This is a genomic window from Streptomyces sp. NPDC050549 (assembly GCF_040655035.1).
Classification (GTDB): Bacteria; Actinomycetota; Actinomycetes; order Streptomycetales; family Streptomycetaceae; genus Streptomyces.
The window spans coordinates 113755-278625 of sequence record NZ_JBFAJD010000009.1; the positions used below are offsets into that span (position 1 = coordinate 113755).

A 164871-nucleotide genomic window follows, 5' to 3' on the forward strand; every position below is an offset into this window, starting at 1 on the left:
CCGCCGAGGATGATCAGGGCCAACGCCGTCGCGCCGCCCACGTCGCCCATCACCAGGGAGTCCGCCCACCACTGCATGGACATCGCCGTCCCCATGCCCAGGGCCCCGGCCAGCGCACCGAGTCCCCACAACTCGGGCCGTACGATCCTGCCTCGCGCCATCGGCGGCAGCCAGCCGGTCGTCGCCGTGAAGACTCCGAGAGCCCCCAGCAGCAGCAAGGCCACCGCGGCCAGCCATGTCAACACCATCGCCCACCCCCACCGGACGTGACGGATCATCGCATCCGCAGCTGTGAACGGCACCGTATTTTGACCGAACTCCGACACGCGCTCAACGCACCCAGTCCTCCCGGTACGCCGTCCAGTCCGCCTCCGTCGCCGCGAAGTCCACGTACAGGGCGACACCGAAGTTCGCGCGGTCCGCGTCCGTGCGGGACAGGCCGAGGCGTACGCCCCGGACGGCGGCGGGGACGGTCTCGGCGGCGCCCCGGTGGCCGAAGCGGTTCTCGTGGAAGAAGGGCAGGCCCATGAGCAGGCCGGTGGAGTCCGGGGTGACCTCCAGGGCGAGCGAGGTCTGCTGGGCGACGTAGCCGCCGTAGAGGCTCTGCAGGGGCTGCATCGTGTCGTACGACATGACGGCGATCTGGTCGACGCGGCGGGCGACCTGGCCGAAGTACGCCTGCGACCACCACTTGGGGTGGTTGGTGACGGTGCCCCAGAAGGAGTGGAAGGCGGGGAGCGGGTCGATCTGGTGGGCGGCGACGGAGAGTCGGGCGTTCCGGGACTCGGTGACTTCGTGCAGTCTGTCGAGCAGGTCGAGGTAGTTGTCGTCGCCGGAGTGCAGGGGTTCCAGGTCGAAGTGGGCGCCCTCGAAGCCGGCGGCGAGGATCTGCCGGGTGGAGGCGACGATCGCGGTACGGGTCGCCGCGCGCTGCAGCCGCAGGCCGTCCGGGCTCTCGGTGGCGAGCTTGTCCCCCAGCCAGGCCTGGACGCGTACGCCGGGCAGTGCGCGGTGGACCGACTCGATCAGCCAGGTGGCTCTGGGGTAGTCCGCCTCGGGGAGGGTGCCGTCGTGCTCCAGGGGCCCCGAATGGACGTACAGGTCACGGATGCCGGTGCCCTTCAGACGGCGGGCCAGAGCGGTGACGTCCGCATCGGTCTTCCGCCCGTCCACCCAGGCGTGGCCCAGCCAGATCGCGTCCTGGTTCCTGGTGCGGGTGCCGTCGGCGGGGTCGCCGGCGTAGTTCACGCGCAGGGCGATCTCTGCGGCGAGGGTGGGAAGGACCAGGAGGAGCACGAGCGCGAGGGCGGTACGGCGGGTCCGGCGGACCCACTTCCTTCTCCCGCCGCGCCCGCCGGTGTCCGGTTCCCCCGGCTCGGCTCCGCCTCCGGCTTCCGGCCGCACCGCGGGGTCCCCCTCCCCCACGTCCGCCGAACCCGCGTCCCTCCCCGTGCCCGTGCTCTCTGCGTGCTCCATCGCCGCGTCTCCCCTCCCCGTAGCCGTACACCTCTCGCCTCGGCCGCCCCCGGCGCCGTCCCCCGTCCCGCCCCGGTCGCGCGTCGGCATTCCTGCTCATACGCTCCGAAATGTGACGTCATCCCTGATACGCGGCCGGCCGCGATGCCCGGCCTCCCACATATCCGTGCGGGTGGCGCATGCCGTGCTGGGTGGGGCTGCCGGGGTCGTGTGGCTGGTGCTGCCGGTGATGACGATCAATGCGGAGGTTCCGGTTGCGGCCACCCGGGCCGGGCCCGCCTCCGCCCCGGCCGGGCCGGAGGCCGAGGGGACGTCCTCCGCCGCCGATCTCGTCCTGCCGCTCGTCGCCGTGGGCGGCGCGGGTGTACTCGCGGGGTACGGGTATGTACGCCGGACCCGTAGGGCCCGTACCCGTACGACTCCCGGTGTGGTCTCACCCCGGCCCCCGGTGACCCCGCTCCCGGTACTGGAACGCCAGGCCGGTGCCGCACTCGTCCAGGCCGACGACTGCGTCCGCACCAGCCGCAACGAACTCGCCTTCGCGGAGGCCCGGTTCGGGGCGCGGGCCGTCGAACCGTTCGTCCTGGCCCTGCACGAGGCCGAGCGCGAGTTGTCCGCCGCGTTCGCGATACGGCTGCGCTACGACGAAGGGGTCCCCGAGGAGGAGGCCGCCCGGCGGCACGCCCTCGCCGGCATCGTCGGACGGTGTGCCGAAGCCGGGCGGCGACTGGATGCCGCAGCCCCGGAGTTCGATCAACTCCGCTCGCTGGAGCGGGAGACGGGCGAGGCGCTGGAGGTCGCGGAGGGCCGGTTCCGTGAACTGACCGGTCGTACGGGGGCCGTAGAAGCCGTACTGGCCGACCTGCACACGCGCTACCCGGCATCGGCCACCGCCACTGTCACCGGATACGTCGAACAGGCCAAGGACCGGCTGGTGTTCGCCACGACCCACCTCAACCAGGCGCGCCAGGCAGCCGACTTGGGGCGGAGCGAGCAGGCGGTGCGTGATCTGCGCGCCGCCGAGGGCGCCGTCGGTCAGGCCGAGATCCTCCTGACCGGCGTCGACCGGCTCGCCGACTCCCTTGCCGCCGCTGCCGACCTGGTCCCGGCCGCGCTCACCGGCGCCGAGGCGGAGAGGGCGAGGGCACGGGCGGCCGTCGGGACCGTCGACGGTGTGCCCCGCTCCCTCCTGGGTGACACCGACGCCGCCCTCGCCGTCGTACGGGAGGAATTGACCGGCGGCCGTCCGTACGACCCCCTCGCCGCCCTGCGGAGCGTCGTGCGGGCCGTGTCGCCGCTGGGCGCCGGGCGGGACGGGGTGCTCGGCGCCGCCGCGTGGCTCGTCGGCCGGTATGACGTCCGGGCGGCGGACGGATTCGTGGCGACGCACCGGGGTGCGGTGGGCGCCGGGGCGCGAACCCTGCTGGCGGAGGCGGAACGGCTGCTCGGCACCGACCCCGCCGCGGCCGGCGCACCCGCGTTGGCGGCCCGGGAGTCGGCCGAACAGGACGTCCGCGTGCACGGCAACCCGTACTCCGGCGGCGCCGAGCACACGAGCGGAGCCGTCCTCGGCGGCGTGCTGCTCGGCGAGGAGGCGGACGGCGGGCCGCCACCCGCCTTCGGCGGGCCGGACACCCGCCGGCGCGGGGAACCCGGCCCGGAGCCCGTCGGAACAGACTGACCGGAGCCCGTCAGAACAGACTGAGCAGCGCCTCCGCCGGGTCCACCATCCCGGTTTCGCCGTCCGGCAGCGGGAGTTCGAACCACACCGTCTTGCCGCGCGGTGTCCGGCGTGAGCCCCAGGCCGCCGACAGGAGGCCGACCAGTTGGAGCCCCCGCCCGCCCTCGTCCGTGTCGCGGGCGCGACGGCGGCGCGGCTGGACCAGCCCGGCGTCCCAGACCTCGCACACCAGCGTGCGGTCCAGCAACAGCCGTAGCCTGATCTCGCCCTCGCCGTACCGGAGCGCGTTCGTCACCAGTTCGCTGACCAGCAACTCGGTGGTGTCGATGAGGGGTTCGAGGTCCCAGGACTGCAGCCGGGCGCGCGCGTACTCGCGGGCGCGGCCCACGCTGCGCGGCTCGCGCGGCAGGGTCCAGTCGCCGACCGAGTCCTCGGGCAGGCCCTGGACGCGGGCCATCAGCAGCGCGATGTCGTCCTCGCCGTGGTGGGTGTCGAGGGTGCTGAGGACGTGGTCGCAGACGTCCTCCAGGTCCCGGTGGGTCTCGGCGTTCAGTGCCGCGGCCGCGGCCGGACCGCCGTCGTGGTCCGGGCGGTTGGGGTCGGTCAGGGCGCCCACGAAGGCCTGGAGGCCCTCGTCGAGGGGATGGTCGCGGGATTCGACCAGTCCATCGGTGTAGAGCGCCAACAGTGCGCCTTCGGGCAGTTCGACCTCCACCTCCTCGAAGGGCTCGCCGCCGACGCCGAGCGGCATGCCGGGCGGCACGTCGAGCATCAGCGCCGCCTCGCCGGGTTCCACCAGGACCGGCGGGAGATGGCCCGCGTTGGCGAAGGTGCACCGCCTGGTCACCGAGTCGTAGACGGCGTAGATACAGGTCGCGAGGTACACCTCGGAGAGGTCCGCCTCGCGGGGGCGGCGGGCGGCCCGGGTGGCCTGCTGGACGCCGCCGGGGGTGCCGAGGCCGCGCGCGATCTCGTCCAACGCGGAGAGGACTTCGGCCGGTTCCAGGTCGAGGAGGGCCAAGGTGCGTACGGCGGTGCGGAGTTCGCCCATGGCGACGGCCGCGCGCAGGCCGCGGCCCATCACGTCGCCCACCACCAACGCCGTGCGGTGGCCGGGGAGTTCGATGACGTCGAACCAGTCGCCGCCGACCTCCGTCGCCGCGTTCCCGGGGAGATAGCGGCAGGCGATGTCGAGGCCGGACGCCTCCGGGTCGCCGGGCGGCAGGAGCGACCGCTGCAGTATCAACGCCCGCTCGTGCTCGCGCCGGTACAGCCGGGCGTTGTCGATACAGACGGCGGCCCGTGCCGCCAGCTCCACCGCGAGATCCCGGTCCCGGTCGCCGAACGGCTCGCTGCCCTTCGTCCGGGCGAACTGCACGAGTCCTACGACGGTGTCGTGGGCGACCATCGGCACGGCCAGCGTGGACTGGACGGGGCCGTTCTCCTCGGCGGGGACGTACTGCGGGCGGGCGGTGCGCAGGGCGTCCGCGCAGGGCGAGTTGAAGGGGTAGTGGTGGACCGCGTTCACGGCGACGGGTGCGCCGCCGCCGACGAAGGGGGCGTCGGAGACCGCGCTCGCGAAGGCCACCCGGCGCAGCTCCGCGCTGCCGTCGGCCCGCCCCGGCGGGGTCTCGTCGCCCGCCAGGAGTCCCTGGTAGAGGTCGACGGTGGCGAGGTCGCAGAAGCCGGGGACGACCACGTCGAGGAGTTCGCGGGCCGTGGTCTCCAGGTCGAGGGAGTTGCCGATGCGGGCGCCGGCCTCGTTCAGAAGGGCGAGATTGCGCCGCGCGGAGGCGGCCTCGCGGGCGGCGGCGCGGCGGGCGGTGACGTCGGTCCCGAGCCAGGCGATGCCGATGGGGCGCCCGCTGCCGCTGTGCACGCGGTACAGGTTGATGGACCAGTGCCTGCGCTCCTCGGAACCGGGCACGAATCCGGTGACATGCATGTCCGTTATCGAGTTGCCGGTCTCCAGGACCCTGCGCAGGGTCGCGGTGACCCGCTCGGCCTCGGGGCTCTGCAGATAGTCCTGGACACCCCTGCCGCGGTGGTCGTCGGGGGTGCCGCCGAAGGTGTTGGCGATCTGCTGGTTGGCCCGCCGGACCCGCAGGTCGGGGTCGATCAGCAGGAAACCGAACGGAGATTGACCGAATATCGACTGCGAGGCGGCGAGATCGGTCTCGATACGACGCAGGATGCGGACGTCGACGACGATGCAGACGGCAGCCCGCTCGCCCTCCTCGGTCCGGGTCGGCATCACATAGACCTCGGCGAGTCCCTCCTTGCCCGGGTCTCCCTCCTCGGTCTCCGGCCCCCGGAAGGGCACCACTCCGGTCCACTCCCGGCCGTCCAGGATCTCGGCCATCTTCCGCTGGCCGTGCTCCCGCAGTTCGGGGTCGACGAACGCCTCGATGGGGTCCATGCCGACGGCATGCTCCGTGGGGATGCCGAACAGCTGCTCGGCCCGCAGGCTCCACTGGTCGACGAGCCCGTCGGGGCCGATGGAGAAGGAGGCGACCTTGATGTAGTCGTAGATCGAGCCGGGCGGGCTGCTCTGCCACATGGCGTCGCCGACGGACATGGCGTCGGCGGAGGGCACGTCGGCGAAGCCCACGGCCTCAGCCCTCGCGCCGCCCGACGGGTCCTCGGACTCCGTGGCCTTCGCTGGTATCTCGCTCACGCGAACCGTCCCCTCCAGCTCACCGCGTCCGGCACCGGTCACCGGGGGCGGCTGCCCGCAGTATCCAGCACTACGGCGCCCCACAACACGGTGTTCACGATCACAGGACAATCCCGATGCATTTCGGACCTGCCCGCGACAACACTCCCAGTCTTCTAACCAGCGGACACGCAGTCGAACCACGCCGATCGACAACCGTCACAGGCCTTGACCAATCGATGGACACCACTGTCGGGTTCGTACAGGAGCGTGCGCCCGCGCGCCGGCCTCGGTTCATCCCGGCACCGCGAGTTCGAACCACACCGTCTTGCCCGTCTTCCCGAGCCGGGTGCCCCAGCGGACGCAGGCGCCGGCGACCAGCTGGAGGCCGCGTCCGCTCTCGTCCTCGGGACGGGCGACGCGCTCGCGGGGCGGGTCGGGGAGCGGGTCGGAGACCTCGACCAGCAGGACGCCGTCCGGGCCGCCGGGGCGGACCAGGCGGACACCGATGGGGCCTGTGGCGTGCCGCAGCGCGTTGGTCACCAGCTCGCTGACCAGCAGCGCCGCGATGTCGGCGAGGGCGGTGAGGTCCCAGTCGCGCAACTGACCGCGGACGGCCGAGCGCGCGGTGCGGACGGCTCCGGGGTCGGCGGGAAAGGTCCACTCGGCGCAGTCGCCTTCGGTGTCGATCAAGCCGATCACATCCCGGGCCAGCCCAGCACACCCATGTCCGATTTCATGGGGTTAATGGGCACATACCCGATATCAAAGGCCCGGTACCGTCCCGGAGGGCGCACTGTGGCACGAACGGCGTACACAGCCCCCGGTGCACTCCGCCGTCCCACCCCCCCTTACGAATCCGGTGCGCCCGCCCGCCACGAACTACGGCGAGTTCCGCACACCCGGCTCGTCGCGGGCTACGACGGGTTCAGCGCGCCCCGGCGTCGAGAAGGGCGAGCGTCTCACGTACGGCAGGGACGTCCTGGTCGAGCCAGTCGACGGCCCAGACGTCCGCGGGGGCGAGCCAGCGCAGCTCGTCGTGGTCCTGCAGGGGGCGCGGGCGGGGCGAACCGGGGAGCAGGCGGGCCGTCCAGACCTGGAGCACGTACGGCGGCTTCAGCGGCCACTCCCCCGGGACGCGGGCGACGGCCTCGGCGTCGACGCCGAGTTCCTCGCGGAGTTCGCGCACCAGCGCGGCGTCGGGGCTCTCACCGGGCTCCACCTTGCCGCCGGGGAGTTCCCAGCGGCCGGCCAGTTCGGGGGGTGCGCTGCGGCGCGCGGCGAGCAGCCGGCCGCCGCGGCCGTCACCGCCGTCGCCGAAGTCGCCGTCGAACAGGGCGGCTCCGACCACCACGATCCGTGTCGTCATGCGCCGGAGCCTACGGGGTGCGTCAGTTGCGGGTGACGTCCCCGTTCTGCCCGATCCGTTCGACCCAGTAGAGCTGCTTGTGCTTGCGGTCGTCGAGGCTGTCCGCGATCTTCTGGGCCTCGGCGCGGGTCGCGTACCTGCCCACGCGGTAGCGATTGCCGTTGTCGTCCTGCCGTATCACGAGCCAGGGAAGAGTGATCGTGCCGTCGTTCATAGCGCCCCTCCGCTTCCCGCTCGCGGTCCGTGCCGTGCCCCACCCCATAAGGAAACCGCAATCCGCATATGCCGGACCCTACGCCTAACCTTCACGCAGCGAATACGGCTTTTCACAAAGAGGTACGCAACCAGCCATGACGGAGGGGGCGCACGACAACGAACGCGCCGTTGGCACACCTCGATGCATCCGGTCGGAGGCACGTTACAGGTCCCGCGAGCGACCTGCGAGAAAGACCGGATTCCAACGGCCGTCAAGGCAGGGCGGATTGACCGGTTCCGGCGACAACTGCCGGGAAAGTTGCGCTACTTCACCTGGAATGCACCCAACGCACTACTCGGCGCGCTACTTCACAGGAAGTCGGCGCATCACTTCACGGGAAGGTGGTAGGCGATCCGGTAGCGGTCGGCCGGGACCACCACGTCGGCCGTCTCCACCGCGCGCCCCGAGGCGTAGTACGTGCGCTGGATGACGAGGACCACATGCCCGGGGACGCCGCCCAGCGCGAGCAGCTCCTCGGAGAGGCCCGGCCTGGCGCCGACCTCCTCCGTGACGTTGTCCACCACGACGTCGATGGCACGCATCCGCTCGACGACCCCCATCCCGCCGAGCGGACCCTCCTCGGGCAGCATCACGGGCGTACGGCCCGTCACCGCGAGGGGTTCCCAGGACGTGGAGAGCATCATCGTCTCGCCGGCGTCCCGGAACACGTACTTCGTGCGCATCACGCGCTCGCCGACCTGGAGGCCGAGCCGCTCGGCGATCGCGCCGCCGGCCTCGGTCTGCTCGCTGCTGGACTCCCAGGTGCCACGCGCCTCGCCGTCGGCCTGCTCCTGCCGGAACGGTGTCGCGCCGGCGGGCGGCCGGAACCCGGAGCGGGCGATGCGGCGCGGCACGGGACGCTCACGCACATAGGTCCCCGAGCCGGAGCGGCCCTCGACCAGCCCCTCGGCCATCAGCACCTTGCGCGCCTCCAGGGCGACCGTGTCCGAGACGCCGTACTCCTCGCGGATCCTGGCCTGGGAGGGCAGCCGGGTGTGCGGAGGCAGCTGGCCGTCGACGATCTTCTTGCGGAGATCACCCGCGACGCGCAGGTATGCCGGCTGCTCACCGAATGTCACTGGCCGCTCCCATCAGGTTGTACAGACAGCAACAGCCTGGCAACCGTGGGTTGTGCCATGCAAGCAAAGGCCAGAGAATCACTCGATGTGATGACTTGTGCCCGGCGTGGGCTTTACCCAGGCAGTTTCTCCCCGCTATAGGAGCCGTCACACCTCCAGACCGGTATCGCCTCCCTCGCTGTCCCCGCCGCTGTCGCTCTCGTCGTACGGGGGCGGGGTCGTGGCAAGCCCCAGAGCCTTGCGGGCGGTGACCGACAAATGGGGGTCGATGAGCTCGGCGCCCTTGTCGTAGTACCCGTAGAACTCGTCGGCGTCGGAGGCCCCGGCCGCCTTCGCCCACTGCTTCTGCGCCGCCCGCAGGTCCTTGACCAGGTCGGCGACCGGCTTCGCGGAGGCACTCGGCCACTGGTGCCCGTCCAGCAGATCGGCCTGCCGGGTCAGCGCGGCCGAGACCCGGCCCGCCCAGGCCCTGTGCCCCGGCAGGTCGTCCTCGACGTACTGCGCGTCGGGCGCCGAGTCCAGCGCCGCGTTGAGGACGTGGGCCGCCTTCAGATATGCGACCTGGTCCGCGTCGAGGGTCGTGGCGTCGTTGCGCAGCGAACCGCCGGGCAGGCTCGCCTCCTCGTCCTTGTTGCCGAACGCGCAGGTGATCTCGCGGTCGCCCAGACTCCAGCTCTGCTCGGTCGGGGTGACGTAGTAGATGTCCACGTCGTCGGGCACTGCCCAGCCGTCCATCGCGTAGGAGTCCTGGAGCGCGTAGCACCTGTCGTCCGCGGTGGCCGTGACCTTCTTGTCCCCCGGGTACGAGTCGCCGCTCAGCCGCACCACGGCGAACACCTCGCCGTCGTGCTCGCCGGCGCAGGGCACCACGTCGAAGTCGTACGCCATGCCCTCCAGCGAACCGCTGGGCGCGTCGAAGCACTGCCCCCTCCCGGGGGAGGCGCTCGCGCTGTTCCCCCCGCCGACCTCGACGTCGTCGAAGAAGCCGGTCGCGGCGCCGGCCACCCCGAGCGCCCACAGCACCAGCCCGAACGACGAGAGCACGATGCCGGCCACCGCCATGCTCCGGCCGCGCTCGCCCCGCTTCTTCGTCTGGTTCAGCCCGATCAGCCCGAGGACCAGACCGACGCCCGGAATGCAGCAGAGGATGCCGAGCACCAGGGCGGCGACGGACACGCCGTTGAGGGGCGCGGGGTTGTTGTACGGGCTGTAGCCCTGGGACCAGGTCTGGTAGGGCTGGGGCCCGTAGGGGGCGTAGGGGGGCGGGGGACCTTGGGGGTACGGGGTGTACTGGGCGTACGGGGGCTGCGGCTGTGTCCCGTAAGGGGGTTGGGGTTGCGCCGTCCCGTGGGCGTCCTCCGGCGGCGGGGCGTACGGGTTGTACGGGGTGGTGGGCGCCTGCGGGAAAGGAGCCGGGCCCGGGGGCTGGCCCTGGGGGCCCTCGGGGTCCGGGGTGGGCGGCCCTTGGGGTTCCGGCGGCGGGGGTATGGACACGGGTACCGTGCTCCTGGTTCAGGCGGGGGATCTTCGGCGGGGGGATTCGGTTGCGGGGCCGGAGATCTTCAGGTGCGGAACTGACGTACGACTCGCGCATGTTAAGCACGAGGTGAACGGGGGCGGAATGCGGGTTGCGAAGACGACGGTCCGGGCGGTGAACGCACTCACCGCGCGCTGAGCCGGGGCCGCCTGCGGGGGCACGGTGTTCTCGGCGGCCGGGGTGTGGCCGCTGCTGGCCCTCCTCGCGGACGGTGCCGAGGGCGCGGCGCGGGCGGAGCTGGCGGACGCGGTGGGACTGCCCGCGGGCCAATCGGCCGCCGCCGCACGGGAGTTGCTGGCCGGGCTGGCCGCGATGCGGGGCGTCGACGCGGCGCTCGGGCTGTGGACGAAACGGACCGTGGAGCTGCGCGAGGCGTGGGCGGCGGGGCTGCCCGCCGAGGCGCACGGAGTGCTCACCGGGGATCTCGCGGTCGACGGCGCGGCCCTGGACGCGTGGGCGGCGAAGCGCACCGGCGGGCTGATCGAGCGCATGCCGCTCGCGCTGACGGACGCCACCGAACTGGTGCTGGCGAGCGCGCTGGCCCTGCGCACCGAGTGGCTGCGGCCGTTCACCGAGGTGCCGATGGAGAGCGCGTACTGGCGCGACCGGGTCCCGCTCGGGCTGCGGCGCGAGACCGTCCTCCTGGACCGGATCGGCGTGGCGGACACACCGGACGGTCATGTCACCGAGCTGAAGGTGCTGGGCGACGCGGCGATCGACGTCCACCTCCTGCTCGGGGAGGAGCGGATGACACCCGCCCAGGTGCTGGGCGCGGGGGTGGGAATCCTGGACCGTCGTCATCCCGTAGTACCCGGGGACCGGCTCCCCTACGGCGACCCGGGACCGGGCCTGCGCGTGGAGCGGACCCGCTGCACCCGCCCGCAGCCGCCCACCCTCGACGTGACGACGGTGGCGTACGACCTGACCACTCGGCACGATCTGCTGCGCCTGCACCGCCTGTTCGGGCTCACGACGGCACGGGACGCCACGCACGGCCACTTCTCCGGCATCAGCCCCTGCCCGCTGGCCATCGGGTCGGCCGAGCAGGCCACGACGGCGAGGTTCGGCGCGCTCGGCTTCCGCGCGGCGGCGGTGACGGCCCTCGACGCCATCGCCGTCGGCCTGCCCGACCTCCGCCACGTGACCACCACCGTCACCGCCCGCTTCGACCGCCCCTTCGCCTTCCTCGCCCTGCACCGCCACTCACGGCTGGTGCTGGCGGCGGGATGGGTGACCGACCCGGAGCCGTTCCCCGAGGACCAGGGCTGATCATCCGGTGCCGGAGCGGCGACGATAGCCTTCCCGTGCGCGATCTTGCGCTACGGCACTGACGGGGGCGGAATTGGGAGCGGTCCAGGGGACGGCGGTTCAGGGCACGGCGGTCGGGGGGACCGTCGAAGCGGTGAACCGGCTGACGGCACGCTGGGCGGACACGGCGACCGGCGGCACGGTGTTCTCGGCGGCCGGAGTGTGGCCGCTGCTCGCGTTCCTCACCGACGGGGCGTGGGGCGCCGCGCGGGCGGAACTCGCGGACGCGGTGGGCCTGCCCGCCGATCAAGCGGCCGCCGCCGCACGGGAGTTGCTGGCCGGGATGGGGTCGATGCCCGGGCTGCACTCCGCGCTCGGCCTGTGGACCAGGCGGGAGTTGGCTCTGCGCGAGGAATGGCGCGCCGGGCTGCCCGCGGGCACGCACGGGGTGCTCACCGATGATCTCCCGGCCGGGCAGCGGGCGTTGGACGCGTGGGCGGCCGAGCGGACGGGCGGGCTGATCGAGCGGATGCCGATCGCCCTGGACCCGGGCGTGGTGATGGTGCTGGCGAGCGCGCTGGCGCTGCGCACCGAATGGCCGCGCCCCTTCGAGGAGTTGCCGGTCAGCCCGGACGCCGGGCCCTGGCAGGGGCGGCGGCTGGCGGGTCTGCGCCGCACCGGTGTCCGCCTCGACCGGGCCGGCGTGGCCGGCGGCCCGCACGGCTACGTCACCGAGCTGAAGGTCCCCGGCGACAACGGCATCGACGTCCATCTCCTGCTCGGCGAACAACGGATGACCCCCGGCCAGGTGCTGGGCACGGGCGTGGCCACTCTGGCCCGCCGGATCCCGGTGGTGCCCAGCGGCCGACTCCCGTACGGCGACGTGGGACCGGGCCTGCGCATCGAGCAACAGCGGTGCGCCACACCGCAGCCGCCGGAGCTGTCCGTGACGACGGTGGCGTACGACATGGGCGCGCGGCACGATCTCCTCGACCGGCACGGCCTGTTCGGGCTCACCACGGCCATGGACACCGGCGACGGCCACTTCCCCGGCATCACCCCCGCCCCGCTGGCCGTGGGGAAGGCCGAGCAGGCGGCGGTGGCACAGTTCGGCGCGCTCGGCTTCCGCGCGGGAGCGGTGACCGCGGTCGCGTCCGCCCCCGGCGGTGCCCGGCCCGACCTCCGCTGCACGACCACGGTCGTCACGGCCCGCTTCGACCGCCCCTTCGGCTTCCTCGCCGTACACCGGGAGTCGCGGCTCGTCCTGACGGCGGGCTGGGTCACCGAGCCCAAGCCGTACCAGGGGTAGGGCGGGCCCGGGGCCGGGTGCGCTCCGTGCGTGGTAATCACCCGCGCGCTTCCCGTCGCCGTCCCGCCGCGCACCCCATCGTCGAACGGTGACCAAGCCACCCCGTCTGCTGCTCCCGCTCCTCGCCGCCGCCCTGCTCCTCCCCCTGCCCCCGGCCTCGGCCGCGCCCCTCCCCCGCGAGGGCTGCGGGGCGCGCGGCTGGGCGCCCTCGGCCACCCGGATCGACCCGGCCGACACCTACCACCCGTACGTCGGCAACGGCTATCTCGGCACCCGGGTCCCGCCCGTCGGCGCGGGCTACGCGGCGTCCGGCGAGAAGACGGGCTGGCCGCTCTACACCCCGCGCTACGACGGCGCGTTCGTCTCCGGCCTCTATGCCCGGGGCCCCGCGAACACCGCAGGGCGCGAGGCCCTCGCCGCCCTCCCGACCTGGACCGGCCTCGATGTGACGGCGGGCTCCGAGACGTACGGGAGCGGCAGCCGGATCACGCGGTACCGTCAGACCCTGGACCTGCGCTGCGGCCACGTCCGCACATCCCTCACCTGGACGACGAAGGACGGCCGCCGCACCGACCTGGTCTACGACGTCCTCGCCTCCCGCGACAGCGAGCACACCGGCGCCGTGCACCTGCGGGTGACCCCGCACTGGGACGGCGAACTCACCCTCACCGACCGCCTCGACGGCCGCGGCGCCCGCCGCGTCACGCAGACGGCGGGCGGCCCGGCCGGCGCGCACACCATCGGCGTCGCGTTCCGCACGGACGGGACCGGGGTCGACGGCGCGCTGGCCTCCGTGCTTGACGCGCCCGGACGGCGTCAACGCGCCCCCAGGGGCGAGAAGTTGAGCGCCAGCCAGACGGCCGTTCTGCCCGTCCGCTCCGGTCGTACCTACACCGCCACCAAGTACGTCGGCGTCGACACCTCCCTCACCTCGCGCGATCCCCGGGCCTCCGCCCAGGACGCCGCCGGACGGACCGCGCGGCGCGGGTGGGACGCGCTGCTCGCCTCGCACAGTGCCGCGTGGCGGGCGCTGTGGTCGTCCGACATCGAGGTGCCGGGCCATCCGGACCTGCAACTCTGGGCCCGTTCCGCCCAGTACGGGCTGCTGGCCGCGCTGCGCCCCGGCGCCCGGAACAGCGTCGCGCCCGCGGGTCTGACCAGCGACAACTACGCGGGCATGATCTTCTGGGACGCCGAGACCTGGATGTTCCCGTCCCTGCTGGCGGCCCACCCCGAACTGGCCCGCCCGGTCCTCGACTACCGCTACCGCACCCGCACGGCCGCCGCCGAGAACGCCGCGAAGACCGCGGTGAAGGGCCTGTTCTTCCCGTGGACCAGCGCGAGTCACGGTCTGCTGTGGAACGAGTGCCAGAGCTGGCAGCCACCGCACTGCCTCACCCAGAACCACCTCCAGGGCGACATCGCCCTCGCCGCCCGGCAGTACTACCTCGCCACCGGCGACCGCGCCTGGCTCCGCACCGAGGGCTGGCCCCTCCTCAACGGCCTTGCCCAGTACTGGACTTCACGGGTCACGAAGAACACCGACGGCTCCTACTCCATCAAGGAGGTCGCGGGCCCCGACGAGTACAGCAACGGTGTCAGGGACGCCGTCTACACCAACGCCGTCGCCGCCACCGCCCTCCGCGCCGCCACCGAAGCGGCCCGCGACCTGGGGCGGCCCGCCCCCGCCGGCTGGCTCACCGTCGCGAACCACCTGCGCATCCCCTACGACCCGAAACGCAGGATCTTCCTCCAGTACGACGGCTACGACGGCTCGCAGATCAAGCAGGCCGACACCGTGCTGCTGATCTACCCACTGGAGTGGTCGATGCCGACCGGGGCCGGGGCCGCCACCCTCGACTACTACGCCCAGCGCACCGACCCGGACGGGCCCGCCATGACCGACGCCGTCCACGCGATCGACGCGGCGGCCGTCGGCGAGCCGGGCTGCGCGGCGTACACCTATCTGCGGCGGGCCTACCAGCCGTTCGCGCGCGGTCCGTTCGCCCTCTTCTCGGAGTCGCGGGGCGACAGGGCGGGCGCGTCCGACCCCCTCGCCGGCTCCCCCGCGCAGGACTTCCTCACCGGCAAGGGGGGCTTCCTCCAGGTCTTCACCCACGGCCTGACCGGCCTGCGGCTGCGCCCCGACGCCCTCCGCCTCGACCCGAGCCTGCCGCCCCAGCTCTCGGACGGGGTACGCCTGTCGGGCCTGCGCTGGCGCGGTCGTACGTACGACATCGCGATCGGTGCGAAGACGACGACCGTACGGCTGCGCTCCGGGGCGCCCTTCGTGCTGGACACCCCCGAGGGTCGTCGCACCCTCTCCGGCACGGTCACCCTGAAGACCCGGCGCCCCGACCTCACCCCCACCGCCGACCTGGCCCGCTGCCGGCCGGCGACGGCGACCTCCTCGGAGTCCGGCCGCTACCCGGAGGCCGCCGTGGACGGCAGCCCCGCGACCGCCTGGTCCCCGGGCGCCGACCGCGCCTCGCTCACCGTCGACCTGGGCCGCCCGGTGCGGGTCGGGACGGTCCGGCCCACGTGGACGAAGCGCCCGGGGTCGTACACCGTCGAGGTCTCGGCGGACGACCGCGCGTGGCACGCCCCGGACGGGACGCCCGCCCGGTACGCCCGCGTCACCCTGCGAGGCGGCAAGGGTGCCGCTCTCGCCGAGCTCGACGTGCGATCGTGACGGTCGACTGCCGTGACGGGCAGGGTCAGTTGGCCTCGGCCGCCAGCCGTTGCTGTTCCTCCTCGACTATGCGGCGGGCCAGGGCGGCGTCCGATATGTCGACCGCGTCCGGGGTGGCGTCCGCGAGGTCGCTGCGGCGGGCGAACCGGTCGAAGAGGCGGTCCTTGTTCTTGAGGATGGTCAGGAGCCGGTCGTCCACGCTGTCGGTGGCGAGCATGCGGTGCACCTGGACCGGGCGTATCTGGCCCATGCGGTGGACGCGGGCCACGGCCTGGTGCTCCACCGTCGGCTTGACCTGGGGTTCGCAGAGGATGACCACGGAGGCGGTCTGGAGGTTGAGGCCGACCCCGCCCGCGCTGATCTGGGCGAGCAGCACGGCGTGGCCGCCGGCCTGGGTGAAGTCGTCGACCAGTTGCTGCCGGCGGAGGGCCGGGACGCTCCCGGAGATCGTCCCGGTCACCCGCGTGCCGGGCCCGTCCAGTGTGCGCCGGACCGCGGTCAGTACATCCCGGAAGTACGAGAAGACCACCACCTTCACGCCGTTCTCCGCGGCCTCGGCGACCAGTTCCCGCAGGCGCTGCAGCTTCGCCGACTTCTCGGCGTCGGCGTAGGCGGCCCGGCGCATCGCCATGAAGTTCCCGGCGCCGACCGCGCGGTCGTAGGCCTCGCGGTCGGCGGCGCCGAGCTCCACCCACTCGTCGACCTGGACCAGGGCGGGCAGTTCGGTGAGGACGTCCACCTGGTTGCGGCGGAGGTAAGCGGGGGCGACGGACTTGCGGAAGGCCTGCGGTCCGGCCGCCGCCGTGCCGTTGCGGACCGCCGGCAGCAGTTCGGGGCGGAGGTGGCGGACGAGGGTGCGGAACTCGTCCACGTGGTTCTCCATGGGCGTGCCGGTCAGGAAGAGCACGCGGTCGCAGCGCTCGGTCCACAGGGCTACCGCCTTGGTGCGGCGGGTGTCCGGGTTCTTCACGTAGTGGGCCTCGTCGACGACGAGCATGCCAGGGGTGGGGCCGGGCGGTGCCTCGCCCCTGGGCCGGCGGCGCCCCGGCTTCCCGCCCTCCGGCGCCGGCAGGGTGTGCAGCGTGTCGAAGGTCGTGATCGCGACTCCGCCGCGCTCGCGCCACTCGCCGTAGGCGTCCTGCCGGTCCGGGCCGTGGACGGGCACGGCGCGCAGGGTGCTGCGGGCGCCGATCTCCCGGGTCCAGTTGATGAGCACTCCGGCCGGGCAGACCACAAGGAAGTGACTGTGCCCCTCGGCCGCGAGATGGGCCAGTACGGCGATGGCCTGGATGGTCTTGCCGAGTCCCATCTCGTCCCCGAGGACGACCCGGCGCTGGGCGAGGGCGAAGCGGGCGCCGAACGACTGGTACCCGCGCAGCGAAACCCGGCGGTGGGTGTCGTCCAGCTGCTGGGCGTGCACGCGCTCGGCCAGCTCCGAGGGCAGGAAGCCCTCGCTCGCCGCGAGGTCGGGCCGCTGGCCGTCTACCTCGGCGAGCTGGCTGTAGTACTCGGCGGACCGCAGCTCGAAGTCGACCAGGGCCTCGATGTCGGAGACCGGCGGGCGCAGCAGGTCGGTGGAGGCCTGGGCGATCAGCAGCGGCACGTCACGGGCGGTGGCGTCGGCGACGAGTTCGTGGAGTTCGGCGACCGCTGCGAGCGCGCCGGCCCTGCGGCGGCGGCCGGCGAGCGCCATCAGCAGCCTGCTGGTGGCGGGCCGGGCCGACGGCAGCAGCGCGCCGAGCCGTTCGTCGAGCCGGGTGGCCGCGTCCAGCGCGCGGCGCAGCTCGGGGCCCGCCTCGACGAGCCGCTGAAGGGCGACGACCAGGGCGGTGGTGCGGGGTTCGGGGTCGTCGACATCGATGCGGACGGAGACGGTCTCCCCGACGGCCCTCGCGATCTGCCGGGCCGCGGCGAGCGCCCGGTCCGCGGTCTGCTGCCCCACTCCGGGCAACTGTCGCAGCGCGTACCGGCTCGCCTCGTGCACCGCGCGCACCGAGGTGAGCCCCGCAGCCTCCACGGCCCCGAGCCGCAGCCGCCCCTCGGTGACGTCCTTCAGCCTGCCGACCGGGATGGACTCCAGCTCCTGGGCGACGAGTTCGGCCCGCAGCGGTTCCAGTGCGGAGCGGACGGTGTCGAGGGCGCGGGTGTGGTCGGCACGCAGGGCGCGCGCCACGTCGTACAACCGCGTCCCCCGCGAGCACAGCTCCCTGATCTGCCGCCCGCCGCGCGGAAACTCCCCCTCCATGTCACCCCCCGCTCGCATGCGTCCCGTCGTGCGTCCATCGTTGCACCCACCACTGACAACGGGGACGGGAGCGGACGGGCCAAGGCTTCCCGGCCGTCGGTCAGGCGTCGAACCCGGTCGCGCGGGTCCGCTTCTCCCAGGCCGCGATGTCGCCGCGCACCTGGTCGAGGTGGCCGAGCACGGCGTCGACCGCGTCGTCACCCAGGGGCAGCCGCAGCGGGGTCTCCTCGGCGTCGAGGGCGGCGAGGACGAGGGCCGCCGCCTTCGCGGGGTCGCCGGCCTGGCCGCCGTCACCGCCGGAGACGAAGCCGCGGGTCTCGGTCACCTTGGCGTACACACCGCTGTCGGCGCTGACCCCGGCCCGGCTGGTGTCGAAGAGGGCGGTCCGGAAGGCGCCCGGTTCGACGATCAGCACCTTGACGCCGAACTCGGCGACCTCGTCGGCGAGCGCCTCGGACAGTCCCTCCAGCGCGAACTTCGTTCCGCTGTACGCCGAGAAGCCCGCGAAGGACATCTGCCCGCCCATACTGCTCATCTGCACGATCGCCCCCGAGCGCCGCTCCCGCATGTGCGGCAGTACCGCGCGCGTGAGCGCGGCCGGCCCGAAGACATGCAGGTCGAACAGGTCCCGCAGCTCCTGCTCGGTGGTCTCCTCGAAGGCGCCGACATGCGTACGGCCCGCGTTGTTGACGAGGACGTCGATCCGCCCGTGCCGCGCCACCACGTCCCGTACGGCCGCCTCCGCCGCCCCCGTGTCAGTGACGTCCAGCCGCAGCGCCTCCAACTGGTCGGGGCGCGCGGCCACCAGGTCGTCCAGCGCCTCGGTCCGCCGGGCAGCGCCGACGACCACGTCACCGGCGGCGAGCGCGGCCTCGGCGATCGCCCGCCCGAACCCGCTGCTGGCGCCGGTCACGAGCCACACCTTGTTCATGACGTCTCCCTTTGAGATCCGTGTTGCCATCTGCGGACCAGCCTGCTCCCGCCCCCCGTTGCCCGTCCAAGACCTCCTCTGATAGCCGTTGGTTATGACGATGGACGTCCACGTGCGGGACCTGCGCTACTTCGTCGCGGTCGCCGAGGAACTGCACTTCACGCGCGCGGCCGAGAAGCTGTACGTGTCGCAGCCCGCGCTGAGCAAGCAGATCCGGGCGCTGGAGCGGCAGTTGGGCGCCGAGCTGTTCCGCCGCGACCGGCAGGGCGTGGCGCTCACCGCCGCCGGGACGGTCCTGCTGCCGTACGCGGAGCGGGTGTTGGCCCTCTGGGCGGAGGGCGCGACCGCGCTGGCGGAGGTCAGTGCGGCCGAACGCAGCACCCTGGTGGTCGGCATGAGCACCAGCCCTGGCCGGGGCGGCCTGCTGCCCGCGATCCGCTCCCGGTTCACGGCCGCGCGTCCGGAGGCGGTCGTACGGCTTCGACAGGTGAGCTGGGACGATCCGACGGCGGGGCTCGCGGACGGCGGCGCAAACGTCGCCTTCGTCTGGCTGCCACTGCCCGACGCGGAGCGCTACGACTGGACGGTGGTCGCCGAGGAGCCCCGTCTGGTCGCGTTCCCCGACTCCCATCCGCTGGCCGCCCGCGCCGAGGTCGACTTCGCGGACCTTCTCGACGAGCCGTTCCTCGCCCTGCCGCCCAGCGCGGGCCCGCTGCGCGACCACTGGCTCGCCCTCACCGAACGCGGAGGCCGTCCGCCGCGCATCGGGGCGGAGATCGCGAGCACGGAGGAGACGTACGAGGCGTTGGCCGCCGGTCTGGGCATCTGCCTGGTGGCCGCGGGCAACGCGCATCTGATCACGCTCGGCGGGGTCACCACCCGTCCGGTGCACGGTGTTTCGCCGAGCCGGTACGCCCTCGCGTGGCGGCGCGAGAACGGCGGACGGCCGCTGGTGAGGGCGTACGCGGAGGCTTGCCGGGGGGTCGGGAGCGGGGGGTGAGGCGCGTGGCTACTATGAGTCCCCTTTGGGGAGTCTGGATCTTGGGGGGCAGTCATGAACGCAGGTCGTTTCGGACGTGCAAGACGCATACCGTTCGCTTTCGTCGGCGTGGCCCTGTTCGCGCCGCTGGTCGTTCCCGCCGCGTCCGCGCAGGCGGCGTCGGGCTCGCTGACCGTCACCACGCTGGGGCGGCACGGCGCGAAGGTGGCGACGACGGTGACCGTGGTCAACGCGTCGTCGGGCGAGAGGCGCACCGTCAAGTCCGGCAAGCGGCTCAGCCTGCCCTCGGGCAAGTACCTCGCGATGGCCGACATCTACGAGAGCGCCACGGACGGTCTGGGCACCGACACCATCGGCGCGCAGGTCGTGACGGTGTCTGGGGCCAAGTCCGTGACGCTGGACGCCCGTAAGGGCAAGGCCGTGAAGGTGTCGCTGGACACCCCGGCCGATGTGACGGGGCCGGCCCGGATCAGCGCGCAGGTGTGCGCCGCCAGCATGGACATGCCCTCCGCGTACAGCGCGGGCGGCTGGAACGACGCGGGGGCCCTCTACGCCATCCCCAACTCCTCCAAGCTGCTCCAGTTCGCGTACATGGCGCAGTGGTCGGGCACCGACAGCTATGTCGCGGTCAAGAGGACGACCGGTATCCCGGCCGCGCCCGGCGGTTCGTTCAAGCGCTCGCAACTGGCGACGCTGCGGTTCTCCGTGCACGGCGGGACGCAGATGGGCAGTCAGGTCGACACCGCCCTCCAGGCCGCGCCCAAGGTCGACGACTGCACGACCGACCTGTACTCCGAGGTCCGCGACGACAGCGCACCGTACAGCACCAGCGTCCATGTGACGCCCGGGACCTGGCAGCCGCGCGGCGACGTGGTCGCGGACAACGGCGATGTCGTCAGCGGCGGCTTCCCGGCGACCAGGACACTGAAGGCCGGGCAGAGCTTCACACAGTCGTTCGGGCGGGCCGCGTGGGGCCCCATGCACTACCTGCCGACGGTCTGGCAGAAGTCCGTGAACTTCATCCCGGACGCGCTGATCGGCGACCCCGACGTGGGTGTCTGGGGCTCCGACCCGACGAAGGAGACGGTGGTCCTGTCCAAGGGGAGCACCACCGTCAAGAAGCAGACCCTGACCAACTGGGGTTCCTCCGACGCCTCGTTCGCCGCCCGCATCCACTCGGCCGGTACCTACCGGCTGACCGTGGACGCCCACCGCTACCGCCCGGGCATCACCTTCCCGTCCGGCATGCTGTCGTCGCGCGTCACGCTCGACTGGCGGTTCAAGGCCGACCCGGCCAAATCGGTGGTCGCCCCCGTCTTCATGACCCGCTTCCTGCCGGCCGGTCTCGACAACCGCAACAGGGCGAAGGCGAACAGCGTCACGTCGGTCACCGTCAGCGCGGGCCGCGGATCCCAGGGCCCCGACGTCAGGTTCACCAAGTCGACGGTCAAGTCCCTGAAGGTCTGGGCGTCTTCGGACGGCGGCAGGACCTGGAAGTCCGTCTCGGTCACCCGCTCCGGGTCCTCCTGGAAGGCCGCCGTGCACAACCCGGCGTCCGGCGCGGTCGCCCTGCGCTCGCAGGTGACCGACTCCGCCGGCGGCACGTCGACGGAGACGGTCTACCGCGCCTACGCGATCGGCTGATCCACCTCGGCCGCCCGGTCGCAGGGGCGGTCACCACCACCCGGGGTCTCAACGGGCTTGGGGGCGGGGGGAGTCGGGGCTTCCCCGGAGGGTTCCGGTGACGGTACGGAAGGGGTCGTGGGCTCCGGAGTCGTGGGCTCCGGGGGCTCCTTCACGGGATCGCTCGGAGCCGGGTATGTGGGAGTCGGCTCCGGATCCGTGGCAGCCGGTGGAGTCGGCGTCGGCTCGGGAGTCTCCGGCGGCGTGGGTACAGGCGTGGGCGTAGGAATCGGCGTCTCAACCGGAGCCGTAGGAACGGGTGTTGGGCTGCTGTCACCCACCGGTATCGCGACCGTCCCGGGTCCGCTGTCACCAAGTACGGCCGGAGGCACGGCGGTTGCGGACCCGTCCGGTGCCGACGTCGTGGAGCCGATGCTCGGCGCCTTCGCGGGCTTCCCCGACCCCGACCCCGGCTGCGAGGCCACCGGCGCCTGGGAGACCGGGACTTCGACCACCGGCCCCTTCGCCACCGGGACCTCGGCGGAGTCGCCGCCGCCGAGGACGACGATCACCGCGACGGCGCCCGCGACGGCCGCGCCGACCGCCGCCCCCACCTGCGTCTTGGAGGCGCCGGCCGCCGCGTGCCGTACGCCGTGCAGAATTCCGCCGCCGTGCCCGCCCACCGAGGTGACCGCACCTGCGGACCCCGCGCCGAAGGCCAGCAGGAACTTGCCCGCGCCTCCGAGCACGAACACCAGCAGGGCCGGTGCAACGAGCGCGGGCAGCCGGTCGTTGGCGCGCATCAGGGCCGCGAGCCGGGCCCGGCAGTCGTCGCACCCGTCCACATGGCCGAGCAGCCGTTCGGACTGCCGCTCGGTGGCGCCGCCGCGCACATACGCGGGCATCCGGGCCCAGTGCACCTGGCACGCGGGATCGTCCGGGGCACCGGTCTGGGCGCGCAGGAACGCCTGCCGCATGCCCTCCCGCGCTCGGTGCAGCAGTACGGCCGTGGCCCCCTGCTTGGTGCCGAGCTGGGGTCCTATCGCCGCCAGCGGCAACCCCTCCGCCTCGGCCAGCCACAGCGCCTTCACCCAGCGCTCGGGCAACTGCTCAAGAACCCTGACCAGCAGGTCCGTCGAGGACACCTGCTCGGCCGGATCGTCCCCGTGGAGCCGCACGGGATCGGCAACGGTCCGTTCGTCGGCCTGCGGATCCCGCGGCGTCTCGCGTACGGCGGTCCCGGCGGCGCTCGCGAGATGCTTCACCGTGGTCATGAGGTACGCCGGAACGTTGTCGATCTCGTGCCCGGCGGACAGCCTGCGCCACACCCTGAAGTGCGCCTCGGCGACGAGGTCTTCGGCAACCCAGGTGTTACGGGTGAGCGAGCGGGCGTAGGCGACGAGGCGCGGCTGCTGCTCCTCGTAGATCCGGGCGTACGCCGCAGTGGGGCCGTCGTTCATGGCAGCAACGCTCCAGTTGCCAGTGGGGCGGGGACAAGGGTTTGTACCCTAGATGGCAAAACTTTCAATTAAAGTTGCAGCCGTTCCCCAAGGTGATACAGGTCACATAAATTGCTTTCCGTGATGGCGTAATCAAAGCCCTCTCCGCGTGATCAAGGAGGGTGTGTCGGCACAACGGCCGCCGCCCCGCCCGAATCGGAGACCGCCCATGAGCCCCATCACCCTGGAACAGCCCACCGGCGCCCGCCTGATCGCCGACGACCAGGAGTTGGCCGTGACGGTCACGCTTCGCTACTCCTCCGGCGACCCCTTCGCCGTCCAACTCCTGTTCCCCGCCTGGATATCGCTCGACGGCAAGAAGGTGACGTGGACCTTCGCGCGGGCACTGCTGGAGGAGGGTCTCGACACCCCCGCCGGGATGGGCAACGTGCACATCAGGCCGTACGGCCCCGCCCACACGGCGGTCGAGTTCCATTCGGCGGAGGGCATCGCGATGATCCGCTTCGACACGGTCGCCCTGCACCACTTCCTGCGCCGCACCTACCGGGTGACCGAACCGGGCCGGGAGGCCGTGGGACCGTCCCTCGACCGAGGCCTCGCCTCGCTCCTCGACGGCGCGTGACGCGAGGGGCGGAATGGCGGCCCAACTACCATCTGTGGCAGGCAAATTGGGCTTGTTATCTTCCCCTCATGAGTGAATCGCCGCAACGGCTTCCCCAGGTGTCGCGGACGTCGACCCGTGCCGTGGTCGTCGGAGGAAGTCTCGCCGGCATGCTCGCCGCAGCGGCCGTCCGGGACCACGTGGACAGCGTCGAGATCATCGAGGCGCACGAGTTGCCCGAGGGCCCCGAATCCCGCCCGGGCGTACCCCAGGCGGCGCATTTCCACGTCCTGTTGTCGGGAGGCGCGGACGCGATCGACGACCTGCTGCCCGGCGCGGTCGCCGAACTGCTCGCCGCGGGTGCCAACCGCGTACCCATGACGACCGACATGGTCCTGTTCTCCCCCGAGGGCTGGTACCGCCGCTGGAAGCGGGACAGCCACTACCTGATCGCCGCGAGCCGGGACCTCACCGACTCCGTCGTACGCCGACAGGTGCTGAAGGACCCGCGGATCCGCGTACGTCCCCACACCAAGGTCACCGCCCTGCTGGGGAGTTCGCGCCGGGTCACCGGGGTACGGCTGAGCGCGGCCGACGGCACCGAGAGCGAACTGGCCGCGGACCTGGTCGTCGACGCCTCCGGAAGGGCGGCGCGCACTCCGCACTGGCTGGCCGAACTGGGCGTCCCCGCCCCGGCCGAGGCCCGCATCGACTCCGGCACGGCCTACGCCAGCCGCATCTACCGCGCCCCCGTCGCCACCCGGAACTGGCCCCTGATCAGCATCCAGGCCGACCCCCGGAGCGGCGAACCCGGCCGTGCGGGCGGCATCGTCCCGATCGAGGACGGCCGCTGGCACGTCAGCCTGATGGGCACCCCGGGCGGCCAACCCTCGCGCGACGCGGCCGAGTTCGAGAACTACGCCCGCACGCTCCGCCACCCGCTCGTCGCCGACCTCCTGGCACACGCGGAACCGCTCACCGAGGTCGCCATGACCCACAGCACGGTCAACCGCCGGTACTACTACGAACGCCTCAAGTCCTGGCCGGAGGGCCTGGTCGCCCTCGGCGACTCGGTGGCCGCGTTCAACCCGGTGTACGGCCACGGCATGTCGGTGGCGGCCCTGGGCGCCGTGGCCCTGCGCACCCGACTGTCCTCCCTGGGGCTCGGCAAGGGCCTGTCCCGCGCGGCCCAGCGGGCCATCGCCGGGCCCGTCGAACTCGCCTGGAGCCTCGCCGCGGGCCAGGACATCCACTACGCGACCACAACGGGCGGGACCGCGGGTCCGGCCGACCGACTCCTGCAGCGCTACGTCAGCCGCCTCTCCCGCACCGCCACCGGCTCGTACCACGTGGCAACGGCGATGACGGAGGTCCTGGCCCTCCAGTCCCCGGGCACGACGCTGCTCCGGCCGGGCGTCCTCACGGCGGCACTGCTGGGGCCGCTGCGGCCACAGCTCGACGGGCCGACGTTCACGGCCGAGGAGCGGCGACTTCTGGCGGACGCCGGTATCGCACTGCCGGGCTCGCCGCATAGCCGTGGCACCGGATTGTCAGTGGCGGCTGCTTCCATGACGTCATGAGCACCGTGCACGACACCGCCACCCTCCTCCCCGACCCCGCCGAACTCCGCGTCCATCTGCGCGCGTTGGCCGTCCTGGACAGCACGATGGGCGACGGCCCCGAGTTCTGCCAGTACACCTTCCACGCGGAGTGGGGCCCCGGGGAGGAGGCGGCCCGGATGGACAACGGCTCGGGGGACGAGTTCTCCGTCCTGTTCACCCCGGCCGGCGTGCTCGTACTCGGCTTCGACCACGAGTCGGAGATGAGCCCGTACGGGACGGACGACGGGGAGGTCTGGCCCGGCGTCGTCGACGACATACCCGCCGCGCTGCGCCCGCTCCTGGACGATCCCGCCTTCCACGACACGGGCATCAGCGGCTACGCGATCACCGCCTGCCTGTGGCGCGAGACCGGCGACACCGCCTGGCGCGCTGGCCCGGCCATCGCATTCCCCGCTGGCAATGAGCACCCCGACGGCTCCGACTACCTCTTCCACCTCCTCACCGACCGCTCCCCCGAGACCGTCCGGGCCCACTTCGAGGACTACTACGAGCGCCCCGTCCCGATCGACGCCGTCCGCCACGTCCTCGCCGGACACCCGGTCACTCCCGAGATCACCACGGCCCTCGCTCCGCCCGCGCCCTAGGGCGGGGTCGGTTCACGGCACAGTCGGCGCCGCTATTGGGGTGCCACGGCGCGGCCGGTCTGCGGCGAGATCATCCCCGCGCACAGCCCCCGAGCGGCCAGCCCCTGCGCGATGCGCGGGATCGCCGCGACCGTGTTGGCCGGCCAGTCGTGCATCAGGATGATCTGGCCGGCGGTGAGGCGGCCGGCCGCCGCGACGATCGCGTCGGTGCTCGCGCCGTTCCAGTCCTGCGAGTCGACGTCCCAAATGATCTCTGTCAGACCGTACTTGGCCGCCACGGTCTTCACCGTGGCGTTGGTCTCGCCGTACGGCGGGCGGAAGAGTCTGGGCGTGCCGCCGCCCGCGGCCGCGATGGCCTGCTGGGTCCGGGAGATCTCCGAGTCGATCGTCGCCTGGGTCTGCTGGGTGAGGTGCGGGTGGGTGTAGCTGTGGTTGCCGACCCACATCCCGGCGGCGACCTCCGCCTTGACCTGCGTCGGGTAGGTGGCCGCGAACTGGCCCTCGTTGAACGTCGTGGCCCGAAGGCCGTTCTGCTTCAGCGCGTTGAGGAGTGCGGGGGTGTTGCCCGACGGGCCGTCGTCGAAGGTGAGCCCGACGTAGCCGCTGCAAGTGGCGGCCTGCGCCGGGGTGTCGGCGCCGACGGCGAGGGTGCCCGCGACGACCAGGGCGGCGACGGCGAGCGTGGCGGCCGGCGTGGCCGACCGGGATCGTAACGAGAAGTGCGGTACGGACTTCATGTGAAGTGTCCTCCCGAACTGGTTCAGCCCACCGTGATGTTGGAGTTCCCGCTGCTCTGGTAGCCCTCGGTCGCGAGGATCATGTAGTAGCTGAAGCTGCCCAGCGGCATTCCGGCGCGGGCCCAGGCGTCGAAGTGGTTGCCGGTGGTGATGGTGCCGCCGGTGCGCTTCGTCTGCCGGACGCTCCAGTACTGGTCGAAGGTCTTCGTGCCCTCCACCGAGGGGGCGTTGTACCGCGTGGTCTTGTAGATGTCGTAGGTGCCGCCGTCACTGGTGACGGTGCCCTTGTACGTTCCCGTGGGCCGGTAGGTGCCCCAGTTGTCGACGATGTAGTACTCGACGAGCGGGTTCGACGTCCATCCGTAGAGCGACAGGTAGCCGTTGCCGGACGGGTTGAAGGTGCCCGAGTACGTCACGCTCCGGCGGGCGCCGGTGCTCCAGCCCTTGCCGGCCACGAAGTTGCCGGTGTTGCTCCACGTGGTGCTGTAGTTGCCCCCGGAGTTGAGGGTCATGGAGACCGTGCCCTGGGAGTCGGTCCAGAACGAGTAGTAGTAGCCGTTGTTGGTGCCGGTCTGGTTCGTGGTGATCACCGTCGCGGCACTCGCGGTGCCGGGCAGGGTCATCGCCGCGAGGAGCGCCAGCAGCAGGGCGCAGGCGCCGCTGATGGACAGTCGTAAGCGGTTTGTCGTGCGTGCGGGTGTGTGGTCCATGCCGCGTCAGTGTTGGTACGTCCCTGTCAACTGTCAATAGTTTCGGTGCTGGATACGAAATATTCGCCGACATATTGGCAGGTGAGATCAGCGAGAAGACGCACACCACATACATGGTGAATCCCCTTCCCGAATGTCCGAATGTTTCGAGCGAATGTTTCGAAGAATCGGCGGGAGCAGTCGTTGACAACGGTCACCCCGTACGCAAACGCTGGCAGGAGCATGCCAACCGTGAGTGCCACAGCGTCCACCGGAAGGACACGACATGGCGGCGAGAGCGTGGGGGGCGGCGGCCGACCCGCCGGGCCCGATGGACCGCTACCCCACGGTCGCGGAGGTCACCGAGTCGGCACGGCTGCTGGCCTCCCGGTTTCCGGAGACCGCCCGGCTGCGCCGGATCGGGTCGTCCCGCGCGGGCCGTCCGATCCTGATGCTGTCCGTGGGACACGGGCCGCGCCATGTCCTGGTGGTCGCGGGACCGCACCCCGACGAGCCGGTGGGCGGCGCGACCGCGCTCACGCTGGCGGAGCGGATCGCCCGCGGCGAGCGGCTGTCGGCGGCGACCGATCCCGCCCTCGTCACCTGGGACATCGTGCTGTGCCTGGACCCGGACGGCGCGGCCCTGAGCAGCAACTCCGCTTCCACCCTGAAGAGTTACTACCGCACCGCGTTCCGCCCGGTCGCCGCGGAGCAGCCCGAGTGGGCCCCGATCGTCTCGCACCCGCTCCCGGAGAGCCGCGCGCTGTTCCAACTCATCGACGGGCTGCGGCCGTTCCTCCAGTGCTCACTGCACAGCACCGATGTGGGCGGCAGCTGGGTCCAGTTGACCCGTGACCTGCCCGAACTGGCCGACCCCTTCCGCACATCCGCCGACGAACTCGGCATCCCGCTCCAGTACGGCACGTACGACGCCCTGTACTGGGAGAACCCGAGCCCCGCCGTCTACGTCCTGCCCCCGCCGGACAGCACGGGCCGGCTGGCGGCCGGGTCGGAGAACATCGGACTTTCCACCTGGTGCGCGCCCCTGCGCTACGGCGGCGTCACCGCGATCGTCGAAGTCCCCATGTGGGCAACGGACCTGGCCGCCGACAGGACCCCGTACCCGGCGGCCGACCTCGCCCTGCGCGAGCTGGCCGAACTGGTGCTGGACGGCGGACGGCGGGTGACCGCCACCCTCGACAAGGCGCGCGGATTCCTGGCGCCGGCCCAGGACGACCCGCTCAGACGCGTGCTGGAGTGGATGGCCGACGGCCTCTACGCCATGGTCGCCGACTCCTGGACACCACTCGCCCGGCAGGCCGCCGCCGCGTCGCACCCGGGCGATCCGCGCCACCTGACGACCGCCGAGGTCTCGGCCCTGAACATCGTGGCCCGCCGCCAGCCCGTCCGCGCGGCGGGCCTTCTGCTACGGCTTCTGGAGGCGGCGGAGGACCCGGCCGCCCCGGGGCTGCACCGCGAACTGGACGAGCTCTGCACCACGTGGTGCACGGACTTCGAGCGGGCCCTGCGGGTGCGCCGGGTGCCGGTGCGCGACCAGGTGGAGCTCCAGACCCGCACGGTCCTGGCCGCGGCCGAGAGTGCTCTGAAGACCCTGCGGTGACCGCCACTCCTCACTGATCGGCTCTCCTCACCGTCCCGCGAGAATCGCCGCCACCCCGAACTCGAACCGCTCGTCGAAGGACCCCGGCGCGAGATGTCCGGCCACGCGGTGCAGGGCGGGGTGCGTCGTCGCGGAGATCGCACGGGCCAGGATGTCGCCCAGGGGACGGTGGTCGACGGCCTGCTCCTCCTGGGTGAGGCCGAGGGCGAAGTAGATGACCGCCCACGAGGTCCACGCGGCCTCACGGTCCTCCAGCCCGCACGCGAGCAGCGCCTCCACCAGGGCCTCCGCGAAGGCGAGGGTGCCCGGTTCGGCGGGGTAGGTGCCGACCACCAGGGCTGCGCCGTCGCGGTGGGAGAGCAGGCCGCGACGGAAGCGCCGGGCCAGTTCGCGGGCCCGTTCGGCGGGGTCGGCGGGCAGGTCGGTAAACGGGATCTCGCCGAGTACGGCGTCCGCCATCAGGTCCAGCATCCGGGCCTTGGTCTTCACATGCCACTGCACGGTGTTGATGCGTACGCCGAGCCGGTCGGCGACCGCCCGGGTGGACACCGCGTCGAGGCCCTTCTCGTCCAGGAGGTCCAGTCCCGCGCGAACCACCGTGGCCGGATCCAGCCGGTCGCTCTGTTGCCTATTGGTCACCGACCTACTTTACTTCACTCGCAATTATTGGTCAGCGACCAAGAAGTGGGTGGTCCCGTGGAAACACAGCAGGTCGTCATCGCCGGAGGCGGACCCGTCGGGCTCTGGCTCGCCGCCGAACTGCGGCTCAACGACATCGCCGTCACCGTCCTGGAGACGCGCACCGACATCGACCGGCGCTCCAAGGCGCTCACCGTGCACCCGCGCGGCATCGAGGTACTGGCCTCGCGCGGAATCCACCAGCGCTTCCTCGACGAGAGCCTGAAGATCTCCCCCGGCCACTTCGCCAACCTGGCCAACCGGCTCGACTTCTCCGTCCTCGACACCCCGTTCCCCTACACCCTCTTCATCCCCCAGGCCCGCACCGAGGCGCTCTTCGAGGAGTACGCCCTCGGACTCGGCGCCGACATCCGGCGCGGCCACCACGTCACGGGCCTCACCGAGCACCCGGACTCGGTGACCGTCCAGGTGGAGGGGCCGCAGGGGCCGCACGAGATCCGGACCGAATACCTCGCGGGCTGCGACGGCGGCCGGAGCACCGTGCGCGAGGCGGCCGGCATCGGCTTCCCCGGCACGGACTCCCACCACCTCGGCTGGATCGGCGACGTGCTCTTCGACAACCCGCCGGCGCCCGGCTTCAACCGCTTCACCGAGCGCGGCGGCCTGATGGTCGTGCCGCTGCCCGACAACCGGTGGCGCATCGCCGGCACCAGCCCCGACAGCGCGACCACCGCGTGGCCCGGCGACTTCACGCTGGAGGAACTGCGCCAGAAGGTCGTCGACATCGCCGGCGACGACTTCGGCATGCGCGACCCGTCCTGGCTCTCCCGCCACGGCAACGCCACCCGCCTCGCCACCCACTACCGGCGTGGCCGCGTCGTACTCGCCGGCGACGCCGCCCACCAGCACTACCCCACCGGCGGAGTCGGCATGAACGTCGGTTTCCAGGACGCCTTCAACCTCGGCTGGAAACTGGCCGCGACGATCGACGGCTGGGCCTCGGACGGACTGCTGGACAGCTACCACACCGACCGCCACCCGGTCGGCGAGCAGCTGATGGAGCACAGCCGCGCGCAGACCTACCTGTTCCACGCCTTCACGCCCGAGGGCCTCGCCCTGCGCGACCTGCTGAGCCGAATGGTCCCGGAATCAAGGGAGTTCAGCGACGTACTGGCCGACCACCTCACCGCCCTCGACGTCGCCTGCCCGGGTAGGCTGCGCGATCGGCCTCGTCCTGTCCATCACGGCACACGAACCGACCCCCGGCATGGCCATCTCCAACGGCCTGCGCCCCGGACTCGCCGGCTTCGCCAAGTCCCTCGCGGACGAGCTGGGCCCCCGCGGAATCCGCGTCTTCGGCGTGCTCCCGGGCCGGATCGGCACGGACCGCATGCGCGAACTGGTCGGCCTCTCCCCCGACCCCGCCGCACAGCGCGCCGCCAACGAGTCCGCGATCCCGCTCCGCCGCTACGGGGCCCGCAGGAATTCGGCCGCGCGGGCGCGTTCATGCTGTCACCGGCGGCTTCGTACATCACCGGGGTGATGCTGTCGGTGGACGGCGGGGTACGGCGGGGGTTCTGAGGCCGTACGGGCAGGGGGCGCGGGAGGGGGGACAGCGGGCTCCCCGGCGCCCCGGCTCGCACGCCGGGCCGGAGAACCGGGCCGCTCACAGGGGCCAGGCGCTCAGCAGATCGCGTGGACCGTAGGCGGCCTCAAGCCCCGGAGAATCGACTCCGCTGCGGGAAACCGCCATGACTGGAACAGGTTCGTCGGTGAGGGCGGCCCGGTGTCGGTGAAGAGCGGCCAAGTCGTGCCGGTCGAAGGGTGACTGCTCCAGCCACTTGATGGAGCCGACGAAGAGCAGCTCCTTGGCAATGGGGGCGCGATCCGCCCCGACGACATCGATCTCGACGTCGTTCGTGCGGGTCCAGTAGCCGCCCACTACGGGTGCCGCGGGCAGCCGATCGTCAGGCAGTATCCGGGCCAGGGCCTCGCGGACCAGGGGCTCGACGGCGCGGCCGCGCCAGCTGGTCCAGTTCTCCCGGATCCGCGCGAGGGTCAGATCGCCCCGCCCCCGCTCGATCTCCTCCATGGAGGGGCCGAGCAGATGCAGCCAGAACCGCAGGTAGGGATCTGTCACCCGGTAGCGGCGGTCCTTCGACGGACGCAGCGACACGGGCAGCTCCGCGGCGACGGTCCGCTTGTCCGTGAGCAGTTCCAGCGCCCGCTGCAGCGGCGTGGCCCCGATTCCGCCGGCTGCACGGGCGATGTTGGTGAAGGTCCGCTCACCGCTGCCGATGGCCGCCAGCACCGTACGCGCCTGAGCCTGCGGGGGAAATTCGGCAGCCAGCGAACGCTCGGCCGACACCAGCAGGGCCGAGACCGGGTCGCTCAGCGAGTCGCCGAGAAAGTCCCACAGCCCGGCACCCCGCGGCCACTCCGCGCAGATCAGCGGCAGCCCGCCGGTGACCAGCGCGGCGTCGAAGGCTTCCGCCGGCTCCAACCCGAGCATCTGCCCCACCTCGGCGGGGTTCAGCGGTCCCAGTACCATCTCCCGGCCGCGCTGGTGGAAGGGCCGTCCATAGCTGTTCAGTGCCTCCATCATCGACAGATCGGAGCCGATGAGGACCAGCAGCACCGGCTTGGTCTCCAGCACCCGGTCCCAGGCCCGTTGCAGCATCCCCTCAAAGGCGCCATCGGCATCCATCAGGTACGGCACTTCGTCGATGACCAGCACACTCGCCCGGTCGGCGGGCAGCGCCGCGGCCAGCACGTCGAACGCGGCGTCCCAGCTCTCCGGTCGCGCTGCGGCCACCAGGCCCGCCAACGCCAGCGTCGACGCCCGGGCGTCCCGGGCGAGCCGCGCCAGATCGTCCCTGGGGGACGCACCGGTCGCCGCATAGAACAGGAACGGGGCTCCGGAGCGCTCCGCGAACCGCTCGACCAGTCGCGACTTGCCCACCCGGCGCCGCCCACGCAACATCACGCACCGACCGGGCCGCTCCCCGCCGACCCCGGCCGCCACCTTCTGCAGCTCCCGCTCCAGCGTCGCCAGCTCCTGGCGACGGCCCACAAAGTCCGCCATGTCCGCCGACCTCCGCCCATGACACTAACGACGATGTTACTAACATAGACGTTAGTAGGGTCGTCGGGCGACCGGCCGTACGGAGGAAGCGGGGGCGGACCGGCTACGTCACTCGCTCACACGTTGAACCTGAACTCTTCAACAAAGCTCTGACCTGCGGAAAGGCATCCGCATTCAGCACCTGCCCAGCACGGGCGGCGCGAAAGGGCACAAGAAGATCCAGGTGCACCTACGCTACGGGACAGGTCCCTCAGCAGGGCGTCACGCCGCCGCCGACCGCCGAGACGCCCTACGACAGAGCCGAGTCGAACTCCAGCAGCCGGACCTCCGCGAGGTTGGTGAAGCCTCCGTGTCCGTCGTAGATCCGCAGCATCGGCGTGACCGTCCTCTTCGGCAGCTTGAAGGTGTACCACTGCTGGTCGCTGGTCATCCCGCTGATGGTCACCAGGGTGTGCCAGGTCTGGCCCCCGTCCGTGGAGCTCTGGACGACCGTGCCGTTGCCTCGGTTCACGAACGTCGCCCTCGGGTGGACCATGACCGCGTCGAGGGTCAGCGAGGAACCGTCGGTGGGGCTGACGGTCACCCATCCGTTGCCGGACGTGGTGTCGGTGGCGGTGGTGAGGTCGCTGTCGAACATCCGCCAGCCGTTGGCCGCCGTCGTGCCGCTCCCCGGGAACTGCGGCGACGACGCGTCAACCCAGTCCTTGGCGACCTGAACCTCCGTCACATGCGTGTTCCACAGTTGCAGTGATGAGCCGTCGGTCGTGTCGGTGATCGTCGAGCCGGTCTGTCCGTTCACCGTCGTGTAGTCGACGGTGAACCGCAGGGCGCGTCCGTAGTCGACGTCCTGCGGAAGGACGGCCGTCGCCCGCCAATGGCGGTCGTCGATGCGGGTGACCTGCGCGGCGGCGCCCTCGACGGTCGCGTTCACGTCGGCCAGGGAGCTCTTGGCCTCCAGGTCGAGGGTGACCGTGTCGCCGTTGACGGCGCGGCGAGGGTCGGAGTTGCTGGAAGAGACCGACACCGACGAGACGGCCTGCGCGGTTTCGACCCGCTCACCGTGGACGCGCAGTTCGCTGTAGGAGGACAGGCCCGGGTAGTTGGGGTCGGTGGGAATGCCCGGGTCGTCCACCTGGATCTTGAAGTACCGGTACGCCTTGCCCTGGACCTGGGAGCGGACCGGGACGGTCTCCATCTGGAACGTCGGCGTGGTGTCGGTGGTCTCCCGCTCCGTCAGAAGCGTCCAGATGTAGCCGTCGTTGGACCCGTAGACGTTGGCGCCCTGCGAGCGGTTGGCGAAGTTGTACCGGGCCCGTAGGCCGAAGGCGTCGGCGCGCACCCTGTAACCGGCACCAAAGTCCAGGGTGAAGGGCGCGGTGAGGTCGCCGGAGAAGGTGTTGACGTCGTCGTCGGCCATGTTCCACACGCCGGTCGCGGGCAGGGACGAAGTCACCAGGGCCGGGTAGGCGAGCGTGCCGTCGGCGAGCTCGGGGTTGAGCAGTCTCAGGCCCCGCACCGCCTTCTGCACGTCGGCCAGCGCGTCGAGGAAATCGTGGTCGTCGGCCGTTTCGAGGGCCGTCCGTGCCGAGGACAGCGCGGTGTCGTAGGCGTCGCGGGTCGCGGTCACGTAGGTGGCCTTCGCGTCGAACCCGGCCTGGGCCAGGACGAGGGCGCCCTGCCGGTCGCGGGCGATCTTCAGGGTGACGGCCAGGACTGTGTCCGTCGTGCCGTCGGAGGCGACGACGCTCGTACGGAAGGTGCCCGTCTGGGACCGCGTGGGCGTCCAGTCGAAGGCCGCGGTCCCTTCGTCGACCTTCGCGCCCTTCGGCAGGCCGGGCGCCTCGTACGTCAGGGTCCCGTCGCCGGAGTCGGTCGCGGCCAGGGAACGGCGAAGGGGCGTGCCGGCCACACCGATCAGGGTGGTCCGCTGTCCCTGGGCGAAGACGGGCGGGCTGAGCTGTGCCTTCGCCTGTAGGTTGACGCTGTCCACGTCGACGGTGACATCGGACGCGCCGACGACCGTGTAGTACGCCAGGTTCTCGCCTCCGGTGCTGCCGGGGACGACGGCGTAGTCCATGTCGTAGGTGACATACCGCCATGTGCCGTGTGTGTCCGGCAGGTTGATCGTGTGGTACGGCGCGAGCGACATGTTCTTGCGGATCTGGAGGGTGGCCGGGCCGTCGGTGCGGATCAGGACGCCCACCGGGCTGTAGCCGTTGCGGTTGTCGTACATCAGGGTGCGGACCGCGATGCTGGTGCCCTTCTCCGAGGCCCGCATCCGCGCGATGTCGTGCCCGTCGTCCTGGGCGATCCGGGTCCGCCGGTCGAGGGCGATGCTCCGGCGGGCGACGGGGACCAGGGGGTTGGTCTGTGCGGGCCGGGTCTGTCCGGCCGTCTGCTCGGGTATGGAGAGCCAGTAGTCCGGGTTGTAGTCGGGGTTGCTGTTCCAGAAGTTGTAGGCGCCGGTGCCCCAGTAGAAGGTCGGGCCGTCTGCCTGCTCGCGCATCTTCGCGACGTTGGGGGCCTTCTTCTCGACGTCGACCCCGAGGTCGTAGCGGTAGACGTCGTACAGCTCGTCGATCGGGTCGAACTGGCGGCCGCGATAAGCCTCGGACGGCTTCCCGGGTCCACCTGTGGTGTCGATCCAGGGGATCGTTCTGCCCATCATGTACGCGTAGAAGGTGTCCAGTCCGGCGAGCAGCCGGTCGTTGCCGAAGCGGTAGGGGGAGACGGCGTTGCGCTTGGTCGACACCGTCCCGGTGACCGGGTCCAGCCGGGTGCCCTGGACGGTCAGCAGGCGCGCGATCTCGCTCAGGGCGTTGATGCCGTCCCAGGCGTGGGCCTGGTCGCGGCCCATCTCCTGCTCCTGCACGAAGGAGTGGCCGTAGGGGTTGAGGGGGTCCTCGGCGCTGATCTCGCGGATCAGGGAGGCGAGGGCGCCGTTGGTGTTCTTGTCCGGGTTGCCGGAGTTGACGGAGAACACCTCGACCGCCCTGTCGTACCCGGTCCGGTCGTCCGTGAACGCGTAGCCGGCGATCTCACCGACGAGGGGGTAGGGCTGCTGGCTCATGAAGAACGTGTTGCCGGACAGCAGGACCTTGATGACCGGGGTGATCAGGTTCTTCGTCAGGTTGGTCGTGTCGCTGTCCGTCCAGGCGGTGTCGTACCCGTCGGTGCCGGGGTTGACGCTGGAGTAGCGGAAGATCTCGGCCGCGGCGAGCATGCGCATCAGCGGTATGCCCGCGTGGATGTGGTCGTCCGGATAGGACGCCACCTTGGCAGGGTCCATGTGGGACCAGGTGCGGATGATGTGCATCCCGTTGGCGCGGTAGACGGGGTCGCCGGTGATGAAGTACTGGATCGCCTGCGTGTACGCACCGAAGGCGTCCGCGATGAACTGCCCCTCCACGCCCTGCGAGTTGAAGGCGTCCGTCTTCGGGGTGTCCGGCGCGGCCCCCCGGTTGACGGGGAGGAGGGAGGCGGAGGCGTACTTGGTCTTCAGCATCGCCGCGTAGTACGACGCCCACGGCTCGACACCGCCCAGGACCTGGCTGCGGGCGAGCTTCAGGTTCGAGGCGCTGACAGCGATGCCGGGGTGGACGAACCCGGCATCGCTGGTGGTCTCGCGCAGGGTGACGGAGGGACGGGAACTCGGCTCACCGGCTGCGGCCGGTATGGCCGCGCGGGCGGGGAAGGCGGGCAGCAGGGCTGCCAGCAGTGCGCACAGGGTGAGGATGAGGGGGGTCGCCCAGCGCTGTGCGCGTCTGGGCCCCATCACCGGGGCATGCACCATGAGGCTCTCCATCGGGTGTGGGTGGAAAAGCGGTTGAGAGGCGTACGGGGGCGGGGCGTCCTCAGTCGGCGCTCTTTCCCGTCGCCCAGTCACGGATCAGGCGGATCGTGCGTTCCGTTCGTTCTTCGTGCAGGTAGTGGCCGGTATGCGGCCAGTGCTCCACGCGGGAGCCGGGCACGTGCAGGGTGCCGCGCTCCCAGTCGGCGGCCTCTGAGGACGTCCACACGGTCAGGGCGGGCTGGGAGCGGCTGCGCAGGTGGGCCTCGCTGTGCGGGCGGATCCCGACGGCGCCGGGGTCGGTGTACATGCCCGCGTAGTTCTGGGCGATGACGTGGTCGGGGGTGCCGAGCATGGTGCGGACGTGCGCGGTACGCAGACCGGGCGGGGCCTCTGGGGAGAACGCCCCGGCCACGAAGGCGGCGGCGGCGCGGGCGCCGTGCTTCTCGTACTCGGCGAGCCGGTCGGGGATCTGCTCGACCTCCTCACCGTGCGCCCCGTGGGCCGGGTCCAGAAGGACGACCGACCGGACGTGGTGCGGGTGGCGGACGGCGAGCAGGTTGGCGACCTGGCCGCCCATGGAGTGACCGACGGCGGTCACCGGCCCGGTGTCCGAGGTGTCGATCAGTGCCGCCAGGTCGTCGGCCATCTCCTGCGGGGTGTTGCCCCGGTCCGGGACCTCGGAGCGGCCGTGGCCGCGCAGGTCGGGGACGAGGACGCGGAAGCCGTCGCTCAGCGCCTCGGCATGCGGCGACCACTCCCGTCCGTCGCCGCCCCAGCCGTGGACCAACAGCAGCGTGGGCGCGTCGGACGCGCCCAGCGTGGTGGAGAACAGGCGGATGCGGCCGAGGTCGAGGAGGGTCATCGGGGGCCGTCCGGTGCGGGCCGGTAGGTGGCATGAGTGAAGTCCGCGTGGACGCCGTCGCCGTCGAGGTCCTGCACCCACAGCCCCAGCATGGCGCCCGTGAAGCCGAGGACCCTCAGCTGTCCGTCGTGGAACTCGTCGGCGTGCTCGTCCGACAGGACGGTGGCGTCGAGGGAGAGCCCCAGTGGCTGGAGCCCGCCGGAGCCGGCGTCGTAGGAGAAGTGCAGGTCAGCGCCGTCGAACTCGGCCCGCAGCAGGACGGGGCGGCCCGCTTCGAGTGGGGCCCGGAACGGGTGCGCGATCGGTCTTCCGGCTTCGCAGCTCAGGGCCCGGAGCACCGGTGAGCCGTCGTCCTCGGCGGTGACGTACAGGTAGTGCCAGTTGCGGGTGTTGTAGTAGGCGGTCAGCCCGGCGAGGTGGTCGGGGGTGCGGGGCGCGAAGGTCAACTCGGTATCGAAGACGCACTGTTGCGCGGTGACGCGGCGGGCGACCAGGCTGGGGGTGCGACGGCCCGCGGGTGACTGGCCGCCCCGGATGCGGAGCCGTCCGGGGGCGGGTTCGATCCAGTCGGGGGTGGCCGGGCGGCGCAGGGTGGACCAGTCGGGGCCCAGCGCCTCGAACCGGTCCGTGGCGGACGCCTCCGGCGCGGGGGCGGACGGCAGGTCGGGCACCGGTACGGTCACGGCGGGGACCGCGCCCGCGATGCGCGGCCAGCCGTCCTCGGTCCAGGTCACCGGCTGCAGCGCGGTCTCCCGGCCAAGTACGCACCGTCCGCGCTCGCCGTAGGGGCGGGCGGTGATGTGAGCCGCGTACCACTGACCCTTCCGCGTCCGGACGAGGGAGCAGTGGCCGGCCTTCTGGAGTGCCAGCTTCGGATCGTGCCGGGAGGTGAGCAGGGGTCCGGCCGGGTCGAGTTCGTAGGGGCCGAAGAGGTCGCGGGAGCGGGCTACGGCCGCCCCGTGTTCGTAGCCGGTGCCGCCCTCTGCGTGCACGAGGTAGTACCAGCCGTCCCGGTGGTAGAGGTGGGGTCCCTCGGCGACCCCGGCGGCGGTGCCCACGGAGATCGTCCTTACCTCGCCCAGCAGGGCGTGTGTCGTGCGGTCGTACTCCTGGATTTCGATGCCCGCGAAGGACTCGTGCTCGGGCCTCCAGTCGTAGCGCATGTTCAACAGCCAGCTCCGGCCGTCACCCTCGTGGTCGTGGAAGAGGGAGACGTCGAAGCCGCGCCCGTGCAGCGGTACGGGATCGGACCAGGGGCCCTCGACGGCAGGGGCGGTGGTGACGTAGTTGGGCAGGTCCTTCCAGCCCTCGGCATAGGTGTCCACCACGGTGAAGACGAGGTGGAACAGACCGTCCGCGTACGACAGTCCGGGGGCCCAGATGCCCCCGGAGTCCGGTACCCCCGTGAGGTCGAGCAGGCGCCGGCTGCCCAGGACGCCACCCAGGGAACGCCAGTTGACCAGGTCCCGGGAGTGGTGGAGGCGTACACCCGGGTACCACTCGAAGGTGGACGTGGCGATGTAGAAGTCGTCTCCGACCCGCAGGATCACCGGGTCGGGTTCGAAGCCGCGAAGGACGGGGTTGTGGATCACGCGTACCTCACTTGAGGCTGCCCATGAGGATTCCGCTGCGCCAGTACTTCTGCAGCGAGAACATGAAGACCGCGAGCGGCACGATGGACAGCAGGGACCCGGTCAGGACGAGGGTGTTCATGTCCCGGGCGTTCTGGGCCTGTTGGAGCCAGGAGTACAGGCCGAGGCTGACGGGGAAGGTCCGCTCGCCGGTGAGCATGAACAGCGGCAGGAAGAAGTTGTTCCAGATGTCGATGAAGACGAGCATGAAGATGGTGACGCCACCGGTCCGCATCAGCCGCAGCGCCACCGTCCAGAAGATCCTGAACTCGCCCGCGCCGTCGATGCGGGCGGCCTCCATCAGCTCGGTGGGCACGGAGCTGTCCGCGTACACCTTCCCCAGGTAGACCGCGAAGGGGTTGATGAAGTACGGGACGAGGATCGACCAGATGGTGTTGGTCAGACCGATCTTCGCGAAGACGAGATAGAGCGGGAACGCCAGCAGGGTGCTCGGCAGCAGCGAGGCGCCCACGATGACGGCGAAGAGGGCGCCCCGGCCCCGGAACTCGAATTTCGCCATCGCGTAACCGGCGGCGAGCGAGACGAGCGTGCAGCCCGCCGCGCCCAGCGTCGAGTACAGGATCGAGTTGCCCATCCAGCGGGTGAACACCCCGTCGTGGTAGGTCCAGATCTCCTTGAGGTTCCCGCCCAGGTGGTTGTCGGAGAACCACAGGCCGAAGGTGGAGTACAGATCGGTCTGGTTCTTGGTCGCGGAGACGACCAGGAACCAGGTCGGGGCGAGCGAGTAGATCAGGAAGAGGACCAGCAGGCCGGTGGTCAGGACCACCGCCCGGCGGGTGGGGCGCACCGCGCCGCCGTCGACGATGCTGCTCATGACATCTTCCTGTTCGTGACGCGGTAGAAGACGAAGGCGATGATCCCGGTGACGAGAGCCAGGATCAGCGACTCGGCGGCCGCGTACTGGTAGTTGCCGGTCTTGAACGCCTTGTCGTAGATCTCCATCATCGGAGTGAAGTCGGTGTTGATCGACTCCGGCGCGATCTGCCGCAGCAGCAGCGGTTCGGCGAACAGCTGGAGCCGGCCGATCAGGGAGAACATGCCGGTCAGGATGAGGATCCCGGTGATGTTGGGGATCTTGATGGACCAGGCGATGCGCCACTCCCTCGCTCCGTCCAGGCGGGCCGCCTCGTACAGCTCGCGCGGCAGTGCCTGCAACGCGGCGGAGATCAGGATCATGTTGAAGCCGACGCCCTGCCAGGTGAGCAGGTTGCCCAGCGAGAGGTAGGTGTTGAGGCCGCCGAGGAGGTCGATGTCCGTTCCCGCGCTGTGGGCCATGTCGATCAGCGGGGAGCCGGTCGGGCTGTAGAGGAACAGCCACATCACGGTCGACACCACGGCGGGCACCACGTACGGGATGAGCAGCGCCGCGCGGAAGAAGCGCACCGCGCGCGCGGCCACCCCGTCCAGCAGCAGGGCGAGCAGCAGGGACAGCCCGAGCATGACCGTGAGCTGCACGGTGCCGAAGGCCAGGGTGCGCAGCATGCTCGACCAGAAGGCGCCGTCACCCAGCACCGAGGAGAAGTTGGCGAAGCCGGTGAAGACTTCCCGGGTCGGGCCGAAGCCGAGACCGCTGCTCTTCTTCTCGTACAGGCTCTGGCTGAAGGCGTAACCGATCGGTACGACATAGGTGGCCAGGAAGCCCAGCAGGAAGGGCGTCGCGAAGAGCAGCCCCTTGCGGGCTCCCCTTCTCCCGGGCCGGCGGGGGGAGGGCCGCCGGGCCGGGGAGTCGGTGGCGACCTTCGCGGGTCGCGTCAGGGTGGACACGGGTGTCTCCAGACGTGGTGCCTACGGGGTGGGTCAGCTTCCGGCGACGGCCTTGATGCCCTTGGACTTGAGGTCGTCCAGGGTCCACTTCTGCAGCGCGGCCAGCATGTCCTTGACCTTCAGCTGCTTGTTCATGACCTGGCCCCACTGCTTCTGCATCTCGGAGTACATGGCCGCGTAGTCGGGGCCGTACTGCCACTGGTCGCCGACCCGGGAGGCGGCTGTGGTGATCACCTTCGCGCTGTCGGACTTCCCGTTGAACATCTCGGTGGGGATGATCTTGTCGACGTACGGTGAGACGTCCTTGACAGCCGGGAAGAGGCCCGACTTGGAGGCCGGGTCGGTGAGGGTGGTCAGCGACTCCTTGTTGCTGGACAGCCAGGCGGCGAACTCGGCGGCGCGGTCGGGGTACTTGCAGCCCTTCAGGACGGCGGTGGTGTCGAAGTTGCTTGACGTGCGCGGCTGGGCGCTGTCGAAGAGGGGGGCGTCGGCGAGCTGCCACTTGCCCTTCGACTTGGGGAAGTTGGTGTCGTAGATCGGCAGCTGCCAGGTGGACGTGGTCATCGCGATCGTCTTGCCGAGGTCCCAGGTCTTGAAGACGCCGGGGTCGGCGTAGGAGGCGCTGGAGGCCAGGTTGTCGTCCACCAGCTGCTGGACGACGTCACCGGCCTTCAGGGCCTCGGGCGAGGTGAAGTCGATGACCCAGTGGTCGCCGTCGACCTTGTACCACTGGGCGCCGGCCTGCCAGGACAGGTCGACCAGGGTGCTCGGGTCCTCGCCGGCCATGTTGAAGATCTTGACGTTCTTGTTCTTGCTCTGCGCCTTCTTGCCGGCGGCGATCAGGTCGTCCCACGTCTTGGGGGCCTGGAGGCCGTACTTCTGGAAGAGGTCGGCGCGGTAGGCGGTGAACAGCGGCGAGGAGCCCATCGGGATGCCGAACGTGGTGCCTCCGGGGCTGACCGCGTTCCACGCGGCGCCGGTGTACGCGTCCTTGTACTTGGCCGCCGGCTTGGTGATGTCGGTCAGCAGGCCATCGGCGGCGAAGCCCGCCAGGTTCATCCCGTCCATCTTGGACAGGCAGGGCGCGGTGCCCGCGTTCACCGCGGCCCGCAGCTTCTGGTAGACGGTGTCGCCGGCCGCGTTGACGAACTTGACCTGGGTGTCGGGGTGCTCCTTGTTCCACACCTTGGTCTGGGCCTCGATGCCGTCGGTCCAGCTCCAGAACTCCAGCGTGACCTTGCCCTTGGTGGTCTTGGCGGCGGAGTCGGAGCCGTCGTGGCCCCCGCACGCGGCGAGCAGCAGGGACAGCGAGGCCACAGTGGCGGCCGAGGCGAGAGCTCTGGTACGGAACTGGGACATCGGTCCTCCACGCAGGGAACTGGACGGCGCTCACGGTGGGGGTGCCGGCGCGGTCAGAGATGAGACGGGACAGGGATTCCGCATCCGCTGCCCGAGAAAGTAACCGTTTGCTGTCGTGGACCGTAGGCCCAAGGCGGCACGGATACAAGAGGGCGGATTGAGATTGTTTCACCAATCTTGCCGAGCCGTTACTTCAGTCACCGTCTGACCTGGCATATCACCATCCATTCACACCCTGCGTGATTGATCATGTCGCTCAGGTTATCGGCATCCGAATATTGACCGGCCCCTCAACGCCTCCGTAGCGTGGAATACGTTTACCGAACCGAGCTGTCCGGTTCGCTCCCCTTCATCGCCATGCAGGAGCGTCATGCCCACCTCACCGCCGCCCGTCGCCGTGTTCGCGATGAACCCCGTGCATCTGCCCGAACTCTTCCCCCCGCCCCTGATGGCCCGGCTGCGGGAACTCGCGACGATCGACCCGGGCCTCGTCGTTGAGGATTTCGCGGAGCCGGCGGCGGCTCGCGCGCTGGCCACCGCCGACATGCTGATCTCCGGTTGGGGCTGCCCGCACATCGGCACCGAGGTGCTGGACTCCGCTCCCCGACTGCGGACCGTCCTGCACACCGGCGGAAGCGTGCGCAGCCTGGTCGGAGACGCCTTCTGGGAGCGCGGGCTCACCATCTCAAGCTCGGTCGTGGCCAACGCGCTGCCCGTCGCGGAGTACACGCTGGCCGTCATCCTGCTCGCCGGGAAGGACGCCTTCGGGCTCCGCGAACGCTTCCGCGCCGAGCGCGTGTACCCGGCTCCCGACGAGTACACCGCGGTCGGCAACCACGGGCGGCGGGTCGGTGTCATCGGTGCCTCCCGGGTGGGTCGCCGCGTGCTGGAACTGCTGCGCCCGTTCGACCTGCGGGTCGGCCTGTACGACCCTTACGTGGCCGAGGCCGAGGCCCGCGCGCTGGGAGCCGAACCGCTGCCGCTCGACGAGCTGCTGCGCACCAGCGACATCGTCAGCGTGCACGCGCCCGACATCCCGGAGACGTACCGGATGCTCAGCCGCGAGCGTCTCGCACTCGTCCCCGACGGGGCTGTCCTGATCAACACCTCACGCGGCAACCTCGTCGACTCCGACGCGCTCACCGACGAACTGGTCACCGGTCGGCTCAGTGCCGTGCTCGACGTCACGGAGCCCGAGCCGCTGCCCGCCGACTCCCCGCTCTACCGGCTGCCCAACGTCTTCCTCACCCCGCACATCGCCGGCTCCCTCGGCAACGAGCTGGCTCGCCTCGGCCGTACGGCCGTGGAGGAACTGGAACGCCTCACGGCCGGTCTCGCACCAGCACACGCGGTCCGCCGCGCCGAACTCACCATCAGCGCCTGAACCCGTCCCCCTCCTCACCGGCGCTCCCCGGCTCCTCCCTCACCGGCCGCCCCCGTCGCACGGCGCTCCGCCGCACCTGATGCCGCGTCCGCGCGGCGCACCCCTACCGGGCGGCCACCGCTCCAGGTGGCTGTAGGCGCACCCGAAAGGAATCCCCTCCATGCCCGAAGCCCTTCAGCGCAGATCCCTGCTCAAAGCGGCAGCCGGTACCGCCGGCGTCCTCACCGCCGGCCGGCTGTGGCAGGCCGCCCCCGCCGACGCGCGGTCTCTGCCCCCGCTCCTGCCGGACGGGAAGGAAGCGCCGCGCGCCCTCGACACGCTCGTTCTCGGTGACACCGCGTCCGAGTCGGCACACGGACTGACCACGACGCTGTCCGACGTCGTCACCGGCGGCCTGGGACAGTCGGCCCGGGTGCTCAACCCCAAGGACACCTCGGACTTCTGGGGCGGCACCCTGTCCATGACCATGGCCTGCCGTCCCAAGGGCCCCACCTACGTGACGATCAAACTGTGGGGATCGGACGCCGGCGAGGACCTCGGCCGGCTGCAGCTGTTCGCCGAGGGCAAGCAGGTCGGCCACTACCACCTCGGAGCCGTCGACCCCCTCGACATCGCAGCCGACGACCCGCGCACCCCGGAGAGGTTCTACTTCCACACGCTGCCGCTGCCGACGGACCTGACCAAGGGCAAGAGCTCCGTCTCCCTGGAGATCCGCTCCATGGGCCGCATCGCCGGGTACTCGCAGTCCGCGGCGGACTACTACAAGGCCATGACCCGCCCCAGCCGTGGGATCTACCGGCTCTACACCCACCGGGAGCCGTACTTCCGGCTGGACGCCCGCGACCTCACCGGCACCCTGCCCACCCCCCAGCTGCGCCCCTCCCCCGGGAAGGAGGTCGTGGACACCATCAACACCCGGGTGGTGACCCAGGCCGCGGCCGAGGCGTCACGGACTTCGCCCCAGCTCGACCCCTGGTACCTGGAGTTCCTGGCGCGGGCCTACACGATGCCGTCCACCGCCGCGTACCGGAACAGCGCCGTGCCCCTGCAGATCACCAGCAGCCTGGACGCCCTGTACTGGAAGTACCTCGGCGACAAGACCGTGATGACGGACTCCGCCCAGCAGTGGATGGGCCTGGGCCGCCTCGGTCTGGTCCTGCTCCTACTCGGCGACACCTACACGTCACAGCTCGACGAGCCGGTCATCGGCTCCCCGGGGACCATCACCAACGCCGGCTTCGAGTTCGGCACCACCAACCCGACCGGCTGGCGCTCGGTGACCTGGGCGGGCAGCGGAACCGCCGGCCGCGACACCTCGGCCGCGCGCAGCGGGTCGGCCTCGGCGAAGGTGACCATCCCCTCCTCGGGCACGGTGGGCCTCACCCCCAGCGCACGCGTCCCCCTGGAGCAGGGCACCTACACCTACGGCGTCTGGGTCAAGACCGACGGCGTCGGCACCAACGGCGCCTATCTGGACGTGCTGTTCTTCAACGCCTCCGGCGCCCTGGTCGGCGGCGACAACAAGTTCTACGCCTCGGCGGGCACCCACGACTGGGAGCACGTGACCGCCACCCTGGCCACCCCCGCCACCGCCACCCAGGCCGAGATCCAGGTACGTCTGACGACCGCGGGCACCGCCTGGTTCGACGACCTCACCCTCACCCCGCCCGCCACGGCGACCGCCAAGCCCGTGATCCGTCGCGACGCGTGGACGAAGATGCTCCTGGACAGCCGTGAGTACTGGCGGCAGAACTGGCCGCAGTACACCAACCAGGCCATCATCTGCGCCATCGGCCTCTACCTCGCCGACCGCGGCCTGAGCCTCCTAGGTTCGACCGACGCGTGGGGCGAGACCAAGGCCCGCGACTACATCTACCAGTCCGTGGGCCTGACCCCCTGGCTCGGTGCGGAGCAGGCCGACGGCACTCCGACCAGGCCACTGGGCGGCTCCTACTACCAGGTCACCAAGGCCGGCATCTCCAAGGAGCTCGGCTACGCCGGGAACTACGGCGAACTGCAGGACTGGCTCGCCCTCCTGTACGACGCGGTCATCGGCGTCGGCGGCGTCGACGACGACACGCTCCGCGCACACCTGGTCAAGATGGTCAAGGCCCGCGCGGTCTTCCACCACCCGGCGCTGGACGCCGACGGTTACAAGACCATGCGCATCGAGGCCCTCATCGGCTGGCGCGACCCCGAGTACCCCGGCGTGATCTCCTACGACGAGGGCACCAAGTGGGACGGCCACCCGATGCGTCTCGCCACCCTGCTGAAGGACCCCGACATCACCGGGTACGCACGGCAGTCCCTCGCCGACAACCAGGTCTTCCACGTGCTGCAGGAGACCTACGACCTGGGGGCGTCCGCCCGGACCAACCTCAACCTGCTGTCCACCGCCGACGACTACGCGTACGTCGCCGGCGCCGCGGAAGACGGCGCCCGACTGCCCATGACCCCAGGACAGCCCGGCTTCGTCTTCTCCGATGAGGAGAACGGCCTGATCGCCGTCAAGCACGGCGACGAGATCCTCTACGCCTCGCTGTACTGGCGGGCCCGCTGGGGCATCAACCGGCTCGCCCGCGTCCACCTCATCGGCGCCGACGGCATCGAGCACTCGGCGACCGTGTGGCAGGACGTGAAGTACGTACCCGACGGCCGCGCCGCGACCGAGCCCGACTGGGTCAACTTCGAGTTCGGCGTGGTCGACCTGAACATCCCCGGCGGCGGCTTCCCGCCGCCCGGCGACACCCTGCACCAGGCGCTCGCCGGACAGGTCCTGCCCCTGGCCAAGGCACCCGACGACGTACCCGACTTCCCGCTGGGCGTCGAGACCCCCTACGCCGGACGTGCCTCCTTCTACCGGTGCGCGTACGGCCCGTACCTGATCGGCATGAACACCACCAGCAACCGGAGTCACACACTCGCCACCGAGGGCTTCGGCGACTCCGTGAATCTCGGCAACGGAGCCAAGGTGAGAGACGGCGCCGAGTTGAGCGTGAAGCCCGGCACCACGGTGGTGCTGCGCAGGCGCTGAAGAGGCCCGCAGGACCCGAAGCGCTCTGTCGCCCCCGGAACCTTCCGGGGGCGACAGAGCCGTCGCATGCCCGACGCGGCTCAGGAACCCTCGTGACCGAGGGCGATCAGCACCGCCGACCGCTCGGCCGGCAAGGTCACCCGCAGCGTGCGGGCGGTCTCGTCCCGGTCGATTTCGGTGCGCTTGCCCGCTTCGAACAGCACCCGCGGCCGACCGCCTCGCAGCAGCGGAACCGTGACGCTCTCGGGCGCTCCGTCCCGGCGCCACAGGGCCAGCAGCGTCGTATCGCCCTCAGTGGCCAACGCCAGTGCGAGCCAGCCGTCGCGCCAGCCGGGCAGTCCCAGCGGCCAGTGCGGTTCGGCATGCGGCAGCAGGTGACGGTAGGTCTTGTAGACGTCCACCGCCCTGCGTACGACGGCCGCCTGATCCGGCGTCAGCAGATCGGGGCGCCCGCTGAGATGGATGCGCCCGAGCATCGCCGACACCATCACCATGCCGAGTTCCGCCTCGTCGTGTTCGGGCAGCGGGTAGGCCCAGATCGCGGCCTGCTCCGGGGTGACGGCGGTGGGCGAGGCGGCCGCGATGGCGGGCAGCAGGCGGAAGTCCTGCTGGTCGGTGACGGAGTGGATCGGCAGCCGGGACAGGATCGCGTGATCGGTACGGCTGCCGCCGGCCGCGCAGCTCTCCACGACCAGGGCCGGGTGCCGGTCGAGGATCCCGTCGAGCCAGTCGAGATGGGCGCGGTTGTGGCCGAGCAGGCCGTGGCCGGGTCCATCGCCGGGATCGGGGCCGTCGGTGCCGGGGCCGATGTCGATGTTGTAGTCGAGCTTGAGGTAGCCGACGCCGTATTCGCGTACCAGCCGGTCGACCGTGTCGTCGAGGTGGGCGCGGGCCGCCGGGTGGCGCAGGTCGAGTTGGTGGCGTCCCCACTCCGCGAGCCGTATGCCGTCCCGGCGGAAGAACGCCTCGTCGGGCAGAGTGGCGGCGATACGGCTGCGCACACCCACGACCTCGGGTTCGAGCCAGAGACCAGGCACCATGCCCGACGTACGGATGTGGTCGAGCACCTCCTTCAGCCCTCCAGGGAAGCGCCGGGCCGACTCCCTCCACTCTCCCGGGGCGTCCCACCATCCCGGCACGCCGCCGGGGCCCACGACACCGGGCGGCTCGTCGTCGAACCAGCCGGCGTCTATGCAGAAGTACTCGGCACCGGCCACTGCGGCCGCGTCGACCAGGGGCAGCAGGCTCTCGGTGCTCGGCTCGCCCATCAAGCTGTTCATGAAGTCGTTGAAGACGACCGGCAGGCCCTGGTGGTCCGGGTGCGGTCGGCGGGTGACGCGGCGGTGACGCGTCATAGCGCGGAGAGCGGCCTCGAACCCGCCTTCCTCCACGAACGCCACGGCGGCGGGAACGGTGAGGAAGGACCCGCCGGGGGCGAGCCGGTGTCGCCACTGGTGCTCACGGTCGGTGGGGCCCGACAGGGCGACGTACACGTCGCCGAAGCGGTCGGCGAGTTCGGCGTGCCAGGAGCCGTTGTGCTCGATCTGCCACAGCAGGGCCCGGCCCGTGTCGGACTCCTCGAGACAGCCCATCGGCAGGTGCTCGGAGGAGGACCAGGAGCCGGTGCTGGTCAGAGTGACGCGATTCTTGGAACCGGTCTGGCCGAACGGCACCATGCCGACGTCGTACAGGCCCCGCTGCGCCAAGCCGGCCCGGGACCAGCGGAACTCACCGCTCCACGGGTTGGCCGCCGACCACAGGGCGAGACCGTCCTCCCAGCGCCGGCCGTCGCCGAGACCGCGGGCGAGGTTGGCGAGGGCGAAGGAGGAGACGTACTGGAGGGTGAGGGAGCCGCCGCCGGTGTTCTCCACGAACGCCTGGGCGCCGAGGACCGGCAGCTCCTCACGGACCGTGCAGAGGGCGGTCACGCGCAGACCGCTGACCGCGTCCGCCATGTGCACGCGCAAGGTCCGCAGGAGCGTGCCGCCCGCCTGCTCCCGCACGTCTTCATGTCCGGCGTAACGCAACTCCCGCGAGGCGGCACCGTCCACATGGCGCTTGCCCGACGTGCCGACGCGCCCACTGCCCGCGAGCTGCACCTCGACCAGGGGCAGGGCACGGTGGACGAGCCGGGCGCACAGCTCGGGTTCGCGCGTGGGATCGGGCAGTCCGGCGACCGGACCCGCCGCCAGCAGCCGTACCGGGCCGGTGGGGTCGTAGGACAGGAGGAGGGACAGGTCGTCGGTGCCCCAACGCAGGTAGGTGACGGACATGGGTGGTGGTCTCCTGGGAGGCAGGGAGGCAGAGAGGAGTAAACGTTTACTGTTTCGGGACAGTAGTTTCCGGCATGCACTCCCCGCAAGGGGGTTCGGATGCAGTAACGTCGGGTTGTGACAAGCGTTGGAAACAGTTCCTCGAACAACGGACAAGCCAGGCGGTCCAGGCGTGGGCCGAGCGGCACACAGGGCGGCGACCGGCCCAGCACGATTCGCGATGTCGCCACCCGTGCCGGCGTTTCTGTAGCAACCGTTTCCCGTGCTCTCGCCGGCAACTACCCGGTGTCCGCCGCCACACGTGCACGCGTCATGGCCGCCGTGGATTCACTGCACTACGTGGTGAACGTGCACGCCAAGGCGCTCTCGGGGCGCGTGGCCGGCCCCATCGCACTTGTCATCCAGGACATCACCGGCCCGTCGCTGGCCCATGTGGCGGCCGGAGTGGAACAGGAGGCAGCAGACCGCGGCAGGCTGAGCCTCGTCTGTGCCACGCACGGAGACGTGGCCCGCGAGGACGACCTCGTGCAGCTGATGCGCGAACAGCACGCGGGCGCGGTGGTACTGGTGGGCGGGGCGGTGCAGGACGACGCGTACCGCTCCCGTATGGCGGGTTACGCCAAGGCCCTGGACGCCGCAGGATCCCGTCTGGTGCTGGTCGGCCGTCCGCCGCTGCCCGACGGTCTCCCCGTCACGGTGATCGAGTACGACAACCGCGGGGGCGCCTTCCAGGCCGTGGACCACCTCCTCACCGCCGGGCACCGGCGCATCCTCTTCCTCGGCGGCGACCCGCTGCTGAGCACGGCCGAACGTCGCCGCGAAGGGTGGCTGCACGCGCTGCGAGCCCACGGCGTACCGCCCGCCGAAGAGTTCGACATGCCCGGCCCCTACACCCGGGTCTCGGGCTACCAGAGAATCCGGGAGGCTCTCGCCGCCGGGCTGGACTTCACCGCGGTCTTCGCGGGCACCGACGTGGTGGCGACCGGCGCGCTGGCCGCCCTGCGCGAGGCCGGACTCGACGTCCCCGGCGATGTGTCCCTCGTGGGCTTCGACGACGTCCCCTTCGCCGCCGACCTCAGTCCCGCCCTCACCACCGTCCGGGTTCCCTATGAGGACCTGGGCCGTACGGCGGTCAGGCTGGCGCTGGGCCGCGGGGAGCGCCTGACGGCCGATGACCACGTGGTACTCAGCACACAGCTGGTGATACGGCAGTCGGTACGCCGGCTGGGATGACGGAGTCGGGCCGAGCACCGTGGCACAGATGCACCGGACCAAGCAGACGTTCCCGCTCTGATGTCGGAGTTCATCGACTGGCTCAACGAGGGCGACCGCGACGTCCCCGTCCACGTCCGCGCTTCCATGGCCCACCTCAGCCTCGTCGAGATCCACCCGTGGAAGGACGGCAACGGGCGCATGTCCCGCGCGCCGTCCACCCTGGCCTTCTCCCGCGAGGCCCTGATGCCGCCCGAGTTCTCCTCCATCGAGGAATGGCTTGGCCGCGGGCAGAACATCTACGCCTACCACCAGGTCCTTGAGGACGTGGGCGGTCCAGGCTGGAGGCCGGAGCGAGACACCCGGCCCTGGATCCGGTTCTGCCTGACCGCCCACCACCGCCAGGCGCAGCAGGCCCAGCGCCGCTTCGACGTGATGTCGCGGGCCTGGACCCGCCTGGTCGAAGGGGTCGAGGCTACCGGCCTGGACGAGCGGGTCGTCTACGCTCTGCTGCCCGCCTTCTCGGACGCGAAGGTCCGCCGCACCGTCTACCAGCAGGACGCCGACCTCAGCGACCAGCAAGCCATCCGCGACATTCGCGAGCTCGTCACCCGCGGCTGGCTCGTCCCCCACGGCAAGGCCCGAGCCCGCTACTACGCCCCGGGCCCCCTCATGAGCCCGGTCCGGGAAGAGGTCCGCCAATCCATGGAGCCATACGCAGATCCCTGTAGGCGGGAGCGCTGACCACCCGCACTCGCCCCCGCCGCCAAGCACAGAACAGCCCATGCCCCAGCACGGGCTCTCTCATCCTTCCCAGCACGAATCCAGCACGGTAGGGATGAGCAGGGGCGATGACAGGTGACGAGAGGTCAGAAAATCCAGCGCCTATCCAGCACGGCAAAAATCAAGGGGTCCGACCCCGAAGAGCCAGACCCCTCGTGACCTGCATGTTTGCCAGATCAGCGAAATGGCGCTGAGTCACCCGCTACACGTTGAACCGGAACTCCACCACATCCCCGTCCTGCATCACATACTCCTTGCCCTCCATCCGCGCCTTCCCCTTGGCGCGGGCCTCCGCGACCGACCCCATCTCCACCAGGTCGCTGAAGGAGATGACCTCCGCCTTGATGAAGCCCTTCTGGAAGTCGGTGTGGATGACTCCGGCGGCCTCGGGGGCGGTGGCGCCCTTCTTGATGGTCCAGGCCCGGGATTCCTTGGGGCCGGCGGTGAGGTACGTCTGCAGGCCGAGGGTGTCGAAGCCGACACGGGCGAGGGTGGCGAGGCCGGGCTCCTCGGCGCCGACGGACTCCAGGAGCTCCATCGCGTCCTCCTCGTCGAGCTCGGCGAGGTCCTGCTCCAGCTTGGCGTTCAGGAAGATCGCCTCGGCGGGGGCGACCAGGGCGCGCTGTTCGGTCTTGAAGTCCTCGTCGACCAGTTCGTCCTCGTCGACGTTGAAGACGTAGAGGAAGGGCTTGGTCGTCAACAGGTGCAGGTCGTGGAGGAGTTCCTCCTTGCCCGAGCCCTGGACGATGCCCTGGGAGAAGAGGGTGTCGCCCTTCTCCAGGATCTCCTTCGCCGCCTCGACCGCCGCGACCTTCGGGACGACGTCCTTCTTGATGCGCGAGTCCTTCTGGAGGCGCGGCAGGACCTTCTCGATGGTCTGCAGATCGGCGAGGATCAGCTCGGTGTTGATCGTCTCGATGTCGTCCTTGGGCGAGACCTTGCCGTCGACGTGCACGACGTTCTCGTCCTTGAAGGCGCGGATGACCTGGCAGATCGCGTCGGACTCGCGGATGTTGGCGAGGAACTTGTTGCCCAGGCCCTCACCCTCGGAGGCGCCCTTCACGATGCCCGCGATGTCGACGAAGTCGACGGTCGCCGGGAGAATCTTCTGCGAGGAGAAGATCTCGGCCAGCTTGGTCAGGCGGGCGTCGGGGACGCCGACCACGCCGACGTTCGGCTCGATCGTGGCGAACGGGTAGTTGGCCGCCAGCACGTCGTTCTTGGTCAGGGCGTTGAACAGGGTCGACTTGCCGACATTCGGCAGACCGACGATTCCGATCGTGAGCGACACGTTGCGACTTCCCGTACGTGAGAGGCGTGAGAGCACTGGAGGGGACTGCGGGCTGACGGGGACTGGGCCCGGGGCCGATCAACCAGTCTACGGCGTGAGCCGCCCCGCCCCGGCTCCGCGTCGAACACGTGGCCAAGCTCTGCCCATCGGCGTGTCTGAGGGCCTATTCGGCACATAAACCGACCTAAGTTGGTCCAGTGGAGCAACACAGGACACGACCCCCACAGCCCGGCGCAAGACGCGGAGCCCCGCCGCTGCCCCCGCAGGCCGGCCGGGGCCCGAACGGCGGCCCGGCCCGTGCGCCCCGGCCGGGACCCCAGCCACGCGGCACCGCGCAGCGCCGTCCGGCGGCCGCACGACGCCCCGGCCCGGCGGCGCCCCAGTCCGTACGGCCGTTGCCGAACCCCCGGCTCACCGGGCTCGGCGGCGGCCTGTTCTGCGCGGCCGTGATGGTCGCGCTCGGCTTCCTCGACCAGTTGCTGTTCGGGGCGTCCCTGACCGTGTACGGCGTGCTGTTCCTGCCGGTGTGCGTGCTGACGGCGGTCTGGATCCGGCGGGGGGACCTGCTGACCGCGCCGGTGGTCGTGCCGATCGCCTTCGCCGTGGGCCTCTTTCCGGTGGCCGACGGCAGCGGCGGCCTGGGCAACCGCCTGATGGGTGTGGTCACCGGACTCGCCACCCAGGCCGGCTGGCTCTACGGCGGAACGCTGATCGCGGGCCTCATCGCGACGGTCCGCCGAATCCAGCTGGTGAACCGCCGCCGACGCGGGTGATCCGGGGCGACCGACGGGGGGACTAGTCGTCCTCCGCCGCGTGCATCGCCGCCCCCACGATCCCGGCGTTGTTCTGCAGCTGCGCCGGGACGATCTCGGCCCTGATGTCCTCGATGAAGTGCAGGAACTTGTCGGCCTTGCGGCTGACGCCGCCGCCGATGATGAAGAGTTCGGGTGAGAACAGCATCTCGACATGGGCCAGGTACTTCTGGACGCGGTTGGCCCAGTGCTCCCAGGTCAGCTCGCCGTCGTCCTTGGCCTTGCTGGACGCCTTCTTCTCGGCGTCGTGGCCGTTCAGCTCAAGGTGGCCCAGCTCCGTGTTCGGGACCAGGAGGCCGTTGACGAACAGGGCGCTGCCGATGCCCGTGCCGAAGGTCAGCAGGATCACCGTGCCCTTGCGGCCCTGGCCGGCGCCGAAGTGCATCTCGGCGACGCCCGCCGCGTCCGCGTCGTTGACGACGGTCACGGGGAGGCCGCCGAGTCTCTCGCTGAACAGCGCGCCCGCGTCGGTGTCGATCCAGCTCTTGTCGACGTTCGCCGCCGTACGGATCGTGGCACCGCCGGTGACCACGCCCGGAAACGTCAGCCCGACCGGTCCCGTCCAGCCGAAGTGGTCGACGACTTCCTTCACGCCGTCGGCCACCCCGTCAGGTGTCGCCGGCTGCGGGGTCAGCACCTTGCACCGCTCTTGGGTCAATTCGCCCTTGTCCAGGTCCACTGGGGCGCCCTTGATCCCGGATCCACCGATGTCCACGCCGAAGATCTGCATGGAACCACGCTACGACGAACGACTGACAGTCACTGCCCGGAGGGGGTCGTACCGGCCGTACCCGTGCGCTCGGCGACCAGTGCCGCGGCCTCTTCGCGCAGATCACGGCGGAGTTCCTTGGGCAGCGAGAACGTGATGGACTCCTCGGCCGCCTTGACCAGTTCGACGTCCTCGTAGCCGTGCCCGGACAGCCACTCCAGGACCTGCTCGACCAGGATCTCCGGCACGGAGGCGCCCGAGGTGACGCCGACCGTGGTCACGTCCTCCAGCCAGGCCTCCTCGATCTCGTCGGCGAAGTCCACCAGGTGGGCGGCGCTCGCGCCGGCCAGCTTGGCGACCTCCACGAGCCGTACGGAGTTGGAGGAGTTCTTCGAGCCGACCACGATCACCAGGTCGGCCTCCTCGCCCATCTGCTTCACGGCGAGCTGGCGGTTCTGCGTGGCGTAGCAGATGTCGTCGCTGGGCGGGGAGATGAGCTGCGGGAACTTCTCCTTCAGGGCGTCGACGGTCTCCATGGTCTCGTCCACGGAGAGGGTCGTCTGGGAGAGCCAGACCACCTTGGAGGGGTCCCGCACCTCGACCTTGGCGACGTCGGACGGGCCGTCGACCAGGGTGATGTGGTCGGGGGCCTCTCCGGAGGTGCCGATGACCTCCTCGTGGCCCTCGTGCCCGATGAGGAGGATGTCGAAGTCGTCGTTGGCGAACCGGACGGCTTCCTTGTGGACCTTGGTCACCAGGGGGCAGGTCGCGTCGATGGTGGCGAGATTGCCCCGCTTGGCCTCGTCGTGGACGACGGGCGCGACGCCGTGCGCGGAGAACATCACGATGTTCCCCTCGGGGACCTCCTCGGTCCGCTCGACGAAGACTGCGCCCTTCTTCTCCAGGGTCTGGACGACGTACTTGTTGTGCACGATCTCGTGCCGGACATAGATCGGAGCCCCGTACTGCTCAAGGGCTTTCTCGACGGCGATCACGGCGCGGTCCACACCCGCGCAGTAGCCCCGGGGGGCGGCGAGCAGGACACGGCGGCCAGACGAAGCAGTCATGCGTCCCATCGTAAGGCCGCGCTCGACGGGTCAAAGATCGCGCCGGTGGAGAGACTGGCGGTGGAGTGGGAGGGGCGGGGCCGGACACTACGTACGGGAGACGCGAGATGGCCGACACGGACACGGACACGACGACCACGGCCGGCGAGGGACCGCGGCTGCGGCGCAGCCTCGGTTTCCGGGATCTCGTCGTCTACGGGCTGCTGTTCATCGCCCCGATGGCGCCGGTCGGCGTGTTCGGCACCCTGGACGCCAAGTCGCACGGCGCGGTCGCGCTGGTCTACGTCGTGGCGACCGTCGCGATGGCGTTCACCGCTTTCAGCTACGCGCAGATGGTACGGGTCGTCCCCCAGGCGGGCTCGGTGTTCGCCTACGCGCGCGTGGGGCTCGGCAGGGGGGCCGGGTTCATCGCCGGCTGGATGGCGATGCTGGACTACGTCCTGATCCCCGCCGTCGCCTATCTCTTCTCCGGGATCGCCATGAACGCGCTGGTCCCGGACGTCTCCCGGTGGGTGTGGACCGCGCTGGCAGTCGTCCTCACGACCTGCCTCAACCTCTGGGGAGTGCGGGCCGCCGCGCGCGTGGGCTTCCTCGTCCTCGCGATGGAGATCGTGGTCCTCGTCATCTTCGTCGTGTCGGCGATCGTCGTCCTCGCGCGCGACGGCGCCGAACGGGGCTGGCTGTCACCGCTGTCCGGGGACGGCACCCAGGGCGCGTTCGCGCTGTCGGCGGTGATCGGCGCGGTCTCCGTCGCCGTGCTCTCCTACCTGGGTTTCGACGCGGTCGCCACCTTCGCGGAGGAGGTCACCGGCGGCTCCGAGAAGGTCGCCAGGGCGCTGCTGTGCTGCCTCGCGCTGGCCGGTGTCCTGTTCATCACCCAGACGTACCTGGTCGCCCTGCTGGAGCCGACGACCTCCGCACAGCTCGCGGCCGACGCCGGGAGGCAGGGATCGGCGTTCTACGACGCGGTCGACGTGTCGGTGGGCAACTGGCTGCACAACCTGGTGGCCGTCAGCAAGGCGATCGGCGCGGCCTTCGCGGCGCTCGTCGGGCAGGCCGCGGCGGGGCGCCTGGTGTTCGCGATGGCCCGCGACCGACGGCTGCCCCGCGCCCTGTCGCAGACCGACGACGGAGTACCGCGGGTCGCACTGCTGTCGGCGGCCCTCATCACGCTGGTCGCCGCGGTCTGGGCCGCCCGCCGCGACGACGGGCTCGACCAGCTGGTGTCGGTCGTCGACATCGGCGCGCTGACCGCCTTCACGCTGCTGCACGCGAGCGTGGTGGGCTGGTTCGCGGTACGGCGCCGGGGAGGACCGGTGGTGTGGTGGCGGCACGTCCTGGTGCCGGTGCTGGGGGCGGCGATCACCGTCGCGGTGATCGTGGAGGCGTCAGGTACGGCACAGGTGGTGGGCGCGATCTGGCTGGCGGTCGGGCTGGCGGTGCTCCTGGTGCAGGGCAACCGCGACAAGGCCGACGCGGAGACCGGTTGAGGGTCACACGCTCCTCACCTCGACCGCGTTGTCGGAGGCGGCCGTTACTCTCGGGCGCATGGCTCTCAACACGGCTCCGGACGCCCCGCTCCCCGTCGGCGAGGTCTCCCGGCTGATCGGCGGGTGGATCGACCGGCTCGGCGCGGTGTGGGTCGAGGGGCAGATCACCCAGCTGTCGCGGCGCCCGGGTGCCGGTGTCGTGTTCCTGACGCTGCGCGACCCGTCGTACGACATCTCGGTGAGTGTGACCTGCTTCCGGCAGGTGTTCGACGAGATCGCCGATGTCGTCAGCGAGGGCGCGCGGGTGGTCGTACTCGCGAAGCCGGAGTGGTACGCCCCGCGCGGGCAGCTGTCGTTGCGGGCCACGGAGATAAGGCCGGTGGGGGTGGGTGAACTCCTTGCGCGGCTGGAGCAGTTGAAGAAGTCGCTGGCCGCCGAGGGGCTGTTCGCGGCCGACCGGAAGAAACCGTTGCCGTTCCTGCCACAGCTCATCGGGCTGGTCTGCGGGCGGGCCTCGGCCGCCGAGCGGGATGTGCTGGAGAACGCGCGGCACCGCTGGCCCGCCGTCCGCTTCGAGGTGCGCAACGTGCCCGTGCAGGGCGTGCACGCCGTGCCGCAGGTGGTGCAGGCCGTGAAGGAGCTGGACGCGCTCGACGGTGTGGACGTGATCATCGTGGCGCGGGGCGGCGGCAGCGTGGAGGACCTGCTGCCGTTCTCCGACGAGCAGTTGGTGCGGGCCGTCTCGGAGTGCCGTACGCCCGTGGTGTCCGCGATCGGGCACGAGCCCGACAACCCGCTCCTGGACTACGTGGCCGACCTGCGCGCCTCCACCCCGACCGACGCGGCGAAGAAGGTCGTACCGGACGTGGGCGAGGAGTACGAGCGCGTACGGCAGCTGCGCGACCGGGCGCGGCGGTGCGTGGTGGCGTTCGTCGACCGGGAGGAGCGCGGGCTGGCGCAGGCGCTGGCGCGGCCGTCGATAGAGGATCCGCACCGGATGATCGACGAGCGGGCGGACCATGTCGCCGCCCTCCTCGACCGCGGCCGGCGCACGCTGGGCCACCTCCTGGACCGCGCCGACTCGGAGCTGACCCACACGCACGCGCGCGTGGTGGCCCTCTCCCCCGCGGCGACCCTGAAGCGGGGGTACGCGGTGCTGCAGAAGGCCGACGGGCAGGCCGTCCGGGACCCGGAAGAGGTGACGGCCGACGAGGTGCTGCGGGCGCGGGTCGCCGAGGGTGAGTTCACGGTTCGGGTGGATACGGCACATGCATAGGGTGGGCGGATGACCAGCAAGGTTGACGAAGGTGCCGGGACGGCAGAGGCGCTCGGGTACGAGCAGGCGCGCGACGAGCTGATCGAGGTCGTACGGCGGCTGGAGGCGGGCGGTACGACGCTGGAGGAGTCGCTCGCGCTCTGGGAGCGGGGCGAGGAGCTGGCCAAGGTGTGCCGGCGCTGGCTGGACGGGGCGCGGGCGCGGCTGGACGCGGCGCTCGCGGAGGAAGAGGCCGCGGAGGGCGACGCCGAGTAGAGGCGCCCGGCAACGGTGCCGGGCAGCGGCGGCCGGTAGCGGCAACAGTGGTTCGCTGTGAGGCGGATCACCATGCTCCATTTTTGATTGAACATTGAACCTACCGTGTCGTACGGTCGGTCTCGTCAGCTTAACCGGACCGCGGTCCGGTAATCCGCTTCCGCCCCCTGAGGAAGTTCTCGTATGTCTCTCGTTCTTGACCCCGCCGCCCAGGACCTGCTGTTCCGCGAGGCCCGCACGGCGAACACCTTCACCGACGAGCCCGTGACCGACGAGCAGGTCCAGGCGATCTACGACCTGGTCAAGTACGGTCCGACCTCGATGAACCAGTCGCCGCTGCGCATCACCCTGGTCCGCTCCCCCGAGGCCCGCGAGCGTCTCGTGCAGCACCTCGCCGAGGGCAACCAGAAGAAGACCGCCGCCGCCCCGCTGGTCGCGATCCTCTCCGCGGACAACGAGTTCCACGAGGAACTGCCGCACCTCTTCCCGCACTTCCCGCAGGCCAAGGACGCCGTCTTCGGCGAGCGCGAGGTCCGCGAGGGCAACGCCGCGCTGAACGCCGCGCTCCAGGCCGCGTACTTCATCATCGGCATCCGCGCCGCCGGCCTCGCCGCGGGCCCGATGACCGGTCTCGACTTCGCGGGCGTCCAGAAGGAGTTCCTGGACGACGACCACACCCCGTTCGTCGTCATCAACATCGGCAAGCCGGGCGAGGACGCCTGGTTCCCGCGCTCCCCGCGCCTGGAGTTCGACCAGGTCGTCACCACCGTCTGAGACACGTGACGCACCGAGGACCCCGGCGCGGGCAGCACACTGTCCGCGCCGGGGTCCTCGGCATTCGGCATTGCCGTGACGCTCGGTGCGGCACTAGGGTCCGTCAGGTGACTGCCGGGTCGGCCATGGGCCATTCACGAGTGGGGCACCCGGCCTCGGCGTGAGCACGAGGCGGGCAAGAGCCCCGCCGTTTCTCCTTGTCTTCCCTCCGGGCGCCCGTACGTGGCGCTCTCATCGGACCAAAGACTCGGAGACTCGCTCACACATGTCACTGCCAACGTCAGTCCAGCTGAACCACACCGCCGTCTACGCCACGGACCGGCGGCTGTCGGCCGAGTTCCTCGCCGCGATCCTGGGTCTGGAGGTCGGCGCGCCCTTCGGGCCGTTCGTGCCGGTCGACCTGGGCAACGGCGTGACACTCGACTACTACGAGAAGCGCGACGAGCCGATCCAGCCGCAGCACTACGCGTTCCTCGTGCCCGACGAGCAGTTCGACACCATGATCGGCCGTCTGGAGTTGGCCGGGGTCACGTACTACGCCGACCCGTACCACAAGGAGCCCGGCCGGACGAACCACCTCTTCGGCGGTCGCGGCGCCTACTTCGAGGACCCGGACGGCCACAACATGGAGATCATGACCCGGCCGTACGCCCGGCCGTAGGGCGGAAACACCCGTCGGGCTACTTCGTCTTCAACGCCTCTGCCATCTCGGTCAGTTGGGCGAAGGAGCCCGTGCCCGCCACCACCGTCGTCGAGCCCTTGCCCGCGAGGACGAGGGCGTCGTAGCGACCGCCGGTGTAGCGGGTCCAGGTGTGGCCGTCGATGGTCTGGGTGGTCTTGGTCGCGGTGGCGCCCTGGCTGGCGGTGTCGACGAAGTCGGCGGGCTTCTGAGTCGACTGCTCTATCTGCACGTACTGACCGTCGGGGGCACTGAACCCGAGGTGCCAGGCATCGAACGCGGCGCCGTCGTAGCGGACCGAGGTCGCCTTCCAGCTCTTGGGCAGGCCCTCCGGCGCCGCCACCGGGTACGGCGCCGCACGGCGCGCCGTGAGCAGCTCCACGCGGTAGTCGACCCGCTTGACGTCCGGAGCGTGGTCGCTGTGCGGGATGAAGATGTAGACGATCGCCGCCGCGATCCCGATCAGGCCCAGGGAGAGAATCATGTCCCGGACCGTCTTCTGCTTGCCGTTCGAACCTGCCACGTCCCTATCGTCGCAGGTACCCTGGCCCGCTCATCCGTGGGGCCCCCTGCTCATTTTGTCTGTCTGGCGATAGAGTCGTGGCCATACCCTCATCCGGCCGTCGTCGTATCAGAAAGGTGCGCTCCGATGACCGAGCATCATCATCTGCCGTCCGAACTCGAAGTCCCCTCCGAGGCCCCCGACCGCAACCTCGCCCTGGAACTCGTCCGGGTGACCGAAGCCGCCGCGATGGCCGCGGGCCGCTGGGTCGGGCGCGGTGACAAGAACGGCGCCGACGGTGCCGCCGTACGAGCCATGCGGACCCTCGTCTCCACCGTCTCGATGAACGGCGTCGTCGTCATCGGCGAGGGCGAGAAGGACGAGGCGCCGATGCTCTTCAACGGCGAGCGCGTCGGTGACGGGACCGGGCCCGAGTGCGACATCGCCGTCGACCCGATCGACGGCACCACGCTCAACGCCAAGGGCATGCCGAACGCGATCGCCGTGCTGGCCGCCGCGGACCGGGGTTCCATGTTCGACCCGTCCGCCGTCTTCTACATGGACAAGCTGGTCACCGGGCCCGAGGCCGCCGAGTTCGTCGACATCGAGGCCCCGATCTCGGTGAACGTCCGCCGGGTCGCCAAGGCCAAGCGGGTCACGCCCGAGGACGTCACCGTCGTCGTCCTGGACCGGCCTCGGCACGACGGGATCATCAAGGAGATCCGGGAGACCGGTGCGCGGATCAAGCTGATCTCCGACGGCGATGTCGCCGGCTCGATCCTGGCGCTGCGCGAGGGCACCGGCGTGGATCTGCTGCTCGGTGTCGGCGGCACGCCCGAGGGCATCATCTCGGCCTGCGCCGTGAAGTGCCTGGGGGGCGTGATCCAGGGCAAGTTGTGGCCCAAGGACGACGCGGAGCGGCAGCGGGCGCTGGACGCGGGGCACGATCTGGACCGGGTGCTCACCACCAACGACCTGGTGTCAGGTGAGAACGTGTTCTTCGTCGCGACCGGGATCACGGACGGGGAGTTGCTGCGGGGCGTGCGGTATCGCTCGGAGACCGCGACCACCGACTCCATCGTGATGCGGTCCAAGTCGGGCACGGTGCGGCGCATCGACTCGGAGCACCGGCTGAGCAAGCTGCGGGCCTACAGCGCGATCGACTTCGATCGGGCGAAGTAGCCACGCCACAGCCACAGCCACGACCACACGGTCGTACGTGAAAGAGGCGCCCCCGGTGCGGTGGGGGCGCCTCTTCTACGTCGGTCAGCCTGCCGCTGCTATGCGGCCCGCCGCCCTCGCCTTCTGGAGTTCCAGGTCGCGGCGGCGGCGCCTGGCCAGGACCACGCGGCGTTCGGCGGCGGTGAGGCCGCCCCAGACGCCGTAGGGCTCGGGTTGGAGGAGCGCGTGTTCGCGGCACTCGACCATGACCGGACAGCGCGCGCAGACGCGCTTGGCGGCGTCCTCGCGGGAGAGCCGGGCGGCGGTGGGTTCTTTGGAGGGTGCGAAGAACAGGCCGGCCTCGTCGCGCCGGCACACCGCTTCGGTGTGCCATGGAGCGTCTTGGTCCCTGTCTCGCGCAGGCACCCGCTGGGCCGGAACAGCAGCTACCTGCAGGGACGAATGCGACGGTTGCAGCACGGTCTACTCCTGACGACGGCTTCGCGAGCGAGAGACGATGCAGCAAGGCCTACCCGCTGTGCGCGCGCCTATGCACTGAGTTCCGAACCGCTGGTTTCCGTGTGCTTGTGCGCGATGTCAGGGGCGGACCGGCACGGACCGATCAGCTCCACATGTGTCCCGATTCACAACCGTCAACGGTCCAGGTGTTTGCGCAAACCCTTGTCGACCTTGCGCTGAACCCGATCGAGAATGTCCGCAACGAGCTTGCCGCGCTTGGGCTTTGCCTCGATGTTTCCGAGTACGGCCCACCCGTCGACGTAGATCACGGGCGCGTCCGGCTCCAGCGAGTCCAGCGTGTCCACCTCGAAGTTGCCCAGGACGCCGCCGCCGGTGCCGCGCAGCGACACGTTCTCCGGGACGCGGATCTCGACGTTGCCGAACACCGAGATCGCCTTGATGACGACCTGCTGGTACTCGAAGATCGCCTCGCTGAGGTCGATCTCGACACTGCCGAACACGGCGTACGCGTGCATGCGGCGACCGGCACGCCAGCGGCCCTTGCGCATCGCCGAGCTGAACACCGCCACCACGTGTCCGTCGGCCTCGGCCGGGATCGCGCCCTCCGTCGGGCGGTTCGGCGCGGGGCTGTACGACGAAGCCGTCGCCCGGTGTCCATGGGCGGCCGGCAGATCCTGGATGAAGACCTCCAGCTCACCGACCGTCTTGGCGCTCAGCACCCCCTCGACCCGCTCGGCCTGCTCGTCGGCGCTCAGCCGCCCCTCGACCAGGGCGTCGCGCAGGATGTCGGCGATGCGGTCACGGTCGGCGTCCGAGGCGCGCAGCGCGGAGGCGGCGGGCGCGGGCTGCGGGGCCGTGGGCGCGGATGCGGGCTGCTTCTCAAGGTCCACGACAGCAGGGTACCGAAACGCGATAGATCGCGACTAGGGGTGTGGACAACGTTGGCGTGGCGCGGCGCCCGGCGAACTGAGCCTTACCTCACAAGCCCGGTGTCAGCGGCAGGTTCTACGCTGGTGGAGGCCTGCCAATGGAGGCCGGCTGCGCTGTCTGTCGAGTGAGGAATGGGCGACATGCCTGAGTTCGCGTACACCGATCTGCTCCCTATGGGAGAGGACACCACCCCGTACCGGCTGGTGACCTCCGAGGGTGTCTCCACCTTCGAGGCCGACGGGCGGACGTTCCTCAAGGTCGAGCCGGAGGCGCTGCGGAGGCTGGCGGCCGAGGCGATCCACGACATCCAGCACTATCTGCGGCCGGCCCACCTCGCGCAGCTGCGCCGGATCATCGACGACCCCGAGGCGTCGAACAACGACAAGTTCGTGGCGCTGGACCTCCTGAAGAACGCGAACATCGCGGCGGCCGGTGTGCTGCCCATGTGCCAGGACACCGGTACGGCGATCGTCATGGGCAAGCGCGGACAGAACGTGCTCACGGAGGGCGGCGACGAGTCGGCCCTGTCGCGCGGCATCTACGACGCGTACCTCAACCTCAACCTGCGGTACTCGCAGATGGCCCCGCTGACCATGTGGGACGAGAAGAACACCGGGTCGAACCTGCCCGCGCAGGTCGAGCTGTACGCGACCGACGGCGGCGCCTACAAGTTCCTGTTCATGGCGAAGGGCGGCGGCTCGGCCAACAAGAGCTTCCTCTACCAGGAGACGAAGGCGGTCCTCAACGAGGGCTCCATGATGAAGTTCCTGGAGGAGAAGATCCGTTCACTGGGCACGGCGGCCTGCCCGCCGTACCACCTGGCGATCGTTGTCGGCGGTACGAGCGCCGAGTACGCGCTGAAGACCGCGAAGTACGCCTCCGCGCACTACCTGGACGAAATCCCGGCCGAGGGCTCGGAGTTGGGCCACGGCTTCCGGGACAAGGACCTGGAGCAGAAGGTCTTCGAGCTGACGCAGAAGATCGGGATCGGGGCGCAGTTCGGCGGCAAGTACTTCTGCCACGACGTGCGGGTCGTCCGACTTCCCCGTCATGGCGCCTCGTGCCCCGTAGCCATCGCCGTGTCCTGCTCGGCCGACCGTCAGGCCCTCGCGAAGATCACCGCCGAGGGCGTCTTCCTGGAGCAGCTGGAGACCGACCCGGCGCGCTTCCTGCCGGAGACGACGGACGAGCACCTGGACTCCGCCGAGAAGGACGTCGTCCGCATCGACCTCAACCAGCCCATGGACGACATCCTCGCCGAGCTGACCAAGTACCCGGTCAAGACCCGGCTCTCACTCTCCGGCCCGCTGGTCGTGGCCCGCGACATCGCGCACGCCAAGATCAAGGAGCGGCTGGACGCGGGCGAGGAGATGCCGCAGTACCTGAAGGACCACCCGGTGTACTACGCCGGGCCGGCGAAGACGCCCGAGGGCTACGCGTCCGGTTCCTTCGGTCCCACGACGGCCGGCCGCATGGACTCCTACGTGGAGCAGTTCCAGGCGGCGGGCGGCTCCAAGGTGATGCTCGCCAAGGGCAACCGCAGCAAACAGGTCACCGACGCGTGCGACGCGCACGGCGGTTTCTACCTCGGCTCGATCGGCGGCCCGGCGGCCCGGCTCGCCCAGGACTGCATCAAGAAGGTCGAGGTCGTCGAGTACGAGGAGCTCGGCATGGAGGCGGTCTGGAAGATCGAGGTCGAGGACTTCCCTGCGTTCGTCGTCGTCGACGACAAGGGCAACGACTTCTTCCAGAACCCGGCGCCGGAGCCGACGTTCACGCACATTCCGGTGCGGGGGCCGGGGCTGGTGTAGTCCCTTCGGGGCGGCGGCAATTGATTTCGCCCCGCCGCCCCTACCCGTCCCGTCCTCCAGGGGCTCCGCCCCTTCGACCCCGCCAGGAGGCTGGACCCGCTGGACCCCCTGGACCCCCGATCGGCCTGAACGGCCTCGTCCTCAGACGCCGGACGGGCTGAGCTGATTGGTCCACCCGGACACAGAAGGGGAAGCCCCGAGTGGTGTCCCGGGGCGCTCGGGATCCCGCCCCTGTCCCAATCCGTCCCAGGAACAAACGGGACGGCATTTTCGCCCGCTTTGCCGGAAAAGCTCCGTGCTGACTGGATCACAGCCCGTGGTCCCCGGTCGACTCGGAGGAACCCCCCATGATCCGACGCACTCTGCGCGACGGTCTCGTGGCCGCGCTCGCAGCCGTCGCCCTCTTCCCCGCAGCAGCCGTCGCCGCCCCGGCCGGCCACTCGGCGCACCCCACCCGGCACCACGTCACCCGCCACCACGTCACCGCCCACGGCTGGGGCAGCGTCACGACCCGCCAGTACACCCGTCTGAACGTCCGCTCCGGCCCCGGCACCGGCTACCGCATCGTCGGCACGCGCCCGGTCGGGCGGGTCCTTCCCATCGTCTGCAAGACGCGCGGCTCCGGTGTCTTCGGCAACCACCGCTGGTACAAGCTGCCGCACCACGAGGGCTACGTCTCCGCGCACTACGTCCGCAACCACAGCACCGTCCGCTGGTGCTGACCCCCGCCTGACCCCGGTCCCCCGACGGGACGATCCCGTACGTCCCGTCGGGGACGCCAGGTCAACACCCCTTCATAATCCGGAATATTCGGGGCGATCCGGGTGTGGCCCCGTACCGCCCCCGGGAACGGATCACGACGGTCACCCCGGTACGGCGAGGGAGCAGGATGGAAAGCCACGTGGCGGTCGAGCGGCAGCGGCTCCTGACGGAACGGCTCCGCCTCCTCAAGCAGCGGACCGGCCTGAGCCTGGCCGCGCTGGCCGCCGTCACCCCGTACAGCACGTCGACCTGGCACCGTTATCTGAGCGGCGACCAGCTCCCTCCCCGGGCCGCGGTCGAGGCGCTGGCCCGGCTAGCGCACACCGACCCCGGCCCGCTGTTCTCCCTGTGGGACACGGCGGTTCGGGAGCAGCCCGGCCCCACCCCTCCGCCGCCGCTCCCGGTCCTGCCCGTACGCCCCCGCCGGCTGCGCGCCCCCGCCCGCGCCCTCGTCGCCCTCGCCGCGATGGCCACCACGGTCGCGGTCACCGCCGGTGCCGCCGACGTCCTCGACCGCGACGGCGGGGCGGAGTGGCACGCGGCGGCCTCCTGCCGTGACGGTGGCTGTCAGGGGGAGCTGCCGTCCGCCGTGGCCTGTGCCCGGGACGCCCGTACGGAGAGCGTCGTCGCGCGGGCCGCCCAGGTCGTGCGGCTGCGCTACTCGCCGTCCTGCGCGACCGTCTGGTCCGAGGTGCGCACCCGGGTCGGCGGCGCGCGGGAGATCTCGATCAGGTCGGGCCGGGACGAGCTGTCCGCCGAGTACCCGGGTGACCGCTCGGACGGCTACAGCAGCCCGATGCTGGCCGCCGCGGACCCGCGCGGGGCACAGGCGTGCGCCGAGGTGGCCGGAAAGCCCGTCTGCACGGCCCCGGACCACTGACCCGGAACATCCCCGCCCTCCCGGTCGATATACAGGTATGAGCGACTACCGCATCGAACACGACTCCATGGGCGAGGTACGGGTCCCGGCGGACGCCAAGTGGCGGGCGCAGACGCAGCGTGCCGTCGAGAACTTCCCGATTTCCGGCCAGCGCATCGAGCGCGCCCACATCGAGGCGCTCGCCCACATCAAGGGTGCCGCCGCCAAGGTGAACGCCGAACTGGGCGTGCTGGACAAGGACATCGCGGAGGCGATCCAGGAGGCGGCCCGTGAGGTGGCCGGCGGGGCGTGGGACGAGCACTTCCCGATCGACGTGTTCCAGACCGGGTCCGGCACCTCGTCGAACATGAACACCAACGAGGTGATCGCCACCCTCGCGACCGAGCGGCTCGGGCGGGACGTGCATCCGAACGACCACGTCAACGCCTCGCAGTCGTCCAACGACGTCTTCCCGTCCAGCATTCACATCGCGGCAACCGGTGCCGTGATCCACGACCTGATCCCCGCCCTGGAGCATCTCTCGGGCGCGCTCTCGCGCAAGTCCGTCGAGTTCGCCGACGTGGTGAAGTCGGGGCGGACCCATCTGATGGACGCGACCCCGGTGACGCTGGGGCAGGAGTTCGGCGGGTACGCGGCCCAAGTGCGGTACGGCGTCGAGCGGTTGCAGGCCTCGCTGCCCCGGCTGGCCGAACTGCCGCTCGGCGGTACCGCCGTCGGCACCGGGATCAACACCCCACCCGGTTTCTCCGCCGCCGTGATCGCGGAGGTCGCCCTGGTCACCGGGCTGCCGCTGACCGAGGCGCGGGACCACTTCGAGGCGCAGGGTGCGCGGGACGGGATCGTCGAGACCAGCGGGCAGTTGCGGACCATCGCCGTAGGACTGACGAAGATCGCGAACGATCTGCGGTGGATGGCGTCGGGGCCGCGCACCGGGCTGTCCGAGATCTCGCTGCCGGATCTGCAGCCGGGGTCCTCGATCATGCCCGGCAAGGTCAACCCGGTGATTCCGGAGGCCGTGCTGATGGTCGCCGCGCAGGTCGTCGGGAATGACGTGACCGTCGCCACCGCCGGGGCCGCGGGCAACTTCGAGCTCAATGTGATGCTGCCGGTGATCGCCAAGAACGTCCTGGAGTCCGTCCGGCTGCTCGCGAACGTGTCGCGGCTGCTCGCCGACCGGACCGTGGACGGGATCGTCGCGCACCGGGAGCGCGCGCGGGAGTACGCGGAGTCCTCGCCGTCCGTCGTCACCCCGCTGAACAAGTACATCGGGTACGAGGAGGCCGCCAAGGTGGCCAAGAAGGCACTGGCGGAGCGGAAGACGATCCGCCAAGTCGTGCTGGAGAACGGCTATGTGGAACGCGGTGACCTGACCGAGGCGCAGCTCGACGAGGCCCTCGATGTCCTGCGGATGACGCGTCCGTAACCAATTGCCGCCGTGGCGAGAACCGTGACGCGCGCCGCAGCGTCGTATGCCCGGGGCACCTAATATCTGTTCATGGCAGACGGTGGAGCGGTGAGAGCGGTGGAAGCGGGTACGTCTACGGCCTTCTGGGCGCCCGGGAGTCAGATCCTGTGGCGTTATCGGGAGAACGCCGGACCGCGCTTCCACATCGCCCGCCCCGTCACGGTCGTCCGCGACGACGAGGAGCTGCTCGCCGTCTGGATGGCGCCCGGCACCGAGTGTGTGAAGCCGGTGCTCGCGGACGGCACGTCGGTGCACGGGGAGCCGCTGGAGACCCGGTACACCAAGCCGCGCACGGTGCAGTTGGACCGCTGGTTCGGTACGGGCGTGCTGAAGCTGGCGCGGCCCGGTGAGCCGTGGTCGGTGTGGCTGTTCTGGGAGCCTGGATGGCGGTTCAAGAACTGGTACGTGAACCTTGAGGAGCCGCTGGCCCGTTGGGCCGGCGGGGTCGACTCCGAGGACCACTTCCTGGACATCACCGTTGACCCGGACCGGAGTTGGCAGTGGCGTGACGAGGACGAGTTCGCGCAGGCCCAGCGGGACGGGCTGATGGATCCCCAACTCGCCGAGCGGGTACGGAAAGCGGGCTGGTCGGCGGTGGATGTGATCCGCGCGTGGGGTGCTCCGTTCGCGGACGGCTGGCAGCACTGGCGCCCGGATCCGTCCTGGGCTGTACCTTCACTTCCGGAGGACTGGGACCGCACCCCCGCGCACATGTCCACATGAGACCCTTGATGTGCCCCCGGTGCGCAACCGTAGGATCGTCCTCCGCAAGGGCACCGCGACAACTCCCGGGGCAGGTACCGGGACTGACCAGATGTCACCGAGGGGCGGCAGGACGTGAGCGAGGGGTACGAGGGCAACACCGGCGACACCGGTTCTGAGGGCCGCCGGTCCACCGGTGGCACAGGAACAGCCTCTGACCACGCGGGAATTCCGTTCCTGGGGCACGTATTCCGGGTATCGGCATTTCGGCGGGACGATCCGCACGCGCGGCGTGCGGTCCCGGACGGACGGATTCGACACGCGTGACGGAGCACCCCACCTCTTTCGAGCGCCCACAGGGCGCCGACCCCACGGACCCCCGTGGGGCGCTTCTGCGTACCTCGACGCCGCCGCCCAGGCCGTCCGGTGCCCCGGCCTTACCGGCTCAGGCACGCACCGGCGAGCCGTCCTCGGCGCCGGGTACGAGCACGTCCCGCGCCAAGGGGAAGGACCCGGCAGGTACCCCTGTGAAGCCCGACACCGCAGGTGGCTCCGAGCACTCCCAGCCCTCGGCCGCCGAACCCGACGCCCACCGTCCGCGTCCCGCGCCCGACGGCATCCCGGCCCAGCCGAGCGGCGGCGAGGTCCCCGACTCCGCCGCCAAGGAGCGCCGTACGGGCCAGGGGCTGCCCCCGGGCGGTCCCATGCCGATGCGGCGGGACGGGGACCGGCTGCGCTTCGTGGGCGCCGCGACCCGGCGGATCGCCCGCGGCATCGACCTGGACGAGATCGTGATGGGGCTGTGCCGGGCGACCGTGCCGACCTTCTCGGACGCGATCCTGGTCTATCTGCGTGATCCGCTGCCCGTCGGCGACGAACGGCCCACGGGTCCCGTCGTGCTGCGGCTGCGCCGCACCGACCGGATCCCGGAGGAGCGGGACACGGAGAACGGCTTCATGCCCGCGCTCCAGCCCGAGCAGCCGTCCGAACTGTCGGCGGTCACTGCCGAGTTGTGCGAGGTCAGGCCCGGCGGCGCGCTGAACGAGGTGCTGCGGGGCGTGCGTCCCGTCTTCGCCGACTCGCCGGCCGCCCGCGCCGCGCTGCCCGAACTGCTCGGTGAGGGCGGCGAGTTGATCGTCCCGGCCGGACAGCGCGCGATCCTCGCGCCGCTGCGCGGCCGGCGCCGGGTGATCGGCGCCGCGCTCTTCCTGCGCCGCCCGGAACGCATGGCGTTCGAGGCCGACGACCTCCTGGTCGCCGCCCAGCTCGCCACGCACAGCGCCCTGGGCATCGACAAGGCGGTGCTCTACGGCCGTGAGGCGTACATCGCCGACGAGCTGCAGCGCACCATGCTCCCCGAGACCCTCCCGCGCCCCACCGGCGTGCGGCTGGCGTCCCGGTATCTGCCCGCCGCCGAGACGGCACGCGTCGGCGGCGACTGGTACGACGCGATCCCGCTGCCCGGCAGCCGGGTCGCCCTGGTCGTCGGCGACGTCATGGGCCACTCCATGACCTCGGCCGCGATCATGGGCCAACTCCGCACCACCGCACAGACGTTGGCGGGTCTCGACCTGCCCCCGCAGGAGGTCCTGCACCACCTCGACGAACAGGCCCAGCGCCTGGGCACCGACCGCATGGCGACCTGCCTCTACGCGGTCTACGACCCGGTCTCGCACCGCATCACCATCGCCAACGCGGGCCATCCGCCGCCGGTGCTGCTGCACCTGGGCGGCCGGGCCGAGGTCCTGCGGGTGCCGCCCGGCGCCCCGATCGGTGTCGGCGGGGTCGACTTCGAGGCCGTGGAACTGGACGCGCCCGCCGGAGCGACGCTGCTGCTGTACACGGACGGGCTGGTCGAGTCGCGGCTGCGGGACGTGTGGACCGGGATAGAGCAGCTGCGCGAGAAGCTGGCCGCGGTCGCGCAGCTCACGGGACCGGACCATCCGCCGCCCCTGGAAGCCCTGTGCGACGAGGTGCTCGACATGCTCGGCCCGGGCGACCGGGACGACGACATCGCGCTGCTCGCCGCCCGCTTCGACGGGATCGCGCCGAGCGACGTGGCGTACTGGTTCCTCGATCCGGAGGACTCGGCGCCCGGCCAGGCCCGTCGGCTGGCCCGTCGGGCGCTGGCCCGCTGGGGCATGGAGGACATGAGCGACTCGGTGGAGCTGCTGGTCAGCGAGGTGGTGACGAATGCCGTGCGGTACGCCTCGCGGCCGGTCACGCTCCGGCTGCTGCGGACCGACGTGCTGCGCTGCGAGGTCGGCGACGACGTGCCCCAGCTGCCCCGGCTGCGGCAGGCGCGGGCCACCGACGAGGGCGGGCGCGGGCTCTACCTGGTCAACAAACTGGCCCGTCGGTGGGGAGCGACCCGGCTCAGCACCGGAAAGGTGGTCTGGTTCGAACTGAACCGGAATTAGACTCCGTCCAAAAGTTGCCGATGTCCCGGCTTGGGAGTTGACTGCTGGGGTACGCGAAGCGAAAGCGACCTACTTTCTTCCGAACAGGAGGACGCTCGTGACGCAGTCACCCCAGCACACCCCGTACACCACGAACAACGTCGGCATCCCGGTGGAGAGCGACGAACACTCGCTCACCGTCGGACCCGACGGCCCGATCCTGCTCCAGGACCACTACCTCATCGAGAAGATGGCCCAGTTCAACCGGGAACGGGTCCCCGAGCGGGTGGTGCACGCCAAGGGCAGCGGCGCGTACGGCTTCTTCGAAGTCACCAACGATGTCAGCCAGTTCACCCGGGCCGACCTCTTCCAGCCCGGCAAACGCACCGAGATGCTGGCCCGGTTCTCCACCGTCGCAGGTGAGCAGGGCTCGCCCGACACCTGGCGCGACCCGCGCGGCTTCGCCCTCAAGTTCTACACAGAGCACGGCAATTACGACATGGTGGGCAACAACACCCCGGTCTTCTTCGTCCGGGACACCATCAAGTTCCAGGACTTCATCCGCTCGCAGAAGCGGCATCCGGCGACCGGGCTGCGCAGCAACGACATGCAGTGGGACTTCTGGACCCTCTCCCCCGAGTCGGCGCACCAGGTGACCTGGCTGATGGGCGACCGGGGCATCCCGAAGACGTACCGCCACATGAACGGCTACAGCTCCCACACGTACATGTGGATCAACGGGGCCGGTGAGCGGTTCTGGGTGAAGTACCACTTCAAGACCGACCAGGGCATCGAGTACCTCACCCAGGCGGAGGCCGACGAGCTGGCCGGGTCGGACGGCGACAAGCACCGCCGTGACCTGCACGAGTCGATCGAGTCCGGGAACGCGCCGAGCTGGAGCCTGAAGGTCCAGATCATGCCGTTCGAGGACGCGGCGGACTACCGCTTCAACCCCTTCGACCTGACGAAGGTCTGGCCGCACGGGGACTATCCGCTGATCGACGTCGGCCGCATGACCCTGAACCGCAACCCGGACGACTACTTCGTCCACATCGAGCAGGCAGCCTTCGAGCCCTCGAACCTGGTGCCCGGCATCGGCCCCTCGCCCGACAAGATGCTGCTGGGCCGGCTGTTCTCCTACCCGGACACCCACCGGTACCGGATCGGCCCCAACTACGCCCAGCTGCCGCCCAATCGGCCGCACTCGCAGGTCAACTCCTATGCCAAGGACGGCCCGATGCGGTACGAGGCGTCCAACGCGGCGCGGCCGTACGCCCCGAACTCCTACGGCGGTCCCGCCGCCGACTACGGGCAGTTCGGTGACCCGGCGAGCTGGCAGACCGCCGGTGAACTGGTGCGCGAGGCAACGAAGTTGCACCGCGAGGACGACGACTTCGGACAGGCCGGCACGATGGTCCGCGAGGTCTTCGACGACGCGGCCCGCGACCGGCTGGTGTCGAACGTCACCGGCCACCTCAAGGCCGACGTCTCCCGCTCGGTCCTCGACCGCGCCCTGCAGTACTGGCAGAACATCGACAAAGAGACCGGTGAGCGAATCGCCGCGAACTTCGCCTAGCGGTACGCGAGAGGGCGCCCGGCGATGTGCCGGGCGCCCTTTTCGTCCGTCCGGCCCGGCTACTGGCCGAACTGATCGAGCGGCTGGTCCGTGATGTCGCCGCTCGGCGTCGTCGGCGGATTAGTCGTCGGCGTCGGAGTGGGTGTCGGGGTCGGCGTGGGAGTCGGTGTGGGCGTGGGTGACTCCGTCGTCGGGGTCGGCGAGGGACTCTTCGTCGTGGGAGTCGGGGTCGGCGTGGCCGACACGGTCGCGCTCGGGGTCGGCGTGAAGTCCGGCTCGACGGCCGCGCCCTGGTCGGTCTCCAGGTCGAACTTGCTGTTCGCCTTGGTCACTCCGAACATGTACGTCGCCCAGATCTGCGCCGGGTAACCACCACCGTTGATACGGCCGCCGCCCGCGGTGATCAGACCGGTCGCACCGGTCAGCGGGACCTGGGCGCCGCTGCCCTTCTTCTCACCGAACAGGCCCACCGAGGTGACCAGATCGGGCGTGTACCCGGTGAACCAGGCCGACAGGTTGTTGTCGGACGTACCCGTCTTGCCCGCGACCTGCTGCCCGTCGCGCTTGCTGTTCTCGGCCACCGACACCTTCGCCGTACCGTCGTCGACCACACCGGTCAGCACCGAGGACACCGTGTCGGCGGCCTCGCGCGGGATGACCTGGGCACCGATCGGGTTCGGCATGGTGACCGTGCGCGTGTTGTGCGACACCGACTTGATGATCGCCGGGGTGACCTTCCGGCCGTGGTTGTCGAAGGTGGCGTAGACGCCGGCCATCTCCATCGGACTCGCGCCCATGGTGCCGAGGGTCTGCGCCGGTACGGCCTTCAGGTCGCCGGGGTCCATGCCCAGCTGCTCGGCGGTCTTCATCACCTTGTCCATGCCGACGTCGACACCGAGCTGTGCGAAGACCGAGTTGATCGACTTGTTCATCGCCGTCTGGACGGTGACCTTGCCGTAGTTCTGGTCGTCCTCGTTCTCCGGCGCGAAGGCGATGTCGCTGCCGACGACCGGGCGCTTGCTGGTGCCGTCGTAGAGCGTGTCGGCGGTGATCGTCTTGCCGGACTGCGTCTTGGCGTCGTCCGCGAGGGCCGCGGCGAGGATCACCGGCTTGAAGGTGGAGGCGGGCTGGTAGTCGGTGCGGGTGGCGTTGTTCGTGAAGTGCTTCGTGTAGCCCACACCGCCGTACATCGCCACGACCGCGCCGGTCTTCGGGTCCACGGACACCGCGCCCGGCTGGACGTTCCCGTCGACCTTGCGCTTCTTGGCGTTGAGCTTGCTGGTCAGCTGGGACTTGACCGATTTCTCCAGCTGGGCCTGCTTCTTCTTGTCGATGTTCAGCGTGATCGTCCAGCCGCCCGCGTCGACCAGCGCCTCGGCCTCCTTGGTGTTGGCGGCCTGGCCACTGGAGATCAGCTGCTTCTCCAGCGCCGCGTTGGCCTCGGTCACCAGGTAGCCGTTCTGCCCCTCCATGCCGGCCTCGGCCTTGGGCGGCTTGGGGGTCGGGAACGTCATCTTCTGGCGCTCGGCGGAGCTCAGCCAGTTCTGCTTGACCATGTTGTCCAGTACGTAGTTCCAGCGCGCCTTCACCAGCTGCTTGCCGGTGTCGGTGGCTATCGCCCAGTCGTACTGGTTCGGCGCCTGGAGCAGCGCGGCGAGATAGGCGCCCTGCTCGACCGAGAGCTTCCTCGCGTCGACCTGGTAGTAGGCCTGCGCGGCGGCCTGGATGCCGTAGGCGCCGCGGCCGTAGTAACTGGTGTTGATGTACCCGGCGAGGATGTAGTCCTTGGACTTCTCGCGGTCCAGCTTCAGCGAGATGACCAGTTCCTTCAGCTTGCGCGTGACGGTCTGGTCCTGCGTCAGGTAGTAGTTCTTGACGTACTGCTGGGTGATCGTCGAACCGCCCTGCGCGCCCTTGCCGGACAGCGTGTTGAGCAGACCGCGCGCGGTGCCCTTGAGGTCGACGCCGGCGTCGTTGTAGAAGGTCTTGTTCTCGGCGGCGACGAACGTCTCCTGGACGGCCTTCGGGACCTGCGAGAGGTCGACGTTCTCGCGGTTGACCTGGCCCCTGCGGGTCAGGATCGAGCCGTCGCTGTACTTGTAGACGTTGCTCTGGAGCTTCGCGGTCGCGTTGCCCTCGGGGATGCTGATCATCATGTAGAGCACGATGAACGCGCCGATGCCGAGCAGGCAGAAGCCGAGGAACGTGCCGAGGATCTTCTTCCAGGTGAAGAGCCTGCGTATGAAACTCTTACCGTCCTTGGCGTCCTTGGCATCCGCGCTGCCCGTGCCAGCCGTGGCGCCGCCCGCCGGCCTTGTGGCTGTGGCGGTGGCCCCCGACGAGCGGCGGGTCTTGGGCGCCGCGCGGTGGCCACCGCGTTGGCGCGCTCGTCTCTCTTCCGCTCGTCCCATGAGTCCGTTCCGCTCCGCTTCGCTCTCTTGTGCTCTGGTGTCACACAGGTTCGCCCGTCAAGTCAGCTCAGAAAGCTAACACCAGGAGTTGTGACAAAGGGCTGTCGATCCGGTCCATTACGGACGTGACAATCAGCACCCGTCCTTATGGAACCGACGTACGAAAGGGGTTGAGGGTTGCCATGGAGGGGTAATCTGATATCAGATTGCTAGAACCGAGATAAGAACCGGAACCTGGGGGATCACCATGACCACGGACACACCCGCCGACGTACCCGAGATGCCCGCCCCGCGTGTGCGCGAGTTCGCCGCGCACAGCATCGGCGGCGCGCTGGCGCTCGTCCTCGGACTGGCCGGGCTGCTGCTCGCCGCCGGACTGCTCGCCACCGCCACTGCGGTCACCGCGCCCGGCGGCAAGGCCGCGCTGATCGTCGGCGGCCTCCTCGTCTTCCTGGCCGCGGTCATCGCGATGCGCGGGCTGAACACGGTCGCGCCGGGCGAGGCGCGGGTCGTGCAGCTCTTCGGGCGCTACCGGGGGACGATCCGGCAGGACGGGCTGCGCTGGGTGAACCCGTTCACCGCACGGACGAAGATCTCCACCCGCGTGCGCAACCACGAGACCGCGGTCCTCAAGGTAAACGACGCCTACGGCAACCCGATCGAGCTGGCCGCGGTCATGGTGTGGAAGGTCCGCGACACCGCGCAGGCCACCTTCGAGGTGGACGACTACAGCGACTTCGTCGCCATCCAGACCGAGGCGGCCGTACGCCACATCGCCATCGAGTACCCCTACGACTCCCACGACGAGGGCGGGCTCTCACTGCGCGGCAACGCCGAGGAGATCACCGAGAAACTCGTCCTCGAACTGAGCGCGCGTGTCGAGGCGGCCGGCGTACAGATCATCGAGTCCCGCTTCACCCACCTCGCCTACGCGCCCGAGATCGCCTCGGCGATGCTCCAGCGGCAGCAGGCCGGCGCGGTCGTCGCGGCCCGGCGGCAGATCGTTGACGGGGCGGTGGGCATGGTCGAGGCCGCGCTGGCCCGGATCACCGAGCGGGACATCGTGGAGCTGGACCCCGAACGGAAGGCGGCGATGGTGTCCAACCTGCTGGTGGTGCTCTGCGGGGACCGGTCGCCGCAGCCCGTGCTGAACACGGGGACCCTGTACCAGTGACAGACCCTTCCGAGCCCTCCGGGGCGAAGCGCCGGCCGCAGCAGGAGCGCAAGCAGGTGCTGCTGCGGCTGGACCCCGCGGTGTACGAGGCCGTCGCCCGGTGGGCCGGGGACGAACTGCGGTCCGCCAACGCGCAGATCGAGTTCCTGCTGCGCCGCGCTCTCGCGGAGGCCGGGCGGCTGCCGGGCGAGGCCGGGCCGCTGCCGCGTCGCGGCCGCCCGCCCGCTCCACCCAAGTGACAGAACTGTGACAATCGGCCCCGACCTGCGCGGCCGCACCCCTCGCCATGATCTACACACAGTGCGTATACACGCCGGGTATACGCCGTGTGTAGAGTGCTTCGCATGTCCATCGGTCACACCCTTCTGGGGCTCCTGGAGTCCGGCCCGCGCCACGGTTACGACCTGAAGCGGGCCTTCGACGAGAAGTTCGGTCACGACCGGCCGCTGCACTACGGCCAGGTCTACTCGACGATGTCCCGACTGCTGAAGAACGGCCTCGTCGAGGTCGACGGCATCGAGGCCGGCGGCGGTCCCGAGCGCAAGCGGTACGCGATCACCGACGCCGGTATCACCGACGTACAGAAGTGGCTCGCGACGCCGGAGAAGCCCGAGCCGTATCTGCAGTCGACCCTCTACACCAAGGTCGTTCTCGCGCTGCTCACGCACCGCGACGCGGCGGAGATCCTCGATGTTCAGCGCTCCGAGCATCTGCGCGGCATGCGGATCCTGACCGACCGCAAGCGCAAGGGCGATCTCGCGGACCAGCTGATCTGCGACCACGCCCTCTTCCATCTGGAGGCCGACCTGCGGTGGCTGGAGCTCACCGCGGCGCGTCTCGAAAAGCTCGCCGAGGTGGTGGCCAAATGACGACACATCCCGCCGGTTCCCTGCTCGCGGCCCAGGAGCTGCGCAAGGCCTACGGGCCGACGACCGCGCTCGACGGCGCCGAGTTCTCCATCCATCCCGGAGAGGTGGTCGCCGTGATGGGGCCCTCCGGGTCCGGGAAGTCGACGCTGCTGCACTGCCTCGCCGGGATCGTGCCGCCCGACTCGGGCTCGATCACGTACAACGGGCAGGAGATGGCGACGATGAGCGACGCCCAGCGCAGCGCGCTGCGCCGCTCGGAGTTCGGGTTCGTGTTCCAGTTCGGCCAGTTGGTGCCCGAGCTGACCTGTGTCGAGAACGTGGCGCTGCCGCTGCGGCTGAACGGCACGCACCGCAAGGAAGCCGAGCGGGCCGCGCTGAGCTGGATGGAGCGGCTTGAGGTCGACGACCTCGCCAAGAAGCGGCCCGGCGAGGTCTCCGGCGGTCAGGGGCAGCGCGTCGCCGTGGCCCGCTCGCTGGTCACCAACCCGCGCGTACTGTTCGCCGACGAGCCGACCGGCGCGCTCGACTCGCTCAACGGCGAGCGGGTGATGGAGCTGCTGACCGAGGCGGCCCGGTCCACCAACGCGGCCGTCGTGCTGGTCACGCACGAGGCGCGGGTGGCCGCCTACTCCGACCGCGAGATCGTCGTACGGGACGGCAAGTCCAAGGACATGGAGCGCATCGTATGAACGGGCGATGGGGGCACCGCCCGCGCGAGCGAAGCCGAGCGTGGGGGAGTGCGGCCGATCTGGCCATGGGGGTGCGTTTCGCCTTCGCCGGCGGACGTGAGGGCTGGGTGCGGGCCGTACTGACGGCCGTCGGCGTCGGGCTCGGGGTGGCGCTGCTGCTGCTCACCACCACGCTGCCGAACGCGCTCTCGCAGCGCGACGACCGCGGCAACGCGCGGCAGGACTTCACCTACAGCGGGAAGGTGCTGCCGAAGGCGGACAACACCCTGGTCATCGCCAACTCGGACACCACGTTCCACAGCAAGGACGTGCGCGGCCGGCTGCTGGAGCCTGACGGCACCAAGGCGCCGCTGCCGCCGGGGGTCGCGAAATTCCCCGCACCGGACGAGATGGTCGTCTCCCCCGCGCTGGACAGGCTCCTCAAGTCCGGCTCCGGCGAGCTGCTGCGCGAGCGGCTGCCCTACCGCATCACCGGCACCATCGCGAAGACCGGGCTCATCGGACCCGCCGAACTCGCCTACTACGCGGGCGGCAAGAATCTCCTGCAGCACCAGTCGGGCAGCAACGTCGAACGCATCAACTACTTCGGACCCTCCCCCAACAGCACGCCGGACAAGCTCGACCCGATCCTGCTGCTGCTCGTCCTGATCGTCTTCGTCGTACTGCTGCTGCCGGTCGGTGTGTTCATCGCGGCGGCCGTGCGCTTCGGCGGCGAGCGCCGGGACCAACGGCTCGCGGCGCTGCGCCTGATCGGCGCGGACGGGCGGATGGCGCGCCGGATCGCGGGCGGCGAGGCGCTCGCGGGGGCGCTCCTCGGGCTCGTCCTCGGCACCGGATTCTTCCTGGTGGGGCGGCAGTTGGCGTCGCTCGTCGAAGTGCGGGACATCAGCATGTTCCCGAGCGACCTCAACCCCTCGCCGCTGCTCGCGCTGCTCGTCGCCGTCGCCGTGCCGACCGCGGCCGTCCTGGTGACGCTGTTCGCGCTGCGCGGGGTCGTCATCGAACCGCTCGGGGTGGTCCGCAAGGCCAAGCCGCCGCGGCGCCGGCTGTGGTGGCGGCTGCTGATGCCGCTGGCCGGCCTCGCGATGCTCTACCCGATGATCGGCAAGGGCAACACCAACGGGAACTTCAACCAGTGGCTGGTGATCGGCGGGACGGTCCTGCTGCTCGTCGGCATCACCGCCCTGCTGCCGTGGATCGTCGAGGCCACCGTGGCCCGCCTCAACTCCGGCTCGGTGTCCTGGCAACTCGCCGTCCGCAGGCTCCAGTTGAGCAGCGGTACGGCCGCGAGGATGGTCAACGGCATCGCGGTCGCGGTGGCCGGTGCGATCGCGCTGCAGATGCTGTTCGCCGGCGTCGAGGGCGACTACACCAAGGAGACCGGCAACGATGTGAACCGGGCCCAGATCGAGGTCACCGTCGACGGCGGCACCTCGCTGGCGCAGGCCGACGGAAAGCTCGCCCGGACCAAGGGCGTGCGGCGGACCTCGCCCATCTCCCTCACCTCGGTCGGCGAGCGGGCCAACAACCCGAACGCCGAACTGGAAGTCGCCGTCGGCAGCTGCGCCGAACTGCAGGAGGTGGCCCGTCTGACGGGCTGCCGCGACGGTGACATCTACCGGATCACCGGCGGCGGCACCGACGCCGAACTCCAGACGGCGCAGACGGCCAAGGCGGGCAGGACGGTGTACTTCGCCCCGTCGTACGACTCTTCACCGGCCCACACGGTGGCCTGGAAGGTGCCCGCGGGTCTGAAGAAGGCGACCCACCGCGAGGACCCGACCGGCTACGCCCGCGACGGACTGCTGATCACCTCGGGCGCGCTGCCCGCGAACGCGGCGCAGACCCTGAACCAGCATGTGTTCGTCACGCTCGACAACTCGGTGCCGGACGCGACCGACTACGTGCGCAACACCGCGGCGAAACTCGACCCGCTGTCGGACGTGTTCACCCTGGCGGCCACCCGGCAGTCGGCGCAGTTCAAGTCCATCCGCACCGGACTGCTGGTCGGCGCCACCTGTGTGCTCGTCCTCATCGGGGCAAGCCTGCTGGTGTCGCAGCTGGAGCAGTTGCGCGAGCGCAGGAAGCTGCTGTCGGCGCTGGTCGCCTTCGGCACCCGGCGGCGCACCCTGAGCCTGTCGGTGCTGTGGCAGACGGCGATCCCGATCGGCCTGGGCCTGGCTCTGGCCTCGGCGGTCGGGCTGACCCTGGGTTCGGTGCTGCTGAAGATGACGGCCACACCGGTGGCCATCGACTGGGCGAGCGTGCTGATGATGACCGGTATCGGTGGGGCGGTCGTCCTGGCGGTGACGCTGCTCAGCCTGCCGCCGCTGCTGCGGATGATGCGGCCGGACGGGCTGCGCACGGAGTAGGGCCCATCCGGGCCGCCCCCGTCCACAGCCGTCCGCCCGCCTCCTTCAGAGTCCGTACTCGCGGACCACCCGGCGGACCTGGGCGAAGAGCATGCCCACGTTCACCGACTTGCGGCAGACCACCACGGCGACGACGTCCTGTTGCTCGGTCATCCGCACGAACAGGTGGGTCAGGTTCTCGCTGTTGACGAGGATCTCCTGGAAGAAGTGGTGGTCACTGGTGATCCCGCGACGCTCCTTGAAGACGTCCTCGATCATCACGACCGTCCGGCCCTGGAACAGGTCGAGGGTCGCACCCGCCAGCAGGTCGAGGACCTCTGGCGGGTGGTTGTCGATGGTCTCGTACGACAGCAGCATGCCGGTGGACATGTCGACCACGCCCGAGGCCACACAGTCGGGGGCGTCGGTCCTGAGGGTTTTGACCAGGCCCATCACCTGGTCGGAGAATCCTGGGGTCATACGCTTCGTCGCCATCCCTTCACACTCCTTCTGATGCCTTCTCGGTGAGGATCGACTCGATCCGGTCGAGCGTCGGACGGGCCGCCAGATGCAGCCGGTCCACGTCCATCCCCTCGTCGCCGAGCACCACCATCAGCGCGGTGTTGCCGACGGCGTAGGTCGCGGCGCAGCCGTGACTGCCGTACGTCACCGTCTGGCGCAACGTGCCGCGGTCGGTGGCCTCGGCGGTGCGCCGGGCCAGGCCGAGGCCGGCCGCCGCGAGCGCGGCGAGGGCCTCCGGGTCGATCGAGTCGGCGGTGTCGGCCGCGATGAGCAGTCCGTCGGCCGCCGTGACCGCGGTGTCGGTGATTCCGGTCACCTGTTCCCGCAGTGTGCGCATTTCCAATGTCAAGGCTTTGTGATCCACTTACTCAACTCCCATAAAACTGATCGCATTTGTTCGTCAGGGTCATTTCGAGGTTCCGTTCCGCAGGCGGAAGAACCCTTTCCAGCCCGCCCCGCTCTTTTCGGGGACGAGAGATTCGGTGATGCCGCTGGCTCCCGGATTCCGGCGGGGCAGCGCGGTGGGCGCGGTGGGCGCGGTGGGCGCGGTGAACTGCGGTGGCGCGGGCGCCGGTTCACGACGGCGCAGGACTGGCCCCTCGGGCGGCACCCGGACCGGGATCGGCACCGGGGTGTCGGAGCACTCCAGCAGACCTTCGGCGAGCATCCGCGCGACCTCGGCGGTGACCGGGTAGACCCCGCGCCCGGTCCGGAAGGCGAGATCGCGGGCGGTACGGCGGCCGTCGACATGGGAGAGCAACTCCCGTTGCAGCATGCCGAGTCCGGCCTCGTCGAGACCGTCGGCCGGGGCCCGGGGGCGTTCCCGGTCGGGCCGTACGGGATACGGGAGCGCGGCGATCGCCGCGAGTCTTCGGGCCCCGTCCTGGAGCAGCCGGATCGGCGGTTCACCGATGCCGACGGGAGCCAACGGCCGTACGTCCGGGGCGCGTTCACAGTGGTCGACGTCCCCGGCAATGACTGCGAAGGCCGCGTCGTGCAGGGCCAGCACACACACGATCCGCAACTGGGCGGCGCCTGCGTACCCGTTGGCGATCAGTCCCGCCACCGGCCAGCGCGAGCCGCCCGACTCCCGTACCAGATCGGCCCATTGCTCGCCGCTGACCCGGCCGGAGCGCAGCAGCAGTGCCTCGGGTCCCGGCGCGCCGGGGCTCTCCACCGCGATGACGAGCCCGCCGCGCAGATGGAAGATCCCGCCGGGTCTGCCGGACACCCGCAGTCCCCCGGTGAACTCCTCGCGCCCGCAGGCCGAAAGAGCCGCCGCGAGCGGGTCGTGACCGACCCGTCCGAGGGAATCCCGAATGCCCGACATCACTCCCCTAGGCTTTTCGTACACGCAACTGACGTGTAGCGCTGAGGGGTGAAGGTGTATCAGTCCGAGCGCATATTCCGGACGAGTTCTTCCTACCTGCCTGCGGCTGACGGAAGTTGAGAATTTCCGCCGTTCGATTTCCTTTGTACGACGCTCATTTGACCGAACGGGGGCGGGTCAGTTGCCGGTGCCCAGCACCCGTACCGGCAGCGGTCGCAGGGCCTCGCGGAGGGCGGCGCCCAGTTCCTGGTACTCCGCGCGGCGGGCGGCTCCGGTGCGCATCGCGAGGGCGATCCGGCGGGTCGGGGCGGGCTCGGTGAAGTAGCCGGTGAGGAGTTGGTCGCTGCGGGTGGTCTCGACCCGTACGGCGGTGCGCGGCAGCAGCGTGACCCCGAGTCCGCCGGCGACGAGCTGCACCAGCGTGGAGAGCCCGGCCGCGGTGGTGGTCACCGGGGCGTCCGCGCGGCCCGCCTCCCGGCAGATGTCGAGCGCCTGGTCGCGCAGGCAGTGCCCCTCGTCCAGGAGCAGCAGGTTCAGCTCGCGCAGCGCCTCGCGCGGGATGCCACTGCGCCCGCCGAGAGGATGACCAAGAGGCGTGACGAGCACGAAGTCCTCGTCGAACAGCGGGAGTTCGACCACTCCGGGCACACCGAGGGGCACCGCGAGCAGCAGCAGGTCGAGCCGTCCGGTGGTCAGCCCGTCGAGCAGGTTCGCGGTCTGCTCCTCGTGCACCTGGAGGTCGAGGTCCGGGTACCGGTCGTGCACCAGCCGCAGCACGGTCGGCAGCAGATACGGCGCGACGGTCGGGATGACCCCGAGGCGCAGCGCCCCGGTGAAGGGGGCCCGCACGGCCTCCGCCTCCGCCAGCAGCGCCCCGACCTCCTCCAGCACCGCCTTCGCCCGTACGGCGAGCCGCTCACCGGCGGGCGAGAGGAGCACCTTGCGGGTGGTGCGCTCCAGGAGGGTGACGCCGAGGGTGTCCTCCAGTGCGGCTACGGCACCGGACAGAGCGGGCTGGCTCATGCCGATCGCGGCTGCGGCGTCCCGGAAATGGAGGTGCTCGGCGACCGCGGAGAAGGCACGCAGCTGGGCCAGGCTGGGCTGGCGCCGCTTACTCATATTACTAACGGTCACTGATAATCGCCTCCGATCAACACGCCCCAGTGTAGCTATTTCCGCAATCAATGCACGTTGTGCCAGGATCCTGGCCGACCAACCCACGAGAAGCACCCACTCCGCTTGGGTGCTTCTCCACTGCAAGGAGTGCTTGTGCTCACTGTCGGTGACAAGTTCCCGCCGTTCGATCTGACCGCCTGCGTCTCGCTGGAGAAGGGCAAGGAGTTCCAGCGGATCGACCACAAGACCTACGAGGGCAAGTGGAAGATCGTCTTCGCGTGGCCCAAGGACTTCACCTTCGTGTGCCCCACCGAGATCGCCGCCTTCGGGAAGCTGAACGACGAGTTCGCCGACCGTGACGCCCAGGTGCTCGGCTTCTCCGGCGACTCCGAGTACGTCCACCACGCCTGGCGCAAGGACCACGACGACCTGCGCGACCTGCCGTTCCCGATGCTGGCCGACTCCCGGCACGAGCTGATGCGCGACCTCGGCATCGAGGGCGAGGACGGCTTCGCCAAGCGTGCGGTGTTCATCGTGGACCAGAACAACGAGATCCAGTTCTCCATGGTGACCGCGGGCTCGGTCGGCCGTAACCCCAAGGAGGTCCTGCGGGTCCTCGACGCGCTCCAGACCGACGAGCTCTGCCCGTGCAACTGGACCAAGGGCGACGACACTCTGGACGCGGGCGCGCTGCTCGCCGGGGAGTGACCCGAGATGTCGCTGGACACCCTGAAGTCCGCCATACCGGACTACGCCAAGGACCTGAAGCTCAACCTGGGTTCGGTCATCGGCAACTCCGAACTGCCCGCGCAGCAGCTGTGGGGCACGGTTCTCGTGACGGCGATCGCCTCTCGATCGCCGCTCGTGCTGCGGGAGTTGGCGCCCGAGGCGAAGGCCAACCTGTCGCCGGAGGCCTACAGCGCGGCGAAGTCCGCCGCTGCGGTCATGGCGATGAACAACGTCTTCTACCGGACGCGGCACCTGTTGTCCGACCATGAGTACGGCACCCTGCGGGCGGGGCTGCGGATGAACGTGATCGCCAATCCCGGTGTCGACAAGACCGACTTCGAGTTGTGGTCGTTCGCCGTGTCCGCGATCAACGGGTGCGGGATGTGTCTCGACTCGCACGAGCAGGTGCTGCGCAAGGCGGGCGTCGAACGGGACGTGATCCAGGAGGCGTTCAAGATCGCGGCAGTGGTTCAGGCGGTGGGGGTTACGTTGGAGGCGGAGGCGGTACTGGCCGATTGACTTCGGCTGTCCGGCCGGGCGGCTGACCGGGGGCTCCGCCCCCGGTCACGGTGCCTGGTCCGACCGTGGGGGCTCATCCGGCATCGAGGAAACAGCCGTAGCGCCCCTCGGCTTCGGGGACTGGATCGGTGCCGGTTCCTGGGAGTACGACTTGAGGTAGCTCACCACCGAGTTCAGTACCGCCACCAGCGGCACCGCCACCACCGCTCCGCCGATCCCCGCCACCATGCCGCCCGCCGCGACCGACAGGACCACCGCCAGAGGATGGACGCGGACCGCGCGGCCCAGGATGAAGGGCTGGAGGATGTGGCCCTCGATCTGCTGGACGGCGAGGACGACGCCGAGGGTGAACAGGGCCACGACGACGCCCTGGGTGACCAGCGCGACGACGACCGCCAGCGCGCCGGACGCCACCGCGCCCACCAGCGGGATGAACGAGAACAGGAAGATGAAGACGGCGAGGGGTACGGCCATCGGCACGCCGAGGAAGTAGATGCCGACGCCGATGCAGACCGCGTCGATGAACGCCACTATCACCGTGCCGCGGACATAGGCCGTCAGCGTGCGCCAGGCGCGCGGGCCCGCGCCCGCCATCGCCGGCCGCGCCGCCGCGGGCACCAGCTTCAGCGACCACTGCCAGATGCGCGGGCCGTCGTAAAGGAGGAAGAGGGTCGAGAAGACCGTCAGGAGGATGCCGGTCAGGGCCTCGACGATGACCTGGACGCCCTCCAGGCCGGCCGAGGTGATCTGGTCCGTGTTGGCGCCGATGGCCTCGCGGAGGTTCTTGGCGATCTGGTTGATCTGCTTCTCGGTGACGTGGAACGGGCCCTTGAGCAGCCAGTTGCGCAGATCGTCGACGCCGTTCTGGACCTGGTCGGAGAGGTTGTCGATATTGGCCATGACCTGCCAGGTCACGAACCAGCCGATCAGACCCATCACGACGAAGCCGAGGATCGCGGTGAGCGCCGTGGCCACCCCTCGCGGAAAGCCGTAGCGGATCAGGCGGGCCACCGTCGGCTGGAGCAGTGCCGTGATCAGGAGTGCGGCGACGAAGGCCAGGACCACGAGTTGTACGGCGCTGATGACCCGCATCAGCACCCAGACCGTGCCGGCCAGGATCAGCAGCCGCCAGCCCGCCTCGGCGGCCACCCGCACCCCCCAGGGCACGGCGAGCGCGGGGTCGGGGCGGTCACGGGCGATGGTGACGGGTACCGGGACGGGCTCCGGGGGTTCGGGGGCGGCGGCCGGCAACTCGGGCCCGGCTTCGCTGTGTTCCTTCGCCACCTCGGCACGGCGCTCGTCCAAGCGCTCCCCCATCTCGCTCAGCCCGTTACCGAGCCGACCGAGCCATCCTGGCACTCGCGACATGATCCGCCCTCTTCCCCCGTCTGTCCCCACCCCACTCCCCCTTGGAGCCGTTGCGTGTCCGACCGTACAGGGCGAAGGCCCCTCCCCCTAGGACGGGGAGGGGCCTTGCGAGGTTGAGCGGCCCGGGACGGGCGTACGACCTAGTACCAGCTGTTCGCCTGCCAGAACGACCAGGCCTCGCACGGGCTGCCGTAGCGGCTGTCCATGTAGTTGAGGCCCCACTTGATCTGGGTGGCGGGGTTGGTCTGCCAGTCGGAACCCGCCGAGGAGTACTTGGAGGCGGGGAGTGCCTGGAAGAGACCGTAGGCGCCGGAGGAGGCGTTGACGGCGTGGTAGTTCCAGCCGGACTCGTGGGACACGATGTTGCTGAAGCACTGGAACTGGCCGCTCGGCACCATCTGGGCGGCCATGGCCTGGATCTGCGAGACCGTGTACGAGCTCTGCACAGGGAAGCTGGAGGAGGAACGGCTGGCCGCGGACTTCGCGGCGGCGCGCTCCTTGGCCAGCTTCTCCGCCTTCTCGGCGGCGGCCTTCTTGGCGACCGCGGTCTTCGCGGCGGCCAGGCGGGCCGACTCCTCGGCGTCCTTCTTGGCGCTGGCGTCGGCCTGGATCGCCTGGGCGTCGGCCTGCTGCGTCAAGGAGGCGGTCTGCACCTGGGCCTGCTGGCCCGTGGGGATGTCCGCCAGGAGCGTGGTGTCGGCTGCCGTCGTCTCGGCGTCATTGTTCTGCGTCTGAGCGACGCTGCCCGAGGCAACGCCTACGACGCTTCCGACGGCGGTGACCGCGGTGGCCGAGGCCACTGCGAATCCCCGGACCGAAATCCGGCTCACACGGTTTCCTTCCAGCATCGTCCGCTTCGGTGACCCTGGCGGACGCAATCGTGCCCCTGAACGCTGGCCTCCCAACTGCGGGGTCACGGGAGGCACGGGCCCGGTGGGCAACTCCCGCAAGGGGAGCGCCGCGTGAAGAGCGGGCGGCATACGACTTCGCTGTGGAGTTGGCTGTGATGCTCAAGTTGGTGCGTACCGCTGGGGGTACACGTGTGTCGTATGCGGGGCCTGACAGGAATGAGACTCTGCCGTAACCGGACGCCGGGTGGCAATTCTGAGTTGCGTGTGAAAGCTCACATCCCGTTTGCCCCTGGGGATTTGGAGAAACAGCAGGACGCCAAAGCGCCGCCCCGCTAAGCTCTTAGGCTTCGCGGGGCGGCGCCAACTGACCTGCAACTATCTCAGATTTGGCCGTCCTCCAGCATTTCGGTCACAAGCGCCGCGATCTGGGACCTCTCGGACCTTGTGAGGGTCACATGCGCGAAGAGCGGGTGGCCCTTCAGCTTCTCCACCACGGCGACGACACCGTCGTAGCGGCCGACCCTCAGGTTGTCCCGCTGGGCCACGTCATGGGTGAGAACCACCCGTGAATTGGCGCCGATTCGGGACAGAACGGTCAGCAGGACGTTCCGCTCCAGGGACTGCGCCTCGTCCACGATCACGAACGCGTCGTGCAGCGAGCGTCCGCGGATGTGGGTGAGGGGCAGGACCTCCAGCATCCCGCGGGCGGTGACCTCCTCGATGACCTCGCGGCTGGTGACCGCGGACAGCGTGTCGAAGACCGCCTGGGCCCAGGGGCCCATCTTGTCGGCCTCGGAGCCGGGCAGATAGCCCAGTTCCTGTCCGCCCACCGCGTACAGCGGCCGGAAGACCATCACCTTCTTGTGCTGGCGGCGCTCCAGGACCGCCTCCAGGCCCGCGCAGAGCGCGAGCGCGGACTTGCCGGTGCCGGCCCGGCCTCCCATGGACAGGATGCCGACGTCCGGGTCGAGCAGCAGATCCAGCGCGATGCGCTGTTCCGCGCTGCGGCCCTTGATGCCGAAGGCCTCGCGGTCGCCGCGCACCAGCCGGACGTTGCCGTCGGCGGTGACCCGGCCCAGCGCCTTGCCGCGCTCGGACTGGATGGTCAGCCCGGTGTGCACGGGAAGGTCGGCCGCTTCCGGGACGTAGACGTGGCCCTCCTCGAAGAGGATGTCCACCTGTTCGCCCGGCAGGGTCAGTTCGGACATTCCGGTCCAGCCGGAGGAGCCCGTGATGGCCAGTTCCGCGCGGTACTCCTCGGCGAGGAGTCCGACGGACGAGGCCTTGATCCTGAGCGGAAGGTCCTTCGACACGACGGTGACGTCGTACCCCTCGGCCTGCAGATTGCGGGCGACCGCGAGGATGCGGGAGTCGTTGTCCCCCAGGCGGTAGCCGCTGGGCAGCACGCTGGGGTCCGAGTGGTTGAGCTCGACCCTGACGGTGCCGCCGAGTTCCCCGATCGGGATGGGGGCGTCGAGGCGACCGTGCCGGACCCGGAACTCGTCGAGCAGGCGCAGGGCCTGCCGGGCGAAGTAGCCGAGTTCGGGATGGTGCCGCTTGGCCTCCAGCTCTGTGACCACGACGATCGGCAGCACGACTTCGTGCTCGTCGAAGCGGTTCAGTGCGTTCGGGTCGGCCAGCAGGACGCTGGTGTCGAGAACATAGGTGCGCCGGTCAGGCAGGCGGCGCTTTGTGCTGGTCACCACGGAAGGACGTACCCCCTCGGAAGAGGTCGGGGAGCGACGGAGAGGAGCTGGACCGGTCCGGACCGCAGTGCGCGGGCCGAGGACCGGCCCTCCGTCTCGCCCGTACTGACCGCACGGTCGGGCTGGTGCAAAGGGCCTCCCGGGCGGACGGCCCCGTGCCGTCCGCTGAGATACGACACCCGTGGTTCGGGCGTCGACCTGCTTGGCTTATGCCCTCGAACATGCGCCGCCATGCCACGGCATATGACGACGCCCTGGTGAACTCCTTGTTACTTGTGCACCAAACGGGGTACTCGGGGTGCCTTGCCCGTCATCCGCCGTAACGTCGGTGTCGCGCCGCGTAGTCGCGCATCGCGCGCAGGAAGTCGACCTTTCGGAAGGCCGGCCAGAAGACTTCGCAGAAGTAGTACTCGGAGTGGGCCGTCTGCCAGAGCATGAATCCGGACAGCCGCTGTTCTCCGCTGGTACGGATCACCAGATCGGGGTCGGGCTGGTCGCCCGTATAGAGGTGTCTGCCGATGAGTTCGACGTCCACGTGCTCGGCGAGCTCCTCCATCGAGGTGCCCTTGTCGGCGGCGTCCAGGATCATCGAGCGGACCGCGTCGGCGATCTCCTGTCGGCCGCCGTAGCCGATGGCGACATTGACGAGTATCCCGTCGATGTGCGCGGTGGACTCCTCCGCCTCCTTGAGGGCGGACTGCATTCCCGACGGCAGCAGGTCGAGGGTGCCGACGTGGTGCACGCGCCAACGGCCGTCCGCGGCAAGGGAAGTGACGACGTTCTCGATGATGCCGAGCAGCGGGCCGAGCTCTTCCTGGGGGCGGTCGAAGTTGTCCGTCGACAGCAGCCACAGGGTGACGACCTCGACGTCCGTCTCGCTGCACCAGCCGAGGAACTCCTCGATCTTGTCGCCGCCGGCCTGGTGCCCCTGGACGGTGGTGGAACCCGCGGCCTTCGCCCAGCGCCGGTTGCCGTCCATGATGACGCCGATGTGCTTGGGCACCGACGCGTGGTCGAGATGGCCTCCCACCCTGCGTGCGTAGAACCTGACCAGCAGGCGGCGCAGGGTGTCGCGCACGTTCACGTGTTGTCAGCCCCTCCGTGGATGGCAGTCCCCGGCGTCGAAGCCTACCCCCGCCGGAGCCCGGCTCCCCCAAGGGGTGTCTGGGCTCATCCCGGTTCGGCACGAAGGTCGGTCTCGGTTCGGCGGGGAGGTCGGTCCCGGTTCGGCGCGGGGTCGGTACGAGTGTCGGTCCCGGGCCCCGGTCGGCCCGCGCGGGGGTCGTCACCGCCGGGGCACAAAAAATCGGGCCGGTCCGTGGGGGGGATACGGACCGGCCCGAGGGGGGGGTTTCCACCATAACCCTTCGTAAGTGATGCTGCGCGCATCGGCGGCCCACAACTACTCTCCGAAGTCGGCCGACAACACGACCAGGGGCCCGGAAGCCCTGATTCCAGCCCTGATCATGGCTGGTTCACAGTGGATTACGAGGAGAACATGCAGGTTTTCCGCCAGCCCCCGGCGTGTCGCTCGCAGGGGTGACACGCCAGTGAACGTCCGCTTGACGGGGCACGGCACCGCGCAGCCCCCTCCACCGCGCGGTGCCGACCGCGCAGCTTTGCTCACGCGAATTACCTTGGTCCGAACTTACGTGAGGAGATGGCCGGAACGCGAGTCGATCTCAATAACGATGTGGAAACCGCGTGGAGGTGTGGAGGACGTGCGGTGACCTAGTTCGGCCCTGGCGTCGGGACATGACCGTGAGGATCACTTGGGAGCGGGCAAGCGCCCGCCGTCTCGAACGGCAGTTCCTGGACACCCCGGCCGGGACCGGCACACCGGTCGCCGACGTGGTGGCGTCGATGCTCGCCGCCCACGCGCAGGTGCTGTCGGCGGCCGAGGTGTCGGTGGGGGTACGGGCCGCCGGGCGGACCCGGACGGACGTGCGAGCGGCATTGTGGCAGGCCGACGGCTCGCCCGCCTCGCTGCTCAAGGCCCACGGCCCGCGCGGGACCGTCCATCTGCTGCCCACCGGCGAACTCCCGCTGTGGAGCGCCGCGTTGACCGCGATCCCGGGCACGGGCCGGTTCGCCCCCGACATCCGGCTCACCGACGCACAGGCCACCGAGGTGGTCGCGGCCGTCGCCGACGCCCTGGACGGACGGACCCTGACCATCGACGAACTCGACGAGGCGGTCGTCGCCCGCACCGGTCCATGGGCCGGGGACCGGGTGATGCCGGCCTTCCAGGACCTGTGGCCGCGCTGGCGCCAGGTCCTGCACCGCGCCGGCCAGTCCGGCGCCCTGTGCTTCGGCCCGAACCGCGGCCGCAAAGTCACCTACACCCGCCCGCCCCGCTTCACCCCGCTCGCCACGGCCGAGGCCCTGCGCACCCTCGTAGGGCGATATCTGCGCGCCTACGGTCCGGCGACCCCACCGGATTTCGCCAAATGGCTTGCGGCGCCCGGAGGTTGGGCGACGGCGCTCTTCGAGACCTGCGCCGCCGAGGGCGGGATCGAGGAGGTCGACTTCGCGGGCACGCGCGCGTGGCTGGCGGCGGGCGACACGGTGTTCCCCGAGGAACCCGCCCGGGGCGTGCGCCTCCTCCCCTACTTCGACGCCTACGTCATCGCCGCCCAGCCCCGCGAGACGCTGTTCCCGGGTGCCGCGTACCGGCGGGCGCTGGCGGGCGGGCAGGCCGGCAACCACCCCGTACTGCTGGTCGACGGGGTGGTCGCCGGGGTCTGGCACCAGCGCAGACACGGACGGCGTACGACCGTCACCGTGGAGCCGCTGGGACAGCTGACGGCGCGGCAGGAAAGGGAGTTGGGCGAGCGGACGGAGCGGGTGGGCGAAGTGCTGGAGGCGCGGGCGGAGTTGGTGATCGGGAAGGTGACCTCCGGGCCGCATGCCTGAATCAGGCGGGCGTCACACGAGCGGCTTGCGCACGTCGAACAGGTGCCGGGTGCTGTGGGTCACGAACGGCCCCGTGGCCTCGATCTGCTCGTGCAGGGAGCGGAGTTGGGCCTCGTAGGCCGCGACCGTGAAGTCCGGGACCATCCAGATCACCTTGCGGAGGAAGTGCACGACGGCCGCGATGTCGTAGAACTCCATGCGTAGCCGCTCCGCCCGCAGGCCGACGACCTCCAGCCCCGCGGCCTCGGCGCCCGCCCGCTCGCGCTCGGGGTCGCGGGCACCGCTCACAGCCTCCGGCTGGGGGCCGAGGAAGTGCTCGACGAGTTCGAAGGCGCTGCGGGGGCCCACGTGTTGGGCGAAGTAGGTGCCGCCGGGGCGCAGGACGCGGGCGATCTCGGGCCAGTGGGCGCGGACCGGATGGCGGCTCAGGACGAGGTCGAAGGCCGCGTCCGCGAAGGGCAGTGGGGCATCCTCGTCCACCGCCACCACCACGACCCCGCGCGAGCGGAGCAGCTCGGTGGCCTTGGCGACGTTCGCCGGCCAGCCCTCGGTGGCGGCGACCATCATCGGGGGCCGGCCGGCGGCCCGGCCCAGGGCGAAGTCGAAGACCTCCCCTCCCCCGGTCTGGACGTCCAGGGCGGTGGTCGCACGGGTGAGCCGGTCCCCGGCGGAGCGCGCGTATCCCCACGAAGGCCGTTCCTCGGTGGCCCGCCCCTCGAACCACGAGAAGTCCCAGCCCTCGGTGGGGACGGCGGTCCCCTCCGCGACAAGATCCTCAAAGCTCCTGCTGTTGCCCATGGGGCGATGGTCGCAGGGCGGTGTCAGGGGGCGCTGCCGATTTTCGAAGCAGCGCGGGACGGTCAGGGGACGAGTGCCCTGACCTCCTCCGCCGCGAAGCGTACGAAGGCCTCCGGGTCGGGTTCGTCGCCCGTGGGCTGGAGGACGACCGTGTCGGCGCCGGCCTCGGCGAGGCGCTGGACGGCCTTCGCCACGGCGTCCGCGTCGCCGGCGACACCGAGGTCGGGGACCGACTCCAGGCCCTCTTCGGCGAGTTCGGCGCGAAGGCGGGCGGCGGCGCCCGGTCCGGTGGCGGTGAGGAGATAGACGACGACCTGGTGCGCTTCGGTACGGCCCGCCGACTCCCGTCCCTCGTCGATGAGTTGGCGGGCCCGCCGGACGCCGTCCGGTGCGGTGGACGCGGTGAGGACCGTGCCGTCGGCTGCGGCGCCGGAGAGGCGGAGGGTGCGCGGGCCGCCGGCGCCGGCGAGGATCTCGACGGGAGCGGCCGGCGGCCAGTCGAGGCCTACGTCGTCGAGCTTGACGTAGCGTCCCTGGGTCGTGAGCCGTTCTCCGCGCAACAGGGCGCGCAGCGCGTCGAGATGCTCGCGCAGCAGGGTCACCGGGGACTCGGCGCGTGCGCCGACCTGGCCCATCCAGTCCTGTACGCCGTGTCCGACGGCGAGGACCGGGCGCCCGGGGAACAGCCGGTACAGGGTCGCCGCTTCCATCGCGGTGATGGCGACGTTCCGCAGCGGGACCGGCAGCAGTCCCACGCCGACCCGCACCCGCTCGCTCCAGGCGAGCGCCGCCGCCGCGGCCGAGATCCCGCCCTCGCGGAAGCAGTCCTCCCACAGCCAGAGCTCTTCGAGCCCCGAGGCGTCGGCGAGTTCGACCACCACGCGGAGTCGCTCGGGGGGCAGTTGGGGACGGAACACCGCGCCGAGTCCAGTCATGGGTTCTTCCTATCCGGTGAGAGCACCACGGACAACAGCTTTACGCGGCGGCCAGTTCGTAGCGCAGCAGGACGACCCCGTTGCCGAAGGTGTGGGTCTCGGCGAGGCGGAGCGCGGTGTGGGTGTCGGCCTCGGGGAACATGCGTTTGCCGCGGCCGATGAGGACCGGGTGGACGTACACCTTGATCTCGTCGACGAGGTCGAGCCGGAGGAAGGTGGCGGCGAGGTCGGCGCCGCCGAGACAGAGGTCTCCGCCGGGCTGTTCCTTGAGGGCGCGCAGTTCCTCGGGGACGACCTCGGACACGATGGTCGTGTTCCACTCGGCGGGACCGCTGGGCAGCGTCCGCGAGTACACGGTCTTCGGCTTGTCCCGCCAGATGGCGGCGAACTCGGCGGTGACCGCGGAGGCGTCCGGGTCGGCGTCGGCGGTGGGCCAGTAGGCGGCCATCAGTTCGTGGGTGACCCGGCCGTCGACGAAGGCGCCCATGGGCCTGAGGGTGTCGTTCATGTGCTGGTGGAGTTCGTCGTCGACCAGATGCCAGCTGATGTCCCGGTCGCGGCCCTCCAGGAAACCGTCGAGAGACACGGACATCATGTAGGAGATCTTCCGCACGGGTACGTCACCTCGTCCCCTCGTCACCTAGTACAGAACCCGGTTCGTCAGCGTCTCACGCCACCGCGAACGCTCCCAGCACCACGCCCGTGAGCGCGCCGCCGAGCATGAACGGCCCCAGCGGGATCGCAGTCTTACGGCCCGCCCGGCGCAGGGCGACCATGCCGAGTCCGTACAGCGCGCCGTACAGCACTCCCGCGAAGGCCCCCGTGACGAGCACCGGCCAGCCGTACCAGCCGAGGGCCGTGCCGAGGGCGAGGGCGAGCTTCACATCGCCGAAGCCCATGCCGGCGGGGTTGATGAGATACAGCACCAAGTATCCGGCGCCGAGGGTGAGTCCACCGAGCAGGGCGGTGAGCCAGGAGCCGGCGCCGGCGGGCAGCAGGGCCGCGGCACCGAGGAGAGCGAGGGTGGCGGCGGCGAAGGGGAGGGTGAGGACGTCGGGGAGACGGTGCACCCGGTAGTCGACGAGCGCGAGAAGAACGGCGACGGGGGCGGCGAACAGCCAGACGACGAGTTCGGGGTGGGGGCCGGTGGCCGCGGCGAGGATCGCGCAGACGAGGGCGGTGACGGTGGATACGGCGGGGGTGCTGGGGCCGTAAGTGCTGATGTCGATGTCGCCGGTCCCCTTGCAGCGGGCGCGGCCCAGCCAGCCGTCGAACGGGCCCTTGATCAGGTGGCCGTCGGGGCAGTGTTCCTTCCAGGGTTCCTCGGCCTCGACGGAGAGGCGGTGGGCGGCGCGGGGCAGCAGGAGGCCCGACCACGCGCCCCACAGGGCACCCACGACGATCAGAATCAGGCGCACGCGGGGACGATATCCGGGTGGCGGCGGGCGGGACATGGGTCCGTGGGCCCATGTGGGGCCCAGTCAGGGACGGATACGGTCGGTCGACACCGGATGGGACGGCTGTGGATCCGGAGTGGCGGTGGCGCGGAGAGGTGGCCCGGTATGGGACGACGGTGGAGTGACGGGCGGGGGATGCTGATCGTGCGGGGGGCCGCGGGCGCGGTTGCCGTTCCGCTGGAGCTCGCGACCTCCTACCGGGCCCGCACGAAGGGGCTGCTCGGCCGGGACGGGATCGACGGGGCGATGCTGCTCTCACCGGCGAGCAGCGTGCACACGTTCCGGATGCGCTTCCCGATCGATGTGGCGTACCTGAACCGGAAGTTGGAGGTCATCGCCGTCCACACGATGAGGCCGGGGCGGCTGGGCCTGCCGCGGATCCGGTCCCGACATGTGCTGGAGGCGGAGGCGGGGGTCATGGCGGGGTGGGGGTTGGAGGTGGGAGCTGAGGTGACGGTGGAGACGGGGCCGTAGGGGGCAGGTCCGGTACCTGTGCTGCCACGTCGTAGACGCGGAACGGGTAGAGGACGGCATCCGCGCCGTAGCCCGTCTCGACCGGCTCGATGCTGCATCTGACCGTACGGCCGTCGGGGACCGCCGCCCAAGTGGCGCTCGGTGGGTAGGACTCGGCGGGGTAGAGGACCGAACTGCCCACCCTGGCCGCGAGACCGAGGGCGAGGTCCGCTTCCGTGAAGTCGCCGGCGGCCGGGGCGGTGACGGTGATGTCGAGGGAGAGCGCCAGGTCGCCCGGGGGCAGCGGGCAGTAGGTGCAGAGCACCGGGGCCGCCCAGTTCCGGTCTTCCTGGTCCCAGTCCTGGTGCGCCACGTCGACGGCCTCCTCGGGCAGGTCCAGCAAGTCCGCGAGGGCGCGGCGGAGTTCGGCGGGGCGCGGCTCCGCCACGAGGAGGAGGTTCGCGAGCAGCAGCGGGCGTTCTCCCAGCTCCTCCAACTTCCGCTTCCTTTCCCCGGTCAGGTCGTTCCGGGGCGGCGGGTCCCCGCGTTCCGGCCGGAGTGCTCCCCGTACTCCGCCTCCCAGCGGCGCATGTCCTCGGCGTTGCCGATTCTGATGCCGAAGGGCCACGCCGGATCGAAGAAGAGCCAGTAGCGGGACTCCAGTTCGAGGGCGAGGCATTTGACCACACCCTCCTCGGGGTTCGAGCCTGCATCCGTGAAGGCGCGGACCGCCGTGCAGCGGAGGCGGTCCCAGCTGTCGCCGAAGAGCTGTTCGCCCTGGGAGGCCAGGGCGAGTTCGTCGCCTTCCTCCTCGATGGCCGCGTAGAGGTCGACGCCGGCCAGGGTGACCCTGTCCACCACCCGGACCTCCAACTGGCCGTAGCCGCCGACCGATTCCAGGCGCAGGGCCCCTTCGTCGAGGAGGACGAAGACGACGAGCGGCTGGGGGACGAACCGGGACATCGTCTCGTCCCGGTCGATCCGGCCCGGCACCAGGACATCCGTGACGCGGCGCCGGCGGAGCACGTCCTCCGCGCTGCTCATTCCTGTCATTCGGTCACTCAGCCTTCTTGGTGATCTGGAGGGACGTGTCGAGGCCCTCGCCGGACTTCAGGACGGTCCAGAAGTCGCCGTTCTCGTGCAGGACGACGGTCACGCCCTTGCCACGGTAAATGAGGCCCTCCGCCTCGCCCTTCTTCAGCGTGCCCTTGCCGACGAGCTTGAACGTGCCGTTCTTGATGTTGGCCTCGATGTCCTGGAGGAAGCGCGGGCCGTCCTCCTTGAGCTTCTTGTACTTGGTGCCCAGCGCGTCCTCCAGCAGCTTCTTGTGGCGCAGGAAGTGGTCCTTGAACTTCTTGGGGTCGCCCTGGTTCACGGTCGGCTTCTTGGCCGCCTCGACCTCTTCCTTGGTCATCCGCCCGGCCGCCTCGTCGGCCTCGTCCGCCTGCTTACGGGCCTCCTCGGCCTCCTTCTCGGCGTCCTCGTCGCAGTCCTTGCCCTGAGCGAGTACGACATACGGCGAGCTACCGGCGGCCAGGACCGTGGTGCCCGTGCCGGTGCCGCCGAGCGTGCGGCCGCCGCTTTCGCCGTACGGGATCCGGTGGCTGGGTGCGCCGACCAGGCAGCCGGTCTGCCGGGCCTTCTTCTCCGCTGCCTCGGCCGCTTCGTCGGCCTCCTTGGCCGCCTTCTCGGCGCCCGCCACGTCCCCGGCCTTGGCCGCCTTCTTCGCGTCCTCCGCCGCCTTGGCCGCCTTCTCGGCGAGTTCGCCGAGCTTGCCCAACTTGCCGATCTTGCCCAGGTCGCCGACCTTTTCTACGATCTTGGCGCCGTCGTAGCCCGGGATGAAGAGGGAGCCGACGTTCCACAGGACGTGGGTGACGGCGCGGGTCTTGTCGCCGTTCTTCCAGTCCTTGGCGACGTCGTCGCCGATGAACACGTCGTAGAGGACCGTGCCTCCGGTCTTCACGGAGGCGCTGCCCCAGTCCCACAGGGCGCCGCCGTAGTCGCCGTCGGACCACTTCTTTCCGGCGTCCTTGGAGTTCTTGGACCAGTCGTCGCCGAGCTGTTTGCCGTAGTCGCCGATGCCCTTCACGGTGTCGATGGGGTGGCGGACCATGTCGTAGATACCGGTGAGGTCGCCCCAGACACCGTCCACGAAGAGGCCCTGGCCGACCTGTTTGACCTGGTCGCCGGCGCAGCCGAAGAAGGCGCCCACGCCGGAGAAGCAGCCGTCGTCGCTGCCGTCTCCGCCGCCCTTGTCGTCCTTCTTGTCGTCCTTCTTGTCGTCGGCGGGGGCGGGCTTGTCGGCGGCAGGAGCGGGCTTGTCGGCGCCCGTTGTGTCGGTCCCGGTGGTTGTGGTGCCGGTTCCGCAGGCCGTGCCGGTGACCTTGCAGACCTCCGACTGGATGCCGCTGAAGATCTGCGTGCCCAGGCCGGTGACCAGCAGGGCGGTGATGATGGCGGCGACGATCGCGATGAATCCGGCGTACTCCACCGCAGTCTGCCCCTCGTCCCGGCGCCAACGGATCAGCCGGGCAAGGGAGAACGGGCGGCGCTCGACGCGTTCCAGTCCGGCGAGGCCGTACCACTGGCGGCTCTCGGGGCGGAACAGGAGGAACGCGATGACGACCGGGAGGAAGAGCTGGAGGCCGCCGCGGGCGGATCCGGAGGTGAGGTTGACGACACCGCCGAGGATCAACCAGCCCTGTACGGCGAGGAGCCCGAGCCTGATCCGGGTCCCGCCCTCCCAGCTGCGGCGGGCCAGCCACCAGCCGAGGACGCCCGGCGCGGCGGCGTAGGCGACGAGGGCGACGACCTGGCCGTCGAGTGTGTCGTACGACGCGGCGGTCAGCAGGACGCCGAGGCCGCCGACGACGGTGACCGCGAGCAGTGCGTACACCAGCACCAGTGCGGTGGCGAGCGGGGCGGGCATCTCGCGCCGCCCGCTCGGTCCTGGCCGTGATATCCCGCCGACCGACGCCATGTCTCCCCCTGGGTGGCAACTCCCGCCGGTCTCACCGGCATTGGCCCACAACAGGGTTGAGGCTAGGGACGGTACGAGTGCCCGAGATGGGTCTGTGGGCCCAAATCGGTGCCCAATCCCCCGGTGGTTCCCTCGGTTCGAGACCCACCCCGAAGGCCACGGCTCTCCTACCTATGTCAAACGCTGGTGCGGCGGTGCCCGAACCGCTCGACCAACAGGGGCCACGCCCGGTCCATCACCTCGGCGTCGAAATCTGCTGGACGAGGTCACCCGCTCGGCCGCTCACGCCGCGTGGTCGTCGAACACGACTCTGTTGTGACCTTTCGCGACCACATGGAGGTCCACCGTGACATCGAGCGCTGTGGAAAGCCTGACCGGCAGATCCGCGGTGAGGGGGAGCATGCCGCCCAACTCGACTGCCTCAACGTCGTCCGTATTCATGCCGAGCCGCTCGCCCAGAACCGCTTGAGTAAGCCCCAGGGCCGTACGACGGTCGTAGACCAGTTGCCCCAGTTCGTGGGCAAGCCGGATCTGCTCACGCTCGGCGAGCACGTCAGGGGGCTCGACGTGGCCTTCCGCGGCTCGCCGTTCCCGCGACAGCTTCCAGCGGGTGTGGTTCACAGCTCCTCCCGGAACTCACGAGTGAACTCGTCATGGGCAGGTCCGTGCTCAGCTTCGCACAGCTCCTTCGCCAGCTTGGCGCGCTTGACGCCCTCTCCCAGGTTGCGGGAGTGCGGTTCACTCAAGGTCGTCGGAGACCCGCCCAGCAGCTCGGCTTTCTCCTCCACCTGACGGTAGTGCTGTGGAGGCAGGGTCTCCAGCCAGGCCCTCACCTCAGGCTCCAGTTCGATCACGTACGGCTCGGTCACTCCGCGAACGTAACGGGGCGCGCAAAGTGGGGACCCAGATCCCGGAGCGCTGTCACTCATACGTGCGTCCATGGCTCAAGTAACCCCGTGCGCCCGCGCGCGGCAGCACCGCCCACATCCGGGTCCCGCCGCCCGGCTCGCGCGCGTCGCCGAAACCCCAGTCGCCGGCGCAGGCCCGGACCACACAGGCCAGCACCCGCAGGGTCGCCTGGCGCCGAGCGTCACAGGCGGCGGAGAGGCGGGCGTGGGTGTGGCGGGGGTGCCCGTCGTAAAGGTTCACGCGCAGGGCGCCGTCGCGGTACCGGAGGGATACGTACACCTCGGCGGTCGGCGTGAACCGGCAGGCGCACGCGGCCAGTTCGCTCACCACCTGCACCGCGGCGTCGGTCACGTCCTGGAGGCCGTGGGCCCTCAGCACCGCGCGTGTCGCCGCGCGGGCGATCGATGGGGTGTGCGGGGCGGCGGGGAGAGTGAGGCTGTAGGCGAGGGTTTCGGGGGCCGGGGGTTCGGACGGCAGGTCGGCTCGGGTCGGGGTCGAGCAGGTCATGGCAACTCCCTTGGTCAGAGGGTGTGTTGTGGCTCCGCACGGTGGCCTGTCTCCCTGACGCGGGCCCACCCCTCCCAGGGGAGGAGATTGTGGGCGGGCACGCGTGATGCGCTTCCGTTGAGCGGAGGGGTCGTAGTCGATCCGTCACTGAATGTAGAGCTACACGTGGCACACGTGCCACGTATTCATGAATATTGCCTCCTTCGAGTTGGACCACTACGCCAGGCAGGGGGCAGACTGACCCTGACCAAACGGGAGGAAGATGCCGATGCCGACACGGCCCACACCCACCGAGCGACAGCGGCGCCTGGGGGCCGAGTTGCGGAAGATGCGGCTCGCGGCGGGCAAGACCACGGAGTACGCCGCCGGGCTGCTCGGGCTGGACCGTACGAAGGTGTCCAACATGGAGTCGGGCATCCGGGCCCTCTCCCCCGAGCGCATCCGGATACTCGCAAGCAACTACGACTGCGCGGACCAGGGATACATCGACGGGCTGGTCGCCATGGCCGACTCCCGGCAGCGCGGCTGGTGGGAGCAGTACCGGGGGAACCTGCCCCAAGGGCTGCTGGACGTAGCCGAGTTGGAGTGGTTCGCCACCCGGCTGCGAACCTTGCAGACCGTGCACGTCCCCGGACTCCTCCAGCTGAGCGGATACGCCCGCGCCGTCTTCGACGCCGCCCTACCTCCGTTGCCCGGATCGGAAGTGGAACTGCGGGTGGCCCAGCGCGTGCAGCGGCAACAAGTCCTGGAGCGGGACAACCCCGTCGAGTACGTCGCCTACGTCCACGAGTGGGCCCTGCGCATGCAGTTCGGCGGACGCCGTACGACTCGGGAGCAGCTCCTGCACCTGTGCGAGGTCTCCGAGCGGAAGAACGTCGAGGTGCAGGTCCTCACCGTCGAGGTCGGCGCGTTCCCCGGGGCGGGGCATGCGGTGCTGTACGCGGACGGTGCCGTCCCCCAACTCGACACCGTCCAACTGGACTCGGCTCACGGCGGCGAGTTCACTCACGCCGATGCCCAACTCGCCAAATACCGGGACCACATGGACTGGTGGCACGCCAAGTCACTGGACTCGCGGGCGTCACGAGACCTCATCCACAGCATCGCCCGTCAACTCTGAGGAGCCGTCATGGCCAAGATCACCTGGGAAGAGCCCTTCTGCGCCGAAGGCAACAACTGCTTCCGCATAGGCACCGACACCGAAGGCAACGCCTACATCGCGGTCGCCGGACAGGAGGACCAGTACCTCACCGACAGCCGCGATGCGCTCCGCACCCTCATCCGGGACATCAAGGCGGGGAAAGCTGACCACTTGTTGTAGAGGGGGCTTTCGACGGTCGAGTCGTTTCGAGCCGTCTGCCCAGACCATTCAGGCCTGGCAGTACGGCGCCTCGTATGCTCTTCCGGTCTTCTCACCCGACCTGCCGACCAGGAGTACACGATGTTCAAAGTCTCGATGACCACAGGCATGTCGATCCTCGCGGCCATCGCGGCCAGCACGCTGCTGTTGGGCTGTTCGGCTTCCGTCGAGGTCAAGAAGTCCACGTCGCCGAAGCTGTCCGCGGACAAGCTTTCCAGCACGCTCTCCGAAAAGCTCGCCGCCGTCACAGGGCAGTCGAAACCGGATGTCTCCTGCCCCGAGGACCTCGTCGGAAAGATCGGCACCACCTCGCGCTGCACGCTCACGGCGGACGACGGCAGCACCTTGGGTGTGACGGTCAAGGTCACCTCTGTCAGCGGCGGCCAGATCCACTACGACTTCAAAGCCGACGACAAGGCTTCTCCGGCCTCGAACTAACCAGCGACCACGGATAGTTGAACCCGATTCCGTTATGCGAGCGAGGGAACAAAGCCACTACGGTAGCGATCGGATCGTCGTGGTCGGGATACACGCCGTACCAGCACTGGAAAGCGGTAGCGCGATAGGGTAAGGCTGATGACAGGGGCGGATCCGAACAGCAGCGCGACGACACAACCCATCGGGATGCGGCTGAACCAGATGCCGGGCGATGTCGGAGGCTCCCCGACTTCTCAGGGACTGCCCGACGGTCAGAAAAAGCTCGTTTCCTCACCGGCCCAGAAACAGGCAGCGGCCAACGCCCTTGAGCAGCGCATCGAGCCCGACACACGCAAAGCCGCAGGCCACGCGGACACGGAAACCAACGGGGCGGTCAAGGAATTCCGCGACGGATGGCGCGCCTCGGGAGCGCTGAAAAAGGCTCATACGGCCTGGGGGGACCAGGTGACAAACCTGATGAACAAGCTCGGATCGGACAAGGCAGCGCTGCGCAGCACCACTACCACATTGCAGACCACGGACTTCCAGGTCGGGTCGGACACAAACGCGATGTCGGCACTCTCCGGGTACTGACGGGCACGCCACGGGGCTCAGTTAGGCCGCGACCTCGACTCGCAGACAGCTTGGCAATGACAACAAGGAAGCCGTGCCGACGTATCGCGAGATCATGACGACCGATCTGTCCACGCTCACAACAGCCTCAGAGCGCTGGGACGAAATGGCGAAGGAACTCCACAAGCAGGAGTCCGCCTACCGACGGGACGTCTACGGCATCACCCTGAGTCCGGGCTGGTCGGGGTTGAGCGCGGACGCGGCGAGCGGACGCTTCGACGCCACGCTCAAGCAGTTCCAGGCCGCGCAGGTCGAGGCCAAGGCAGTGGCCTCACTGCTGCGTGAGGCGCACACGGACTTCACGAGTCTCCGAAAGAAACTGGAGTCTGCCCGAGAGGACGCTGTCAAGGCGGGCATGACGGTCTCGGAGCAAGGCGTGGTCTCCTACGACACCACGAAGCTGAGCGAGGGCCAGCGCACAGCCTTGCACCACGACCCCGACTACCAGCACACAGTGGGCCAGACTGTCGTCTCATGGCAGGCGGAGCTCGATCGGCTCGTGAAGGCGGTGAGCGACACCGACACCGAAGTCGAGAATGCCCTCACTCGGGTGGTGATCGACTCCGATGTCAGCGACGGCACACTTACTGGCTTCAACAGTCAAGCCCACGGCAACATCAAGACCTACGAGGACGAGGCCAGGCGCGAAGCTGCCCGGACCAAACCCGACGGTTGGAAGTCCAAGGGTAAGACCGAGGCATCCGGCCTCGGCGCGGGGGCGAGTGCGGAGGGACCGGACATCGCATCCGGCAAACTCGGCGAGGCGGAGGCACACGCCGACCTGGGCAGCGCGAGCGGAGAGGGCTCCCTCACCAGAGGGCCGTGGACACTCGACGGAAAGGCCGATGCCTACGCCGGCGCGAAGGGCGCCGCCAGCGGCGGCATCTCCCAGAGCGGCCCGCAAGGAGACGCGAGCGCCTTCGCGGGGACTGAGGGCTCCTCCGAGGGAAAAGTCAATGTCGGCCCGTTTGGCGTGTCCGCGAAAGCCGAGGCCACAGCGGGTGCCGAGGCCAACCTGAATGCAGGGGGCGGCAAAGAGGGTGTGCACGTGGGTGGCGACGCCTTCGCGGGCGCCAAGGGCGGCGGCGGGTTCGGTGCTGATCTCGGCGGAGTCTCGGCGGGCTTCTCTGCCGAAGGGTGGGCCGGTCCCGGTGTCGAGGCAAGCCTGGATCTTGGCAAGAACAACGAAGACGTGTGGGAATTCAGCACCAAAGTCGGTCTCTCCCCCGCCCTTGGCGGAGAAGTGGGCTTCGACTTCAGTGTCGACCCGGACAAGGTCGCCGACACTGCGGGTGACCTGGCCGACGCCGTGGGACATGGTGTGAGTTCGTTCGGGCATGCGGTCACCAGCGTGTTCTGAAGCCCTCACCGACGTGCTCTGAACCATCGCTCACGCGGCCCGGCGCCGCGGATGCGCCTTCGGAGGAAGGAACCTCTCTATGCCGACGACCCTGCCGATCCCGATTCAGTTCGAAGTACCTCAAGGCTGGCGAGCAGCTCCTCCGGACGAAGTCGGCGCACCCGGCGCGGCGTTCGTCGCCGTCCATCTGCTGTCGGACACCGGCTTCACCTCGAACATCACAGTCGACGGCGAGTACCGTCCCGACACGGCGACGCTGCCCCGCATCGCCGACGAGTCGGTGAGTCTCATGAGTGAATCCGTCGCGTCGATCAGAGTCACCGACCGACGTGAGACCGGCTCCGCGGGTGCTCCTGGCCTCACTCAGACCCTGGCCTTCTCGGTCGTCCTCGGTCGGCGAAGCCACGACCTCCTCCAGTCCCAGGTGTACCTTTCCCTGCTCGACGTCAACGATCCGCACAAGCGGGCCGTGATCCGCCTGATGCTCACCTCCACCGCTTCGCGGCATCTCGCTCTGCTGGATGACTTCCGGAGCGTGGTGCGAACCATCCGTCCGGACGAGAGTGCAACGCCGTAGTCTCCTAGGGGAGACGACGCTTGTGCCGCCGTCCCAGCCTTCATAGGTTGGCCTCATGGGACTCTTCGACAAACTCACCGGCACCCAGCACCCAGCCGAAGGGGTGTCACCAGTCCCGGCGCTGGACTTGCGGGAGGCACTGCTCGGGCTCAACCAGCCCGAGGTGCCCTACGTCATCCGCTACGGCGGCGGCGAGCAGTGCGACCTGCTCTCGGAGTGGCGGTTGACGGAACCAGCCTGGCAGCAGGTCTTCGTCCGGTCCCAGATCAGTCACGCTCTCCGGATCCGGATGCGGCTGGACCACAAGGAGCACGAGGTGCGCGCCCTTGAGGAACAGTGGGAGGTGAGCCGAGTCGGTACTCCGACGAGGCTCCAGGTGACATCGGAGTACACACGCGGACCGAGCCGAACCGTCAGCCGTCGGTGGACCGTAGAGCGTGGTGCCGGCGGTCACCTGGAGGCGACGGAGACCTTCCGCTTCGACAGCGCCGACATGCGCGAGCCCCTGCGCGACACCGTTCTCAGGTCCGGCTGGACCTGGCGGGGAGTGGTCTTCGGCAAGCTGTGAGGTTCGGACAACGGGAAGATCCGGGCCGGCTTTGACGACTGGCGTCAGGCCTTGCAGAGGCCAGGTGGCCCAGATCTTCCAAGCGCCCTGTCGAGGCGGGGGAAGCGGTCAGCTCTCCGTGCGCGGGAAAGTCACCTCGACCCTTCGGTTCTTCTTGCGGCCCGCCTCCGTCGAGTTGTCGGCGATCGGGTACTGCTCGCCGTAGCCGCGTACTTCGAAGGTGATGTTCGGGTCGTTCAGGTCCGCGTCCAGGACGGCCTGTACGGCGTCGGCGCGCTGCTTGGAGAGGACGTCGCCGTGGGCCGAGGAGCCGAGGTTGTCGGTGAAGCCGAAGACGCGGACCGTGGTCGCGTTCTGCTTCTTGATCTCCGCGGCGATCGCGTCGATACGGGACTTCGCAGCGGCGCTCAGCTTGGAGCTGTCCTTGCTGAAGAGGACCTCGGCCTGAAGGGCGAAGGTCACGTCCGAGTTGGTGTCCTCCCGGCGTTCCTCGCCGCCCTGGTCCTCCACGACCGACTTGATGTCCAGGACCTTGGGGGCGGCGAGCGTGGCGCCCTCGGGGAGCTTCAGGTCCGGGTCGTTCGGGTCGACCTGCACCGGGGCGGAGGCGGAGACCTCGGTGCCCGGGGGGACGCTGGGGCTCGGGGTGTCGTCAGCGTGGGCGGTGACCGCGCCGACGATGTTCGCGGCGACCATGAGGGTGGCGGCGGTGACGACTAGGGGGAGGCGGCGGGTGGTGGTCACGGCCGCCTCACCCAGAGATCTTGATCGTACCGACGGAGAACGTCGGTAGTTCGAAGGAGACTTCGGTGGTGCTCGAAGGGGGTGCGGGGAACTGCATGAAGACGTCGAGGCTGTCGCCCGCCTTGATCGTCGTGAAGCCCGTGGTCGTCAGCGGACGGCCGTCCGTGTCCCGCAGCACGTAGTACCGCTTCTTGCTCTTCGAGTCGATTAGCGTGGCGCCGCCCAGCGACGGACCATTCTTGATGATCTCGGTCTCGTTGCCGCTCAGCGCGGACGGAATCACCAGGGTCTTGTCCCCGTCATTCTTCAGATCGCCGTTCACCGTGACGAAGCCGCCGGAGTCCCGCTGGGCCGAAGTGAGCTGCAGAAGCAGGCCGTTGGAGCCTTTCAGCTCGGCCAGGGGCTCGTCCGACTGCCCCTCCTGAGCGCTTGGATCGGATCCACCGCTGCTCTTGGAGGCCGACGCCGACGTGTCCGGCCTCTTGTCGTCGCCGCCACTCCCACAGCCGGCCGCGCCGAGGGCCAGACCGGCCGCGACAGCCAGCGCGACCGTCCCCCTGCGGGCCGTCGAAGTGAACCAAATCCTCATGACTCTGCTTCCTTCATCACTCGTCGTTCGCTTGTCAGTCGGCCAGGTGGACGTCGAAAAGGTCCTCGGGTCCGGGGAGATCGGTGAGGTGGAGCGGGTCTAGGTCCCACTCTTTGCCGCCCTTGCAAGTGAGCTTCGGCAGCACGTTCTCACCGGCGTCCACAATGAGGGGTGGGAACGTGCACAGCGCCTCGATCTCGGCAGTGGCATGGGCTTTCGAGTAGGTGCTCTCCGTACCGGGGATGATCGAGTCTCCGACCGGCTTGTCGCTCTCGACACCGATCGTGTACTCCAAGGGCAGCCCCGCAGGCGGCAGACAACTGGTCACGTGGGCCTTGTTCTGCGCCGCGAGCTGACCGGCCCGCCCGCACGAATCGACGAGCCCCGCGATGTCGCCGTCGAAGATCTCCTGCCACTTCGTCGGGTCGAGTACGTCCTTCACCCACTCGCCCGCGAGCTGTTCCCGGGTGTCCTGGGCCGCCGCGAGGGCCGCCGCGTCGGCGGCCGTCTGGGCACCGCTCCGGTTCACCGCGGCCTGGCCGACCGCTACGTAGGCGAACGCGAGGAAGAGCAGACCCGCCACCACCGTGATGTAGATGGGGAAGGCCTGCCCTGCGTCGCTGGACCTACCGGTCCGTATCAACCGCCGGTGACTTCGGAGATCTTGCTCGTGATCGCGTCCTTGATGGACTGACCGATGGACGTACCCGTGATCGCCAGCACGATCGCCACGACCACCGCGATGATGCCCAGGTACTCCACCGCCGTCTGCCCCTTGTCGCCCGCACGGCGCTGCAGAGCCTCGACGGTCGTGTTCTTCCAGCCGTTCACTCGCGCCTTGGTCGCGACGGCGGTCTTCAGCATCAGGTCGCTCATGGTGTTCCCCTCCGAGTGACGCGTTACCGGCTTCCTCGTCGCCGGTGCCGCTTTCGACATGAGAACGGTATGCCTCAACACCTGTTTCGCCAGAGGGCCCCAGGGCCCAATCCCGGGCCCAATCGGTGTCTCGTCCCGCCATCACAGGTCACCCCAGCCCTCTGGCCGAACCCGGCGCCGTACCCAGCCACTTGGCCGCCGCCTCGGAGCGGCTGGTGCTGTGGAGTTTGGCGAAGATGCGGTTGATGTGGTTCTTGACGGTCTTCTCGGAGATGAAGCAGGTGGCGGCGATCTGCTGGTTGGTCATGCCGGACGCGATGTGGTCCATGATCTCCGCCTCCCTCGCGCTCAGTTGGAACCGTGACCTGTCCGACGACAACTGTCCCACATTCGGTTGCAGTTGCGAAAGCCCTTTGCTTGAAGTCAGTGATGGCATGGATGTAGAGGGTTCCATCACGTGTGCATTCGCACTTAGTTGAGGCTCGTATGAGCCCAGTCCCTCCGGCAGTGCCGGGCCCGTACGCTCCTGGCGCAGTCGGGCCAGGAGCGCTCCCGCCGCCGACGGTGTGAAGTGGGCCCTGCCCTGCCTGATGTCCCTTACGGCGGCGACCAGTTCGTCCGCCGTGAACTCGCCGTGGACCAGATAACCGCCCGCCCCTCGGCGCAGCGCCTCCTGGACGATCTCCGACTCCCTGCTGTACGTGAGCATCACGACCGGGGCGATCCCCACCAGGTACGGGAGCGCGGAGATGCCGTCCACGCCGGGCATGCGTACGTCCAGGAGGACCACGTCGGGGCGGTGCAGCCGGGCCGCCTCGTAGGCCTCGCGGCCGTCCGCCGCCTCCGCCACGACCGTGATGTCCGCGCGGCCCGAGAGGAGTGCCGTGAGGCCGGCCCGGACCACCGGGTTGTCGTCGGCCACCACCACCCGAAGGGGTGAACTCGGCGTGGGCTGCGGGAAGTTCGGGAACGGGTTCGGCTGCGGCGCGCCGGGGTGGGGCGTCGTGTGGTCCGGCATGGCTGCCTCCTCTCGGGTCGTCGTGTGTGGGGGGATGGGGAAGGAAGCTTCGAGTCCCGCTACGTCTTCGCCGTCAGGGCTTCCAGCGGGAGTTCCAGGCGGACCTCCGTGCCCTGGGGGTGACCGCCCCGGCCGATGCGGATGCGGGCGCCCACCGACGCGGCCCGCTCGACCATGCCGACCAGGCCGAAGTGGCCCGCCCTGCGCAGCTGTTCGAGGGTCGTGCCGGGAGGGAGGCCGCGGCCGTCGTCGTAGACGCTGATGCGGAGGAGGTTGTCGTGGACTCCGGCCTGTACGTCGACCTTGGTGGGGGTCGCGTGGCGGTGGGCGTTCTCCATCGCTTCCGTCGCGATGGTGAGGAGCTGGCGGGCCACGGCGGGCGGGACCGGTGGCACGCCGTGTTCGCCGGTGGGGCGGTAGGTCGTGGGCAGGCCGGTTCTGGTGCTGAAGTCCCTGGTGCGGGCGGCCAGTTCGACGAGTACGTCCGTGCCCTCGCCCGGGTCGGACTCGCGGCGCAGGTCCGCCAGGAGTTCGCGGGACTCCGCGGCGGCCCGGCGTGCCGAGCGGGCCACCAGTTCCGCCTGCTGTTTCACCAGGGCCGGGTCCATGCGGTCCGCGCCCGCCGAGCCCACCAGGCCGTCCGCCGCGAGTGCCACGCCGTGCAGGGTCTTCGCCACCGAGTCGTGCAACTCGCGGGCCAGGCGGGCCCGTTCGGCGCCCACCGCCTCTGTTACGGCCAGCCTCGCCTGGACCGTCGTCAACGCCGTCGTCGCTTCGCCGAAGCGGAGCATCAGGTTGCGCAGGGTCACTCCCACCGCGCCGGCGATCACGCACAGGCCGGGGAGGAGGGAGGCTTCCGCGACGCCCCGGTGGGCGTCGGCCGCGGCGGTCTGCGCCAGGAGCAGGATCACGGCCTGGAGACCGGCGAAGCAGCCGGCGCCGCGCCAGCCGTAGACGATGCCGGCGAGCAGGGGGGTGCAGACGCTGACGTAGGCGAGGGTGCTGGTGGGGCCGGCGGAGATGAGGAGCAGGGCGGCGAAGAGGGTGTCCAGGGCCAGGAGGGAGGGGTGGCGGAGGAGGAGGGGGCCGAAGCGTTCCCAGTCCCTGAAGAGGACGTAGGAGGCCATGAAGGTGACGACGACGGCTGCGCCCACGAGGCGGGTGGCCACGCCGGGGTTGGCGTTGAGGAGGGCGGAGGGGGCGGCGAGGGCGATCATCGCGAGGCGGAAGCCGAACACCTGCCGGCACATGGCTTGTAGGGCGCTGATCTGGATGGGGAGAGCCACGCCCCGGCCTTCGGCCGGGATCGTTTTCCCACCCGCACGGTCCGTGGCACTTTCGTCGTCGGGTGCGGGCGGCCCCTGTGGGGCGCCCTCGCCGTCGGCGGCCAGCCGTACGTCCTCAGGCATCCGTCCGCCGCCGTCAGGCATCAGACCGCCGCCGCCGGCCGGCTGCCCCGCCTTCGGCATCCCCGACACCGCCGGCCGCTGCGTCGGTACCGCGGGCAGCCTCGCCCCCGGTCCCCCCGGTCCCCCCGGTCCCCCCGGCCCCACCGGTGTCCACCCCGGCGGCAACGCAGGCGTCACCGTCGTAACCGGTATGTCCGTTGCCCCGGACCGCACGTGGTCGGGCAGGACGGTTCCCGCCGGCGGTGTCGTGATCTCCGCCGGTTTGGGGCGCCGTCGCAGCAGTCTCGTACGGTTCCGTTCCTCCGTCGTCGCCATCCGCCCGTCGCCCCCGTCCCCTACTTGCCCGTGATCGTGCTGAAGTCCGTGCCGGAGCCGAGCAGCAGGCCCGCGCCGAGGAGCAGCATCGTGGCCGGGACCATGAACGTGGTGATCATCATCGTGGCCTTGGGGACCGCACGAGCCGCCTTCCTCCGCGCGTTCTGCGCGTCCGTGCGGCGCATGTCCTTCGCCAGGGCGACCAGCGTGTCGACGATCGGCGCGCCCAGCTCCTCGCCCTGCTGCAACGCCGTGACGAACATGGCGACCTGCTCGCTGTCGTTGCGCCGCCGCAGTTCCGCGAACGCGGCACGACGGCTCATGCCGAGGTCCATCTGGCGGAGGGTGATGCGGAGTTCGTCCGCCCAGGGGCCCTCGTACTTCGAGGCGACCCGGTCCAGGGCCTGACGGAAGCCGAGGCCCGCGCTCACCACCACCGCCAGTACGTCGAGGAAGTCGGGCAGGGTCCGTTCGATCACGTCCTTGCGGATGCGGATCGCCGACCAGATGCCGACCTCCGTCCAGAACGCGCCGAAGGCGAAGAGGATCAGGGCAAGGAGGTAGTTCCCTTTCGCCAGGAACACCAGGCCGCCGACGCCCCCGAGGAAGCCGTACACCGCCCGCCGCGCCGCGTAGCGGTCGAGGGTCAGGCCGCCGGGGTTGCCCGCGAGGTCGATCTTGCGGCGGTACTTGGCGACCTGCTTGGGGCCCATCAGGCGCAGCACCGTCGGGGCGTAGCGCATGCCCATGCGGTCGATGAGGGAGTCGACCGCGCCGGTGCGGGTCGAGCCGACCTCCAGTGCCAGGACCAGGTCGGTCGGGAGCTTCGCGTCCGCGCGGTACATGCGGATGCCGGCGAAGATCCCCCACACGCTGAGGCCCATGACCAGTCCGAGGACTATTGCCGTCATCAGGTCCCCCCTCTCAGACGTCGATGCGGGACAGGCGGCGGATGAGGACGAAGCCGACCGCGTACAGCCCGAACGCGATGATCACGCAGGCCTGGCCGATCGGGGAGCCCGTCATCCGTTCCAGGGCACCGGGTTTCACGCCGTTCATGAGGAAGAGGGCGCCCACGCCCATCACCGGAACGGCGTACGAGGTCATGTTGACCTGGGAGAGCTGGGTGCGTACCTCGCGGCGGGTCTCCTTGCGTTCCTCCAGGGTCTCGGTGAGGTTGCGCAGGGCGCTGACCACCTGACCGCCGGCCCGGTTGGAGAGCACCAACGTCGTGACGAGGACGACGAGTTCACGGGACGGGAGGCGGTCCGCCAGCTCGCCCAGCGCGTCGTCCATCGAGGCGCCGACGGCCAACTGGTTGGCCACCTTGGCGAGTTCCTCCCCGGCCGGTGCCTCCAGTTCCTCCGCCGCCATGCTGATCGAGGTGCGCAGGGCGAGTCCCGCGTGGGTCGCGTTGGCCATGATGCGGGCCAGTTCGGGGAGTTGGTTGATGAACTTCTCGATGCGTTTCTGGCGCTGCCAGTTGAGGAACTGGATCGCCACCCCGATGCCGAGCAGCCCCGCGATCGGCCCGAAGAAGGGCGCCAGGGAGGCCTGGCCGATCAGCCAGAGGGCGGCCACCGTGGCCAGCATGTAGACGAAGAACTCGCCCGGCGTCATGTCCAACCCGGTTGCCGCCAGCCGCAGTTCGAGCTTGCGGCCGAGACGGGTGCGGCGCAGTCTGCGGTCCAGGCCGCGGAAACGGCGGGCGCGGCCGAGCGGGATCTGTCCGGTCGACGACAGCCGGTCGACCAGGGCCGCGCGCTGTGCCCTGCCCGTAACGTAGGCGTGCACGCCGGCGACACCCAGGACGCAGGTCAGCAGGGTGATGCCGGTGGTGAGCGTGACGATCGTCTGGAGATCCATGGGGTCGGTCCCTACCTGCTGGCTTCTCTGAGGGCTAGGTGTTCCGTGCTCTGGGCGACGCCGAAGGCCTGCGGCAGGGGCTGGCTCGCCATGTAGAGGCGGTCGGCGGTGCGGCGCGAGAGCGGGAAGTACTCGAAGACGCCGTAGATCCGGCCGTCGGCCGCTATGGGCTGCGGGCTGAAGCGGGCGACCGTGGCCAGGCGGTACGGCTCGCTGCCGTGGCTGTCGAGGAGGGCGATCTCGGTGATGCGGCGGGCGCCGTCGGCGAAGCGGGTGAGCTGGATGATGACGTCGATGGCGCTGTTGATCTGGTCGTGCAGCGCCTCGAAGGGGATCTCGACCTCGGACATGGACGCCAGAGTCTTGAGGCGCATCAGCGCGTCCTCCGCGCTGTTGGCGTGGACCGTCGCGAGGGAGCCGTCGTGGCCCGTGGACATCGCCTGGAGCATGTCGAGGGACTCGCCGCCTCGGACCTCTCCTACGACGATGCGGTCGGGGCGCATGCGGAGGGAGTTGCGGACGAGGTCGCGGATGGTGACCTGGCCCTTGCCCTCGACGTTCGGGGGGCGGGCCTCCAGCCGGATCACGTGCGACTGCTGGAGCTGGAGTTCGGCGGAGTCCTCGATGGTGATGATGCGTTCGGTCTCCGGGATCAGACCCGAGAGGGCGTTGAGGAGGGTGGTCTTCCCGGTGCCGGTGGCGCCCGACACGATGATGTTGAACTTGGCGTGCACCAACCCCGCGAGCAGGTACAGCATGTGCTCGTCGAGCGAGCCGAAGCCGACCATCTCCTGGAGGGTGAAGGAGCGCGGGAAGCGGCGGATGGTGAGGGTGGCGCCCGTCAACGACAGGGGCGGGATGATCACGTTGACGCGCTCGCCGGACGGCAGTCGCGCGTCGACCATCGGATTCGACTCGTCCACCCGGCGGTTGACCGTCGACACGATCCGCTCGATCGTCTGCATCAGCTGGTCGTGGGAGGGGAAGCGCAGCGGCAACTGCTCGACCCGGCCGCCGCGTTCGACGAAGATCGCGTCCGGGCCGTTCACCATGATCTCGGTGATCGACGCGTCTTCGAGGAGCGGTTCGAGAATGCCCAGGCCGAGTGCCTCGTCGACGACCCGGCGGATCAGCTGCGCGCGCTCGACCGTCGACAGGACCGGGCCCTCACGGCTGATGATGTGCCCGAGCACCCGCTCCAGGCGGGCCCGTCGCTCGGCGGCGGCCAGCGCGCTCATCTCCGCGAGGTCGATCTCCTCCAGGAGTTTGGCGCGGTACGAGGCGACCATGTGGCCTTCCTCGCCCCGATGGCCGTTCTCCTCGGGATGGTTGACGCGTTCCCGCAGACCCATGAGTGCTGTGCTCCTCGCTCCTTGTTCGGTCGAGCCCTGTTGTTCGGTGTCAGTGGTCGAGCGGCATGGTGGCGGTCTTGCTGGCGTTTCCGAAGCCGTCGTAGCCGGGGATGACGGACGGGATGTGGATGGAGGCGGTGACGGTGACCGTGTCGCCGCCGAACGTGGCCGGACAGCCGACGACCGTGAGCCCGGAGCTGACCGCGTCGCTGCAGGCCGGCTGTGCGCCCTGCCGGAGCGAGGCGCTGCGCGCGCCCGCCCGGGCCGCCGTCCCCGCCTGCTCCGCGGTGTAGGCGATCAGCCCCAGCTGTACGGCGGCCAGGGTGACGAGGATCAGGATCGGGATGAACCCGAGGTACTCGATGGCGACTTGACCGCGGTCGCGCGCTGCACGGTCGTAGGACATCGCGGTTCGTCCGTGGGACATCTCAGTTCGTCGCCTCCTCTACGGCGCCCGCGTGGGCGTGGACCGTGAAGGGGAAGGCGATCGAGCCGGGGAAGAGGACGGGCACCTTGAGCCTGACGTCGGCCGTGACGTAGCCCGTGCCCTGGCAGGTCACCTCGGCGTCCCCCCTCCACGCGGCGGACAGCTTGCTGAGGCCCGCCTGTTCGCAGGCGGCCTGGCGCTCGCCCCGGGTGGCCGCCGTCCCCGCCCGTACCGCCTCGTCGGCAGCATTCCCCGCGAGCGTGTAGGTGTACCCCACCAGCACGAACTGCCACATCAGCACCAGCGTCAGAATGATCAGCGGAGTCATGCCGAGGAACTCGATGGTGACCTGGCCCCGGTCTCTCCTCAGGACGGACATACGCATCCCCCTCACTCCCTACGACGCCGGAAGCTCACCGAGCCGCGATCGCCGCCGCCCCGCGACCGGCCGCCCTTCTGGGCGCCTTCGGGTACCTTGACGAGTCCGAGTTCGCCCGCGAGAGCCCAGAGGGCCTGTTTGACCACGCTCTTGTTGTCGAGTTCGTGGAGGCGGCCGGCGTCCACCGCGCCCTGGAGTTCCCGGAAGTTGGCGGGGATCGCGGTGGCTGCGACCGCCGTGCCGGTGATGCGCTGGATGAGGGCGGGCTGGATCTCCGTACCGCGGGTGTGCCGGTTGACGACGATGGTCGTCTCCTCGGCCTTGCGGATCTGCAGCCGGTCCCACATGCGGACGGTGCGCTTCGCGGCGCGTACGGCGACCACGTCCGGGGTGGTGAACAGCAGGGCCGTGTCGGCCATTTCGACGGCCGCCGCGCTCGCGCCGCTCATCTGGGCGCCGCAGTCGATGACGACGACCTCGTAGCGGGAGCGCAGCGCGCTGACGATCTGGCGGGCGGCCCGGTCGGTGACCTCCTCGCCGCGTTCGCCCTCGCCGGGGGCGAGCAGCAGCGCCACCCCGGTGTCGTGCCGGAACACGGCGTCCGCCAGGACGCGCGGGGAGATGTCGGTGATCGCGGCGAGGTCGACGACGGAACGGCGGAACTGGACGTCCAGGTAGGAGGCGATGTCGCCCGTCTGGAGGTCCATGTCGACGAGCGTGGTGGTACGGCCCGACGTCTGGGCGGCGAGGGCGAGTTGGATCGCGGCGAGGGTCGCGCCGACGCCACCCTTGGCGCCGCTGACCGTGACGACGGTGCCGCCGACTCCGGTGAACACGTCGCCGCCGTGGCCCAGATGGCGCCGTACGCCCACGGACCAGGCGGCGACTGCCTGGACCCGGGTGGCCAGCTCCTCGTAGCTCAGCGGCAGGGCGATGAGGCCGCGGGCGCCTGCGTCCATGGCGGCCTGGAAGAGGCCGGGGCTGGCGTCCGTGGTGACGAGGATGACGCCCACCGCCGGGAAGCGCAGGGCGACTTCGCGGACCAGCTCCAACGCCGGGACGGGACCGATGCGTTCATGCACCACCACGACCTCGGGCAGCTCGTCGACGGACTCGGCGGCGAGCCGGGCCAGGGTGTCGATGAGCTGCGTCGAGTCGGCCACCGGGGCCACCGGGTCGGCGTCCGGGAGCTGGCTGAGCAGGGTCGTGATGGCGCGGATGGCGTCCGCGTCACCGACCGCCGGAAGAATCCTGGTGGGCATGCGGGCCTCTCACTTGTCCTTCGCGAGTTCGTACGTCCGGTCCTGCTCGGGCACGGTCGTATCGGTGCCGGGCGCCACCAGTGCCAGTCGCACCCGCTCGGCGAACGACTCGGCGTAGGTGACGCGCTGGGCGTCCAGCGTGGAGAGCGCGAAGGTGATCGGGACGGCGTTGGTGGACTGCTGCTGGTTCTTGTCGCTGTTGCTGCCCGGGTCGAGGGCGGTGATGTGGCCGACGTCGATGACCTTCGCGTTGGTCACGATGATCTTCGACTGGTCGGGATCGCCCTCTTTCGCGCCCGCGAAGGTGGCGTAGACGTTGACCGTGGAACCCGGGTAGATCTTGCCTGCGACGCCGGTGGCCGCGTCGATCATGATGGCGACCTCCTGCTGCCCGGGCCGCAGGGCCGGCTGGTCGACGATCATGTCGGTCTGCAGCAGGGAGCCCCCGCGCAGGGTGGTCACCGCGATCTTGCCCTGGATCTGCCGGAGATCGGTCACGGCGTTGTCCGACAGCCACCGCTTGGGCATCTCGATCTTCTTGAACTGGGCGGCGGTGAGCGTCGTGTAGGGCGCCACGTTGTCCTTGACCTGGTAGGCGGCGACTTCGGGGCCGACCTTGGACTTCACGTCGCTGATGACGGAGAGGACGCCGGCGAACGCGCCGAGGGCGCAGAGGACCGACAGGAGCAGGAGTATCACGCCGCGGCGCTGACGGGAGTTCATGAACCGTACAACCTCATTGGGGATATCGGTCGAGCGGAAATGAGCGGATCGAGCCGGGTCGAGCGGGACCAGGTGCTGTAAGCGTGTCCTGTGAAGGGATGACTTATCCGCTGGGCGTTTGGTTCTCGTGAACGGGCGGTGTTGCCGAGCAGAAGACACAACGGTCGCCGATGACGTCGATACCGCACCAATGGCACACGGACTGCCGTACCGAGGTGACCAGTTGGTACAGCACCGACAGGTCGGGCAGATACGTACAGAACTCGATCAGTTTTCCCGTGCCCCACCAACTCGCCGACTCGGCGGGCAGGGTGGTCTCACGGAGCCCCATCGCGTTCCAGGCCGGGGCGAGGGTGGTGCCGATCCAGTCGGACTGCAGCTGGCCCTTGGCGACCAGCATCCAGGTGCCGAACTCCGGCCCGGCGAGGGCGACTCCGGGGCCGACCCTGACGAGCTGCGGCTCCGGGTGGGCGATCACCGCGAACTGGCTGCCGGGCACCCAGGACTTGGCGTGCGACTTGAGGCCGACGGGGACCCGGTCCAGCCTGGCGACCGAGCCGAGGACGGCGCCGGCGTGGATGTAGTGGGTGAGCAGCCGGCCCGCCGAGGCGAGCACCCCGGGGCTGAGGTCGCAGGACGCGAGCTGCCTCAACTGGCGGGCCAGTACGGCGAGTCCGAGTGGGGGGAGATTCGGACGGAACAGGGCGATCCGGTCGGTCTCCAGGATGGACCGGATGGTGTGCAGCCGCCGGTCGACGCCCTCCGAGACGGCCTGCGAGGACACGACGACGACATGCCCGTGCTGGTCGATGAGGGTCTGCATCTCCGACAGCACCTGGTCCAGCGGCCGTTGATCCAGGTCCCGCAGCACGACGGCGGGCACGGTTCGTTCGTCCTGTGGCGGCAGCGCCATGTCGGCGCTGGTCACGGCAATGGCAGTTGGCACGCGCAGCTCCCCGTCTCACGCCTGTCGGCTTTCCGGTATTACTCCGGTACGCCGAGTTGACTTCACTGCGTGACTACCTCAGCACTGTATCCACGCCCCTGTGACCGGAGAACAGCGTTTCGGTAGCTGTCCCGCAACTGTCATTGCGCACAACACGCCAAAACGGGGCAGGTCGAGCAGCCGATCGTGGCCGGGGTACCGAATCCACCGCCGGAGAAGTTGGTCTGGACCTCTTGACAGCACAATTGGTCTGGACCAACTCTGGACTCCAGCGGTGGCCACCGTCGACAGCCCCCAGTCCCCTCCAACTCCCCCACCGGAGGCATCAGTGGACCGCGCACCAGGCATGCCCGCACTCAGGAACAGACGTCTGTGGGCCGGGGCCGCCATGGCCGCCCTCGCTCTCTCCTTCGCGGGCACCGGCCAGGCGTCCGCCGCCGACATCAACAACGCCAAGAACGCCGGCTTCGAGTCGGGCCTGACCAACTGGACCTGCACGGCGGGCAGCGGCACGACCGTCCCGTCCCCCGTGCACAGCGGCGCGGCGGCCCTGAAGGCCACACCCGCCGGGCAGGACAACGCCCAGTGCAGCGAGTCGGTCGCGGTCAAGCCCAACTCGACGTACACGCTGAGCGCCTGGGTACAGGGCGGCTACTCCTACCTCGGCGTCACGGGCACCGGCACGACGGACGTGTCGACCTGGACCCCGGACACAACGGCCTGGAAGCAGCTGTCGACGACGTTCACGACGGGCGCCTCGACCACCTCCGTCTCCGTGTACACGCACGGCTGGTACGGACAGGCGGCCTACTACGCGGACGACATCTCGGTCTACGGCCCCGACGGCGGCGGTGGCAGCGACCCGGCCCCGACGGTCCCCGCGACCCCGACGGGCGTATCCGTGTCCTCCACGACGTCCTCCTCGGTCTCCCTCGCGTGGAGCGCGGTGTCGGGAGCCACGGGCTACAACGTCTACCAGAACGGCACGAAGATCACGGCGGTGACGGGAACGTCCGCCACGGTCACAGGACTTGCGGCCTCGACCTCGTACTCCTTCCAGGTCACCGCGACCAACTCGGCCGGTGAGTCAGGGAAGTCGACGGCGGTGACGGGCACGACGACGGCGACCGGCGGAGGTGGCGGCGGCACCCTGCCGAAGCACGCGGTGACCGGCTACTGGCAGAACTTCAACAACGGCGCGACCGTACAGAAGCTCTCGGCCGTCTCCTCCCAGTACGACATCATCGCGGTGGCCTTCGCGGACGCGACCTCGACCCCGGGCGCGGTCTCCTTCGCGCTCGACTCGTCCGGTCTCGGCGGCTACACGGTCGACCAGTTCAAGGCGGACATCGCCGCCAAGCACACGGCCGGCAAGAAGGTCGTCATCTCGATCGGCGGCCAGAACGGCACGATCTCGGTGAGCGACTCGGCATCGGCGACGAACTTCGCCAACTCGGTCTACTCCCTGATGCAGACGTACGGCTTCGACGGCGTCGACATCGACCTGGAGAACGGGATCAACGCGACCTACATGACACAGGCGTTGAGGACCCTGTCCTCGAAGGCGGGCTCGTCCCTCATCATCACGATGGCGCCCCAGACCATCGACATGCAGTCGACGTCGAACGCGTACTTCCAGACGGCCCTGAACATCAAGGACATCCTCACGGTCGTCAACATGCAGTACTACAACAGCGGCACGATGCTGGGCTGCGACGGCAAGGTCTACGGCCAGGGCACGGTCGACTTCCTCACGGCCCTCGCCTGCATCCAGCTTCAGGGCGGCCTCTCCCCGTCCCAGGTGGGCCTGGGCCTCCCGGCCTCGACGAGCGCGGCCGGCAGCGGCTACGTCTCCCCCACCATCGTGAACAACGCCCTCGACTGCCTGACCGCCGGCACCAACTGCGGCACCTTCAAGCCGTCGAAGACCTACCCCGACCTCCGGGGCGCGATGACCTGGTCGACGAACTGGGACGCCTCGGCGGGCAGTTCGTGGTCGAACTCGGTGGGGGCGCACGTGCACGCGCTGCCGTAGCGGATCGTGTTGAACGGGGGTGCGACCGGGCTGCAGGTCGCACCCCTCCGCGTTGCGCCTACTCCGCCGGCCGGTCCTTGCCGTCGGCGTTCCCCGCGTTCTCGGCGAGCCTGTCCAGCAGTGCCTGTGCCTTGTCGACCGCGGTGTCGATCTGCTCGCTGTGTTTGCCGTCCGTCTTCTCGTCGATGAGATCACCGGCCTTCTCCAGCCCGTCGGAGATCCTGTCCCCGTGCTCCTCGGCGATCTCCTCGGCCTTGTCCTTGAGCTTCCCCAGGTCCCCCAGGTTGTCGAACACGGCAGATCCCCCCGCTGCAACGGCCTTACACGGTCAGGGACATGGTCCTCACGACAGACCTCGGAGAACAAGGTGGCCCCGGCGCGACCGCCCCGGCGGACGGAGGCGCGGGGAGGGCGTGTTCGGGGCGCGGTCGTCCCGTGTCGGCGTTCCGTGCGGTACGGCCTGAAACATTTCTGTGGGTCCGCCGCATCAATGGAGTGAGGGCGGTGCGGGCAACAGCCCGCGGGGGCAGGGGGAAACGGTATGAGACGACAGGGACGCGCCGACGAGTACGCGGAGTTCGCCGCCGCACGCGCCGGGCATCTCTATCGGTCCGCCTGTCTGCTGACCGCCGGGGACACGCATCTCGCCGAAGACCTGGTGCAGGAGACCCTGGGCAAGCTGTACGTCGGCTGGGGGCGGATGTCCCGGATCGGCAACCCCGCCGGGTACGCGCAGACCGTCCTCACCCGTACGTTCCTCGCCCACCAGCGGCGCCGCAGCAGCACCGAGCGCGCCACCGACGTACTGCCCGACCGGGCCGACCCCGGCGGCTCCGGCGGTGACACCCCCCTGCGGCTGACCCTGCTCCAGGCCCTGTCCCGGCTGCCCGCCAAGGACCGGGCCGTGGTCGTCCTGCGCTACTGGGAGGACCGGTCCGTGGAGGAGACCGCCGACGTCATGCACGTCAGCTCCGCCGCCGTACGCACCCGCTGCGTCCGCGCGCTGGGCCGGCTGCGGGAACTCCTCGGCGAGAACCTCGACGAGTACGCCCGTCCCTGACCGCCCCGCACATCCATCCCGCCAGCTCCCCTATGCGAAACGGTGGTTCGCCATGCCCGACGCACACTCCAGCGACAGCGCCGACCCCTTCGAGACACGGCTCGCGGCCGGCCTCCGGGACGCGGGCGGCGCCTTCGAGACCGACCGGGCCGCGCTCGTCACCGCGGGTGCTCTCAAGGGACGACGGCGGCTGCTACGCCGCCGGAACGCCGCCGTGATGAGTGGCGCCGCCGGTATCGCGCTCGTCGGCGTCGGCACGGCGCTGCTCCTGCCGAGCGGCTCCCCCGACGCGCAGGGTTCCCCGGCCGCCTCCACTCGCGCCTCCTCCGCCCCCGCTCCTGTCCCCCGCCAGACCCTGATCAGCATGCTCACACGCCTGGTGGGCAACGGCGCGTACTCCAAGGTCGAGGCCCGCGGCACGGACGAGGGACCGGCGCCGTACGTCCATGCCGTCTACGACGACGGGAACGGCAAGTCGGCCGTCGAGCTCAACCTGGGCCGGTTGAAGCCGGGGAGCGACGAGGCGCGGCAGGCCACCAAGTGCCCGGCGAAGGTCTTCACGCACTACGACGCGTGCCGCACGAGCCGGCTGGCGGACGGATCGGTGGTCATGGTCCTTCAGGGGTACGAGTATCCCGACCGCCGGGTGGACACCAAGTTGTGGAGGGCCGAACTCGTCACTCCGCAGGGGCAGCACGTGAGCGTGAGCGAGTGGAACGCCGCCGCCGAGAAGGACTCACCGATCACCAGGAGCCAACCGCCGCTGTCTCCCGCCCGGTTGACGAAACTCGTGGCTTCGAAGGTATGGCGGCAGGCCATCGACGCGATTCCCGAGCAGACGCCGACGGCGACCCCGGCACCGGGCGACACCGCTTTCGGTGCTCCCGTCGCCCCAACCCTCAAGAGCCTGCTGCCGAAGGGGCTCACGGTCTCCGACAGCAGCGGTGACGACACCGGGTTCGGGTATCTCGTCGTCGACGACGGCAAGGGCAGGAGCCTGGTCCAGGTCAACGTCCAGGCGAACATGTCGGACGTCGAGGGCGACCTCTTCGGCTCGGACGCCGAGGTCCTCTCCGACGGCACGAAGGTCGCCACGCACCAGGGGCCCGGCGAGAAGGGCGGCGCGGGTGTCGTGATGTGGACCGTCGACACCATCCGTACCGACGGCATGCGCGTGGTGATCAGCGCCTTCAACTCCGGTGCCCAGGACACCCCTTCGACCCGGACGGCCCCGGCCCTGACGATGAAACAGCTCCGGGAGATCGCCCTGAGCCCGAAGTGGCGGTAATCCGGCCACCGACTTTGGATGCTCTTGACCTGACCATGCCAACACATCAACATAGGCGCCACACAGGAAGACCCATGGAAACTCCCCACCCGCACGCCGTACCTCACGCACGTCGCACTGAAACACCCCCCAACTCCAGCAAGGAGATTTCATGCGACTTCGCATACGCGGCTCGGGCGCCCGGAGCGGCAGACGCACCGCCGCGCTCGCCGCCCTGATGGCCCTCGCCCTCGCCGCCCCCGTCGCGGAGACGGCCACGGCGGCGAAGGCCACAGCCGACAGCGCGCACCAGGCCTCTCCTGCCGCGGACGACATCCGCCAGTACGAGATCCACGTCGACCACAACACCCCGGTCACGCGTACGGCCATCGCGGCGGCCGGCGTCACCGTGGACGAGTCCGACGAGGAGACCGTGGTCGTCTCCGGCCGCGCCGCCCAGATCAAACAGCTGCGCCAACAGGGCTACGACGTCTCGCTGTTGGGTTCGGCACCCGACCGCTCCTCGGCGGCGGACGGAGCACGGCTCCTCGACTTCCCCTCGGCCGACTCGAAGTACCACAACTACGCCGAGGCGAACGCGGAGATCGACCAGCGGCTCGCCGCCTACCCCGGCATCATGAGCAAGAAGGTGATCGGCAAGTCGTACCAGGGCCGGGACATCGTCGCCATCAAGGTCAGCGACAACGTGGCCACCGACGAGAACGAGCCCGAGGTCCTCCTCACCTTCCACCAGCACGCGCGCGAACACCTCACGGTGGAGATGGCGTTGTACCTGCTGCGCGAGCTGGGCGCGGGCTACGGCACCGACTCCCGCGTCACGAACATCGTCAACAGCCGCGAGATCTGGATCGTGCCCGATCTCAACCCGGACGGCGGCGAGTACGACATCGCGACCGGCGCCTACCGGTCCTGGCGCAAGAACCGGCAGCCCAACTCCGGTTCCAGTTACGTCGGTACGGACCTCAACCGGAACTGGAACTACAAGTGGGGCTGCTGCGGCGGCTCTTCGGGCTCCACCTCCTCCGAGACCTACCGGGGCGCGTCCGCCGAGTCGGCGCCCGAGGTGAAGGTGGTCGCGGACTTCGTGCGCGGCCGGGTCGTCGGCGGGAAGCAGCAGATCACCGCGGGCATCGACTTCCACACATACAGCGAACTGGTGCTGTGGCCCTTCGGCTACACGTACTCCGACACCGCCACCGGGATGACCGCGGACGACGCCGCCGCGTTCAAGGCGGTCGGCCAGAAGATGGCCGCGAGCAACGGGTACACGGCCGAGCAGTCCAGCGACCTGTACATCACGGACGGTTCGATCGACGACTACCTCTGGGGCACCCAGAAGATCTTCGACTACACCTTCGAGATGTACCCGACGTCCAGTTCCGCGGGCGGGTTCTACCCGCCCGACGAGGTCATCGAGCGGGAGACCTCCCGGAACCGGGACGCGGTGTTCCAACTGCTGGAGAACGCGGACTGCATGTACCGGTCCATCGGCAAAGAGGCCCAGTACTGCGGCTAGCCGGCAGTCCGGCTAGTCCTTGCGGACCTCGGCCTCCGCCTCGGCGAGCGCCGCTTCGTCCACCTCGGCGGACTCGTCGTCCGCGTCCTCGTCGCCGTCCTCGAAGTAGGCGTCGAGAACCGCGTCGAGCTGCGTCTCCCACTCGGTGAACCGGCTCCTGGCCGCCGCCTCGATCTCGATCGGGTACCAGCGGCGGTCGGGAGTGTGCACCGTGATGGTGAACCGCTTGCCGAAGCGCGGGGTTTCGGTCTCGACGGCGCCGATCTCGTCCCAGCGGAACTCGCAGCTCTGGTCGTCCAGGCGCAGTCGTACGCCCTTCTCGTCCGCGACGATCTCCGCCCGGCGGTCGGATGCCTCGAAGACGGGACCTTCGGACTCGTCGTCGGAGCCGGCGTCACCCGTCTCCTCCTCGGAGTCGTCCGCGTCGGAGTCATCGGCCTCGGCGACGGCCTCCTCGGCCTCCGCCTCCCCGACCGAGGACTTCTCGGTCTCCGGCTCCTCCGCCTCGGTCTCCACGTCCTCCGCCTTCTTGTCCTCCGGTTCGTCGGAGGACACGGCGGGTGCGGTGAGCCCGGGAATGAAGGCCGGGTCGAATCCGGCGCCCGTCACGGGCTCGCCCTTCAGGGGCTGGCTGCTCGAACCTATGCGCTGCTCCACAGCGGGCAGTATGGTCGACGATCCTGTGTCGCACACAGCCAGCCCCAACTTTGTTATCAGACGCCTACAAGCGGCTTACACGAACACACTGAGCACAGCCGCCACCGCGAACCCCGCCACCGACAGCACCGACTCCAGCACCGTCCACGTCTTCAGCGTGTCCCGCTCGCTGATCCCGAAGTACTTGGCCACCATCCAGAAGCCTCCGTCGTTGACGTGCGAGGCGAAGATCGAGCCCGCCGAGATGGCCATGATGACGAGCGCGGCGAAGGCCTGCGAGTGGTCGCCCCCGGCGAGCAGCGGGGCCACGATGCCTGCCGTCGTCACGATCGCGACCGTCGCCGAGCCCTGGGCCACGCGCAGGACCAGGGAGATCAGGTAGGCGAGGACGACCACCGGGAGGCCCACGTCGTGGAAGGTGTCCGAGAGGGCCTGGGCGACGCCGCTCGCCTTGAGGACCGCGCCGAAGACCCCGCCCGCGCCGACGACCAGGATGATGTTGCCGACCGGCTTGAGGGACGCGGTGGAGACGGTCTCCAGGGACTTGCGGGACCAGCCCCGGCGTAGACCGAGGAGGTAGTACGCGAGGAGGAGCGCGATGGTCAGGGCGACGAAGGGGCTGCCGAAGAACTCCACCACCGAGCGGCCGGATGGGGGTCCCCCCGGCTCGGAGCTTGTCGGAGAGAGAGGGGGAGGGTCGAAGGCGATCGACGAGAAGGTGGCCGCCAGGATCAGGACCAGGGGCGTGCCGATGATCGCGAGGACCGTGCCCAGCGCCACCGGCTTCTCCTGCGGTACGACACCGGACGCGCGCTGTTCCTCGATGACCGCCTGCTTCGCCTCGGCCGCCGCCTCGACCATGTCCTGCGGTACGGCGACGAAGATCCGCTTGCCGATCCAGGCCGCGTAGGCCCACGCGGCCAGTACGGCGGGGATGCCGCAGACGATGCCCATGAGGATGACCCAGCCGAGCTGGACGTGCAGCAGACCGGCCGCAGCGACCGGGCCGGGGTGCGGCGGGAGGAACGCGTGGGTCATCGACAGGCCCGCGAGCAGCGGCAGGCAGTAGAGCAGGATCGACTTGCCGCCGCGTTTGGCGGCCGCGTACACGATCGGCGCGAGGACGAAGATGCCGACGTCGAAGAAGACCGGGATGCCGAAGATCAGGCCGGTGAGGCCCATGGCGAGGGGGGCCCGCTTCTCGCCGAACAACCCGAGCAGCCTGGACGCCAACACCTCGGCGCCGCCGCTGACTTCGAGGATCGCGCCGAGCATCGTGCCGAGGCCGATGATGATCGCGACATGGCCGAGGATGCCGCCCATGCCGGACTCGATGGTGGAGACGGCGTCGGAGCGCTGGACGGTGCCGAAGAGTTCGGTGACGGACAGGCCGGCCAGCAGGCCCACGGTTATGGAGACGGCGAGGAGGGCCACGAAGGGCTGGAGTCTGACCTTGATGATCAGGAAGAGCAGGAGCGCGATCCCGATGGCGGCGACCGTCAGCAGGCCTGCGGTGCCGTCGAGGAGGAGGAGCAGGCCTCCGGTGTGGGGTGGGGTCGCGGGGGCGGGGGCGGCGAGCGGTAGGGACATGTGGGGGTCCTCGGGGTCGTAAGAGCATGGGACTTTCGGGCAGGGGGGATCGCGGCACGGCACCCAGAGGGGCGCCGAACCGTTGTACGGTGTGCGGGAGTTGAGGGAGTGTCAGCTCAATGGGCCGATCAGCCCAGGACGGCCAGCGCGTCGATCTCGACGAGCAGGCCGGCGGGCAGGCCGACGTAGACCGTCGTGCGCGCGGCTGGAACCTCGACGCGGTTCTCGAAGTACTCGTTGTAGATCGCGTTCATCTCGGCGAAGTGGTCCACGTCCGTCAGATAGACGCGGATCATCATCACGTCCTCCCAGCTCGCGCCGCCCTCCTCCAGGATCGCCTGGACGTTGGCGAGGGTCTGAAGGGTCTGCTCGCGCAGGGTCGGGCCGGCCGGCGTGGGCGGCCTGCCCTCCTCGGCGGGGAGGAAGCCGACCTGCCCCGCGACCTGGAGGATGTTCCCCTTGCGGACGCCGTGCGAGAACTTCGCGGGCGGGGCGGTGTGGGTCTTGGGGGTGAGAGCGGTCTTCTCGGTCATACGAGGTCCTTCATACGGTGTCCTTGACGGGTGTTCTGCCGGAGTACTCGCCGCTGATGGCGTCCGCCGTACGACGGACCAGGGGGAGCAGCGTGAGGAGTTCGTCGGCGGTGACGACGACGTTGGGCGCGGAGACCGACATCGCGGCGACCACACGTCCGTCGGCGCCCCGGATCGGCGCGGCGACGCAGTTGATGGACTCTTCGTGGCCGCCGAGGTCGGTGGCCCAGCCCTGTTCCCGCACCTTCTCCAACTCCAGCAGGAATGCGGGGGCGTTGGGGGTGGAGCGGGCGGTGTACATGGGGTATTCGAGCTTGTCGGCGAGGACTCGCCGCTCGGCCTCCGGGAGGTCGGCCAGGAGCAGCTTGGCGACGCCCGCGACGGTGATGGCGACCGGCTTGCCGATCCGCGAGTACATGCGCACCGGGTAGCGGCTCTCCACCTTGTCGATGTAGAGGACCTCGTTCTCCTCGTACACCGCGAGGTGCACGGTGTGACCGCACTCTTCGTTGAGCCGCACGAGATGGGGGTGGGCGATCTCGCGGATGTCGAGGTTCTCCATCGCCTCCTGGGCGAGGGCGATGAGGCGGGCGCCGAGGCGGTAGCGCTGGTCGGACTGGCGGTAGACGAGGCCGTGCTCGTGCAGGGTGCGCAGCAGCCGTAGCGCGGTGGACTTGTGCACTTCGAGGCGGTCGGCGACCTGGCTGAGGTCGGCGGGGCCCTCGGCGAGCAGCGGCAGGATGCTGAGCGCGCGGTCGACGGTCTGACTCATGGCGTACGTACCTCCTCGTCGGCCCGGTCGGCTGCGTCGGTCCAGCCGGGGCCGAGTCGAAGTCTCCCCCACGCGGTGTCGTCGAGGGCGACCAGGCGGTCGGCGTGGTCGCGGACCGGGGGCGCGGCGAGGTCGCCGGGGACGGTGAGGGCTGCGGCGGCCGTGAGGTGGCCGTGCCGCAGCCGGTCCCGTACGGGCAGTCCCCGCAGGGTCGCGGAGAGGAACCCGGCGGCGAAGGCGTCCCCGGCGCCGACCGCGGCCACGACGTCGACGTGCGGCGCGGGCACGAAGGTGACCTGCCGCTGGTGGAAGACGGTGGCCCCGCGCCCGCCCTGCTTGACGACGAGCGTCTCGGGGTCGGGGAACGCTGCCCTTACGGCGTCGGCCCCGACCAGTCCCCAGACCTCGGCGGCCTCGTCCTCGCCGACGAAGACGAGGTCGGCGCCGCGCGCCAGCTCCAGCAGCACGCCCGGCCCGTCGGCCGAACGCCCCAGCGCGGGGCGGTGGTTGACGTCGAAGGAGATCAGCGGGCGGTGCGCGCGGAGCGCGGTCAGTTCACGGACCAGGCCGAGGCAGCCGGCGGAGAGCATCGGGGTGATCCCGGACAGATGCAGCACCCGCCCGGCCCGTGCGGCGGCCAGGTCCACGTTCCCCGTGGCCATCGCGGAGGCGGCGGATCCGGCCCGGTAGTACGCCACCTCGTGCGCGTCGGTGGCCCGGTCCCCGGCGGTACGGAAGTAGATGCCGGTGGGGCGCACGGGATCGCGCACCACGGCGGACACATCCACCCCGTACCCGCCGATGGTCTCGACGAGATGGTCCCCGAAGCCGTCGGCCCCCACCCTGCTGACCCACCTGGCCGTGTGTCCGGCCGCCGCCAGCGCACAGGCGACGTTGGACTCGGCGCCGCCGATGGCGCGGTCGAAGGACGGTACGTCGGCGAGGCGGCCGGGGCTGCCGGGTAGGAAGGTGACCATGGACTCGCCCAGCGCTACGACGTCGACGACGTCACGGGCGGCGGTGGACTGTCCGTCGGCGGTCACGATGGTGATGGCTCCTCGTCGGTGCACCGGTTTGCGGCGGCTCCGTTGACCCGGTGTTGGGCGAGATGTTAGACAGCGGTAAGCGATATACGCAATGAAGGTTGCAAGGATTGCAACAGTCCAGCTCAGGGAGGTCATATGGTCCGCGACACCGGTACCGAAGCGCTCGCCCGGCTCGCCGGGGAACGTGTCGACCACCGTTTCAAGGGCCTCCCCCCGGACGCGGACGGCCGCACGCTCGCCGAGCTGGCGGCCGAGCGCCGCAACCTCTTCACCGGCGGCTTCACCACCCCCGTCCTCGCCCTCTCCGCCGAGCGCCTGGAGCACAACCTCCGCCTCATGGAGACCTACGCGACCCGCCACGGCCTCGCCTTCGCCCCGCACGGCAAGACCTCCATGGCCCCCCAGCTCTTCCACCGCCAACTCGCCCACGGCGCCTGGGGCATCACCCTCGCCGTCCCCCACCAGGTGCGCGTGGCGAGGGAGTTCGGGATCGACCGCGTCTTCCTCGCGAACGAACTCGTCGACCCGGCAGCCCTGAAGTGGATCTCGTCCCAGCTCGACGCCGACCCGGGCTTCCGTTTCATCTGCTACGTCGACTCGGTGCGCGGGGTCGAGTTGATGGACGCGGCCCTGCGCGGCGCCGCCCGTCCGCTGGACGTCGTCGTCGAACTGGCCGCCGGCGAGGGCGCCCGCACCGGCGTGCGCACGGAGGCGGAGTGCGCGCTGGTCGCGGACGCGGTGGCCGCCGCGGAGACTCTGCGGCTGGTCGGGGTCGCGGGTTACGAGGGCGAGGTACCGCAGGCGGACCCGGAGCGGGTGCACGCGTGGCTGCGCCGGCTGACCGCGCTCGCCGTGGACTTCGACAAGGCCGGCCGCTTCTCGGACACGGACGGGATCGTGGTCAGCGCGGGCGGCAGCGCCTGGTTCGACGCGGTGGCCGACGTCTTCGCCGAGCTGCCCGAACTCTCGCTCCCCGCCCTGAAGTTGCTGCGCTCGGGCGCCTACGTCTCGCACGACGACGGCCACTACCGCAAGCTGACCCCCTTCACCCGCGTGCCCGAGGAGGGCGCGCTGGAGCCCGCGTTCCGGCTCTGGGCGCAGATCGTCTCCCGCCCCTCCCCCGAGCAGGCCTTCGCCAACGCGGGGAAGCGGGACGCGGCCTACGACCTCGACCTCCCGCTCGCCCAGGTCGTCCGCCGGGACGGCACCGAGCGCCCGGCGACCGGCATCGAGGTCACCGGTCTGTCCGACCAGCACGCCTGGCTGCGGACGACGGCAGAGGCGGACCTGGAGGTGGGCGACTGGGTCGGAATGGGCCTGTCCCACCCCTGCACGTCCTTCGACAAGTGGCAGCTGATCCCGGTGGCGGAGGCGGACGGGACGGTCGTCGACTACGTCCGTACGTACTTCTAGAGGCCCCGACTTCTAAGCGGACCTGGTGAAGTCGACTGCGGTTCGGCAGCGCCCCAAAGGGGCGCGGGGAACTGCGCGACCAGCCACGACGGCGCTGCGGCCGAAAACCGACCTCTAACGCACATCCAGCGAAGCGCTTAGCGGCCCCTGGGAGGCATCGCATGGAAGAGCTCGTCATCCGGGACGCGGACGTCGTCGACGGCAGCGGAGACCCGTCGTACCGCGCCGATGTGGTGGTCGACGGCGGCCGGATCGTCTCGATCGTGCGGGAGGCGGCACAGGCGGGCTGTCAACGCCCCAAGGCGCGGCGGGAGCTGGACGCGGAGGGGCTGGTCCTCTCCCCCGGCTTCATCGACATGCACGCCCACAGCGACCTCGCCCTGCTCCGCGACCCGGACCACAGTGCCAAGGCCGCGCAGGGGGTGACACTCGAAGTCGTCGGCCAGGACGGGCTGTCGTACGCCCCCGTCGACGACCGCACACTCGCGGAGGTGCGCCGGGCGATCGCCGGGTGGAACGGGCACGGCGACGACATCGACTTCGGCTGGCGGTCGGTGGGCGAGTACCTGGACCGCCTGGACTCTGCTTTCGACGGCCGTGGAATCGCCGTCAACGCCGCCTACTTGATCCCGCAGGGCACGGTCCGGATGCTCGCCGTCGGCTGGGAGGACCGGGAGGCCACGCCCCAAGAGCTGGACAGAATGCGGCAGTTGGTCGCCGAGGGCCTGGAGCAGGGCGCGGTCGGCATGTCGTCCGGGCTGACCTACACGCCCGGCATGTACGCCAAGGACTCCGAACTCACCGAACTCTGCCGGGTGGTGGCGTCGTACGACGGCTACTACTGCCCGCACCACCGCTCCTACGGCGCGGGCGCGCTGGAGGCCTACGCGGAGATGGTGGAGCTGACGAGAGAGGCCGACTGCTCGCTCCATCTCGCCCACGCCACCATGAACTTCGGCGTGAACGAGGGCCGGGCACCGGAGCTGCTGGCCCTCCTGGACGAGGCGCTGGCGTCCGGCGCGGACATCAGCCTCGACACCTACCCCTACACCCCCGGCTGTACAACTCTCGTGGCGATGCTGCCGAGCTGGGCGAGCGAGGGCGGCCCGGAGGAGATCCTGAAGCGGCTGGCGGACGACGCGACGGCCGACCGTATCCGCCACCACCTGGAGGTGACCGGCTCGGACGGTTGCCACGGGGTGCCGATGGAGTGGGACACGATCGAGATCTCGGGGGTCGCGGATCCCGCGCTGGCGGACCACGTCGGCCGCCGCCTCGACAGCTGGGCCACGGCCCGGCACCTGCTCCTGGCCGACCGGCTCGCCCCGTCGATCCTCCAGCACGTGGGCCACGAGGAGAACGTCCGGCAGATCATGCGGCACCGCGTCCACACCGGCGGCTCGGACGGCATCCTCCAGGGCGCCAAGCCGCATCCGCGGGCGTACGGCACTTTCCCGGAGTATCTGGGGCGGTACACAAGGGAGTTGGGCGTGCTGTCCCTTGAGGAGTGCGTGGCCCATCTGACGTCCCGCCCGGCGGCCCGCCTGCGCCTGCCCGACCGGGGTCTGGTCCGCGAGGGCTACAAGGCGGACCTGGTCCTGTTCGACCCGGAGACGGTGGCGGCGGGTTCGACCTTCGAGGAGCCGCGCAGACTGCCGACCGGCATCCCCCATGTCCTGGTCGACGGCCGTTTCGTGATCGAGGACGGCCGGCGGACGGACGTACTGGCGGGCCGGTCGGTCCGTCGCAGTCCCGTGCGACGGAACGCCAACCCCCTTGCGTGAGCTACGGCTTGGGCAGGGTGCAGCCGCTCGCGCTCAGGGCGAGCACGTTGGCCGAGGTGAAGCAGGCCGGGATGTTGTAGGTCTCCTCGGCGTAGTTGATGCCCTCGCGGACGGTCACCGTGCCGTTCTCGTCGACCTCGCACGGGTTGTCGACGGTGCAGGTCTCGCCGTCCTCGTTGCCCGTGTTGTTGACGGCGACGACCTGGCCGGTGCTGGTGTCGACGACCGGGGAGCCGGAGGTGCCGCCGATGGTGTTGCAGGCGGAGGTGTAGCGGACCGAGTCCTTCCAGGTCCAGTCACCCTCCTTCAGCCGGTACACGAACCCGTCGATGTTGCAGCTGTAGATCGTCTTCCAGTAGCCGGAGACGACCTTGATGGCGGTGCCTGCGGTCGGGTGCGTGGCGCTCACGGTGAGCGGGCTGATGCCGTACGCGCTCTTGATCGCCGCGTACGTGGTGGTGGTGCGGTAGATCGTCACGTCCGTGTCGGTCATCGTCGAGTAGACGACCTGGTTGGCGCGGAGTGTGGCGACCTTGGTGCCGGTCGAGTTCAGCAGCCCGAAGGTGCGGCTGGAGGACTGGCCGGTGATGACCTGGCCGGCCGCCGGGAAGCCGGTCTCCAGGCAGTGGCCGTTGGTCAGCACGAGGGCCGGGGAGGTGTCGGTCGAGTTCGGGAAGCGGATGACCGAGCCGGAGCAGTTGCTGAGCGAGACGGTTCCGGCGAAGTCGACGGTCACGGCCGCCGCCTTCGGTGCCGCCTGCGGCGCGGCGACGGCGGGTGCCACGCCCGCCCCGGCGATGGCCAGGCCCGAGAGTGCGGCAAGGAGAGGCTTGTTCATGTGGGGGTCCCCTCTGGAGACGTGAGCGAGCGGAGATCTTCCGGTCGCTTCTTGTCTTGTCATGTGCATTGTGATGGCGTGGATGCACGAGGGGCAAGGAACTGTTTCCGGCCGCAGGTCACGGCCGCGCGACCAACTCGGCCGCGCGGCTCGGTAGATGACCTACTTGGGATGCCTGGTTGCTCCGCGGCCGTGACCGGCGTTGCCGCGCGCGGGGGTGCCCGTGGTGGCGGTCACGGAGGGCGCGGCCGAAGTGGCGGCCGGAGCGGTGGTCGCGGACCCCGCGGTCGTGGGGGTGGCCGCGGCGGAGGCCGAGGGCCGCGCGGACACCGGCGAACCGGCGGCGGGTGCACCGGTCGCGGAACCCCCGGGCGAACCGGTGGCGGACTCCCCCGCCGTCGACGCCCCGGCCGTCGAACCCGTCGTGGCACTCGCGCGGTCGCCCTCGCCCGGCGATCCGTCCGAGGAGGTGCCGGAGACGGCGAAGCCGACGACGAGGGTGGCGACGGACACGGCCCCCAGGGCACCGACGGCGACCACGACCCGGCGCGACCGGCGGGCCCCCCGCCTCCGCAGCTCGGCCCGGCCCACGACCGCACCCGCGCCCTCGACGCCAACGGCGCCGTCGTCCCGTACCGGCGGCAGTTCGCGGGTCTCGTCGTACGCGTTCTGCCAGCCGTGGGCGGCCGCCGGATCGACGTAGCCGTCGTAGGACGGAACCTCCGCGTCGACGTGCGGGAGGTACACGTTCGGCGGAGCGTCGGACTCGCCGAACGCGCCGTTCTCGTCGTGGATCGGGCTGGACATGGCGGCAGAGTGTAGGGACTGGACCTGCGTCGGAGACAGCTACCGGCGATAACAGCCCAAACCGATGCGTCTCACGTGGTGGAAAACACGGCCCGCACCGCGTTACCGGGCCGTAAGCTCACGGACATGCAGGTGATCCAGTCGACCAAGCTCTCCAACGTCTGTTACGAGATCCGGGGCCCGGTTCTCGAAGAGGCGATGCGTCTGGAAGCGGCCGGCCACCGCATCCTGAAACTCAACACGGGCAACCCGGCGGCCTTCGGGTTCGAGTGCCCGCCCGAGATCCTGGAGGACATCCTCCGGAACGTGTCGTCGGCCCACGGCTACGGCGACGCGAAGGGCCTGCTGGCCGCCCGCCGCGCGGTCGTGATGCACAACCAGACCCTCGGCATCGAGACGGACGTCGAGCACGTCTTCGTCGGCAACGGCGTCTCCGAGCTGATCGTCATGGCGATGCAGGGCCTCCTCGACGACGGCGACGAGGTCCTCGTACCGTCCCCGGACTACCCGCTGTGGACCGCCGCCGTCTCGCTCTCCGGCGGCACCGCCGTCCACTACCGCTGCGACGAGCAGTCCGACTGGATGCCCGACCTCGCCGACGTGGAGCGGAAGATCACCGACCGCACCAAGGCGCTCGTCGTCATCAACCCGAACAACCCGACGGGCGCCGTCTACGACGAGGCGATGCTGCGCGGGCTGACCGACATCGCCCGGCGCCACAACCTCCTCGTCTGCTCCGACGAGATCTACGACAAGATCCTCTACGACGGCGCCACGCACACCGCGACCGCGAAGATCGCCCCGGACCTGCTGACGCTCACGTTCAACGGGATGTCGAAGGCGTACCGCGTGGCCGGCTACCGCGTCGGGTGGATGTCGATCTCGGGGCCGCGCGCCCACGCCGAGTCGTACATCGAGGGTCTGACGATCCTGGCCAACATGCGGCTCTGCGCCAACATGCCCGGCCAGCACGGGGTCGTCGCCGCGCTCAGCGGGCGCCAGACCATCAACGACCTGGTGCTTCCGGGCGGCCGGCTCAAGGAGCAGCGGGATGTCGCGTACGACCTGTTGACCCAGATCCCGGGTGTGACCTGCGTGAAGCCGAAGGGCGCGCTGTATCTGTTCCCGCGGCTCGATCCGCAGGTCTTCAAGGTCAAGGACGACCGGCAGATGGTGCTCGACCTGCTGCGCCGCGAGAAGATCATGGTCGTCCACGGCACCGGCTTCAACTGGTCCGAGCCCGACCACTTCCGGGTCGTGACGCTGCCGACGGTCGGGGATCTGCGGGACGCGGTGACCCGGATCGGGAACTTCCTGGACGGGTACAGCCAGCCGTAAACCTCGTGGACCTGGTTTCTTCCGGCCACTTTTTTCGGCCAACACAACTTTAGACGCAATCTAAGCTAGGATGGTTTCCTGTCTGAGCACAGGAGACCATGCCATGTACGAACCGATCCGCACGAAGTCGGTCCACAGCACGGTGGCCCGCACTCCGTCCGACTTTCCTCACCGGTCGCGCGAGGAGGAGCTGGACATTCAGCTGGCGGGGCATCTCGCTGCGCTGCTCGCGGTGACCGACGAATTGCGGGCGCTTGCGCCTTCCGCCGAGTTGGATGTCGCCGCCGAGCGGCTTGCCGGGCAGTTGACGCGGTTGCGGGGGGCCTCGCCGAGCCGGGCGGGTGTGGCTGCGGACACGTCTTCCACGTCCCGTCTTGATGCCCTGCATCAGCGGGCGCATGCGTTGGCCGGGCGGGCGTTGGTCGTTGCGGCGTCCCGGGCGGATACGGCTGCGGCGATTCTGTCTGCCGAGCGGATGGATGCGCATGCGGTGACAGCGGTCGCCTGATCGCCGCAGGGGTTCTGCCGTCTTGCGAGTGACGCTCGGTCGCGGCTGGTCGCACAGTTCCCCGCGCCCCTAAAACAGGCGTGTTGATCCGGGACCCGTCCGACACCTTCCGTTCATCCCTTTCCTCGGGGAATGTTGGGTTCCGCGAGCACGCTGCCCCTCGTGAGACGTATCGCGGGAATCGTCCTCGCGGTGTTGCTGATCGGCGGAGTGGTGGCAGCCGTCGTAGCGGGCCGGGACAACGGGGACAAGGGCACGGCAACGAAGACCGTGCGTGGAGTGATCGGTTCGGAGAAGGCGGACTTCTTCGCCGATCCCGATGTGGTGAAGGCCCTCGCCGCCAAGGGCTTCACCGTGAAGACGGAGACCTCCGGGTCCTGGGCCATGGAGGGGCTCGACCTCAAGGGGTACGACTTCGCCTTCCCCTCCAGCCAGGCGCCGGCCGACGCGCTCGCCGCCAAGTACAAGGTGCGGCAGCCCCTGCCACGGCCCTTCTACTCGCCGCTCGTCGTCGTGGCCCATCGCAGCGCCGCCCAGGTCCTCGCGGACAACGGGCTCGCCACGCTGGACAGGAGCCGGGACCGCGGCACGCTGAAGATGGCCGCCTATCTGGACGCGGCCAAGGCCGACCGGACCTGGCAGCAGCTCAAGGGGGCTGAAGAGCACGGGGAGTTGACCGGCACCCTCTACATCGCGACCACCGATCCGGAGACCTCGAACTCCGGAGCCCTGTACCTCGCCGCGGCCTCCTACGTCGCCAACGGCGGGCGGGTGGCGGCCAGTGGCGCCGATGTCGGTCGCACCGCGCCCCTGATGCGCAAACTGATCAGTGTGCAGGGCGCCCAACAGTCCAGCTCGGACGCGCCGTTCAGGGACTTCATCAGTGGCGCCGGCAATCCGCTGGTCCTGGTGTACGAGTCGCAGGTGGCCTCGCTGCTCCTCGAAAAGCAACCGGTCGGCGACCTCGTCGTCCTCTACCCGGACACCACGGCCAACAGCGACCACACCGTCGTTCCGCTCACAGCGGAGGGCCGTGAACTCGGTCAACTCCTCGGCAGCGACCCGACGTTGCGGAAGCTCGCCGTACGGCACGGGTTCCGGCCGCAGGGTGACACCGCCGAGTTCGTCGCGGCCACCGCCGCCCACTCCAGCTATCTCAACCAGACGCTGACCGGTGTCCGGCAAGCGCCCGTGCCCACCTCCGCGGTGCTGCACGACATGGCGCGCCGGGCGCGCGGTTGACCGGGGGGACGACATGAGCAGCAGTTTCAACACCAGCCAGAACAGCAGTGAGCACACTCTCAGCGGCGACGACGTCTTCACTCTCACTCCGCCGGAGGCCGTGAAGCCCGTCCCGAAGGAGAAGGCCGGCGGGCTCGTCCCGGTCGACGACAGTGTGCGTACGGACATGGAGCGCAAGGCCAGTGCCTATGTGGAAGGGCTCGCCGCACTGGACGCCCGGTCGCCCGAGTTCGCGGGCAAGGTCGGTGAGATCACCGCGCTCGGCGCCGGGGAGATGCGCGGCGCGACCGCGCAGTCCAACCGGATGCTGGAGCGGACGGTGCGCAGTCTGCCGTCGAAGGGCGGGGACGCCCAGTCGCAGGTGGCGGGCTCGCTCGTCGAACTCCGGCGGGTCGTGGAGGACTTGGATCCCCGTGACCTGCCCGCCTCCAAGGGGCGGAAGTTCCTGTCGCGGCTGCCCGGCGGCAACAAGCTGCGCGACCATGTCGCCAAATACGCCTCCGCGCAGGGCACGTTGAACAGGATCGTGGGTTCGCTGCGCGGCGGGCAGGACGAACTCCGGCGCGACAACGCGGCGTTGCAGACCGAGCGGGTCCGTCTCTGGGAGACCATGGGCAAGCTGCAGGAGTACGTGGTCCTCACCCAGGCCCTCGATTCGGCCGTCGAGCAGCACATCGCCGGCGTCGAGTCCGCCGACCCCGGCCAGGCCGACACGCTGCGCGCGGACGTGCTCTTCCCGGTCCGGCAGAAGCACCAGGACCTGCTGACCCAGCTCGCGGTGTGCGCACAGGGCTACTTGGCGATGGACGTCGTACGGCGCAACAACGACGAGCTGATCAAGGGCGTGGACCGGGCGGCGACCACGACCGTCTCGGCGCTCCGTATCTCGGTCATGCTCGCCTCCGCGCTCGAAAATCAGCGCAAGGTCGTCGACCAGGTCAACGCCCTGCGCGGCACCACCGAGGACCTGATCCGGGGCAACGCGGAGATGCTCGCCACGCAGAGCGGCGAGATCCAGCGCATCGCGGCCGACCCTGCGGTGGGCGCGGAGACACTGCGCACCGCCTTCCAGCAGATCTACCGCACGCTCGACGCCATCGACACCTACAAGGTCCGGGCGACCGAGGTGATGGCGGCGACGGTGGAGTCCCTGACGTCCGAACTCCGGGACGCCGGCTCGTACTTGGAGCGCAGCCGGTCGCAGAGCGCGCTGGAAGGGGGTCTCGGATGAGACGCCTTCTCGCCCTCGCACTCGGTACGGTCGCCCTACTGACCGCGTGCACTTCACAGTCCAAGCAGCCGGCGACCGACGACAACGCCCCCGAACCCGGCACCCTCCGTGTCCTCGCCTCCAGCGAACTCAGCGACATGACACCGGTGTTCGACCGGGTCCGCAAGGACACCGGCATCACGATCCGTCCCACCTACATGGGCACCCTGGACGCGGTGGACCTGCTGGCCAGGGGCAAGGTCGACGGGCAGTACGACGCGCTGTGGCTGTCGTCGAACGACTATCTGCGGCTACGGCCCGACGCGGCGAAGAAGGTCGTCTCGGAGACGTCGGTCATGTCGAGCCCGGTCGCGATCGGGGTGAAGACGGCCACCGTCACGGCACTGGGCTGGCAGCCGGACGCCGTCACCTGGTCGCAGATCGAACAGGCCGTCCAGGACGGCAGGTTGACCTACGGCATGACGGACCCGGCGCGCTCCAACTCCGGCTTCTCCACACTCGTCTCGGTGGCCTCCGCGCTCTCCGGCGCCCAGGCGGCGCTCACGGACACGGACGTCGCCAGGGCGACTCCCCGGCTGAAGGAGTTCTTCAAGGGGCAGAAGCTGACGTCGGGTTCGTCGGGCTGGCTCGCGCAGGCCTACCGACGCCGGGGGAACGTCGACGCGTTGCTCAACTACGAGTCCGTCCTCAAGAGCATCCCGGGCCTGACCGTGATCCGCCCGAGCGACGGGGTCGTCACCGCCGACTACCCGCTGACCTCGCTCGCCTCGACGAACGCCACGACCCGCGAGAACGTCCGCCGGGTGACGACCGACCTGCGCACGGACGCCCTGCAGAAGCTGATCACCACCCGCACGCACCGCCGCCCGGTCGTCACCTCCGTACCTCCCGCGTCCGGCCTGGACACCGGCCGGCGGCGTGAACTCCCGTTCCCCGGCAGCCGGTCCGTCGCCGACGGGCTCCTCGACTCGTACGAGAACAAGCTGCGCCGGCCCTCGCGGACCGTGTACGTCCTGGACACCTCGGGGTCGATGGCGGGCGAGCGGCTGTCCCGGCTGAAGAAGGCCCTCACCGATCTGACCGGCGACTTCCGGCAGCGCGAGGAGGTCACGCTGATGCCGTTCGGGTCGGCCGTGAAGAGCGTGAGGACTCATGTGGTGAGTCCGGGTGATCCGCAGGCCGGTCTGAACGCGATCCGCAAGGACACCAAGGCGCTCGGCGCCGACGGGAGCACCGCGATCTACACCTCGCTGGAGAAGGCGTACGAGCATCTCGGCACCGGCGGCGACACGTTCACGTCGATCGTGCTGATGACGGACGGCGAGAACACCACCGGGGCGAAGGCCAAGGAGTTCGACGGGTTCTACCGTCAACTGACCGGCGCGCAGCGGGAGATCCCCGTCTTCCCCATCCTCTTCGGCGATTCGGACCAGGCGGAGCTCCAGCACATCGCCGACCTGACCGGCGGCCGTCTCTTCGACGCCCGGAAGGGCTCGCTGGACGGCGCCTTCGAGGAGATCCGTGGCTACCAGTAGGTTCATCGGCTACTTGGAGTCCCACAAGAACGTCACCGGCAGCGCCTGCGGGCTCGTAGGCCTGGTGCTGACGTTCACGGGGGTGGCGGGGCCGTACTGGCCGGTCGTGGTCGTGGGGCTGTACGGCGCGGGTGCGCTGATCGCGCCGCCGGAACGGCCGCCGCTGCCCGACTTCCCGGATCCGTCGGCCCAACTGGCGCGGCTGCGCGACGACTTCGAGAAGCTGGGCAGCTATCTCACCGCGATCGAGCTGCCGCCCGCCGCGGCCGGCCGGCTCACCGAGCTGAACCAACTCCTCGCCGGGCTGCTCGATCCGCAGGTCACCCACGATCTGGCGCAGGATCCGGAGGGCGTGCACATCCTGTCGCGGGCGATCCGGCAGGACGTACCGGAGGCGGTCGACACGTTCGTGCGGACGCGGTGGTGGACGCGGCTGGCACCGGGTACCGAACCGCCGGAACGCCATCTGGAACGGCAGTTGACGGTGCTTCAGGAGGAGGCGCGGGGGCTGGCGGCGAACCTGCGTGAGGCGGAGGCGCGGCGGCAGGAGGCGCACACGCGGTATCTGGAGGACCGGGGGCGTTCTCAGAGCAGTTGAAGGATCACGACGAGCAGGACGAGCACGAGCAGCACACCGCCCACCACCTTCAGCGGGCCGGAGCCGGAAGTCGGTGCGGCCGGGGGTGGCACGGTCACCGGCTGTCGTACCGGCGGATTGAACACGTCGTGTCCTGTCACCGCGGCGCGGGTGCACCACGGGCAGGTCGGGAGGTGGGAGCCGTAGGTGTGCAGGGGGCGGGCCGGGCAGGCCCGGACGCGGGAGCGTTCCTGGTCGAGGGCGCGCAGCCAGACCTCGGGGGTGGGGCGGGCGGCGGGAGCGTGGACGCCCGGGCCGAAGGCCGTGTGGGCCAGGGCGAGGAGGCCGGGCGGCAGGACCGAGGGGTCGACGGTGCCGCGCGGGATGACGACCGCCTCGGGGCGGACGACGTAGGAGACGCTGGCGGCGATGTTGTCCTTGACCGTCGACTCGGAGGTGCTGTCGTGCGGGACGCCGCCGAAGGGGTGGTTGCCGGCCGTGAGGAGCTGGTAAATCAGCACCGCCAGCGCGAAGTTGTCGCTCTCCGGGGTGGCCGCCGCGCCCGACTGGCGTTCGGGTGAGGAGTAGTCGGTGGTGTGCATCAGGCACGGGAAGTGCTCGCCGCTGACCGGGTCGGTGAAGGCGATGGAGTCGCAGTCGAGGAAGGTGACGAAGCCGTTGGCGTCGACGACGACGTTGCTCGACGAGAAGTCGCCGATGACGAGGCCGTCGTAGTGCATGCGGGCCGTCATGAAGGCGAGGTTCCACGAGACGCCCAGCAGGAAGCGCCAGTCCGCACGGTCCGGGAAGAGCCGCAGGCGTTGGGCGCGGGTGAACAGGCCGACCAGCTGGACGTGTTGGGGTTCGCCGAAGCGGCGCATGGCGTAGCCGAGGAAGGTGTCGTCGGGACTTCGGACGATGGCGGTGGGCCAGGCGAGTTCGGGGGGCTGGTTGGCGTCGGTGGGGCGGGCCGCGAGGGGTGACATGGTCAGCATGCGGGCCAGGCGGCGCTCCAGGTCCGGGCCCGGGCGGTCCCGGTAGAGCTTGACGACGATGGTGTCGTCGCCCTCGACGGGGAAGACTGCCGCCTGGCCGCCGCCCTTGAGGGGGAGTTCGGCGAGGGTGACGGGCTTGCCGTCCAGGTGGACGGTGCGGCCGGTCACGGGGTCACCGCGCGCACGGCCCGCAGCAGGGTCTTGTCGTCGCCGTTGAGACTGGTCAGCCGGTCGGAGCGGAGGAGCGCGGCGATGTTCTCGTGCGCGCTGTCGGTCACCGGCCCCGGGGTGTCCAGGGAGCGCAGCACGGCGTCCACGAAAGACGTGTTGGGCTCCGGCGGCCCGCCGCCGGGGGTGGAGAGCGCTGCCTGCGCCAGGCCGTCGGTGGACAGCAGCACCCCGTCGACGCGCAGGTCCGCCACGCAGTCGGTGTGCAGTCGGCGGGGTGCGTCGGGCGAGGTGAGGAAGACGGTCTCGTTGCTGTACTCGCTGACGGCGGGCGGCTGTGGGAGGAGGTGGAACTGCCGTTGCCCGTCCTCGGTTCCGGCGCGTACGACGACGAAGCCGTCACCGACGCTGAGGTGGCCGAGCCAGCCGGGGGTGAGGACGACGACGGTGAGTGTCGTGGCGTAGTCGGGGGCGGCGGCGCCATAGGTGTCCAGGAAGATCTTCGCCACGTCGTGGAAGGCGTCGGCGAGCAGGTCGTGGACCTCGGTGCCCGGCGGGCAGCCGGATGCGGCGGCGGCCCGGCGCCGGAAGTGCTCGGCGGCCAGCTCGACGGCGTGCAGGGCCCCTTGGTCGGAGTGCGGGCGGCTGCCCGCGCCGTCCGCGACGGCCAGCACGGTCGCCTGCGCGGACGCCACATAGGTGCAGGCGTCCTGGCAGGGGGTGCCGGTGCGGCGGTGGCGGTAGCCCTCGACGCTGAGGCCGTGGATGCGCCAGGGCGACGCGGCCACCGCTCAGCTCTCCCAGGCCGGGCGCTGGGTCTTGAACTGGCTGAAGATCTTCTCGAAGACCTCGTCGCCGGCGCCCTTCTGCTCGGCGTTGGCGCTCGCCGACATCATCTGGAGCAGCTCGCGGAACGGGAAGCCCTGGATGCGGGCGTTGAACTTCGGCGCGAACGCCTGGAGCACCTGCTCGCCGCGGTCGGTGATGCCGCCGACACCGATCGCGTAGAGCCGGAAGCGGCGCGCCTGTTGCTCCTCGGCGAGGACGGGCAGCAGCCGGTGCCAGGAGTCGGTCATGTGGCCGGTGCCGTCGGTGGGGAGGCCGTCGGTGACCAGGCAGATCTGCGGGCGGTAGTACTGGAGTCCGGAGGCGCGCAGCTCCGCCTTGCGGGCCGCGACGACCTGCATGGCCAGCTCCAGCGCCTCCGTCATCAGCGTCACGCCGGACGCGGTGAAGCGGGGGGCCTGGAAGGCGTGGGCGGGCACGAAGGGGCTCATCGGGGTGCGCGGGTCCAGGAGTTGGGGTCCGCGCCAGGCGCCGACGCCCCGGCCGCCGAAGGTGATTACGGCGACCTCGACGCTGTAGCTGAGGGAGACGTCGTCGTGGAGTTCGCGGGTCCAGTCGGCGAGCGCGTCGTTGAGGGTCTGGATCGGCGCTCCCGCCATGGAACTCGACGTGTCGAGGCACAGCACCAGCGGCAGCCGTTGCGCGTTGTTCTCGAACTCGATGTCGGCGTACTCCGCCGGCAGCGTGGGCGGGTATTCGCTGTGCATGGCTTCTCCTGGTCGGCCGGGCGGTAGTACGGGGATCACGAGCTGCCGCGCGCGTGGTGCCGGGCGGCGGGCGGGAAGGCGTACAGGACGTCGGAGTCGGGTTCGCGGGCGTCGGTGACCTCGACGTGCGCGCCGGGCTCGGGCGGGGTGCGGTCCGGTTCGGCCCACACCGCCCGGTAGAGGACGTGGTCGAGTTCGACGTAGCCCTGCGGGTGAAGTGCCGTACGGACGACGGCCGTTCGGGACGGGCCGGGGCGGGTTCCGACCCGGCGGCCGGGGGACGGGGGCGGTGCGGGGGCGGGCGGGACGGGGCGGAGTCTGGTGGTGGTCTCCGCGGGTTCCGGGTCTGCGTCCGCCGCGGGCGCGGCCGTGGCCGGGGCCGGGGCGCGGGAGCGGCGGACGGCGTGGAAGAGGCCGAGGAGCAGGAGGAGGAGTACGGCGGTCAGGGCGAGGAGCAGGACCTGTGTGCGGTCCGTGGACTTGTGGCCGCCGAGTTCGGCGACGCCCACTTTCTTGTCGATCAGTTGTCCTCCGGTCAGGGAGGACTTCTTGAGCGCCTTGCACAAGTCACTCTCACAGGCGGGGAGTTCACCCAGTGTCGTGTCGTCCAGCCGGTCGATCCGGGCGTCCCGGTCGACGAGTGCGTGGCCGGCCAGGACGATCAGCGCGGTGCCGCCCTGGCCTGTGTGGACGTCGGCCGGTACCTGTACCCGAAGGTTCTTGAGGTCCCGTCGGACGGTGGTCCGGTCGACCTTCTGCCCGGCGTCGACGGCCAGGGGCCTGTTCAGCGTGACCGTGACCTCGGCCCCGTCGTCGAGCGCGTCCTGCCAACAGCCCAGTCGCGTCGGAAAGTTCTTGCCGCAGTCCGCGCCGGCGGCAGCCGCCGGCCCCGCCGGAATCACCGCGATCACCATGCCGAACAGTAAGGCGGTGAACAACGTACGTCTCATGACGACCCCCCGTTGGCGCCCATAGTGGAGGCAACAGGGCCGTGGCCGAAAGGGGTTGACTGAGAATGCTCAATTCATTTCTACAGCTGGAAAACCTGATGGCAGCGGGTGAACATCTGTCGCGCCCGTTCCACCCAATCACTGGCCAGGACATCGAAGTCGGCCTGTGAGATCCGGCAGGTCAGCGGGAGGTCGCAGACTCCGGCGAGGCAGGGTCTGGGTCCGCGTACGTCCCACACCGACAGCATGGGATTCAGCTGTTCGGTGTTCCACGCGTTGGACGCGGCGGCGGCGATCGCCAATTGATCCTTGCGCAGAGAATGACCGTCGGTGACAAAAGCGACGAGAAGTCTTTTCGTGGTCATGAAACGCACGGTGAGCGTGCGCCCCGATCCCTCTAGATCGAATTGCAGGGAGAGGGAATCGACCTCGCTCTCGACGTGGTAATTCCGGCGGGCGCCCCAAGTGTGCGTCAACTGCCGCCAGGACGAGGCGATGTCGTAGTCCCGGCCGGGCGGGATCGAGGCCTCAGGCGTCGCCACGGACCACCGCCCGCGTGACCATGTCGTCGGTGAGGCCCGCGTCCAGCAGGGCCTGCGCGTGCAGCAGCAGACACGACGGCACCGGCAGGCTGGTGCCGCCCCCGCGCCGGGCCGCCAGCTCGCTGCGGCGGACCTCGATCGTGCGGGCCACGGCGGGCGGCGGCCAGACCGCCGCACGCGGCGGTGACAGCAGCTCGCCGAGGAGGACGTCCAGTCGGGGCCGGTCCGCGGGCCGCTTGGCCAGACACCGGGCCAGCAGCGGCCGTAGCCCCGCCGGTACGCCGTCCAGGTCGGGTTCGCGGTGCACCACCCGCAGGCTCACCGCCTCCCCCGCGCCGAACGGCGGGCGGCCGGTCAGCGCGTACACAAGGACACCGCCGAGGGAGAACACGTCGGTGGGCGGGCCGAGCGGAGCCGCCGTCATCTGCTCCGGTGACATGAACGGCGGGGTGCCCACGACGATTCCGGCCTGGGTGAGGCTCGGGGCGCCCTCGACGCGGGAGATGCCGAAGTCGATGACGCGGGGGCCGTCCGAGGCCAGCAGCACATTGGCCGGTTTGAGGTCGCGGTGGACCAGGTTGGCCGCGTGGATCGCCTGGAGGGCCTCGACGAGGAACGCGCCGAGCCTGCGGACCTGGGCCTCGGGCAGCGGCCCGTCGGCGCGGACGGCCTCGGCGAGGGAGGGCCCGGGCACGTACATCGTTGCCAGCCAGGGGAGTTCGGCCTCGGTGTCCGCATCCACCACGGCGGCCGTGTAGGCGCCGCCGACGAGGCGGGCGGCGGCGACCTCGCGGGCGAAGCGCTCACGGAACTCCCGCTCGGCGGCCAGTTCGGGCCGTACGACCTTCACCGCCACCTCGCGGCCGGCCGGGGAACGGCCGAGATACACCCATCCCATACCGCCGGAGCCGAGCCGCCCGGCGATCCGGTACGGCCCCACGCTCAGCGGATCGCTGACCGGAGTGCGCACCCCGCTCACCTCACTTCGGGGTTCGTTGCAGGTTGTCCCGAGTGTCCCCCGAAATGCCGTTCTGGGCAGAGGTGATGGAAGAAATAGAGGCCAACGGGTAAGGGCCCGCACGCCGTTGTGCGGGCCCTCACCCGTTGTGCAGTCACCGCGGCCGGCCGTGACGATCTGCTGGTCAGGGCACTCCCCAACTGCCTTGAGGACGTGGGGGACCCCCACGGACCGGCCGCGGAGTCCTACGAGGGACTAGCCCAGGCGCTGCACCAGCGCGCGGTACTCGTCCCACAGTTCCTTCGGGGTGTGGTCGCCGAAGGTGTTGAGGTGGTCGGGGACCAGGGCCGCCTCCTCGCGCCACACGTCCTTGTCGACGGTGAGCAGGAAGTCCAGGTCGGCCTCGGAGAGGTCGAGACCCTTGGTGTCGAGGGCACCCTTGGCCGGCAGCACGCCGATCGGGGTCTCGACACCCTCGGCGCGCCCGTCGAGGCGGTCGACGATCCACTTCAGGACACGGCTGTTCTCGCCGAAGCCCGGCCACACGAACTTGCCCGCGTCGTTCTTGCGGAACCAGTTCACGTAGTAGATCTTCGGGAGCTTCGCCTGGTCCCTGCCCTTGGCCACATCGATCCAGTGGCCCATGTAGTCACCCATGTTGTAGCCGCAGAACGGCAGCATGGCGAAGGGGTCGCGGCGCAGTTCGCCGACCTTGCCCTCGGCGGCGGCGGTCTTCTCGGAGGCCACGTTGGCGCCGAGGAAGACGCCGTGGTTCCAGTCGAAGGACTCCGTCACCAGCGGTACGGCGGTGGCGCGCCGGCCGCCGAAGAGAATCGCCGAGATCGGCACACCCTTGGGGTCCTCCCACTCGGGCGCGATGATCGGGCACTGCGAAGCGGGCACGGTGAAGCGGGCGTTGGGGTGCGCGGCGGGAACGTCCGAGTCGGGCGTCCAGTCGTTGCCCTTCCAGTCCGTGAGGTGGGCCGGAGTCTCCTCCGTCATGCCCTCCCACCAGATGTCGTTGTCGTCGGTCAGCGCCACGTTGGTGAAGACGGAGTTGCCCCACAGCGTCTTCATCGCGTTGGCGTTGGTGTGCTCACCGGTGCCGGGCGCGACGCCGAAGAAACCGGCCTCGGGGTTGATCGCGTAGAGCCGGCCGTCCTCGCCGAACCGCATCCAGGCGATGTCGTCACCGATGGTCTCGACGGTCCAGCCGGAGACGGTGGGCTCCAGCATCGCGAGGTTGGTCTTGCCGCAGGCGCTCGGGAAGGCGGCGGCCACGTACTTCGACTCGCCCTGCGGCGGGGTGAGTTTGAGGATCAGCATGTGCTCGGCGAGCCAGCCCTCGTCCCGCGCCATCACGGAGGCGATGCGCAGGGCGTAGCACTTCTTGCCGAGCAGCGCGTTGCCGCCGTAGCCGGAGCCGTAGGACCAGATCTCGCGGCTCTCGGGGAAGTGCGAGATGTACTTGGTGGAGTTGCACGGCCACGGCACGTCCGCCTCACCCTCGGCCAGCGGCGCTCCGAGCGTGTGCACAGCACGCACGAAGAAGCCGTCGGTTCCGAGTTCGTCGAGGACGGGCTGTCCCATGCGGGTCATGGTGCGCATGGAGACGGCGACGTAGGCGGAGTCGGTGATCTCGACGCCGATCGCGGAGAGGTCCGAGCCGAGGGGGCCCATGCAGAACGGGACGACGTACATCGTCCGGCCCTTCATGGAGCCGCGGAAGATGCCCTTTTCTCCCGCGAAGATCTCCCGCATCTCGGCGGGCGCCTTCCAGTGGTTGGTCGGTCCCGCGTCCGCTTCCTTCTCGGAGCAGATGAACGTCCTGTCCTCGACCCGGGCGACATCGGTCGGGTCGGAGGCGGCGTAGTAGGAGTTGGGGCGCTTGATCGGGTCGAGCTTCTTGAAGGTGCCCTTTCGGACGAGCTCCTCGCTGAGCCGCTCGTACTCCGCTTCGGATCCGTCACACCAGACCACGCTGTCCGGCTGGGTCAGTTCTGCGATCTCGTTCACCCACGAGACCAGTTCTTTGTGCTGGGTGGGGATGACGGGGGGAGCCGCGATGTCGCGCGCCACGATTGCTCCTATGGTGAGGGATTTTGTCCTTGTTGCCCCGTGGGGGCCGCGACCCGGATGCTTCACGATGGTCGATCTTGGCGCTCATCCGGTGCCGACCGCACTCATTTGATCATCCGACTCGTCCGCCCATCTGTCCAGAGGGCCTCACAGACGAGCGACGTGAGGATCGCCACGTATCGAGATGTTTTCCGTGCGTCACCGTCGCTTCACCCCGGGTACCCGCACGTCGGCCGGCCATGAGAGAGTGGCCACTTCCAGTCCCTCATCTCGCCGCATTGACACGTAACTTACGGTTCCGTAGGTACGATTGAGGGCATGACAGCGTCCGTCCCCGACGCGCCCACGGACAGGCCGATCGCCGGCCAAGCTCCCTCCGCGCTCTCCCTCCCCGAACATGTGAAGCCGAAGCTGCGCGGCTGGCTGCACCTCGGCATGTTCCCGGCCGTTCTTGTCGCCGGCCTGGTGCTCACCGCTCTCGCCGACTCGACCCGGGGCCGTATCGCCTGCGGGATCTTCGCCCTGACGGCCTGCCTGCTCTTCGGGGTCAGCGCGCTGTACCACCGGGGCAACTGGAGCCCGCGCATGGACGGCATCCTGCGCAGACTCGATCACGCCAACATCTTCCTGATCATCGCCGGCACCTACACACCCCTGACGATGCTGCTGCTCCCGGGCGCCAAGGGCCAGTGGCTGCTGTGGGGCATCTGGGGCGCGGCGCTGGCCGGCATCGCCTTCCGGGTCTTCTGGGTCGGCGCCCCGCGCTGGCTGTACACCCCCTGCTACATCGCGATGGGCTGGGCGGCCGTCTTCTTCCTGCCCGACTTCATGCGCACCGGCGGCATCGCCGTCCTGGTCCTGGTCGTCGTCGGCGGGCTGCTCTACAGCGCGGGCGGTGTCATCTACGGCATCAAGCGCCCGAACCCGTCACCGCGCTGGTTCGGCTTCCACGAGGTCTTCCACTCCCTGACGGTGGCGGCCTTCCTCGTGCACTACGTGGGGATCTCCCTGGTGGCGTACCAGCACGGGTAGCACCCGGGACACCCGCTCTTCATGGCCACGGCTTTCGAGCCGTGGCCATTTTTCATGCGCTGACAGTTGGCCCCCATTGACATCAACCACCTTTTGACAGCTACTCTCATTTCATGGCTACTGTCACTGTCTCGCAGAACAACGAAGTGCGACGCGACCCGCGTCGCTGGTGGGCCCTCGGGGCCCTGGTCGCGAGCATGCTCACGCTCGGCTTCGACACGACGATCCTCAACGTCGCCCTGCCCACGATGGCCGGCGACCTCGGCGCCACCACCGGCCAGCAGCAGTGGATGGCGGACTCCTACGTCATCGTCTTCGCGGCCCTGATGCTCCCCGCCGGACTCCTCGGCGACCGCTTCGGACGGCGCCGGATGCTGATCGTCGGGCTCGGCATCTTCCTCGCCGGCTCGGTGGCCGGCTCCCTCGCGGGCGACGTCAACTGGGTCATCGCCGCCCGCACGGTGATGGGCGTCGGCGCGGCCCTGGTCACCCCCCTCGCCCTGTCCGTGCTGCCCTCGCTCTTCGGCCCCGACGAGCGCACCAAGGCCGTCGGCATCATCTCCGCGGCCTCCTCGCTCGGACTGCCGCTCGGCCCGATCATCGGCGGCTGGCTGCTCAACCACTTCTGGTGGGGCTCGGTCTTCCTGGTCAACATCCCGATGGCCGCGATCGGCATCGCCGCCTGCGTCTTCCTGCTCCCCGAGACCAGCGATCCCGCCTCCCCCAAGGTCGACATCCTCTCCACCGCGTTCACCGCGGCCGGCCTCGGCGCCCTCATCTACGCGATCATCGAGGCGCCCAGCCGCGGTTGGAGCGACCCGCTGATCGTGGGCATGCTCCTCGGCGCCGCCATCCTGATCGCCGCCCTGGTGCTGCGCGAGCGGCGCATGGAACGGCCCATGCTCGACATGGAACTGCTCGCCCACCGCGGCTTCCTCTTCAACACCATGGCCGCGACCCTGGTGATGTTCGTCCTGTCCGGCCTGCTCTTCGTGCTCCCGCAGTACCTCCAGGCGGTCCTCGGCAACGACGCGCTGGGCACCGGCGTCCGCCTGCTGCCCATGATGGGCGGCCTGATCGTCGCGGCCCGCGCCGCACAACCGGTCGTCGCCAAGTTCGGTTCCCGTGCCGTGATCACCGCGGGCCTGGTGGTCCTCGCCTTCGCGGCGGTCCTCGGCAGCCGTACGACGGTCGACTCCGGCTACGGCTTCACCGCGCTGTGGCTGTCCATCACCGGCTTCGGCTTCGGCTTCTCGATCGTCCCCGCGATGGACGGCGCCCTCGGCGCGCTGCCCCGCGACCGGGCCGGCAGCGGTTCCGGGCTCCTGATGACCATGCGCCAGGTGGGCGCCGCGATCGGCATCGCGCTGCTCGGCAGCCTGCTCGCGAGCACCTTCCGGGACCGCCTCGACGTCACCGGCCTGCCCGCGAAGGCGGCAGACACGGCCGGGGAATCCGTGGTCGCGGCCCACATCGTCGGCCGGAAGACGGGCTCGGCAGACCTCATCGCCTCCGCGAACAGCGCCTACGTCCACGGCATGGGCCTGGTCCTGCTGGTGTGCGGCGCCGCGGCCCTCGTCACCGCCCTGCTGGCGGCGGCGTTCCTGCCGAACACTCCGGCCGCACCCGCGGCGAAGGAGGAGGAAGACCCCGCCACGGCCGTGGCCGTCGCCCCGGCAGATGCCGGACAATGAACACCATGACGGCCGCACCCTCCCCCTTCAGCCCCGCCGACCGCCCTCAACTGGGCCTCCGCGAGCGCAAGAAGATCAAGACCCGCGAAGCGATCCGCACCGCGACGTACGCGCTCGTCAAGGAGCAGGGCTACGACGCGACCACGATCGAGCAGATCGCCGAGCGCGCCGAGGTGTCACCGTCGACCGTCTTCCGCTACTTCCCGACCAAGGAAGACATCGTCATCACGGACGAGTTCGACCCGATCATCATGGACGAGCTGCGGGCCCGCCCGGCCGACGAACCGTGGATGGTCACCCTCCGCTACGTGATACAGAAGGCCGTCAAGTACGGCATGGAAGTGGACGAGGAGACCTCCCGCCTCCGCACCCACCTCATGGTCCAGGTCCCGGCGGTGCGCTCCCGCATGATGGAGAGCATGTCGGTCACCGGCGACATGCTCTGCCGGGCCATCTCCGAGCGCACCGGCCGGGACCCGGAGAGCCTGGAGGTCCGCGTCTACGCCATGTCCCTCGTCGGCGGCCTGATGGAGACGTCCCTGTACTGGGCGGAGAACGGCCACCGGGACGATTTCAAGGACCTGGTGGACCGCACGCTGGATGTGCTGGAGCACGGGCTCACTGAGTGAGCCCGTGCTCGGGCGGCAACTACCCCTTCTTCTTCACGGTCTTCATGTCACCCTTCCCGCAAGCCACCCCGTCCCCGTTCGGGTCGAGCCGCAGCGGGTCGTCCTTGCCGTTGACCTTCAGGCGGCCGTAGGAATTCTGCTGAAGCCACGAACAGCGGGCCGCTGTCGTCCTCTTGACCTCGGCCGGGAAGACCGTGGGTACGCAGACGTTGATCGTGCCGTAGTGGCGGTCACAGCCGGAGATGGTCACGGAGACCTTCTGCGAGGTCCGCTTCCTGCCGGGCTCGGTGACCTTGCCGGTCAGGGAGTCGGCGAAGGAGTGGACGTGGGCCGAGGCCGTGTCCGTCGTCAGGGCCGAAGGGCCTCGCAGGTGGACCCACTTGGCGACGGACGGAACACCGTTGGCGTCGACCGCGAAGAGCATGTACCAGCCGGGCGGCGCCAGATTGGGGTTGCTCGTCACGTTCAGGTCGACCGTGTTGCCGTTCACCGAGAGTGGCAGGTCCACGAACCGCTGGTTCGGGTCCGAGGAGTGCGTGACCGCGGCCGGGCGGATCAACTCCGCCTTGGCGATGGGCCGGTCGACGGTGATCGTCTGGGTGTCGCCGTACTCCCACTCGTTGTCGATCACCGAAGTGATCGTCGGCCGCGTGCCCTTGAGGAGATACGGCGGGGTGTAGATCGACACGTTGTGGTTCCAGGTGCCGTTGCCCGGGTTGTCGCCGGTCGACATCACCCGGCCGTCCGGCAGCAGGAACGACGAGGAGTGGTAGCCGCGGGCCTCGGGATCTGCGGCCACCGGATCGAACGTCGTCGTCGCCGGGTCGAAGATCGACGCCTCGTACACCGGGTTGGCCCGGTTGTGCAGCGCGCCGCCCGTCTCCAGCACCGTGCCGTCCGGCAGCAGTACGGCGGACACGTACATCTTGCCCTGCACGCCCGTCTCGGCCACCGGACCGTTCCCCAGGTCGACCGTCCCCTGCGGGATTTGGGGGCCGACCGTGTAGGTCGGGTTGGCCGCCTTGAGGTCGATGATGTCGGTCAGCCGGTTGGCGTCCGGGTTGGAGTCGATGTTGCCGCCGCCGATGGTGAGGACCTTCTGGTCCTGCGCCGGGGGCAGCAACACGCTTGCGGACTGGTCGCGTTGGTCCTTGTTCTGCAGCCCCGAGACCGAAGTGATCGTGTTGGCGCCGTAGTCGTAGATCGCGCTGCCCGTCCCCGGGATGTTGTTCCCGAAGACATGGCTGCCCGTGTAGAAGAGCCGGCCGTCCTGCATCAGGACCATCGACGGGTACAGACCCCAGTACGACCAGGTCTGGTTGACCTGCGACAACGGCAGCCACTTCTGCTGCGCGTCCGACCAGTACTCGGCCGTCACCGACCCCGTCGAGTCCTCGCGCAGCCCGCCGAAGGAGATGACGTCACCGTTGCCGAGTTCGGTCGCCGACGGGTACCAGTGGCCGTCGTTGAGGTCGTTGGTCCTGCTGTACGTCTCCGTGACCGGGTCGAAGATGTACGAGTCCTTGTAGCCCTCGTACCCGTGCGAACCGTCCGCCGCCGGGAACGCCTTGTTGCCGCTCAGCACCAGCACCCGGCCGTCCTGCAGCTGGATGTGCCCCGAGCAGAACATGTCCTTCGGCGTCGGGATCACCTTGTACGTCCCCGCGACCGGGTCGTACACCGCGCTCGTGAACGTCCCCGCGTCGAACTGCTCCTCGCTGTTGCCGGAACCCGCGATCAGCAGCACCTTGCCGTTGTTGAGCACGACGGAGTGCATCGAGCGGACGGGATTCTGCGTCGGGAGGACGTCCCAACGCCCGTTCGCGCACTGCTCCGCCGTCGCCGTACAGGTCGCGGGCGGGAGCGTGTCGGGGACCTGGTCCATCGTGTAGTCGTCGGTGGTCGCGGACCCGGTGCCGTAGACCGAGACGCCCCAGGTGATCCGGTCGGTACCGGCCGGGACCTCCGGCGTACGGACCGTGGCCTGGGTCCAACTTCCCTGCATCTCGAGGGTCTTGAGGTCGGTCCAGTACTGCCAGCCGGCCGTGGTGTCATGCCGGAAGAGGGTGATGTTCGCGTCCGGCGTGGTCGTCCTGTACCAGAGCCCGAGGTCGTACTGCTTGCCCGCCGTCACCACCGGCGCGCAGGTCGTGGACTCGGTGATCAGCGCCTTCCGGTCCCCGTCGACCCGTCGCGTCACGGTGACCTTCATGGCCTTGGAGCCGGAGTGCGCGTCCGAAGTCGTAGCGAAGTCGAAGTCGTTGTCGCCCCAGCCGGACTTCTCCCAGCAGTACGGCATCCCGTCGCTGCCCGCCGTCTCGAAGCCCGGGTTGAGGACGAGGTTCGCGGCCTCGGCGGACTGCGGCGAGGCCAGCAGCAGTCCGGCGGTCAGCGTTCCCACCCCCAGGAACGCGGTTCTTCTGCGGTACTTGTTCACGCGCCTCTCCTTGCCTGCGTACGACTCCCTTTGCGACGCGGGAGATAGACCAGTGCTTCGGTGCCGACGAAGCGCAGGACGAACGTGGTGGCCAGCGCGAGCGCGGTCGCCGACACGGCGCTCATCCCGAAGCGGTGCACGAACAGGGCGATCAGCGGGATGCGCAGCACCAGGTCGACGTTGGCGAGCAGCGCGAACCGGCCCGCCCGGTCCCACCAGTTGCGGTGCATCCGGCGATCGCGGAACAGGAGGTGCTCGATGAGCAGGAAGTTCCAGGCCACGCCGAGCTGGTTGGCGAGGATCTCGGCGGGGACGTAGTGCATGCCCGTCCTGGTGAGCGCCCACAGGGCGACCAGGTTCGGGAGGAAGCCGGTGGCGCCGATCAGGCCGAAGACCAGCATGCGCGCGACCGGTGAGGCGGTGCGCAGGCCGAGCAGATGGCGCAGGAAGCGAAAGCCTTCCCGCGCGGTCGACTTGGACTCGCCGGCGAAGCGGTCCTGGAAGACGAACGGCACCTCGGTGACCGTGTGCGGGCGGCTGCGGACGGCGAGTTCGAGCAGGATCTTGTAGCCGAGCGGCTTGAGCGCCTCCGCCGTCACCACGCTGCGGCGGATCGCGAAGAAGCCGCTCATCGGATCGCTGATGCCCCGCAGTCCGCGCGGGAAGAGGCCCTTGGTCAGCCAGGTCGCCCCGCGGGAAACGGCGATGCGATAGCCGCCGGCCAGTCCCTCGCGGCTGCCGCCCTTGATGTACCGGGAGGCGACGACGAGCCCGGCGTGCGCCCGCTCGCCCGTACCCACCAACTCCGGTACCAGGGACGGCGGATGCTGGAGATCACCGTCCATGACGACGATCCAGTCCGACGACGCCCTCCTCATCCCCTCGACGACCGCGCCCCCGAGCCCGCCGGCCGGCTCCTCCCGGTGCAGCACGGTCACCGGGAACGGGCAGTCCCGCGCGGCCTCGGAGATCACCTCGGGGGTGTCGTCGGTGGAGTCGTCGACGAAGACGACCTCGCAGGGCAGCCGGGTGGGCACGGACTCGGTGATCCGGCGCAGCAACTCCCGTACGTTTCCGGACTCGTTGAAGGTCGGTACGACGATAGTGACGGCGCCGGGCTCGGCCATTTCCGCCGCGTGTACCGCGGTCTCGCCCAACTCCCCTGGGACAGTGGACTCTTGGCTCATCGCTGGGCTCCCACGGTCTCGGACCGGACCTGCCGGATCTCGATGCGGTCGTCGCCGGTGCCGAAGGTGGCGACCGGTGTGGAGTGCTCGATCGCCGCCTTGACGTTGGGCAGGTCGACCGCGTCGCGCCGTACCGTCGGAGAGGCCACCACGTAGTCGATGTCCCGCCAGCCGTGCGGCAGCGTCCTGGTGACGGCGGGGTCGAGGTCGGCCTTGTAGAACCAGATGACCCCGAGCCCGGGCCGGTACCCGGCGTGCACCAGGTCCAGCCAGAGCGCGTCGTCGACGAGGACCCGGGTGTCCTTCGGGTCCTTCACCCCGGTGGACAGCCACCGGGAGGCCGCCCGGTAGGGGGCGTTGGCATCCGCGGTCACCGCGGTGCGCACACCGTCGTACCAGTGCGGTACGACATAGGCGCCGGCGGCGAGCGCCAGCACGGCCGCGAGCGCGTACCGGCCGCCGGTGACGTACCGCCTCTCCCCCTCGCGCCGCCGTCTGCGCAGCACCGCGTGGGCGACCGAGGCGGTGCCCCCGGCGAGGACCAGGGCGAGGAAGGGCAGCGCGCCGATGACGTACATGGCGGGCAGATAGCCGTTCGGGCGCAGGGCGACCGCGGCGAGGATCGCCACGGCCAGGGCCGGTCCGGCGAGCGAGCGGGCGGTGACCGACCAGCGCCAGGTGAGCAGCAGGAGCAGCGCTCCGGCGAGGCCGCCCAGGGGCAGGACACGGTCGTAGTAGAGCCAGGAATGGAGGACGCCGTAGGAGCCCGTGCCCCGGTCGAGTATGAAGCCCGAACCGGGCCTGGTCATCTGGTACTTCAGGCCGTCCCAGAGGGAGACATGGCCGCTGCCGGGCAGCAACTCGCCCTTGAGCAGGGCGAAGAGAGGGTACGCGCAGCCGATCAGGACGCAGGCCGTGACGGCGCCGGTGAGCGCGAACTTCCTGGTGTCGCGGTGTCCGTGCCGCCACATGGTGACCACCAGCGCGGGGAGGACGATCACCATCGTCTCCTTGGTGAGGACCGAGGCCGCGGCCGCCAGACCCGCCCCGAAGTGGTGCCAGAGATGGCGGCTCGGTGACGCGGCCAGGCAGAACGCGAGCAGCATCCACATCACGGCGATGTTGTCGAGGAAGATCTCCCGTTGGAGGATCACGGACAGCGGGGAGAGTCCGAAGAGCAGCATGGCGAGTCCGCCGGCCCAGCGGGGCAGGGACAGGCGGCGGGCGAGGACGTAGACGAGGACCGTGCTGATCGCGCTGATCACCAGCATCGTGAGGCGCATGGTGCCGACGGTCATCGAGTCGGGGCTGAAGTGCGCGGGGATCCAGGTGAGCAGGGCGATCTGGATCCAGCCGAGCGGCGGATGGTCGTACCAGTAGGTGTAGTGGGCAAGGCCGGTGCCCTGCTGGACGGCCCATGCCTGGGCGAGGTAGGTGCCCTCGTCGTCGCTGAGCGTCGGGTAGTCGGCGATGTTCCAGCCCTGCACGACCAGGATCGCGGTGAGGAGCAGGCCGCAGAGGAGGAGGTCGGGGCGGGAGGAACGCAGCCTTGAAGGTGGCATCGTTCGACCTGTCGAACCGGTTTCAGGCGCAGGCTGCCGCTGTGCGGGGACCGTGGTGGTCGCCGCGGGAAGGGTGGAGGTCACGCAGGAACGTCCTCTCGGATCACTGCGGGTTCGGTGAGGTGCGCGCCGACATGGGAGGTCAACTCCCAGTCGTTTCGGCCACGTTGCTCACGCCACACTGCGCGGATCGCGGCTCCGGCCAGGAGGACCTGGTAGAAGGGGCCGCCCACGACGAGCTTCAGATAGTGGACGGCGCGGACGCGGAGTCCGTACTGTTTGCCGAAGTCGTGCAGTCCGACGACCTCGAAGACGAAGGTGACCGCGGCGGTGACCAGCGGCAGGAAGGTCAGGAAGGCGATGCCGACCGGCACGTCCAGGAAGAGCGCGACCGCCGCGTTGAGCGGGATGATCACCCCGGAGAAGGCTTGCAGGAAGGGTGTCATCAGCGTGTAGCGGGCCAGCAACCGCTGCCCGAATCCCGGGAGTTGCTTCCAGTCCTTCTTCCGGTAGACCTGAAGGAAGCCCTGGTTCCAGCGGGTTCGCTGCTTCAGCAGCGACATCAGCGAGCCGGGGGTCTCCTCCCGGGTCACCATGTCTGAGTCGTAGGCGACGACGACCTTCTTGCCGACACTGGACAGCCGGACGCCCAGGTCGCAGTCCTCGGCAAGGCAGTCGGGGTCCCAGCCGTCGGCTTCCCTGAGCACGTCCGTCCGCACGAAGACGGTGTTGCCGCCCAGCGGGATGAACCCCTTCTGCGCGTGCAGATGCAGCCGGGACCGGAACCAGAAGAAGTACTCCAGGCAGTTGCGCAGGCTGTACCAGCTGGAGTGGAAGTTGATCAGCTGGACCCCGCCCTGCACGACGTCCGCGCCGGTGGTGCGGAACGCGTGGTCGACATGGGCCAGCAGCTCCGGATGGACCTGGTCCTCGGCGTCGAAGACCCCGACGACATCGCCGCGGCAGTGCGGCAGCGCCGTGTTCATGGCCTTCGGTTTGTTCTTCCTCTCGTGCGTGTCGACGACGACCCGCACGCGCGGGTCGCGCTCGGCGGCACTGTCGGCCACCGCCGCGGTCTCGGGGTCGTCGTGCCCCACGATCACGATGATCTCGAAGTCGGTGTGCGTGGACTCCAGCAGCCGCTGGATGGTGTGGTCCAGCACGGCCTGCTCGTGCCGGGCCGGCAGCAGCAGCGAGAACGAGACGTGCTCGTCCCCGTCCGGGCTGCTGAAGCGGGTGGAGGCGAGCACTTCGGGCGTACGCCACGCGTGCATCTGCCACCACAGAGTGAAGGCCGCCATCCAGAACAGGGCAAGCGAAACAGCAGCGATGAAAACAGACGTCAGCACAGCAGATCCCCCCAGATCCCAATCCCCCTGGCACGACGGGGAGTTACATCCGTCGCGTCACGGGGCCGAGACTATGGGCGGTCTGTGAAGTGGACAGGTGATTTCAGTGAAGAGCGTGTTTCCTCACAATGCAGCCCGCAGATGAGCATTTCTCTCACTGGTCGCGTTTGAGATGGTTACGACTCTGCCGTTTCACCTGCTCAGCGCGGTGCGCAACTGCTCGGGATCGGTCGTCGGCGCGTCACAGGTGAAGTTACGGCAGACATACGCGGCCGGTTCACCACCCACCAGCGGCCGGTCGGCGAGCAACGGCAGCTCATCACTCTCCGCGACCCCGAAGGCGACCACCGCACCGGGCGCCGTACCCAGAAGTGCCGTACGGTGCAAGGCTTTTGCGGCTTCGTCGGAGAGCGAGGGCCCTACGACGGCGACCTCGCGCGGCCCGTCGAGATACGCCTCGGCGACCGCGAGCCCCCACCCGATGAACCGCGGCACGCGTGGACCAAGCGCCTTCACGACCCCCAACGCCCGCTCGGCGGCGCTGCGATGGGGCTCGGCGCCGGTCTGGGCCGCATAGCCCAGCAGGGCGCCCGCCGCGGCGGTCCAGCCGGACGGGGTGGCGTTGTCGGTCGGATCCTGCGGCCGGCGGATGAGCCGCTCGGCGTCGGCGGCGGTGTCGTAGAGCGCCCCCGACTCGTCCACGAACCCGGCGAGCACATGGTCCAGCAGGAACCCGGCGAACTCCAGCCACACCCCCTCCCCGGTGACCGACGCCAGCGCGAGGAAGCCCTCCGCGACATCGGCATAGTCCTCCAACACCCCCGCGTTCGCGCCGACTTGACCGTCCTTGCTGGTGCGGGCGAGTTTGGCGTGCTCGTCGAGATGCAGCCGTACGAGGAGATCGGCGGCAAGGACGGCGGCCTCGACCAGGTCGGGCCGGTCGAAGTAGGCACCGGTCTCGGCGAGCGCGGCGATCGCGAGCCCGTTCCAGGCGGCGACCACCTTGTCGTCACGGCCCGGAGCGGGACGCTCCGCACGGGCGGCCAGCAGCCGACTCCTGACCGACTCGATCCTCCCGGCATCGAACACGCCCTCGTTCTGCGGAAGTTGGAGAACGGACTGCCCCTCCTCGAAGGTCCCCTCGTCCGTCACACCGAAGTACTGGGCGGCCAGCTCCGCGTCCTCCCCGCCGAGCACCTCAGTGAGCTGCGCGGGCGTCCAGACGTAATAGGCACCCTCGACGTGCCGGCCGGTCCCGTCGTCGCTGTCGGCGTCGAGTGCGGAGGCGAACCCGCCCTCGTTGGTTCGCAGTTCACGCACCATGAAGTCGGCGGTCTCCACGGCGACCCGACGCGCCAGCTCGGACCCGGTGCTGCGCCACAGGTGGGCGTAGACCCGGCAGAGCAGGGCGTTGTCGTAGAGCATCTTCTCGAAGTGCGGAACCACCCACTCGCGGTCGACGGAGTACCGCGCGAACCCGCCCCCGAGCTGGTCGTAGATACCACCGCGCGCCATCCGCTCACAGGTGTCCTGCGCCATCTCCAGCGCGCCTTCGGAACCGGTGCGGGCATGGTGCCGCAGCAGGAACTCGATCGCCATGGACGGCGGGAACTTGGGCGCACCGCCGAATCCCCCGCGCTGCGGGTCGTACTCACGGGTGAGCCCCAGCAGCGCCTGGGCCAGCTCCTCCTTGCCGGGGGCCTCGGTGCCGCCGTAGTCGATCTCCCGCCGGGCCAGATCCCTCGTGATCTTCCCGGCGACCTCGGCGACCTCGTCCCGCCGGTCGGCCCAGGCGCTGCGCACCCCTTCGAGGACCTGCCGGAAGGAGGGCATGCCGTGGCGGGGGGAGGGCGGGAAGTAGGTGCCGAAGTAGAAGGGTTCGGCGTCCGGGGTGAGGAACACGGTCATCGGCCAGCCGCCCTGGCCGGTGGCCGCCTGTACGGCCTCCATGTAGACGGCGTCGACGTCGGGGCGTTCCTCACGGTCGACCTTGACGCTGACGAAGTGCTCGTTGAGGTAGTCGGCGGTGGGCTGATCCTCGAAGGATTCGTGGGCCATGACGTGACACCAGTGGCAGCTGCTGTATCCGACGCTCAGCAGGACAGGTTTGTTCGCCCTCCTGGCCTCGTCGAATGCCGCTTCCGACCAGGGCCACCAGTCAACGGGGTTGTCGGCGTGCTGGAGCAGATAGGGGGAGGTCTCATGGGCCAGTCGGTTCGGCATGGACCCATCGTGCCCGACGGGCGGCACAGGTCGTAGAACGGCCCGCAGCTTCCGCGCAGCGAACGGGTGATCGTCGCCCTCTCGCGCTCTGGCCTCCCCCGAAGGACACTCATAGGCCAGGGAGTTGCCGTCGGAGGGGGACGCGACATGCGGGACAGCCATCGGAGCGATGCCGAGCGGCTGTTGGCTCGGGCCGTGGAGGAGGAGGTTCGGCGCTCCGGCGGGCGCGTCGAGGGACAGGTGCTGCTGGCGCGGTCACGGGCCGCGCTGGATGCCATGGCGGAGACGGCGGCGGAAGAGTACGCGGTCTATACGGGCGCGCTCGACGAGGCGGCGGCCGGGCAGCTCACCTTCGGTCAGCGGTACGCCAGGGATGGTGGCGGAACTCCCCTGCTGGTGGCGGGTGTTGCCGCCGCCGCTGCGGTCGTGGCCGACCTGGCCCTCGGTACCGGCGCCGGCACCGCGCTGGGCGCGGGGGTGACCGTCGGTGTCGTGGGTGCGGCGGCGACCGTCGTGAAGGTGAGCGCCTCCCATCTGCCCGCCGCACATCACCGCGCCGGTGCCGCGAACCAGCCCGGTGGTCCGGAGCAGTTGCGGTTGCAGTGGCTGACGGCGCTGGAGGTGCGGGGCATCCGCCCGTTCCTCGACCAGCAGCGGGTGCTCGCCGCCTCGACCGGGCCGACGAAGAAGCCGGGACCGCAGTTGCGCGGTACGGACAAGAGCGCGGCGGCCCGCAGACGGAGTGTGCTGGAGCAGTCGTTCGGTCAACTCCCGGAGCCGGTGGGGGCGTTCGCCGGCCGGCGGGCGGAGCTGGCCCGGATCCGGCAGCTGGTGCAGGCGGCCCGCGCGAGCACGGAGACCCGGCCGACGGTGGTCGTCCTGCACGGCGCGCCCGGCTCGGGCCGCACCACCCTCGCGGTGCGCGCCGCGCACGATCTGCGCGACCAGTTCCGCGGTGCGTGCGTGGTGGATCTGCGCGGCGACAGCCCGGGCGAGTCCCCGCTGCCCACCCGAGACGCCCTGCTGCACCTGCTGAACCGGCTCGGCGCGCCCCGCGAACAGCTGCTCTTCCGCGAGCGCTCCTCCCCCGACCAACAGGTCAAGCGGCTGGGCGAGTTGTACCACCAGCACCTGACCGGTCTGCCGGTGACGATCATCCTGGACGACGCCTCCGACCCCGGGCAGGTGGCCACCCTGGTCCCCGAGCGCTCCGACAGCCTGGTCGTGGTCACCGCCCGCAAGCCCCTCGACCTGCCGGCCGAACTGGCCGCCTGGGTCCACCAGTTGCCGGTGGACGTGCTGGACGCGGCGGGCGCGGAGGAACTCCTCGGCGCGGCGGCGCAGGACGGTTCGGGGCCCTACGACGCCGAATCCGAGGACCGGATCAGGGAGTTGTGCGGCGGGCTGCCGCTGGCGCTGCGGATCGCGGGCTCGTCCCTCGGCCCGCGCTCACCGCGCCAACTCGCCACGGATCTCGGCGCGTACGGCCCGGTGGAGCCGGTCGAGCGGGCGCTGTGGCTGCGCTACACCGACCAGTCCGGCCCGGCCCGCACTCTGCTGCGCCGGCTGGCGCTGGCCGGCCGGGCCTCGCTCGGCGCCGCGGCAGCCGCCGCCCTGCTGGCCACGGACGAGACGGAGGCCGCCCGCCATCTGGTGGCCCTCTCCCGCGCGGGCCTCATCGACCATGTCCGCGGCACCCGCTACCGCCTCCACGACCTGGTCCGCGCCTTCGCCCAGGCCCGCCTCCTCGACGAGGAGGAGTCCTCGGAACGTACGGCCGCGCAGGAACGGCTGATCGTGAACTACGCCGAACTCGCCGACTCCGTACTGCGGTTGGTCGACGGCAACATGTCCACGCGCTCGGACCGCTTCGGCCCGCACGGCTTCACCTCGCTCGACGAGGCGCTGCGCTGGCTGGACGACGAGTCCAGCTTCATCACCTCGACGCTGCGGCACGCGGAGGGCGTCGACCAGGGCGCCGTACTCAATCTGCTGGGCGCGCTGTGCGACTACTGCCTGCTGCGCGGCGACCTCTACCGACTGGGCGAGATCAGCGAGTTGGCGCAGGCCGTCGACCAGGGGCTGCTTGTCCGGTCGGTGCAGTGGCGCACGGGTATCGCGGCCCGGCAGCTCGGCGAACTCGACAAGGCGCGCACCACCCTCACCTCCGTCGTCGACCTCTACATGGAGGCCCACCACGACGCGGGCGCCGCCCGCGCCCTGTGCTCCCTCGGCATCACCCTCCACCACCAGGGCAACCTCACCGAGGCGGCGGCGAAACTCCGCGAGGCCCTCGACCTCCAGGCCGCCCCGCAACTGGCCACGGACCGCGCCTGGACCATGCACGCCCTGGCCGCCGTGGAACGCGACCGCGCCCGACTCCCCGAAGCCATGCGGCTGTTGACCGAGTCCCTGGTCCTGCACCGCGCGGGCGAGTCCGTGCACGGCGAGGCCTGGGCCCACTTCCAGCTCGGCCAACTCGGCCTGCGCATGGGCGACATCCCGCGCGCCGAGTCCGAACTGACCACCGCCCTCGGCCTCTACGGCCGTACCCGCGACGCCCGCGGCGAGGCCTGGGCACTGACCCAGCTGGCCCGCGCCCGGCTGGTCGCCGGCGACCCGTCCCCGGCGGTGGACGGCCTGCGCACGGCGGCCTCCCGGCACCGCGACAACGAGGACGCCCGCGGCGAGGCCTGGACGGTCTACTACCTCGGCCAGGCCCTGGAGGAGACCGGCAACCTGGACCTGGCGGTACGGGAACTGGAACGCTCCCGCACCATGTTCTCCCGTATGCGGGACGTCTACGGCCTGGCCTGCGCCCGGCACCACTCGGCGCGCGTCACCCGCGACCAGCGCGCGGCCCAGACGGGTTCGCTGCGCAACTCGGGCTTCGCCCGCCAGCTCCTCGTCGACGCCCGCGCCGACTTCCAGCGCATCGGCGTCGCCCACGGCGAGGCGTGGACCTGCCTGGAGCTCGCGGTGGTCGACGCGGGCAATGCCCGTACCGCACAGGCACTGACCCTGTGCGACGAGGCGCTCGGCCTGTTCACCTCGTACGGAGACCACCGTGGCGAGGACTGGGCGCGCTTCCTGCGCTCCACGCTCCTGCCGTACGCGGCCCCCGGCGGCGTCGAGGTCGGCACGGCGGTCGCCCAGGAGGAACTGGCACAGCTCGCCCGCACCCGGCATCCCTACCGCGACGAGAAACTCGACGACTACGTGGAGGCGTACCAGCTGCTGCTGGAGCGGGGCGTGAACCTGGAGGCGGGCTGGCAGGCATGGCGGCTGGGCATGGTGCCGAGCCGGCACGCCCGTGAGGTGATGGGGGTGGCGGTGCCGAACCGGCCCTGAGCACCCCCGCGCGGGCCCGCCCGGTCAGCCCTGCTTGGCCTTCGGCTCGGCCGGGACGGCCTCGGACTCGGCCGTCGGGTCCGGGGCCTCCTTGAAGTCGACCTTGTTCATCTGCTTGCTCATGGACTTCATCAGCCCCCATACGGCCAGGGCCATCACCGCGAAGACGATGAAACCGAGGACGCCGGGGGTGACCTTGTTCTCGTCGACCTCGGCGAGGGGGACCAGGTGCGTCATTGCCAGGGCTGCGCTTGAGCTCATATCAGGCATTGTCGCGGATGCCCGCGAAGAGGTCGTCCTCGGGGAGGGAGCTATCGACCAGAGACTTCGCGAGCTCGTACTCCTCGGTCGGCCAGACCTCCTTCTGGATCTCCATCGGGACCCGGAACCAGCCGCCGTCGGGGTCGATCTGCGTGGCGTGCGCGAGCAGCGCCTTGTCACGGATCTCGTAGAACTCGGCGCACGGGATGTGCGTGGTGAGCGTGCGATCGCGCATCATCCCGGACTCGTCCCAGCGCTTGAGCCAGTCCCCGTACGGCGACTCCAGGCCCCGGTCGAGCAGCGCCTTGTGCAGCGCCTCGGTGCGCTGCCGGTTGAAGCCCTGGTTGTAGTACAGCTTCTGCGGCCGGTACGCCGGGCCGTACTGCCCCTCCGGGTACTTCTCGGTGTCCGTCGCGCCCTCGAAGGCCACCATCGAGATCTTGTGGGTCATGATGTGGTCGGGGTGCGGGTAGCCGCCGTTCTCGTCGTAGGTGGTGATCACCTGCGGACGGAAGGTGCGGATCTGCTTCACCAGCTCGCCGGCCGCCTTGTCGACGTCCTCCAGCGCGAAGCAGCCCTCGGGCAGCGGCGGCAGCGGGTCGCCCTCGGGCAGACCCGAGTCGACGAAGCCGAGCCACTCCTGCTTGACGCCGAGGATCTCGCGGGCCTCGTCCATCTCCTTCTTGCGTACCTCGTGGATGTGCTCCTCGATGTACTTGTCGCCCTGGAGCTTCGGGTTGAGGATGGAGCCGCGCTCCCCGCCCGTGCAGGTCACGACCAGCACGTCCACCCCCTCGGACACGTACTTCGCCATGGTGGCCGCGCCCTTGCTCGACTCGTCGTCGGGGTGCGCGTGGACGGCCATCAGTCGCAGCTGGTCAGTCAAGACTCAATCCTCAGTAGGTCGGCGCCCCGGTGTCCTGGGGTGCAATCGGCGCTTCTATAGTGACCGAATCGAGGGGCGAATAATTCCGGGGGTTGGTTTCGGGAGCCCCTTGCCGGGAGGACGATCATGAGTACGGCGAGTACGCGACTGCCCGAGGGCCGCTACGGCAACTCGTCGGACGAGCGTGCCGACCACAAGCTCAAGGTCGCCGGTGCCGTCCTCGCGGCGGCCCTGCTCGTCCTCGTCGGGTACTTCGCCTACCACTATGTCGTCGAGGCCAAGATCAGCGCCGAAGTGATCACTTTCCAGGCCTCGGGCAACGAGGTCGAGGTGCATCTGGAGGTCCACAAGGACTCGGGCACCACCGGCTACTGCACCCTCCGCTCGCAGGCCGCCGACCAGTCCGAGGTGGGCCGCGCCGACTTCCACTTCGGCGGCTCCGCGACCCGCATCGACAGGGTCGTCACCCTGCGCACGACGGCCAGGGGCACCACGGCCGAGCTGCTCGGCTGCCACGCCGACTGACATCACCCTCGTTGTGTAGGCCTTGACCTGCGTTGACGTATTTCTGGTGCCTTATGTCCTCCCCCTGGCGCCGTTGAATTGTTAGGCTCGTGGTTTCGCCCTTCCATGAAGGAACATTCTTCTGGGTAGGGCGATGCTTTGTATTCCCAGTACCTACGAGGAGCACCTGTGACCCAGACCAGCGAAGACGTCACCTGGCTTACGCAGGAGGCGTACACCAAGCTCAAGGAAGAGCTGGCGTACCTGTCTGGTCCCGCGCGCGAGGAAGTCACCGCGAAGATCGCGGCTGCGCGCGAGGAGGGCGACCTGCGCGAGAACGGCGGGTACCACGCGGCCAAGGAGGAGCAGGGCAAGCAGGAGCTCCGCATCCGCCAGCTGATCCAGCTCCTGGAGAAGGCCAAGGTCGGCCAGGCTCCGGCGTCGGCGGACGGCGCGGTCGCGCCCGGCATGGTCGTCACGATCGCCTTCGACGGCGACGAGGACGACACGACGACCTTCCTGCTCGCTTCGCGCGAGTACGCGAGCGCCGACATCGAGACCTACTCGCCGCAGTCCCCGCTGGGCTCCGGCGTGCTCGGCCACAAGGTCGGCGAGGAGGCGCAGTACGAGCTGCCCAACGGCAAGAAGGCCTCGGTGACGATCCTCAAGGCCGAGCCGTACAACGGCTGACCTGCGGGACCTGACCTACGGGACCCGACCACGGGGTTCTGGGCCTCGCCTGCCTTCGACGAGCCCCCGGCGGCCTTGCGGCGCCGGGGGTTTCGCCATGTCCGCCGGAATCGGGGATTCCGGCGTCCCGCGTCCTCTCAGGCCGTCGCCGAGCGGTACTTCCGTACCGCCAGCGTCCGGAATATGAGGATGATCAGGAGCGAGTAGATCAGTGAGGCCCACACCGGGTGCACCATGGGCCAGGCGTCCGAGGACGACTGTCCCGGGTTGGCGAAGAGCACCCGGCAGGCCTGCACCGTGGCGCTGAACGGGTTCCACTCGGCGATGTGGCGCAGCCAGGGCGTCATGTTGCTGGTGTCCACGAACGCGTTCGAGATGAACGTCACCGGGAAGAGCCAGATCAGTCCGCCGGAGGTTGCCGCCTCGGGCGTACGGACGCTGAGCCCGATCAGGGCCCCGATCCAGGTGAACGCGTACCCGAGCAGGAGCAGCAGGCCGAAGGCTCCGAGGACCTTGCCGGCGTTGGTGCTTCCGTCCGAGCCGACGCGCCAGCCGACCAGCAGGGCGACTGTCGCGAGGACCAGGAGGGTCAGCGCGGTCTGTACGAGGTCGGCGAGTGTCCGCCCGGTCAGCACCGCGCCGCGCGCCATGGGCAGCGAGCGGAAGCGGTCGATGAGGCCCTTGTGCATGTCGTCGGCGATGCCTGCGCCGGAGCTGGCGGTGGCGAACGTGACGGTCTGCGCGAAGATGCCCGCCATCAGGAAGTTCTTGTAGTCGGTGGCGCTGGTGCTGCCGCCGATCTGCATGGAACCGCCGAAGACGTAGGTGAACAGCACCACGAACATGATGGGCTGGATCGGCCCGAAGATCACCATCTCGGGCAAGCTTGTTCGCCGGTCAAGGCCAGGTTGCAACTCGGGGTGGTGCCACATGCTTCACCGCCCGCGCTGCAATCGCAGACTCGCTCGGGCTCCATCGTCACCTGGGCAGCAGTGAACTTCGGATCAACGGCACCCGTGACCAGCATCCGAGGCAGCACGTACGAAGGCGGCACCGGAACCGCTGGACAGGGCCTCAGAGCCTCCAGGGCGGCTTGATACTCCCCAGAGTCGAACCAGTGATGGACGCGCCGGTACAGCGACGCATAGACCCGTCCGTCGATCCGCTCGCATCGGCTGTATTCGTTCCACGGCTTCCCCGTGCGCAGCTTCTCCAACATCACATCGAACGCACCGCGCACGTCCTTCCACTGCCGGGTGCTCGACAGGATGCCCTTGACGCTGTCCCACATCGCGTCCGTCAACTGAGCCGGGACCGGGACGTCGTTCTCTCGGTGCCACTCCGTGATGGGGTCGACGAGACCCTTGTGTCGAGGAACCCCCTTGTCCAAGATCTGGATCCGCACATCGAGCAGCTCCAAAAGATCCAACTTCAGGTCCAGGGTGAAGTTCTCCGCCGACGTGTCGATGCTGTCCACAGCATGGAGCAGTTCCCTGGCCCGCTCTTCCTGAGCCTCCGCATCGCCCAACCAGTCCGCCACACGGTCGCGCTCCTGAAGCAGTTCCTCTTCTTTCTGCCTCAGTTCCGACTTCAGCTCCTCAATCAGGGCGGTGTCATCGTCGTCGTCCTCGGCGGAAGCCAGAAGCAAAGCGATCTTGCGCTTACGGTTCGACCGCTTCTTCTCAAGCTGCTCGTCCAGATCGGCCAGTCGGCGCCGATAAGAAGCAGCCCTCTCCGGAACAGTGCCCAGCCACTTCGCAATCAGTCCGTGCAGCTTCGTCCTGTCTTCCAACAGACCTTCAATTTCGGACCAGACAGCCGAGTCGACATCCTCAACCGGCAGCTCCCAGCAATCCTCATGACTCTGGGGCGCGCCCCCTTCGATACGGCCTCCCATACAGCGGTAGTAACGGCCGGTGGCAATACTGCCGCCGGTCCGATGTGCCCCGCACACACTGATGATGCGATTGGACAACAGGTATCGCGAGTGCTTGCCCTTGATGCGCTTGCCCCGGTTGATGACGACACGCAGTGACTCGATGCGTTCCTCAGACAGTGGTTTCGGAACGTCAATTCGGAAGGTCGTCGTGATCGGGTCGCCGTCCTCGTTCTCGCCCGCGAAGACGAACTCCACATAGCCGCGAAGGCTGGCCTCAATGCGCCGGCCGAGATTCCCTCCGGCCCACGGCTTACCATTGCGCTGGGTGTAACCGAGGGCATTGAGGTGCCGGGCTGCATCCTCCTGCGTCACAGGCTCAGGCGAGTCGATCATGAAAGCGGCATACGCTTCGATCTGCTTTACCTCATCGGGGTTGAGCACGGGGTTTCCGTCCGCGTCGAGCATGACGCCGAAGGGCGGTTCGCCCAGCGGCCAGCCGCCAGCGGCAGCCTTCTGCATCCGACCGCCCAGAGTGCGTTCAAGAATCAGGGCGTGCTCAACCTCGGCCATGTAGGCGAGAAGAGAGAGCTGAATGCCGAACATGTCGTCGTCGGAGTCGATACGTCCGTCAGCAGTGGCGACGCGGACGCCGTAGTCAGTGACGTCGTAGACCCAACGGTGGATGTTCTTCATGGTGCGGCCGATCCGGTCGAGCTTGCCGAAGACAACCAGGTCGAGCTTCCCGCCCATGATGTCGGCGGTCAGACGGTCCAGATCGTCCCGCTTGGCCAGCTTTCCGGAAACCCCGCCGTCCACGTACACATCGACAACCACGTGTTTCTGTCCACGTAGGGCGTACGCAAGCCAGGCCCGGCATTGATCTTCCTGGACCTTCAGGCCGTAGCCTTCCAACTGTTGCGCCGTGGAAACGCGCAGGTAGATAGCGACGCGGATAACGCCCGTACTCCGGCGTCCGCGCATGACGGTACTCTTCCCCATGTCAGTCCCTCCGTGACTGGCAGGCCGGTCCTTGACTGGCCTGGTCCCAGAGGGCGGCAACCCTCTGGGACCTACATGTGACGTCCCATCAGGATACCGCCCCGTTTTCTACTCGACAGGCGCTTTCCGGCAACTTCCGTTGTTCTTAGATCTGTTGGGTATCCGACCGAACAAGATCTCTGCTAAACGCCGCTCTTCGGATTCGCCCCACTCGACAGCGCGCCAGCGAGATACGACTTCACCGGTTGGCGGCTGCACTCTCTTCTTCGGGCAGCTCATTTTCTCCACCCCCGTTCGGCCAACTCTTCGCGGACGAACTCGCGGTTTTTGGCCAGGTCTTCTGCGATTCCGGCGGCGAGTTGAGCAGCGCCAGGGGTGTGGCCGGAGCTGGAGTGACCCCCGAGATTCCGACACCTGGACGCTGGATGTTTCGTCATCCAGGGGAAGTGATCCATGGTGGCAAAGCGAAGGAATTTCCCGGA

The 164871-nt window shown here is 69.9% G+C and carries 147 protein-coding genes and 3 pseudogenes (1 of these 150 only partly in view); 65 read left to right on the plus strand and 85 right to left on the minus strand.

The features are described 5' to 3' along the window. Both AB0I51_RS15865 and AB0I51_RS15870 read right to left on the minus strand, forming a co-directional pair. Nucleotides 1–248, minus strand: partial view of a hypothetical protein gene (locus AB0I51_RS15865; protein WP_362975340.1) — the 5' portion only. The gene continues 40 nt to the left of window position 1, outside the view; only the first 248 of its 288 coding nucleotides appear in the window; its start codon is at nt 246–248; its stop codon lies beyond the left edge, outside the window. An 82-nt stretch (nt 249–330) separates the two neighbouring features. Beyond that, a complete protein-coding gene (locus AB0I51_RS15870; protein ID WP_362975342.1) occupies nt 331–1476 on the minus strand; it encodes a hypothetical protein in 1146 nt (381 codons plus the stop codon). Nucleotides 1477–1660: 184 nt separating this feature from the next. Between AB0I51_RS15870 and AB0I51_RS15875 the strand changes: the two genes are divergently transcribed. Next, complete coding sequence (locus tag AB0I51_RS15875) at nt 1661–3157, plus strand: hypothetical protein (protein ID WP_362975619.1); 1497 nt, start codon at nt 1661–1663, stop codon at nt 3155–3157. Nucleotides 3158–3167: 10 nt separating this feature from the next. On the opposite strand, the gene AB0I51_RS15880 is transcribed toward AB0I51_RS15875, so the two are convergent. The 6 genes from AB0I51_RS15880 to AB0I51_RS15905 form a co-directional block, all read right to left on the minus strand. After that, nucleotides 3168–5834: a SpoIIE family protein phosphatase gene (locus AB0I51_RS15880; protein ID WP_362975344.1), complete on the minus strand. Its 2667-nt coding sequence runs from the start codon at nt 5832–5834 to the stop codon at nt 3168–3170. A 273-nt stretch (nt 5835–6107) separates the two neighbouring features. After that, the gene (locus tag AB0I51_RS15885) at nt 6108–6515 is read right to left on the minus strand and encodes an ATP-binding protein (RefSeq protein WP_362975346.1); all 408 of its coding nucleotides are present in this window, start codon (nt 6513–6515) and stop codon (nt 6108–6110) included. A gap of 226 nt (nt 6516–6741) precedes the next feature. Continuing rightward, nucleotides 6742–7182, minus strand: a complete 441-nt coding sequence (locus tag AB0I51_RS15890) for an NUDIX domain-containing protein (protein WP_362975348.1) — start codon at nt 7180–7182, stop codon at nt 6742–6744. Between the two features lie 22 nt (nt 7183–7204). Continuing rightward, complete coding sequence (locus AB0I51_RS15895) at nt 7205–7396, minus strand: SPOR domain-containing protein (protein ID WP_362975350.1); 192 nt, start codon at nt 7394–7396, stop codon at nt 7205–7207. 368 nt (nt 7397–7764) lie between these two features. Beyond that, nucleotides 7765–8517, minus strand: a complete 753-nt coding sequence (locus AB0I51_RS15900) for a GntR family transcriptional regulator (RefSeq protein ID WP_362975352.1) — start codon at nt 8515–8517, stop codon at nt 7765–7767. Between the two features lie 147 nt (nt 8518–8664). Continuing rightward, a complete protein-coding gene (locus AB0I51_RS15905) occupies nt 8665–10011 on the minus strand; it encodes a DUF4190 domain-containing protein (protein ID WP_362975354.1) in 1347 nt (448 codons plus the stop codon). 205 nt (nt 10012–10216) lie between these two features. Between AB0I51_RS15905 and AB0I51_RS15910 the strand changes: the two genes are divergently transcribed. The 3 genes from AB0I51_RS15910 (at nt 10217) to AB0I51_RS15920 (ending at nt 15303) form a co-directional block, all read left to right on the plus strand. After that, entirely contained in the window at nt 10217–11323 is a 1107-nt protein-coding gene (locus AB0I51_RS15910) for a serpin family protein (RefSeq protein WP_362975356.1), read from the plus strand. 133 nt (nt 11324–11456) lie between these two features. After that, on the plus strand, nt 11457–12611 hold the full coding sequence (locus AB0I51_RS15915; RefSeq protein WP_362975358.1) for a serpin family protein: 1155 nt from the start codon (nt 11457–11459) through the stop codon (nt 12609–12611). An 88-nt stretch (nt 12612–12699) separates the two neighbouring features. Then, complete coding sequence (locus AB0I51_RS15920) at nt 12700–15303, plus strand: discoidin domain-containing protein (RefSeq protein ID WP_362975360.1); 2604 nt, start codon at nt 12700–12702, stop codon at nt 15301–15303. A 25-nt stretch (nt 15304–15328) separates the two neighbouring features. Here the strand turns inward: AB0I51_RS15920 and AB0I51_RS15925 are convergent, their stop codons facing one another. Together AB0I51_RS15925 and AB0I51_RS15930 are read right to left on the minus strand one after the other, a co-directional pair. Beyond that, a complete protein-coding gene (locus AB0I51_RS15925) occupies nt 15329–17566 on the minus strand; it encodes a DEAD/DEAH box helicase (protein WP_362975362.1) in 2238 nt (745 codons plus the stop codon). 82 nt (nt 17567–17648) lie between these two features. Further along, nucleotides 17649–18479: an oxidoreductase gene (locus AB0I51_RS15930; RefSeq protein ID WP_362975364.1), complete on the minus strand. Its 831-nt coding sequence runs from the start codon at nt 18477–18479 to the stop codon at nt 17649–17651. Between the two features lie 94 nt (nt 18480–18573). Here AB0I51_RS15930 and AB0I51_RS15935 point away from each other — a divergent pair, with 94 nt between their 5' ends. After that, nucleotides 18574–19479, plus strand: coding sequence for a LysR family transcriptional regulator (locus tag AB0I51_RS15935; protein ID WP_362975366.1), 906 nt, complete (start codon nt 18574–18576; stop codon nt 19477–19479). 108 nt (nt 19480–19587) lie between these two features. Further along, complete coding sequence (locus AB0I51_RS15940; protein ID WP_362975368.1) at nt 19588–21123, plus strand: hypothetical protein; 1536 nt, start codon at nt 19588–19590, stop codon at nt 21121–21123. Here AB0I51_RS15940 and AB0I51_RS15945 read toward each other — a convergent pair. Then, nucleotides 21108–22562, minus strand: coding sequence for a sigma-70 family RNA polymerase sigma factor (locus AB0I51_RS15945; RefSeq protein WP_362975370.1), 1455 nt, complete (start codon nt 22560–22562; stop codon nt 21108–21110). The genes AB0I51_RS15940 and AB0I51_RS15945 overlap by 16 nt on opposite strands. Nucleotides 22563–22770: 208 nt before the next feature. On the opposite strand from AB0I51_RS15945, the gene AB0I51_RS15950 reads away from it, so the two are divergent. The 3 genes from AB0I51_RS15950 to AB0I51_RS15960 all read left to right on the plus strand — a co-directional run bounded on the left by AB0I51_RS15950 (nt 22771) and on the right by AB0I51_RS15960 (nt 25369). Beyond that, nucleotides 22771–23184, plus strand: a complete 414-nt coding sequence (locus AB0I51_RS15950; RefSeq protein ID WP_362975371.1) for an SsgA family sporulation/cell division regulator — start codon at nt 22771–22773, stop codon at nt 23182–23184. A 68-nt stretch (nt 23185–23252) separates the two neighbouring features. Continuing rightward, a complete protein-coding gene (locus AB0I51_RS15955; protein ID WP_362975373.1) occupies nt 23253–24743 on the plus strand; it encodes an FAD-dependent oxidoreductase in 1491 nt (496 codons plus the stop codon). Next, complete coding sequence (locus AB0I51_RS15960; RefSeq protein WP_362975375.1) at nt 24740–25369, plus strand: hypothetical protein; 630 nt, start codon at nt 24740–24742, stop codon at nt 25367–25369. Before AB0I51_RS15955 ends, AB0I51_RS15960 begins: the two co-directional genes overlap by 4 nt. A 32-nt stretch (nt 25370–25401) precedes the next feature. Here the strand turns inward: AB0I51_RS15960 and AB0I51_RS15965 are convergent, their stop codons facing one another. Further along, a complete protein-coding gene (locus tag AB0I51_RS15965; protein ID WP_362975377.1) occupies nt 25402–26106 on the minus strand; it encodes a polysaccharide deacetylase family protein in 705 nt (234 codons plus the stop codon). Nucleotides 26107–26129: 23 nt separating this feature from the next. Further along, nucleotides 26130–26816 (minus strand): glycoside hydrolase family 11 protein, encoded by a 687-nt coding sequence (locus AB0I51_RS15970; protein WP_362975379.1) that lies wholly within the window; start codon nt 26814–26816, stop codon nt 26130–26132. 310 nt (nt 26817–27126) lie between these two features. On the opposite strand from AB0I51_RS15970, the gene AB0I51_RS15975 reads away from it, so the two are divergent. Then, complete coding sequence (locus AB0I51_RS15975; protein WP_362975621.1) at nt 27127–28416, plus strand: M14 family zinc carboxypeptidase; 1290 nt, start codon at nt 27127–27129, stop codon at nt 28414–28416. Nucleotides 28417–28443: 27 nt separating this feature from the next. Here AB0I51_RS15975 and AB0I51_RS15980 read toward each other — a convergent pair whose 3' ends face one another. After that, nucleotides 28444–29055 (minus strand): TetR/AcrR family transcriptional regulator C-terminal domain-containing protein, encoded by a 612-nt coding sequence (locus tag AB0I51_RS15980; RefSeq protein ID WP_362975381.1) that lies wholly within the window; start codon nt 29053–29055, stop codon nt 28444–28446. 57 nt (nt 29056–29112) lie between these two features. On the opposite strand from AB0I51_RS15980, the pseudogene AB0I51_RS15985 reads away from it, so the two are divergent. Next, nucleotides 29113–30258 (plus strand): annotated as a pseudogene (locus AB0I51_RS15985) (FAD-dependent monooxygenase); the annotation flags it as partial. Between the two features lie 19 nt (nt 30259–30277). Beyond that, nucleotides 30278–30636, plus strand: a pseudogene (locus AB0I51_RS15990) (SDR family oxidoreductase); the annotation flags it as partial. An 85-nt stretch (nt 30637–30721) separates the two neighbouring features. Here the strand turns inward: AB0I51_RS15990 and AB0I51_RS15995 are convergent. The 7 genes from AB0I51_RS15995 to AB0I51_RS16025 form a co-directional block, all read right to left on the minus strand. Continuing rightward, nucleotides 30722–32140 (minus strand): DUF234 domain-containing protein, encoded by a 1419-nt coding sequence (locus AB0I51_RS15995; protein WP_362975383.1) that lies wholly within the window; start codon nt 32138–32140, stop codon nt 30722–30724. 289 nt (nt 32141–32429) lie between these two features. Further along, entirely contained in the window at nt 32430–35933 is a 3504-nt protein-coding gene (locus tag AB0I51_RS16000) for a putative Ig domain-containing protein (protein WP_362975385.1), read from the minus strand. A 61-nt stretch (nt 35934–35994) separates the two neighbouring features. Further along, on the minus strand, nt 35995–36795 hold the full coding sequence (locus AB0I51_RS16005) for an alpha/beta hydrolase (RefSeq protein ID WP_362975387.1): 801 nt from the start codon (nt 36793–36795) through the stop codon (nt 35995–35997). Further along, on the minus strand, nt 36792–38387 hold the full coding sequence (locus AB0I51_RS16010) for a glycoside hydrolase family 43 protein (protein ID WP_362975389.1): 1596 nt from the start codon (nt 38385–38387) through the stop codon (nt 36792–36794). Before AB0I51_RS16010 ends, AB0I51_RS16005 begins: the two co-directional genes overlap by 4 nt. A gap of 7 nt (nt 38388–38394) precedes the next feature. Beyond that, the gene (locus tag AB0I51_RS16015; protein WP_362975391.1) at nt 38395–39261 is read right to left on the minus strand and encodes a carbohydrate ABC transporter permease; all 867 of its coding nucleotides are present in this window, start codon (nt 39259–39261) and stop codon (nt 38395–38397) included. Next, nucleotides 39258–40211, minus strand: a complete 954-nt coding sequence (locus AB0I51_RS16020; RefSeq protein WP_362975393.1) for a sugar ABC transporter permease — start codon at nt 40209–40211, stop codon at nt 39258–39260. Before AB0I51_RS16020 ends, AB0I51_RS16015 begins: the two co-directional genes overlap by 4 nt. A gap of 33 nt (nt 40212–40244) precedes the next feature. Continuing rightward, a complete protein-coding gene (locus AB0I51_RS16025) occupies nt 40245–41570 on the minus strand; it encodes a sugar ABC transporter substrate-binding protein (RefSeq protein ID WP_362975395.1) in 1326 nt (441 codons plus the stop codon). A 370-nt stretch (nt 41571–41940) separates the two neighbouring features. Between AB0I51_RS16025 and AB0I51_RS16030 the strand changes: the two genes are divergently transcribed. After that, a complete protein-coding gene (locus AB0I51_RS16030; protein WP_362975397.1) occupies nt 41941–42954 on the plus strand; it encodes a hydroxyacid dehydrogenase in 1014 nt (337 codons plus the stop codon). A 160-nt stretch (nt 42955–43114) separates the two neighbouring features. Next, on the plus strand, nt 43115–45988 hold the full coding sequence (locus AB0I51_RS16035; protein WP_362975399.1) for a Tat pathway signal protein: 2874 nt from the start codon (nt 43115–43117) through the stop codon (nt 45986–45988). An 80-nt stretch (nt 45989–46068) separates the two neighbouring features. Here AB0I51_RS16035 and AB0I51_RS16040 read toward each other — a convergent pair whose 3' ends face one another. Further along, on the minus strand, nt 46069–48261 hold the full coding sequence (locus tag AB0I51_RS16040; protein WP_362975401.1) for an alpha-galactosidase: 2193 nt from the start codon (nt 48259–48261) through the stop codon (nt 46069–46071). Between the two features lie 213 nt (nt 48262–48474). On the opposite strand from AB0I51_RS16040, the gene AB0I51_RS16045 reads away from it, so the two are divergent. Further along, on the plus strand, nt 48475–49494 hold the full coding sequence (locus AB0I51_RS16045; RefSeq protein ID WP_362975623.1) for a LacI family DNA-binding transcriptional regulator: 1020 nt from the start codon (nt 48475–48477) through the stop codon (nt 49492–49494). 36 nt (nt 49495–49530) lie between these two features. Further along, a pseudogene (locus tag AB0I51_RS16050) lies at nt 49531–50217 on the plus strand (Fic family protein); the annotation flags it as partial. Between the two features lie 241 nt (nt 50218–50458). On the opposite strand, the gene ychF reads toward AB0I51_RS16050, so the two are convergent. Next, nucleotides 50459–51547, minus strand: coding sequence for a redox-regulated ATPase YchF (gene ychF, locus AB0I51_RS16055; RefSeq protein ID WP_362975403.1), 1089 nt, complete (start codon nt 51545–51547; stop codon nt 50459–50461). Nucleotides 51548–51744: 197 nt separating this feature from the next. Between ychF and AB0I51_RS16060 the strand changes: the two genes are divergently transcribed. Then, nucleotides 51745–52320, plus strand: coding sequence for a DUF6542 domain-containing protein (locus AB0I51_RS16060; RefSeq protein WP_362975405.1), 576 nt, complete (start codon nt 51745–51747; stop codon nt 52318–52320). 22 nt (nt 52321–52342) lie between these two features. On the opposite strand, the gene ppgK is transcribed toward AB0I51_RS16060, so the two are convergent. Continuing rightward, nucleotides 52343–53089, minus strand: a complete 747-nt coding sequence (gene ppgK / locus AB0I51_RS16065; RefSeq protein ID WP_362975407.1) for a polyphosphate--glucose phosphotransferase — start codon at nt 53087–53089, stop codon at nt 52343–52345. A gap of 29 nt (nt 53090–53118) precedes the next feature. Continuing rightward, complete coding sequence (locus tag AB0I51_RS16070) at nt 53119–54144, minus strand: 4-hydroxy-3-methylbut-2-enyl diphosphate reductase (RefSeq protein WP_362975409.1); 1026 nt, start codon at nt 54142–54144, stop codon at nt 53119–53121. 98 nt (nt 54145–54242) lie between these two features. Here AB0I51_RS16070 and AB0I51_RS16075 point away from each other — a divergent pair, with 98 nt between their 5' ends. The 5 genes from AB0I51_RS16075 (at nt 54243) to AB0I51_RS16095 (ending at nt 58591) form a co-directional block, all read left to right on the plus strand. Next, the gene (locus AB0I51_RS16075) at nt 54243–55625 is read left to right on the plus strand and encodes an APC family permease (RefSeq protein WP_362975411.1); all 1383 of its coding nucleotides are present in this window, start codon (nt 54243–54245) and stop codon (nt 55623–55625) included. Nucleotides 55626–55683: 58 nt separating this feature from the next. Continuing rightward, on the plus strand, nt 55684–56901 hold the full coding sequence (gene xseA / locus AB0I51_RS16080) for an exodeoxyribonuclease VII large subunit (RefSeq protein ID WP_362975413.1): 1218 nt from the start codon (nt 55684–55686) through the stop codon (nt 56899–56901). Nucleotides 56902–56910: 9 nt separating this feature from the next. Next, the gene (locus AB0I51_RS16085) at nt 56911–57156 is read left to right on the plus strand and encodes an exodeoxyribonuclease VII small subunit (protein WP_019072733.1); all 246 of its coding nucleotides are present in this window, start codon (nt 56911–56913) and stop codon (nt 57154–57156) included. 183 nt (nt 57157–57339) lie between these two features. Then, nucleotides 57340–57930 carry a malonic semialdehyde reductase gene (locus AB0I51_RS16090; protein WP_362975415.1) on the plus strand — a complete coding sequence of 197 codons (591 nt, stop codon included), beginning with the start codon at nt 57340–57342 and terminating at the stop codon, nt 57928–57930. Nucleotides 57931–58195: 265 nt separating this feature from the next. Beyond that, on the plus strand, nt 58196–58591 hold the full coding sequence (locus AB0I51_RS16095; RefSeq protein WP_362975417.1) for a VOC family protein: 396 nt from the start codon (nt 58196–58198) through the stop codon (nt 58589–58591). 19 nt (nt 58592–58610) lie between these two features. Here the strand turns inward: AB0I51_RS16095 and AB0I51_RS16100 are convergent, their stop codons facing one another. Further along, complete coding sequence (locus AB0I51_RS16100) at nt 58611–59132, minus strand: DUF4245 domain-containing protein (RefSeq protein WP_362975419.1); 522 nt, start codon at nt 59130–59132, stop codon at nt 58611–58613. 126 nt (nt 59133–59258) lie between these two features. Between AB0I51_RS16100 and glpX the strand changes: the two genes are divergently transcribed. Beyond that, the gene (gene glpX, locus AB0I51_RS16105; protein ID WP_019072737.1) at nt 59259–60293 is read left to right on the plus strand and encodes a class II fructose-bisphosphatase; all 1035 of its coding nucleotides are present in this window, start codon (nt 59259–59261) and stop codon (nt 60291–60293) included. A gap of 84 nt (nt 60294–60377) precedes the next feature. Here the strand turns inward: glpX and AB0I51_RS16110 are convergent, their stop codons facing one another. After that, nucleotides 60378–60752 carry a WhiB family transcriptional regulator gene (locus tag AB0I51_RS16110; RefSeq protein ID WP_362975421.1) on the minus strand — a complete coding sequence of 125 codons (375 nt, stop codon included), beginning with the start codon at nt 60750–60752 and terminating at the stop codon, nt 60378–60380. Between the two features lie 173 nt (nt 60753–60925). Continuing rightward, nucleotides 60926–61642: a DUF1707 domain-containing protein gene (locus AB0I51_RS16115; RefSeq protein WP_362975423.1), complete on the minus strand. Its 717-nt coding sequence runs from the start codon at nt 61640–61642 to the stop codon at nt 60926–60928. A 180-nt stretch (nt 61643–61822) separates the two neighbouring features. Between AB0I51_RS16115 and AB0I51_RS16120 the strand changes: the two genes are divergently transcribed. From AB0I51_RS16120 to AB0I51_RS16150, 7 genes are all read left to right on the plus strand, one after another. Then, nucleotides 61823–63493, plus strand: coding sequence for a fumarate hydratase (locus AB0I51_RS16120; RefSeq protein ID WP_362975425.1), 1671 nt, complete (start codon nt 61823–61825; stop codon nt 63491–63493). 347 nt (nt 63494–63840) lie between these two features. Next, nucleotides 63841–64215 carry an SH3 domain-containing protein gene (locus tag AB0I51_RS16125; protein ID WP_362975427.1) on the plus strand — a complete coding sequence of 125 codons (375 nt, stop codon included), beginning with the start codon at nt 63841–63843 and terminating at the stop codon, nt 64213–64215. 167 nt (nt 64216–64382) lie between these two features. Next, a complete protein-coding gene (locus tag AB0I51_RS16130; protein WP_362975429.1) occupies nt 64383–65135 on the plus strand; it encodes a DUF2690 domain-containing protein in 753 nt (250 codons plus the stop codon). A 37-nt stretch (nt 65136–65172) separates the two neighbouring features. Next, entirely contained in the window at nt 65173–66558 is a 1386-nt protein-coding gene (locus AB0I51_RS16135; RefSeq protein ID WP_362975431.1) for a class II fumarate hydratase, read from the plus strand. 72 nt (nt 66559–66630) lie between these two features. Beyond that, entirely contained in the window at nt 66631–67323 is a 693-nt protein-coding gene (locus AB0I51_RS16140; RefSeq protein WP_362975433.1) for a DUF402 domain-containing protein, read from the plus strand. A 302-nt stretch (nt 67324–67625) separates the two neighbouring features. Then, entirely contained in the window at nt 67626–69722 is a 2097-nt protein-coding gene (locus tag AB0I51_RS16145; protein WP_362975435.1) for a SpoIIE family protein phosphatase, read from the plus strand. A 97-nt stretch (nt 69723–69819) separates the two neighbouring features. Beyond that, nucleotides 69820–71277 (plus strand): catalase, encoded by a 1458-nt coding sequence (locus AB0I51_RS16150; RefSeq protein WP_362975437.1) that lies wholly within the window; start codon nt 69820–69822, stop codon nt 71275–71277. Nucleotides 71278–71336: 59 nt separating this feature from the next. Here the strand turns inward: AB0I51_RS16150 and AB0I51_RS16155 are convergent, their stop codons facing one another. After that, nucleotides 71337–73688 (minus strand): transglycosylase domain-containing protein, encoded by a 2352-nt coding sequence (locus AB0I51_RS16155; RefSeq protein ID WP_362975439.1) that lies wholly within the window; start codon nt 73686–73688, stop codon nt 71337–71339. 247 nt (nt 73689–73935) lie between these two features. Between AB0I51_RS16155 and AB0I51_RS16160 the strand changes: the two genes are divergently transcribed. The 5 genes from AB0I51_RS16160 to AB0I51_RS16180 all read left to right on the plus strand — a co-directional run bounded on the left by AB0I51_RS16160 (nt 73936) and on the right by AB0I51_RS16180 (nt 78792). Next, the gene (locus tag AB0I51_RS16160) at nt 73936–74862 is read left to right on the plus strand and encodes an SPFH domain-containing protein (protein WP_362975441.1); all 927 of its coding nucleotides are present in this window, start codon (nt 73936–73938) and stop codon (nt 74860–74862) included. Next, complete coding sequence (locus AB0I51_RS16165) at nt 74859–75101, plus strand: hypothetical protein (protein ID WP_362975443.1); 243 nt, start codon at nt 74859–74861, stop codon at nt 75099–75101. The genes AB0I51_RS16160 and AB0I51_RS16165 overlap by 4 nt, the downstream gene beginning before the upstream one ends. A 105-nt stretch (nt 75102–75206) precedes the next feature. After that, nucleotides 75207–75731, plus strand: coding sequence for a PadR family transcriptional regulator (locus tag AB0I51_RS16170; protein ID WP_019072749.1), 525 nt, complete (start codon nt 75207–75209; stop codon nt 75729–75731). Beyond that, nucleotides 75728–76420 (plus strand): ABC transporter ATP-binding protein, encoded by a 693-nt coding sequence (locus tag AB0I51_RS16175; protein ID WP_362975445.1) that lies wholly within the window; start codon nt 75728–75730, stop codon nt 76418–76420. The genes AB0I51_RS16170 and AB0I51_RS16175 overlap by 4 nt, the downstream gene beginning before the upstream one ends. A 65-nt stretch (nt 76421–76485) precedes the next feature. Beyond that, on the plus strand, nt 76486–78792 hold the full coding sequence (locus AB0I51_RS16180; RefSeq protein ID WP_362975447.1) for an FtsX-like permease family protein: 2307 nt from the start codon (nt 76486–76488) through the stop codon (nt 78790–78792). A gap of 45 nt (nt 78793–78837) precedes the next feature. Here AB0I51_RS16180 and AB0I51_RS16185 read toward each other — a convergent pair whose 3' ends face one another. From AB0I51_RS16185 to AB0I51_RS16200, 4 genes are all read right to left on the minus strand, one after another. Continuing rightward, complete coding sequence (locus AB0I51_RS16185) at nt 78838–79266, minus strand: hypothetical protein (RefSeq protein WP_019072752.1); 429 nt, start codon at nt 79264–79266, stop codon at nt 78838–78840. Between the two features lie 4 nt (nt 79267–79270). Continuing rightward, entirely contained in the window at nt 79271–79630 is a 360-nt protein-coding gene (locus AB0I51_RS16190) for a roadblock/LC7 domain-containing protein (RefSeq protein ID WP_362975449.1), read from the minus strand. A gap of 69 nt (nt 79631–79699) precedes the next feature. After that, a complete protein-coding gene (locus AB0I51_RS16195) occupies nt 79700–80623 on the minus strand; it encodes a MarR family transcriptional regulator (protein WP_362975451.1) in 924 nt (307 codons plus the stop codon). A gap of 177 nt (nt 80624–80800) precedes the next feature. After that, entirely contained in the window at nt 80801–81742 is a 942-nt protein-coding gene (locus AB0I51_RS16200) for a LysR substrate-binding domain-containing protein (RefSeq protein ID WP_362975453.1), read from the minus strand. Between the two features lie 150 nt (nt 81743–81892). Between AB0I51_RS16200 and AB0I51_RS16205 the strand changes: the two genes are divergently transcribed. After that, on the plus strand, nt 81893–82447 hold the full coding sequence (locus AB0I51_RS16205) for a peroxiredoxin (RefSeq protein WP_362975455.1): 555 nt from the start codon (nt 81893–81895) through the stop codon (nt 82445–82447). A gap of 6 nt (nt 82448–82453) precedes the next feature. Next, entirely contained in the window at nt 82454–82987 is a 534-nt protein-coding gene (locus AB0I51_RS16210) for an alkyl hydroperoxide reductase (protein ID WP_362975457.1), read from the plus strand. 45 nt (nt 82988–83032) lie between these two features. Here the strand turns inward: AB0I51_RS16210 and AB0I51_RS16215 are convergent, their stop codons facing one another. The 4 genes from AB0I51_RS16215 to AB0I51_RS16230 form a co-directional block, all read right to left on the minus strand. Continuing rightward, complete coding sequence (locus AB0I51_RS16215; RefSeq protein WP_362975459.1) at nt 83033–84355, minus strand: AI-2E family transporter; 1323 nt, start codon at nt 84353–84355, stop codon at nt 83033–83035. 140 nt (nt 84356–84495) lie between these two features. Further along, on the minus strand, nt 84496–85185 hold the full coding sequence (locus AB0I51_RS16220) for a transglycosylase SLT domain-containing protein (protein ID WP_362975461.1): 690 nt from the start codon (nt 85183–85185) through the stop codon (nt 84496–84498). A gap of 401 nt (nt 85186–85586) precedes the next feature. After that, a complete protein-coding gene (locus AB0I51_RS16225) occupies nt 85587–86912 on the minus strand; it encodes a PhoH family protein (RefSeq protein ID WP_362975463.1) in 1326 nt (441 codons plus the stop codon). A gap of 310 nt (nt 86913–87222) precedes the next feature. Beyond that, nucleotides 87223–87996, minus strand: coding sequence for an isoprenyl transferase (locus AB0I51_RS16230; protein ID WP_362975465.1), 774 nt, complete (start codon nt 87994–87996; stop codon nt 87223–87225). Nucleotides 87997–88667: 671 nt separating this feature from the next. Between AB0I51_RS16230 and AB0I51_RS16235 the strand changes: the two genes are divergently transcribed. Further along, nucleotides 88668–89828: a winged helix DNA-binding domain-containing protein gene (locus AB0I51_RS16235; RefSeq protein WP_362975467.1), complete on the plus strand. Its 1161-nt coding sequence runs from the start codon at nt 88668–88670 to the stop codon at nt 89826–89828. A gap of 12 nt (nt 89829–89840) precedes the next feature. Here the strand turns inward: AB0I51_RS16235 and AB0I51_RS16240 are convergent, their stop codons facing one another. The 4 genes from AB0I51_RS16240 to AB0I51_RS16255 form a co-directional block, all read right to left on the minus strand. Continuing rightward, on the minus strand, nt 89841–90626 hold the full coding sequence (locus tag AB0I51_RS16240) for a methyltransferase domain-containing protein (protein ID WP_362975469.1): 786 nt from the start codon (nt 90624–90626) through the stop codon (nt 89841–89843). 62 nt (nt 90627–90688) lie between these two features. Next, nucleotides 90689–91561, minus strand: a complete 873-nt coding sequence (locus AB0I51_RS16245) for an LLM class flavin-dependent oxidoreductase (protein WP_362975471.1) — start codon at nt 91559–91561, stop codon at nt 90689–90691. A 40-nt stretch (nt 91562–91601) separates the two neighbouring features. After that, on the minus strand, nt 91602–92174 hold the full coding sequence (locus AB0I51_RS16250) for a dihydrofolate reductase family protein (protein ID WP_362975473.1): 573 nt from the start codon (nt 92172–92174) through the stop codon (nt 91602–91604). A 55-nt stretch (nt 92175–92229) separates the two neighbouring features. After that, nucleotides 92230–92979, minus strand: coding sequence for an A24 family peptidase (locus tag AB0I51_RS16255; protein ID WP_362975475.1), 750 nt, complete (start codon nt 92977–92979; stop codon nt 92230–92232). Between the two features lie 144 nt (nt 92980–93123). Between AB0I51_RS16255 and AB0I51_RS16260 the strand changes: the two genes are divergently transcribed. Further along, entirely contained in the window at nt 93124–93492 is a 369-nt protein-coding gene (locus AB0I51_RS16260; RefSeq protein WP_362975476.1) for a DUF192 domain-containing protein, read from the plus strand. On the opposite strand, the gene AB0I51_RS16265 is transcribed toward AB0I51_RS16260, so the two are convergent. The 6 genes from AB0I51_RS16265 to AB0I51_RS16290 form a co-directional block, all read right to left on the minus strand. Beyond that, nucleotides 93434–93967 (minus strand): hypothetical protein, encoded by a 534-nt coding sequence (locus AB0I51_RS16265; protein ID WP_362975478.1) that lies wholly within the window; start codon nt 93965–93967, stop codon nt 93434–93436. The genes AB0I51_RS16260 and AB0I51_RS16265 overlap by 59 nt on opposite strands. Nucleotides 93968–93987: 20 nt before the next feature. Beyond that, nucleotides 93988–94515, minus strand: a complete 528-nt coding sequence (locus tag AB0I51_RS16270; RefSeq protein ID WP_362975480.1) for a hypothetical protein — start codon at nt 94513–94515, stop codon at nt 93988–93990. A gap of 13 nt (nt 94516–94528) precedes the next feature. Further along, entirely contained in the window at nt 94529–96403 is a 1875-nt protein-coding gene (locus tag AB0I51_RS16275) for a hypothetical protein (protein WP_362975482.1), read from the minus strand. 333 nt (nt 96404–96736) lie between these two features. Continuing rightward, a complete protein-coding gene (locus AB0I51_RS16280; RefSeq protein WP_362975484.1) occupies nt 96737–97075 on the minus strand; it encodes a helix-turn-helix domain-containing protein in 339 nt (112 codons plus the stop codon). Continuing rightward, nucleotides 97072–97323, minus strand: a complete 252-nt coding sequence (locus AB0I51_RS16285) for a hypothetical protein (protein WP_362975486.1) — start codon at nt 97321–97323, stop codon at nt 97072–97074. The genes AB0I51_RS16280 and AB0I51_RS16285 overlap by 4 nt, the downstream gene beginning before the upstream one ends. A 52-nt stretch (nt 97324–97375) precedes the next feature. Next, a complete protein-coding gene (locus AB0I51_RS16290; RefSeq protein WP_362975488.1) occupies nt 97376–97870 on the minus strand; it encodes an ATP-binding protein in 495 nt (164 codons plus the stop codon). 268 nt (nt 97871–98138) lie between these two features. Between AB0I51_RS16290 and AB0I51_RS16295 the strand changes: the two genes are divergently transcribed. The 7 genes from AB0I51_RS16295 (at nt 98139) to AB0I51_RS16325 (ending at nt 102785) form a co-directional block, all read left to right on the plus strand. Beyond that, entirely contained in the window at nt 98139–98990 is an 852-nt protein-coding gene (locus AB0I51_RS16295) for a helix-turn-helix transcriptional regulator (RefSeq protein ID WP_362975490.1), read from the plus strand. 9 nt (nt 98991–98999) lie between these two features. After that, nucleotides 99000–99191 carry a hypothetical protein gene (locus AB0I51_RS16300; RefSeq protein WP_362975492.1) on the plus strand — a complete coding sequence of 64 codons (192 nt, stop codon included), beginning with the start codon at nt 99000–99002 and terminating at the stop codon, nt 99189–99191. Nucleotides 99192–99338: 147 nt separating this feature from the next. Beyond that, on the plus strand, nt 99339–99668 hold the full coding sequence (locus AB0I51_RS16305; protein ID WP_362975494.1) for a DUF4333 domain-containing protein: 330 nt from the start codon (nt 99339–99341) through the stop codon (nt 99666–99668). Nucleotides 99669–99806: 138 nt separating this feature from the next. Then, nucleotides 99807–100241 carry a hypothetical protein gene (locus AB0I51_RS16310; protein WP_362975496.1) on the plus strand — a complete coding sequence of 145 codons (435 nt, stop codon included), beginning with the start codon at nt 99807–99809 and terminating at the stop codon, nt 100239–100241. Between the two features lie 94 nt (nt 100242–100335). Further along, entirely contained in the window at nt 100336–101640 is a 1305-nt protein-coding gene (locus tag AB0I51_RS16315) for a hypothetical protein (RefSeq protein WP_362975498.1), read from the plus strand. Nucleotides 101641–101719: 79 nt separating this feature from the next. Then, nucleotides 101720–102217 (plus strand): hypothetical protein, encoded by a 498-nt coding sequence (locus AB0I51_RS16320; protein ID WP_362975500.1) that lies wholly within the window; start codon nt 101720–101722, stop codon nt 102215–102217. Between the two features lie 55 nt (nt 102218–102272). Then, nucleotides 102273–102785 carry a hypothetical protein gene (locus tag AB0I51_RS16325; RefSeq protein WP_362975502.1) on the plus strand — a complete coding sequence of 171 codons (513 nt, stop codon included), beginning with the start codon at nt 102273–102275 and terminating at the stop codon, nt 102783–102785. 108 nt (nt 102786–102893) lie between these two features. Here the strand turns inward: AB0I51_RS16325 and AB0I51_RS16330 are convergent, their stop codons facing one another. From AB0I51_RS16330 to AB0I51_RS16395, 14 genes are all read right to left on the minus strand, one after another. Next, nucleotides 102894–103481 carry an OmpA family protein gene (locus AB0I51_RS16330; protein WP_362975625.1) on the minus strand — a complete coding sequence of 196 codons (588 nt, stop codon included), beginning with the start codon at nt 103479–103481 and terminating at the stop codon, nt 102894–102896. 55 nt (nt 103482–103536) lie between these two features. Beyond that, on the minus strand, nt 103537–104118 hold the full coding sequence (locus tag AB0I51_RS16335; protein ID WP_362975504.1) for a hypothetical protein: 582 nt from the start codon (nt 104116–104118) through the stop codon (nt 103537–103539). A 34-nt stretch (nt 104119–104152) separates the two neighbouring features. Next, on the minus strand, nt 104153–104758 hold the full coding sequence (locus tag AB0I51_RS16340; RefSeq protein WP_362975627.1) for a pilus assembly protein TadG-related protein: 606 nt from the start codon (nt 104756–104758) through the stop codon (nt 104153–104155). After that, nucleotides 104758–104994, minus strand: coding sequence for a hypothetical protein (locus tag AB0I51_RS16345; RefSeq protein ID WP_362975506.1), 237 nt, complete (start codon nt 104992–104994; stop codon nt 104758–104760). The genes AB0I51_RS16340 and AB0I51_RS16345 overlap by 1 nt, the downstream gene beginning before the upstream one ends. Nucleotides 104995–105142: 148 nt before the next feature. Continuing rightward, complete coding sequence (locus tag AB0I51_RS16350) at nt 105143–106012, minus strand: response regulator transcription factor (protein ID WP_362975508.1); 870 nt, start codon at nt 106010–106012, stop codon at nt 105143–105145. A gap of 59 nt (nt 106013–106071) precedes the next feature. After that, nucleotides 106072–107736 carry a histidine kinase gene (locus AB0I51_RS16355; protein WP_362975510.1) on the minus strand — a complete coding sequence of 555 codons (1665 nt, stop codon included), beginning with the start codon at nt 107734–107736 and terminating at the stop codon, nt 106072–106074. 20 nt (nt 107737–107756) lie between these two features. Continuing rightward, on the minus strand, nt 107757–108647 hold the full coding sequence (locus tag AB0I51_RS16360; RefSeq protein ID WP_362975512.1) for a DUF5936 domain-containing protein: 891 nt from the start codon (nt 108645–108647) through the stop codon (nt 107757–107759). A gap of 13 nt (nt 108648–108660) precedes the next feature. Next, nucleotides 108661–109602, minus strand: coding sequence for a type II secretion system F family protein (locus AB0I51_RS16365; RefSeq protein WP_362975514.1), 942 nt, complete (start codon nt 109600–109602; stop codon nt 108661–108663). Nucleotides 109603–109613: 11 nt separating this feature from the next. Then, nucleotides 109614–110954: a CpaF family protein gene (locus AB0I51_RS16370; RefSeq protein WP_362975516.1), complete on the minus strand. Its 1341-nt coding sequence runs from the start codon at nt 110952–110954 to the stop codon at nt 109614–109616. A gap of 49 nt (nt 110955–111003) precedes the next feature. Next, on the minus strand, nt 111004–111381 hold the full coding sequence (locus AB0I51_RS16375) for a TadE/TadG family type IV pilus assembly protein (RefSeq protein WP_362975518.1): 378 nt from the start codon (nt 111379–111381) through the stop codon (nt 111004–111006). A 1-nt stretch (nt 111382) separates the two neighbouring features. After that, entirely contained in the window at nt 111383–111766 is a 384-nt protein-coding gene (locus AB0I51_RS16380; protein ID WP_362975520.1) for a TadE family protein, read from the minus strand. Between the two features lie 5 nt (nt 111767–111771). Further along, entirely contained in the window at nt 111772–113022 is a 1251-nt protein-coding gene (locus tag AB0I51_RS16385; protein WP_362975522.1) for an AAA family ATPase, read from the minus strand. 9 nt (nt 113023–113031) lie between these two features. Next, complete coding sequence (cpaB, locus tag AB0I51_RS16390) at nt 113032–113745, minus strand: Flp pilus assembly protein CpaB (RefSeq protein WP_362975524.1); 714 nt, start codon at nt 113743–113745, stop codon at nt 113032–113034. A gap of 103 nt (nt 113746–113848) precedes the next feature. Beyond that, nucleotides 113849–114658, minus strand: a complete 810-nt coding sequence (locus tag AB0I51_RS16395; protein ID WP_362975629.1) for a hypothetical protein — start codon at nt 114656–114658, stop codon at nt 113849–113851. Between the two features lie 379 nt (nt 114659–115037). Here AB0I51_RS16395 and AB0I51_RS16400 point away from each other — a divergent pair, with 379 nt between their 5' ends. Continuing rightward, on the plus strand, nt 115038–116726 hold the full coding sequence (locus AB0I51_RS16400) for a glycoside hydrolase family 18 protein (RefSeq protein ID WP_362975526.1): 1689 nt from the start codon (nt 115038–115040) through the stop codon (nt 116724–116726). Between the two features lie 58 nt (nt 116727–116784). Here the strand turns inward: AB0I51_RS16400 and AB0I51_RS16405 are convergent, their stop codons facing one another. Further along, on the minus strand, nt 116785–117021 hold the full coding sequence (locus AB0I51_RS16405) for an antitoxin (RefSeq protein ID WP_362975528.1): 237 nt from the start codon (nt 117019–117021) through the stop codon (nt 116785–116787). A gap of 246 nt (nt 117022–117267) precedes the next feature. Between AB0I51_RS16405 and AB0I51_RS16410 the strand changes: the two genes are divergently transcribed. From AB0I51_RS16410 to AB0I51_RS16420, 3 genes are all read left to right on the plus strand, one after another. Beyond that, nucleotides 117268–117786, plus strand: a complete 519-nt coding sequence (locus AB0I51_RS16410) for a SigE family RNA polymerase sigma factor (protein ID WP_362975530.1) — start codon at nt 117268–117270, stop codon at nt 117784–117786. A 52-nt stretch (nt 117787–117838) separates the two neighbouring features. Further along, nucleotides 117839–119074 (plus strand): hypothetical protein, encoded by a 1236-nt coding sequence (locus AB0I51_RS16415; protein WP_362975532.1) that lies wholly within the window; start codon nt 117839–117841, stop codon nt 119072–119074. 151 nt (nt 119075–119225) lie between these two features. After that, the gene (locus tag AB0I51_RS16420; protein ID WP_362975534.1) at nt 119226–120590 is read left to right on the plus strand and encodes a M14 family metallopeptidase; all 1365 of its coding nucleotides are present in this window, start codon (nt 119226–119228) and stop codon (nt 120588–120590) included. Nucleotides 120591–120602: 12 nt separating this feature from the next. On the opposite strand, the gene AB0I51_RS16425 is transcribed toward AB0I51_RS16420, so the two are convergent. The 5 genes from AB0I51_RS16425 to AB0I51_RS16445 form a co-directional block, all read right to left on the minus strand. After that, nucleotides 120603–121247: a hypothetical protein gene (locus AB0I51_RS16425; RefSeq protein WP_362975536.1), complete on the minus strand. Its 645-nt coding sequence runs from the start codon at nt 121245–121247 to the stop codon at nt 120603–120605. A gap of 75 nt (nt 121248–121322) precedes the next feature. Beyond that, nucleotides 121323–122837 carry a gluconate:H+ symporter gene (locus AB0I51_RS16430; RefSeq protein WP_362975538.1) on the minus strand — a complete coding sequence of 505 codons (1515 nt, stop codon included), beginning with the start codon at nt 122835–122837 and terminating at the stop codon, nt 121323–121325. Nucleotides 122838–122965: 128 nt separating this feature from the next. Beyond that, complete coding sequence (locus AB0I51_RS16435) at nt 122966–123370, minus strand: RidA family protein (RefSeq protein ID WP_362975540.1); 405 nt, start codon at nt 123368–123370, stop codon at nt 122966–122968. A gap of 10 nt (nt 123371–123380) precedes the next feature. After that, nucleotides 123381–124142, minus strand: a complete 762-nt coding sequence (locus tag AB0I51_RS16440) for an IclR family transcriptional regulator (protein WP_362975541.1) — start codon at nt 124140–124142, stop codon at nt 123381–123383. Beyond that, nucleotides 124139–125185 carry a sugar kinase gene (locus AB0I51_RS16445; protein ID WP_362975543.1) on the minus strand — a complete coding sequence of 349 codons (1047 nt, stop codon included), beginning with the start codon at nt 125183–125185 and terminating at the stop codon, nt 124139–124141. The genes AB0I51_RS16440 and AB0I51_RS16445 overlap by 4 nt, the downstream gene beginning before the upstream one ends. A gap of 138 nt (nt 125186–125323) precedes the next feature. On the opposite strand from AB0I51_RS16445, the gene AB0I51_RS16450 reads away from it, so the two are divergent. Then, the gene (locus AB0I51_RS16450) at nt 125324–126601 is read left to right on the plus strand and encodes an amino acid deaminase (RefSeq protein WP_362975545.1); all 1278 of its coding nucleotides are present in this window, start codon (nt 125324–125326) and stop codon (nt 126599–126601) included. A gap of 161 nt (nt 126602–126762) precedes the next feature. Continuing rightward, entirely contained in the window at nt 126763–128385 is a 1623-nt protein-coding gene (locus AB0I51_RS16455; protein WP_362975547.1) for a D-aminoacylase, read from the plus strand. A 1-nt stretch (nt 128386) separates the two neighbouring features. Here AB0I51_RS16455 and AB0I51_RS16460 read toward each other — a convergent pair whose 3' ends face one another. Together AB0I51_RS16460 and AB0I51_RS16465 are read right to left on the minus strand one after the other, a co-directional pair. After that, nucleotides 128387–129223: a serine protease gene (locus AB0I51_RS16460; RefSeq protein ID WP_362975549.1), complete on the minus strand. Its 837-nt coding sequence runs from the start codon at nt 129221–129223 to the stop codon at nt 128387–128389. A gap of 162 nt (nt 129224–129385) precedes the next feature. Beyond that, nucleotides 129386–130030, minus strand: coding sequence for a hypothetical protein (locus tag AB0I51_RS16465; protein WP_362975551.1), 645 nt, complete (start codon nt 130028–130030; stop codon nt 129386–129388). A gap of 126 nt (nt 130031–130156) precedes the next feature. Between AB0I51_RS16465 and AB0I51_RS16470 the strand changes: the two genes are divergently transcribed. From AB0I51_RS16470 to AB0I51_RS16495, 6 genes are all read left to right on the plus strand, one after another. After that, nucleotides 130157–131368: a pyridoxal phosphate-dependent aminotransferase gene (locus AB0I51_RS16470; RefSeq protein WP_362975553.1), complete on the plus strand. Its 1212-nt coding sequence runs from the start codon at nt 130157–130159 to the stop codon at nt 131366–131368. 103 nt (nt 131369–131471) lie between these two features. Then, nucleotides 131472–131876 carry a hypothetical protein gene (locus tag AB0I51_RS16475; RefSeq protein ID WP_362975554.1) on the plus strand — a complete coding sequence of 135 codons (405 nt, stop codon included), beginning with the start codon at nt 131472–131474 and terminating at the stop codon, nt 131874–131876. Between the two features lie 162 nt (nt 131877–132038). Then, nucleotides 132039–133118 carry a substrate-binding domain-containing protein gene (locus tag AB0I51_RS16480; protein ID WP_362975556.1) on the plus strand — a complete coding sequence of 360 codons (1080 nt, stop codon included), beginning with the start codon at nt 132039–132041 and terminating at the stop codon, nt 133116–133118. A gap of 13 nt (nt 133119–133131) precedes the next feature. Then, entirely contained in the window at nt 133132–134349 is a 1218-nt protein-coding gene (locus AB0I51_RS16485; RefSeq protein ID WP_362975559.1) for a toxic anion resistance protein, read from the plus strand. Further along, complete coding sequence (locus AB0I51_RS16490) at nt 134346–135884, plus strand: VWA domain-containing protein (RefSeq protein ID WP_362975561.1); 1539 nt, start codon at nt 134346–134348, stop codon at nt 135882–135884. Before AB0I51_RS16485 ends, AB0I51_RS16490 begins: the two co-directional genes overlap by 4 nt. Continuing rightward, entirely contained in the window at nt 135871–136482 is a 612-nt protein-coding gene (locus tag AB0I51_RS16495; RefSeq protein ID WP_362975563.1) for a hypothetical protein, read from the plus strand. Before AB0I51_RS16490 ends, AB0I51_RS16495 begins: the two co-directional genes overlap by 14 nt. Here the strand turns inward: AB0I51_RS16495 and AB0I51_RS16500 are convergent. The 7 genes from AB0I51_RS16500 to AB0I51_RS16530 all read right to left on the minus strand — a co-directional run bounded on the left by AB0I51_RS16500 (nt 136470) and on the right by AB0I51_RS16530 (nt 143706). Further along, on the minus strand, nt 136470–137624 hold the full coding sequence (locus tag AB0I51_RS16500) for a hypothetical protein (protein ID WP_362975565.1): 1155 nt from the start codon (nt 137622–137624) through the stop codon (nt 136470–136472). The two genes, AB0I51_RS16495 and AB0I51_RS16500, sit on opposite strands and share 13 nt — an antisense overlap. After that, nucleotides 137621–138412: a PP2C family serine/threonine-protein phosphatase gene (locus AB0I51_RS16505; protein ID WP_362975567.1), complete on the minus strand. Its 792-nt coding sequence runs from the start codon at nt 138410–138412 to the stop codon at nt 137621–137623. Before AB0I51_RS16505 ends, AB0I51_RS16500 begins: the two co-directional genes overlap by 4 nt. Before the next feature lie 3 nt (nt 138413–138415). Then, nucleotides 138416–139177 (minus strand): VWA domain-containing protein, encoded by a 762-nt coding sequence (locus tag AB0I51_RS16510; protein ID WP_019072805.1) that lies wholly within the window; start codon nt 139175–139177, stop codon nt 138416–138418. A gap of 35 nt (nt 139178–139212) precedes the next feature. Then, nucleotides 139213–140127 carry a hypothetical protein gene (locus AB0I51_RS16515; protein WP_362975569.1) on the minus strand — a complete coding sequence of 305 codons (915 nt, stop codon included), beginning with the start codon at nt 140125–140127 and terminating at the stop codon, nt 139213–139215. An 80-nt stretch (nt 140128–140207) separates the two neighbouring features. Beyond that, entirely contained in the window at nt 140208–140669 is a 462-nt protein-coding gene (locus AB0I51_RS16520) for a hypothetical protein (protein WP_362975571.1), read from the minus strand. After that, nucleotides 140656–141639 (minus strand): serine/threonine-protein kinase, encoded by a 984-nt coding sequence (locus tag AB0I51_RS16525; protein WP_362975573.1) that lies wholly within the window; start codon nt 141637–141639, stop codon nt 140656–140658. Before AB0I51_RS16525 ends, AB0I51_RS16520 begins: the two co-directional genes overlap by 14 nt. Nucleotides 141640–141882: 243 nt before the next feature. Continuing rightward, on the minus strand, nt 141883–143706 hold the full coding sequence (locus tag AB0I51_RS16530) for a phosphoenolpyruvate carboxykinase (GTP) (protein ID WP_362975575.1): 1824 nt from the start codon (nt 143704–143706) through the stop codon (nt 141883–141885). Between the two features lie 318 nt (nt 143707–144024). On the opposite strand from AB0I51_RS16530, the gene AB0I51_RS16535 reads away from it, so the two are divergent. The 3 genes from AB0I51_RS16535 to AB0I51_RS16545 all read left to right on the plus strand — a co-directional run bounded on the left by AB0I51_RS16535 (nt 144025) and on the right by AB0I51_RS16545 (nt 147061). Next, a complete protein-coding gene (locus AB0I51_RS16535) occupies nt 144025–144738 on the plus strand; it encodes a hemolysin III family protein (RefSeq protein ID WP_362975577.1) in 714 nt (237 codons plus the stop codon). A 113-nt stretch (nt 144739–144851) separates the two neighbouring features. Next, a complete protein-coding gene (locus AB0I51_RS16540) occupies nt 144852–146432 on the plus strand; it encodes a DHA2 family efflux MFS transporter permease subunit (RefSeq protein ID WP_362975579.1) in 1581 nt (526 codons plus the stop codon). After that, nucleotides 146429–147061 carry a TetR/AcrR family transcriptional regulator gene (locus tag AB0I51_RS16545; protein ID WP_362975581.1) on the plus strand — a complete coding sequence of 211 codons (633 nt, stop codon included), beginning with the start codon at nt 146429–146431 and terminating at the stop codon, nt 147059–147061. The genes AB0I51_RS16540 and AB0I51_RS16545 overlap by 4 nt, the downstream gene beginning before the upstream one ends. A gap of 19 nt (nt 147062–147080) precedes the next feature. On the opposite strand, the gene AB0I51_RS16550 is transcribed toward AB0I51_RS16545, so the two are convergent. The 5 genes from AB0I51_RS16550 to AB0I51_RS16570 form a co-directional block, all read right to left on the minus strand. Further along, nucleotides 147081–149498, minus strand: a complete 2418-nt coding sequence (locus tag AB0I51_RS16550) for a galactose oxidase early set domain-containing protein (RefSeq protein WP_362975583.1) — start codon at nt 149496–149498, stop codon at nt 147081–147083. Next, nucleotides 149495–150685, minus strand: a complete 1191-nt coding sequence (locus AB0I51_RS16555) for a glycosyltransferase family 2 protein (RefSeq protein ID WP_362975585.1) — start codon at nt 150683–150685, stop codon at nt 149495–149497. Before AB0I51_RS16555 ends, AB0I51_RS16550 begins: the two co-directional genes overlap by 4 nt. Then, complete coding sequence (locus AB0I51_RS16560) at nt 150682–152331, minus strand: glycosyltransferase family 39 protein (protein ID WP_362975587.1); 1650 nt, start codon at nt 152329–152331, stop codon at nt 150682–150684. Before AB0I51_RS16560 ends, AB0I51_RS16555 begins: the two co-directional genes overlap by 4 nt. After that, a complete protein-coding gene (locus AB0I51_RS16565; protein ID WP_362975589.1) occupies nt 152328–153596 on the minus strand; it encodes a glycosyltransferase in 1269 nt (422 codons plus the stop codon). The genes AB0I51_RS16560 and AB0I51_RS16565 overlap by 4 nt, the downstream gene beginning before the upstream one ends. 192 nt (nt 153597–153788) lie before the next feature. Further along, nucleotides 153789–155819 carry a thioredoxin domain-containing protein gene (locus tag AB0I51_RS16570; protein WP_362975591.1) on the minus strand — a complete coding sequence of 677 codons (2031 nt, stop codon included), beginning with the start codon at nt 155817–155819 and terminating at the stop codon, nt 153789–153791. Between the two features lie 147 nt (nt 155820–155966). Between AB0I51_RS16570 and AB0I51_RS16575 the strand changes: the two genes are divergently transcribed. After that, complete coding sequence (locus AB0I51_RS16575; protein ID WP_362975593.1) at nt 155967–159170, plus strand: tetratricopeptide repeat protein; 3204 nt, start codon at nt 155967–155969, stop codon at nt 159168–159170. A gap of 24 nt (nt 159171–159194) precedes the next feature. Here the strand turns inward: AB0I51_RS16575 and AB0I51_RS16580 are convergent, their stop codons facing one another. Both AB0I51_RS16580 and mca read right to left on the minus strand, forming a co-directional pair. Further along, nucleotides 159195–159440: a hypothetical protein gene (locus AB0I51_RS16580; RefSeq protein WP_317886541.1), complete on the minus strand. Its 246-nt coding sequence runs from the start codon at nt 159438–159440 to the stop codon at nt 159195–159197. Next, on the minus strand, nt 159433–160296 hold the full coding sequence (gene mca, locus AB0I51_RS16585; protein ID WP_362975631.1) for a mycothiol conjugate amidase Mca: 864 nt from the start codon (nt 160294–160296) through the stop codon (nt 159433–159435). Before mca ends, AB0I51_RS16580 begins: the two co-directional genes overlap by 8 nt. Nucleotides 160297–160443: 147 nt before the next feature. Between mca and AB0I51_RS16590 the strand changes: the two genes are divergently transcribed. Next, the gene (locus tag AB0I51_RS16590) at nt 160444–160842 is read left to right on the plus strand and encodes a DUF4307 domain-containing protein (RefSeq protein WP_362975595.1); all 399 of its coding nucleotides are present in this window, start codon (nt 160444–160446) and stop codon (nt 160840–160842) included. Between the two features lie 168 nt (nt 160843–161010). Next, entirely contained in the window at nt 161011–161511 is a 501-nt protein-coding gene (gene greA, locus AB0I51_RS16595) for a transcription elongation factor GreA (RefSeq protein ID WP_362975597.1), read from the plus strand. Nucleotides 161512–161648: 137 nt separating this feature from the next. On the opposite strand, the gene AB0I51_RS16600 is transcribed toward greA, so the two are convergent. Further along, on the minus strand, nt 161649–162443 hold the full coding sequence (locus AB0I51_RS16600) for an ABC transporter permease (protein ID WP_362975599.1): 795 nt from the start codon (nt 162441–162443) through the stop codon (nt 161649–161651). Further along, nucleotides 162380–164389: a recombinase family protein gene (locus AB0I51_RS16605; protein WP_362975601.1), complete on the minus strand. Its 2010-nt coding sequence runs from the start codon at nt 164387–164389 to the stop codon at nt 162380–162382. The genes AB0I51_RS16600 and AB0I51_RS16605 overlap by 64 nt, the downstream gene beginning before the upstream one ends. Nucleotides 164390–164634: 245 nt before the next feature. On the opposite strand from AB0I51_RS16605, the gene AB0I51_RS16610 reads away from it, so the two are divergent. After that, nucleotides 164635–164871: hypothetical protein (locus AB0I51_RS16610; protein WP_362975603.1), on the plus strand; the 237-nt coding region annotated here is incomplete at its 3' end.

Excerpts from the sequence above, each read along its gene's own strand:
- AB0I51_RS16325 (WP_362975502.1), top strand. The coding sequence starts at position 102,273 with ATGGGACTCTTCGACAAACTCACCGGCACCCAGCACCCAGCCGAAGGG.
- AB0I51_RS16315 (WP_362975498.1), top strand. The coding sequence starts at position 100,336 with ATGACGACCGATCTGTCCACGCTCACAACAGCCTCAGAGCGCTGGGAC.
- AB0I51_RS16275 (WP_362975482.1), bottom strand. The coding sequence starts at position 96,403 with ATGCCCGCCCCGCTCGCCACCGCACTGGTGCTGGTGTACGCACTGCTC.
- AB0I51_RS16185 (WP_019072752.1), bottom strand. The coding sequence starts at position 79,266 with ATGGCGACGAAGCGTATGACCCCAGGATTCTCCGACCAGGTGATGGGC.
- AB0I51_RS16125 (WP_362975427.1), top strand. The coding sequence starts at position 63,841 with ATGATCCGACGCACTCTGCGCGACGGTCTCGTGGCCGCGCTCGCAGCC.
- AB0I51_RS15930 (WP_362975364.1), bottom strand. The coding sequence starts at position 18,479 with ATGAACAAGGTGTGGCTCGTGACCGGCGCCAGCAGCGGGTTCGGGCGG.
- AB0I51_RS15975 (WP_362975621.1), top strand. The coding sequence starts at position 27,127 with ATGGACCGCTACCCCACGGTCGCGGAGGTCACCGAGTCGGCACGGCTG.
- AB0I51_RS16040 (WP_362975401.1), bottom strand. The coding sequence starts at position 48,261 with ATGTCCGTCACCTACCTGCGTTGGGGCACCGACGACCTGTCCCTCCTC.
- AB0I51_RS15870 (WP_362975342.1), bottom strand. The coding sequence starts at position 1,476 with ATGGAGCACGCAGAGAGCACGGGCACGGGGAGGGACGCGGGTTCGGCG.
- AB0I51_RS16440 (WP_362975541.1), bottom strand. The coding sequence starts at position 124,142 with ATGAGTCAGACCGTCGACCGCGCGCTCAGCATCCTGCCGCTGCTCGCC.
- AB0I51_RS15945 (WP_362975370.1), bottom strand. The coding sequence starts at position 22,562 with ATGAACGACGGCCCCACTGCGGCGTACGCCCGGATCTACGAGGAGCAG.
- AB0I51_RS16600 (WP_362975599.1), bottom strand. The coding sequence starts at position 162,443 with ATGTGGCACCACCCCGAGTTGCAACCTGGCCTTGACCGGCGAACAAGC.
- AB0I51_RS15995 (WP_362975383.1), bottom strand. The coding sequence starts at position 32,140 with ATGGCGGACTTTGTGGGCCGTCGCCAGGAGCTGGCGACGCTGGAGCGG.
- AB0I51_RS16540 (WP_362975579.1), top strand. The coding sequence starts at position 144,852 with ATGGCTACTGTCACTGTCTCGCAGAACAACGAAGTGCGACGCGACCCG.
- AB0I51_RS16030 (WP_362975397.1), top strand. The coding sequence starts at position 41,941 with ATGCCCACCTCACCGCCGCCCGTCGCCGTGTTCGCGATGAACCCCGTG.
- AB0I51_RS16300 (WP_362975492.1), top strand. The coding sequence starts at position 99,000 with ATGGCCAAGATCACCTGGGAAGAGCCCTTCTGCGCCGAAGGCAACAAC.
- AB0I51_RS16360 (WP_362975512.1), bottom strand. The coding sequence starts at position 108,647 with ATGACGGCAATAGTCCTCGGACTGGTCATGGGCCTCAGCGTGTGGGGG.
- AB0I51_RS16260 (WP_362975476.1), top strand. The coding sequence starts at position 93,124 with ATGGGACGACGGTGGAGTGACGGGCGGGGGATGCTGATCGTGCGGGGG.
- AB0I51_RS16330 (WP_362975625.1), bottom strand. The coding sequence starts at position 103,481 with ATGGTCGCCGCGAACATCGTCGGCGCGGTCACCGCCCACGCTGACGAC.
- AB0I51_RS16210 (WP_362975457.1), top strand. The coding sequence starts at position 82,454 with ATGTCGCTGGACACCCTGAAGTCCGCCATACCGGACTACGCCAAGGAC.
- AB0I51_RS16235 (WP_362975467.1), top strand. The coding sequence starts at position 88,668 with ATGACCGTGAGGATCACTTGGGAGCGGGCAAGCGCCCGCCGTCTCGAA.
- AB0I51_RS16085 (WP_019072733.1), top strand. The coding sequence starts at position 56,911 with ATGACCAGCAAGGTTGACGAAGGTGCCGGGACGGCAGAGGCGCTCGGG.
- AB0I51_RS16025 (WP_362975395.1), bottom strand. The coding sequence starts at position 41,570 with ATGTCCCAGTTCCGTACCAGAGCTCTCGCCTCGGCCGCCACTGTGGCC.
- AB0I51_RS15935 (WP_362975366.1), top strand. The coding sequence starts at position 18,574 with ATGACGATGGACGTCCACGTGCGGGACCTGCGCTACTTCGTCGCGGTC.
- AB0I51_RS15950 (WP_362975371.1), top strand. The coding sequence starts at position 22,771 with ATGAGCCCCATCACCCTGGAACAGCCCACCGGCGCCCGCCTGATCGCC.
- AB0I51_RS16295 (WP_362975490.1), top strand. The coding sequence starts at position 98,139 with ATGCCGACACGGCCCACACCCACCGAGCGACAGCGGCGCCTGGGGGCC.
- AB0I51_RS16345 (WP_362975506.1), bottom strand. The coding sequence starts at position 104,994 with ATGAGCGACCTGATGCTGAAGACCGCCGTCGCGACCAAGGCGCGAGTG.
- AB0I51_RS16420 (WP_362975534.1), top strand. The coding sequence starts at position 119,226 with ATGCGACTTCGCATACGCGGCTCGGGCGCCCGGAGCGGCAGACGCACC.
- AB0I51_RS16240 (WP_362975469.1), bottom strand. The coding sequence starts at position 90,626 with ATGGGCAACAGCAGGAGCTTTGAGGATCTTGTCGCGGAGGGGACCGCC.
- AB0I51_RS15960 (WP_362975375.1), top strand. The coding sequence starts at position 24,740 with ATGAGCACCGTGCACGACACCGCCACCCTCCTCCCCGACCCCGCCGAA.
- AB0I51_RS16490 (WP_362975561.1), top strand. The coding sequence starts at position 134,346 with ATGAGACGCCTTCTCGCCCTCGCACTCGGTACGGTCGCCCTACTGACC.
- AB0I51_RS16510 (WP_019072805.1), bottom strand. The coding sequence starts at position 139,177 with ATGCACAGCGAATACCCGCCCACGCTGCCGGCGGAGTACGCCGACATC.
- AB0I51_RS16035 (WP_362975399.1), top strand. The coding sequence starts at position 43,115 with ATGCCCGAAGCCCTTCAGCGCAGATCCCTGCTCAAAGCGGCAGCCGGT.
- AB0I51_RS16455 (WP_362975547.1), top strand. The coding sequence starts at position 126,763 with ATGGAAGAGCTCGTCATCCGGGACGCGGACGTCGTCGACGGCAGCGGA.
- AB0I51_RS16470 (WP_362975553.1), top strand. The coding sequence starts at position 130,157 with ATGCAGGTGATCCAGTCGACCAAGCTCTCCAACGTCTGTTACGAGATC.
- AB0I51_RS16590 (WP_362975595.1), top strand. The coding sequence starts at position 160,444 with ATGAGTACGGCGAGTACGCGACTGCCCGAGGGCCGCTACGGCAACTCG.
- AB0I51_RS16245 (WP_362975471.1), bottom strand. The coding sequence starts at position 91,561 with ATGACTGGACTCGGCGCGGTGTTCCGTCCCCAACTGCCCCCCGAGCGA.
- AB0I51_RS16290 (WP_362975488.1), bottom strand. The coding sequence starts at position 97,870 with ATGACCTGCTCGACCCCGACCCGAGCCGACCTGCCGTCCGAACCCCCG.
- AB0I51_RS16190 (WP_362975449.1), bottom strand. The coding sequence starts at position 79,630 with ATGCGCACACTGCGGGAACAGGTGACCGGAATCACCGACACCGCGGTC.
- AB0I51_RS16000 (WP_362975385.1), bottom strand. The coding sequence starts at position 35,933 with ATGGTGCATGCCCCGGTGATGGGGCCCAGACGCGCACAGCGCTGGGCG.
- AB0I51_RS16485 (WP_362975559.1), top strand. The coding sequence starts at position 133,132 with ATGAGCAGCAGTTTCAACACCAGCCAGAACAGCAGTGAGCACACTCTC.
- AB0I51_RS16270 (WP_362975480.1), bottom strand. The coding sequence starts at position 94,515 with ATGAGCAGCGCGGAGGACGTGCTCCGCCGGCGCCGCGTCACGGATGTC.
- AB0I51_RS16175 (WP_362975445.1), top strand. The coding sequence starts at position 75,728 with ATGACGACACATCCCGCCGGTTCCCTGCTCGCGGCCCAGGAGCTGCGC.
- AB0I51_RS16195 (WP_362975451.1), bottom strand. The coding sequence starts at position 80,623 with ATGTCGGGCATTCGGGATTCCCTCGGACGGGTCGGTCACGACCCGCTC.
- AB0I51_RS16005 (WP_362975387.1), bottom strand. The coding sequence starts at position 36,795 with ATGACCCTCCTCGACCTCGGCCGCATCCGCCTGTTCTCCACCACGCTG.
- AB0I51_RS16015 (WP_362975391.1), bottom strand. The coding sequence starts at position 39,261 with ATGAGCAGCATCGTCGACGGCGGCGCGGTGCGCCCCACCCGCCGGGCG.
- AB0I51_RS16515 (WP_362975569.1), bottom strand. The coding sequence starts at position 140,127 with ATGAGACGTACGTTGTTCACCGCCTTACTGTTCGGCATGGTGATCGCG.
- AB0I51_RS16200 (WP_362975453.1), bottom strand. The coding sequence starts at position 81,742 with ATGAGTAAGCGGCGCCAGCCCAGCCTGGCCCAGCTGCGTGCCTTCTCC.
- AB0I51_RS16410 (WP_362975530.1), top strand. The coding sequence starts at position 117,268 with ATGAGACGACAGGGACGCGCCGACGAGTACGCGGAGTTCGCCGCCGCA.
- glpX (WP_019072737.1), top strand. The coding sequence starts at position 59,259 with ATGACCGAGCATCATCATCTGCCGTCCGAACTCGAAGTCCCCTCCGAG.
- xseA (WP_362975413.1), top strand. The coding sequence starts at position 55,684 with ATGGCTCTCAACACGGCTCCGGACGCCCCGCTCCCCGTCGGCGAGGTC.
- AB0I51_RS16430 (WP_362975538.1), bottom strand. The coding sequence starts at position 122,837 with ATGTCCCTACCGCTCGCCGCCCCCGCCCCCGCGACCCCACCCCACACC.
- AB0I51_RS16580 (WP_317886541.1), bottom strand. The coding sequence starts at position 159,440 with ATGCCTGATATGAGCTCAAGCGCAGCCCTGGCAATGACGCACCTGGTC.
- AB0I51_RS15970 (WP_362975379.1), bottom strand. The coding sequence starts at position 26,816 with ATGGACCACACACCCGCACGCACGACAAACCGCTTACGACTGTCCATC.
- AB0I51_RS16215 (WP_362975459.1), bottom strand. The coding sequence starts at position 84,355 with ATGTCGCGAGTGCCAGGATGGCTCGGTCGGCTCGGTAACGGGCTGAGC.
- AB0I51_RS16375 (WP_362975518.1), bottom strand. The coding sequence starts at position 111,381 with ATGTCCCACGGACGAACCGCGATGTCCTACGACCGTGCAGCGCGCGAC.
- cpaB (WP_362975524.1), bottom strand. The coding sequence starts at position 113,745 with ATGAACTCCCGTCAGCGCCGCGGCGTGATACTCCTGCTCCTGTCGGTC.
- AB0I51_RS16380 (WP_362975520.1), bottom strand. The coding sequence starts at position 111,766 with ATGCGTATGTCCGTCCTGAGGAGAGACCGGGGCCAGGTCACCATCGAG.
- AB0I51_RS16305 (WP_362975494.1), top strand. The coding sequence starts at position 99,339 with ATGTCGATCCTCGCGGCCATCGCGGCCAGCACGCTGCTGTTGGGCTGT.
- AB0I51_RS16570 (WP_362975591.1), bottom strand. The coding sequence starts at position 155,819 with ATGCCGAACCGACTGGCCCATGAGACCTCCCCCTATCTGCTCCAGCAC.
- AB0I51_RS15955 (WP_362975373.1), top strand. The coding sequence starts at position 23,253 with ATGAGTGAATCGCCGCAACGGCTTCCCCAGGTGTCGCGGACGTCGACC.
- AB0I51_RS16180 (WP_362975447.1), top strand. The coding sequence starts at position 76,486 with ATGGGGGTGCGTTTCGCCTTCGCCGGCGGACGTGAGGGCTGGGTGCGG.
- AB0I51_RS15965 (WP_362975377.1), bottom strand. The coding sequence starts at position 26,106 with ATGAAGTCCGTACCGCACTTCTCGTTACGATCCCGGTCGGCCACGCCG.
- AB0I51_RS16170 (WP_019072749.1), top strand. The coding sequence starts at position 75,207 with ATGTCCATCGGTCACACCCTTCTGGGGCTCCTGGAGTCCGGCCCGCGC.
- AB0I51_RS16365 (WP_362975514.1), bottom strand. The coding sequence starts at position 109,602 with ATGGATCTCCAGACGATCGTCACGCTCACCACCGGCATCACCCTGCTG.
- AB0I51_RS16415 (WP_362975532.1), top strand. The coding sequence starts at position 117,839 with ATGCCCGACGCACACTCCAGCGACAGCGCCGACCCCTTCGAGACACGG.
- AB0I51_RS16320 (WP_362975500.1), top strand. The coding sequence starts at position 101,720 with ATGCCGACGACCCTGCCGATCCCGATTCAGTTCGAAGTACCTCAAGGC.
- AB0I51_RS16155 (WP_362975439.1), bottom strand. The coding sequence starts at position 73,688 with ATGGGACGAGCGGAAGAGAGACGAGCGCGCCAACGCGGTGGCCACCGC.
- AB0I51_RS16465 (WP_362975551.1), bottom strand. The coding sequence starts at position 130,030 with ATGTCCAGCCCGATCCACGACGAGAACGGCGCGTTCGGCGAGTCCGAC.
- AB0I51_RS16310 (WP_362975496.1), top strand. The coding sequence starts at position 99,807 with ATGACAGGGGCGGATCCGAACAGCAGCGCGACGACACAACCCATCGGG.
- AB0I51_RS16075 (WP_362975411.1), top strand. The coding sequence starts at position 54,243 with ATGGCCGACACGGACACGGACACGACGACCACGGCCGGCGAGGGACCG.
- AB0I51_RS16070 (WP_362975409.1), bottom strand. The coding sequence starts at position 54,144 with ATGGGACGCATGACTGCTTCGTCTGGCCGCCGTGTCCTGCTCGCCGCC.
- AB0I51_RS16575 (WP_362975593.1), top strand. The coding sequence starts at position 155,967 with ATGCGGGACAGCCATCGGAGCGATGCCGAGCGGCTGTTGGCTCGGGCC.
- AB0I51_RS16095 (WP_362975417.1), top strand. The coding sequence starts at position 58,196 with ATGTCACTGCCAACGTCAGTCCAGCTGAACCACACCGCCGTCTACGCC.
- AB0I51_RS16385 (WP_362975522.1), bottom strand. The coding sequence starts at position 113,022 with ATGCCCACCAGGATTCTTCCGGCGGTCGGTGACGCGGACGCCATCCGC.
- AB0I51_RS16605 (WP_362975601.1), bottom strand. The coding sequence starts at position 164,389 with ATGGGGAAGAGTACCGTCATGCGCGGACGCCGGAGTACGGGCGTTATC.
- AB0I51_RS16450 (WP_362975545.1), top strand. The coding sequence starts at position 125,324 with ATGGTCCGCGACACCGGTACCGAAGCGCTCGCCCGGCTCGCCGGGGAA.
- AB0I51_RS16335 (WP_362975504.1), bottom strand. The coding sequence starts at position 104,118 with ATGAGGATTTGGTTCACTTCGACGGCCCGCAGGGGGACGGTCGCGCTG.
- AB0I51_RS16135 (WP_362975431.1), top strand. The coding sequence starts at position 65,173 with ATGAGCGACTACCGCATCGAACACGACTCCATGGGCGAGGTACGGGTC.
- AB0I51_RS16545 (WP_362975581.1), top strand. The coding sequence starts at position 146,429 with ATGAACACCATGACGGCCGCACCCTCCCCCTTCAGCCCCGCCGACCGC.
- AB0I51_RS15925 (WP_362975362.1), bottom strand. The coding sequence starts at position 17,566 with ATGCGAGCGGGGGGTGACATGGAGGGGGAGTTTCCGCGCGGCGGGCGG.
- AB0I51_RS16535 (WP_362975577.1), top strand. The coding sequence starts at position 144,025 with ATGACAGCGTCCGTCCCCGACGCGCCCACGGACAGGCCGATCGCCGGC.
- AB0I51_RS16460 (WP_362975549.1), bottom strand. The coding sequence starts at position 129,223 with ATGAACAAGCCTCTCCTTGCCGCACTCTCGGGCCTGGCCATCGCCGGG.
- AB0I51_RS16370 (WP_362975516.1), bottom strand. The coding sequence starts at position 110,954 with ATGGGTCTGCGGGAACGCGTCAACCATCCCGAGGAGAACGGCCATCGG.
- AB0I51_RS16350 (WP_362975508.1), bottom strand. The coding sequence starts at position 106,012 with ATGCCGGACCACACGACGCCCCACCCCGGCGCGCCGCAGCCGAACCCG.
- AB0I51_RS16395 (WP_362975629.1), bottom strand. The coding sequence starts at position 114,658 with ATGGCGCTGCCGCCACAGGACGAACGAACCGTGCCCGCCGTCGTGCTG.
- ppgK (WP_362975407.1), bottom strand. The coding sequence starts at position 53,089 with ATGCAGATCTTCGGCGTGGACATCGGTGGATCCGGGATCAAGGGCGCC.
- AB0I51_RS16120 (WP_362975425.1), top strand. The coding sequence starts at position 61,823 with ATGCCTGAGTTCGCGTACACCGATCTGCTCCCTATGGGAGAGGACACC.
- AB0I51_RS16355 (WP_362975510.1), bottom strand. The coding sequence starts at position 107,736 with ATGGCGACGACGGAGGAACGGAACCGTACGAGACTGCTGCGACGGCGC.
- AB0I51_RS16140 (WP_362975433.1), top strand. The coding sequence starts at position 66,631 with ATGGCAGACGGTGGAGCGGTGAGAGCGGTGGAAGCGGGTACGTCTACG.
- AB0I51_RS15895 (WP_362975350.1), bottom strand. The coding sequence starts at position 7,396 with ATGAACGACGGCACGATCACTCTTCCCTGGCTCGTGATACGGCAGGAC.
- AB0I51_RS16435 (WP_362975540.1), bottom strand. The coding sequence starts at position 123,370 with ATGACCGAGAAGACCGCTCTCACCCCCAAGACCCACACCGCCCCGCCC.
- AB0I51_RS16130 (WP_362975429.1), top strand. The coding sequence starts at position 64,383 with ATGGAAAGCCACGTGGCGGTCGAGCGGCAGCGGCTCCTGACGGAACGG.
- mca (WP_362975631.1), bottom strand. The coding sequence starts at position 160,296 with ATGGCCGTCCACGCGCACCCCGACGACGAGTCGAGCAAGGGCGCGGCC.
- AB0I51_RS16475 (WP_362975554.1), top strand. The coding sequence starts at position 131,472 with ATGTACGAACCGATCCGCACGAAGTCGGTCCACAGCACGGTGGCCCGC.
- AB0I51_RS16555 (WP_362975585.1), bottom strand. The coding sequence starts at position 150,685 with ATGAGCCAAGAGTCCACTGTCCCAGGGGAGTTGGGCGAGACCGCGGTA.
- AB0I51_RS16160 (WP_362975441.1), top strand. The coding sequence starts at position 73,936 with ATGACCACGGACACACCCGCCGACGTACCCGAGATGCCCGCCCCGCGT.
- AB0I51_RS16400 (WP_362975526.1), top strand. The coding sequence starts at position 115,038 with ATGCCCGCACTCAGGAACAGACGTCTGTGGGCCGGGGCCGCCATGGCC.
- AB0I51_RS16090 (WP_362975415.1), top strand. The coding sequence starts at position 57,340 with ATGTCTCTCGTTCTTGACCCCGCCGCCCAGGACCTGCTGTTCCGCGAG.
- AB0I51_RS15890 (WP_362975348.1), bottom strand. The coding sequence starts at position 7,182 with ATGACGACACGGATCGTGGTGGTCGGAGCCGCCCTGTTCGACGGCGAC.